At 70.6% G+C, this 186,854-nt stretch carries 159 protein-coding genes and 15 pseudogenes; 66 read left to right on the top strand and 108 right to left on the bottom strand.

The window, feature by feature from the left end; all coding sequences use genetic code 11:
- Nucleotides 1–960: 960 nt before the first annotated feature.
- Nucleotides 961–1,530, bottom strand: coding sequence for an adenylosuccinate lyase (locus ACH5AF_RS28935; RefSeq protein ID WP_398905591.1), 570 nt, complete (start codon nucleotides 1,528–1,530; stop codon nucleotides 961–963).
- A 314-nt stretch (nucleotides 1,531–1,844) separates the two neighbouring features.
- Between ACH5AF_RS28935 and ACH5AF_RS28930 the strand changes: the two genes are divergently transcribed.
- The 9 genes from ACH5AF_RS28930 (at nucleotide 1,845) to pssA (ending at nucleotide 12,705) form a co-directional block, all read left to right on the top strand.
- The gene (locus tag ACH5AF_RS28930; protein ID WP_398905589.1) at nucleotides 1,845–3,626 is read left to right on the top strand and encodes a 3-hydroxyacyl-CoA dehydrogenase family protein; all 1,782 of its coding nucleotides are present in this window, start codon (nucleotides 1,845–1,847) and stop codon (nucleotides 3,624–3,626) included.
- Between the two features lie 115 nt (nucleotides 3,627–3,741).
- Nucleotides 3,742–4,575, top strand: a complete 834-nt coding sequence (locus ACH5AF_RS28925) for a TetR family transcriptional regulator (RefSeq protein ID WP_398905587.1) — start codon at nucleotides 3,742–3,744, stop codon at nucleotides 4,573–4,575.
- Between the two features lie 387 nt (nucleotides 4,576–4,962).
- On the top strand, nucleotides 4,963–6,300 hold the full coding sequence (gene ccrA / locus ACH5AF_RS28920; RefSeq protein ID WP_398905585.1) for a crotonyl-CoA carboxylase/reductase: 1,338 nt from the start codon (nucleotides 4,963–4,965) through the stop codon (nucleotides 6,298–6,300).
- A 16-nt stretch (nucleotides 6,301–6,316) separates the two neighbouring features.
- The gene (locus tag ACH5AF_RS28915; protein WP_398905584.1) at nucleotides 6,317–8,329 is read left to right on the top strand and encodes a protein meaA; all 2,013 of its coding nucleotides are present in this window, start codon (nucleotides 6,317–6,319) and stop codon (nucleotides 8,327–8,329) included.
- Entirely contained in the window at nucleotides 8,326–9,300 is a 975-nt protein-coding gene (locus ACH5AF_RS28910; protein ID WP_398905583.1) for an HpcH/HpaI aldolase/citrate lyase family protein, read from the top strand. Before ACH5AF_RS28915 ends, ACH5AF_RS28910 begins: the two co-directional genes overlap by 4 nt.
- Nucleotides 9,301–9,305: 5 nt before the next feature.
- A complete protein-coding gene (locus tag ACH5AF_RS28905; protein WP_215176912.1) occupies nucleotides 9,306–9,818 on the top strand; it encodes a MaoC family dehydratase in 513 nt (170 codons plus the stop codon).
- 2 nt (nucleotides 9,819–9,820) lie between these two features.
- A complete protein-coding gene (locus ACH5AF_RS28900; protein WP_398905581.1) occupies nucleotides 9,821–11,026 on the top strand; it encodes an acyl-CoA dehydrogenase family protein in 1,206 nt (401 codons plus the stop codon).
- A 169-nt stretch (nucleotides 11,027–11,195) separates the two neighbouring features.
- Complete coding sequence (locus ACH5AF_RS28895; RefSeq protein WP_398905578.1) at nucleotides 11,196–11,852, top strand: phosphatidylserine decarboxylase; 657 nt, start codon at nucleotides 11,196–11,198, stop codon at nucleotides 11,850–11,852.
- A complete protein-coding gene (pssA, locus tag ACH5AF_RS28890) occupies nucleotides 11,845–12,705 on the top strand; it encodes a CDP-diacylglycerol--serine O-phosphatidyltransferase (protein ID WP_398905608.1) in 861 nt (286 codons plus the stop codon). The genes ACH5AF_RS28895 and pssA overlap by 8 nt, the downstream gene beginning before the upstream one ends.
- Before the next feature lie 380 nt (nucleotides 12,706–13,085).
- Here pssA and ACH5AF_RS28885 read toward each other — a convergent pair whose 3' ends face one another.
- The 8 genes from ACH5AF_RS28885 to ACH5AF_RS28850 form a co-directional block, all read right to left on the bottom strand.
- Complete coding sequence (locus ACH5AF_RS28885) at nucleotides 13,086–13,472, bottom strand: VOC family protein (protein WP_398905576.1); 387 nt, start codon at nucleotides 13,470–13,472, stop codon at nucleotides 13,086–13,088.
- 81 nt (nucleotides 13,473–13,553) lie between these two features.
- Nucleotides 13,554–14,012: an SRPBCC family protein gene (locus ACH5AF_RS28880; protein ID WP_398905574.1), complete on the bottom strand. Its 459-nt coding sequence runs from the start codon at nucleotides 14,010–14,012 to the stop codon at nucleotides 13,554–13,556.
- A gap of 185 nt (nucleotides 14,013–14,197) precedes the next feature.
- A complete protein-coding gene (locus ACH5AF_RS28875) occupies nucleotides 14,198–15,457 on the bottom strand; it encodes an ABC transporter substrate-binding protein (protein ID WP_398905571.1) in 1,260 nt (419 codons plus the stop codon).
- Nucleotides 15,454–16,512, bottom strand: a complete 1,059-nt coding sequence (locus ACH5AF_RS28870; protein WP_398905607.1) for a branched-chain amino acid ABC transporter permease — start codon at nucleotides 16,510–16,512, stop codon at nucleotides 15,454–15,456. The genes ACH5AF_RS28875 and ACH5AF_RS28870 overlap by 4 nt, the downstream gene beginning before the upstream one ends.
- Nucleotides 16,513–17,071: 559 nt before the next feature.
- Nucleotides 17,072–17,962, bottom strand: a complete 891-nt coding sequence (locus ACH5AF_RS28865; protein ID WP_005309543.1) for a branched-chain amino acid ABC transporter permease — start codon at nucleotides 17,960–17,962, stop codon at nucleotides 17,072–17,074.
- Nucleotides 17,959–18,747: an ABC transporter ATP-binding protein gene (locus ACH5AF_RS28860; RefSeq protein WP_398905568.1), complete on the bottom strand. Its 789-nt coding sequence runs from the start codon at nucleotides 18,745–18,747 to the stop codon at nucleotides 17,959–17,961. Before ACH5AF_RS28860 ends, ACH5AF_RS28865 begins: the two co-directional genes overlap by 4 nt.
- On the bottom strand, nucleotides 18,744–19,544 hold the full coding sequence (locus ACH5AF_RS28855; RefSeq protein WP_398905566.1) for an ABC transporter ATP-binding protein: 801 nt from the start codon (nucleotides 19,542–19,544) through the stop codon (nucleotides 18,744–18,746). Before ACH5AF_RS28855 ends, ACH5AF_RS28860 begins: the two co-directional genes overlap by 4 nt.
- Before the next feature lie 601 nt (nucleotides 19,545–20,145).
- The gene (locus ACH5AF_RS28850) at nucleotides 20,146–21,279 is read right to left on the bottom strand and encodes a glycerate kinase (protein WP_398905564.1); all 1,134 of its coding nucleotides are present in this window, start codon (nucleotides 21,277–21,279) and stop codon (nucleotides 20,146–20,148) included.
- A gap of 176 nt (nucleotides 21,280–21,455) precedes the next feature.
- Here ACH5AF_RS28850 and ACH5AF_RS28845 point away from each other — a divergent pair, with 176 nt between their 5' ends.
- The 4 genes from ACH5AF_RS28845 to ACH5AF_RS28830 all read left to right on the top strand — a co-directional run bounded on the left by ACH5AF_RS28845 (nucleotide 21,456) and on the right by ACH5AF_RS28830 (nucleotide 25,473).
- Entirely contained in the window at nucleotides 21,456–21,953 is a 498-nt protein-coding gene (locus ACH5AF_RS28845) for an NUDIX domain-containing protein (protein ID WP_398905563.1), read from the top strand.
- Nucleotides 21,954–22,104: 151 nt separating this feature from the next.
- A complete protein-coding gene (locus ACH5AF_RS28840) occupies nucleotides 22,105–23,352 on the top strand; it encodes a hypothetical protein (RefSeq protein ID WP_398905562.1) in 1,248 nt (415 codons plus the stop codon).
- Nucleotides 23,353–23,502: 150 nt separating this feature from the next.
- Nucleotides 23,503–24,660: a hypothetical protein gene (locus ACH5AF_RS28835; protein WP_398905560.1), complete on the top strand. Its 1,158-nt coding sequence runs from the start codon at nucleotides 23,503–23,505 to the stop codon at nucleotides 24,658–24,660.
- 66 nt (nucleotides 24,661–24,726) lie between these two features.
- Nucleotides 24,727–25,473, top strand: a complete 747-nt coding sequence (locus ACH5AF_RS28830; RefSeq protein ID WP_398905559.1) for an SIR2 family NAD-dependent protein deacylase — start codon at nucleotides 24,727–24,729, stop codon at nucleotides 25,471–25,473.
- Between the two features lie 69 nt (nucleotides 25,474–25,542).
- Here the strand turns inward: ACH5AF_RS28830 and ACH5AF_RS28825 are convergent, their stop codons facing one another.
- A complete protein-coding gene (locus tag ACH5AF_RS28825; RefSeq protein ID WP_398905557.1) occupies nucleotides 25,543–26,046 on the bottom strand; it encodes a methylated-DNA--[protein]-cysteine S-methyltransferase in 504 nt (167 codons plus the stop codon).
- 13 nt (nucleotides 26,047–26,059) lie between these two features.
- Entirely contained in the window at nucleotides 26,060–27,535 is a 1,476-nt protein-coding gene (locus tag ACH5AF_RS28820; protein ID WP_398905555.1) for an AlkA N-terminal domain-containing protein, read from the bottom strand.
- Nucleotides 27,536–27,796: 261 nt separating this feature from the next.
- On the opposite strand from ACH5AF_RS28820, the gene ACH5AF_RS28815 reads away from it, so the two are divergent.
- Both ACH5AF_RS28815 and ACH5AF_RS28810 read left to right on the top strand, forming a co-directional pair.
- Nucleotides 27,797–28,948: a hypothetical protein gene (locus ACH5AF_RS28815; protein ID WP_398905554.1), complete on the top strand. Its 1,152-nt coding sequence runs from the start codon at nucleotides 27,797–27,799 to the stop codon at nucleotides 28,946–28,948.
- A gap of 293 nt (nucleotides 28,949–29,241) precedes the next feature.
- Nucleotides 29,242–30,261 (top strand): zinc-dependent alcohol dehydrogenase family protein, encoded by a 1,020-nt coding sequence (locus ACH5AF_RS28810; protein WP_398905553.1) that lies wholly within the window; start codon nucleotides 29,242–29,244, stop codon nucleotides 30,259–30,261.
- 19 nt (nucleotides 30,262–30,280) lie between these two features.
- On the opposite strand, the gene ACH5AF_RS28805 is transcribed toward ACH5AF_RS28810, so the two are convergent.
- A complete protein-coding gene (locus tag ACH5AF_RS28805; protein ID WP_398905551.1) occupies nucleotides 30,281–30,601 on the bottom strand; it encodes a hypothetical protein in 321 nt (106 codons plus the stop codon).
- Between the two features lie 208 nt (nucleotides 30,602–30,809).
- Here ACH5AF_RS28805 and ACH5AF_RS28800 point away from each other — a divergent pair, with 208 nt between their 5' ends.
- From ACH5AF_RS28800 to ACH5AF_RS28775, 6 genes and pseudogenes are all read left to right on the top strand, one after another.
- On the top strand, nucleotides 30,810–33,344 hold the full coding sequence (locus ACH5AF_RS28800; protein ID WP_398905550.1) for a Pls/PosA family non-ribosomal peptide synthetase: 2,535 nt from the start codon (nucleotides 30,810–30,812) through the stop codon (nucleotides 33,342–33,344).
- Nucleotides 33,344–36,433, top strand: a complete 3,090-nt coding sequence (locus ACH5AF_RS28795) for an amino acid adenylation domain-containing protein (RefSeq protein ID WP_398905548.1) — start codon at nucleotides 33,344–33,346, stop codon at nucleotides 36,431–36,433. Before ACH5AF_RS28800 ends, ACH5AF_RS28795 begins: the two co-directional genes overlap by 1 nt.
- A gap of 23 nt (nucleotides 36,434–36,456) precedes the next feature.
- On the top strand, nucleotides 36,457–37,449 hold the full coding sequence (locus ACH5AF_RS28790) for a TauD/TfdA family dioxygenase (RefSeq protein WP_398905546.1): 993 nt from the start codon (nucleotides 36,457–36,459) through the stop codon (nucleotides 37,447–37,449).
- Nucleotides 37,446–38,531: a 2,3-diaminopropionate biosynthesis protein SbnB gene (sbnB, locus tag ACH5AF_RS28785; RefSeq protein WP_398905545.1), complete on the top strand. Its 1,086-nt coding sequence runs from the start codon at nucleotides 37,446–37,448 to the stop codon at nucleotides 38,529–38,531. Before ACH5AF_RS28790 ends, sbnB begins: the two co-directional genes overlap by 4 nt.
- 56 nt (nucleotides 38,532–38,587) lie before the next feature.
- Nucleotides 38,588–39,607 (top strand): 2,3-diaminopropionate biosynthesis protein SbnA, encoded by a 1,020-nt coding sequence (gene sbnA, locus ACH5AF_RS28780; protein WP_398905544.1) that lies wholly within the window; start codon nucleotides 38,588–38,590, stop codon nucleotides 39,605–39,607.
- 373 nt (nucleotides 39,608–39,980) lie between these two features.
- Nucleotides 39,981–40,076 (top strand): annotated as a pseudogene (locus ACH5AF_RS28775) (4-phosphopantetheinyl transferase); the annotation flags it as partial.
- A gap of 192 nt (nucleotides 40,077–40,268) precedes the next feature.
- Here the strand turns inward: ACH5AF_RS28775 and ACH5AF_RS28770 are convergent.
- The 7 genes and pseudogenes from ACH5AF_RS28770 to ACH5AF_RS28740 all read right to left on the bottom strand — a co-directional run.
- A complete protein-coding gene (locus ACH5AF_RS28770) occupies nucleotides 40,269–41,009 on the bottom strand; it encodes an anti-sigma factor domain-containing protein (RefSeq protein WP_398905542.1) in 741 nt (246 codons plus the stop codon).
- Nucleotides 41,006–41,602 carry an ECF RNA polymerase sigma factor SigK gene (gene sigK, locus ACH5AF_RS28765; RefSeq protein WP_398905541.1) on the bottom strand — a complete coding sequence of 199 codons (597 nt, stop codon included), beginning with the start codon at nucleotides 41,600–41,602 and terminating at the stop codon, nucleotides 41,006–41,008. Before sigK ends, ACH5AF_RS28770 begins: the two co-directional genes overlap by 4 nt.
- A gap of 708 nt (nucleotides 41,603–42,310) precedes the next feature.
- On the bottom strand, nucleotides 42,311–42,463 hold the full coding sequence (locus tag ACH5AF_RS28760) for a DUF4180 domain-containing protein (protein ID WP_398905539.1): 153 nt from the start codon (nucleotides 42,461–42,463) through the stop codon (nucleotides 42,311–42,313).
- Nucleotides 42,464–43,021: 558 nt separating this feature from the next.
- Complete coding sequence (locus tag ACH5AF_RS28755) at nucleotides 43,022–43,675, bottom strand: TetR/AcrR family transcriptional regulator (RefSeq protein WP_398905537.1); 654 nt, start codon at nucleotides 43,673–43,675, stop codon at nucleotides 43,022–43,024.
- A gap of 500 nt (nucleotides 43,676–44,175) precedes the next feature.
- Nucleotides 44,176–45,420, bottom strand: coding sequence for an MFS transporter (locus ACH5AF_RS28750; RefSeq protein ID WP_398905536.1), 1,245 nt, complete (start codon nucleotides 45,418–45,420; stop codon nucleotides 44,176–44,178).
- Between the two features lie 89 nt (nucleotides 45,421–45,509).
- Nucleotides 45,510–47,072, bottom strand: a complete 1,563-nt coding sequence (locus ACH5AF_RS28745) for a long-chain fatty acid--CoA ligase (protein ID WP_398905534.1) — start codon at nucleotides 47,070–47,072, stop codon at nucleotides 45,510–45,512.
- Between the two features lie 317 nt (nucleotides 47,073–47,389).
- Nucleotides 47,390–47,711: pseudogene (locus ACH5AF_RS28740) on the bottom strand (acyl-CoA dehydrogenase family protein); the annotation flags it as partial.
- A 578-nt stretch (nucleotides 47,712–48,289) separates the two neighbouring features.
- Here ACH5AF_RS28740 and ACH5AF_RS28735 point away from each other — a divergent pair.
- Nucleotides 48,290–48,655, top strand: a complete 366-nt coding sequence (locus ACH5AF_RS28735; protein ID WP_398905606.1) for an acyl-CoA dehydrogenase family protein — start codon at nucleotides 48,290–48,292, stop codon at nucleotides 48,653–48,655.
- A 125-nt stretch (nucleotides 48,656–48,780) separates the two neighbouring features.
- Entirely contained in the window at nucleotides 48,781–49,968 is a 1,188-nt protein-coding gene (locus ACH5AF_RS28730; protein ID WP_398905532.1) for a thiolase family protein, read from the top strand.
- Between the two features lie 57 nt (nucleotides 49,969–50,025).
- Here ACH5AF_RS28730 and ACH5AF_RS28725 read toward each other — a convergent pair whose 3' ends face one another.
- Complete coding sequence (locus tag ACH5AF_RS28725; RefSeq protein WP_398905531.1) at nucleotides 50,026–50,160, bottom strand: hypothetical protein; 135 nt, start codon at nucleotides 50,158–50,160, stop codon at nucleotides 50,026–50,028.
- 364 nt (nucleotides 50,161–50,524) lie between these two features.
- Nucleotides 50,525–51,940: a phytoene desaturase family protein gene (locus ACH5AF_RS28720; protein ID WP_398905529.1), complete on the bottom strand. Its 1,416-nt coding sequence runs from the start codon at nucleotides 51,938–51,940 to the stop codon at nucleotides 50,525–50,527.
- An 86-nt stretch (nucleotides 51,941–52,026) separates the two neighbouring features.
- Here ACH5AF_RS28720 and ACH5AF_RS28715 point away from each other — a divergent pair, with 86 nt between their 5' ends.
- Nucleotides 52,027–52,821, top strand: coding sequence for a DUF4037 domain-containing protein (locus ACH5AF_RS28715; protein ID WP_398905527.1), 795 nt, complete (start codon nucleotides 52,027–52,029; stop codon nucleotides 52,819–52,821).
- A gap of 110 nt (nucleotides 52,822–52,931) precedes the next feature.
- Here ACH5AF_RS28715 and ACH5AF_RS28710 read toward each other — a convergent pair whose 3' ends face one another.
- From ACH5AF_RS28710 to ACH5AF_RS28695, 4 genes are all read right to left on the bottom strand, one after another.
- Nucleotides 52,932–53,750: an inositol monophosphatase family protein gene (locus ACH5AF_RS28710; protein WP_398905526.1), complete on the bottom strand. Its 819-nt coding sequence runs from the start codon at nucleotides 53,748–53,750 to the stop codon at nucleotides 52,932–52,934.
- A gap of 113 nt (nucleotides 53,751–53,863) precedes the next feature.
- On the bottom strand, nucleotides 53,864–54,520 hold the full coding sequence (locus tag ACH5AF_RS28705; protein WP_398905525.1) for a M15 family metallopeptidase: 657 nt from the start codon (nucleotides 54,518–54,520) through the stop codon (nucleotides 53,864–53,866).
- 72 nt (nucleotides 54,521–54,592) lie between these two features.
- Complete coding sequence (locus ACH5AF_RS28700) at nucleotides 54,593–55,303, bottom strand: TetR/AcrR family transcriptional regulator (RefSeq protein WP_398905523.1); 711 nt, start codon at nucleotides 55,301–55,303, stop codon at nucleotides 54,593–54,595.
- 33 nt (nucleotides 55,304–55,336) lie between these two features.
- Entirely contained in the window at nucleotides 55,337–56,767 is a 1,431-nt protein-coding gene (locus tag ACH5AF_RS28695) for an amidase (protein ID WP_398905522.1), read from the bottom strand.
- 55 nt (nucleotides 56,768–56,822) lie between these two features.
- On the opposite strand from ACH5AF_RS28695, the gene ACH5AF_RS28690 reads away from it, so the two are divergent.
- Nucleotides 56,823–57,614, top strand: a complete 792-nt coding sequence (locus ACH5AF_RS28690) for an SDR family NAD(P)-dependent oxidoreductase (protein ID WP_398905521.1) — start codon at nucleotides 56,823–56,825, stop codon at nucleotides 57,612–57,614.
- Between the two features lie 140 nt (nucleotides 57,615–57,754).
- Here ACH5AF_RS28690 and ACH5AF_RS28685 read toward each other — a convergent pair whose 3' ends face one another.
- From ACH5AF_RS28685 to ggt, 9 genes are all read right to left on the bottom strand, one after another.
- The gene (locus ACH5AF_RS28685; RefSeq protein WP_398905519.1) at nucleotides 57,755–59,284 is read right to left on the bottom strand and encodes an NCS1 family nucleobase:cation symporter-1; all 1,530 of its coding nucleotides are present in this window, start codon (nucleotides 59,282–59,284) and stop codon (nucleotides 57,755–57,757) included.
- 24 nt (nucleotides 59,285–59,308) lie between these two features.
- Entirely contained in the window at nucleotides 59,309–60,310 is a 1,002-nt protein-coding gene (locus tag ACH5AF_RS28680; RefSeq protein ID WP_398905517.1) for a TIGR03842 family LLM class F420-dependent oxidoreductase, read from the bottom strand.
- Between the two features lie 12 nt (nucleotides 60,311–60,322).
- Nucleotides 60,323–61,726 carry a dihydropyrimidinase gene (hydA, locus tag ACH5AF_RS28675; protein ID WP_398905516.1) on the bottom strand — a complete coding sequence of 468 codons (1,404 nt, stop codon included), beginning with the start codon at nucleotides 61,724–61,726 and terminating at the stop codon, nucleotides 60,323–60,325.
- 37 nt (nucleotides 61,727–61,763) lie between these two features.
- Entirely contained in the window at nucleotides 61,764–63,044 is a 1,281-nt protein-coding gene (locus ACH5AF_RS28670) for an aspartate aminotransferase family protein (protein WP_398905514.1), read from the bottom strand.
- Nucleotides 63,041–63,883, bottom strand: coding sequence for a nitrilase-related carbon-nitrogen hydrolase (locus tag ACH5AF_RS28665; protein ID WP_398905512.1), 843 nt, complete (start codon nucleotides 63,881–63,883; stop codon nucleotides 63,041–63,043). The genes ACH5AF_RS28670 and ACH5AF_RS28665 overlap by 4 nt, the downstream gene beginning before the upstream one ends.
- A gap of 169 nt (nucleotides 63,884–64,052) precedes the next feature.
- Nucleotides 64,053–65,852, bottom strand: a complete 1,800-nt coding sequence (locus ACH5AF_RS28660; protein ID WP_398905511.1) for a hypothetical protein — start codon at nucleotides 65,850–65,852, stop codon at nucleotides 64,053–64,055.
- A gap of 655 nt (nucleotides 65,853–66,507) precedes the next feature.
- Complete coding sequence (locus ACH5AF_RS28655) at nucleotides 66,508–67,689, bottom strand: hypothetical protein (RefSeq protein WP_398905509.1); 1,182 nt, start codon at nucleotides 67,687–67,689, stop codon at nucleotides 66,508–66,510.
- Between the two features lie 437 nt (nucleotides 67,690–68,126).
- A complete protein-coding gene (locus tag ACH5AF_RS28650; RefSeq protein WP_398905507.1) occupies nucleotides 68,127–69,056 on the bottom strand; it encodes a glycoside hydrolase family 75 protein in 930 nt (309 codons plus the stop codon).
- A gap of 103 nt (nucleotides 69,057–69,159) precedes the next feature.
- Nucleotides 69,160–70,968, bottom strand: a complete 1,809-nt coding sequence (ggt, locus tag ACH5AF_RS28645; RefSeq protein WP_398905506.1) for a gamma-glutamyltransferase — start codon at nucleotides 70,966–70,968, stop codon at nucleotides 69,160–69,162.
- 106 nt (nucleotides 70,969–71,074) lie between these two features.
- Between ggt and ACH5AF_RS28640 the strand changes: the two genes are divergently transcribed.
- Nucleotides 71,075–71,818 (top strand): hypothetical protein, encoded by a 744-nt coding sequence (locus tag ACH5AF_RS28640; protein WP_398905504.1) that lies wholly within the window; start codon nucleotides 71,075–71,077, stop codon nucleotides 71,816–71,818.
- Nucleotides 71,819–71,863: 45 nt separating this feature from the next.
- On the opposite strand, the pseudogene ACH5AF_RS28635 reads toward ACH5AF_RS28640, so the two are convergent.
- Nucleotides 71,864–72,310 (bottom strand): annotated as a pseudogene (locus ACH5AF_RS28635) (cytochrome P450); the annotation flags it as partial.
- Nucleotides 72,311–72,367: 57 nt separating this feature from the next.
- Between ACH5AF_RS28635 and ACH5AF_RS28630 the strand changes: the two are divergent.
- Nucleotides 72,368–72,690 (top strand): annotated as a pseudogene (locus ACH5AF_RS28630) (acyl esterase); the annotation flags it as partial.
- A 450-nt stretch (nucleotides 72,691–73,140) separates the two neighbouring features.
- On the opposite strand, the gene ACH5AF_RS28625 reads toward ACH5AF_RS28630, so the two are convergent.
- From ACH5AF_RS28625 to pcaC, 4 genes are read right to left on the bottom strand one after another with little or no spacing between them, the layout of a single operon-like run.
- Nucleotides 73,141–73,593, bottom strand: coding sequence for a DUF6278 family protein (locus ACH5AF_RS28625; RefSeq protein ID WP_398905503.1), 453 nt, complete (start codon nucleotides 73,591–73,593; stop codon nucleotides 73,141–73,143).
- A 58-nt stretch (nucleotides 73,594–73,651) separates the two neighbouring features.
- Nucleotides 73,652–74,431 carry an exodeoxyribonuclease III gene (locus ACH5AF_RS28620; RefSeq protein WP_398905501.1) on the bottom strand — a complete coding sequence of 260 codons (780 nt, stop codon included), beginning with the start codon at nucleotides 74,429–74,431 and terminating at the stop codon, nucleotides 73,652–73,654.
- A gap of 47 nt (nucleotides 74,432–74,478) precedes the next feature.
- Nucleotides 74,479–75,111, bottom strand: coding sequence for an MBL fold metallo-hydrolase (locus ACH5AF_RS28615; protein ID WP_398905500.1), 633 nt, complete (start codon nucleotides 75,109–75,111; stop codon nucleotides 74,479–74,481).
- A gap of 12 nt (nucleotides 75,112–75,123) precedes the next feature.
- Complete coding sequence (gene pcaC, locus ACH5AF_RS28610; RefSeq protein ID WP_398905498.1) at nucleotides 75,124–76,404, bottom strand: 4-carboxymuconolactone decarboxylase; 1,281 nt, start codon at nucleotides 76,402–76,404, stop codon at nucleotides 75,124–75,126.
- A gap of 753 nt (nucleotides 76,405–77,157) precedes the next feature.
- Here pcaC and ACH5AF_RS28605 point away from each other — a divergent pair.
- The 3 genes from ACH5AF_RS28605 to galT all read left to right on the top strand — a co-directional run bounded on the left by ACH5AF_RS28605 (nucleotide 77,158) and on the right by galT (nucleotide 79,912).
- Nucleotides 77,158–77,304 carry a YHS domain-containing protein gene (locus ACH5AF_RS28605; RefSeq protein ID WP_398905496.1) on the top strand — a complete coding sequence of 49 codons (147 nt, stop codon included), beginning with the start codon at nucleotides 77,158–77,160 and terminating at the stop codon, nucleotides 77,302–77,304.
- Between the two features lie 106 nt (nucleotides 77,305–77,410).
- Nucleotides 77,411–78,880, top strand: coding sequence for a glycosyltransferase (locus tag ACH5AF_RS28600; protein WP_398905494.1), 1,470 nt, complete (start codon nucleotides 77,411–77,413; stop codon nucleotides 78,878–78,880).
- Between the two features lie 21 nt (nucleotides 78,881–78,901).
- A complete protein-coding gene (galT, locus tag ACH5AF_RS28595; protein ID WP_398905493.1) occupies nucleotides 78,902–79,912 on the top strand; it encodes a galactose-1-phosphate uridylyltransferase in 1,011 nt (336 codons plus the stop codon).
- A gap of 42 nt (nucleotides 79,913–79,954) precedes the next feature.
- Here the strand turns inward: galT and ACH5AF_RS28590 are convergent, their stop codons facing one another.
- Genes ACH5AF_RS28590 through ACH5AF_RS28575 form a run of 4 tightly spaced genes read right to left on the bottom strand, consistent with a single transcriptional unit; the run spans nucleotide 79,955 to nucleotide 84,388 of the window.
- Complete coding sequence (locus ACH5AF_RS28590) at nucleotides 79,955–82,456, bottom strand: heavy metal translocating P-type ATPase (RefSeq protein ID WP_398905492.1); 2,502 nt, start codon at nucleotides 82,454–82,456, stop codon at nucleotides 79,955–79,957.
- 2 nt (nucleotides 82,457–82,458) lie between these two features.
- Nucleotides 82,459–82,716 carry a hypothetical protein gene (locus ACH5AF_RS28585; RefSeq protein WP_398905491.1) on the bottom strand — a complete coding sequence of 86 codons (258 nt, stop codon included), beginning with the start codon at nucleotides 82,714–82,716 and terminating at the stop codon, nucleotides 82,459–82,461.
- Nucleotides 82,716–83,795, bottom strand: a complete 1,080-nt coding sequence (locus ACH5AF_RS28580) for a cytochrome b N-terminal domain-containing protein (protein WP_398905490.1) — start codon at nucleotides 83,793–83,795, stop codon at nucleotides 82,716–82,718. Before ACH5AF_RS28580 ends, ACH5AF_RS28585 begins: the two co-directional genes overlap by 1 nt.
- Nucleotides 83,792–84,388, bottom strand: a complete 597-nt coding sequence (locus tag ACH5AF_RS28575; protein ID WP_398905489.1) for a hypothetical protein — start codon at nucleotides 84,386–84,388, stop codon at nucleotides 83,792–83,794. Before ACH5AF_RS28575 ends, ACH5AF_RS28580 begins: the two co-directional genes overlap by 4 nt.
- A 391-nt stretch (nucleotides 84,389–84,779) precedes the next feature.
- Between ACH5AF_RS28575 and ACH5AF_RS28570 the strand changes: the two genes are divergently transcribed.
- Entirely contained in the window at nucleotides 84,780–85,418 is a 639-nt protein-coding gene (locus ACH5AF_RS28570; protein ID WP_398905487.1) for a DUF305 domain-containing protein, read from the top strand.
- 21 nt (nucleotides 85,419–85,439) lie between these two features.
- Here the strand turns inward: ACH5AF_RS28570 and ACH5AF_RS28565 are convergent, their stop codons facing one another.
- The 7 genes from ACH5AF_RS28565 to ACH5AF_RS28535 form a co-directional block, all read right to left on the bottom strand.
- On the bottom strand, nucleotides 85,440–85,844 hold the full coding sequence (locus tag ACH5AF_RS28565; RefSeq protein ID WP_398905486.1) for a cupredoxin domain-containing protein: 405 nt from the start codon (nucleotides 85,842–85,844) through the stop codon (nucleotides 85,440–85,442).
- A 142-nt stretch (nucleotides 85,845–85,986) separates the two neighbouring features.
- On the bottom strand, nucleotides 85,987–86,466 hold the full coding sequence (locus tag ACH5AF_RS28560; RefSeq protein ID WP_398905485.1) for a general stress protein: 480 nt from the start codon (nucleotides 86,464–86,466) through the stop codon (nucleotides 85,987–85,989).
- 538 nt (nucleotides 86,467–87,004) lie between these two features.
- Nucleotides 87,005–87,142, bottom strand: a complete 138-nt coding sequence (locus tag ACH5AF_RS28555; protein WP_398905484.1) for a hypothetical protein — start codon at nucleotides 87,140–87,142, stop codon at nucleotides 87,005–87,007.
- Nucleotides 87,139–87,855 (bottom strand): methyltransferase family protein, encoded by a 717-nt coding sequence (locus ACH5AF_RS28550; protein WP_398905482.1) that lies wholly within the window; start codon nucleotides 87,853–87,855, stop codon nucleotides 87,139–87,141. The genes ACH5AF_RS28555 and ACH5AF_RS28550 overlap by 4 nt, the downstream gene beginning before the upstream one ends.
- Nucleotides 87,855–88,127: a hypothetical protein gene (locus tag ACH5AF_RS28545; RefSeq protein WP_398905480.1), complete on the bottom strand. Its 273-nt coding sequence runs from the start codon at nucleotides 88,125–88,127 to the stop codon at nucleotides 87,855–87,857. The genes ACH5AF_RS28550 and ACH5AF_RS28545 overlap by 1 nt, the downstream gene beginning before the upstream one ends.
- A 31-nt stretch (nucleotides 88,128–88,158) precedes the next feature.
- Nucleotides 88,159–88,404, bottom strand: a complete 246-nt coding sequence (locus ACH5AF_RS28540; protein ID WP_398905478.1) for a DUF2933 domain-containing protein — start codon at nucleotides 88,402–88,404, stop codon at nucleotides 88,159–88,161.
- A 55-nt stretch (nucleotides 88,405–88,459) separates the two neighbouring features.
- Nucleotides 88,460–88,726: an SHOCT domain-containing protein gene (locus tag ACH5AF_RS28535; RefSeq protein ID WP_398905604.1), complete on the bottom strand. Its 267-nt coding sequence runs from the start codon at nucleotides 88,724–88,726 to the stop codon at nucleotides 88,460–88,462.
- A 65-nt stretch (nucleotides 88,727–88,791) separates the two neighbouring features.
- Here ACH5AF_RS28535 and ACH5AF_RS28530 point away from each other — a divergent pair.
- From ACH5AF_RS28530 to ACH5AF_RS28520, 3 genes and pseudogenes are all read left to right on the top strand, one after another.
- Nucleotides 88,792–89,181 (top strand): annotated as a pseudogene (locus ACH5AF_RS28530) (cupredoxin domain-containing protein); the annotation flags it as partial.
- 192 nt (nucleotides 89,182–89,373) lie between these two features.
- Nucleotides 89,374–89,585 (top strand): annotated as a pseudogene (locus ACH5AF_RS28525) (IS5/IS1182 family transposase); the annotation flags it as partial.
- Between the two features lie 150 nt (nucleotides 89,586–89,735).
- A complete protein-coding gene (locus ACH5AF_RS28520) occupies nucleotides 89,736–89,882 on the top strand; it encodes a hypothetical protein (protein ID WP_398905611.1) in 147 nt (48 codons plus the stop codon).
- A 309-nt stretch (nucleotides 89,883–90,191) separates the two neighbouring features.
- Here the strand turns inward: ACH5AF_RS28520 and ACH5AF_RS28515 are convergent.
- Nucleotides 90,192–91,128 (bottom strand): annotated as a pseudogene (locus ACH5AF_RS28515) (multicopper oxidase family protein).
- Between the two features lie 92 nt (nucleotides 91,129–91,220).
- A complete protein-coding gene (locus tag ACH5AF_RS28510; RefSeq protein ID WP_398905477.1) occupies nucleotides 91,221–91,715 on the bottom strand; it encodes a hypothetical protein in 495 nt (164 codons plus the stop codon).
- A gap of 199 nt (nucleotides 91,716–91,914) precedes the next feature.
- Here ACH5AF_RS28510 and ACH5AF_RS28505 point away from each other — a divergent pair.
- Nucleotides 91,915–92,865 (top strand): annotated as a pseudogene (locus ACH5AF_RS28505) (DUF5134 domain-containing protein); the annotation flags it as partial.
- Nucleotides 92,866–93,102: 237 nt separating this feature from the next.
- Here the strand turns inward: ACH5AF_RS28505 and ACH5AF_RS28500 are convergent.
- From ACH5AF_RS28500 to ACH5AF_RS28485, 4 genes are all read right to left on the bottom strand, one after another.
- The gene (locus tag ACH5AF_RS28500) at nucleotides 93,103–93,546 is read right to left on the bottom strand and encodes a hypothetical protein (RefSeq protein ID WP_398905475.1); all 444 of its coding nucleotides are present in this window, start codon (nucleotides 93,544–93,546) and stop codon (nucleotides 93,103–93,105) included.
- 525 nt (nucleotides 93,547–94,071) lie between these two features.
- Nucleotides 94,072–95,367, bottom strand: a complete 1,296-nt coding sequence (locus ACH5AF_RS28495; RefSeq protein WP_398905474.1) for an MFS transporter — start codon at nucleotides 95,365–95,367, stop codon at nucleotides 94,072–94,074.
- Entirely contained in the window at nucleotides 95,364–96,533 is a 1,170-nt protein-coding gene (locus tag ACH5AF_RS28490) for a PLP-dependent cysteine synthase family protein (protein ID WP_398905602.1), read from the bottom strand. Before ACH5AF_RS28490 ends, ACH5AF_RS28495 begins: the two co-directional genes overlap by 4 nt.
- Nucleotides 96,534–97,305: 772 nt before the next feature.
- Nucleotides 97,306–97,719, bottom strand: coding sequence for a hypothetical protein (locus ACH5AF_RS28485; RefSeq protein ID WP_398905473.1), 414 nt, complete (start codon nucleotides 97,717–97,719; stop codon nucleotides 97,306–97,308).
- 97 nt (nucleotides 97,720–97,816) lie between these two features.
- Here ACH5AF_RS28485 and ACH5AF_RS28480 point away from each other — a divergent pair, with 97 nt between their 5' ends.
- Complete coding sequence (locus tag ACH5AF_RS28480; protein WP_398905472.1) at nucleotides 97,817–98,092, top strand: hypothetical protein; 276 nt, start codon at nucleotides 97,817–97,819, stop codon at nucleotides 98,090–98,092.
- 698 nt (nucleotides 98,093–98,790) lie between these two features.
- Here the strand turns inward: ACH5AF_RS28480 and ACH5AF_RS28475 are convergent.
- The 7 genes from ACH5AF_RS28475 to ACH5AF_RS28445 form a co-directional block, all read right to left on the bottom strand.
- Nucleotides 98,791–99,366 (bottom strand): hypothetical protein, encoded by a 576-nt coding sequence (locus ACH5AF_RS28475; protein ID WP_398905470.1) that lies wholly within the window; start codon nucleotides 99,364–99,366, stop codon nucleotides 98,791–98,793.
- A complete protein-coding gene (locus tag ACH5AF_RS28470) occupies nucleotides 99,363–100,529 on the bottom strand; it encodes an ROK family glucokinase (protein WP_398905469.1) in 1,167 nt (388 codons plus the stop codon). Before ACH5AF_RS28470 ends, ACH5AF_RS28475 begins: the two co-directional genes overlap by 4 nt.
- Before the next feature lie 112 nt (nucleotides 100,530–100,641).
- A complete protein-coding gene (locus ACH5AF_RS28465; RefSeq protein ID WP_398905467.1) occupies nucleotides 100,642–101,463 on the bottom strand; it encodes an ATP-binding cassette domain-containing protein in 822 nt (273 codons plus the stop codon).
- Nucleotides 101,460–102,524 carry an ABC transporter permease gene (locus ACH5AF_RS28460; protein WP_398905466.1) on the bottom strand — a complete coding sequence of 355 codons (1,065 nt, stop codon included), beginning with the start codon at nucleotides 102,522–102,524 and terminating at the stop codon, nucleotides 101,460–101,462. The genes ACH5AF_RS28465 and ACH5AF_RS28460 overlap by 4 nt, the downstream gene beginning before the upstream one ends.
- Nucleotides 102,521–103,537, bottom strand: coding sequence for a sugar ABC transporter substrate-binding protein (locus ACH5AF_RS28455; protein ID WP_398905464.1), 1,017 nt, complete (start codon nucleotides 103,535–103,537; stop codon nucleotides 102,521–102,523). The genes ACH5AF_RS28460 and ACH5AF_RS28455 overlap by 4 nt, the downstream gene beginning before the upstream one ends.
- A 284-nt stretch (nucleotides 103,538–103,821) precedes the next feature.
- On the bottom strand, nucleotides 103,822–104,817 hold the full coding sequence (locus tag ACH5AF_RS28450) for a sugar ABC transporter substrate-binding protein (protein WP_398905462.1): 996 nt from the start codon (nucleotides 104,815–104,817) through the stop codon (nucleotides 103,822–103,824).
- A 121-nt stretch (nucleotides 104,818–104,938) separates the two neighbouring features.
- Nucleotides 104,939–105,712, bottom strand: coding sequence for a GntR family transcriptional regulator (locus ACH5AF_RS28445; RefSeq protein ID WP_398905461.1), 774 nt, complete (start codon nucleotides 105,710–105,712; stop codon nucleotides 104,939–104,941).
- A gap of 101 nt (nucleotides 105,713–105,813) precedes the next feature.
- On the opposite strand from ACH5AF_RS28445, the gene ACH5AF_RS28440 reads away from it, so the two are divergent.
- Nucleotides 105,814–106,818, top strand: a complete 1,005-nt coding sequence (locus ACH5AF_RS28440; RefSeq protein WP_398905460.1) for a Gfo/Idh/MocA family oxidoreductase — start codon at nucleotides 105,814–105,816, stop codon at nucleotides 106,816–106,818.
- A gap of 146 nt (nucleotides 106,819–106,964) precedes the next feature.
- Here the strand turns inward: ACH5AF_RS28440 and ACH5AF_RS28435 are convergent, their stop codons facing one another.
- From ACH5AF_RS28435 to ACH5AF_RS28425, 3 genes are read right to left on the bottom strand one after another with little or no spacing between them, the layout of a single operon-like run.
- Nucleotides 106,965–108,200 carry a cytochrome P450 gene (locus tag ACH5AF_RS28435; RefSeq protein ID WP_398905458.1) on the bottom strand — a complete coding sequence of 412 codons (1,236 nt, stop codon included), beginning with the start codon at nucleotides 108,198–108,200 and terminating at the stop codon, nucleotides 106,965–106,967.
- 52 nt (nucleotides 108,201–108,252) lie between these two features.
- Nucleotides 108,253–109,431: a cytochrome P450 gene (locus ACH5AF_RS28430; protein WP_398905457.1), complete on the bottom strand. Its 1,179-nt coding sequence runs from the start codon at nucleotides 109,429–109,431 to the stop codon at nucleotides 108,253–108,255.
- A 9-nt stretch (nucleotides 109,432–109,440) separates the two neighbouring features.
- The gene (locus ACH5AF_RS28425; RefSeq protein WP_398905456.1) at nucleotides 109,441–109,575 is read right to left on the bottom strand and encodes a hypothetical protein; all 135 of its coding nucleotides are present in this window, start codon (nucleotides 109,573–109,575) and stop codon (nucleotides 109,441–109,443) included.
- Between ACH5AF_RS28425 and ACH5AF_RS28420 the strand changes: the two genes are divergently transcribed.
- On the top strand, nucleotides 109,574–109,756 hold the full coding sequence (locus ACH5AF_RS28420) for a hypothetical protein (RefSeq protein WP_398905454.1): 183 nt from the start codon (nucleotides 109,574–109,576) through the stop codon (nucleotides 109,754–109,756). The genes ACH5AF_RS28425 and ACH5AF_RS28420 overlap by 2 nt on opposite strands.
- A 15-nt stretch (nucleotides 109,757–109,771) precedes the next feature.
- Here the strand turns inward: ACH5AF_RS28420 and ACH5AF_RS28415 are convergent, their stop codons facing one another.
- From ACH5AF_RS28415 to allB, 7 genes are all read right to left on the bottom strand, one after another.
- On the bottom strand, nucleotides 109,772–109,972 hold the full coding sequence (locus ACH5AF_RS28415) for a hypothetical protein (RefSeq protein ID WP_398905452.1): 201 nt from the start codon (nucleotides 109,970–109,972) through the stop codon (nucleotides 109,772–109,774).
- A 102-nt stretch (nucleotides 109,973–110,074) separates the two neighbouring features.
- On the bottom strand, nucleotides 110,075–111,007 hold the full coding sequence (locus tag ACH5AF_RS28410; protein ID WP_398905600.1) for a DMT family transporter: 933 nt from the start codon (nucleotides 111,005–111,007) through the stop codon (nucleotides 110,075–110,077).
- 210 nt (nucleotides 111,008–111,217) lie between these two features.
- Nucleotides 111,218–111,829: a dihydrofolate reductase family protein gene (locus tag ACH5AF_RS28405; RefSeq protein ID WP_398905599.1), complete on the bottom strand. Its 612-nt coding sequence runs from the start codon at nucleotides 111,827–111,829 to the stop codon at nucleotides 111,218–111,220.
- 96 nt (nucleotides 111,830–111,925) lie between these two features.
- On the bottom strand, nucleotides 111,926–112,312 hold the full coding sequence (locus tag ACH5AF_RS28400) for a hypothetical protein (protein WP_398905450.1): 387 nt from the start codon (nucleotides 112,310–112,312) through the stop codon (nucleotides 111,926–111,928).
- A complete protein-coding gene (locus tag ACH5AF_RS28395) occupies nucleotides 112,309–112,593 on the bottom strand; it encodes a hypothetical protein (protein ID WP_398905448.1) in 285 nt (94 codons plus the stop codon). The genes ACH5AF_RS28400 and ACH5AF_RS28395 overlap by 4 nt, the downstream gene beginning before the upstream one ends.
- 202 nt (nucleotides 112,594–112,795) lie before the next feature.
- The gene (gene alc, locus ACH5AF_RS28390; protein WP_398905447.1) at nucleotides 112,796–113,914 is read right to left on the bottom strand and encodes an allantoicase; all 1,119 of its coding nucleotides are present in this window, start codon (nucleotides 113,912–113,914) and stop codon (nucleotides 112,796–112,798) included.
- A 4-nt stretch (nucleotides 113,915–113,918) separates the two neighbouring features.
- A complete protein-coding gene (allB, locus tag ACH5AF_RS28385) occupies nucleotides 113,919–115,253 on the bottom strand; it encodes an allantoinase AllB (protein ID WP_398905598.1) in 1,335 nt (444 codons plus the stop codon).
- A 386-nt stretch (nucleotides 115,254–115,639) separates the two neighbouring features.
- On the opposite strand from allB, the gene ACH5AF_RS28380 reads away from it, so the two are divergent.
- Nucleotides 115,640–116,440 carry an IclR family transcriptional regulator gene (locus tag ACH5AF_RS28380; protein WP_398905446.1) on the top strand — a complete coding sequence of 267 codons (801 nt, stop codon included), beginning with the start codon at nucleotides 115,640–115,642 and terminating at the stop codon, nucleotides 116,438–116,440.
- 572 nt (nucleotides 116,441–117,012) lie between these two features.
- Here the strand turns inward: ACH5AF_RS28380 and ACH5AF_RS28375 are convergent.
- A complete protein-coding gene (locus ACH5AF_RS28375; protein ID WP_398905445.1) occupies nucleotides 117,013–117,336 on the bottom strand; it encodes a DUF5955 family protein in 324 nt (107 codons plus the stop codon).
- Between the two features lie 120 nt (nucleotides 117,337–117,456).
- Nucleotides 117,457–119,334, bottom strand: coding sequence for a serine/threonine protein kinase (locus ACH5AF_RS28370; RefSeq protein ID WP_398905444.1), 1,878 nt, complete (start codon nucleotides 119,332–119,334; stop codon nucleotides 117,457–117,459).
- A gap of 162 nt (nucleotides 119,335–119,496) precedes the next feature.
- Between ACH5AF_RS28370 and ACH5AF_RS28365 the strand changes: the two genes are divergently transcribed.
- Entirely contained in the window at nucleotides 119,497–120,129 is a 633-nt protein-coding gene (locus ACH5AF_RS28365) for an NTP transferase domain-containing protein (RefSeq protein ID WP_398905442.1), read from the top strand.
- A 266-nt stretch (nucleotides 120,130–120,395) separates the two neighbouring features.
- The gene (gene aceB, locus ACH5AF_RS28360) at nucleotides 120,396–122,018 is read left to right on the top strand and encodes a malate synthase A (protein WP_398905440.1); all 1,623 of its coding nucleotides are present in this window, start codon (nucleotides 120,396–120,398) and stop codon (nucleotides 122,016–122,018) included.
- 60 nt (nucleotides 122,019–122,078) lie between these two features.
- Here the strand turns inward: aceB and ACH5AF_RS28355 are convergent, their stop codons facing one another.
- Entirely contained in the window at nucleotides 122,079–124,322 is a 2,244-nt protein-coding gene (locus tag ACH5AF_RS28355; RefSeq protein WP_398905438.1) for an MXAN_6230/SCO0854 family RING domain-containing protein, read from the bottom strand.
- A 171-nt stretch (nucleotides 124,323–124,493) separates the two neighbouring features.
- On the opposite strand from ACH5AF_RS28355, the gene ACH5AF_RS28350 reads away from it, so the two are divergent.
- The 4 genes from ACH5AF_RS28350 (at nucleotide 124,494) to ACH5AF_RS28335 (ending at nucleotide 127,599) form a co-directional block, all read left to right on the top strand.
- Nucleotides 124,494–125,606 (top strand): NADAR family protein, encoded by a 1,113-nt coding sequence (locus tag ACH5AF_RS28350; RefSeq protein WP_398905436.1) that lies wholly within the window; start codon nucleotides 124,494–124,496, stop codon nucleotides 125,604–125,606.
- Nucleotides 125,607–126,042: 436 nt separating this feature from the next.
- Nucleotides 126,043–126,660, top strand: coding sequence for a hypothetical protein (locus ACH5AF_RS28345; RefSeq protein ID WP_398905435.1), 618 nt, complete (start codon nucleotides 126,043–126,045; stop codon nucleotides 126,658–126,660).
- A gap of 382 nt (nucleotides 126,661–127,042) precedes the next feature.
- A complete protein-coding gene (locus ACH5AF_RS28340) occupies nucleotides 127,043–127,405 on the top strand; it encodes a restriction endonuclease fold toxin-2 domain-containing protein (protein ID WP_398905434.1) in 363 nt (120 codons plus the stop codon).
- A 14-nt stretch (nucleotides 127,406–127,419) separates the two neighbouring features.
- Nucleotides 127,420–127,599 carry a hypothetical protein gene (locus tag ACH5AF_RS28335; protein ID WP_398905432.1) on the top strand — a complete coding sequence of 60 codons (180 nt, stop codon included), beginning with the start codon at nucleotides 127,420–127,422 and terminating at the stop codon, nucleotides 127,597–127,599.
- A 145-nt stretch (nucleotides 127,600–127,744) separates the two neighbouring features.
- Here ACH5AF_RS28335 and ACH5AF_RS28330 read toward each other — a convergent pair whose 3' ends face one another.
- From ACH5AF_RS28330 to ACH5AF_RS28320, 3 genes are all read right to left on the bottom strand, one after another.
- On the bottom strand, nucleotides 127,745–132,700 hold the full coding sequence (locus tag ACH5AF_RS28330) for a DUF3320 domain-containing protein (RefSeq protein WP_398905430.1): 4,956 nt from the start codon (nucleotides 132,698–132,700) through the stop codon (nucleotides 127,745–127,747).
- 192 nt (nucleotides 132,701–132,892) lie between these two features.
- A complete protein-coding gene (locus ACH5AF_RS28325; RefSeq protein ID WP_398905429.1) occupies nucleotides 132,893–133,030 on the bottom strand; it encodes a hypothetical protein in 138 nt (45 codons plus the stop codon).
- Nucleotides 133,031–133,108: 78 nt separating this feature from the next.
- Nucleotides 133,109–133,975: a PhzF family phenazine biosynthesis protein gene (locus tag ACH5AF_RS28320; RefSeq protein WP_398905427.1), complete on the bottom strand. Its 867-nt coding sequence runs from the start codon at nucleotides 133,973–133,975 to the stop codon at nucleotides 133,109–133,111.
- A 169-nt stretch (nucleotides 133,976–134,144) separates the two neighbouring features.
- Between ACH5AF_RS28320 and ACH5AF_RS28315 the strand changes: the two genes are divergently transcribed.
- Complete coding sequence (locus ACH5AF_RS28315; RefSeq protein WP_398905425.1) at nucleotides 134,145–135,659, top strand: carboxylesterase/lipase family protein; 1,515 nt, start codon at nucleotides 134,145–134,147, stop codon at nucleotides 135,657–135,659.
- A 215-nt stretch (nucleotides 135,660–135,874) separates the two neighbouring features.
- Here ACH5AF_RS28315 and ACH5AF_RS28310 read toward each other — a convergent pair whose 3' ends face one another.
- The gene (locus tag ACH5AF_RS28310) at nucleotides 135,875–136,828 is read right to left on the bottom strand and encodes a fibronectin type III domain-containing protein (RefSeq protein ID WP_398905424.1); all 954 of its coding nucleotides are present in this window, start codon (nucleotides 136,826–136,828) and stop codon (nucleotides 135,875–135,877) included.
- Nucleotides 136,829–137,096: 268 nt separating this feature from the next.
- Between ACH5AF_RS28310 and ACH5AF_RS28305 the strand changes: the two genes are divergently transcribed.
- Complete coding sequence (locus ACH5AF_RS28305) at nucleotides 137,097–137,942, top strand: CAP domain-containing protein (protein ID WP_398905422.1); 846 nt, start codon at nucleotides 137,097–137,099, stop codon at nucleotides 137,940–137,942.
- Between the two features lie 9 nt (nucleotides 137,943–137,951).
- Here the strand turns inward: ACH5AF_RS28305 and ACH5AF_RS28300 are convergent, their stop codons facing one another.
- From ACH5AF_RS28300 to ACH5AF_RS28290, 3 genes are read right to left on the bottom strand one after another with little or no spacing between them, the layout of a single operon-like run.
- Complete coding sequence (locus ACH5AF_RS28300) at nucleotides 137,952–139,250, bottom strand: ATP-binding protein (RefSeq protein ID WP_398905420.1); 1,299 nt, start codon at nucleotides 139,248–139,250, stop codon at nucleotides 137,952–137,954.
- A complete protein-coding gene (locus ACH5AF_RS28295; protein ID WP_398905418.1) occupies nucleotides 139,247–139,936 on the bottom strand; it encodes a response regulator transcription factor in 690 nt (229 codons plus the stop codon). The genes ACH5AF_RS28300 and ACH5AF_RS28295 overlap by 4 nt, the downstream gene beginning before the upstream one ends.
- Before the next feature lie 53 nt (nucleotides 139,937–139,989).
- Nucleotides 139,990–140,364: a hypothetical protein gene (locus ACH5AF_RS28290; protein WP_398905416.1), complete on the bottom strand. Its 375-nt coding sequence runs from the start codon at nucleotides 140,362–140,364 to the stop codon at nucleotides 139,990–139,992.
- A gap of 7 nt (nucleotides 140,365–140,371) precedes the next feature.
- Here ACH5AF_RS28290 and ACH5AF_RS28285 point away from each other — a divergent pair, with 7 nt between their 5' ends.
- The gene (locus ACH5AF_RS28285) at nucleotides 140,372–140,557 is read left to right on the top strand and encodes a hypothetical protein (protein ID WP_398905415.1); all 186 of its coding nucleotides are present in this window, start codon (nucleotides 140,372–140,374) and stop codon (nucleotides 140,555–140,557) included.
- A gap of 293 nt (nucleotides 140,558–140,850) precedes the next feature.
- Entirely contained in the window at nucleotides 140,851–141,207 is a 357-nt protein-coding gene (locus ACH5AF_RS28280; RefSeq protein WP_398905413.1) for a hypothetical protein, read from the top strand.
- Here the strand turns inward: ACH5AF_RS28280 and ACH5AF_RS28275 are convergent.
- A complete protein-coding gene (locus ACH5AF_RS28275) occupies nucleotides 141,158–142,294 on the bottom strand; it encodes a serine hydrolase domain-containing protein (RefSeq protein WP_398905412.1) in 1,137 nt (378 codons plus the stop codon). The two genes, ACH5AF_RS28280 and ACH5AF_RS28275, sit on opposite strands and share 50 nt — an antisense overlap.
- A gap of 246 nt (nucleotides 142,295–142,540) precedes the next feature.
- Here ACH5AF_RS28275 and ACH5AF_RS28270 point away from each other — a divergent pair.
- From ACH5AF_RS28270 to ACH5AF_RS28250, 5 genes and pseudogenes are all read left to right on the top strand, one after another.
- Nucleotides 142,541–142,756 (top strand): annotated as a pseudogene (locus tag ACH5AF_RS28270) (GyrI-like domain-containing protein); the annotation flags it as partial.
- Between the two features lie 926 nt (nucleotides 142,757–143,682).
- Nucleotides 143,683–144,249, top strand: a complete 567-nt coding sequence (locus tag ACH5AF_RS28265) for a hypothetical protein (RefSeq protein ID WP_398905410.1) — start codon at nucleotides 143,683–143,685, stop codon at nucleotides 144,247–144,249.
- A 261-nt stretch (nucleotides 144,250–144,510) separates the two neighbouring features.
- Nucleotides 144,511–148,623, top strand: a complete 4,113-nt coding sequence (locus tag ACH5AF_RS28260; RefSeq protein WP_398905409.1) for an SGNH/GDSL hydrolase family protein — start codon at nucleotides 144,511–144,513, stop codon at nucleotides 148,621–148,623.
- Nucleotides 148,624–148,690: 67 nt separating this feature from the next.
- Nucleotides 148,691–149,212 (top strand): hypothetical protein, encoded by a 522-nt coding sequence (locus tag ACH5AF_RS28255; RefSeq protein WP_398905407.1) that lies wholly within the window; start codon nucleotides 148,691–148,693, stop codon nucleotides 149,210–149,212.
- A 72-nt stretch (nucleotides 149,213–149,284) separates the two neighbouring features.
- Entirely contained in the window at nucleotides 149,285–149,731 is a 447-nt protein-coding gene (locus ACH5AF_RS28250; RefSeq protein ID WP_398905406.1) for a DUF6234 family protein, read from the top strand.
- 466 nt (nucleotides 149,732–150,197) lie between these two features.
- Here ACH5AF_RS28250 and ACH5AF_RS28245 read toward each other — a convergent pair.
- The 4 genes and pseudogenes from ACH5AF_RS28245 to ACH5AF_RS28230 form a co-directional block, all read right to left on the bottom strand.
- Nucleotides 150,198–150,575: pseudogene (locus tag ACH5AF_RS28245) on the bottom strand (chloramphenicol phosphotransferase); the annotation flags it as partial.
- Between the two features lie 117 nt (nucleotides 150,576–150,692).
- Nucleotides 150,693–153,956: a hypothetical protein gene (locus ACH5AF_RS28240; protein WP_398905403.1), complete on the bottom strand. Its 3,264-nt coding sequence runs from the start codon at nucleotides 153,954–153,956 to the stop codon at nucleotides 150,693–150,695.
- 266 nt (nucleotides 153,957–154,222) lie between these two features.
- Entirely contained in the window at nucleotides 154,223–154,648 is a 426-nt protein-coding gene (locus ACH5AF_RS28235; RefSeq protein ID WP_398905401.1) for a helix-turn-helix domain-containing protein, read from the bottom strand.
- 173 nt (nucleotides 154,649–154,821) lie between these two features.
- Nucleotides 154,822–155,100, bottom strand: a pseudogene (locus ACH5AF_RS28230) (transposase); the annotation flags it as partial.
- Between ACH5AF_RS28230 and ACH5AF_RS28225 the strand changes: the two are divergent.
- Nucleotides 155,095–155,253, top strand: a pseudogene (locus tag ACH5AF_RS28225) (SDR family oxidoreductase); the annotation flags it as partial. The pseudogenes ACH5AF_RS28230 and ACH5AF_RS28225 overlap by 6 nt on opposite strands.
- Before the next feature lie 7 nt (nucleotides 155,254–155,260).
- Here ACH5AF_RS28225 and ACH5AF_RS28220 read toward each other — a convergent pair.
- Nucleotides 155,261–155,803: an FABP family protein gene (locus tag ACH5AF_RS28220; RefSeq protein WP_398905399.1), complete on the bottom strand. Its 543-nt coding sequence runs from the start codon at nucleotides 155,801–155,803 to the stop codon at nucleotides 155,261–155,263.
- Between the two features lie 112 nt (nucleotides 155,804–155,915).
- Here ACH5AF_RS28220 and ACH5AF_RS28215 point away from each other — a divergent pair, with 112 nt between their 5' ends.
- From ACH5AF_RS28215 to ACH5AF_RS28205, 3 genes and pseudogenes are all read left to right on the top strand, one after another.
- Nucleotides 155,916–157,988 carry a DUF4139 domain-containing protein gene (locus ACH5AF_RS28215; protein WP_398905398.1) on the top strand — a complete coding sequence of 691 codons (2,073 nt, stop codon included), beginning with the start codon at nucleotides 155,916–155,918 and terminating at the stop codon, nucleotides 157,986–157,988.
- 8 nt (nucleotides 157,989–157,996) lie between these two features.
- The gene (locus ACH5AF_RS28210; protein ID WP_398905397.1) at nucleotides 157,997–159,559 is read left to right on the top strand and encodes a mucoidy inhibitor MuiA family protein; all 1,563 of its coding nucleotides are present in this window, start codon (nucleotides 157,997–157,999) and stop codon (nucleotides 159,557–159,559) included.
- 458 nt (nucleotides 159,560–160,017) lie between these two features.
- Nucleotides 160,018–160,928: pseudogene (locus tag ACH5AF_RS28205) on the top strand (Tn3 family transposase).
- Nucleotides 160,929–161,131: 203 nt separating this feature from the next.
- Here ACH5AF_RS28205 and ACH5AF_RS28200 read toward each other — a convergent pair.
- Both ACH5AF_RS28200 and ACH5AF_RS28195 read right to left on the bottom strand, forming a co-directional pair.
- Nucleotides 161,132–161,746 carry a TetR/AcrR family transcriptional regulator gene (locus ACH5AF_RS28200; protein ID WP_398905395.1) on the bottom strand — a complete coding sequence of 205 codons (615 nt, stop codon included), beginning with the start codon at nucleotides 161,744–161,746 and terminating at the stop codon, nucleotides 161,132–161,134.
- Between the two features lie 50 nt (nucleotides 161,747–161,796).
- On the bottom strand, nucleotides 161,797–163,305 hold the full coding sequence (locus ACH5AF_RS28195; protein ID WP_398905394.1) for an FAD-dependent monooxygenase: 1,509 nt from the start codon (nucleotides 163,303–163,305) through the stop codon (nucleotides 161,797–161,799).
- 244 nt (nucleotides 163,306–163,549) lie between these two features.
- Between ACH5AF_RS28195 and ACH5AF_RS28190 the strand changes: the two genes are divergently transcribed.
- Entirely contained in the window at nucleotides 163,550–164,056 is a 507-nt protein-coding gene (locus ACH5AF_RS28190) for a transposase (RefSeq protein ID WP_398905392.1), read from the top strand.
- The gene (locus ACH5AF_RS28185) at nucleotides 164,053–164,454 is read left to right on the top strand and encodes an SMI1/KNR4 family protein (RefSeq protein ID WP_398905391.1); all 402 of its coding nucleotides are present in this window, start codon (nucleotides 164,053–164,055) and stop codon (nucleotides 164,452–164,454) included. Before ACH5AF_RS28190 ends, ACH5AF_RS28185 begins: the two co-directional genes overlap by 4 nt.
- A gap of 179 nt (nucleotides 164,455–164,633) precedes the next feature.
- Here ACH5AF_RS28185 and ACH5AF_RS28180 read toward each other — a convergent pair whose 3' ends face one another.
- The 5 genes from ACH5AF_RS28180 to ACH5AF_RS28160 form a co-directional block, all read right to left on the bottom strand.
- Nucleotides 164,634–165,806: a hypothetical protein gene (locus tag ACH5AF_RS28180; protein WP_398905389.1), complete on the bottom strand. Its 1,173-nt coding sequence runs from the start codon at nucleotides 165,804–165,806 to the stop codon at nucleotides 164,634–164,636.
- Between the two features lie 282 nt (nucleotides 165,807–166,088).
- The gene (locus tag ACH5AF_RS28175; RefSeq protein ID WP_398905388.1) at nucleotides 166,089–166,238 is read right to left on the bottom strand and encodes a hypothetical protein; all 150 of its coding nucleotides are present in this window, start codon (nucleotides 166,236–166,238) and stop codon (nucleotides 166,089–166,091) included.
- An 8-nt stretch (nucleotides 166,239–166,246) separates the two neighbouring features.
- Nucleotides 166,247–166,879: an ATP-binding protein gene (locus ACH5AF_RS28170; protein ID WP_398905387.1), complete on the bottom strand. Its 633-nt coding sequence runs from the start codon at nucleotides 166,877–166,879 to the stop codon at nucleotides 166,247–166,249.
- A 183-nt stretch (nucleotides 166,880–167,062) separates the two neighbouring features.
- Nucleotides 167,063–167,599, bottom strand: a complete 537-nt coding sequence (locus ACH5AF_RS28165; protein WP_398905386.1) for a hypothetical protein — start codon at nucleotides 167,597–167,599, stop codon at nucleotides 167,063–167,065.
- Between the two features lie 37 nt (nucleotides 167,600–167,636).
- Nucleotides 167,637–169,796 carry a hypothetical protein gene (locus tag ACH5AF_RS28160; RefSeq protein WP_398905385.1) on the bottom strand — a complete coding sequence of 720 codons (2,160 nt, stop codon included), beginning with the start codon at nucleotides 169,794–169,796 and terminating at the stop codon, nucleotides 167,637–167,639.
- 141 nt (nucleotides 169,797–169,937) lie between these two features.
- Here ACH5AF_RS28160 and ACH5AF_RS28155 point away from each other — a divergent pair, with 141 nt between their 5' ends.
- Complete coding sequence (locus ACH5AF_RS28155) at nucleotides 169,938–170,567, top strand: TIGR03086 family metal-binding protein (RefSeq protein ID WP_398905383.1); 630 nt, start codon at nucleotides 169,938–169,940, stop codon at nucleotides 170,565–170,567.
- 408 nt (nucleotides 170,568–170,975) lie between these two features.
- On the opposite strand, the gene ACH5AF_RS28150 is transcribed toward ACH5AF_RS28155, so the two are convergent.
- The 3 genes from ACH5AF_RS28150 to ACH5AF_RS28140 form a co-directional block, all read right to left on the bottom strand.
- Entirely contained in the window at nucleotides 170,976–171,779 is an 804-nt protein-coding gene (locus ACH5AF_RS28150; RefSeq protein WP_398905382.1) for an SDR family oxidoreductase, read from the bottom strand.
- Between the two features lie 117 nt (nucleotides 171,780–171,896).
- Nucleotides 171,897–172,796, bottom strand: a complete 900-nt coding sequence (locus ACH5AF_RS28145) for an RNA polymerase sigma-70 factor (protein WP_398905381.1) — start codon at nucleotides 172,794–172,796, stop codon at nucleotides 171,897–171,899.
- Between the two features lie 129 nt (nucleotides 172,797–172,925).
- Nucleotides 172,926–173,324: an ACT domain-containing protein gene (locus ACH5AF_RS28140; RefSeq protein ID WP_398905379.1), complete on the bottom strand. Its 399-nt coding sequence runs from the start codon at nucleotides 173,322–173,324 to the stop codon at nucleotides 172,926–172,928.
- A 282-nt stretch (nucleotides 173,325–173,606) separates the two neighbouring features.
- On the opposite strand from ACH5AF_RS28140, the gene ACH5AF_RS28135 reads away from it, so the two are divergent.
- Nucleotides 173,607–174,140 carry an NUDIX hydrolase gene (locus ACH5AF_RS28135; RefSeq protein WP_398905378.1) on the top strand — a complete coding sequence of 178 codons (534 nt, stop codon included), beginning with the start codon at nucleotides 173,607–173,609 and terminating at the stop codon, nucleotides 174,138–174,140.
- Here ACH5AF_RS28135 and ACH5AF_RS28130 read toward each other — a convergent pair.
- On the bottom strand, nucleotides 174,118–175,464 hold the full coding sequence (locus ACH5AF_RS28130; RefSeq protein ID WP_398905376.1) for a hypothetical protein: 1,347 nt from the start codon (nucleotides 175,462–175,464) through the stop codon (nucleotides 174,118–174,120). The genes ACH5AF_RS28135 and ACH5AF_RS28130 overlap by 23 nt on opposite strands.
- A 634-nt stretch (nucleotides 175,465–176,098) precedes the next feature.
- On the opposite strand from ACH5AF_RS28130, the gene ACH5AF_RS28125 reads away from it, so the two are divergent.
- The 4 genes from ACH5AF_RS28125 (at nucleotide 176,099) to ACH5AF_RS28110 (ending at nucleotide 179,505) form a co-directional block, all read left to right on the top strand.
- Nucleotides 176,099–177,217 carry a radical SAM protein gene (locus ACH5AF_RS28125; RefSeq protein ID WP_398905596.1) on the top strand — a complete coding sequence of 373 codons (1,119 nt, stop codon included), beginning with the start codon at nucleotides 176,099–176,101 and terminating at the stop codon, nucleotides 177,215–177,217.
- Nucleotides 177,214–177,348: a hypothetical protein gene (locus tag ACH5AF_RS28120; RefSeq protein WP_398905375.1), complete on the top strand. Its 135-nt coding sequence runs from the start codon at nucleotides 177,214–177,216 to the stop codon at nucleotides 177,346–177,348. The genes ACH5AF_RS28125 and ACH5AF_RS28120 overlap by 4 nt, the downstream gene beginning before the upstream one ends.
- 88 nt (nucleotides 177,349–177,436) lie before the next feature.
- Nucleotides 177,437–178,258 (top strand): aminoglycoside phosphotransferase, encoded by an 822-nt coding sequence (locus tag ACH5AF_RS28115; RefSeq protein ID WP_398905373.1) that lies wholly within the window; start codon nucleotides 177,437–177,439, stop codon nucleotides 178,256–178,258.
- 383 nt (nucleotides 178,259–178,641) lie between these two features.
- Entirely contained in the window at nucleotides 178,642–179,505 is an 864-nt protein-coding gene (locus tag ACH5AF_RS28110; RefSeq protein WP_398905371.1) for a chitosanase, read from the top strand.
- Nucleotides 179,506–179,577: 72 nt separating this feature from the next.
- Here ACH5AF_RS28110 and ACH5AF_RS28105 read toward each other — a convergent pair whose 3' ends face one another.
- From ACH5AF_RS28105 to ACH5AF_RS28070, 8 genes and pseudogenes are all read right to left on the bottom strand, one after another.
- Nucleotides 179,578–181,017: a nucleobase:cation symporter-2 family protein gene (locus ACH5AF_RS28105; RefSeq protein ID WP_398905593.1), complete on the bottom strand. Its 1,440-nt coding sequence runs from the start codon at nucleotides 181,015–181,017 to the stop codon at nucleotides 179,578–179,580.
- 247 nt (nucleotides 181,018–181,264) lie between these two features.
- Nucleotides 181,265–182,680, bottom strand: a complete 1,416-nt coding sequence (locus ACH5AF_RS28100) for an 8-oxoguanine deaminase (protein ID WP_398905369.1) — start codon at nucleotides 182,678–182,680, stop codon at nucleotides 181,265–181,267.
- A gap of 51 nt (nucleotides 182,681–182,731) precedes the next feature.
- A pseudogene (locus tag ACH5AF_RS28095) lies at nucleotides 182,732–183,306 on the bottom strand (solute carrier family 23 protein); the annotation flags it as partial.
- Nucleotides 183,307–183,353: 47 nt separating this feature from the next.
- On the bottom strand, nucleotides 183,354–184,277 hold the full coding sequence (gene pucL / locus ACH5AF_RS28090; protein ID WP_398905367.1) for a factor-independent urate hydroxylase: 924 nt from the start codon (nucleotides 184,275–184,277) through the stop codon (nucleotides 183,354–183,356).
- A gap of 5 nt (nucleotides 184,278–184,282) precedes the next feature.
- Complete coding sequence (uraH, locus tag ACH5AF_RS28085; RefSeq protein WP_398905365.1) at nucleotides 184,283–184,687, bottom strand: hydroxyisourate hydrolase; 405 nt, start codon at nucleotides 184,685–184,687, stop codon at nucleotides 184,283–184,285.
- Entirely contained in the window at nucleotides 184,684–185,205 is a 522-nt protein-coding gene (gene uraD, locus ACH5AF_RS28080) for a 2-oxo-4-hydroxy-4-carboxy-5-ureidoimidazoline decarboxylase (RefSeq protein ID WP_398905363.1), read from the bottom strand. The genes uraH and uraD overlap by 4 nt, the downstream gene beginning before the upstream one ends.
- 443 nt (nucleotides 185,206–185,648) lie before the next feature.
- On the bottom strand, nucleotides 185,649–186,473 hold the full coding sequence (locus ACH5AF_RS28075; protein ID WP_398905361.1) for an IS5 family transposase: 825 nt from the start codon (nucleotides 186,471–186,473) through the stop codon (nucleotides 185,649–185,651).
- 269 nt (nucleotides 186,474–186,742) lie between these two features.
- Nucleotides 186,743–186,854 (bottom strand): annotated as a pseudogene (locus tag ACH5AF_RS28070) (IS5/IS1182 family transposase); the annotation flags it as partial.

The raw sequence follows: 186,854 nt of genomic DNA, 5'->3' as shown, positions 1-186,854 counted from the left end.
GTCGAACAGCGGGGCACTCGTGGACTTCGTGCCCTCGGTCCGCGCGGTGTCGGATCCGGAGTTCGTCTGGTCACCACAGGCGGTGAGCACCAGCGCGAGACAGGCCATCGACGCGCCGATCTGGGGCACGCGTGGGAGTACGGAGGATGAGGGCATGATCGAGCTCCACTTCGCGGGGACTGGGAGATACGTTGCGCAAGGCGTGCCGCGTCCGGCGGCGGCAAGCAACGCGTGACAAGGAGTGCGTGAGCCGGCCGGCACAGATCCGGCAGCGCCCAGGTGGTGAGCGTGATCCAGCAGGGTGGGACTCCGGACGATCCGGCCGGTCAGGCCAGCAGTGCGGGACCGTTTCTGCCTCACCTGCCGCCGTTGCGATCACCACCTCGCCGGCCGGACGGACGAAACGGTGGTGTGGGTGAGCACCGTGCACGTCATGCCTGGATGTGAGCTCAGGGGGTGACCTACTGGTTGAGGCAGGCGGCGACAACACAACGACGGTGATCCACAGACGGTTGTCAGCAGAACACGGTCGGGCATCGTCCCGGTCCGGTGATCCACGGAGGGGTGCCCCCGGTGCGGCGTAACGATACGGTCGTGATCAACCCCGGACAACGGCGATATGTTGCACATCCAGGGCTGATCGTTGCCTCTTTTCGCCGATCGAGGATGATCCTTGCGCACCCTTCCATGCGGCCGACGACATGACGCTGGCCGCCGCCGATTGGAGGGAGGCAGCATCCAGCCGCACGCACCACTGTCCCGAGCTGGTCGAGCCGGCCGCCTTCTGCGCCGGCACAGCCCGCCCTCGGCAAGGCGGGCGAACTCTTCACGCCGACACCCGTCTGGGAGGACCTGGACGTCCAGGAGGCCCGCGAACCGAGGGAGTCGGCGTCACGGGTCTGGCTGACCATCAAGACGCTCGTCTGGCACGAGCACCCGCCGGCCCCACCGCCCCGGCCGTCACCCGTCCAGGCGGGCCAGCGCCGCGGCAGCCGCAGCCGTCAGGCGCGGGTGGGGCAGGGCCGCGCGCACGACCTCGGCCGCGCGTTTGTCGCCGAGCGCGCCCAGGCCCTCCACACAGGCCAGTGCCACCCGCCAGTGGGGATCCCCGGCCGCCAGTCTGCGGCGCAGGACCGTCATCAGCGCCGGCGCGGACTCGGGGGCGCGCAGCCTCGTCAGGAGACGGACCGGCAACAGGGCATAGGCGACACGCAGTTCATTGGTGGCAAGCGCCGCCGCCGCGCGGGGCGTTCTGGGGTCGCCCAGCAGGAACAGCGCATGGGCCGCGGAGACGCACCGCTCCGGGTCGCGGTGGTTGAGGAGCAGGACCAGGGATTCGAAGGCCCGGCGGTCACCGGCGCAGCCGAGGCGGAACGCGGCGAGTTCGCGGGCCCACAGAGGGCGTTCGCGTTCGGTGAGGACCGCGGCGAGCTCGTCACGGTCGGTGGTGGTCAGCAGCCGTTCGTACGCCGGGCCGCCGCCCGCCTCGCCGCGCAGGCGCGTCGCGAGTGACCGCAACCCCTCGTCCATGGCGGTCAGCGTATCGGCGGGCCGCGGCCGCGATCCAGATCACACCGGCCGAGGGGTGGCGCGCTCGTTACTCGGGAGTTAATCTCATGTGAGCGGGTAACCCCCCGCACTCAGCGCGGCCTGGTGACGCAGCCGCCGCTGGGGGTGACCTCCATGGCGAGTCCATGGGGAAGTCGGTTCGGCAGTTCTGCCATTCAGTACGACGTGACAAGGGACAGAGTCCGTCGGCCACATGAACACCAGTGCGCCCATGCCCGTTCGGCGTTCTCCGCGCGCGCTCCTCATCAGTCGTCACTCATCCCTGGAGTCCCCCGATGGACACCCCTCTGCACACCATCGCCGTGGTCGGCCTCGGCACCATGGGCACCGGCATCGCCGAGGTCCTCGCCCGTGCCGGCCGTGAGGTCATCGGCATCGACGTCAGCGACGCCGCCGCCCGCAAGGCGGTCACCGCGCTCGAGGCCTCCACCGCGCGCGCCGTGGGGCGCGAGCGGATCACCGAGGAGGAGCGCCGCAACACCCTCGCACGCTTCCGCACCTTCTCCGACCTGCAGGCCGCCGCCGACGCGGACCTCGTGATCGAGGTCGTGCCGGAGTCGTACGAGGCCAAGCAGCAGGTCATCCGCGAACTGGACGCCGTCGTCCGCCCGGACGCCCTCATCGCCACGGGCACGAACGCCCTGTCCGTGACCCGCCTGGCAGCGGAGTCCCAGCACCCCGAGCGCGTCCTCGGCCTGCACTTCTTCAACCCGGCCCCGGCGATGAAGCTGGTCGAGGTCGTCTCCTCGGTGCTGACCTCGCCGCCGGCCGTCGAGGCCGTCACGGCACTCGCCCGTGAGCTGGGCAAGCAGCCGGTCGCGGTCGGCGACCGGCCCGGCTTCATCGCGGACGGCCTGCTGTTCGGCTACCTCAACCAGGCCGCAGCCATGTACGAGGCCCGGTACGCCTCCCGCGAGGACATCGACGCCGCCATGAAGCTCGGCTGCGGCCTGCCGATGGGCCCGCTCGCGCTGCTCGACCTGATCGGCATCGACACCGCCCGTACCGTGCTGAACGCGATGTACGCCGAGTCGCGCGACCGGCTGCACGCCCCCGCGCCCATCCTGGGGCAGCTCAGCGAGGCGGGACTGACCGGCCGCAAGGCGGGACGCGGTTTCTACACCTACGCCGCCCCCGGCAGCTCCGAGGTGGTCGCGGACGCGCTCACCCCGCAGCCGGCGGCCGGTGCCACCGGAGGCCGCCCGGTCTCGTCCGTCGGCGTGGCCGGCTCGGGCACCATGGCGAGCGGCATCGCGGAGGTCTTCGCCAAGGCGGGCTTCGACGTGGTCCTCGCGGCCCGCAGCCTGGAGAAGGCCGAGGCGGCCAAGGCGCGGATCACCAAGTCGCTGGGCCGCTCGGTCGCCAAGGGCCGGATGACCGAGGAGGCCTGCGAGGCGACGCTGGCGCGGATCACGCCCGCCGGTTCGCTGGACGCCTTCGCCGACGTCGACCTGGCTGTCGAGGCCGTCGCCGAGGACCTGGAGATCAAGCAGCAGCTTTTCGCCACCCTGGACAAGGTGTGCAAGCAGGGCGCGGTGCTCGCCACCACGACCTCCTCGCTGCCCGTCGTCGCCTGCGCCCGCGCCACCTCGCGCCCGCAGGACGTCATCGGCATGCACTTCTTCAACCCGGCCCCGGCGATGAAGCTGGTGGAGATCGTGCGGACGGTCCTGACCGCCGACGACGTCCACGCGACGGTCCGCGAGGTCACCACGAAGATCAGGAAGCACCCGGTGGACTGCGGCGACCGTGCCGGATTCATCGTGAACGCGCTGCTCTTCCCGTACCTGAACAACGCGATCAAGATGGTCGAGGAGCACTACGCCTCCCTCGACGACATCGACGCGGCGATGAAGCTGGGCGGCGGGTACCCGATGGGCCCGTTCGAGCTGCTCGACGTCGTCGGCCTCGACGTCTCGCTCGCCATCGAGAAGGTCCTGCACCAGGAGTTCCGCGACCCGGGCCTCGCGCCCGCGCCGCTGCTCGAACACCTGGTGGCCGCGGGATGCCTGGGGCGCAAGACGGGACGCGGTTTCCGCGAATATGCCCGGCGCTGACAGCGACGGCGCCTGGGGCGGGCTCCTCGGCCCGTGGAGCCCGCCCCAGGCGTCCGAGCGCGCCGGGCCCGCCCCGCAGGCGCGTCCGGCTGCACGAATGCAGTACGTTCAGATCATGCCCCAGCCCGCTGATCCCGCCCGCCGGCCCGGCCGCGCCGGTGCCGCGCCCGATGCTCCGGAAAGTGCCGCAGGCTCCCGCGCCGCCGCGCAACGCCTGAAGATGCGCCGCGAACTCGCGGCGGCGGCCATGGAGTTGTTCGCGACCAAGGGGTACGAGGCGACGACGGTCGACGAGATCGCCGCGGCGGCGGGAGTGGCGCGGCGGACCTTCTTCCGCCACTTCCGCTCCAAGGAAGAGGCGATCTTCCCGGACCACGACGACACCCTGGTCCGGGCGGAGGCGGTCCTGAACGCGGCCCCGCCCCACGAGCACCCGCTCGACACGGTGTGCCGGGGCATCAAGGAGGTCATGCGGATGTACGCGGCTTCCCCGGCCGTGTCCGTCGAGCGCTACCGCCTCACCCGTGAGGTGCCGACGCTGCGCGAGCGCGAGATCGCCTCGGTGGCCCGCTACGAGCGGTTGTTCACGCGCTATCTGCTGGGCCACTTCGACGAGCGGGACCACCACGACGGCAACGACGACCCGCTGCTGGCGGAGGTCGCGGCGTCCGCGGTGGTCACGGCGCACAACCATGTGCTGCGCCGCTGGCTGCGGGGGGGCGGACAGGGCGATGTGGAGGCCCAGCTGGACCATGCGTTCGCCATCGTCCGCGACACTTTCGGCACCGGCATAGGAGCGGGCCGCAAGGCGACGCACGCCCCGGGGGCCACCGAGCCGCCGCCCGCCACCGTGCGGAGAGAGGGCGAGGTGCTGGTGGCCGTGGCACGCACGGACGCGCCGCTGAGTGAGGTCATGCGCACGATCGAGCAGGCACTCAAGCAGTCGTGAACGCCGCATCCGTCTATGGCCGATGGCCGCCCGATTCGGGCGGCCATCGGCCTTTTTGCGCCCCGATTCGATCGATCATCGCTCACATGTGTCCAGCGGATTGCATCTGAGAGAAATTCTTGGCACGCAGTGTCTTGTCACCTGGCACGCCGTGCCATACGTTGAATATGTCCGGGCGGCCGGCGTGCAGAGACCATTCGTGCGCCGGCTGTCCCCTCAACCCTCCCCGGGTTGTGCGCCCGGACGCCTGCGTCACAGGCACCTTTCGCGCACACCAGCGCTGCCAGCAGCACCATCCGCCGAACCGACGGCACACCTCCACAGCAGCAGAAAACCCCGACGTACCCCTCAGCGTCCCCCTGGACGCGCTCCGCCGGAGGCAACACCGTGAAGGAAATCCTGGACGCGATCCAGTCGCCGGACAGCACGTCCGCCGACTTCGCCGCACTGAAGCTCCCCGAGTCGTACCGCGCGATCACCGTGCACAAGGACGAGACGGAGATGTTCGCCGGCCTCGAGACCCGGGAGAAGGACCCTCGCAAGTCGATCCACCTGGATGACGTTCCGGTGCCCGAGCTGGGACCCGGTGAGGCCCTCGTGGCCGTCATGGCGAGCTCGGTCAACTACAACTCCGTGTGGACCTCGATCTTCGAGCCGCTGTCCACCTTCGGCTTCCTGGAGCGCTACGGACGGCTGTCGGAGCTCACCAAGCGCCACGACCTCCCGTACCACATCATCGGCTCCGACCTCGCGGGCGTCGTCCTGCGCACCGGTCCCGGCGTCAACGCCTGGAACCCGGGTGACGAGGTCGTCGCGCACTGCCTGTCCGTCGAACTGGAGTCCTCCGACGGCCACAACGACACGATGCTCGACCCCGAGCAGCGCATCTGGGGCTTCGAGACCAACTTCGGCGGCCTCGCGGAGATCGCGCTCGTCAAGTCCAACCAGCTGATGCCCAAGCCGAAGCACCTCAGCTGGGAGGAGGCGGCGGCCCCGGGCCTCGTCAACTCCACCGCCTACCGCCAGCTCGTCTCCCGCAACGGCGCCGGCATGAAGCAGGGCGACAACGTCCTGATCTGGGGCGCGAGCGGCGGACTCGGCTCGTACGCCACGCAGTTCGCCCTGGCCGGCGGCGCCAACCCCATCTGCGTCGTCTCCAGCGACCAGAAGGCGGACATCTGCCGGGCGATGGGCGCCGAGGCGATCATCGACCGCAACGCCGAGGGCTACAAGTTCTGGAAGGACGAGCAGACCCAGGACCCGAAGGAGTGGAAGCGCTTCGGCAAGCGCATCCGCGAACTCACCGGCGGCGAGGACATCGACATCGTCTTCGAGCACCCCGGCCGCGAGACCTTCGGCGCGTCCGTCTACGTCACCCGCAAGGGCGGCACCATCACCACCTGCGCCTCGACCTCGGGCTACATGCACGAGTACGACAACCGCTACCTGTGGATGTCGCTGAAGCGGATCATCGGCTCGCACTTCGCCAACTACCGCGAGGCGTGGGAGGCCAACCGCCTGATCGCCAAGGGCAAGATCCACCCGACGCTGTCGAAGACGTACGCGCTCGAGGACACCGGCCAGGCCGCGTACGACGTGCACCGCAACCTCCACCAGGGCAAGGTCGGCGTGCTCGCGCTGGCTCCGCAGGAGGGGCTGGGCGTCAGCGACCCGGAGATGCGCGAGAAGCACATCGACGCCATCAACCGCTTCCGTAACGTCTGAGGGGCCGGGTTCCCAGATGACTGAGCGCAAGAAGGACCGGCCCTGGCTCATGCGGACGTACGCCGGTCACTCGACCGCCGAGGCGTCCAACGAGCTGTACCGGCGCAATCTCGCCAAGGGCCAGACGGGACTGTCGGTCGCCTTCGACCTGCCGACACAGACCGGGTACGACCCCGACCACATCCTCGCCCGCGGCGAGGTCGGCCGGGTCGGTGTGCCGGTCTCCCATCTGGGCGACATGCGCAGGCTGTTCCAGGACATCCCCCTGGAGCAGATGAACACCTCGATGACCATCAACGCCACCGCCATGTGGCTGCTGGCGCTGTACCAGGTGGTCGCCGAGGAGCAGGGTGCCGACATCACCAGGCTCCAGGGCACGACCCAGAACGACATCGTCAAGGAGTACCTGTCGCGCGGGACGCACGTCTTCCCGCCCGGTCCTTCGCTGCGCCTGACCACCGACATGATCACGTACACGGTGGCCAACATCCCCAAGTGGAACCCGATCAACATCTGCAGCTACCACCTGCAGGAGGCCGGGGCCACGCCCGTGCAGGAGATCGCGTACGCGATGTCCACCGCGATCGCCGTCCTCGACGCCGTCCGCGACTCGGGCCAGGTGCCGGCCGAGAAGTTCGGTGACGTGGTCGCCCGGATCTCGTTCTTCGTGAACGCGGGCGTCCGCTTCATCGAGGAGATGTGCAAGATGCGCGCCTTCGGCCGCATCTGGGACAAGATCACGCGCGAGCGGTACGGCATCGAGAACGACAAGCAGCGCCGCTTCCGCTACGGCGTCCAGGTCAACTCCCTCGGCCTGACCGAGGCACAGCCGGAGAACAACGTCCAGCGCATCGTGCTGGAGATGCTGGCCGTGACCCTGTCCAAGGACGCCCGCGCACGTGCCGTGCAGCTGCCGGCCTGGAACGAGGCGCTGGGGCTGCCCCGGCCGTGGGACCAGCAGTGGTCGCTGCGTATCCAGCAGGTGCTGGCGCACGAGTCGGACCTGCTGGAGTACGAGGACATCTTCGCCGGCTCGCACGTCATCGAGGCCAAGGTCGAGTCCCTGGTCGCCGAGTGCCTGGCGGAGATCGACCGGATCCAGGAGATGGGCGGCGCGATGGCGGCCGTCGAGTCCGGCTACCTCAAGTCGCAGCTGGTGTCCTCGCACGCCGAGCGGCGGGCGCGGATCGAGGCGGGCGACGAGAAGATCATCGGCGTCAACATCTTCGAGACGACCGAGGAGAACCCGCTGACCGCCGATCTCGACACGGCGATCATGACGGTCGATCCGGCGAACGAGGCGCGGGTCGTCGCCAAGCTGCACGAATGGCGTGCGGGCCGCGACGAGCCCCGTGCCGCCGAGGCCCTCGCGGCGCTGAAGAAGGCCGCTGCGGGCACCGAGAACCTGATGGCGGCCACCGTCGAGTGTGCGCGTGCGGGCGTCACCACCGGCGAGTGGGCCTGGGCGCTGCGTGACGTCTTCGGCGAGTTCCGTGCGCCGACAGGCGTCAGCAGCGCCCCGGTGGCGGTCACCGCCGAGGCGGGCACGCCGCTCGCCGTCGTACGCGAGAAGGTGGCCCGCACCGCGGAGGAGCTGGGGGCGGGGCGGCTGCGGCTGCTCGTCGGCAAGCCGGGGCTCGACGGCCACTCCAACGGCGCCGAGCAGATCGCCGTACGGGCCCGCGACGCCGGGTTCGAGGTGGTCTACCAGGGCATCCGGCTCACCCCGGAGCAGATCGTCTCCGCCGCCCTCGCGGAGGACGTGCACTGCGTGGGCCTGTCCATCCTGTCCGGCTCGCACGCCGAGCTGGTGCCGGACGTACTGACCCGGCTGCGCGAGGCGGGCGCCGCCGACATCCCGGTGATCGTGGGTGGCATCATCCCGAACGCCGACGCCGCCGAACTGAAGGCGGCGGGAGTGGCCGCCGTCTTCACACCGAAGGATTTCGGTATCACGGAGATCATCGGCCGTATCGTCGACGAGATCCGCAACGCGAACAAGCTCGACCCTCTGGAGGTCCCCGCATGAGCACGCCAGTGCACCCGGTCAACCGTCTGCGTCCGCGCCGTTCCTGCCTGGCCGTGCCCGGCTCGAACCCGCGCTTCCTGGAGAAGGCCCAGGGGCTGCCGGCCGACCAGGTCTTCCTGGACCTCGAGGACGCCTGTGCGCCGCTCGCGAAGCCGGAGGCCCGGCACACCATCGTGAAGTTCCTCAACGAGGGTGACTGGACGGGCAAGACGCGGGTCGTGCGCGTCAACGACTGGACCACCGAGTGGACCTACCGCGACGTCGTCACCGTCGTCGAGGGCGCCGGCCAGAACCTCGACTGCATCATGCTGCCGAAGGTGCAGAACGCCGAGCAGGTCGTCGCGCTCGACCTGCTGCTCACCCAGATCGAGAAGACCATGGGCTTCGAGCTGGGCAAGATCGGCATCGAGGCGCAGATCGAGAACGCGCAGGGCCTCAACAACGTCAACGCCATCGCGCAGGCGTCCCCGCGTGTGGAGACGATCATCTTCGGCCCGGCGGACTTCATGGCCTCCATCAACATGAAGTCGCTGGTCGTCGGTGAGCAGCCGCCCGGTTACCCGGCCGACGCGTACCACTACATCCTGATGAAGATCCTGATGGCCGCCCGCGCCAACAACCTCCAGGCGATCGACGGCCCCTACCTCCAGATCCGCAACATCGACGGCTACCGCGCGGTCGCGCAGCGTGCCGCGGCCCTCGGCTTCGACGGCAAGTGGGTGCTGCACCCTGGACAGGTCGACGCGTCCAACGAGATCTTCTCGCCCTCGCAGGAGGACTACGACCACGCCGAGCTGATCCTGGACGCGTACGACTACTACACGTCCGAGGCGGGCGGCAAGAAGGGCTCGGCGATGCTCGGCGACGAGATGATCGACGAGGCCAGCCGCAAGATGGCGCTGGTCATCTCCGGCAAGGGGCGCGCCGCCGGCATGCAGCGCACCACCAAGTTCGAGATCCCGGAGGCGTGAGCGAGATGCAGTTCGGACGCACCTACGAGGAGTTCGAGGTCGGGGCCGTCTACAAGCACTGGCCCGGGAAGACGGTCACCGAGTACGACGACCACCTCTTCTGTCTCCTGACGATGAATCACCACCCCCTCCACATGGACGTCAACTATGCGGAGAACACGACGGACTTCGGCAAGAACGTCGTGGTGGGCAACTACATCTACTCGCTGCTGCTCGGCATGTCCGTGCCGGACGTCTCCGGCAAGGCGATCGCCAACCTGGAGATCGAGTCGCTGCGGCACGTGGCCCCGACCTTCCACGGCGACACCATCTACGGCGAGACCACGGTCCTCGACAAGACGCCGTCGAAGTCGAAGAACGACCGCGGCATCGTCTACGTGGAGACCAAGGGCTACAAGCAGGACGGCACCCTCGTCTGCGTCTTCCGGCGCAAGGTGATGGTCCCGACCGAGACGTACATCAAGGAGCGCGGCGGCGAGCAGCCCGGCCGCCCCGAACTCAAGTCGCAGGAGAAGTAGTCATGGCGCGACTCGCCCAGACCGCAGGTCTGACCGACGTCCAGCAGGAGATCCTGTCCACCGTCCGGGACTTTGTCGACAAGGAGATCATTCCTGTCGCGACCGAGCTGGAACACAAGGACGAGTACCCCCAGCAGATCGTCGACGGTCTGAAGGAGCTCGGCCTCTTCGGCCTGATGATCCCGGAGGAGTACGGCGGCCTGGGTGAGTCCCTTCTCACGTACGCCCTGTGCGTGGAGGAGATCGCCCGTGGCTGGATGTCCGTCTCGGGCATCATCAACACCCACTTCATCGTCGCGTACATGCTCAAGCAGCACGGCACGCAGGAGCAGAAGGACACCTTCCTGCCCCGCATGGCGCTCGGCGAGGTGCGCGGCGCGTTCTCGATGTCGGAGCCGGGTCTCGGCTCGGACGTGTCGGCGATCACGTCCAAGGGCGTCAAGGACGGCGACGAGTACGTCCTCAACGGTCAGAAGATGTGGCTGACGAACGGTGGCACGTCCACCCTGGTCGCCGTTCTGTGCCGCAGTGACGAAGGACACCCCGAGGGCACCGCCCCCCACAAGTCGATGACGACCTTCCTGGTCGAGAAGGAGCCGGGCTTCGGCGAGGTCCGTCCGGGCCTGACCATCCCCGGCAAGATCGACAAGATGGGCTACAAGGGCGTCGACACGACCGAGCTCATCATGGACGGACTGCGCATTCCGGCCAATCGGGTACTCGGCGGCACCACCGGCCGAGGGTTTTACCAAATGATGGACGGCGTCGAGGTCGGCCGCGTGAACGTCGCGGCACGTGGCTGCGGTGTCGCACAGCGCGCCTTCGAGCTGGGCGTGTCGTACGCCCAGCAGCGCCACACCTTCGGCAAGCCGATCGCCTCCCACCAGGCGATCCAGTTCAAGCTGGCCGAGATGGCTACCAAGGTCGAGGCCGCGCATGCCATGATGGTGAACGCGGCACGCAAAAAGGACTCCGGGGAACGAAACGACCTGGAGGCAGGGATGGCGAAGTACCTCGCCTCCGAGTACTGCAAGGAAGTCGTCGAGGACGCCTTCCGTATCCACGGCGGCTACGGCTTCTCCAAGGAGTACGAGATCGAGCGCCTCTACCGCGAGGCTCCGATGCTGCTGATCGGTGAAGGTACCGCCGAAATCCAGAAAATGATCATTGGACGTCGGCTGCTCGAGGAGTACCGGTTCCAGGGTTGATCGCCGCTTATGAGTCGGTTCGGCCGGAAGAAGATCACACCCTGTCATCTTCTTCCGGCCGCCGACTCGTCTGCTGGCTTTCCCAGTTGCGGTCCGCACCCGATAACATCGGCCGGAAAGCCGCCGTCCCCCGTTGCCAGCGCGGCATCATCCGCTACGAAGGTCATCCATGCCCCACAGCCAAACCTCTGCACCACGCGACGGCTTCCTCAAGGGACGCCTTGCTCGCGGAGCATCGCCGTGGCTTCTGCCGACCGTCGCCACCGCTGCACTCAGCCTGGCCCGTGCCCGCCGCTCGCGGCGGGCCGCGGCCATTGCCGTGCCCACCACCGCTCTCGCGGCGGGCATGCTGTGGTTCTTCCGCGACCCCGAGCGCGAGATCGCGTCGGGGCGGGTCATCTCGCCCGCCGACGGAGTGGTGCAAAGCATCATGCCGTGGAAGGACGGGCGCACTCGTGTCGCGATCTTCATGAGCCCGCTCAATGTCCACGTCAACCGCGCCCCGCTCGCGGGCACGGTGACCTCGGTCGAGCACATCCCCGGCGGCTTCGTCCCCGCGTTCAACAAGGAGAGCGAGAACAACGAGCGCGTTGTCTGGCACTTCGACACCGAACTGGGCGACATCGAGATGGTGCAGATCGCCGGCGCGGTCGCTCGGCGCATCGTCCCGTACATCCCGCAGGGCACGAAGGTCGAGCAGGGTGATCGCATCGGTCTGATCCGCTTCGGCTCGCGCGTCGACATCTACCTCCCCGAAGGTGTCGAGGTCGCTGTCGAGGTGGGCCAGACCACGACTGCGGGGGTGACTCGCATTGACCGTGATTGATCCCGACACACAGGCGAAGAACTGGGTGGCGGAGGCCGAGGAAGAGAACGACGCGGAGGAGATGCCGCTCTCTCTGCGGCTGTCGATAGCGGACACCCTCACACTCGGTAACGCGACGTGCGGATTCATGGCGGTGTACTTCACCACCACCGGAATCCTCATCCCGCACCTCCAGGGCAGCCAGGAGACCGGCATGGCGCGGCACAGCGCCGCGACCGCCGTGATCCTGATGCTGCTCGCGGCGATCTTCGACCTCTGCGACGGGCTCGTGGCCCGCAAGCTGCGGTCGTCGCCGATGGGCGCCGAGCTGGACAACCTCTCGGACCTGATCAGCTTCGGTCTCGCGCCCGCGTACTTCGTGCTGGTCTACGGCATGGTCGCGAACGACGCCCATCAGCGGGTCTCGGCGGTCGCCGCGATCGTGGTGCTGCTGGCGGTGGTGCTGCGGCTTGCGAGATTCTCGTGCGTGACCATGAAGGACGGCATGTTCCAGGGCATGCCGAGCCCCTTCGGAGCGCTCACGGTCGTCTCGATCGTGCTGCTGGAGCTGCTGTTCATCCCGACGCTGCTGGCGATCATCGGCACGGCGTGGCTCATGGTGAGCCGGGTCGAGTACCCCAAGCCGCGAGGTGTCCTCGCGGTGGCGATGCTCGGCTGGATCGTGGCGGCGATGGGCATGCTGGCGGCGTGGGCGTTCGACGCGCCGGGCGGTCAGGTGATGCTCCAGATGGGCTGCGCCCTGCAGATCGTGATGGCGGCGACGATCCCCCTCTTCGCCACCGCCCGTCGGGTGAACACGTTCCGCGACAACCGCCGCGAGAGCCGCGAGGCACGGGCGGCGCAGGTGCCGTAGCGCGCCGGAGGCGCGCAGGTCGTGAACCCCGAGGGCCCCGGATGCTGTCGCATCCGGGGCCCTCGGGGCGTCCGCGGGGCTGCCCGTCGGGTGACCGGGCGGGCCGGACACGCCGTTGCGTGGGCGGAGGGTGCGACCGGCGGACGAACACGGGTCGTAGGACCCACGCCCGTGCCCGGCGCTGCGGCCCGTCACGGGCGACAGCAGATGGTGCGGCCGGCGGACGAACCGGGCCGGTGTGTCCCGAGGACCGCCGGCCGCGGTGCCCGGCGGCCGCGCCCGTCGCGTGCGACAGCGCAGCGGATGGTATGCGACCAGGGGTCGAACCGGGCCGGTGTGTCCCGAGGACCGCCGGCCGCGGTGCCCGGCGCCGCGTGCTGTCACGGGCGATAGCGCAGCGGATGGTCCTCAGGCACTTCCACCACCGCGATGCGCACCCCGTCCGGGTCTGCGATCCACATCTCGACCAGGCCCCACGGCTCCTTGCGCGGCGCACGCAGCACCTCTACCCCCCGTTCCCGCAGCTCGTCGTGGGCGGCCCGCACATCGGGGACCTGCAGCCACAGCCGCACCGCCGGCGAGGGCGGGGTGTCGGAGCGGCCCGAGAGTTCGAGGAACCCGCCGCCGAGGAAGTACACCGTTCCCCGCTCGGTGCCGGTCCCGAATTCACGGTAGACCCCCAGCCCCAGAGCCCGGCCGTAGAAGTCGCGCGAGCGCTGCGGATCGGTGGGGCTCAGCAGAATCCTGCTGCCAAGTACATGCACCATGCGGCAGAGCGTACGGGCCGGGGCGGCGGTCGCGGCGGCGGCCACTGGCGGCCACCGCGACGACGAGTGCCCCGAGGCGGGTCATCCGGGCGTGATGCGACCGCGCCAGCCTCCGCTCTCGCCGCCTTGGTGCTCGATGTATTCCTTGAAACGCCGCATGTCGCCCTTGACGCGCCGGTCGATCATCCCGGTCATGTCGGCGGCCTTGTCCACCATGCCCCCGGGCTCGACGTCCATCACGAGCTCCACCCGCGTGTGCGTGTCGTCCAGGCGCTGGAAGCTCACCATGCCCTTCTGCTTGGTGTCGCCGCTGATGGTGCGCCAAGCGATGCGTTCGTCGGGGAGCTGGTCGACGATCTCGGTGTCGAACTCGCGCTTCACTCCCCCGATCTTGGTGGTCCAGTGGTTGTGGCGGTCGTCGACCTGGGTGACGGCCTCCACGCCTTCCATGAAGTTCGGGAACTCCTCGAACATCGTCCACTGGTTGTAGGCGGTGTGGACGGGGACCTCGACCTCGACGGTCTCCTTCACCGTGCTCATAGCTGCGCCTCCTCCTGGATCTGCCCGCAAGGGCAGGGACTGCCGCGCGGGCCGTGTACGTGGCGCGGGTACCCCGTGACCGCCTTCCTACAACCGTGCGGATCGGGCGGTCGGGCGCTGCCCCCCGAAACACGCGCCGCCCCCTGGCGACATGCGCCAGGGGGCGGGACGGGCGGCGAGAGGGGTCAGCCCGCCGAGGGCTTGTAGGACTTCGCCGCTGCCGCGGCCGTCGCCGGGCGAACCACCTTCAGTCCGCCGGGGACGCTCTTGTCCGGCTTCATGATCAGGCTCTCCCGGGTAGACGGCGCCGCGGGGTCCGAGAGGTCGTGAGTGATGCCGAAGTCGCTCCGGTACGCCTTGAGCGTCAGCAGCGCCTTGTCAACGCCCTCGCGGGTCAGGTCCTTCTCCGCACACGCCTTCTTCAGTGCCTCCCCGAAGACCGTGACCGCCGTGTATCCGGCGACCACGCCGTTGTCGAGCCCGTCCTTCGGGTACGCGGCCGCGTAGTCCTTGGCCAGCTTCGACGGACCCGGATCGGGCGCGCCGATCGGGAGCGTGGAGGCCGCGATGTAGAAGTCCTTGGCGAGCGCCGGCGCCGCCGGCGTCGCCAGCAGCTGCGGCGCGAACGCGGAGTTGTTGCCGACGATCGGCACATTGAAGCCACCCGCCGCCGCCACACCGGCCAGGGACGCCGCCTGCCGTGGACCCGCGCTGAGCAGGATCGCCTTGACGCCTGCCTTCTTCAGGGCCGCGACCTGCGCCGACATGTCGTTGTCGGTCGGCTTGATCTTCTGTTCGACGACCGTGAGCCCCGCCGCCTTGGCCGCGTGCTTGGAGCCGGCGAGCGCGTTCTCGCCATAGTCGCCCTCAAAGAAGACGTGACCGATCTTGTCGCCCTTGGTGATGCGCTTCTCGGCCAGGAGATAGTCGACGGCGTTGATCGTCTCGATGTCGTACGTCGCGCCCAGGGTACGTACGTACGGGCTGCCCAGCAGGCTGGCGGACCACGCCTGGGGCAGCACGAGCCCCTTGTCCTGGCCGTGGACGCGCTCCTTGACGGCCGCGACGAACGGCGAGCCGATGAACTGCGTGAAGCCGAGCACCTTGGGTTCGAGTTCGGTGTAGCCGGCGACGGCCTTCTGCGGGTCGTAGCCGTGGTCGCGCACGGTCAGCTCGATCTGCCGGCCGCAGATGCCGCCGGCCGCGTTGGTCTGCTTCGCCCACAGCTGCTGGGCCTGGGTGACGCTCTTGCCCAGCGAGGCGTAGACGCCCGTCATGTCGGTGAGCGCGCCGAGCGTGATCTTCTTGTCGGTGACTCCCTCACCGCTCTTCACTCCCCCGGCGCCCTTGGTGTCGCCGTCGCCGCTGGTGGCCTTGCTGCTGCAACCGGCCGTCACCGTCAGCGCCAGGACGGCGAGGACCGCCGCGTACCTTCTTGACTTCATTTCTTCTCCCGAGGGGACGGAGCGAGGCGGGTGAGTCCGCCAGGTAGGAACAGCACGACCGCGACGACAGCCGCGCCGTACAGATAGCGGGAGGCCTCTCCCGGGGAGACGCCGCCGGTGCCCGGTGCGGAGACCAGGGGCAGGGCGTCGCTCCAGCGGGTGAGGACCTGGGGCAGCAACGAGACGAAGACCGCGCCGGCGACGGCTCCCGCGACCGTGCCGAGACCGCCGATGACGATCATGGCCAGGTACTCGAGGGACAGGATCATGCCGAAGTACTCGGGCACGGTCCGCTGGAACACCAGGGCCAGCAGGACGCCCGCGAGCCCGGCGTACATCGACGACAGGACGAAGACGGCGGCGCGGTAGCGGGCGACCGGCACCCCCATCACTCCGGCGGCGATGCGGTGGTCCCGCAGGGCGTTCATCGCCCGGCCAGGACGGCCACGGAGGACTCCACGCGCGAAGAGACCGCAGAGGAGGAGCGCGACGAGCGCGGCGTACCAGAGCTTCTCCATGGACTGGAACGGGACGGCTGCGACGAGGAGCTCGCTGTCGTCGAAGTCGAATCCGAAGACGGAGAGCGAGGGCACGGACCGGCCGTTGAAACCTCCGGTCAGGTCACGGGCGTTGAACAGCACATGCTGGCCGACGAAGATCAGCGCGAGCGTGGCGATGCCGAGGTACGCCCCCCGCAGTCGGCCGGCGATGGGGCTGAACAGTCCGCCCGCCAGCCCTGCGAGAAGTACGGCGAGCACCGCGGCGAGCCCCGTCGGCAGGCCGAGACCGGTGAGCTCATGGCCGCTCTCCACGTCGTTGCCGCCGGCCAGGATGCAGTAGCCGTACGCGCCGACGGCGAGGAAGAAGGCGTGGCCCATGGAGAGCTGGCCCGTGGCGCCGGTGAGCAGGTTGATGCCGATGGCGCCGATGGCGGCGGCCATGGCGAAGAGACCGGCCTGGAGCCAGAAGCGGTCGAGGTAGAAGGGCAGCGCGAGGAGAAGGAGCGAGAGGGCGGCCCAGACGTACGCCCGGGGGCCGCGCCATGCGGGCAGGATGCCGGTTGCGAGGGACCTCGCCCGCGTGGCGGCAGCCGACGCGGCCACTGTGGGTGACCCGGACGGTGCGGCCTCCGATGACTCGGCGGGGGGCAGCTCCGCCGCGGGCGTCTCTTTCCGCGGAGGCACCGCTGAGTCGGCCGCGAGTGGTCCGACGGCCTCGGTGTCGGCCGCCTGACCGGTGCGCGCGCCGGGCACCGGCGCGGCTCCGGCCGCCGTCGGCGCCGCGGACCCGGCGGACCCGGCGGACCCGGCGGACCCGGCGGACGGGGCAGTGCCGGCGGACGTGCCAGTGGCGGCTACGGACGGCCGGGAGCCTTCGGAGTCGGCCGCCCGGTCGGTGCGCGCGCCGGATGGGAGCTCGGGCTCGGCAGGCGCGAACTCGGACGTCCTCGGCGCAGCCGACCCGGCGGGCTCGGACTCCGTCGGCGCAGCCGACCCGGCGGCGTGGGTGTCAGGGATCGGCGCAGGCGCAGCCGATGGGGCGAGGTCGCCGCTGCCGGTCTCCGGCGGGGGCGGCGTAGCTCCGGCCGCCGTGGCCGGGCCCGGGCGGTTGTCGTCAGACACGGGCGAGCTCCTTCGTGCCGAAGAGTCCGGCGGGCCGCGCCAACAGCACGAGCAGCATCACCAGATACGGGGCGAGATCGCCGATCCCCCCGCCCAGGAAGGTCAGTTCGCTCTGGTAGCCCGTCGCGAACGACTCCGTGACCCCGACGATCAGGCCGCCCGCAAGCGCACCCGTGGTCGAGTCGAGACCGCCGAGGATCGCGGCGGGGAACGCCTTGAGGGCGGCGAGCGACGTGGCCCGTTCCAGGCCGGGTGTCGGGAAGACGGTCAGGAACAGCGCCGCGACCGCGGCGAGCGCGCCGGCGACCGCCCACGCGGACATGGACACCCTGCCCAGGCGTACGCCCATCAGCGCGGCCGTCTGCGGGTTCTCGGCCGCCGCTCGCATCGCCACCCCCCAGGAGGTGTAGCGGAAGGCGAGCAGGAACGCCGTGATGAGCAGTGCCGCCGCGACGAACGCCGCGATCCGGGTCTGCGCGATCGTGATCTCGCCGAGGTTCACCACCCGGTCGCCCCAGGGGTCGCCCAGTGCCATCACATCGGTGCCGATCAGGCGGGTGAGCTCGGTCGTCAGGAGGATGTCGACGCCGATGGTGACGATGGCGAGGACGCTGTGGTCGGAGCCCCGGTAGCGGCGCATGACCAGGAAGTCGACGGCCGAGCCGACGACCGCGGCGCCCGCGATCCCGACGGCCAGCGCCGGCCAGAAGCCGAGGTCGTCATGGAGGACCGCGGTGATGTAGCCGCCGGCGAGGAGGAGAGAGGCGTGGGCGAAGTTGACCACCTCTGTCGCCTTGAAGATGACGACGAAGCCGAGGGCGATCAGCGCGTAGACGGAGCCGATGGACAGCCCGCCGAGGAGGAGTTCGGTGAACGTGGTCATGGCGTGGCCTCCGTACCGAGGTACGCCTGCACGACGGCCGGATCAGCCTGCACCTGGGCGGGCGTGCCGCCCGCGATACGGCGTCCGAAGTCGAGTACGGTCACGGCGTCCGCGAGCCGCATCACCACCCCCATGTCATGTTCAACCATCACGATCGATATGCCGAGGCTGTCGCGTACGCCCGCGACAACGGCGGCGGTCTGCCGCCGTTCGTCTGCGGTCATGCCCGCGACGGGCTCGTCGAGGAGCAGGATCCGCGGCTCCATGCACAGGGCGCGGGCCAGTTCCACGAGTTTCTGCTTTCCGTAAGGGAGTTCACCGGCGGGCCGGTCGAGGTCGTCCGCGAGACCGACGAACTCGGCGATCTCCGCGACACGTTCGCGATGCCGGCGTTCCTCGCGCGCCGCCGACGGCAGCCGCAGTCCCGCCGCCACGAAGCCGGTACGGGTGAGCCGGTGCCGGCCGAGCAGCAGGCTGTCGGCGACCGTCGCATGGGGCGGCAGCGCGAGATTCTGGAAGGTGCGGGCGACGCCGAGGGCCGCGATGCGGTGCGGCGGGAGCCCGGTGAGCTCGTCGTCGCCGAAGCGGACGCTGCCCTCCGTCGCCTTGTAGACGCCCGAGAGCACGTTGAACGTGGTGGACTTGCCGGCTCCGTTCGGCCCGATGACGGCGTGCACACTGCCCGGCTCGACGGTGAAGGACACCCCGTCGAGAGCCGTGAGCCCGGCGAAACGGACGGTCACGTCCTCGACGACGAGCGCTGCGTTGCCCGTGGTCACGTTCATGCGGACCACCTCTCCAGCGCCGGCGCGGCGTGCTGCGCCTGTACCGCGTCCTGCGCGGCGGTCTCGTCGACGACTCCGAGGTAACGGCGCCGGACCTCGTCGGAGGCCGCGAGTTCGTCCGCCGGGCCTTCGAGGGCGACCTCGCCGACGTCCAGGACGTACGCGGTGGAGGCCAGGCGCAGGGCGATCGCCGCGTTCTGCTCGACGAGCAGCACCGGAGTGCCTGCGGCGTTGATCTCCTTGATCGTCTCGGCGATGCGCGCCGCCATGAGCGGGGCGAGGCCCAGCGAGGGTTCGTCCAGGAGGAGCAGGCGGGGCCGGGCCATCAGCGCCCGCCCCATGGCGAGCATCTGCTGTTCGCCGCCGGACAACAGACCGGCCTTCTGGTGGGCGCGGTCGGCCAGTACGGGGAACAGCTCGTGCACGCGGGCGAGTGCGGCGGCGGACTCGCGCCGTCCGCGCACTCCGAGCGTGCCGGCGCGCAGATTGTCCGCAACGGTCATCCGTGCGAAGACCTGGCGGCCCTCGGGCACCTGGACGACTCCGGCCGCCACGACGCGAGCGGCGCTGAGACCGTCCAGCGGGCGCCCTTCGAAACTGATGCTTCCGGCGGTGACGTGTCCACGCTGGAACGGCAGTGTGCGGGACACCGCTCGCAGCAGGGTGGACTTGCCTGCGCCGTTGCCGCCCAGCACGGCGACGACGGCGCCCTCGGGCACGTCGACGGAGACGTCCCGCAACGCCCGTACGGGCCCGTACCCCACGGACAGCGCCCGCACCTCCAGCGCGGCGGCCATACGCAACCCCTTGTCCGGCTCGCCAGCGGTCGGCTCGCCTGTTGGGGGCCAACATCAGCACCGGAGGGGGTACCGGGTCCACGGCCGGAGCGCTGCTCGCTGCGCCTGACCAGCACCGGAAGGGCCGCGCTGTGCACGCGCACAGCGGGGTCTCCGTCGGATAAGGACACGCCTCGTGGCGGGCCGGGCGCGGCGGGCGCGGGCGCCTGCCGCCCCGTACCCACACCGCGTCGGCGCGTGCTGGGGCGCCGGGTCGGGCAAGCGCCGAGCCGGTCGGGTTGGGCGCCGGGCTCGGCCGGGCAGTCGATTCGGTCGGGCCGGACCAAGCCGACGAGCCACCAGGCCGAACGGACGGGGACGGGCCGTCGAGTCAGCAGGCCGGACAGACCGGACCCGACCGTCGAGCCACCACGCCGAACGGACCCCCGACCGGACCGGGGCGACGAACGACTCCGCCGTACGTTCCAGACGGGCCCACTTCCGCCATGCCAGCACATCCGGCCCGGAAACCGGCCCGGAAACCGACGCCGCCCGGCGGGCAGGGCCCGCCGGGGCGGCGTCGTGGCACACAGGGCGGGCAGGCCCGCCACCCGCGTGACTGCTACGTCAGGAAGTCCACCGCGATCGACTCCGCCGCCCGTTCCAGCAGCGGGCCCGCCTCCGCCATGCACTTCGCCGGGTCGGGCTCCAGGGCCGTCAGGGCGTACGCGCGCCGGATGCCTGCCCGGCCGAGTGCCTCCGGGGGCAGTGCCAGGCGGCCGCAGACCGCCACCACCTCGATGCCCTGCGCCCGGGCGGCCGCCGCGACACCGGCAGGGGCCTTGCCGTGCAGGGTCTGCTCGTCCAGGGAGCCCTCTCCGGTGACGACGAGCGTCGCCCGCTCCAGGGCGGGCGCGAAGCCCAGCACGTCGAGCATCACCTCGATGCCCGGCCGGAAGCGGGCGCGGAGCGCGACCAGCGCGCCGTAGCCGATGCCGCCCGCCGCGCCCGCGCCGGGCGCTTCCGCCAGGTCGGGGCCGAGGACGGAGGCGTAGTGGGCGAGCGCCTTGTCGAGGGCGGCCACGTCCTGCGGCGTCGCACCCTTCTGCGGGCCGTAGACCGCCGGCGCGCCCTTCGGCCCGGTCAGCGGGTTGTCGACATCACTGGCGAGGATCAGGTCGACGTCCTGGAATCGGGGGTCGAGGCCGGACAGCTCGGCGGTCACGAGCGAGCCGAGGCCGCCGCCCCCGGGCGGCACGGGCTTGCCGTCCGCGTCGAGGAAGCGGGCGCCGAGCGCGGACAGCATCCCGGCTCCGCCGTCCGTGGTCGCGCTGCCGCCGACTCCGAAGACGATGGTGCGTGCGCCCGCGTCGAGCGCGGCGCGCAGCAGCTCGCCGGAGCCGTACGTCGTGGCGGTCAACGGCGCGAAGACGCCGGAGGAGAGGTGCTGCAGCCCGGAGGCCTCGGCCATCTCGACGACCGCCGTGGCGTCCCGCAGGGCGTACGCCGCGGTCACGGGATCACCGAGCGGCCCGGTCACCCGCACCTCACGGCGCTCGAACCCCGCCGCCACCGCCGCCGCGACCGTGCCGTCGCCCCCGTCGGCGACGGGCAGGGTGTCGACCTCCAGGTCCGGGACGATCCGCCGCAGCCCCGCTGTCACCCGCTCGGCGACCTGCACCGCCGTGAGCGAGCCCTTGAACTTGTCAGCTGCGACGAGCACCCGCGCAGGCTGAGAAACTGCTCCGTCCCTCACCGTGTATCCCTTGCTGTCGAACAGGCAGTCGCGCCGTCCCCGACCCTATCCACACCCTCTGGCGACCTGCCACCCCGGCATCGGACGGCATCAGGCCACACCTGTGGGTGTTTCCTCCATGTCCCGCGCCGTCGCGGCATGCGGCCGGGGGCCGCGGATGACCTACGCTGCCTGCCGTGACGATCTCCGATTACGCCGCCTACATCGCCTCGCTCCCCCGCATCCTGGCCGGAGCCGCCGCACTGTTCCGGGACGCCGAGGGGCGGGTGCTGCTCGTCGAGCCCAACTACCGCAAGGGTTGGGCGCTGCCTGGCGGGACCGTGGAGTCGGACCTGGGCGAGACGCCCCGCCGGGCCGCGCGCCGGGAGACGCTGGAGGAGATCGGCCTCGACCTGGAACCGGGTGCACTGCTCGCGGTCGACTGGGTGCCGGGCGAGGGGCGGCCGCCGATCGCCGCGTATGTGTACGACGGCGGTGTGCTCACCGAGGCCCAGTTCGGGGCGATCGAGCTGGCGGAGGACGAGCTGCTCTCATGGCGGCTGGTGGCGCGCGAGGACCTGCCCCACTATCTGCTCGGTTCGCTGGGCCATCGAGTGGAGGCAGCACTCGACGCGCTGGCGTCCGGGACCGGGACGGTCGAGCTGGAGAACGGTCTGCCGCCCAAGCGCCGCTGATCCCGCCGACCCATCGGCGCCATGGGCGTTTTGTTCCGTATGCCGGTAACAGGGGTGTCGTAGACGGGCGTTCATGGCGCGTTGTCCGCGCCGCCCCGCACCGTGCACGCCCACCGGGCAGCCTCCGGATCCCCAGGACTCCGGAGGGACCATGCTCACGCACCTGCGCGGCTGGCCGACCGCCGTCTTCGCCGCTCTGGCGCTGATCGTCGCCGGCGCGGCCCCCGCCGCCACGCCGCACGAGATTCCCGCACAATCGCGGCGCACGCCCACCACGGGTGCCGCAGTGCCCGCGCGCCCGCTGCCCGCCACGGCTCCCCGCGCGCCCGCGCGCCCGCTGCCCGCCTCGGTCGACGGCGGGACCTGGCGTTCCGGCCATCTGCAGGGCATGGCGCTCGACCGCACCCGGCGCCACCTGTACTTCTCCTTCACCGACCGGCTCGTCAAGACCGATCTGAGCGGCAGGCCCCTCGGTTCGGTCCGGGGCATCGGCGGCCACCTGGGCGACCTCGACCTCAACGCCGCGGACGGCCGCGTCTACGGCTCGCTGGAGTACGGCGAGGACGCCGCGTTCTACATCGCCGTCTTCGACGGCCGGCGCATCACGCGCATGGACATGGACGCGCGCACCAGCGGTGTCCTCACCACCGTCCACCTCGGGGAGGTCGCCCGAGACTTCACGGCGGACATGGACGCCGACGGCGTCTTCGACGGCGACACGGGCAGGACTGCCGATCACCGCTACGGGAACGCCGGCATCGACGGGGTCGCCTTCGGCCCCGGTTTCGGCGCGGAGCGCGGACCGCAGCTGCTGACCGTCGCCTACGGCGTGTACGCCGACCCCGCGCGGCGCGACAACGACCACCAGGTCCTGCTCCAGTACGACGTACGCGACTGGAAGCGGTACGAGCGCCCGCTGGACGAGTCCCGCCCGCACCGCAGCGGACCCGCCGGGCACGACGGCAAGTTCTTCGTCCACACGGGCAACACCACCTACGGCGTGCAGAACCTGGAGTACGACGGACACAGCGGCAACTGGCTGATGGCCGCCTACAAGGGCACCAAGCCGGCCTTCCCCAACCACGGGCTCTTCGCCGTCGACGGCGGCAGGCCGCCCGTCGCGGGCGAGATCCGGGGCCAGCGGCGCCCGGAGCGCGGCATGCTGCTGTCGCTGCTGCGCCAGGGGCTGCACCACGCGCCGTCGGGGACGTACGGCTGGCATGCGCCGGGTCAGTTCGGCCTTGTCTCCCTCGACGACGGGCGCTTCTACGTCGGCGAGTCCACGAAGGTTCGCGGTGGCACGGCGACCCAGTCGGGAAGGGCGCTGCTGCACCGCTGGACCGGTCGCACACCGATGCCGTTCACCGCGCTCACCGGTTCCGTTGCTGCGACCGGCTGACGCCCGCCGACGCACGGACCTCAGTGTGAGAGAGGTGCACTGACAGACATCAGTGCACCTGGGTATTCCGCTTACAGGTGTGCGCGCCGCCCGTCGCGGCGCACACGCCCCGCCGGGCACCATCCGGACTTCGAGGACACCGGAGGGATCATGCACAGGCACTCGTACGGCTTCCGGTCGGCCGCCGCGTTCGTGGCTGCCGCGACGATCGGCATCACGAGCCCGGCGGCCGCCGCCGGCCCGCCGCCCAGGGCGACCGAGCCCCCGCTCACGGTGGACGGCGGTGCCTGGCCGTCGGGGCACCTGCAGGGCATGGCGCTGGACCGGAGCAAGGGGTTCATGTACTTCTCGTTCACCAATCTGCTGGTCAAGACGGACCTGCGCGGCAGTCCCGTCGGTTCCGTCACCGGCTTCACGGGCCATCTGGGCGACCTGGACTTCAACACGGCGGACGGACGGGTCTACGGATCGCTGGAGTACAAGGCGGCCGAGGCGTTCTACATCGCGATCCTGGACGGCGACCGGATCGACCGGATGGGCATGGACGCGGAGACGAGCGGGGTCGTCACCACGGTCCACCTGAAGGAGGTCGTCGAGGACTACACGGCCGACATGAACGGCGACGGCGTCTTCGACGGCAACACGGGCCGGACGGCCGACCATCGCTACGGGTGCAGCGGCATCGACGGGGTGGCGTTCGGCCCGGCGTTCGGCAGGAGGCCCGGGCCGCAGAAGCTGACCGTCGCCTACGGCGTGTACGCCAACGCCACTCGCCGGGACAACGACCATCAGGTCCTGCTCCAGTACGACGTGCGGCGTTGGCGCGCGTACGAACGCCCGCTGACCGAATCGGCGCCGCATCGCAGCGGCCCGGAGCGCACGGACGGCAAGTTCTTCTTGTACACCGGCAACACGACCTACGGCGTGCAGAACCTGGAGTACGACGGACACAGCGGCAACTGGCTGATGGCCGCCTACAAGGGCACCAAGCCGGCCTTCCCCAACCATTCGCTGTTCGTCGTCGACGGTGCGGGCAGACCCGTGTGGGGTGAGGTCCGCGGCCAGCAGGAGCCCGAGCGCGGGCGGCTGCTGCCTCTGCTGCCGGAGGGTGTGCACCATGAGCCCTCGGGCACATACGGCTGGCAGTCGACGGGGCAGCACGGCCTGGTCTCGCTCGACGACGGGCGCCTCTACCTGGCCGAGACGTCGAGGGTCCAGGACGGCGACGTGATGAAGGAGTCGGGCCGGGCGGTGCAGCACCGCTGGACCGGACGGACACCGACACCGTTCGCCAAGGCCACCTCCTAGGCGCAGGACGGGCCGGCGGCGGTCAATTCGCTCGCTCCCGGCTCGCCGGGCTCGTACGCTCGCCGTATGACACTCGTCGCGATATTCAGCGGCGCCGGGATCTCCACCGACTCCGGCATCCCCGACTACCGCGGTCCCAAGGGCCTGTGGCGGCGCGATCCGGAGGCCGAGAAGCTCGTCACGTACGACTACTACATGTCCGACCCCGACATCCGGCGCCGCTCCTGGATCATGCGCCGCGAGAGCGCGACCTGGCGCGCCGAGCCGAACGCCGCGCACCGCGCCGTCGCCGAGCTCGACCGCCGGCCCGGCGTCGCCGTCCGGGTGATCACGCAGAACGTGGACGGACTGCACCAGCTCGGCGGGATGCCCGACCGCAAGGTGCTCGAACTGCACGGCACCGCGCGCACGGTGACGTGCACACGCTGCCATGTGCGCTCGCCGATGGCCGAGGCGCTGGCCCGGGTGGAGGCCGGCGAGGAGGATCCGGCGTGCCTCGCGTGCGGCGGGATCCTGAAGTCGGCGACGGTGATGTTCGGCCAGCGGCTCGACCCGGAGGTGCTGGGCCAGGCGATGGCGATCGCGAAGGCGTGCGAGGTGTTCGTCGCCGTCGGCACCACGCTGAAGGTGCAGCCCGCGGCGTCCCTCGCCGGGATCGCGGTCGAGCACGGAGCACGGCTGGTCGTGGTCAACGCGGAGCCGACGCCGTACGACGAACTGGCCGACGAGATCGTGCGCGAACCGATCGGCACGGCGCTGCCGCCGCTGCTCGACCGACTGGCGTCCCAGCCGCCGGAGCACCTGGCTTCCTAGCGGTGTCCGGCGGCCCGGCGCGGGAGACGCCCAGGTGTGCTGCCCGGCGAGGTTGGCCGACCCGCCCGGTCAGTACACCTGGAACAGCGCGTCGTCCGAGCCGCCCTGTTCGAAGGCGAGCAGACGCTGCTTGCGGTCCAGTCCGCCGCCGTAACCGACCAGGCCGCCCGACGAACCGATCACCCGATGGCACGGGACGATGATGCCGATCGGGTTCTTTCCGTTCGCGAGACCGACCGCGCGGGAGGCGCCCCGGTTGCCGAGGGCCTCGGCGAGTTCGCCGTAGGTGCGGGTCTCGCCGTAGGGGATGCGCCGCAGTTGGTCCCAGACGCCGCGCTGGAACGGGGTGCCGTCGAGGTGTGTCGGGAGGTCGAACGCGGTGAGTTCGCGGGCGAAGTAGGCCGCCAGCTGCTCGATGGCGGCCGTGAACGGCCTCTCGTCGGGGACACCGAAGGTCTCCTCCCCCGGGCGGTGCCGCTGCCCGGTCATGTAGAGCCCGCTGAGGACGCCGTCGGTGGCGACGAGGGTGAGCGGGCCATAGGGGCTGTCGACGACGGTGTGCTGCCTGGTCATGCTGCGGACTTCCTTACGCGGGCAGGTGGTTGATGGGGTGATCGTCCGTGGCCCAGAGGTACTGGACGGCGTACGCGCGCCAGGGCCGCCAGGCCGCGGCGTGTCCGGTGAGCGCGGCCGGGGTGGCGGGCAGGCCGAGGCCGGCGGCGGCGCGGCGCATCCCGAGGTCGGTGGGGAGGAAGGCGTCGGGGTCGCCGAGCGCGCGCATGGCGATGACCTCGACGGTCCAGGGGCCGAAGCCGGGCAACTGGGCGAGCTGCGCGCGGGCCCGGTCCCAGTCGCTGCCGGGGTCGAGCTGCAGGGCACCGTCGGCGAGCGCGGCGACGAGAGTGGTCAGGGTGGTGCGGCGGCTGCGGGGCAGGGCGAGGGCCTCGGGGTCGAGGGCCGCGAGCGCACCGGGGGTCGGGAAGAGATGGGTGAGGCCGCCTTCGGGGTCCAGGGCCGGCACTCCGTGCGCCGTGACGAGCCGGCCCGCGTGGGTGCGGGCGGCGGCCGTGGAGACCTGCTGTCCGAGCACCGCGCGCACGGCGAACTCGGCCGGATCGACGGTGCGCGGCACGCGCCGCCCGGGCGCCTTGTCGACGAGCGGGGTGAGCTCGGGGTCGGCGCGCAGCCGGTCGTCGACGGCGACCGGATCGGCGTCTAGGTCGAGCATCCACCGGCAGCGGCTGATGGCGATGGTGAGATCGCGCAGGTCGGTCAGGGAAAGCCGGCAGGCGATGTGGTCGGGCCGGGGAGTGAGCGCCACGATGCCGTGCCCGTACGAGAGGGAGAGCGTGCGCCGGTAGGCGCCGTCGCGCCACTCCTCGACCCCCGGGACCGCGGTCGCGACGAGGTGGCCGAAGAGGTTGTCGGGGTTCAGCGGGGCACGGTACGGCAGCCTGAGCGCGATCGTCCCGGGTGTCGCCGCCGCGGCCGTGCGGCTCCTCGACGCGCGGGTGCGCAGCTCGCTCGGGGAGAGGGCGAAGACCTCGCGGACGGTGTCGTTGAACGTGCGGATGGAGGAGAAACCGGCTGCGAAGGCGACCTCGGCCATGGGCAGGGAGGTCGTCTCGATGAGCAGCCGCGCGGTCTGGGCGCGCTGGGCGCGGGCGAGGGCGAGCGGTCCGGCCCCCAGCTCGGCGATGAGCTGGCGCTCGATCTGGCGCGTTGAGTACCCGAGCCGGACGGCGAGGCCGGGCACGCCCTCGCGGTCGACGACCCCGTCGCCGATGAGCCGCATGGCGCGGGCGACGGCGTCGGCTCGGGCGTTCCAGGCGGGGGAACCGGGGCTGGTGTCGGGCCGGCAGCGCTTGCACGCCCGGAAGCCGGCCTGCTGGCACGCGGCGGCGCTCGGGTAGAAGGTCATGTTCTCGGCCTTCGGCGGCACGGCCGGGCAGCTGGGGCGGCAGTAGATCCGCGTGGTCAGGACCGCGGTGAAGAACCAGCCGTCGAACCGCGCGTCCTTGGACCGGACGGCGCGTACGCAGCGCTCGGTGTCGGTGTGCATGCACCAAGCATCGAGCACGCCGAGGACGAGGGCTGGCGGAAATCCGACATCAACACTCCCCTGCCTGGCTGCCCACGGGTCACCAATGAGCCACGTGCGGCATCGGAGCGGACGCGTAGGGTCACCGTGCCGGGCAGCCCGTTTCGACCGGCACTTCGGGGGCACTCCGTGGGCATCCAGCCATTGGTCGTCACGGAGTCACCACGTGCATATCGGCATAACCTGGTGGTATTCGCAATCCACGATTGCCTGGGGGTAATCATGGAACTCGGCTTCCTCAAACCGCTCTTCGCCCGGCCAGGACCATGGGCTTCCGTCTACATCGACACCACGCGCGCGACCGAGGACGCACCGAAGGTGCAGCAGCTCCGCCAGCGTGCCGTCGCCGGACAGCTCATCGACGCGGGCGCCGATGCCTACACCGTCAGGGCGGTGATGGACCGGCTCGCCCACGAACCGGTCTCCGGCGCGCCGCCCGGACGGGCGCTCTTCGCCGCGGGAGCCGAGGTCGTGCTCGACACCCCGCTCTCGGTGTCCCCGCCCGCCGTCGAGGCGACGTGGTCGGTCCTGCCGCACATCGCACCGCTCGCCGATCTCCGGGGCGATCGGCCGGCGTGCCTGGTGGCCTACATCGACCGGACGGGCGCCGATCTGGAGCTGCGCGACGGTTTCCGTCGGGAGACCCTCGGCCAGGCGAACGGCAAGGAGTGGCAGGGCCGCGGGCACCGCAGCATTCCCGCGGACCGGCACGAATGGCACTACCGGAACAAGGTCGAGAACGGTTGGAACGAGACCGCCGACATCATCGCGCGCGAGCTCGCCCGAAGGCTGCCCGAGAGCGAAGCCGAGCTGATCGTCCTCACCGGCGATCCGCGGGAACGCCGGGCCGTGTTCAACCGGCTGCCCGAGCGCGTCCAGGCCGTCGCCGTCGAGGCCGAGAACGGCAGCAGGTCCGCGGGCGCGTCCACGAGCGTGCTGGACCGGCAGATCGCGGAGGCATGCGAGAAGTTCGCCCGCGACCGGCTCCAGAACGCTCTCGACCGCTTCCGGGTGGGACGGGGCAGGCCGGGCGAACACCGTGAGTCCTCCGCCGTCGACACCGGGCCCGGCGAAGCCGCCGAAGGAATGCCCGCGGTCGTGGACGCCGTGCGCAAACACCAGGTGGCCACGCTGCTCCTGACACCGGACGCGTCCGACGCGGCGCGTGAGGTGTGGATCGGACCCGGCGTCGACCAGGTCGCCGTGCAGCGCGGCCAGGCGCAGGCGATGGGCGTGGCCAAGCCCGAACGGGCGCGCGCGGACGACGCGCTGTTGCGGTCCGCGGCGGCGTCGGGCGGCGAAGTCCTCATTGTCCCCCAGGGAATGCAGGGTCCGGCGGGCGGACTCGGAGCGGTGCTGCGCTGGAGCATGTGAGCCGACCGAATGGGGCCGTCCCCGGCCGGGACGGTCCGACCGGTTCCGACCGGGGCCGCGGGCAGGGCCGCTGCCCCGGTCGGCCGCGCCGGGGGCGGGCCAGATGGCCGGCCGTGCGGCGGTCTCGGATGTCCGTGGCCGCGCGACGGCCGCGCGGCGGTCTCGGACGCGCCACGGCGACAGGTGCGACAGGTGCGACAGGCGACGCCAACGCCCACGGCCACGGCCACGGCTGCGGCCGCAACAGCAACAGCAACAGCAACAGCGCTACGCAATCGGGCAGGACGACGACGATGGTGCCCTCCGTGCCCGGAGTGACGTCGGCCTGGGTGGTCGGGTCCCCGGGTCCCCTCGTGACCGGTCCGCTGCGCCGGGCGGAACGCCCGACGCCGGAGCCGGGACCGGACGACGTCCTGTTGCGGGTACGCGCCTGTGGGGTCTGCCGGACCGACCTGCACCTGGCCGAGGGGGACCTGCCGCCGCGCAGGCCCGACTGCACACCGGGCCACGAGGTCGTCGGTGAGGTGGTCGCGGCGGGGGGCGCCGTACGGGACGTGCGTATCGGCGACCGGATGGGCGTGGCATGGCTGGCAGGGACCTGCGGACGGTGCCGCTACTGCCGGGCCGGGCGGGAGAACCTGTGCCCCGCATCCCGTTACACCGGCTGGGACGTCCACGGCGGGTTCGCCGACCACCTGCTGGCGGACGCCCGGTTCGCCTACCGCCTGCCGGAAGGGTGGGGCGACGAGGAGGCCGCGCCGCTGCTGTGTGCGGGGATCATCGGCTACCGGGCACTGCGGCGCGCGGACCTGCCGCCGGGCGGTCGACTCGGCATCTACGGATTCGGGGCCTCCGCGCATCTGACCGCCCAACTGGCTGTGGCCCGTGGGGCCGTCGTCCACGTGGTCACCAGGTCGCCGGAGGCCCAGCGGCTGGCCCGCGAGCTGGGTGCCGTGTCCGCGGGGGCCGGGCCGCCCCCGGAGCCACTGGACTCCGCGATCCTGTTCGCCCCGGCCGGCAGCCTGGTGCCGGTGGCGCTGGCCGCGCTGGATCGCGGGGGCACGCTCGCCGTAGCCGGGATCCATCTCAGCGCCGTGCCCCCGCTGGACTACGACAGGCACCTCTTCCAGGAGCGCACCGTGTGCAGCGTCACCGCCAACACACGTGAGGACGGCCGTGCCTTCCTGTCCGAGGCGGCGCGGCTGCGGCCCGCGGTGCGGGTCACGCGCTACGCCCTGGGGCAGGCCGACCGCGCCCTGGCGGATCTGGCGGCGGGACGGATCACCGGAGTGGGCGTTCTCGTAGCGGAGTGACCGCACGCCACGGGCGGCGTCAGCCCCCCGCGGCCAGGGCCCCCTCGAACTGCGCGTACGCGGCCTCGTCGAAGAGCACGAAGCGCACCTCGGTGACCGGTTCCGTGGCGGCCTCGCGCAGGTGCGCGGCCCCTCGGCCTTCTCCACACGGGATGCCGCAGTCCATGCAGCGCCCTGCCTGCAGGGAGACCACCGGCAGCAGGGTCTGACCCGCGTGAACCTCGTTCCAGTCGCCGAGCCGTTCCTCGGAAGGACGCGCGGCCACGGGCCGAGGGGGAGTCGTCAGGAAACCGAAGGGGTCGGTCATGTCGCCCTCTGCGGTGACGAGTGGAGGGTTCAACAGGGCGTTCTCGTCAGCCTACGCCTCCGGTCCGCCGGAGACGCGGCCGGAGCCGCTAGTTCGTACACCTGGTGAGACAGGTGCTCACCAGGTGAGAAGTTCAGCTTTGAGTCAATACGTCCTCCCGATAGCGACGAATAAGGATCAGGTGAGGCCTTCAGCGCTGAAGGCGCGGGCGGCCGACCGGACACAGCCCAGGGGAGCGCTCATGACGGGAAAGTCCCTCGAAGTGTTGGCCACCGGACCCGCGGATCCTACTCGCCCGCACGACGAGGCACCGGTTCCCGCCGCGGGCATACAGGAGACATTCGCCCTGCTGCTCGCGGACGTCGCACAGGTCGAAGAAGTGCCCCTGGACAGTCACTTCTTCGACGACGTGGGCGCGGATTCCCTGGTCATGGCCCATTTCTGCGCCCGCGTCAGAAAGTGCCCGGAGCTGCCGGCGGTGTCCATGCGGGACGTCTACCGCCACCCCACGGTCAGAGATCTGGCAGCGGCGCTCGCACAGTCCGACCCGGCCCCGGCCGCTCCGGCGCCCGCGGTCCGCCCGCCCGCACCGGCGGCCGCCCCGCTCGGCAGACCCCGCTACGTGCTGTGCGGAGTGCTGCAGGCCGCAAGCTTCGTCGGTTATGCCTTCCTCGTCGCGTTCGTCAGCACGGCGGGATACGAGTGGATCGCCGCCGGGACGCACCTCCTCGACGCCTATCTGCGGTCGGTGGTGTTCGGCGCCGTGTCGCTGCTCGTCGTGTGCGCTCTGCCCGTACTCGCGAAGTGGCTGCTCATAGGCCGGTGGAAGCCTCGGAGGATCAGCGTCTGGAGCCTGGCGTACATCCGCTTCTGGCTGGTCAAGACACTCGTCCGGTCGAACCCGCTGGTCCTGTTCGCCGGTTCGCCGCTGTTCGTCCTCTATCTCAAGGCGCTCGGCGCGCGGATGGGGCGGGGCGTGACGATCCTCTCCCGCAACGTGCCCGTCTGCACCGACCTGCTGACCGTCGGTGACGGCACGGTCATCCGCAAGGATGTCCTGATCAGCTGCTATCGCGCCCATGACGGCGCGATCGAGACGGGGCCGGTCACCCTGGGGCGCGACGTGGTCGTCAGCGAGGCGACGGTGCTCGACATCGACACCTCGATGGGCGATCGGGCGCAGCTCGGCCATGCGTCCTCGCTGCACGCGGGCCAGGCGGTGCCTGACGGCGGGCACTGGCACGGATCGCCGGCACAGCCCGGCGGTGCCGACTTCCTGGGCGTCGAGCCCGCCCGGTGCGGCGCGGTGCGCCGGGCGGTGCACAGTGTGCTGCTGCTGCTCACGGCGCTCCTGGTGTACGTACCGCTGACGGTGGGCTGCCTGGACGTGCTGCTCTCCCGGGCCGCGGAGTTGAGCACCGTGCTGGAACCGGGATCGGCGGCCCTCGGGGAATGGGTGTTCTACGCCGACCTGCTGGCGTTCACCGCCGTGGTCTTCTTCGGCGCCGTGCCGCTCACCCTGGTCATGCTGGCCACCGTCCCGCGCCTGCTGGGCCTGCTGGTGAAACCGGGTCGGGTGTACCCCCTGTACGGCTTCCACCACGCGGTGCACCGGGCGACCTTCCTGCTCACCAACAGACGCTTCCTGACGCGTCTGTTCGGCGACAGCAGCTGCATCGTGCACTATCTGCGCGGCATCGGCTACGACCTGTCCCGGCTGGAGCAGACCGGTTCGAACTTCGGAACCGCGGTGAAGCACGAGAGCCCCTCGGCCAGTGCCGTCGGCAGCGGCACCATGGTCGCGGACGGGCTCTCGATCATGAACGCCGACTACTCGAGCACCTCCTTCCGGCTGGCCCCGACCTCTATCGGAGCGCGCAATTACCTCGGGAACCGGATCGCGTACCCCTCGCGCGGCCGGACGGGCGACAACTGTCTGCTGGCGACCAAGGTCATGGTTCCCGTCGACGGACCGCTCCGTGAGAACACCGGCCTCCTCGGCTCACCGTGCTTCGAGATCCCCCGTTCGGTACTGCGGGACAGCACCTTCGACGACCTGAAGAGTGGTGCCGAGCTGCGCAGCCGGCTCCGGGCCAAGAACCGCCACAACGCCGTCACCATGGCGCTGTTCCTGACCGCGGGATGGCTGTACTTCTTCTGCGTCACGGTCCTGTACTCGGGGGCAGCCGATCTGTACGCGCAGTGGGGCACGGTGGCACTCGCGCTCGCCAACGCCCTCCTGCTGCCGTTCAGCGTCCTGTACAACGTGCTCGTCGAACGCGCGGTCAGCGCCGTGCACCGGCCCGAGCCGCTGTTCTGCTCGATCTACGACATCGCCTTCTGGCGGCGCGAACGGTACTGGAAGGTCCCCGCCGAGAACTACGTGCGGATCTTCAACGGCACGCCGTTCAAGAACATCGTGTGGCGGATGCTCGGCGTCCGTATCGGCAGCAGGGTGTTCGACGACGGCTGCAGCCTGACCGAACGGCCCATGGTCGCCATCGGGGACGGCTGCACGCTGGCCGCGGGGAGCGTTCTCCAGTGCCATTCACAGGAGGACGGCGCCTTCAAGTCGGATCGCATCACGATCGGTTCCGGCTGCACCCTCGGCGTCGGTGCCTTCGTCCACTACGGCGTGACGGTTGGCGACGGCGCGCTGCTGGAGGCGGACTCCTTCCTGATGAAGGGCGAGACGGTCCCCGCACATGCCCGGTGGGCGGGCAACCCGGCCCGTCCGGCCGGTCCGGAACAGGACGGCAGCGGAGGTGGGTTCTGATGGCGTCAGCGGTGACCTACGGCACGGCCTCCGGTCACGACACCCCGTCATCGGTCGGGTTCACGGCCCTGCCCCGATGGGTCACGGCGCCGGAGCCCGGCACAGCGGAGCACACAACGGCCCTCCCCGGTCCTCTGACGGCAGAACTGCGAAGCCGGGCCGAAGCGCTCGGGGTCCCGCTCACCGCGGTGCTCCTGGCCGCGCACGCGAAGGTGCTCGCCGCACTGTCCGGCGACGGTGTCGTCCGCACCGGCTACCTCGCGCCGTCAGGTGGCTGGCCGCTGCCCTGTCGGCTGACGGTCGAACCCGGCCCGTGGCGTCAGGTGGTGATGGACGCCCACCGGACCGAGGCGCGGCTTCTGGCGTCGCGTCAGGTGCAGGAGGACCGAGGCACCTGGCCCGAGGTCGTCTTCGCCCCGGCCGGCGGCGGCCCGGTCGTACCGGTGGATGGCGTGCTGAGCGTGACGGCGGTACAGCGGGACGACGACCCGATTTCTCTGCGACTGCGGTACCGGACCGACGTGCTCGACGCCGGCTGCGCCGCCCGCATCGGCGGTTACCACCGCGCGGCCCTCGAACAGATCGCAGCCGACCCGGACGCCCCGCACCAACGGCAGAGCCTGCTGTCCGCGGAGGAACTGCGCTTCCAGATCGACAAACTCGCCGGGCCGAGCCGCGAGCTGCCCGACCGCCGCTTCCATGAACTCTTCGAGGAACGGGTCCGCCGGCACCCCGACGCCGTCGCGGCGGTGCACCGCGACCAGCGGTGGACTTACCGGGAACTCAACGTACGGGCCAACCGGCTGGCGCGCGGGTTGCTGGCGGGGGGCCTGCGCCCCGAGGACGTCGTCGCGGTGGTGACCGAACGCGACCTGAACTGGATGGCCGGTGTGCTGGGCGTCCTCAAGGCCGGCGGCGCCTATCTGCCGATCGACCCGCAGTACCCGCCCGGGCGCATCGCCACCATGCTCGGCCGGGCCCGGTGCGAGACCGTGCTCACCGAACCGGAGAGCACCACCAACCTGGACCGGGCCGTCTCCTCGCTGCCCGGGACGCGCAGGCTCCTCGTCCCCACGCTCGCCGAGAGCGACACCGACGGAGGCGACCTCGGCCTCGACGTGGCGGCGGACCGGCTCGCATACGTCTGCTTCACCTCCGGCTCCACCGGCGAGCCCAAGGGCGCGATGTGCGAGCACGCCGGCATGCTCAACCACCTCTACGCGAAGATCGACGACCTGGGGATCGGCGAGGGGCAGGTCGTCGCACAGACCGCTTCGCAGTGCTTCGACATCTCGGTCTGGCAGCTCTTCTCCGCATTGCTGGTCGGCGGGCGGACGCTGCTGGTGGGGCAGGAGGCGATCCTCGATGCCGACCGGCTCCTGGACACGATCGCCGACGGCCGGGTCGCGGTGCTGCAACTCGTACCGTCGTACCTGGACGTCGTCCTGTCCGCCCTCGAGCGCAGCCCGCGCGACCTGCCGGACCTGAAGTGCGTCTCGGTCACCGGTGAGGCCCTGAAGCGGGAACTCGTCCAGCGCTGGTTCACAGCCCGAACCGGAACCCGCCTCGTCAACGCCTACGGACTGACGGAGACCTCGGACGACACCAACCACGAAGTGATGGACGAGGTGCCGGCCGGCGGGTCGATCCCCCTCGGCCGGCCCGTCAACAACGTGCACATCTACGTCGTCGACGACAATCTGTCACCGGTTCCGCTCGGCGCCCCCGGAGCCATCGTGTTCTCCGGTGTCTGCGTCGGGCGCGGCTACGTCAACGACCCCGAACGCACCCGGTCCGTCTATCTCGCCGATCCGCACCGCCCCGGCAGACGGCTCTACCGGGGCGGTGACTTCGGCCGCTGGCTGCCCGACGGAAAGCTGGAGTTCCTCGGCCGCAAGGACGCCCAGGTCAAGATCCGCGGGTTCCGCATCGAGATCGGTGAGATCGAGAACACCCTGCTGCGCCTGCCGGACGTGCGCGACGGCGCCGTGGTGGTCACCGGCCCGGAGGGACACGACAGGCAACTGGTCGCCTTCTGCACGGGCCCGCGACCGCTTCTGGCCGACGACCTGCGTGAGCGGCTGGGCGAACTGTTGCCCGAGTACATGGTCCCGGCCGCCTTCCACCAGCGCGAGAGCCTGCCGCTCACGGCCAACGGCAAGATCGACAAGAAGGCGCTGGCCGCTCTCGCCGAGGAACTCGGCACCACCACCGACCTCTTCGCGGCACCCGGCACGCCGACGGAACAGCGATTGGCGGCGGCGTGGGCTACGGTCCTCGGCGTTGCGCCGGAGCGGATCGGCCGGCGCGAGAACTTCTTCGACCTGGGCGGCACGTCTCTGTCGGCCGTGCGGCTCGCGATCTCGCTGGATCGCGTGATCTCCCTTCGCGACCTCACCCGCTGCCCAGTGCTGAGCGATCTGGCCGACCTCGTCGACTCCCGTAACGGCGGCCGGCGCCGGAGCGCCACCGCAGCGCTGCGGACGCTCACGGTGCCGGACGGCCCCGTGGCAGGCGCCCTGGTCTGCTTCCCCGACACCGGCCGCGACGCGGCGGACTTCCGGCCGCTCGCCGACGCCCTGCGCGACAGCGGCCTGAGCGTGTACGCCGCCACGACCACGGCCTCCGGCGCCGCGCCCCCGGTCGCCCTCCACCTCGCGACGGAGATCGACCGACTCGGCGCGGCGGGGGTGTTGTTGTGGGGAGACGGCGTGGGCGCGGCGACAGCCGTGGAGACGGCCCGGATGCTGGAGCAGCGGGGTGTGCCCGTGCGGAGAGTGTTCGTCGCCGCACCGGACGGCCACCCGGGCCTCCACGACACCGTGTCGCCACTCCCCACCGAGCGGATCGCCACGCCCCTGACCCTGCTCGTCCGCGCCGGCGAGCCCGGATCCGCCGAGGCCGCCCACGCACCTGAGACCCCCGACGGCACGCACGGCACGCGGTGCCCACTCGGTGACCGGCAACTCCTGGCCGGGCGCGTCGACCTGTGGAACGTACCCGGCGGTGGAGGCCACTTCCTGCGCACCCGCCCGGCCGAGGCGGCCAGGGCCGTGGTCCGTGCGGCCATGTCACCGGCCGGCACCTGAATCACGTACGAGAGGAGACCGACATGCTGTCCGCACTGTTCCGCAAGCAGGGGACGCCCACCGAGCCGGCGACCCTGCAGGTCGGCAGCACCACCGACGTGGAGGCCTGGGCGGCCGATCAGCGGGACACCCTGCACGGCCTCGTCGCCGAGCACGGCGCGCTCATGGTCCAGGGCCTCGGGCTGCGCGCCGCGGCCGACGTCGCGGCCGTCCTGCGGCAGGTGGCCACCCGCCCGGCGATCGAGCGGGAGGCCTTCGCCGCCCGTGAGAACTACGCAGAAGGCGTCTACTCGTCGTCGGCGTGGCCGGCCGGCCAGGCGATGTGCATGCACCACGAACTGAGCTACGCGGGGGAGTTCCCGGGCATGCTGCTGTTCGCCTGCCTCCGCCCGCCCACCGAGGGCGGGGCCACCGCGGTGGCCGACTCGACCGCCGTGCTGGAGGCTCTGCCGACCGGACTGGTCGAGCGCTTCGAACGGGAGGGCTGGCTGCTCACCCGCACCTACAACGACGAGATCGGCGCCACGCTCACCCAGGCGTTCGGCACCGACGACCGCCGTGCCGTCGAGGCGTACTGCCGTGCCAACGCCGTGGAATGGGCCTGGCAGCCGGACGGCTCCCTGCGCACCCGGCAGCACCGCGGCGCCGTCGTGCACCATCCGGTCACCGGCCGGCGCTGCTGGTTCAACCAGATCGCCTTCCTGAACGAGTGGACGATGGCCCCCGAAGTGCGGGAGTTCCTCATCGAGGAGTACGGCCCCGACAATCTGCCCTTCAACACCTGTTTCGGCAACGGTGATCCCGTGCCCCAGGACGTCGTCGAGCAGATCAACAAGGTCTACGAGGCACACACCCTGCGCCGGCCGTGGCAGGCCGGCGACCTCATGCTCGTCGACAACATCCGTACCGCGCACAGCAGGGAGGCCTATGCGGGCCCGCGGGACGTCGTGGTGGCGATGGCGGACCCGGTGCGCCGGACCGGACCCGCACCGCAGACCGGGAGGGCAGCGGCATGACCACGGTGAACCACCCCTTCCGCGAAGAAGTCACCCATGGGGACGCCCGTTCGGACGCCCGTACCGTGCCGCCCTTCGCGGTCGTCCCGGGTGAGCAGGTCAAGAGCGTGCTGGACTGCCGGGAGAAGGCGGTCGTGGACGTGGTCGAGGCGACGTACCGCCTGCACGGCGCCGGTCGCACGGTCAACCCGCCGTCGTCCTTCCTGCGGTTCCCCGACCGTCCGTCGTCGCGGATCATCGCGCTGCCCGCCTCGCTCGGCGGCCGGGCACGGGTGGACGGACTCAAGTGGATCTCCAGCTTCCCGGAGAACGTGTCATCGGGGATCCCGCGTGCCTCGGCGGTCCTGATCCTCAACGACCACGACACCGGCTATCCGTTCGCCTGCATGGAGAGCTCGATCATCAGCGCCGCCCGGACGGCCGCGTCCGCCGCGTCGGCCGCCGACTGGCTCAGCAGGGGGCGGCCGCGCCCTGCCCGTCTCGGGTTCTTCGGCGCCGGTCTGATCGCCCGTTACATCCACACCTACCTGGCAGGCACGGGCTGGTCGTTCGACGAGATCGGCGTGCACGACGTGTCCGCGGTCAGCGCGGCGGGCTTCCGCCTCTACCTGGAGCAGTCGGGAGCCACCGGCCGGGTCACCGTGCACCGCGGTGCCGAAGAACTGGTCCGCTGCAGCGATCTGGTGGTCTTCGCCACCGTCGCCGCCCGGCCGCACATCAGTGACCCGTCGTGGTTCCGCCACAACCCGGTGGTGCTGCACGTGTCGCTGCGAGACCTCGAACCGCAGGTCCTGCTGTCCGCCACCAACGTCGTCGATGACGTCGACCACTGCCTCAGGGCCGCCACTTCACCCCATCTCACCGAGCAGCTCACCGGCAGCCGGGCCTTCCTGCACGGCACCCTGGACGACGTGATGGCCGGCCGGGTTACGGTGCCGGCGGACCGGCCCGCGGTGTTCTCGCCGTTCGGGCTCGGAATTCTCGATCTGGCAGTCGGCCGCTATGTCTACGACGAGGTGGTCAAGTCCGGCGAACTGCAGGTCGTCGACAACTTCTTCCACGAGCTGTGCCGGTACGGATGAGACGGCACGCCGTCGCGCCGCCCCGCCGGTGATCCACCGCAGACGAGGAGACCATCGTGCCTGTCATATCCGTTCCCCACGCATTCAACGAGGAGGATCTGTACGTCGACCTGCGGCCGATGCTCGGACAGCCCTTGTTCCTCAAGTGCGAGGGATTCAATTTCGCCGGTTCGATCAAACTGAAGGCCGCGACCGAGATGGTGGAGTCCGCCGAGCGGAGAGGGACCATCACCCGGGACTCGATCCTGGTCGAATCCTCCTCGGGCAATCTCGGCGTGGCTCTCAGCATGATCGCGGCGAGCAAGGGCTACCGGTTCGTCTGCGTGACGGACTCCCGCTGCAACCTGGCCACCAGGCTGATGATGGAAGCACTGGGCAGCAAGGTCCACGTGGTCTCCGAGGGGACCGCCGCCGGCGGTCTGCTCGGCGCACGGCTCGCGTTCGTGCGTGACCTGTGCGCCGCGGACCCTCGCTGCGTGTGGCTGAGCCAGTACACCAACGCCGACAACTGGAAGGCCCACTACTACCGGACGGCACCCGCCATCGCCCGCGGATTCCCGCACCTGGACGTGCTGTTCATCGGGGTCGGCACCACCGGAACCCTGATGGGCTGCGCCCGCTGGTTCCGCAACTGGCACCGGCCGGTGCGCATCGTGGCGGTGGACAGCGTCGGCTCCGCCGTCTTCGGCGACCCACCGGGGCGCCGGATGATTCCCGGCCTCGGCATGAGCGTCCGCCCGCCGCTGCTCGACGAGGCGTACGTGGACGAGGCGGTTCGCGTCGAGGAGGCGGACACCATCCGCACCTGCCGCAGCCTGGCCATGCGCGGCTTCCTCTTCGGCGGCTCCACCGGCACGGTGGTCAGCGGCGCGAAGGACTGGCTCGACCGGCACGACACCCGAGGCCTCACCCCGGTGGCGATCGCCCCGGACCTCGGTGAGCGGTACCTCGACACCATCTACCATTCCAACTGGGTGCAGGGCCTCTACGGCGAGGACGTCCTCCTTGCGGAAGCGCCGACGGAAGGGGACGGCCGGGCACGCAGAGCCGGCGCGTCCAAGGGCATGGTCTCCTGACGCACAGTCACCTAAGGTCGTTCCTCTGCCGACTTGCGCGATGTCGTCGCACCGCTCACCGTCTCGGTGCTGGACGGCGGTGTGAGCGCACGGGGGCGTCGCTGCGCAGGGCGGTGGACCGGGACGGCTACCGGGTCGCCATGTCGGCCTGCGGCGGCTCCTGAGTGCCTACTTGGGGATCGACCCGCCGGACGTGCCGGTCGCGCGAGCGCCGTGCCCCCAGTGCCGGGGCCCGCACGGCCGCCCCCTGGTCCGCGAGGCCGCTCTTCACTTCTCCGTCTCCCGCACACCGGGTCACTGACTCCTCGCCTGCGCGGTCACCGAGGTCGGTGCCGACGTGGAGAAGACCCCCTCCCGCGCCGCCGTCGAGGAGATGTCCGCGGTGTTGCACCCGCGGGAGGCCGCCGAGCTGGCGGCCTGTCCGCCGGGGGACCGCCCGGCGGCGTTCGTCCGGGCACGGACCCGCAGGGAGGCGTATCTGAAGGGACTCGGTACCGGACTCGGACGCGACCTTCGCGCCGACCACCTCGGCACGTCGCCACACGCACCGGCCCGAATACCGGCTGCTCGGTCAGCGGCGTTTCCGTGCCCGCGGGCTACGAGGCCGCCGTCGCGGTACGCGCGGCGACCGGAGCGCCGCCGAACGCCATGCGGGCGGCGGTCATGCGGGAACGCGGATGCAGGCCATCGGGTCGGTGGTGGGCTGCGCAGACCCGCCGACGGGTTCGACGGTGATGCAGACGGCGGTGGCCTCCTTGAGCGGCCCTACGAGGATGTCAGACTGGCGGCCGCCTGCGGCAGGCAGCAAACCGGCGGGCCGGTACCGGCCGGACTCGGCGTACCACAGTTCGTAGACCTTGCCCCCGGTGAGCGACGGCAGGCCGGAGGCGATCAACGCGGCCCGGCCCTGGGACCGCGAGGCGACAACACTCGCAGTGGCACCGTCGGACAGGTCCTCGGTGCTGATCGTCCCGTCCGGCGCGGCCAGTACGTCGGCGAGCGCGGCCGTGCCGGAGCGCACCTCCGCGAGCTGCAGGCGCGCGATGTCGGCCCCCGAGTGCTGCCACGCCGCCACACCTCCCAGGGCCACCGCTGCCGCGAGGCACGCGGTCACCGCGAACCGCAGGCGCTGCTGCGGCACGCGGAGCCGTCGCGGCGCTCCGGGGGAAGGCCGGTCCTGACGGACGCAGGCGATCTCCGCCAGCACGCGGCGGCGAAGGTCCGCAGGCGGCGTGAGCGACTCGGCCGCGACCAGCAGGGCGGTGGTGGGCGTCAGTCGGTCGGCCTCCCGGCGGCAGGACGCACAGCCGGCCAGGTGGTTCTCGAAGGCCGCCTCCTCGGCGTCCGGCAGGGCGTGCAGCACGTAGGCGCCGATGGCGAGATGCGGGTCGTCGATGCTCATGAGCCGGCCTCCAGACACGCGCGCAAGCTCTGCAGCCCCTGTCGCATCCGTGACTTGATCGTTCCTGCCGGGGCGGCCAGGGCATCGGCCACTTCCGCGTACGTCAGGCCCTGGTAGAACGCGAGCATCAGCGGCACCCGCTGCGCGTCTTCCAGCTTGGCCAGGCAGCGGAAGACCACCCGCTGCTCCTCGCGGCCCTCCACCGCTTCGGCGACCACGTCGAAGGGCGGCTCGTGCTCCAGCACGCCGGAGCGCAGCTCGCGCGCCCTGCCAGCGGCGACGGAACGCACCCGGTCCACTGCCCGGCGGTGCGCCAGGGTGAGCACCCAGCTCCGGGCGGCTCCCCGCTCGGGACGGAAGCGGTCCGCGGTGCGCCACACCTCGATCATGACGTCCTGAGTCACCTCTTCCGCCTGGGCCTTGTCCCGCAGCACACGGCAGGCCAGTCCCATCACCGGCGGCGCGAGTGCGTCGTAGACGCCGGCGAAGGCCTGCTGATCACCCTCGGCCGCCCGGGTGAGCAGCCCGTCCACCCGGTCGTCGTCCGGGGACCGCCCCGCGGGGTGCCGCGCGTCACCGCGTGTGTCCGGCATCGGTTCCACAATCCATTGCCGCTCCTCGACTCGGCTCGAGCCCACATCGTCGGCGCTCTTTGCGCACCCGGCCGAGAGCCGTCCGCCTGACGTATTCACCTCCTTGGCGCAGACGACCGCCGGACGGTACCGCTCGCCCGGGGGACCTGTGCCGGACCGTTCAGGTGCACGGCCGAGTGCACCGTCCTGCCTCCCGGCCCGGGCACAACGATCAGCGGCCCGCCCAGCCGCCGCACCAGAACCGGGCCCCGGCCGGCGAGAACGTCGCCCCCGTGGCCAGACCGCGCCTCGGGGGCGTCCTCCAAGCGGTCCGCGACCGCGATGTCGAGGTCCCCGCCCAGGTCGGTCGGTGTGCAACGGCTGCGCCCGTGCCGCACCGTATGGGTGACCGGCCCTGACACGATGAGCACCGCGTCGCTGCGCTGCTCGGGCGACATGTCCCGCCCGTCGAGCCACGCGTCGTGACGCGCCGGGCGACACAACCGGTGTGTGCATTGCGAACGGCAGGGTGACGCACCTGCGCGACGAGCACCCGGAGGAAGAGCCAGGCATCACGGTCCCTCCAGACGGCAGACGGCGCGAACCAGGGCAACGCCCTCACTGGTTATTCGAAGCTGCGGCGCCCCCGGATCGCAGTGATCAGCGACTGGGGCGACATTCGGGACAACGGTTCGCCGGCGCCGTCGCGCGCGTCCTGACCGGCCCGGCTCAGGCCATGGCCTTCAGAAGGGAGTCGAGGGTGTCGACATCAGGGACGAACCAGACGTGGTCGGACCGGCTCGATTCGTGGACAAGGGCCCGCAGGGTGGAACTGGCCTCCAGGTGCCGCGAGATGACGGCGCGACGGTGCCGTGCCCGCACCGCGGGGCGAGGACCTGACCGGCACTTCGGGTTCGGTCGTCACCGCCACTTCGGGGGACGGCTACGGCGAAGTTCAGCCCTGTCCTCACCGCTGTGGTGGGCATCGTCGTACTCGTCGTCCTGCTCGGCCTCGTCGTCGTCACCCGCTACGAGGTCGCCGGGCCGAGCCAGGCCCTCTGCAGTGCACGCCCTGGTCGGCGTCGTGCTGAACGACGTTGATCGAACCCTTCACTGATCGCTGCTGCCTGGCGGCGGGAACGCGAGCCCCGACGGGAAGCCCACTGCTCGGGCTGGCTGGCCTGTGTTCGGGTCACCCTGCCGGGGTTTCGGATACGTCAGCGACAAAGCCGTTGCGTCGGCGGAGACTCAGGCGGGATCGGCTGAGGTCGACGGGCAGGAGCAGCCCAATAGCTGGTTCGCCGCCTTCGCCGGTGATATGGCTGTCGCCGCTGTCGTCCCCGCCAGAGGAAGCGGCGGCGGGGCGGCAGGAACCCTGTCCGCCGCCATCCTCAAAGCAGCGCCGCCACGTTGAACATGGAATGGAATTGCGTCAGACCGTCAGGACTTCTCGGAATCCTTCGCCGGCGCGGCAACCCGGGAGTGCAGTGCCGTAAGACCGTCGAGGAACATCTCCAGGGCGAGTTCGAAGCTGTCCTGGTCGATCCCTTCGGCATGCTCGCGCAAACGGTGCGCTCCGGCCAGGTGCGGGTATCGGTCGACGTAGACCTGGACATCGTCGTCGAATCCTCCGGCGAAGGAGCTCATCGCGGCACCGACCACCAGGTACTTGGTCGAGGCTCCGATCATCGTGGCGTACCGGGGAGGCCAGCCTCCGGCCACCAGACCGCCGTGTACGGTGTCGGCGCGCCGCAAGGACGCTTCACGATGTGCCGGTCCATAGGCCAGGAACGGAACGATGTTGGGGTGGGCGGCCAGCGCAGCGCGATAGGACCGTGCCCAGGACGCCACTCCATGACGCCAGTCGCCGGTTTCGAAGCCCGAGACATCGACGTTCGCCATGATGGTGTTCGCGACCTCGTGGAGAACATCGTCCTTGGTCTTCACATGCTCATAGAGTGAGGAGATTTGGACCCCGAGGCTTCGGGCGAGCTTGCGCATCGACAGCTCGGCGAGCCCTTCCTCGTCCACGATGGCCAGCGCCGATGTGCAGATGCGCTCCCGGCTGAGAATCGGTTTGGTCGGCCGGCCCACCGATGCACCCCCAGGTCGTGTCGCGGTCGGTTACCCCCAGTGCCCCGCTTCTGACCTCACCTTACACACAAGGGCAGGGTGGGAAGGTCACTCGAACAGCGGACCTGCGCGGGTCACGGCAGGCCGCTCCTGGGATGCTCGGTCCGAACCGGAGGCAGGGCGGGCGCGGCGGACCGGGCTGGGCTGAACCGGCTCCGGCAAGCGCGTCTCTGCTGTCAAACCGTTCATCGGTTCGACTTGACCGCGGGATGGTGCGGTGCGGGTCCTCGGATGGTGCTGAGCGGGCGGTCCGCGCAGTGGCTGCACGGGCAGCCATGAGTACGCGGTCGGCGACCATGGGCTGCCCGCCCGCCCAGATGCCGGCGAGGGGACAGCCAGGGCCGAGGGAGCACTCAGTGCACACCCGCTGGACGGCCACCGCACCCCCCAGCACGTGGTCGTACTCGGAGCTTCCCGCGGTGGCCGTCCCGTGTCCACAACCCACCAGGTGGATGCGACGGCTATTCCGACGGATCGCGGACCGTCTTGATCCGCCACAGCGAGAGCAGAGCGACGGCCGCCATCACCGCCACGTATATGGAGATCGACATCGATGTGTGCGTGGTCTCCAGCAGCAGAACCATCAGGAACGGTGCCAGACCACCGCCGAGCACCGCGGCGATCTGGTAGCCGAGGGAGGCGCCGGAATAGCGCACCTCGGCGCTGAACATCTCGGCGAACAGCGCCGCCTGCGGACCGTACGCCGCCGACAGGCACGTGATGCCCCCGACCATGGCCAGGACGACGAGCGGGAACTGCTTGGTGTCGACGAGCTGGAACATCGGGAACGCCCAGATGCCCAAGCCCACGACCCCGGCCGCGTAGACGCGGCGACGGCCCACGCGGTCCGAGAGGGCCGCGAAGAACGGGAGTGCGACGAGCTGGGCGGCATTGCCCAGCAGCACGGCTGTGAGCACGGTGCTCTTGCTCATTCCCAGGTGCCTGTTGCCGTAGTCGAGCATTCCGGTGACCATCAGATAGAAGGCCGCATTGACGACGAGGAACGAGCCGGCTGCGAGAAGGATCTGCTTGGGCTGGGAGCGCAGCACCTCCAGCACCGGCGAACGCCGCCGGGCTTCTTTACTCTCGGACAGTCGCTCCTCCGCGCGTTGGAACGCGGGTGTCTCCTCCAGCCGCTTGTGGACGAACATGGCGAGCGCGATCAGCACAACGCTGAACAGGAACGGCACCCGCCATCCCCACGCCGCGAAGTCCTCCTTGGCGACCACGCTGGACATGACGAGAAAGGTCAGATTGCCGAGGATCAGGCCGATCGGCACGCCGAGCTGCACAAAGCTGCCGTACAGTCCTCTTCGCCCAGGCGGTGCGTACTCGGTCGCGACGAGCATCGCACCGCCCCACTGCCCTCCGACCGCCAGGCCCTGAGCGAAGCGGAGCAGCGCCAGCATGATGGGTGCAGCGATCCCGATCACCGAGAAGGTGGGCAGCAGACCGATGAGCGTGGTCGCAACACCCATGATGATGAGTGTCGCCACCAGAACGGGTTTGCGGCCGTACTTGTCGCCGTAGTGGCCGCAGACGATGCCCCCGAGCGGGCGCGCGGCGAAGCCGATGGCGAAGGTCGCGAAAGCCGCGAGCACTCCGGCCACGGGGCTGAACGACGGGAAGAACTTTGTGCTGAACACAAGCGCGGCGGCCGTGCCGTAGATGAAGAAGTCGTACCACTCGATGGCGGAACTGGCCATGGCGGTGAGGGCCGCGCGGCGTACCTCGGAGCGCGGAACCGGCGCTGTGTCGGTTGGTTTCTGTGGGTCTGTCCTGGTGCTCTGGGCAGTCATGGGGTGACGGTCCTTTCGGCGGCTCGGGGGGTGGCTTGCTTGGTGAACTGGCGACGCAGTTCCCGCTTGAGCACCTTGTGGCTGGGGCCAAGCGGCAGATGGTCGACGACCTCGACGCGACGGGGGTACTTGTGGCGGCCCAACCGGTCGCGGGTCCATGCGATGAGGGCGTCAGGATCGATGCGGCGGCCGGACCGCGGCACGACAACGGCGCAGATCTCTTCGCCGCGTTCGTCGTCGGGGATGCCGATGACGGCTGCCTCGGCGATGTCGGAGTGGCGCATCAGGGCTTCTTCGACCTCGCGGGGGTAGACGTTGAAGCCACCGCGGATGATGAGATCCTTCTTGCGGTCGACGATCGAGAGAAACCCGTCGGCATCCTTGCGCCCGATGTCGCCGGTACGGAACCAGCCGTCGACGATGGCGGCGTCGGTGGCCTCCGGGTCACCGAGATAACCGGCCATGACGTTGTGACCGCGAATGACGATCTCGCCCGTCTCGCCGTGCGGCAGCAGCTCGACGGAGCCCTCGACTTCGGCGTCCGCGACCTCCACCTCAACGCCCCACAGGGGATGGCCGACGGTGCCGGGCCGCGTCCCGTACGCGGACTGGTTGACACTCGCGGTCGGCGAGGTCTCGGACAGCCCGTAACCCTCATACACGGTGGTGGTGAAGGTCTTCCCGAAGCGCTCAAGGACCGTGACCGGCAGTGACGCGCCACCGGAGATGCACATGCCAAGCTTCGGAAGCTCCGTCTGGCCGGCCGCTCTGTCCAGGAGCCGGATGAACATCGTCGGTACGCCGTAGAACGCGGTGACCGCTTCGTCCCGCATGAGGGCGATGGCGCCGTCCGGCTCGAACCGTGGCTGCAGCACGAGCGTTGCGCCCACCCGGAAGGTCGCGTTCATGGCCACGGTCTGACCGAAGGTGTGAAACAGCGGAAGGCAGCCGAGCACGACGTCGTCAGGCCGCAGCCCATTGGCGTCGTAGGCATTGACCGTCGCGTTCATGACCAAGTTGAAGTGGGTGAGCACGGCACCCTTGGGGCGGCCTGTGGTGCCGGAGGTGTAGAAGATGACGGCTGGGTCGTCGGTAAGCCGGGTGGCGTACGTACGCAGCGGGTCGGCCGGAGCTGCGAGTGCGTCCAACGACCCGCTGTTGCGATCGTCCCCGAGGGGGAGGAGGGGGATCCCCGCCGCCTGCGCCGCCTTCCGGCCGAGATCGAGGTGGCTCACCTCAGCGACGAGCGTTCGGGCGCCGGAGTGCCGGAGGATGTACGCGGCTTCGTCGGCGTTGAGCAGTGTCGGCACCGGCACGACGACACCGCCGAGGGCGAGGATGGCGTAGTAGGTGCGAACGAAGTCCGCCGTGTTGGGGCACAGCAACGCCACACGGTCATCGGGGCGTACGCCCAGTTCCCGTAGCGCGGCGGCGTAGCGCAGGGCCTGGGCCCACAACTCGCCGTAGGTCAGGCGGACGCTGCCTTCGACCAGGGCGAGACTGCCGGGGGAGCGGCGAGCGGGTTCGGCGAGCGTCGCCGCGAGCGACAAGGCTGTCATAAGGTCTCCTGCTCAATCACACAAGAGCGCTGACATGGGGTCAGCGAAGGACTGGCGGACATGGGTTCCGGGCCCGGCGGCCTGACGAAGCTCGGAGCGCCGCATTGCGGGCGCTTCGGCGAGTCGGCGACGCCGGACACGCGAGGGGGACGGGTTCGGCGGCGGCGCGGTAAGGGTCGTGAACCGCGCTCTCTGACGTCGGCGGCACTCGGTGGGCTACCGATCGGCGTTCGGTTGTTGCCGCAGCGTAAACCGATCGCCGATCGGTTACAAGGGGGTGCCGAGAAGCTGCGGATTCTCCGTGCCGTCGGTGAAATGCGGGACGTGGACCGAGCCCCGAACGACACACCGACGCAGGCGACCAGGCCGAGCGAGACCGAGACGACCCCGCGCACCGAGGAGCCCCCCGGCCCAGCTCCTCCGTGATCAGGCAGTAGGTCATGTGGTCGCCGCCGGAGCCGCCGTCCTCCTCGGGGACCGTCAGCCCCAGGAAGCCCGCGTCGCCCAGATTCCGGACGATCCCGCGGTCGATCCACTCCTCGCGGTCCCACTGAGCGGCATACGGGACGACATCCCGGTCCACGAAGTCACGAGCGGTTCCCGTGCCGCGGCCTGTTCCAGGGAGAGGCACAAATCCATGGAGTTCCCCCCGAATCGATCACCGATCGATTCGGGGGCTGGCACGCCCACGCGGTCCGCCGCAAGAGGGGCAGCCACGAGATCGCCGAGACCCACGAATGGGGCCCGGCCTCGAGAGTCGGACAAATCGGGCCCCCCAGGGCGCGGGGCGCGCATGCCGAGCCGGCGGAGGCGCGCAGCCCGGGCCGCGAGGCAGGGCTGCGGCTGCCATGTGCTCCACGGCCACGTCCTTGCCGTGGTCGCCTGCCTGTCTCATCGACGCCGCGGCGAACTCGGTGGCGGCGCCTGTGCCGTGGCCTCTGCGGTGAGACGTTGCGCCGCAGGCGCGGAGCGCCGCCAGCCACTGCGACTACCGCCCGGGCCGGACAGAGAAGGTCAGGCCGTACGCGCTTCGAGGGGGCACTCGGGATGCCCCCCTTCACAGCCGGGTGCGACACGGGCTACAGTCCCCATAAAACTTGCAGTGCTAGTTAAAGACTGGACGGTGCGGCTCCCCCTCGGCGCGCTCCCCTACACCCGACTGCGAGGTGTACCCCCATGGATCTTGACCTCACACCGGAGCATGCTGCCGGCGCGACCTGGCCAAGGGCCGGATGTCGTTCACGCAGAGCTGTGTCGGCGTGGTCCGGGCCGCCCTGCAGGCGGCCGTGCGGCACGCGGCGGAGCGCAAGCAGTTCGGCACGCCGGTGGCCGGGCACCAGCCGCTCCAGAAGGTGATCGAGGAGACCGCGGTCGCCTCGGCACCGCCCGGCTGCCGAGGCGGCAGGGCGCCGACCACATCGGCCGCGGGCTGCCTCGCGCCACCGAGCCGCGGTGGCAGTTGTACCGGTTCGCCGACCCGCGCGAGCGAGGCCGCGGTGCGCTGCGCGAGCAACGCGCTCCAGATCTTCGGCGGCCAGGGATGCAACGACACGTACCCGGTGGGCAAGGCGCCCGCGAGATGACTTTTCCGCGAGGGCACCAGCCAGATCCCCAAGCCCCTCATCGCAGCCGCCTTCACTGGTGTCGACCCCATCGGTCCAGCTGCCCATTCCACACCCGCCACCGTCCACCCAAACCAGGAGTCCCCGTGCGCCCCGTGTACTTCGCCGCCGCCCGCCGCACCCCCATCGGCCGGCTGCGTGGCGCCCTGTCCACCGTCCGCCCTGACGATCTCGCCGCAGCCGTCATCAAAGGCCTGCTCGCCGATGTGCCCGCCCTGGATCCTGTCCGTATCGACGACGTCTATTGGGGCGCCGCCAACCAGGCCGGCGAGGACAACCGCAATGTCGGCCGGATGGCCGTGCTGTTGGCCGGCCTGCCGGAGTCCGTGCCCGCAGCCACGGTCAACCGGCTGTGCGCCTCGGGCATGGAGGCGGTCATCGCCGCCGCTCGGACCATAGCCGCCGGTGAGGCCGAGGTGGTTGTCGCCGGCGGCTCGGAGTCGATGAGCCGCGCCCCCTTCGTACTGCCGCGCCCGGACGAGGCGCTGCCGCACAAGATCGAGACGTACGACACCCGGCTCGGCTGGCGGCTGACCAACCCGCGTATGCACCAGCTGCACGGAGTGCTCTCCATGGGCGAGACCGCCGAGGAGGTCGCCGAGCGCTATGGTGTCGGCCGCGAAGAGCAGGACACTTTCGCCCTGCGCAGCCACCAGCGCGCCGCCGCCGCCCGCAAGGACGGCCTCTTCGACGCCGAGATCCTGCCTGTCACCCGGCCCGACAGGGTTGTCGTCACCGCGGATGAGGGCATCCGCGAGGACACCACGGCCGAGCGCCTCGCCTCCCTCAGTCCGGTCTTCCGCCCGGACGGCAGCGTCACCGCGGGGAATGCCTCCCCGATGAACGACGGCGCTGCCGGGCTGCTGCTGGTCAGCGAGGAGGCGCTGCGCGAACTGGAGCTGGAGCCGCTGGGCCGTTACGCCGCCGGCGCCAGCGCCGGGGTTCACCCCGACACCATGGGCATCGGCCCGGTCCCCGCCACCCGCAAGGTGCTGGCCCGGCTCGGCTGGGACATCGCCGACATCGAGGAGGCCGAGTTCAATGAGGCCTTCGCCGCCCAGGCACTGGCCTGTATGGACCAGTTGGGCATCGACCGGGAGCTGGTCAACCCGACCGGTGGTGCCATCGCGCTAGGCCACCCCCTCGGCTGCTCCGGTGCCCGCATCCTCACCACCTTGCTGCACCGAATGCGCCGCACCGGCGCACGCCGCGGGCTGGCCACCATGTGCGTCGGCGTCGGCCAGGGCAGCGCCGTGGTCGTCACCCGCGGCTGACACTCGGCCTGACTCTACGGTGGGCGCTCTGTCACCGGGGCCGCTTGACGGTCCCGCTCAGTCGGTCCGACGCATGGTTGTGACACCGTCTCCGTTTCCTGGCTGTGCGGCGGTTCTCTTGACCTCGTCGAGTGCCTCCACATTGCGCACGAACTCCGTGGTGTTGCCGCGCAGGTCTGCGAGTTCGTGCATGTCTACGGCACCGGCGGTGCCGGCCTCGGCGCGGATCGCCTTGACAACCGTGGCCTCTTGGAAATGGTTGGCGAACTCTGGAAACAACCTCGGCCAGCAGGTCTGTCAACGGCGTCGCAGTAGCCCCCGAGCTGCCCCGTTCGAATGCGGCCGGCCCCGCATCTCCAGGCTTGCTCCGGCCGGACGGTGCGGCGAGCGCAGCGCACGCCGCGACGGCAGCAGCTCGATCCGGCCATCGGGCCCGCCAGACCAGCGGGCGGGCGGGCACCTGCATGACCGAGACCAGCGCCTCCCGACAGAGGCACCGCTCCCGGCCTCGAAGTCATGCCCGCCATCATCGCCCTCGCCGCCCGCGCGGCCGCGATCATTCGGCCCGGAGCCGCCGCCACACCGCCTTCGCCGCGTGATGACCGGACATGCCGTGCACTCCAGGGCCGGGCGGGGTCGCCGACGAGCACAGGAAGACGGCGGGGTGCGCGGTGGCGTAGGGGACGCGGGCCAGTTTGGGGCGGAGCACGGTCTGGAGGCCCGCGAAAGCGCCGCAGGCGATGTCACCGCCCACGTAGTTCGCATTGCGCGCGGCGAGTTGGGGCGGGCCGGCGACGGCCCGGGCAAGGACCAGGTCGCGGAAGCCGGGGGCGAACCGCTCCAGCTGTCGTTCGACGGCCTCGGTGGCGTCACCCTCCCAGCCGGCCGGCACATGACCGTACGCCCACAGCACGTGCTTGCCGTCGGGGGCCCGGGTGGGGTCGATCAGGCTCGGCTGCGCCGTGATCAGGAACGGCACCTCGGGATCGCGGCCTTCGACCGCCCTCCGCAGGGCCGTGTCGATCTCGCGCGCGGTCGGGCCGATGTGCACGGTCCCGGCCTCGCGGGCATCCTCTGCGGTCCAGGGCACGGGCCCCGACAGGGCGTAATCAATCTTGAACGCGGAAGCGCCGTACCGGTAGCGCCAGTACGCGTGGCCGAGTCCCGCGATCCTGGCGAGCGCCGTCGGCGAGGTGTCGAAGACGTACGCGCGGGCGGGAGGCAGTTCGTCCAGGCGCCTGACCTCGGTGCCGGTGTGAATCTCGCCGCCCAGTTCCCGCAGGTAGGAGGCGAGCGCGTCGGAGATGGCCTGGGAGCCGCCGCGCGGCACCGGCCAGCCGACCTCATGCGCGGCGAGCGCGAACATGAGGGCGATGCCACCGGTGGCGACACCGCTCGTGGGCGCGATGGAATGCGCCGCGAGCCCGGCGAGCAGCGCCCGGCCCTTCTCGCCCTCGAAGCGGCGGGCCAGCCAGGACGCGGGCCGGATCGCGTCGAGTCCGAAGCGGGCGAAGCGGTACGGGGCGCGGGGCAGCCCGTCCCAGGGGGTGCGCAGGAAGTCGGCCGCAAGGGTGTCCCAGTGCCCGAGGTAGGGCGCGATCAGCCGGCGGTAGGCGCCCGCGTCGGCGGCGCCGAGGGACATGGCGCTCTCGCCCACCGATCGGCTGAGGATCGCGGCCGTGCCGTCGGGGAACGGGTGCGCGAGGGGCAGCCGCGGGTGCAGCCACTCCAGGCCGTGCCGGGCGAGCGGCATACCGGCGAACGCGGGTGATCCGATGCCGAGCGGATGCACGGCGGAGCAGGGGTCGTGGCGGAAGCCGGGGAGGGTCAGCTCCTCGGTGCGCGCACCGCCGCCGACGCTGTCCAGGGCCTCGTACAAGGCAACGGAGAAGCCACGGCGGGCCAGTTCGACCGCGGCGGTCAGTCCGTTGGGGCCCGCCCCCACGACGACGGCATCGAGCATCGACGGCACCTTCGGACTCCTTTGTCAGCCGAGGCCATGAGCCCCCAGGATATTCCGGGGCACCGACCGTGCGAGCCGGGGTACCTTCCGTCCCGATGGACACCGTGATCGAGTCGATGGCCCGGCGGCTCACAGCCGTTGCGGGCATCCGCGCGGTCGCGCTCGGCGGCAGCCGGGCGCGCGGCGCCCACCGGCCGGACTCCGACTGGGACCTCGGGCTCTACTACCGCGGCGAACCCGATGTCCCGGCCCTCGCCGCGCTCGCGTCCGAGCTGACCGGCGAGCCGGTGGAGGTCGCCGGACCCGGCGGCTGGGGGCCGTGGGTCGACGGCGGTGCCTGGCTGACGGTGGACGGGGTGCCGGTGGACTGGATCCTGCGGGATCTGGACCGGCTGGAACGGGTGTGGGCCGACTGCCGGGCCGGGCGGTACGAGACGGGTGTGCAACCGGGGCATCCGCTGGGCTTCTGGTCCCCGGCCTATGCGGGCGAGGCGGCGCTGTGCCGCGTACTGGCGGACCCCACAGGTGAGTTGACGGAGATTCGGGCGCAGACCAGGACGTACCCTGAGCCGCTGCGCACGGCCCTGGTCCGGGCGGCGTGGGAGGCGGAGTTCTCCGTCGCGGCGGCGCGCAGGTCGGTGGGGTCGGGCGACACCCTGCACGTGTCGCTGTGCCTGGCCCGGGCGTTCGGCGTGCTGGTGCAGTCGCTGCACGCGTATCACCGGGTGTGGTGCCTGAACGAGAAGGGCGCACTTGCGGCCGCCGCCGCGCTCCCGGGCGTCCCCGGGGACTTCACCGCGCGTGTGTCGTCGGCGCTGACCGGCCTGGACGCGGCGGCGGTCACGTCGGCGGGTGAACTGGTGCGGGAGGTCAGGTCGCTGCTGACCTGACTCCAGCGGCCGGGGGACGGGGCCGGGACCGGACGACGCCCGAGGCCCCGGGGGCGACCGCACCGCGCGCGACATGTCGCATCGCTGCCGACCGCACCGCGCGCGACGATTCAGGTCAGCAGCTCCCGTATGCGCCGCGCGGTCGCCTCGTCACGGGCGGCCGTGAAGGGCAGGGTGTTGCCGCCGGTGACGCGGAACGGCTCGCCGGTCAGGGTGAGATGCGCGCCGCCCGCCTCCGTGACCAGCAGCAGCCCGGCCGCGTGGTCCCAGGCGTACTCCCACGAGAAGGCGACAGCGTCCAGCGCGCCCCTGGCGACGGCCAGGTACTCAAGGCCCGCCGACCCGCACGGTCGCGCGTGCACCCCGGGCACGCCGAGGCCGAGCAGCGCGCGCTTCTGCTCGGGGGTCGTGTAGTCCGGGTGGGACATGGCCACGTCGAGTACGGCGCCGGGGGCGGGCGCGCCGGAGTGCAGCGCCTCGCCGCCCAGGCGCGCGCCCCCGCCGCGCACGGCGACGGCGAGCTCGTCGGTGACGGGCGCGTACGTCCAGGAGGCGAGGACCTCACCGCGGTGCGCGAGCGCGACCAGGGTGCAGAAGCCGGGCTCGCCGTGCACGAACTGGCGGGTGCCGTCGACGGGGTCCACGATCCACACGGGGGCGTCGCCGTGCAGCGCCTCGTAAACCGCCGGGTCCGCGTGCACCGCCTCTTCGCCGACGACCACGGAGCCCGCCAGCAGGGCGGTCAGCGAGGCGGTCAGATGCGCCTCGGCGAGCCGGTCCGCGGCGGTGACGAGGTCGTGGGGGCCGTTCTTCTCGACGATCTCGTGCTCGGCGAGCTGCCGGAAGCGCGGCGTGATCTCGGCGGCGGCCGCCTTGCGGAGCGCCTCCTCGACGTCGGACAGATCACCGGTCAGAAATTCATCGATCATGCCACCAGCCAATCACGCCCGGCTGACATCGCGGGAGTCGCTCGGCGCCCCGCCCCGTAACCCGGCGTTCCGCCGGGGTTCGCCGCCGTCCGGCGGCCATGGGGGCGGGGCCCTCAGGTGCCGTCGGCGGAGAAGTGCTGGTAGTCCCGCGGTGACCAGCTGCCGCCCCACTGCCAGCCGGCGCTCTCCATGGCCCGGGTGACGGCGTCGCCCGGCATGATCAGCCCCTTGGTGGCCGGGGTCCGCTTCAGGTGGCGTTCGGCGGCCGGAGGGTGGACGGCGCCGGAGCGGTCCATGTACGGGTTCTCCAGGGGATTGATGTCTACGGCGTCGCCGTAGGAGTGGCGGGACAGGTGGCCGGCGTCGCCCGTCACCCCGCGGCAGTTGAAGGCGGAGGTGTTGTCGTCGGCCATGGCGCGCGCGTCGCTCCCGTCGTACTCGGCCATGACGCGCATGCGCCGGATCGGGAAGCGTTCGTCGAAGATCTTCCCGAAGGCGCGCAGCACCGGACGCACGGCCTCCTGATGGACGATCAGTTCCCCGCGATGGACACGTCCGTCGAAGCCCCAGTGGTTCATGGTGATCAGGCGCAGCCGCTCCGGCGGCACCGGGCAGCCGGGCTCGTGGCTCGCGCCGAGCCTGTCCTGCGGCACGTCCCGCACGATGGCGGCGAGCCGGGGCGCTTCCCCTGCGACGGCGTGGCCGGGCAGAAGACCGAGCGCCAGCCCCAGGGCGAGGGCGGGCGGGGCGCATCGGCGAGCGATATGCACCCTTTCAGGGTAATTTTGTGGGGTCCAGACCGCATCAGACGGCCCGCATCGAACGGCCGCATCAGACGGGCCTCACCGCCCGGCCGGTGGCACGAGCGCGCCATCCGCGAGGGCGCCGCCCTCGCCGACCGAACCCTCCCCCACCGCACCGTCACCGACCGCACCCTCCCCCACCGCGCGCTCGCCGACCGCACCGTCGCCGACCGCACCCTCCCCCACCGCGCCGCGAGCGAGCAGCAGCAGTGCGTCGACCAGGTCCTCGGCCGGACCACCGGTGGCCAGCCGGCGCAGCTGGAGGCCCATCACGAGGGCGACGGTCGTCGCCGCGTACCGCTCGGCGTCCGGGACGCCGAGGCCGGTCAGTATCTGGGCGGCGAGCCGGTCGTACGCGGCGAACGCTTCGGCCGCGGCCTCCCGAAGCCGCTCGTCCCGTCCGGCCTCGACGTACAGCTCGAACGTGGCGATGTGCTCGCTGTCGAAGCCGATGCCGCCCGCCACCCGTCCCGCGAGCGCGGCCGCGCCCGCGATGTCGACGCACTCGCTGCGGCACTGGTCGGCGAGTGCGGTGAAACGCCGGGTCTCCTCGCGGACGAAGTGCAGCAGGCTCTCCCGCAGCAGGTGGTGCTGGGTCTCGAAGTGGTACGTCACCGACCCCAGCGAGACACCGGCCTCCTTGGCTATCCGCCGGTTGGTGACCGCCGCGACCCCGTCCCTGCCGATGATGTGCAGGACGGCCTCGATGATGCGCTGCCGGGTGGCGGCGGAGCGAGGGGCGGTTGGCATGGCGTCATTGTCCCACTGGCGCGCTCCCGCTGGTCACGGGGTGGTCCCGGCCGACGCCGCCAGGCCGTAGGAGGAGGGCGGACGCTTCTCGTACCACCGCAGGGCGTCCTCCAGTTGGGCGGCGAGGGAGATCAGCCGTTCCTCGCTGCCGGCCGGTCCCAGCAACTGGGCGCCGATGGGCAGTCCGTCGGCGGTGAACCCGGCGGGCACGGCCACGCCGGGCCAGCCCAGCACGTTCCAGGGCCAGGCGTACGGGCAGGCAGCGGCGATGCCGATGTCGGTGCGCCGGGCGGAGAGCCCGTCGAAGTCGCCGATGCGGGGCGGCGGGGCGGCCGTGGCGGGCGTGAGCAGGACGTCGTAGCTGCCGAAGAACGCGCCGATCCTGCGCTGCTGGGCCACCTCGCGCGCTCGCGCCGCCCGCACGAGGCGGGCGAGCCGGTGACCGGAGCGGGCGGCGGACCGGGTGCGTGGGTCGAGCAGGGCGGGATCGGGGTGCCGGTCGGCGTACTCGGCGATGCCGGTCGCGGCGCGGGGCAGGAAGCTCAGTCCGATGAGTCCGTAGCGGGGACGCGCCTCCTCGACGCGGTGGCCGAGGCGGGCCAGGGAGTCGGCGAGTGCGGTGACCGCGCGGCGCACCTCGGGGTGGGGGCGGGTGCCGGTGAGGGTGAGCGGCGGGCGCAGCGCGAGGGCGATGCGCAGCGGTCCCGGTTCGCGGCGGGCGGCCGCCGACGCGTCGATCGCGGCGGGACGGTACGCCTCCTCGGGGTGCGGGCCGGACGCGGCGTCGAGCAGCAGCGCGGCATCGGCGACGGTACGCGCGAGCGGGCCGTTGACGGTCAGGCCCTGGAAGCAGTCGCTGTACGGGTGGACCGAGACGCGGCCACGCTGCGGCTTGATGCCCACGAGGTGGGTCCAGGCCGCCGGGATGCGGATGGATCCGGCTCCGTCGGAGCCGAGTGCGGCGGGCACCAGTCCGGCGGCGACGGCTGCCGCGGAGCCGCCGGAGGATCCGCCGGGGGTATGTCCATCGGCCCAGGGGTTGCGGGTGGCGCCGAAGGCGGGCCCTTCGGTGAACGGCCACTGGCCCAGCTCGCACGAGTTGGTCTTGCCGACGATCACGGCGCCCGCGGCCCGCAGCCGCCGTACGGCCTCACCGTCCTCGGCCGCGGGTGGGATGTCGCCCGCGCAGCCGAAGTAGGTGGGCACCCCGCTCACGTCGGTGTCGTCCTTGACCGCGACGGGCACGCCGAGAAGCGGCAGCCTGTCCCCCGCCGCGAGCCTGCGGTCGGCGGCGCGTGCCTCCTCGACCGCGGCCCCGGCGCGCACGGTGCGGAAGGCGTTGACGCTGCCCTGCGTGGCCTCGATACGGGCGAGGGCGCCCGTGACGAGAGCCTCGGACGTGGTCTCGCCCGCCGCCAAAGCCCTTACGTGCTCGACGAGTCCGCCGAATGGGTCTGTGGACACGCTGCCCCCGCCTCTCTATTGTTCGTTCGAACGAACAGAACTGGAGGGTAACCAGATGCGGATCACCGGAGCAACCGTTCTGCTCACCGGGGCGACCGGCGGTATAGGCGGCGCCCTCGCGGCCGAACTCGCCGCGCGGGGCGCCAGGTTGACCGTGACCGGGCGGCGCGCCGACGCCCTTCGGCCGCTCGCCGAGCGCCACGGCGCGCGTGCGGTCGTCGCCGATCTGGCCCAACCCGACGATGTGCGCCGCCTCGCCGACGAGGCCGCGGGCACGGACCTCCTGATCGCCAACGCCGCACTGCCCTCCAGCGGCGACCTGCTCGAATACACCCCTGAGCAGGTCGAGCGCGCCTTCGCCGTGAACCTGCACGCGCCCGCCATGCTCGCCCGCCTCCTCGCCCCCGCCATGGTCGAGGCGGGCCGGGGCCACCTGGCTTTCGTCGGCTCGATCTCGGGCAAGGCCGCCACGAAGTCCGCCTCGCTGTACAGCGGCACCAAGTTCGGACTGCGGGGCTTCGCTCTCGGGCTGCGCCAGGACCTGCACGGCACGGGTGTCGGGGTCTCGATCGTCCAGCCCGGCTTCGTACGGGACACGGGCATGTTCGCCGCGACGGGCGCGAAACCCCCGGCCGGCATCCGCACGGTCTCGCCGCGGCAGGTGGTGGCCGGGGTGATGCGGGCGGTGGAACGCGATGTGGCCGAGATCAACGTCGCTCCGCTGGAGTTGAGACTTCTGGGCGCGATCGCCGGACAGTTCCCGGGCTTCGCTGAACGGATGCAGCGGGGCGGCATGGCCGACAGGACGCTCCGGCAGGTGGTGTCCGCACAGCGGTCGCGGCGCTGAGCACGGTTGTCGATGGCCCTTGCCGCGGTCGCCCCGCACGCGACCGGTCGGGGACGTCGAGCTGGCGACCTGGCGTAATCGGCTGTCGCGTATTCCTCGGTGTGTGAGGTCTCGGGCCCGCGACCGGCCGGACGCCGCGCTCACGCCGCTGTTCGCCGCCCGTTGATGCCCGTCAGGACCACGTACACCAGCAGCGAGGTCAGCAGACCCACGGCCCAGCCGTAGTCCGCGAGCGGCCTGAGGAAGGGGATCAGCCCGTCTTCGGGGAAGGGCCCCTTCCCCGGCGCCGAATGCGAGCCGCCCACCGCGAGCACGCCGCCCACCGCGAACGCGGCGACCGCGCGCAGGTTCCAGCCGGCGGTGTACCAGTAGCGTCCGCCGGGCGTGTAGAGCGCGGGGAGGTCGAGGACGGTGCGCCGCACCAGCCAGTAGTCGGCGATGAGGATACCGGCGACGGTGCCGAGCATTCCGCCGACGAGGCCGAGCCACGTGAAGATGTACAGCTCGGGTGTCGCGGTCAGCTTCCACGGCATGATCAGCACCCCGACGACACCCGTGATCAGTGCGCCGGTACGGAAGTTGATGAGCCTCGGGGCCAGGTTCGCCAGGTCGTACGCAGGTGAGACGACGTTCGCCGCGATGTTCACGGAGATCGTCGCGACGAGCACGGTCACCAGTGCGAAGACCAGGCCGAAGACGTTGTCCGTCCTGGCCGCGAGCGCGACCGGGTCCCAGACGGCAGCGCCGTACACAGCCTGCGAGCCGGAGGTGACGAAGACGGACAGCAGGGCGAAGAGCGTCATCGTGGTCGGCAGCCCGAGCGTCTGCCCCCAGATCTGGGCGCGCTGGCCCGCGCCGAAGCGGGTGAAGTCGGGGATGTTCAGGCTCAGGGTCGACCAGAAGGCGATCATTCCCATCAGGGAGGGGAAGAACACCGGCCAGAAGTCCGCGCCCCAGCCGAGCCGCGAGGGCTGGTCGAGCAGCGGCCCGAGACCGCCCGACTTGTTGGCGATCCAGGCCAGCAGCACCAGGGCGCCGACGATGACGAACGGCGCGGCCCAGTTCTCGAAGCGGCGCAGGGCCTCCATCCCCCGGTAGACGATGGCCAGTTCAAGTGTCCAGAACAGCACGAAGCACACCCACAGCGTCCACGGCTGGCCCCCGACCTTCGACGCCTCGGCCCAGCCGCCGAACACTTTGTCCAGCAGGACGAAGATGCCCTGGCCGCCGATCCAGGTCTGGATGCCGAACCAGGCGCAGGCCACCGCCGCCCGGATCATGGCGGGCAGGTTGGCGCCGCGCAGCCCGAACGAGGCGCGGGCCAGCACCGGGAAGGGGATGCCGTACTTGGGCCCGGCGTGCCCCGTGAGCAGCATCGGCGCCAGCACGATGACATTGGCGAGCGCGATGGTGAACACCGCCTGCTTCCAGTCCATGCCGAGCGCGACGAGGCCGGAGGCGAGCAGCCAGGAAGGAATGTTGTGGGCCATGCCGACCCACAGCGCCGCGAAGTTGTACGTGGTCCAGCGGCGGCGTGCGACGGGCACGGGCAGCAGGTCGTCGTTGACGAAACGGCCGTCGGCGGGGAGGGCGCCCGGCGGGAGTTCGACGCGTCCTGCCGGGTCGGCTATGGGTCCTTCGGGGGGCACGGGCGGGACGGTCGCGGTCATACGGCCTGACCTTTCAGCAGATGCTCATCTGGTGAGTGCGGGGATGATCTGCGCGCCGTAGGCGTCGATCGTCGCTTCCTTCGCGTCGTGCATGTTGTAGACGGCGAACTGGTCCACTCCCAGCTCGCGCAGGGCCTTCAGCTTCTCGATGTGCGCCTCGGCGGGACCGAGGAGGCAGAACCGGTCCACGATCTCGTCGGGGACGAAGTCCGTCGAGGGGTTCCCGGCCCGGCCGTGGTGGCTGTAGTCGTAACCGTGCCGCTCCTTGATGTACGCGGTCAGGGCCTCGGGGACCATGTCGGAGTGCTCGCCGTAGCGGGAGACGAGGTCGGCGACATGGTTGCCCACCATGCCCCCGAACCAGCGGCACTGGTCGCGGGCGTGCGGGAGGTCGTCGCCCACGTACGCGGGGGCCGCGACGCAGATCGTGATGGCCGACGGGTCGCGTCCGGCGTCCGCTGCCGCGGCGCGCACGGCCTTGACCATCCACTCGGTGAGGAACAGGTCGGCGAGCTGGAGGATGAAGCCGTCGGCCTTCTGCCCGGCGAGCGCCAGCGCCTTGGGCCCGTACGCGGCCATCCAGACGGGCAGCTTGCCGTCGCGCACCCAGGGCAGGCGGATCGGCTGCCCGTCGACGACCGCCTGCCGACCCTCGGCCAGGTCGCGGATCACGCCGATCGCCTCGCCGAGCCGGGCCAGGGTGTTGGGCTCGCGGCCCGCCACGCGCATCGCCGAGTCGCCGCGGCCGATGCCGCACACGGTGCGGTTGCCGTACATGTCGTTGAGCGTGGCGAACGTGGAAGCGGTGACCTCCCAGGTCCGGGTGCCCGGGTTGGTGACCATGGGGCCCACGGTCATTTTCTGTGTGTGTTCCAGAATGCGGCTGTAGATGACGAACGGCTCCTGCCACAGGACCGCGGAGTCGAAGGTCCAGCCGTAGCGGAAGCCGTTGCGTTCCGCGCGCCGCATCAGCCCGACGACCGCGGATGCGGGCGGGTCGGTCTGCAGGACGAGTCCGAAATCCACGAGGTGGCCTTTCTAGTTCAGGTACTGGCAGGTGGAACGGGGGGTGTAGAGGCCGTGGCCGGCGCGGCCGGTGAACCGCCGCCGCTCGATGACCACTTCGCCGCGCGACAAGACGGTCTCCACCTGTCCGGTGACCGCCTTCCCCTCGTACGCCGAGTAGTCGACGTTCATGTGGTGGGTCTCGGCGGACAGGGTCTGCTCGGCGTGCGGGTCGTAGATCACGACATCGGCATCGGCGCCGGGCGCGATGGTGCCCTTCTTCGGGTAGAGGCCGAACATCCTGGCCGGGGTCGCGCAGGCGATCTCGATCCAGCGGCGGCGGGTGATGTGCCCGTCGAGGACGGCCTGGTGGAGGAGGTCCATGCGGTTCTCCACGCCGGGCAGCCCGTTGGGGATCTTGGAGAAGTCGCCGCGGCCCAGTTCCTTCTGTCCGCTGAAGCAGAACGGGCAGTGGTCCGTGGAGACGACCTGGAGGTCATTGGTGCGCAGTCCGCGCCACAGCGCGGCCTGGTGCTCCCGGGGCCGCAGGGGTGTGGAGCAGACGTACTTGGCGCCCTCGAAGTCCGGTTCGGCCAGGTTGTCGGTGGACAGGAACAGATATTGCGGGCATGTCTCGCCGAAGACGTTCAGCCCCTTGTCGCGGGCGGCGGCGAGCTCGGCGACGGCCTCGTCGGCCGAGACGTGCACGACGTACAGGGGCGCGCCGGCGACCCGGGCGAGCTGAATGGCGCGGTGCGTGGCCTCCGCCTCCAGCAACACCTTGCGGACCTCGCCGTGGTGGCGGGGGTCGGTCTCGCCGCGGGCGAGCGCCTGCTCGACGAGGACGTCGATCGCGATGCCGTTCTCCGCGTGCATCATGATCAGGCCGCCGTTGGACGCGGAGCGCTGCATCGCGCGCAGGATCTGCCCGTCGTCGCTGTAGAAGACGCCGGGGTAGGCCATGAAGAGCTTGAAGGAGGTGATGCCCTCCTCCACCAGCAGGTCCATCTCCTTGAGCGAGGACTCGTTGACGTCGGAGAGGATCATGTGGAAGGCGTAGTCGATGGCGCACCGGCCGTCGGCCTTGGCGTACCAGGCGTCCAGGCCCTCGCGCAGGGAACGCCCCACCGACTGAACGGCGAAGTCGACGATAGTGGTCGTGCCGCCCCAGGCCGCGGCCCGGGTGCCGGTCTCGAAGGTGTCGGAGGCGGAGGTACCGCCGAACGGCAGCTCCATGTGCGTGTGCGCGTCGACTCCGCCCGGGATGACGTACCTGCCCGTCGCGTCGATGGTGCGCTCCGCCGTCCAGGACTCGGCGGCGGCGGTGCCATGGGCCGCGAGTGCGGCGATCCGGCCGTCTTCGATCAGGACGTCGGCGTGGATCTCGTCGGCGGCGGTGATGACGAGACCGCCGCGGATCAGGGTGCGGGTGCTCATGGTCTCCTCGCGTGTGGACTGGTCCGAAAGACAGGCCCTAGACGGCGCGCAGGGCCTGTTCGAGGAGGGACGCGCCCTCCTCCGCCTCGGCGACGGTGAGCGTCAGCGGCGGGGCGATGCGCAGCACGCTGGTGTTGTGTCCGCCACCCTTGCCGATCAGGAGGCCGCTCTCACGTGCGGCCTCCAGGACCTTGCCGGCCGCCTTGGGGTCGGCCTCGTCGGTGCCCGGCTTCACCAGCTCGACCCCGATCATCAGGCCCCGGCCGCGCACCTCCCGTACGGCGGGGACGCCCGCACCGATCGCCCGCAGGCGCTCGATGAGCAGCCCGCCGACGCGCCGGGCGTTGCCCTGGAGGTCGTGCTCCAGGACGTAGCCGAGATTGGCGAGGCCGGCGGCCATGGTGACGGGTGAACCGCCGAAGGTGGAGATGGAGTTGGCGTCCAGGCAGTTCATGACCTCGGCGCGGGCCACGACGCCGCCGATGGACATGCCGTTGCCGATGCCCTTGGCGAAGGTGAGGATGTCCGGCGGCCCGTTCTCCGCGTGCGCCTGCCAGCCCCAGAAGTGCTCGCCGGTGCGGCCCCAGCCGGTCTGCACCTCGTCGGAGATCCACAGGATGCCGTGCCGGTCGAGCACTTCGCGGAAGGCCGCGTACAGCCCATCGGGCGGCGAGGTGAACCCACCGACACCCTGCACGGGTTCGGCGATCAGCGCGGCGACGTCGCGGGTGTGGCCGAGCAGGTCCTCCAGGTCGGCGACACACGCCTCGATGAACTGCGCGTCCGACAGCCCGGCGTAGGGGCCGCGGGTGCGTACGCCGCCGTGCACGTACAGCGTCTGGAGCGGGGACAGGCTGGTCGGGGACCACGCCTGGTTGCCGGTGATGGACACCGCGGAGAAGGACCGGCCGTGGTAGCTGTTGCGCATCGCCAGGATCTGGTTGGAGCGGCGGTGGGCAGTGGCGAGCAGCAGGGCCGTGTCATTGGCCTCGGTGCCGGAGGTGGTGAAGAAGACGCGGGCGTCGGGGATGCCGGAGAGGCCGGCGATGCGCTCGGCGAGCTCCACCATGGGACGGTTGAGGTAGAGGGTGGAGGAGTGGATGATCCGGGCGGACTGCTCGCTCACCGCCTTGGTGACCTCGGGCAGCGCGTGCGCGGTCATGGTGGTGAGGATGCCGCCGAAGAAGTCGAGGTAGCGGTTGCCGTCCGCGTCCCAGACATGGCGGCCCTCGCCGTGGGTGATCTCGATGGGCCGGTCGTAGTAGAGGGCCAGCCAGTCGGGCAGGACGGTCTTGTGGCGGCGATACAGATCGGTCACGGCTGCACCAGCCCCTCGTACGCGTCGGGGCGGCGGTCCCGGTAGAACGCCCACTGCTGCCGCACGGTCTCGATCATGTCGAAGTCGAGGTCCCTGACCACCAGTTCCTCCTCCTTGTCACTGGCGACGTCGCCGACGAACTGGCCGCGCGGATCGACGAAGTAGCTGGTGCCGTAGAAGTCGTTGTCGCCGTACTCCTCGATGCCGACGCGGTTGATGGCGGCGACGAAGTACTCGTTGGCGACAGCGGCGGCGGGCTGCTCCAGTTGCCAGAGGTAAGAGGACAGACCGCGGTGGGTCGCGGACGGGTTGTACACCAACTGCGCGCCAGCGAGGCCGAGTTGGCGCCAGCCCTCGGGGAAGTGGCGGTCGTAGCAGATGTAGACGCCGACCTTGCCGACGGCGGTGTCGAACACCGGCCAGCCCGCGTTGCCGGGCCTGAAGTAGAACTTCTCCCAGAATCCCCTGACCTGGGGGATGTGGTGCTTGCGGTACTTGCCGAGGTAGCTGCCGTCGGAGTCGATGACCGCGGCGGTGTTGTAGTAGAAGCCGGCGCCCTCGATCTCGAAGACCGGGACCACGATCACCATGCCGGTCTCGCGGGCGAGGTCCTGCATCCTGCGGACGGTCGGCCCGTCCGGGACGGGCTCGGCCCAGCGGTAGTGCTCGGCATCCTGCACCTGGCAGAAGTAAGGAGCGTTGAAGACCTCCTGGAAACCGATGACCCTGGCGCCCTGTCTCGCGGCCTCGCGGGCGTGTTCCTCATGCTTGGCGATCATGGATTCGGTGTCGCCGGTCCAGGTGGCCTGGACGAGGGCGGCGCGTACGACATGGGCCATGAGCTGCTCCTTCGACGAGACGCCAGAGAGCCTCTACGCACGTAGACGCAATACGCAGATGGAGAACGTAAGCCACGTCACACAGCGGGGCAAGACCATCGTCGTCAACCCGCTGAGTCGATCATGTTTCGCACCCGAGCGGTCGATTTCGGAACGGTTTCCGTCCCGGTCAGGTGCCCAGGTGCCCGGCCACACGCAGCGCGTGGACGAGATCACGCTCGCGGTCCGGGGAGACGTCGCGGGCGGCGTCGAGCAGAACAGGGAGGAGGCGGGCCGGGTCGCGGGCGACGACCCCGGCAGCGTCCTCCGCGGGGCGCACCTGCGCGTACGCGACGAGCAGCGCGCGGGCGCGCGGGCCGAGGCCCTCGTCCGCCAGGGCGATCACAGCGTCGGCGATCTCCTCGGCGGGGCGCGACACCCCCTGGCGCAGCAACTGACGCCCGTCGCCGGGCCGGCCGGCCGCGGTGAGCGCGTCGGCGGCAGCCGCCAGGCGCCCGGCCGGCTGGGACGCCACCTCCCACAGGAGGGTGGCCCAGTCAGCGGTCAGCCCGCCGCGGTGGAGCTCGGCGGCGAGCGCGGGCAGCCAGGCCGCAGGGCGGGCGGCGGCCTCGCACAGCACGACGTGCGCCTCACCGCCGCGGCCCTCGGCCCGGAGCCGCCCGAGGGCGGCGACGGTCTCCCGCGCGGCCCGCTCTGCGCCCTCCAAGTCGGCCGCGGAGGCAGGTGCGGGTGCCGGTGCGGGTGCGGGTGCGGGTGCGGCCGCGCCGCCGTATCGCGCGCCACGGGGCACGTCCTCGGCGACGGGCAGCACGGGCACGGCGATTGCGCCACTCCCGTCATCCTCCACCCCGGCGAACCGGGCCCCGCGCCGCCGTTTCTTCTTTCCCCGGACGTCTGCCGGACCCCCGGCGGTGTCCCGCGCCGCGTCGGCCCCGCCGTGGGTGGAGGGGTCATGCGCCGCGTCGGCCCCGCCGCGCGTGGTCGCGAACTGGCCCTGCGTGGCGTCGGCCGCGCTGTGGGCGGTCGCGAACGGGTCCCGCGCCGCGTCGGCCCCGCCGTGGGCGGAGGGGTCATGCGCCGCGTCGGCCCCGCCGCGCGTGGTCGCGAACGGGCCCTGCATGCCGTCGGCCGCGCCGCGCGTGGTCGCGAACTGGCCCTGCATGCCGTCGATCCCGCCGTGAGCGGAGGAGTCATGCGCCGCGTCGGCCCCGCCGCGCGTGGTCGCGAACGGGTCCTGCGGGGCGGATGGCCCGGCGGGGGCGGGCATCGAGGCCGGCCCGCGACCATCCTGCCCGGAAACCTCGTACGCCCCGGCGGCACCAGCGACCGCGCCGGTCGTCGCGGCCGCCCCCGACGCCCCGTGGCCGGTCCCGGGACCGCTCGGCCAAGCGGTAGCAGACGTCACGCCGCCGTCGTCGGCGACCGCGCCGCCATCCGCGCCGTACGCCCCAGCCGTCGACCACGTGCCGAACCAGTCCGTCGGGGGCGGGGGCTGCCGGTCGAATGACGCGAGGCGCGCCGTCAGTTCCGTGATCCGTGACACCGCGCGCGCGTGGTCGTCGCGGGTCCAGGCCAACTCGTGGGTCAGGCGCTCCGCCTCCGCCGTGCCCTCCGGCTCCGCCGCCAGCGAACGCAGCAGTTCGTCCGCCCGGCCCGCCGCGTGCGCCTGCTCGCCGCGCATCACCTCCAGCCGCCGCTCCAGCGCCTCCCGCCCGCCCGGCAGCCGGTCGTGCGCCGCGGCGGCCGCCGCGTGGAGCGTGCGCGCCCGGTCCCGCTCCGGCCCGGCGTGGTCCGACCCCCGTACGGACGCCAGGTCGTGGAGCAGGGACTCGACGACGTCCCACGGCGGGATCTCGACGCCCTCCAGGCAGGCACGCATACCGTCGGGGTCGCGCTGCCAGAAGATCGCGCACCAGCCCTCCCCGTGGTCGAGCTGCCCCGCGACGTCCCCGAGGTATCTCGCGAACACGCCAGTCGCTGCCGGGAGTTGATGCGCCGCCATCGCCGCCCCTGACCACTCGGAGATAGAACCTGGAACCAGGCATTCCACCGCAGGCGTGTTACAACCTTGCTACGCGCGCTTTTCGGCAGCGAACCGCGATCCCCCGCGGCCGTCAGCCGGTCTCGTGAGCTTCGCGGGCCGCGAGCAGTTCCGGGCAGGTGGGCCCGCGTCCACTCGCACGCGGTGGTCATCGGGTCCAGCGCCGCCCGCCCGAGCGCACTGCCTACGCGCTCGGCGCAGAAGGGGACCTGCGGTACCGATGCGGTCGTCCGTGACGAGAAGAATCAACTTGCGGATCGGCCTCCGGCACACGCCCTGAGCTGGTCGATCTGGCACCACCGACAGCAACACCAAGCACGGGCAAGCCACTACAAACAACGAGGCCACAGCCCATAAGGCTTGCGGCCTCGTCACACCATCCGCGATTGCAGTACTGGGTGCCCCAGGTCGTCTCCTTCGGATCTTGCCGATTCGGCCCGTCCCGTCCGGTGAACAGGCGAGCAGGCGCGCGGCTGCGGCTGCGGTCCGTCGAGAGGGGATGCGTTGCGGCATCCCCTCGATGCCCGGCCAGGATCCGGGAGGCGGAGAACAGGAACCGGCGAGTCGCGTCAGCGACTCGCTCTCAGTGGCCGCCGACCTCGGCCCCGGGCTCGTAGTTGGTCAGTACGCAGCCCTCGGCGCTCGCCTTCTCCACGCGGTAGCCGGCCGGGGCGGAGAAGCCAGGCTCGCAGTTCAGGTAGAGGAACTGAAGCTGGTACAGGCCGTTGCGGATGCTCGGGTCATTGGTCTCCACCGCGATGTTCTCGCCGACGAGCAGCCTGCTCGCGGTGGCCTTGAGGCGGTTGTCGTCCTTCAGGTCCTCCTGCTGGGCAGCCTTCGCCCGAGTCTGCAGGAGTTCCATGTCGCTCACCACGTCGAGCCAGTTGAGGTTGTGTGCGCGCTGCGCTCCACCGGGCTCGCCGCAGATCGCCCGGTCCTGGACGCCCCAGTGGCGGTGTTCGCCGGTGATCACCGGCTGGTAGTCGACCGACTCGACGGCGAGGGCGGCGGGGTCGGTCGAGTAGCTGGTGCAGTCGACGGTGTGCGGGTGCACCAACTGCTTCAGCTCGCCCAGGCTCCCCGCGCGCTGCAGGCCGAGGCTTCCCGCGGGGGGCTGGCCCGGCTTCTTGGACTCGCCTTCCGCGGCCGGGTCCTGCGGGGTCTCGAAGTTGGGGCTGCCCTCCCCGTCGTCGCTCGCCACGAAGTCGCTCAGGACGCAGCCCTCGACCAGGCCCTTCTCCCGCTTGTAGCCCTCGGGCACGCGGGCGGTCGGGTTGCAGGTCAGGACGCGCAGGTCCGAGCGGGAGAGCTTGAGCGCGGTCTTGGTCTCGGTAGGCGTGACGGCAAAGTTCTTCCCCACGAGCACGCGGCTGAACAGGCCGTAGTCGGAGTCGCCGGAGGCGATCTTCGCCAGCACGCGCTGCTTGTAGCCCTCCTGGAACGCCTTCATGTCGGAGAACATGTAGAAAATGATCTCGCCGTGTTCGACGCGGTCGCTGCACACCCCGCGCTCGGTCACCGACCACGTGCCGACGGCGGTGAACTCGGTGAGCGGCAGTCGGCTGTCCGTCGGGTCCGTGCTCATCCGCTCGCACGAGGCGTACCGCTGGACGTAGACCTGCGCCTGCTCGAGCGTGTCGGCGCCGCTGTCCGCGGTGGGGCCGGTCACGGCGGTCGTGCGGTCGGCGTCGGCGTCCTCGCAGGCCGTGATCAGGGAGAGGGAAGCAAAGGCGGCGGTCGCAGCGATTATCCGCTTGAGATGCATGGTTCGCTTTCGTCGAGGCGCTTTGACGCCCGGTCAATGGCGTGAACATGCTAGGCGGAGATGATCTTTTGTGAGACCAACCCAGTGCTGCAATTGCGGTTGGTGTGACGAGGTCGCAAGCCTTATGGGCTGTGGCCTCGTTGTTCGTCGTGGCTTGCCCGTGCTTGGTGTTGCTGTCGTCGGTCGCCGGATCGACCAGCTCAGGACGCGTTCGGTGGTGTCACCGACCCAGGCCAGGCGGGTCAGGCGGGTCATCAGGCGTCTGAGCTCGGGAACGCTGATCGGGACGAGCGCTGCTGATCCGTTCCTGCCTTCCCGGCATCGAGCACGGTGGCGCGGGTGACGGTGAGGAAGGCGTGGACGGCCATGACCAGGGCGATGCGCCTGTCCAGTCGTCACCGAGATCGACAGGCCCGGTGGGGCCCACCGCGACGCGCTCACCCGGTGCGCGCGACCGGCCCCGCCGGAGCCACCGGCTGTACTGGCTGCACCGGCTGCGCGGGCTGCACTGGCTGCGCGGGCTGTACTGGCTGCGCGGGCTGTACTGGCTGCGCGGGCTGCACCGGCTGCGCCGGCACGCAATCACCCGGCGTACAGGCGGCCGGGCCACCCGCGCCCTCCCGCCGCGGAGGCGGCTCCGTTCGGTCGGCGTCGGTGAAGCGACGGGCCATGGCGTCGCCGAGCTCGACCGCCGCCCCGTGGCTCTCGATCGGATTCACGCGCATGTCCGGGAACAGGATGTACGTGACGCCCGACGGGGTGCCGCCGCGTGTCGGATGCGGGTCGATGCCGAGCGCCTCGGCGGCGGCGTACGACGCCTCGCCGATCACCCCGGTCGGGCCGGTGTCGCCGACGACGGCGTACACGACGCGGTCCCGGTACACCAGCGCGGCCACAGTTCCGCCCTGGATACCGGAGTCCCGGTAGTCCCAGATGTCGCTCGGACCCGGCACGACGACGAACGGCAGCTTCGCGGCGTTGAGGTGCCTTCCGTTGGACTGCTGAAAAGAGGTGTGCGGCTGGAACCAGCGGTCGGTGGTGCTGTTGCACTTCCGCGTGCGCACCCCGTCGCAGTCGATGTCGAGGTCGGCGGTCCAGTGCACGACCCCGTCCCGTTCACAGACGGGGACGTCGGCGGGTGCGCCGTTGTCCGTGCGGTACTTGCCCTTGGATATCTGCCGGCAGGTGCCGAGGGCGTCCAGCAGGTCATCGGCGGGGACGCTGCCCTCGGCCGGCAGGGCTGCCCGGTGGGCGTCGAGGGCCCGTGGTGACGAAGCCGGGGCGGTCGCGGCGGCGGCGGGCAGGGCCGCCGCCGCGAGAAGGACGGAAGCGGCGGCGGCCGTGAGAGCGGTGCGTGATATATGCACAATGGTCCTTTCTGTCGAAAGGCTCCCTACCCGCGGGCGCGCGAACCGGCTCCGTTTGTCCGCCGGACGGGTTACGCCGCCGTGCCCCGGCCGCCCTCGCGCGTCACGGCACCGGGTGGACCACCATGGCCGAGCCGCCGCCCCGCCGTACCCTCTCCGCCGCGGCCAGCCACCGGCCGTCGGGCAGCCGCTGCACGCCTGTCGCCGCGCCGATCTCCGGGTTCAGCCGGAAGGCGTGGCCGATGCGCTGGAGCTCGCCACGCAGCTCCTGGTCGTTCCACAGGTCCGGTTCCAGCTCTGTCGTCGCTTGGTTGCGCTGGCTGGCGCGCGGCGCGGCGATGGCCTCGACGAGCGGCAGTCCACGGTCAAGATGGCCCGTCAGTGTCTGCAGGACGGTGGTGATGATGGTCGCTCCGCCCGGCGAACCGAGGGCCAGCACGGGACGGTCGTGGTGGTCGAGCACGATCGTGGGTGAGATGGACGAACGCGGCCGCTTGCCCGGGCCGGGCAGATTGGGGTCGTGGACGGCGGGGTCGGCCGGGGCGAAGGAGAAGTCGGTCAGCTCGTTGTTGAGCAGGAAGCCGCGTCCCGGCACGGTGATGCCACTGCCGCCCGTCGACTCGATCGTCAGCGTGTAGGCGACGACGTTGCCCCACTTGTCGGCTGCCGTCAGGTGTGTGGTGTTCTCACCCTCGTACGTGGTCGGTGCGGCCTCGCCGGCCGAGCCGCACGCGGACGGCCGGCGCGGGTCGCCCGGCGCGAGCGGGCTCTTCAGGACCGCGTCGTCCTTGATCAGGCACTCACGCGAGTCGGCGAACCGCTGGGAGAGCAGGCCACGCACGGGGACGTCCTCGAAGGCGGGGTCGCCGACCCAGCGGCCCCGGTCCGCGAACGCGATCCGGCTCGCCTCGATGAAGCGGTGCAGGTACTGCGTCCGGTCGGCCTCGGAGAGGTCGGTGCGTTCCAGGATGTTGAGCGCCTCGCCCACGCTGGTGCCGCCGGAGGACGACGGTGCCATGCCGTACACGTCGAGCCCCCGGTACGACACCTTCGTGGGCGCGCGCCGGATCGTCTCGTACGCCTGAAGGTCGCGCCGGGTCAGGTCGCCGGGGCGCACGATGCGGGTGGCGCCCTCGGCGACGGGCGGCTCCTGCACCGTGCGCACGATGTCGTCGGCGATGGGCCCCCGGTAGAGGGCACCGACACCCTTGCGGCCGAGTTCCTCGTAAGTGCGTGCGAGGTCCGGGTTCTTGAACACCGATCCGACGACCGGCAGTTGGCCGCCGGGAAGGAACAGCTCGGAGCTCGCGGGGAAGTCGGCGAAGCGCGCCTGGTTGGCCGCAGTCTGGGAGCGGAAGGTGGCGTCGATGGTGAATCCGTCCTCGGCCAGCCGCTCGGCGGGACGCAGCAGCTGCTTCAGAGGTTTGCTGCCCCAGGTGTCGAGCGCGGTCCGCCAGGTCGCCGGAGTGCCGGGCGTCCCGACGCCGAGCCCTGACGTCATCCCCTCGGCGAACGGGATGGGTTCGCCGTTCTCCAGGAAGAGGGAGGTGTCGGCGGAGAGCGGCGCGGTCTCGCGGCCGTCGACGGTGTGCACCGTACGGGACTTCGCGTCGTAGTGGACGAAGAAGCCGCCGCCGCCGATGCCCGCCGAGTACGGCTCGGTGACGCCGAGGGCGGCGGCGGTCGCGACGGCCGCGTCCACCGCGTTCCCGCCCTGCCGCAGGACCTCGATGCCGGCGGCCGACGCGTCGGCGTCCACACTCGCGACAGCCCCGCCGTACCCGACCGCGACCGGGGTCTTCGGGGGCGCCCCGGCCGGCGGGGAGTACGTCGGTGGCGCGGCCCCGCCGATGGAGACTACGGCCGCGGCAACGGCCAGTACCGACACATTTCGTGCGACGGAGCGACGCATGCGCTACCTCCCGGGGGCGAACGTCCGCGCAGCGTAACTTCCGCACGGCCCGGACGTCAGGACCGCCTCGGACGGCGTGCGGCGGACACCGCTACCATGCGCGCCCATGACTGACGACGTACGCAACATCGTGCTCGGTGTGGTGGCGGCCGGGATCAGCGCCACCATCGGCTGGCTCGCCCGCACATACCTCTGGCGGCGCCGACTCCGCCGCAAACAGGCCTTCTTCGGTCTCCCCGGCAACGCCGAATGCGCGCTCGTCGTCAACCGCGAGGCGGGGCGCGACGGCTCGGTGCACCGTTTCGACGTGTTCGCGCTGCTGGAGCTGTCGGCCCTCGTCAAGGACTGCGGGGCCCATGCGCAGATCGTCTGGCACGACACGGCCCAGCAGGGCTTCGGTGAGCGCACCGAGTTCTGCGTCGGGGGGCCGGTGTCCAATCGCCGCACGGCGGCGCATCTGAAATCCATGCTCCCGGGAGTCGACATCACCGTGGACGCCGAACCCGGCCCGGATCAGGGCGCGTTCCGGATAGGTTCCGAGCACTATCCCATGGAGCCGGGTACGGCCGAGTACGTGCTGCTGGCCAGGCTGACGACGGGGCAGGAGGCTCGCCCCGTCTTCGTCTTCTGCGGGCAGCGCGCCATCACCAACCAGGCCGCCACCCGCTATCTGGCCCGGCACCACCGGAAGCTGGCGCGTAAGCACGGCAGCGGCACCTTCTGCCTGCTGCTGAAGGTCGTCAACTCCCAGGCGTACGGCCCCGATGTGGTCGAGCTCGTCGCGGATGTCACGCGCGCGGCGCAGGCGGCGCCCCCGGCCGCACGCACGTCCCACCGCGCCTCCGCCTGACGCGGCGGCGGGCGTGCCGCACCGCCGCCCGTGGCCCCGCACGAGGTCGAACTCCGTGCCCGCCGCGCTTGCCGCGCCGAGGAGGGCACGCGCCCGGGCCCGCGCCGCGTCCGTGAAGCGGTCGATACGGCCGGGAGTGAAGGCACGGCTCACCAGCCGCCGCAGCCGCGCGTGATCAGCAGAGGTCTCCCCCGCGAAGCGAGGAGACGGATCCTGAGTGAGCATCATGCGCCGGATGAACGGCAGGTCGGCGGGGTCTGGATCGCGGATCCGCATGGCGCCCAGGTAGGAGGGGAACGTCCGGGCGTCCTTGAGGACACGCACGACGTCGGCGTGCCGGGTGACCGCCCAGAATCCGGGACCGGCCGGCCAGCCCAGGACCTCGTACTCCTCCTGCCAGGCGACGGGGTGGTGGTCGCGCAGCTCCCGGAAGGCCGCGTGCGGAAGTCCGGTGGCGTAGGTCCGCGGGTCGAAGACATCGGGCACCGTCATGCCGCCGATCCTGCCCGTGTCACCGCCGCCGGCACCAGCAGCCGCGCCAGCACCAGCACCAGCACCAGCACCAGCACCAGCACCAGCACCAAGGAGAGCGGCACCCTCGTCGCGTACCTCTGCGACGTGGGCCCGCTCGGCCTCGGCAAGCCGGTCGGCCGCGCGCCGCACACCTGCCACGGCAGGGCCCCGGGCCGGCCGTTCACCGTAGGCCTGGAGGTTCTCCACCGCCTACGCGTCCCGGCCGGCCACCGTCCGGCCGTGTCGTCGACACCGTCGACCCGCTCTCCATCGAGCACAACCCGGCCGGCGCGCAGCTGACCTTCTCCTCTTCCGCAGCCGACCCGCCTTGTCTGTCGGTCCCGCTGCTGGGGGAGTGATCACCGGCTGCCGCCGGACCCTGCACGGGGCAGGGCGCGGGTGGTGCTCCATGAGCTGCTGTCCCCCACTCCCCCGCGTCGACGGACGCGGGAGAACCCGGACAACAGCGTTCGTGGTGCGGCCGGCGCTGCTCACGCCGGCCTGTGTCACCCCCGGCTCACGGGGCGGAACTGCGGCGGCGGGCACCGTCCTGGGGTGCCATGAGAAGGAGGTTTTGACGTCAGCTCGATCAACGGATCGACGGCCATACGCTGCCCTGCCCCTTGTCGCTGTGTCGCGGTCAGCGCAAACTATCCAGCCCGGCAAGGCACTTCACACCCGACACGCATAAATAGGGCATAAGCCGTATAAGTCGAGGATTGATCCACGTAGGGCGAGCGCTCCGAGCGCATCCAACGAGTGTGCGGGAGCGCAGGGAAGGCGGGCAGCCCGGCGGGAGCGCGGGGCGGTCAGGCCTCGGCCGCCTCCGCGTAGACCTGCGAGAGCTCCGGTGCTCCGTTGACCGCCCACTCGAGCCCCGCCTCGACGACGCCGACCTCGCGGCCCGATGCCAGCCGCACCACCGGATGCCCGCCCGGCCAGATGTGCCACGAGGCACCGGGGACCGTCCGCACGATGACCGTGCCCAGATACAGGCCCGCGTCATTGCCCAGCCAGGGCAGCTCCTCCGGGTCGTCCCGCCAGCGCGGCGGCAACTGGTCCAGCGCCGTCAACGAGCCGGGGGAGTCGTCCAGCACCAGCCCCGCCTGCCCTGCTCGGACACGCAGCAGCTCGCACTCGGACAGCAGCTCGGTGACGGCCGCGGCGCGCTCCGGATCGCTCTCCTTGGCGGCGGCCCCTCCCCTGTGCTCCCGATCATCGTCATGGCGCCTGAGCCAGTTGTCCAAGAAAGGGATGTTCATACCGCTCAGCCTCGCATCCCTGCGGCCGGACGCACCACAGGGCGCGCGTCCACAAACACTAGATGTCGAGATCGACAACAACCGGTGCGTGGTCCGACGCGCCCTTGCCCTTGCGCTCCTCCCGGTCCACGTAACCGTCCTTGACCGACTGCGCGAACGGCCCGTTCCCGTAGACCAGGTCGATGCGCATGCCGCGGTTCTTGGGGAAGCACAGCTGGCGGTAGTCCCAGTACGTGAAGGGGTGCTCGTACTTCAGGGGGCGGGGTACGACGTCCGAGAGGCCGCGCTTGCGCAGCGCCTCCAGCGCCGCCCGCTCGGGCGGGGTCACATGGGTCAGGCCCTCGAAGGCGGCCACGTCCCACACGTCGTCGTCGGTGGGCGCGATGTTGAAGTCGCCGAGGACCGCGAAGGGGCGCTCGCCCGCGGCGTCCTCCGTCACGGCCGCCGACAGGGCCTCCAGCCAGCGCAGCTTGTAGCCGTAGTGGTCATGGGCGACCTCGCGGCCGTTCGGCACGTAGACCGACCAGAGGCGGGCGGGGCCACAGGTCGCGGAGATCGCCCGGGGCTCCTGCACGCCCGCATAGTCCGGCGCGCCCGGGAGACCCCTGACGACGTCGTCGATGCCGACCCGGGAGACCAGCGCCACTCCGTTCCACCGGCCCGTCGCGTTGACCGCGGACTCGTAGCCCAGCTCACGCAGGGCCTCTGCGGGGAACTGCTCCTCGGTGCACTTGGTCTCCTGGACGCACAGCACATCGGTGCCGCTGCTCTCCAGCCAGGCCAGCAGGCGCGGCAGCCGGGCGGTGATCGAGTTGACGTTCCACGTGGCGATACGCATGCCGCAAGCCTAACGGCGAGGTGTGACAGTCACCGGCCCGCCCGCTCTCACACCTCCTGCGCCTCGCCCGGGGCCAGCCGGCCGTGGTCGGCCCCGCCGAGCTCGCCGATCTGCCGGTCGTAGATCGGCCGGGCGAGATCGGTCAGCAGCGCGTCGTGGACGTCGATGGCGCGCCGCGGACGTACCTCGCGGACGTAGTCGATGACCTCGGAGATCTTGCTCCAGGGAGCGTGCACCGGGAGCAGCAGCGTGTCGACCGATTGGTCGGGCACGGTGAGCGCGTCACCGGGGTGGAACACCGAACCGTCCACGAGGTAGCCGATGTTCGTGATCCGCGGGATGTCGGGGTGGATGACGGCGTGCAGTTGGCCATGGACCTGGACGTCGAATCCGGCGGCGGAGAAGGAGTCTCCGTGGCCGACGGTGTGGACGCGCCCCGGGAAGGCCGCGGAGATCCGGTCCGCGACGCTGCGCAGGGTCCAGATCGCGGCGGCCGGGTTCGCCTCGAGGGCGGCCCGCAGCCGTCCCTCGTCGAAGTGGTCGGGGTGCTCGTGCGTGACCAGGACGGCGTCGGCGCCGAGCGCCGCGTCCTCCTCCGTGAAGCCGCCGGGGTCGATGACGAGCGTCCGTCCGTCCTTCTCCAGCCGGACGCAGGCATGGGTCTTCTTGACGATCCTCATGCCCCCATCCTGCTATGCGCGGGGCGTCGTCTCCTCCAGGATCACCGCCTGGGCGACCTTGAACGCCGAGTTGGCCGCCGGGACGCCGCAGTAGACGGCGGCGTGCAGGAGGACCTCCTTGATCTCCGCGGGTGTCAGCCCGTTGCGCAGCGCGGCCCGGGTATGGAAGGCGAGTTCGTCGAGGTGGCCGCCGGCGATCAGGGCGGTGAGGGTGACACAGCTGCGGGTGCGTCTGTCGAGGCCCTCACGGGACCACACCTCGCCCCATGCGTAACGGGTGATCAGCTCCTGGAAGTCGCCGGTGAAGTCGTCGGCGGCGGCGGTCGCCCGGTCCACGTGCGCGTCGCCGAGCACCTCCCGACGGATCTTCATCCCCGTGTCGTACGGGTCGGGCCTGCCGTACGACACCGCCATGGGCTGCTCGGGGGCGGCCGGTGCGATCTCGGCGACGGGCGCGACGGGTGCCGAGGTAGCGGGTGCCGCCTGCGGGACCGGGATCGCCGCCAGGGTGTCGTTCCAGGCGGTGTCGAAGTGGTGGGCCAGCAGGTCGGTGACGGCCGCGGGCTGCTCGACGGGCGCCAGGTGGGAGGCACCGGGCACCAGGGCGAGCCGGGCGTCCGGAATCCCGGCGACCAGAGTGCGGGCCTCGGCCGGGCCGGTGACCTGGTCCTCGGAGCCGACCAGGACGAGGGTGGGCACGCCGACCCGGGACAGCTCGGCGCGCACGTCGAAGGCGGCCAGGGCCTCGCAGGCGGCGATGTAGCAGCCGGGGTCGGTGGTGCGGACCATCTGGACCGCCCACTCGACAATGGCGGGCTGGGCGGCGGCGAATCCCCCGGTGAACCAGCGCTCGGGCGCGCTGCGGGCCATCGGGTCGAGACCGTTGGTCCGCACGACCACACCGCGCTGGCGGAACTCGTCGGCGGTGCCGAACCGCGGCGACGCGGCGATCAGCGCCAGGGACGCGACTCGGTGCGGGTGGCGCAGGGCGAGCTCGATGCCGATCGCACCGCCGATGGAGCAGCCCGCGTAACCGAAGCGCTGGACGCCGAGCAGATCGAGAGTGGCCAGCAGCCGTTCGGCGAGTTCGCCGATGGAGCCGGCGGCGTGTGCCGGCGCGCCTCCGTGGCCGGGCAGGTCGAACCGGATCACCCTCCACCGCGCCGACAGCTCGCCGATCTGACGGTCCCACATGTGCCATGTGGTCCCCAGCGAGGGACCCAGGATCAGGACCGGGGCGTCTTCTGGCCCGTCAACGCGGTATTGCAGGGTTTTCGGTGGTGTCTCGCTCACCCGTCAGACCCTCTCATCTCTCACAGGATCTCACGTGGCTGGGGCCAACCTAACGGCTCCTGTTCTTCTCGCTACGACAGGCCCGGCACTGCCGGAAGCCTCGAGGGTCCAGGTACGTGTTCTCCGGCGTTCACGCGTGGCCGTGTCGACAGTGGGTCCTCTGGGCACGCGCCCGCTCCCAGTCCCTGCGACCAAGAGCTTCCTCCCTCGTCACCGCCTCCAGGTGGCTCGGGTTGCAGCATCGCGTGTGGTGGGGCCACCGAGGCTGGGCATGGCTTACCTGGAAGCCTTCCGGAATCTCGCCACCAGCAGCAGGAACACCACACGATGCACCAGGTCCGTCTTCCCCTGGTAGGAGACTGTGCCGTAGCCCGACGGGCCTGCCGGCCGCTGGAGGCAGGGCCGCTGTCCCGCTTCCCCGTGCGGGATGTATCCGCCTGCGACCCGCCGAGCCGTCCGGCCCTCCCACCTGCCTTGTGGCGGACAGCACCACCGTCGTAGGGCGGTTTGCCCTCCGGGTGGGGGGAGGCGCGGCAGAGGTGCATGGTGGTCATATGGGCCGTCGCGCAGGGTGCGATCTGTACGGACAGGCGTCACACGGGGGCGGGTAGCGGCTGGGCCGTCGGGAAGGCGGTGCAAAGCCGGTTGCCTCGGACCCCGCAGGGAATTGATCACGGTAATGGAGTCGATATGGGTATCTGGCGTCCCTAGCATCACGGTCACGATGAACCCGCCGCTGCCGTCACGGATCCCGTGTGCGGAATGTCGATCAGCCCAGAGGCCGCCGCTGAGAGCCGGGAAACGGAGGGGCGTACGTACTACTTCTGCTCAGCAGGCTGCGCAGCCGCCTTCGACGCCGATCCCCACCGGTACACCACCCCATCCGGCGGCCAGGAGTGAGCCCCCGCCCCGCGGAGCCATCAGACGGCGCACGGAGGGCCCCTGGGCAAGCAGGCCAATGCCCGCCCCAAGGCGACCGGGGCGACCAGAACAGGATGTGATGCGCATGCTACAGAGGGTGGATGTCGGCCGGAGGAGCCTGGACGCGTACCGGCCTGCGGTGGGTGATGCGGTGGTGGATGGTCTGCGGGAGTTGGCCGACCCGCTGGGCGGGGTGCGAGTACTGCACGTGAACGCGACCCCGTACGGCGGCGGAGTGGCGGAGATCTTGCGGTCCGAGGTGCCTTTGCTGCGTGACCTGGGCGTGGTGGCCGACTGGATGACGATCTCGGCGGGTGATGACTTCTTCGAGGTGACCAAGGCCATCCACAACGGCCTTCAGGGCGACCCGCGTGGTGTGGGCGAGCGGGAGTGGAAGGCGTACGACACGTCCTCGGCGGATGTCGCCTCTCAGCTGGAGGGCGCGTACGACATTGTGGTGGTGCATGATCCGCAGCCGCTGGCCCTGCCGCACCTGCACGGCAGGGACGGCGCAGTGTGGGTGTGGCGCTGCCACATCGACAGCTCCCAGCCGAACCTGAGCGTATGGGAGCGGCTGCAGCCGCTGCTCGCCGATTTCGACGCCGCCGTGTTCACCCTCGGCAGCTTCGTCCCCCCAGATGTGCCGGTGGGCCGGGTGGAGATCATCCCTCCGGCGATCGATCCCCTCAGCCCCAAGAACATGGACATCGACCACGCCCTGACCACCGGCGTGCTGGAATGGATCGGCGTGGACACCGCCCGTCCACTGCTGGTCCAGGTCTCGCGCTTCGACCCCTGGAAGGACCCCCTCGGCGTCATCGCCGCCTACCGCGGCGTCAAGGCCCGTCTCCCGACCGTGCAACTGGCCCTGGTCGGCTCGATGGCGCTGGACGACCCCGAGGGCTGGAAGGTCTACCAGCAGATCACAGCCGCGGTCGCCGACGACCCCGACATCTCCTTGTTCACCAACCTCACCGGAGTCGGCAACATCGAGGTCAACGCCTTTCAGCGGCATGCCGACGTGGTGATCCAGAAGTCGCTGCGCGAGGGCTTCGGTCTGGTGGTCTCCGAAGCCGTCTGGAAGGGCACCCCGGTGGTCGCCGGGCGGGCGGGCGGCATCCCGCTGCAACTGACCGACGGCGTCGGCGGTCACGTGGTGGACTCCGTCGACGAATGCGCCGAGGCGGTGCTCGGCCTCCTCGCCGACCCGCCGGCGGCGCACCGACTCGCCGCTGCCGGGACCGATCTCGTACACAAGCGCTTCCTGCTGCCCCGCCTGATCGGCGACGAGCTGCGCCTGATCGCCAGCCTGCTGGGCCAACGGCCCGCAGCCCCGGCCGCCCTGACCGCCGCAGCCGGTACCGCCGAGGAGGAACGCGACCCCGTGTGCGGTATGCGCGTCACCGCCACCAGCCCGCACCGGATCCGGCACGCGGACCACACGCACTTCTTCTGCTCCGCATCCTGCGCCCGCCAGTTCGCCGCCGACCCGACGCTGTTCCTGCGCGCCCTCGCCCGTGCCCGGGCCACGCGCCCCGGCCCGGCCGCCGATTGACATCCCACACAGGTGAGATCCATGTCGGAACTGCGCCGCGACCCCTTCACCCTCGCTTGGGTGGTCATCGCCCCCGAACGCGCCGACCGCCCACAGCGCACCATGCCCGCGCTCTCCGCAGCCCCGGCCGTAACCGGCGACGACCCGGACTGCCCCTTCTGCCCCGGCCGAGAGCTGGACACCCCGGATGAAGTGTGGCGCCTCCCCGACGAGCCGGCAGGTGCCTGGGCCGTCCGCGTCGTTCCCAACCGGTATCCGGTCCTCACCCGAGGCGACCAGCCCGCCCACCACCGCACCAACGGGCTCCGCACCTCGGCCGACGGGATCGGCAGCCACGAGGTCGTCATCGAATCCCCCCGCCACAGATGGGACCTGGCCGACGGCGACGACAGCGCCGTCGCCAACGTTCTGCGTGCTTACCGGGCCCGCTCCCTCGCCCTGCGCGGACGCCGCCCCGGCCTGGTCCTGCCCTTCCGTAACCACGGCGCGGCGGCCGGCACCTCCCTGTCCCACCCGCACTCGCAGATCGTGGCCACCCCCATCGTGCCGCTGCGCCACCGCCACCTGTTCCACGTCGCCCGCGGCTACTACGACGACCACGGCCGCTGCCTGTACGTCGATGTCACGGCGGCCGAGCTCGCCGACGGACAACGGGTCGTGGCCTGCAACGACAGCGTCATTGCCCTGGTTCCGTACGCTGCCGGCGCCCCCTACGAGACGTGGATCCTGCCCCGTCACCACCAGGCGTCCTTCGCCGACGCACACGACGACATCCTCGATGACACCGCCGCGGTCCTTCGCCGCCTGCTCGCCGCCCTGCGCGGTCTGCTCGGCGACATCCCCTACAACTACGCGCTCATCAGTGCCCCCAACGGCGAAGAGGGCACCACCTACTTCGCCTGGCACCTGCGGCTGGTTCCCCGCCTGGCCTCCGCCGCTGGATTCGAACTCGGCACCGGCATGGCCGTCAACACCGTCCCGCCCGAACACGCCGCCGCCCAGCTACGCCGGGCGTTGACTGCCCACCCGTGACCCCCCGCTCGGCGGGGTGCGGCCGTTCAAGGCACCAGTTCTTCAGGCACCCCGAACGGCCGGGCCGGTGAGCTCGCCCGGGGTCACCGCTGGCAGGCGGAGGCGTTTGAGGGCGAGGGCGTTGACGGCGACGATGACGCTGGAGCCGGACATCGACAGGGCGGCGATCTCGGGGCGGAGGATCAGGCCGGTGGCGGGTTCGAAGACGCCGGCGGCGATGGGCAGGGCGATGGCGTTGTAGCCGATGGCCCAGCCGAGGTTCTGGCGCATCTTGCGCAGTGTCCCCCGTCCGATGCGCAGGGCGGTGGGGACGTCGAGGGGGTCGGAGCGCATCAGGACGAGGTCGGCGGTTTCGATGGCGACGTCGGTGCCCGCGCCGATGGCGATGCCGAGGTCGGCCTGGGCGAGGGCGGGGGCGTCGTTGACGCCATCGCCGACCATGGCCACTTTACGGCCCTCGCGCTGGAGTTCGGCGATCTTGGCGGCCTTGTCGCCGGGCAGGACTTCGGCGATGACGGTGTCGATACGCAGCTCGGCCGCGATGCGTTCGGCGGTGGCTTGGTTGTCGCCGGTGAGCATGACGACCTCGACGCCGAGCCGGTGCAGCTCCGTGACGGCGGTGGCGGACGTTTCCCTGGGGGCGTCGGCGATGCCGATCAGGGCTGCTGCCCGGCCGTCGATCGCGGCGATGACGGCGGTCCGGCCGGTGGCGGCAAGTTCCTCGCGACGTGCGGCCAGGGGGCCGAGGTCCACGCCTTCGCGTTCGATCAGGCGGCGGTTGCCGACGGCGACGCGGTGGCCGTCCACGACGGCGGTCGCGCCGTGGCCGGGCACGTTCTCGAAGTGCCGGGCCTGCGCCGCGGCTGCTCCGCGTGCCTCGGCGTAGCGGACGACGGCCTGCGCGAGGGGGTGCTCGGATTCCCGCTCGACCGCCGCGACCAGCCGCAGAACCTCGTCCTGGTCGCTCCCGGGGATGGTGATCACGTCGGTGACCTCCGGTTCGCCCTTGGTGAGGGTGCCGGTCTTGTCCATGACGACCGTCCGGATGCCGGCGGACGCCTCCAGCGCCATGGCGTTCTTGAACAGCACGCCTCGGCGGGCGCCCAGGCCGGTGCCGACCATGATCGCGGTGGGGGTGGCCAGGCCGAGTGCGTCGGGGCAGGTGATGACGACGACGGTGATGGCGAAGAGCATGGCCGCGCTGAAGGGCCGGTCGGTGGCCAGCAGCCAGACAGCCAGGGTGAGGGCGCCGCCGATGAGGGCGACGAAGACCAGCCAGAACGCCGCGCGGTCCGCGAGCCGCTGGCCGGGGGCTTTGGAGTTCTGTGCCTCCTGGACGAGCTTGACGATCTGCGCCAGTGCCGTGTCCGCGCCGACCCTGGTGGCCCGTACGCGCAGGGTGCCGTTGGCGTTGACGGTGGCGCCGACCACCGGTGAGCCGGGCGCCTTGTGGACCGGGAGGCTCTCGCCGGTGACCGTCGACTCGTCGACCTCGCTCTCGCCCTCTTCGACGATGCCGTCGGCTGCGATCTTCGCCCCGGGCCGGATGAGCATCAGGTCGCCGACGACGACCTCGGCGGTGGGTACCTCGACCGGCTGCCCGTCGCGCACGACGACGGCTTGGGGTGGTGCGAGGTCGAGCAGGGTGCGGATGGCGTCGTTGGCGCCGCCGCGGGCGCGCATCTCGAACCAGTGGCCGAGCAGGACGAAGGAGGCGAGGACGGTGGCGGCCTCGTAGAAGACGTCCCCGCCCCCGGTGAGGGTGACGATGAGCGAGTACAGCCAGCCGGCGCCGACGGCGACCGCGACCAGCACCATCATGTCCAGGGTCCGGGCGCGCAGGGCCCGTACGGCGCCGTCGAAGAAGATCGTGCACGAGTAGAAGATCACCGGCAGGCTCAGCAGCAGCGCCCACACCTCCTGGCGCAGGCCGAATGGCACCGGTACGTCCAGCCCGAACACGTCCTCGCCGATCGGCGACCAGATCACGATGGGGATCGAGAACAGCACCGCGACCAGGAAGCGATTTCGCATGTCCGCGACCATCGCCGCCATCGACATCCCGCCGTGGCCGCCGTGGCCCATCACCTCGTGCGGCGACCGCACCGCTTCGGCGGCCGCCGGCGCCGGCACACCGGCCGGGTGGACGTGGGTTCCCGGGTGCACCTGTTCCGCAGCCGGTGCCGGGGAGGTGTGGGCCGCACGCCCGGGCGGATCGGGCTCCGCCATCGGATCGCAGATGTGGGACGGCACGGACTGGCCGGCGCAGTGGTAGCCGCACTCGGTCACCCACCCTCGCAGCTCTGCCACCGAAGTGCGGCGAGGGTCGAAAACGACCGTGGCCGACTGCGCGACCGGATTGACCTCGACCTCCAGTACGCCCGGCCTGCGGCCCAGCACCGCCGTGACCGTCTGCTGCTGGGAGGCCCAGTTCAGACCGCGCACGTCCAGTACCGCCGTGCTGCGCTCCTTGCCCGCAGCCGCGCCCGCGGCCTCGGCCGCCGCGTGGTGCATGTGCCCGTGGTCGTCCGCGAAGTGGGGCATGGTCATCCCTCCTTCGAAGGGCGGTGCCGAGGGCCTGGCGGCCGTCGTTGCAGGCGCGGCGGCCCTGTGAGCACTGCCAGGATCCGGCCCGCCTGGACGACGGCCGCCGCCAGCACGCCGCCGCCGGCCAGGACCAGAATTGCCGCGCTCGGCCCGGAAGGGGCGTGCAGGCCCTGGTACAGGACACCCGAGGCGCCCACGGCGATGACGGTCAGGGCCCAGAACCACTGTCGCGCGCGTCGCACGGCTGTGGCGGTCATCAGTGGCCCTTCGGGTTGGCGATCCACACCTGGACGGTGATCGCGGCGAGCGCGAGGAGCAGCACGGCGGCGGCAGCGAGGGCGCCCTTGCGCTCCTGCCAGCGGCGCTTGGGGCCTCGGTCGAGGAAGGGCACGAGGAAGATCAGGCCGAAGACGCCCGCGATGACGTACGCGATGGAGGCGACTCCGAACCACTGTTCCAGGGGGAAGAACCACCAGAACATCCACGGGGGCCGGGTGATCTCGATGCCGTCGACCGGGGTCGGGCCGATCACCGGCGGTACCAGGACACCGAGGAGGGACAGCAGGCCGAGCAGGACCAGGCCGAAGGCGGCCACCCGCTTGAGGTGGGCGGTGAACGGCTCGGGCGACTCCACCTCAGGCACCGTGATCTCCGGATGCGGGGAGATCTTGTGCCGCTTGATCAGCAGGGCGTGCCACACGAACAGCAGCAGAATCAGGCCAGGGATGATCACCACATGTGCGTTGTACAGGCGCAGCAGGATGGGGATCCGGTCGGTGAACTCTTCGGTGAACCAGATGCCGGCGCCGCCGAGGAGTTCGGCCACGTCCAGGTTGTGGATCAGGGCCTCGTACCCTTCCTGGTCCCACTTCAGGACGGTGCCGGTGAACACCGCCAGGAAGGTGAGGAGGAACATCGACGCTCCGATGAGCCAGTTGCCCTCACGTGGCTTCTTGTACGAGGCGTGGAAGAACACGCGCAGCAGGTGCAGCAGTGCGAGGACGAACATGGCCTGCGCCGCCCAGTAGTGCAGTCCGCGGGCGAAGCCGCCGAGCCATACGCCGGTGACCAGGTCGCGCACTGACTGGTTGGCGTCCTCCGGGATCGGCGCGTAGAACTGTGCGAGGTAGATCCCGGTGACCAGCAGGATCACGAACGCCACTGCGGTGACGCCGCCCAGGCTCCATGCCAGGTTGTTCGCGTGCTCCGGCACCGGATACGTCAGCGCTTTGATGCCCATGCGCTCGTCGACGACATCGACGGCGCGGTGGAACCACCCGCGGCGAGCCGGGGTCGTGGAGGCCGGTCGGGTCGGCGGGGTCGCGTCCTCGGTCATCGTCCTCTGCCCTCTTCTTCGGCCGAGCGGCGCTCAAGCTCGTGGATGCTGTGGCGGGGCCGTAGCCGCACCGACAGCCACGCACCGCCGACGACGGCGGCGCAGGCCAAGGCCACCAGCGCCGCGTCTCCTCCGTCCGTGATGCCACGCTCGGGCCGAAACTCGTCGAGCACCACGCTCGTTCCCGTCTCGGTACCCGTGGCGAACCTTCCGCCCTGCGGGGCGGAGGCGAGTTTGCCGCCCACCGATTCCAGCAGAAGCCGGCGGGTCTCACGCGCTGCGGCCTCGTCCTCACCCGTCCGTTCGACGACCTCCAGGGCTCGGCGGACCAGCGCCAGGTCGACGCCCTCCTTGTGGGGTGCCTGGAGGGCGTCCTCGATACGCTCGGCCACGTGGGCCTCGCCGGCCTCGTTGGCGATCAGAGCGATGGCCTGTTCCACCAGCACGGCGGCCTCGTCACTCTCGCCCATGTCCGCGCGGGCGGTGCCCGGCATCACAAGCATCAGCAGAGCCAGCGCGGCGAGGCCGGACGCCACAGAAGGAGTGCGGGCGCGGAGCGCCCTGGCCCTACGGCCCCTCAGTTTCCTGCGCATGACCGTCGCCTCCATGCCTGGTCGTCCCGCGCGGCTTGGCCCGGTACAGCCGAGTGTCGAGCGGTGCAGGGCGCCGTGCGCCTCCTGACCCGCCGTGGCGGGAACCCTTCACCCATCTGCTCCGCGGCCACAAGCGGGGAGGTCGGGTGTAGAGCCGGGAGAGGGCGGTGGAAGGGGGCGAGCCACTCGCCCGTTCGCTGCCTTCGAACGGCGCGATCGCCGTGTGCGTGCCTACGCTGGCACCGCAGACCCGTCACGACGGGCGGGGCTCTGTCGTGACCGGCCAAGACCGCGATGCGGGCCCCGTCTTGCCCCGCTGCCGAAATCCAGACGGACCGTGCGGCCGTGGACCGGGCCGCTGACCCTTCATCGAGCCAGGAGTGTCACCACCATGAACGCAACCCGCCCGCTGCGCCGCCGTACGGCGCTGACCGTCACGGCCGCGGCGGCCGCCCTGGCGCTGACTGCCTGCGGAGACAACGGGGGCAACGGCGGGACGCCGGCCGCTCCCACGGCCACGGCCACGTCGGCGGAAGCGGCAACGGGCCAGCACAACCAGGCTGACGTGACGTTCGCGCAAGGCATGATCCCGCACCACCGCCAGGCGGTCGCCATGTCCGCCATGGCCGCAAGCCACGGAGCCTCCGACGAGGTCAAGAAGCTGGCCGAGAACATCAAGAAGGCCCAGGACCCTGAAATCGAGACCATGGCCGGCTGGCTGAAGTCCTGGGGCGAGAAGGTCCCCCAGGGCATGACCATGGACGAGGATATGGGGCACGACATGGACGGCTCGCCCATGCCCGGGATGATGGACGATCAGCGGATGGACGACCTCGACAAGATGTCCGGCAAAGCCTTCGACACCATGTTCCTGACCATGATGATCGAGCACCACAAGGGCGCGATCGCCATGGCCGAGACAGAGAAGAAGGACGGGGCCTACGAGCCCGCCAAACAGCTCGCCGACCAGATCATCACCACCCAGAAGGCCGAGATCACCCAGATGGAGACCATGCTCGGCAAGAGCTGAGCCACACTCCGCAACTGCCGCTCAGGTCACGGTGAGGGTGCCCTTCATGTTCGGGTGGATGCTGCAGAGGTACGCGTAGCTGCCCGGCTCGAGCGGTGCGGTGAACGTGCCCGTCGCCCCGCCGTTGATCGTGCCGGTATCGAAGAGCTTGTCCTCGGCGGCGGTCAGGGTGTGGGGGGCCGAGTCGCGGTTCACCACGCTGATCCGGGCTCCGGGCCGGATCTTGAGATCCGCCGGGCGGAAGGCGAAGTTCTCGATCACGATCGTCGTCACACTGGGGGCTGCACTGGTCGCCGTGGACTCGGCGGTTGGGGAGGCGGGCGCGTTGCCCTTCCCGCTGTTGGAGCAGCCCATCAGGGCGAACAGCGCCAAGGCGCTGCACAGGGCAAGGGTGGTGCGGCCGGGGTGCGCGTGGGCACGTGGCATGCGGGGGCCTTTCGGGCGGACCGGTGGCATGGTCGAAGTCAGGTTCGCCGGGGCCGGTGGCGGGCGCCAGCACCGCACGGCCATCCGCTGCGCAGGCTCACCTGAATGACCGCAGGCACGTCTCGGGTGGGGCCGGCGGCTGTCAGTCTTCGCGCCAGCCGAGCTTGATGAGCAAGTTCTTGGCCTCTTCGGCGACTTCGGTGTCGGCGACCACGTCGTAGCGGGCGGCCACGATCTGGCTCCGGGAAGCGAAATCGCGCCGCCCGCCGGTGACCGCGTGGCCGACGAACCCGAACAGCGCGCCGAACGCCGCGCCGTAGACGAGGCCGCTGAGCATGAGGACCAGGACGTGGTGCTGGCCTGCCGCGAACACCGACAGCAGCAGGCCGATCAGCAGCCCGAACCAGGCGCCGGAGCCGGCCCCGGCCAGGGCGGCCCGGCCGCGGGTGAGGCGGCCGAGGACGGTCTCGACCATGCGCAGGTCGGAGCCGACGATCGCGGTGCGTTCCACCGGGAACTTGCTGTCGGAGAGGAAGTCGACCGCGTGCTGGGCGCCGTTGTAGGTCGGGTACGAGCCGACGACCGGTCGGTCGACTGCTGCCTGCGGCGGGTGCTGGGTCATCGAAGATCCCTTTCGTCATGGGGCAGGCCGCGCCCGTACCGCATCCGGTGCAGCGGCAGGGGCGGCGGGCGGCGGGCGGGTGCATGGTGGTGCGGAAGAGCAGGGCTGCGGCGAGGGTGAGCCCGGTCAGCCAGGCCAGGGCGGTCAGCAGGGCGCCGGTTTCGTCGAAGGTGGGGGTGACGGCGGCCTCGATCAGGACGCGGGTGGCGCCGTAGCCGGGCAGGCCATGGGCCCATCCGGGCGGGGTGGGGCGGAGCATGGGGCTCTGTTCGATGCCGAGGTCGATGAAGGGCAACAGGATGGCGACGAGGATCCCGCCGACCTTGCCGAACACCGGGCCGAGCAGGACGCCGATCAGCGCGTAGGTGAGTGCTATCAGGACGCTCGCGGCGATGTACAGGCCCTGGGGCGGTGCGGTGGAGGGTGCGGGCCAGGTGCGGGGCGTCCCTCTGGTGGCGCCTCTTGAGAAGCAGCGCGCACCATGCGGCGGTCATCCCCTGGACGGTGATCAGGAGCCAGACGAGGAGGACACCGGGCATCATGGCTGTCGCCTCCTGCCGGGGTGGCGAGGCCGTGGGGGGCGCTCGGTGCGGGCGAGCACCACGAGCAGCAGGGCGATCCCGGCGAGGATGGCGATCAGGATCGCCGCCTGGAGGGCCACGGACATGTCGGTCATCGCCTCCTCCCTGGCCGGTCTGGCGTGTGGGCCGTGGGCGGCGGAACCGGCCCGTGCGCCTTGTCATGCGGGTGGAGGCGGTCGTGGCGGTGGGGTCGCCTGGGCCAGAAAGCGGGGGTGCGGGCGGCGTAGGCCGTCCACTCCTCGCCGAACCGGGAGGCGACCTCGCGCTCCTCACTGCGGGCCAGCCTCATGTACACGTACAGCAGGACCGGGAACATGATCAGGGTGGGGATGGTGGGCCACTGCAGCAGGAACCCGATCATGACGAGCAGGAAGCCGTCGTACTGCGGGTGGCGCACCCAGGCGTACAGGCCGCTGGTGGCGAGGCGGTCGTGCTGCGCGGCTTCGTGCAGGACCTTCCATGCGGCGGCGATCAGCCAGAATCCGGCGCCGATGGCGACGTAGCTGGCCAGGTGGAAGGGGCTCAGGTGCGGGTCGCCGGACCAGCCGGTCAGGTCGTTCCACAGGTGTCCGCCGGCGTGGGTGTCCTTCAGCAGCGGGAACTGGTTGCCGAGCCAGCTGCCCAGCAGGTAGATCGTCAGCGGGGTGCCGTACATCTCGGTGAACAGCGCCACGAGGAAGGCGCTGTAGGCGCCCATCGCCCGCCAGTCCCGTTTCGTCCTCGGGTGGAAGAAGCTCGCGGCGAACAGGATGAACAGCGCGGTGTTGAGCACCACCAGGGGCCACAGGCCGTATGCGGCGTCAGACATCACGTCCTCCTCGTGGCTTCTCGGTCGGCGGCCGGCCGGCGCCTGCCGTGGGCGATGCCGCTCATCCGCTGCTGATAGGCGGCGTGGTCGATCCGGCCGTGCAGGCGCAGGCCGACACACCACCGCTCAGCGTCTTCCAGGGCCGCCCGCTTCCCCTTAAGGCGTGCCAGCGGCGGGCAGCGGCTCTCGTTGGTGGTGATCAGGCGCGCGATGTCGTAGGCCATGGCGGCCAGGATCAGCGTGCCGATCAGGACGGCTATCAGGGCGCTCATGACGCCTACCTCGTCCCCGGTTGCCGGCAGGTCAGGGCCGGCCGGATCCGGGGTGGTGGTGGTCGTGCTTGTGCAGCGGATCACGGTCGTCCATGGGCGGCTGGTCCTCGCCCTGGCCGCCGTGCATGCCGCGCATCATGAAGAACATCATCAGCGGGCAGGCGGCGACGATGGCCAGGAGGGCGAGCGTGCCCAGGGGCACGCCGAGTGCCAGCGCACCGACGAAGGCGATGGCGAGCGCGACCGCGTACAGACCGTAGTTCTTGTTGTTGTTCATAACGGCGCCTTCTTCCCGAGACAGGGTCCCCGGCGGGCGGCCCGCGGGCCAGGGGTCAATGCTTGGTGAGTGGACCGGAGGCGTGCAGCGCATCCATGCGCCGCTGGTACTCCTCCTCGTCGATCTCGCCGCGGACGAAACGCTCGGCGAGCAGCTGCTCCGGCGCCGGTCCGGCAGGGTCATGAGGCTGCTCGGTCGCGCGGCCCAGGGCCCTGAAGAGCAGGACAGCGGCGGTGATGACCAGGGCCCAGAACGCGATCATGCCAGCCGACATCGCGAACCAGCCCCAGCCGCTCACGTCGTGGTCGAACCAGAACATCATCACGATCACATCCCCGGTGATCCGGACGGCGAGCCCGCTGCCCGCTCGTCGTTTCCGTCAATGTCATGGTCACTTGTTCTGGTCGCGGGGTGCAGTGGCCTTTGGTCCCCAGCCGGTGGGCCGGTCAGCCCCAAGGAGGGCGATCTGCCATGGGTGTCGCCGATGTCGTGGTCGTGATCCTGGCTGCTGTCCTGATCACCGGGCTGGGCTGGTTCTTCTTCGGCCCGCGCAAGGCCCGCACCGCGCAGCTGGAGGGCGGGGTGCAGCGGGTCGAGGTGATGGTGCGTGGCGGCTACAGCCCCAACGTCATCAAGGTCCGCCAGGGGGTGCCGGTGGAGCTTGTCTTCGACCGGCAGGAGAGCGGGGAGTGCACCTCCCGGGTCGTCTTCCCCGACCTGCGGGTCAGCGCCGGGCTTCCGGCATACTCACGCACCACCGTCCGCCTGCGCCCCGACAACGTCGGCTCCTTCGGCTTCGCCTGCGGCATGAACATGATCCACGGCACGCTGCTGGTCGAGCCCGCGGAAGGCCCCGACGTCGCGGAGGTCACCCCGGGCGGCGACAGCCGGGACACGGCTCCCGCCACCGCTGCGACGCGGCGAGGAGAGCGGGGCCGAGGCGGAGGCGGAGGCGGCCGAGGCACCCGCCGCAACGACTGCAAGGCATGGGAGGAATCCGGCGCGAAAGCCGCCGTTGGCAGGACGCTGACGATCGCCGACGGCGGCTACCCGGGCACCGGACTCGTCATCCCGCACCGCCGCGAGCGCGGCCAGAGCGAACTCCCGGACTGGAAGAGAAACACAGCCCGCCCGACAAGCTCACTCCCGCCCGAGTCCGCCGCGACTTCCGGCACCTCCGCCCCAAGGCCGCATGCCCCGCCGAAGCACCAAAATGCCTGTGCGGCGGCGCGGTCCCGGCGTGGGCGCGGGGTCATCGGATCGCGTGCCTCCGCCATCAGGACGGGCGTCCTCGCCTCCTTCGTCCTGCTCGGCGCGGCACCCTGCGCAAGATGCGCCAGAACCTGGGCTGGGCCATCGGCTACAACGCCCTCGCCCTGCCCATCGCCGCCGGCGTGTTCGAACCCGCCTTCGGCCTCGTCCTCCGGCCCGAGATCGCGGCCCTGTCCATGTCGGCTCCAGCGTCATCGTGGCCGTGAACGCACTCGCGCTGAAACGCCTGCGCCTGCCGGTCGCTCTTCCCGGCCCCGTTCCCGCCCCGCCGGCACCGCCCGCCGTCAGCGCCGACGGGCCCATCCGCCGAGCCGCCTGACCCGCACGGCGGCATCCGCCACGCAAGACATCGACGGCGACCGGACCGGCATCCTCGTCGGTCCGGCCACGTCTGGCAATCATTCACGCATCCGACAACGCGGAAACACGGGGATCCACCCCAACCGCCCTCCCAACCACGCTTACCCTCACGTGCCGGCCGACAGTTCGCGGCCGGCACGCGAGACGGCCGGCGATCAAGCTTGGTAGGCCACCAGCGCCATCATCCCGACCTCGCCGTGATACGCGTTGTGGCAGTGGAGCATCCACTGGCCGAGGTTGTCCGCGTCGAACTCCACCGACAGCGTCTTCTTCGGCAGCACGATCGCGGTGTCCTTGCGCGGGCCGCCGCCTACGAGCTGGTAGGTATGGCCGTGCAGGTGCATCGGGTGCCACATCTCCGTCGTGTTGACGAAGTCCAGCCGTACCCGCTGGCCCTCCTCGACGAGGAGGGGGTTCGCGGACGGGTCGTCCATGTCGAACGCCTTGCCGTTGATGGCCCAGTTGTACTTGTCCATGCCGCCGGTCAGCTCGATGCGGTGCACCCGGTCCGCCATCTCCGACGCGAGCCGGACGTCGTCCGCGGCCTTCAGCTGGGAGGCGGTCAGGATGCTGCCGTCGAGTTCCTTGGGCCGGACGGACGCCTGCGGCGCGCTGCCGGATCCGGTACGGACCAGGGCCATGCCGCCGGCGTCCTTGCCCTCCGCCAGGGCGACCAGCGGGAAGACGCCGTCGCCGAGGGTGACCACGACGTCGTAGCGCTCGCCCATGCCGATCAGCAGGGCATCGACCTGCTGGTGCTCGACGGGGAAGCCGTCGGTGTGGGTGATCGTCAGCTTGTGGCCGCCGAGCGTCACCCGGTACGCCGTGTCGCCGCCCGATCTGGCCGCCGAAGGCCCAGCTCCTGGCCATGACACCACCGCCCAGGTCGAGCATGGCGGGCGCGGCGGTCAGGGTCACGTTGCGCACCTTGCCGGTGCTGGGGCGCTTCTTCTCGGCTGCGGCGACCGCCGAGCCGGAGGGGCTCACAAGGGAAGACGTACTGCCGGAGCCGCTGCTGCAGGCGGCGAGCGCGCCCGCGCCCGCGACGCCGAGGCCGGCCAGCAGGACGGAGCGGCGGTTGATGCTGTTCATAGGGGTCTTCCTCAGTCTCTCTGTGCGCATGGGGGACGTGCGGAGACGGCTCCTCGGCATGAGAAAACTGCGAGGAGGCCGTTGGGCACGGCCTAGATGCGCAGCTGAGAGAGAAGGGACAGATCCGGGGGCGCCCGGCCCACCGCGCCGGCTGGCACCGCACCAGGGACGGCGGCGCCGTAAACGTGGAGATCCCCTGACACCGATGAGTCCGCCGGGGGCACGAGAGTGACCTCGTCGACGCTCGCCGGCGCGCAGTGCTGCATGCCCATGCCGGCACATGCCGCGCTCGCGGTGCCGTACGCGGCGGGTCCGGTAAGCGCGGCGGCCGCCGGCTCCGCGGCCGCGACTCTGTGCGCGTGCCCAGACATCTCCATGGCCAGCGATGCGGGATCGCCCGCCATCACCATGCCCCCGGGCATGACGTGCACGGCGGACGACGGTGACGGGGCCATGGTCGCGGCCATCGCCTCGTGGTGAATCAGTACGGCCAGCGCGGCGAACAGGGCGATGACAACAGCACGCGTCCAGCGGGCGACGCCACGAGGGGCGCGAGTCCGCGAGGCGAGAGCTACCTGTACCGCCATCACTTCACCGGGGCTTCCCGGAGGGGTAAAGGATGGATGAGGGGGACCTGTCGCAGGGCACGAAGAGCTCCGCGTATGAAGCGCCAAGATGTCTCGGGCACGGCGCGCCGGATTCGTGAGGTTCTCGGCCACATGAGGGACCTGCCTGCACTCCCGTCCCTGAACACCCGCACCCTCCACCACGTACTCAGGGCATCAGAGTGGTCACCCCGATACGGAGGCAGCAATGGGAAGTCCGGCCCTGACATGGTCTCTGTTGGCGGTCTCCGTGCTCGTCGCCATGGTGAGCCTGGCACGGCTGGCGGATGCCGACAGCAGAGAAGTCCGGTTCACCGCGGGAGGCGATCTGGTCATGGCCGGGGGCATGGCCGCCATGTTCCTGCCCGCTACCTCGGCGTCCTTCGGGGATCACGGCGTCTTGTGGGTGACGGCGTTCGCCGCCGTCGGTTTCGGCGGAATCGTGCTGTCCGTACATCACACACGGCGACACGGCTGGCGCCACGGCCGGCACTGGGCACACCACATCATCGGCAGCGCCGCCATGGTGATCATGACGCTTGCCATGCCCGGCAGCACCTCCGGGCCCGTTCTCGCCCTGGGCACGTCTGGGCACGGTCACGGTCATGGAGCAGCGAGCACGGAAGGTTCCCCGGAAGCGACGGACGCGGCCGGAATGGCGGGGATGGACCATTCCATGACGGGGATGTCAGGTCATGGCCATTCGGGGATGGCTGGTCACGACATGGCCTCCACCGGCACCCAGGCAGCAGCGTCCTCCGGCTTCGCCTCGGTCTGGCGTCTGGTCCTGGTCGGACTCGCCGTGTACTTCGTACTCTCGATCGCCGCGTCCCTGTGGACGCGCTTCCGCAGCGCCGACCGGTCCACCGCGGCAGCAGGCCGCCGCAGTGGCCGAACCCGCTGGATGCACCACGTTCTGGCCCTGCCCGACGCGGTGGTCGTGTTCATCGCGTCGCTGGCCATCTCTGTGTGGGACCGGACCCGGCTGAGGAGCGAGACGCACCGTTCCCACGCGGCTACGGGCGGCCGACGCCGTCGACGGGCGCCGGGCACCTCACCCGGTGCGGCACTGCTGGCCCACATCGGCATGGGCAGCACGATGTCCGCGATGCTGGTCATGATGGCCGCCTAACGGGCGGGCCGGCCGTCAGCCTGGCCTCCGGGCAGGGACCGCCGTCCCACCCCCGAGGTCCTTTGCCATCTCCTTCACCCAGCCCGCATGACCGTGCGGCAGCCGACCACCTGCGACTTGCCGACGCTGCTCTCGACACAGTCGGCGGCACCGGCTCTTCAGACGGGTTTCCTCCGTGGATGCATTCGCGACGACTCCGGGTCCCGGCCGTGGCGAGTGAGAGCCCGGAGCACCCCGTCATCCGATGGTGATCTCCGATTCGACCGGAACGACGGCCGACTGGTTCGGGTACCGCTCGTCGTAGCGCCGGACCTTCCACAGCACGACGGCGCCGGTCCACGTGACGAGGAAGGTGACGACGATGGCGTTCAGGTCGATGCCGCTGAGCAGCTTCCACGGCTGGCGGCTGTCCACCCCGAGCCGTTCGGCAACGGAGCCAGGGCAGGGCGAGGCGCGATCGGGCGCCTGCTCCTCCTCCTGCTGCTCACTCTTGGTCTGATGCACCTCCTTGCCCACGCGGGCAGCACCGACACCGGCCACAGGGGCGAACCCGCCGCCCATGTACACGCACAGCAACAGGCGCAGGCCGTGCTCGGCGCTTCGGCTCCCCCAGCGGTGACGGCTTCCCTGGAGGAGGAGCATCACGGCTTCGAGGGGGCGGCCGAATTCGGCCTGTGCCACCGTTCTCGGCTGCTGCGCATGGCTGGCAGCCGGCCGGCGAGGGATCCGCGGACGCGCTGTCGCCCTGCGCAACTCGCTGGTGAGGCGCCTCTGCGCACAACGTTCCGGCCTCCGTCGGCCTCTGCCACCGGCTCGTGCGGGAACCATCACCCGGTTGGCCATTCTGCGGATCTAGGCCGTCGGCACCGTGCGCAGGCGGTGCGGTCTCCGTCCGAGCGGAGCGCGGTGCTCCACCGACTTCGGTGGTGCCGTGTTCCCGGCTCACGCGGAGCGTCCGCACGCCCCTGCACCCGAGAAGCGACGTAAATCCTGCCACGTAAGCCCCGGCGGTCCGGTCGCGTGACTCCGCGTGCCGGCCCACCGCGAAAGGCCCCCTTCGTCTGTCGGCTCCCGGCGGACCGGCCCCGGCCGGTACCGGTCGCTGCGGGTGCGGGTCGCTGCGGGTGCGGGTCGCCCGTCCTCAAGGTAGGGGCCAGCGGGGCGGGCACCATTCGGGGCCCGCCCCTGGACCTGAGGGCCCATTGGTCAGACAGTGGCGGGCTGCGGCTCGGGGGCGGGAGCCTTCAGGCGGCCGGTACTGTGCAGGCCGTACAGGGCGGCCCCGCAGGCGAGGCCGAGCACGGTAAGGGAGATCCACGGCAGTGCGGGCATTCCGGCGGCGCGGGCCGCGTCGAGTGCGGCGCCGGTGAGGAGGTTGCCGAGGGTGATGCCGATGCCGCAAATCGTGTTGTAGAGCCCGTAGTGGGTGGCGACGAGCCGGTCGCCGGAGAGGCGGACGATGGTGTCCATCTCGAACGGGTACGCGATCATCGTGCCGAGGGCCAGCAGCAGCGCGGCGAGCGTCGGCGGCACCGCGGCCAGCAGCCACAGCCCCACGCCGGATGCTGGTACGGGCACGGCGGTCGCGAGCAGAAGTGGCACGAACGCCAGACCCATCAGCGCCAGGCCCCGCACGAGTGCCTGGCCGGGCTCGTAGCGAGCCTTGCACCAGGCGGTCACGCGTGTCTGGCCGAGGATGGTGCTCAGTCCGGAGACCGCGAAGAGCATCGCCACAGCGGCCGTGCCGAACTCCCCGTCGCCGCCGAGTCGTCGCACTTCCAGGGGCAGGGACAGGTAGACCTGGAAGGTGAGGACGTACGAGCCGATCATGGCTGCGGAGAAGAGCAGGAACGGCCGGTTGGCGAGGATGCCCCGCCACTGGGCGAGCACGCTCTCGCGGTCCCCACCCCGCTCCTTCCCCGCGTCCTTGCGCCGGGCAGGAAGGGCCCGGAACTGCACGACGGACAGCAGCGCGAAGATCCCGGCCGCCGCCAGGCAGGTGATGCGGAAGTCCACGCCGGTGAGCACCATCCCCACCAGCGGTCCGAGCAGGATCCCGGCCTGATAGAAGACGTTGAACAGCGCGAACGCCTCCACCCGGCGCTCCCCCGCGTCCGCGGCGAGATAGGCGCGTACGGCCGGGTTGAACAGTGCGCCGGCCAGTCCGGTGGCCGCCGAGGCGGCGAGCAGGGCCGGCAGCGAGTCCACCAGGCCGAGCGTGGCGAAGCCGACGGTGCGCAGGACGCACCCGGCCACGATCATTGGCTTGTATCCGAGCCGGTCGGCGAGCGTGCCTCCGACGAGGAACATGCCCTGCTGGCTGAAGTTGCGAACGCCCAGGACGAGTCCGACGATCCAGCCGGCCAGTCCCAGGGTGCCGGAGAGGTGGGCGGCCAGATAGGGCATCAGCATGTAGAAGCCGAGGTTGATGGTGAACTGATTCACCATCAACAACTGCACGCTGCCCTCGTAGGAGCGCACCTGCGTGTACAGCCCCTTCACCGGTCCCCCTCCGGCGCGTCGGGCTTGGTGCTCGGGATGTCCCCGGGCTCCCCGAGGCCCTTGGCGACCTCCTTCGGCGTGTCCTGGAGGGTGAGGGGGTCGACCACGGTGGTGCACCGTGTCCAGCAGGAGACCTCCTTCTCGTCCAGGCGGCCGATCAGCTCCGGCTCCGGAGATGGAGGTGAGTCCAGCAGTCCGTGGGCAGCGCAGTAGTCGTCGTCGTACACCGTCCCCAGGTAGCGCTGCGGGCCGTCGGGGAAGATCGCCACGATGCGGGCGTCCGCGGGCATCGTCCGGGCCAGCCAGCCGGCCACCAGGGCGACCGCCCCCACGCTCCATCCTCCGGTGGCGTAGTGCGAGGCGGCGAGTTGCCGACAGGTCCACACCGCCTCGTGCGGGGCCACCCAGTGCACCTCGGAGAAGTTCTCGTAGGCGACGTTGCGGGGGTAGATGCTGGAGCCGAGTCCGCGCATCAGGCGGGGCCGGGCGGGCTGGCCGAAGATCGTCGAACCCGTGGTGTCCACGCCGATGACCGTCAGGTCGGGGTACAGCTGGCGCAGCACCCGGGAGACGCCCGCGGAGTGGCCGCCGGTGCCGACGCTGCACACCAGTACGTCTATGTGCCCCATTTCGGAGGCGAGTTCGAGGGCCAGTGGGGTGTAGGCGGCGACGTTGTCCGGGTTGTTGTACTGGTCCGGGCACCAGGAGTCCGGGTGCCGCTCCAGCAGCCGCTGCACGCGCTCACGGCGGGCCTGCTGCCAGCCGCCGGTCGGGTGGGGCTCGGAGACGACGTTGACCTGGGCGCCGTAGGCGGTCAGCAGCCGGGTCATGGACAGCTCCAGTCCCGGGTCGGTGACCAGGGTGACCGGGTGGCCGTACACCATGCCGGCCAGCGCCAGTCCCAGGCCCAGGGTTCCGCTGGTGGACTCAATGATCCGTCCGCCGGGCCGCAGATCGCCGCGGGCCCGGGCCCGCTCGACCATGTGGAGCCCCGGACGGTCCTTGATGCCGCCGGGGTTGAAGCCCTCGAGCTTCGCCCAGAAGCCGCGTCCGGCCGGGGCCAGCGGCTCCGAGACCCGCAGCAGGGGCGTGTTCCCCACCAGTTGCGACAGCGCGGACTGGCCAGAGGGGGAGGTGGTCTTCTGCAAAGACGTCAGTGACTGCATGTTGTCGCTCTCGCTCGATGAATGCACAGGGCGGGATTCATCACGCGCGCACCACGACGACCGGCGCGGATCGCAGATCCGTCCGTGCTCGGTACCGTCTGGCGCGCGGCAGCCCGCGATGCCGGCTGCGGGCGAGAGATCTAGATGCGCAACCGGGCCGTACGGGTGAGTTGCGTCCGGCCGTTGCCTGGCAGGCGCCGTCTGCCCCTCCCACGAAGAGCCGAGGAATGTCCGAGGGCCACGGCCCCCGCGGCAAGTGGCGTCAGGACATCCGCGCCCGGGGATGGCTGCTCCGGTGCCTCGGCCGCCGTACGAACGACCGCTTCATGCACGCACTCCTCAGCACCGTGCGGCGGATGCGGAGTATGCGGCCCGTGCTGCTGTGCCTCCGCCAGCGTCACCTCTGACGCTGCGACGGCGCTGGGCGTGAGCCCGTGCGGCTCCTCGTCCGTTCCGTGCCCGTGTCCGACGGCGCACACGACGATCGCCACCAGCAGGACGCCCCGGATCAGGGAGCCGAGCCGGCGCGGCCATGGTGAGCCGGCCGAGATGCGCCGTGCGGACAACGGCACGCGGAAATATGACGGCACAGGTCCTCCGTGCGGCCGTCACCTCCCGGTGGTACCGAGAGGGCAGCATGCATGGGTGGGGGTAGGACGGCGTGAAGTGAATGCGACCTGGATTCCCATCGTGTGGACGGAATCCGGATCTCGCCGTGCAGGTCAGGCGAACCGGTGAAAACCGGAAGGCTGGATGGAGGAATCCCAGCTCTCTAGACCTGCTGCACTACGGCGGTTCTCAGGGCCGCGAATGACGGAACATCAGAGAAGCCGAATCCGGGCTTGCCTCGCTCTGCGAGGGCATGTACCGAGGTGGCGGATTCGCGAACGGATGCTGCAAAGCAGGGCAACGCTACGATCGAACCGTGCGGCAGCTGCCCAGATGCGCAGTGGTGACCCGAATGTGACGGCCCGTGACCGTCGTGGTGGTCATCCGCTGCCGCCATCCGGTGCGGGGACTGGTCCTTCGCGCCCTCGCGGGCCTCCATGTCCGGCAGCGCCCCAGATGATGTCACACTGGTCGGCATGTGACCCTTGGCACTCTCGGCGTACACGCTGTGCGTGATCACGACGCCGAGGAGCAGCACGGCCATGGCCAGCACGCGCAGCAACGACCCCGGAACCATGCTGGTCCAGGGTATGCGCCGGGGCGACCGAGCCGTAACCATGCCGTGATCCTAGCGGCTCCTCAGCGGTGATCGACCAACTCCTAAGAGACACCGGGTGAACGAGCCAGCAAATGGCTTGATTGCTGTGGCGATCGCGCCCGGACTCATCATGGCTACCCTCCTGCCGCCGGTCTCCCAGGGCGTGGCGAGCCCCGACATCCGCGTGAGCGCCGGTGACGGACAGAGCTGTGGCGAACCCGAGCACACCATCAGCATCCATCAAGCGGAATCATCATCCGAGGGTTGGCCATCGACCGCCGGCTTCGCCGCTCGACGTGTCCGTAACGTGCGCCTGAACGCCGATGAAGCGGGACGTCACGCTTTCTCATGACCGAAGAAGCGGCGGGCGGTCGACGATCGAACAGTCCCTGTGGGCGACATGCGTGGGCCCGTGACTGCGCGGCACCCAGGACGAGGCACCCCTCAACCCGCGCCATCTACGCCGGCGCCCTGCGTTGCAGCGGGTGACGCGGATACAACCCGCGCCGGGTGACAATGCGGCTCCGCTCGAAATCAGGAACATGCGACGCCTGGACACGCGCCAAGCGAGAAGTCCCGGGTGTGTTGGCCTTGCTTGCAGCGCCCTTGTTCGCCTCCACGCCCCAGGCACCGTAACCGCGCGGCGACTGCGACCGCAGACGCTTCGCCGATCCCTGCCGAACCTGGCCCGAGCTCCCCCGCCCCTTCGGAAAGCCAGCATCACCACTTACCCCCGGGGTATGTAGCTTCGTGACCGTTGGCCACGGACGCGGGCCACGCCACCGCAGGGATGGGGAGGGAAGGTCATGGACACAGCGCTCACCACACCGGCACCCCGCACGACCGCGCCATGCACGAAAGCCATGGTCACGCCGACCACACGGCGTCTGCGTCTCACTCACGCGCCCCACGGTAATGAGTGGAAGGACCCCCTGCGGCCAGGGGGTCGTCCTGGACGGCCCGTTGCCGCCTTCCACCGTCCGGTCCGTGAAGGTCGTGTGGAGCACCGGTGGGGCCCTGCGGCCGGGAGGTGCGGTTCCGGTGGATTTCTCAGGGCGTCGCTGTGGAGACGACGTACACCCAGGGCTTGGCGGGTTCGGTCAGATCGACCGTGATGTCCTGCGTGGGGCGCGGGTCCTTGTTCGGGTGCGTGGTGCCCGCCCAGGCACGGTTCTTCAGGCCGAAGTTCCAGCCGACGACCTCGCTGTCGCGGTCGCCGATGGTGACCTTGCCGTCCTGGAGGGCGGCCCGGCTGGTGCCGACATCCTTCAGGAAGGCGTCGAGACCGTCGGAGGTCGTGCGGAACTGCACGTACAGGCGGCTGGTCTTCCAGTTGCTGGTCTCGTAGTAGCCGACGCGCCAGGAGCCCTCGGGGATCGGCACCTCGAAGACGCGGCGCTTCATCAGCGAGGGCCACTTGTCGCGCAGGCCGGTGGCCGAGGACTCGGCCTCCTTGTCCCGGCCGCTGGCGCGGCTCTGCTCGGCGGAGATCACCAGATAGCCGGCCGGGATGCCGACGAGGAGCACGATGGTGATCGCGGTGAGCCAGCGGCGCACGAGCATGTGCCGTCTGCCCTCGGGGACCGGCGGAGTGGGCTGTCGGGTCGGCGTGGTGATGGTGGTCATGTCGGAGGTTCCTGGGTGGGACGGACGGAGCTCGGACTGCGCAGGGCCTGCGCGTAGCGCTCGTATCGTTCATGGCGCTCCACCCGGCGGCGGTTGGTCCGGCGGAAGCGGCGTGCGACCAGGCGGGCCAGGTCGGCCGCACCGACCATACCCGCCTCCGGACCGAGCTCGGCCTTGGCGATGCGTGCCTCAGGCCGGTAGCCGCGGCCCGTGAGGTGGCGGCGGAAGGCGTCCCGGGCGGGCCCGATGAGCAGGTCGTCGGCGGCGCTGACACCACCGCCGATCACGAAGCAGGAGGGGTCGAGGGCGGCGGCGAGATTGGCGATGCCGACGCCGAGCCACTGGCCGATGTCCTGGAACAGTTCGACGCACATGGCGTCGCCCTCGCGGGCCAGTTCGGTGATCAGCGGTCCGGTGATGTCGTGGACGCTGCCGCCGACCCGGTCGATGATGTTGTACGCCACCGGGGAGTCGGCCGCGGCCAGCTCCCGGGCCTCGCGCACCAGCGCGTTCCCTGAGCTGTACTGCTCCCAGCAGCCGCGGTTCCCGCAAGCGCAGCGGTGTCCGCCGGGCACGACCTGCATATGGCCGAACTCGCCCGCCACCCCGTACTTGCCCCGCTTGAGCTGGCCGTCCTCCAGGATCGCGCCGCCGATTCCGGTGCCGAGGGTGATCATCACGAGGTGGTCCTCACCGCGGCCCGCGCCGAAGCGCCACTCGGCCCAGGCGGCGGTGTTGGCGTCGTTGTCCACGAGGACCGGGACGGCGAGACGGGCCGAGAGCGCGTCGCGCAGGGGCTCGTTGCGCCAGGCGAGATGGGGTGCGAAGAGGACCTTGGAGCGGTCGGCGTCGACCCAGCCGGCGGCGCCGATCCCGACCGCGTGCACATCGTGGCGGTCGGAGAGGTCGAGGACCAGCTCGCAGATGGTGTCCTCGACGACCTGGGGACTCTTGGACTTGTCCGGGGTCTCGGTACGGACCTTCTCCAGGATGACGCCGTCGGCGTCGACCACTCCGGCCATCACCTTGGTGCCGCCGATGTCGATGCCGACGGTGGGCACCCGGGGCGCGGTGAGGTGGGAGCGCCGCTCTCGCGTTCCGACGGTCTTGAGGACGGTGGCGCGGGCGGACCCTCGGTTCGCAAAGTCGCGGTACGTGCTCATGTCCCTACGGGTGTCGGGGGGTGTGGCCGCCGGTGACGGCCCGGTGGTGGGCGGTGCCCGCCGGGGCCGATTCTGCCATCCGGCGGGCCGGTGGGTGAGCCGCTGCCCGGCGCTAGGCGGTGGCGTCCTTGGGGGCGCCGTCCCCGAGACGGGCGGGCGCCGGTGCCCGTTCCAGCTCGTGGCGGAGGTCCTCCAGCTCGCTGCCGCCCGCCATCTGGCGGGTGAGTTCGTCGAGCGTGACCGAGTCCTTTGTGTGGCTCCCCGCCATGATGCCGCGCTTGAGCAGCACGAAACGGTCTCCGACGAGATACGCGTGATGCGGGTTGTGGGTGATGAGCACCACGCCGAGCCCTGCGTCCCGTGCCGCGGCCACGTATTTCAGCACCACACCGGACTGCTTCACCCCGAGAGCAGCGGTCGGCTCGTCCAGCACCAGCACCTTGGCACCGAAGTAGACGGCGCGGGCGATGGCCACGCACTGGCGCTCGCCGCCGGAGAGCGTGCCGATCGGCTGGTCGACGTCCCGCAGGTCGATGCCCATGCGCAGCAGCTCGGACCGGGTGGTCTCGCGCATCGTCCGCACGTCGAGGCGCTTGAACGGGCCGGTGCCCTTCGTCGGCTCGGAGCCCAGGAAGAAGTTGCGCCACACCGGCATCAGCGGGACGACCGCCAGGTCCTGGTAGACGGTGGCGATGCCGCGGTCCAGCGCCTCCCGCGGGGAGTTCAGGGTGGTGACCTCGCCCTCGATCGAGAAGGTGCCGGCGTCGTGCCGGTGCAGGCCAGCGATGACCTTGATGAGGGTCGACTTGCCCGCGCCGTTGTCGCCGAGCACACAGGTGATCTCGCCCGCGTGGACCTGGAGGGAGACGCCTTCGAGGGCGCGGATGTTGCCGTAGTACTTGCTGATGTCGTCGAGCTCCACCAGTGCGCTCATGAGGTCGCCTCCGCACGCTTGCGCACCCATGCGTTGAGCAGGGTGGCCAGAAGGAGCATCGCTCCGAGGAAGAACTTGAACCAGTCCGGATTCCACTCGGCGTAGACGATGCCCTTGCTCGTCATGCCGAAGATGAACGCGCCGACCGCCGATCCGATCGCGGAGCCGTAGCCGCCGGTGATCAGGCAGCCTCCGATGACGGCCGCGATGATGTACGTCAGCTCGTTGCCGACGCCTTCGCCGGACTGCACGACGTCAAACGAGAACAACAGGTGCTGGCCGGAGACCCAGGCGGCGAAGGCGACGCCCGTGTACAGACCGATCTTGGTCCGGTTGACCGGGACGCCGACCGCTCGGGCCGCGTCCGCGCCGCCGCCCACCGCGAAGATCCAGTTACCGAACCGGGTGCGCAGCAGGATCCAGGTGGCGAGCGCGATCAGTACGAACCACCACAGGACGGTGACCTTGAGCGTCACGTCGCCGAGCGTGAGCTCGGAGGCGAAGAGCTTCCTGGCGGAGGCGAAGCCCTCCATGTCGGCGATCGACTTCGTCGACACGGTGCCGCTGATCAGCTTGGTGAAGCCCAGGTTGAGACCGGTGAGCATCAGGAAGGTACCGAGCGTGATGATGAAGCTCGGCAGTTTCGTCCGGGTCAGCATGAGGCCGTTGAACGCGCCTATGGCGAGCGTGACGAGCAGCGAGACCCCCACGCCCACCCAGACGTTCGCGGTCATCTGGTAGCTGAACATCGATGAGACGAGCGCCGAGCTGGTGACCAGGACACCGGCGGACAGGTCGAACTCTCCGCCGATCATCAGCAGCGCGACCGGCACGGCCATGATGCCGAGCGTCGACGCGGCGTACAGGACGGTCGAGAAGCTGGACGCCTTCAGGAACGAGTCGGCGAAGAAGGAGAAGAAGACGAAGACGGCGACGGCGCCGACGACCGAGCCCAGCTCCGGCCGGCCCATCAGCTTGCGCAGCGGGGAGGTGCGCAGCAGCCGCTCATCGGTCTCCTGCGATGCCCTGCCGGGTGTGGCAGGTGGTGCGGTCGCGCTCATCGGGTCCCCCGATCCGTGTATTCCGCGAGCTCGTCGGCGTCCTTCTCGGTGATGATCTGCGGCCCGGTCAGCACGGGCCGGCCGCCGCCGAGGACGTCCGCGTTGTACTTGTACAGCCACAGCAGGTCGACGGCCTCGTAGCCCTGGAGGTAGGGCTGCTGGTCCACGGCGAAGCCCAGGGTGCCGTCCTTCAGGCCGGCCGCGACCTTGGGGTTGAGGTCGAAGGTGCCGACCTCGGCCTCGGACCCGGCGCTCTTCCTCGCCTGGACCGCGGCGTCCGCGAACGGCGCGCCGAGCGTGACGACCGAGTCGATGGACCGGTCGGCCTGCAGCTTGGCCTCGATCGACGCCTGGACGTCGGGCATGTTGGTGCCGTCGACGTACAGGTTCTGCATCCGGCCGCCGAAGGTCTTCTTCGCCCCGGCGCAGCGCTGCTCGTGGCCGACGTTGCCCTGCTCGTGCAGGACGCACAACGCCTTCTTCCGCCCGCGCGCGTCGAGCTCGTCGCCGACGGCCTCGCCGGCGACGGACTCGTCCTGCCCGATGTGGGTGAGGGCGCCGAAGTCCTTGGACTGCTCGGAGCCGGAGTTCACCGTGATCACCGGAATGCCGGCCTTGCGGGCCTTGGCGACGACGGCCTTCATGGCGTCGGGCTTGGCGAGGGTGACGATGAGCGCGTCGACCTTCTTGGAGATGTACGAGTCGACGAGCTGCGCCTGCTGCTGGCCCTCGTCGTTGTGGGCGTAGAGGAAGTTGATGTCGTCCTTGGCGGCCGCTTCCTCGGCGCCGCTCTGGACGATGTCCCAGAAGGTGTCGCCGTCGCCCGAGTGGGTCACCATGGCGAAGGTCCAGCGCGGGGTGGTGACCGCCGCCTCGCCGCGGGCGTTCTGCGCGGCCTTGCGGGCGTCCTCGGCGCGCTTGCCGCCGGTGCTGCTGCACCCCACGAGGCTCGCTCCCAGTACCGCTGCCAGCACCGCGCCCAGTGCGCGTACCCCTGTCCTTGCCCGTGCCACGACGCCGTGCCCTTCTTGCCGTACTCGCTGTGCTGCCCTGTGCGGCCGGGGGTCGCAGCGACCTGCCCCGGCCGCCCAAGTATCAGTCACACCTGGTCGCGGGGCGGTCATCGGGTGCGCCGCCGGTGCCCCGGCCACGAGGACGGGGGACACCGCGGATGCCCGGGCGACGAGGGCGGGACACGCCGCGGAGGGCGGCCGGGTCCGCACCGGGCACGCCGCGGGTGCCCGGGCCAGGAGGGCGGGACACGCCGCGGAGGGCGGCGGGGCGAGGGCGGCGTGCGTCATCGGGTGCCGTCTGCGGTGAGCTTCTCCAGCGCCGGGACGTCCTTCTCGGTGACGAGCGCGGGACCGGTCAGGACGGGCTTGCCGCCACCGATGACATTGCGGTTGACCTTGTTGAGCCACAGCTCGTCGACGGCGAGGTAGCCCTGGAGGTAGGGCTGCTGGTCCACGGCGAACGCGATCTCCTTGGCCTTGAGGCTCTTGACCACGTCGGCGTTGAGATCGAACGTGTTGATCTCCGCGTCCGACCCCGCGCCGTCCTTGGCCTTCACGGAGGCGGCCGCGAAGGGCGCCCCGAGGGTGACGACGGCGTCGATGTCCTTGGCGCTCTGCAGTTTCGCCTCGATGGACGAGGTGGTGGCGGGCATGTTGGTGCCTTCGACGTTCAGGTTCTCCACCGTGCCCCGGAAGGTCTTCTTCACCCCGGCGCAGCGCGCTTCGAGCGAGACGTTGCCCTGTTCGTGGATCACGCAGAGCGCCTTCTTGCGTCCACGCTCGTTCAGCTCCTCGCCGACCGCCTCGCCGGCGACCGACTCGTCCTGGCCGATGTGGCTGAGTGCCCCGAGGCCCTGGGAGAACTCCGCGCCCGAGTTGATGGTGACGACGGGGATACCGGCGGCGACGGCCTTCTTGACGACGTCACTCATGGCCTCGGGCTTGGCGAGGGTGACGATGATGCCGTCGACCTTCTGGTCGATGTACGTCTGGACCAGCTGGGCCTGCTCCTTGCCCTCGGGGTTCGACGCGTAGAGGAACTGCACGTTGTCCTTGCGGGCGGCGACCTTCGCACCGCTTTGGACGATGTCCCAGAAGGTGTCGCCCTGGCCCGAGTGGGTCACCATGGCGATCTTCATCCTGGGAGTCCTCGCGGCCTCGCCGCCGCCTTCGGCGGCGGGCTTCTCGTTGCCTTCCTTGCCGCCGGAACTGCTGCATCCGGCGAGGACGGCCAGGGCGCTCGCGGCGAGCAGGGCTGTTGCCGTGCGGGTTGTGCGCATGTGGGTCCGCCTCCTTACCCCGCCGCCGGGTTGCGGCTGGATGAGTTTCTACGGCGGGCCCGCAAGCCAGTCAAGACTTTGTCCGAACATTCTTACGCGACGGTGGCTCACCGGGCAGTGTCTAGGAACGGACCAGGAGCTGGAATTCGAAGGCGTAGCGCGAGGCCCGGTAGAGGTGCGAGCCGAACTCGACCGCGCGACCCGTGTCGTCGAAGGTGGTGCGCTCCATCGTGAGCAACGGCGCCCCCGTCTCCTCGCCCAGCAGCTCGGCCTCCGCCGCGTCGGCCGCGCGGGCTCCGACGGACTGGCGGGCGCTGTGCAGGGTGATCCCGGCCGCGCGCATGATCCGGTACAGACCGGTCGACTCCAGCGCGGCGGTGTCGCAGTCGAGCAGCCCGGCGGGGAGGTGGTTGCGCAGCCGGGCCATCGGCTCCCCGTGGGCGTAGCGCAGCCGCTCGACGACCCGGACCTCGCTGCCCTCGGCGACGCCGAGCGCGGCGGCGACCGCGGCGCTCGCGGGCTCCACGGCGTTGTTCAGCACGACCGTGGCGGGCCGCTGTCCGGCCGCTTCCAGGTCGTCGTAGAGGCTGCTGAGCTCCAGCGGGCGCTTGACCTGGCTGTGCACGACCTGGGTGCCCACGCCGCGCCGGCGCACCAGCAGGCCCTTGTCGACCAGGGACTGGATGGCCTGGCGGACGGTGGGCCGGGACAGGCCGAGGCGGCCGGCGAGCTCGATCTCGTTGCCGAGGAGAGTGCCAGGGGTCAGCGCCCCCCTCTCGATGGCCGCTTCCAGCTGCTGGGAGAGCTGGAAGTAGAGCGGGACCGGGCTGGTGCGGTCGACGCTCAACTGGAGCGAGAGAGCCGGTTCCGTCTCGTGACTGGGCTGCTTGGGCACGTGGGGGAGCGTAGTCGCACGCCAAGTTGACGGGAAGTCGTGAGGTTCGGTTGTCAGGACAAACTCTTGACAGGCGGCGGCACCGCCTCCACCTTTGGGCCATGCGCATCGGATTGATCGGCACGGGACGTATCGGCAGCTTTCATGCGGGGGTACTGAGCCGCCATCGCGAGGTCGGCTCACTGGTCGTGGCGGATACGGACGCGGCGCGTGCCGTGCGCACGGCGGACCGCTGCGGTGCCACGGCCGCGCCCAGTGCCGACGAGGTCTTCTCCTGGGGAGTGGACGCGGTGGTGATCGCCTCGGCGACCGCCGCGCACGCCGATCTGATCGCCCGCGCGGCACGCGCGGGGCTGCCGGCCTTCTGCGAGAAGCCGATCGCCCTGGATCTGCCGGGGACGCTCGCGGCGCTGCGCGAGGTGGAACGGGCGGGCACGGAGCTGCAGCTCGGCTTCATGCGCCGCTTCGACGCGGGCTACACGGCGGCCCGCGAGCTGGTGCGCTCGGGCCGCCTGGGCCGCCTGCACACCGTACGGGCGATCACGTCCGACCCGGCGCCGCCGCCCGCGGAGTACCTGCCGCTGTCCGGCGGGCTGTACCGGGACTGCCTGGTCCACGACTTCGACATCCTGCGCTGGGTGACCGGACGCGAGATCGTCGAGGTGTACGCCACCGGGGCGGACGCGGGCCCGGCGATGTTCCGCGAGGCGGGCGACGTGGACACCGCGGCGGCGCTGCTCACGCTGGACGACGGGACGCTGGCGACGGCGACCGCGACGCGGTGCAACGGCGCGGGCTACGACGTGCGGATGGAGCTGGCCGGGGAGCTCGACCAGGTCGCGGTCGGGCTGGACGACCGTACGCCGATCAGCTCCACGGAACCGAAGGGCCTGCCGCCGGTGGACAACCCCTGGCCGGGCTTCCTGGAGCGTTTCGCCCCCGCGTACGAGGCGGAGCTGGACGCGTTCATCCGCCTCGTGGCGGGCGAGACGGAGAACGCCTGCGACGGCCATGAGGCGCTGACGGCGCTGCGGGTCGCCGAGGCCTGCGAGCTCTCGCGCCGCGAACACCGCCCGGTCCGCCTGGAGGAGATCCCGTCGGGCTGAGCCCCTGAGCCGGGGCTTCGCCCAGACCTGGTACCGCGCTTCGCGCGGCGTTCTCGCACTGGGTTTCGCCCGGGGCCCCGGACAGGCTGACGAACGGCCCCGCCGGCGATTGAATCGCGGGGGCCCGGTGGCGGCGCCCCCCGGGGTCACCAGCGGACCGGTAGGGATTCCGGGCCGCGGATCAGCGTGCCCGTGCGCCACGTGAGCGCGGCCGGGTGCGCGTCGAGCCTGAGGTCCGGGCAGCGCTCCAGCAGCGAGCGGATGGCGACACGCGCCTCCAGACGTGCCAGCGGCGCGCCCAGGCAGTAGTGGATGCCGTGGCCGAAGGCCAGATGGCCCCGGGTGTCGCGGCGGATGTCGAAGCGGTCCGGTTCGGGATAGCGGGCCGGGTCGCGATCGGCGTCCGCGAGGGCGACCAGGACCAGCTGTCCGCCGCCGGGAACGACCGTGCCGCCGATCTCGTAGGGCTCGACCGTGAAGCGGTACGTCGCGGTCTCCACCGGCCCGTCGTAGCGCAGCATCTCCTCCACGGCCCCGTCCATCAGCGAGAAGTCGGCACGCAGCTCGGCGAGCTGGTCGGGGTGGGTGAGCAGCGCGAGGACGCCGTTGGAGATCAGGTTGACCGTCGTCTCATGGCCGGCGATCAGCAGCAGCCACGCCATGCCCATCAGCTCGTCGCCGCCGAGCCGGGCCTCGTCGTCCCCGTAGGCCGACCGGTCCTCGTCGTCGTCCCCGTCGTCCCCGTCGGCCCGGTGGATGAGCGCGCTCATGAGGTCGTCACCGGGCTTGTCGCGCTTCTCGGCGAGCAGGTCGGCCAGGTACCGCGCCAGTTCCCCCGCCGCCGCCGCCCGCTCGGCGCGGTCGGTGGCGGCCAGGGCGGTGTTGGACCAGCGCCGGAAGGAGTCCTGGTCGAGGAAGGGCACGCCCAACAGTTCGCAGATGACGGCGATGGGCAGCGGGAACGAGAACGCGTCGACGAGGTCGGCACGGCCCGTGGGCCCCATGCGGTCCAGCAGTTCGTCGGTGATCCGCTGGACGCGCGGGGCCAGTTGGTCCACGCGCCGCATGGTGAATTCGCGTGCCACGAGCTTGCGCAGCCGCGTGTGCCGGGGTGGGTCAGCAGTGAGCATGGTGATCCCGGCCGACAGCTGCGAGGCGCCGAGATCGGGGGCGGCGTTGCGCCACTCCTTGGACAGGGCGTTGTCGGCGAGGACGGCGCGCCCGGCCTCGTAACCGACGACGAGCCATGCCTCGTGCCCCTCGGGCAGCCGGACCCGGTGGACGGGGCCCCGCTCGCGTAACGCGGCGTAGACGGGATAAGGGTCGCGGGTGAAGTCGGCGCCGAGCGCGGCGAGATCAACGGTGGCGGATTCGGTGGTCACGGCGTTCCTCTCACATCGTCAGGTGGTGTGCGGGGCCGTCGGTCACACCGGACTACCAGCGCACCGGCAGGTGGCGGACGCCGCGCATCAGGAGGCCGGGGAGCCACTCGTACGCGGAGGCGGGCTCGTCGAGGGCGAGCGCCGGGCAGCGCTCCAGCAGGGAGCGGATGGCGACACGGGCCTCCAGCCGGGCCAGCGGCGCGCCCAGGCAGAAGTGGATGCCGTGGCCGAAGGCCAGATGGCCCCGGGTGTCGCGGCGGATGTCGAAGCGGTCCGGCTCGGGATAGCGGGCCGGGTCGCGGTCGCCCGCCGCGAGGCCCACGAGGACCATCTCGCCGGGCGGGATGACGGTGTCGCCGTACGGGACGGGGGCGACGCTGAAGCGCAGGGTCGCGTTCTCCACCGGGCCGTCGTAGCGCAGCATCTCCTCCACGGCCCCGTCGAGGAGCGAGAAGTCGGCACGCAGCTCGGCGAGTTGATCGGGGTGGGTGAGCAGGGCGCGTATGCCGTTGGAGATCAGGTTGACCGTCGTCTCATGGCCCGCGATGAGCAACAGATAGGCCATGGCGCGCAGCTCGGTGGCGGAGAGGCGGTCGTCGTCCGAGTCTCGGGTGCACAGCAGAGCGGAGAGCAGGTCGTCGGCCGGCCCGGCGCAGCGCTTGTCCTCGATCAGCTCGTCCAGGTACGCGCGCAGCCGGTGGACCGCGTTCGACTCACCTTCAGGGCTGGTGGGGGCGACGATCTCGTTGGACCACTTGCGGAAGTCGTCGCGGTCGGCGGTCGGGATGCCGAGCAGCTCGCAGATGACGATGATGGGCAGCGGGAAGGCGAGCACGTCGACCAGGTCGCCGCGGCCCGCCGGCAGCATGGCGTCGATCAGCTCGTCGGTGATCTGCTGGATCCTGGGACGCAGTGCCTCCACGCGCCGGCCGGTGAACTCGCGTGTGACCAGCTTGCGCAGCCGGGTGTGGTCGGGCGGGTCGAGCACCAGCAGGTTGGATCCGATGACCTGTTCGTCGAGCATGCTCGCGCCCACCGTGCCCGGTGCCTTGGACAGCCGTGGGTCGGCGAGTGCCGAGCGCGCCTCCTCGTGGCCGACGATCAGCCAGAGCCGGCTGCCGTCGGCGCCGCGCACCTGATGGACGGGCCCGGCCTCCCGCAGCCGTGCGTAGTACGGATACGGGTCTGCCGTGAAGTCCGCACCGAACTCGGCGAGGTCGAAGATCGTCATCGTCCCAGACTACGGCGACTTTCGGGGACGGTCCTCGTCCAGGCACCCGGCGTCATGGGCCAACAGCACTATCTGGACAGGGTTGTTGAGCCCCGGCTCAGCTGGAATCCGCGAGACATGGCTCGTGACGGTCGGCCCGCTCATGCGCAGCATCGACGCGATTTCGGCGTTCGAGCGGCCCTGTCATCCGACGGCGATCGCCACCTCCCGTTGGCGCTCGGCGGGCGCCGCCGGCCGCCGCGGCGACGATCTCGGCGGGTGCGGTGTCCTTCAGGACGAACCCGGCCGCGCTCCCGGCGCGCCGACACTCACGCCGCTCCAGTGAAGAGGGCGGCCACGATCACGCCGAGGGCACCGAAAGCCCCAGCACGGCGACGACCCTGGGGCGGGTCCCGCTCGTCCTCGCACGGTCCCGCCGCTTCGCCTCGTTGGCCGTGCCCCATTCGGTGAACATGCGGGCCCCGCAGCCGGTCGGCGACAGGGACTCATGGTCGGTCTCGTACGGCGTGGTCAGCAGCACGCCGCACCACACCCAGAGCACCGCGGCCGCCCCAGCAGGGCAAGGCGCCCCTGCCCTGGATCCGTAGGGCGACGCGGGTACGGAAGTCCATGCCGTACACGTCGGATGGCAGGGCGGTTGGGCCTAACACTGCGTCCGGTCGGCGGCGCGCCGCCCCCATGTCGTCCCCGCGAGGACGAGGCCGGCGCCGAGCAGGCCCGCCGCGCCCAGGCGTTCGCCGCCGATCGCGATGCCGGCCGCGGCCGCCCACAGCGGCTCGGTGCCGAGGAGGAGGCTGACGCGCGACGGCGAGGTGCGGCGTACGGCCCAGGTCTGCACGAAGAACGCGAACAGCGTGCAGAACAGCGACAGGAAGAGCAGCCCGGCCCATTCCCGCGGGCCGAATCCGACGGCAACGGACCACGGTGTCGCCCCCGTTCCGGGGACGGCGACCAGCGCGGCGAACACCGCGACCGCTCCGCCCAGTTGCACGGTGGTCAGCGACAGCGGGTCAACGCCGCGAAGGGACTTCATACGGGCCGTCGCCAGGACGTTGACGGTGCGCGCGAGAGCGGCGAGCAGCATCAGCAGATCGCCGAGGGAGGGAGTGGTGAAGCCGCCGCCCTGGGTCAGCAGCACCACCCCGGCGACCGAGACCCCGGCCGCTGCGACGAAGGAGCGGGCGGGTCGCTGCCGGGTCACGGCCGCCTCGGCGAGGGGCGTGAAAATCATGGTGAGACTGATGATGAGACCGGCGTTGGTTGCGGAGGTGTGCACGACGCCGTACGTCTCCAGCAGGAAGATCGCGCCCAGGACGAGTCCCAGCAGCCCGGCCCCGCGCCACTGGACCGCGGTCAGGGCCCGCAGCCTGCGCCGGCCCACGACGACGAGCGCCGGTACGACGAGCACGAAGCGCAGGACCAGTACGGCGACGACGGTGTGCGTGGTGGTGATGCCCTTGGCCGCGAGATAGCTGGCGCCCCACACCACGGCCACGAGGAGCACGGGCAGATCGGTGAGCCATGCGCGGCGCGGTGCGAGTGCGGATACGGGAACGGGGACGGCGACGGACGACACCTGGATCTCCAGCGTCTGAGGGGGACAGGCGTGGGGAGGCGTCGGTGGCTCGCTCACGGAGCGATCACCGTATCGGGCCCGTACGTGTGGGTGCTACATGTTTCTGGCGCGCAGCGGGGTCGGGCTCAGCCCGTTGCCGGCGGTTCCGTGTCGGACGTAGCTGTGCCGGACGTAGCTGTGCCGGACCTGGCTGCGTCAGACGTAGCTGCGTCAGACGTAGCTGCCGTACTCGGGGCGGCCGGCGAGTTCGTAGGTGTGGATGGCGATGCCGGAGGCCGTGGTCCTCGCGTCGACGTGCCGGAAGGCGGTCGGCATCGCGCCCTCGGGGAACAGCCGCAGGCCCTTGCCGAGGACGACGGGGAAGAACAGCAGGTGGAGCGTGTCGATCAGGTCATGTGCCATGAGGGACTGGGCGAGGTGGCCGCTGCCGTGCATCTGGATCTCGCCGTCGGTGCGCTCCTTCAGGTCCGTGACCTCCTTGGCCATGTCGCCGCGGAGGACGGTGGTGCCGGACCAGTCGGCGCTGTCGAGCGTGGTCGACGCGACATATTTCGGCAGGGCGTTGAGCTTCGTCGCGACCGGGTCGGTCTGGTCCTTCTGCAGGGGCCAGTAGCCGGCGAAGATCTCGTATGTGCGGCGGCCGAGCAGAAAGGCGGTGGGCCGTTCGAAGACCTCGTTGATGAACCGGCCGAAGTCCTCGTCCCCGTACGGCACGGACCAGCCGCCCTGCCCGAAGCCACCCCTGGTGTCTTCTTCGGGACCGCCGGGTGCCTGGTAGACGCCGTCGAGGGAGATGAACTGGGTGAGGCTGAGCTTTGCCATGACGGTGCCTGCGCTTTCGGAGTCGGTGGTCTCGGTCATCAGGGCAGACCGCACAGGCACCGAAAACTCATCGGCCGCCCTTCTCGGGAGCGTCCGTCAGCGGTTGAGGTCCATCACCGGCACTCCGAGTCCGTCGTACGCGTCAGGAACGACGGTCGCCACCAGCGCTCCTTCGGGGCGGCTGATCGTCGGATGGGCGGCGTGTACCGCGGCCGCGACTCCGAAGGGGACACCGCCCGCATGCAGCTGGGCCAACGCGTGCGCGCACTCGTAGTCGGCGTCCAGAGTGTGCAGCGTGTCGAGGATCCCGACGCAGTCGATGACTCCCGCCCGCTGCCGCTCGGCCTCCAGGGCGCTGACGATCGGTACCCAGAGCCTCACGGATCCGTCACCTGCGGCGATGTGGATCAGGCCGGACACCTGCTTGTTGCCGCCGAGCGCCAGGAGAGTCTCGGTGTCGAGCACGAAGTGGTCCAGGTTCACGCGACGTCACCGATACCGGGCGCTCGGAGTGCGTCACGGTGGGCCGTCTGGGCCGCGCGCATCCTGGCTCGCAGGGCACCGGACTCAGCCTCGTCCACACGATGCCCGAACTCCGTCTCCAGGAAAGCGCGCGTGCGCTCGGCACGCTCCTTCAGCTCTTCCGGTGTGAGCGTGGACTCGGCGAACTCCGCGAGCAGGGACCGCATCGTCGTCCCCTGGGCCTGTGCGACGGCCGCGAGCCGGTCGCGCGTTCTGGAGTCAACCTTGATCGTGGTGTCCATGCCGGGAGTATACCGACCGGAATACCCATGTGGCAGTGCTTTGCGTACGGACGCCACGGGCGCTCGGCGTGGCCGCGTGACCCGGGCGCCCGACGTGACACGGTCGGCCGCGTCCCGGGCGCGGGGCGCACCGTTGCTGTCGGCCGGTGCGCCCCGCGTGGGGGCCAGGAGGGCGTCGTGCCTCCCCGCCCCCCGGCGGCCGTCAGCCGCCGAGCTCCTGGTGGCGGGCGGTCAGGCGGGCCGTGCCCTGCGCGGTCGGGGAGCCGAACAGACGCAGCCGGGAGATGCCGCCGTCTGGGTAGATGTCAATGCGGGCGTGGGTGCCGACCACCGGGGCGGCAAGCACGAAGCGGTGGTTGGTGTCGGGCTGCAGCCGGGTGCGCGGCAGCACCTCACGCCACTCGCCGCCCTCGCCGTCACGCACCGACAGGGCGGCCCAGCCGGCGCTGTTGCCCTTGAGGTAGGCGGTGTCGATCTCGACCGCGCGGATCTCGGACTGCTCCACCAGCCGGTAGCGGATCCAGTCGTTGCCCTTGTCGCGGCGGCGGCGGGTCTCCCAGCCGTCGTCCATCTTGCGGGAACGGCCGGGCTGGATGGTATTGGTCGCCGGGGAGTAGAAGCGGTCGGACGCGTCCTCGACCTGCCCGCCGTTCTCCAGCGCGACCAGGTCGAAGGTGCCGAGCGCGGCCAGCCACGCCGGGTCGGGCGCGACCTCTCCGTAGACCCGCAGGCGGGCGATGCCGCCGTCGGGGTGCTGGTTGACGCGCAGATGTGTGAAGCGCTGCTCGGTGTCGACGGCGAAGCCGTTCGCGGCGTGGCCGCCGACGGCAGTGCGCGTCACGAGCGTCGTCCACTTCACGTCGTCGCCGAGGAGTTCCTCCGGCGAGGGGGACCCGGCCACCGAGGTGCCCTCGACGGAGACGGCCTGCGGATAGTTTCCGCGGAAGTGGGCGGTGTCGACGACGATGCCGCGCACGACGCCGGGCGCGCCGAGGCGTATCAGCGCCCAGTCGTGGTCCTCGTCCGTGGGGTGGGGCCGCGCGGCGGAGACGCCGCGGCGTCGGCGGGTCTCCCAGCCGTCCATGATCTTGCCCTTGTGGCCGAAGTGCTCGGGGTCGAACTCGGCGGCCTCGGGCTTGAGCAGGTTCTCGCGTTCGGCGAAGAACTCGTCGTTGGCGGCGATGACGCCCGCGCCCAGCCGGCGGTCGGCGAGGTCGGCGTACCGGGTGAAGGGGAGGTCGGCCGTGCGGTAGTCGGCGTACGGGTCGCCGCCGCCGTAGGGGCTGGCGTCACCGGTGAAGGAGGGAAGGGAAGCGGACACGGTTTCAGTTGTTCCTTTCGAGCAGTCGGCCCGTCGGCTCGGCCAGGTTGCCGTTCTCCACGATCCGCTCGCCGCGCAGCCACGTCGACCGGACGACGCCGCGCAGCGTCTTGCCCGCGTAGGCGGTGACCTGGTTGCGGTGGTGCAGTTCGGCGGGGTCGACGGTGAAGGTCTCGTCGGGGGCGAGGACCGCGAAGTCGGCGTCGCGGCCGGCCTCGATGGCGCCCTTGCCGCCGAGGCCCGCCAGCTTCGCCGGGGCGAAGGACATCCAGCGGACGACGTCGTCGAGGGTGTGGCCGCGCCTGCGGGCCTCGGTCCAGATGGCGGGCAGGCCCAGCTGGAGCGAGGAGATGCCGCCCCAGGCGGATGCGAAGTCGGGGGTCTTGAGGTCGGTGGTGCACGGGGAGTGGTCGGAGACGATGCAGTCGATGGTGCCCTCGGCGAGGCCCTGCCAGAGCAGGTCCTGGTTGGCGGCCTCCCTGATCGGCGGGCAGCACTTGAACTCGGTGGCGCCGTCGGGGACTTCTTCCGCGGTCAGGGTGAGGAAGTGGGGGCAGGACTCGACGGAGACCGCCACTCCCCTGCGCTTGGCGGCGGCGATGAGCGGCAGGGCGTCGCTGGAGGACAGGTGCAGTACGTGCACCCGGGCGTTCAGCCGCTCGGCGTGGGCTATCAGGCCCTCGATGGCGGTGTTCTCGGCGTCGCGCGGCCGGGAGGCCAGGAAGTCGGCGTACTTGGGGCCGCTGCGCTGCGGGGCCGAGGCCAGGTGGTGCGGGTCCTCGGCGTGCACGATGAGCAGGCTTCCGAAGCCCGCGATCTCGGCGAGGGTCCGGGCGAGCTGCGCCTGGTCGAGCTCGGGGAACTCCTCGACGCCCGACGGCGACAGGAAGCACTTGAAGCCGAAGACCCCGGCGTCGTGCAGCGGCCGCAGGTCCTTGAGGTTGGACCCGACCGCGCCGCCCCAGAAGCCGGTGTCGACGTGGACCTTCGGCCGGGCGACGTCCTGCTTGGTACGCAGGTTCTCGACGGTGGTGGTCGGCGGGAGCGAGTTGAGCGGCATGTCGAGCAGGGTCGTGATGCCGCCGGCCGCGGCGGCGCGGGTGGCGGTCCAGAAGCCCTCCCACGCCGTGCGCCCGGGGTCGTTCACATGCACATGGGTGTCGACGAGGCCGGGGAGCAGGACGTCGTCGCCGAAGTCCTCCAGCCGGGCGCCCGAGGGCACCTCGGCGTCGTACGGTCCCACCGCGGCGATCTTTCCGCCGGCGACGGCGACGGTCGCGGCGCGCGTCCCCTCCGGGGTGACGACGCGCGTCGAGCGCAGCACCAGATCCACGTCCACGGTCCCGTCCACGGCCACGTCCACACCCTCGTCCACGCCGGACACCAGCTCCCCTCACACTCCTGAACGCCGACCGACGCCGATCCGCTTCGGCGAGCCAGGAATTCAACGAACTGTTGAAGGAGTCTTCACTTCCGGCCCGTTGCCCGTCAAGACCCGCCCGCCGACAGTGACCGGCTTGGACGTTTCCACAAAGTGGAAGTAATATTCCGGTGATACGTGGGTTGCTTCGCCCAACGGACAGGCCACCGACCTGCCCGCAGAGCCTGCGGACACCTGGACAAACGGGCCCTGACCGGCAAAGAAGCCTCGACGGGAGCGACGTGCCCCGCACATGCGCCCGGTAGGCTGCTGCCTTGCCCCGCCTGCCCGAAAGGACCGCCGACGTGCCGACGTCCAGCGCCAGCGCCACCGACGCAGCAAAGCCCGCCGCCAGCGGCGGCGTGCAGTCCCTGGAGCGCGCCTTCGACCTGCTCGAACGAATGGCCGATGCCGGTGGCGAAGTCGGGCTGAGCGAACTGTCCGCGAGCAGCGGTCTCCCCCTGCCGACCATCCACCGCCTGATGCGCACGCTGGTGGCCTGCGGCTACGTACGCCAGCAGTCCAACCGCCGGTACGCACTCGGCCCCCGGCTGATCCGTCTCGGCGAGTCCGCGTCCCGGCTGCTGGGCACCTGGGCGCGCCCCTACCTCGCCCGCCTGGTCGAGGAGACCGGCGAGACGGCGAACATGGCGCTCCTGGACGGCGACGAGATCGTGTACGTGGCCCAGGTGCCCTCCAAGCACTCGATGCGCATGTTCACCGAGGTCGGCCGGCGCGTACTGCCGCACTCGACGGGCGTGGGCAAGGCACTGCTGGCGCACACCCCGGCGGACGAGGTGCGGGCGCTGCTGTCGCGCACGGGCATGCCCGCCGCGACGGAGAAGACGATCACCACGCCGGAGGAGTTCCTCGCCGCGCTGGAACAGGTCCGGCGCGCGGGCTACGCGGTCGACGACAGCGAGCAGGAGATCGGCGTGCGCTGCCTGGCGGTCTCCGTGCCCGACTCCCCCACCGCGGCGGCGATCTCGATCTCGGGCCCGGCGGGCCGGGTCACCGAGAAGGCGACGGAGAAGATCGTCCCGATCCTCCAGGAGGTCGCGCACGAGCTGTCGACAGCCCTGGCCAGCACGTCCCCACAGAGCTGACCCTCCCGGGCGGCGGGGACGGGTGCTCCGACGCCGTGGGGGGCCGCGGTTGCGGGGCCGTGGTTGCCCCGACACCGCGGCGGCGGTGTCGGCACCGAGACCCCCGGGACCGTGCCCGCCCCGATACCGCCGGGCCGGTTGTGCGCCGACGCCCCGATCGGGGGCTCCGCCCGAACCCCGCACCTCAAACTCCCGCTACGGCCCGGCGGCCGTGTGTGGGCCCCCGCGGGGCGGCACGCCGGGGCCACCGGGGGCCGCGTCCGCACCGACACCCCCGGAACCGCGTCTGCACCGACGCGGGGGGGGGGCCGTGTCTACACCGACACCTCCGGGGCGGGGTGCGCTCGACGCAGCGGGGCCGCGGTTGCACCGACACCACCGGGACCGTGCACGCCCCGATACCGCCGGGCCGGTTGTGCGCCGACGCCCCGGTTGTGCGCCGACGCCCCGATCGGGGGCTCCGCCCGAACCCCGCGGCGGCTGTGAGTAGGCCCCGGTGAAGCCTGGGGAGCACCCCCACGGGGCTGAGTTGCCGCAGGGCAGCGCGCCGGGGCTACGGGGCCGTACGGGCGTCAGACGCGCCGCTGCGGTGGGACTTCACCGAACATGTCCACCGCCTTGCGCACCTGCATCAGCGCGGGCGTCAGCGCGCTGACGGATCCGAGCGCGCCCGCTATGAGCAGCAGCGAACGGCGCATACGGGGAATCTCGGGATCGCCCGCGGCGATCATCGCGGCCAGTACAGCCAGTTCGTCCTCGGCGATCGCCCGGTCACCGAACTCCGCACGGTACCCGGCCAGTTCACGGCGGAGCTGAGCGACCGCAGCCCGTAGCTCCGCCGCCTTCGGGTCGCCGCCGCTCCCTGTCACCCGCGTCTGCCCCACGCTTCGCAACAAAGCCCAGCCCCTCGCACGTCCTCGTGCCCGCGCCTGCGTTCCGCCGGACGGCCGAACGCCCGCGGGGTGCGGGCCAGTTAACGCCATCCGGCCCGCGACGCGCCACAGTAAGGACAGAATTCAGGACGAAGGGGCAGGGTCGATCGCGTTACGCCAGACCGTGACATCGAGGGTGATGTACTGACTGGGGTCGGAGTCCGGAGATTTCCCCTGGTAGGTGGCCACCCCGACATGGCCGGAGTCCGTCAGTACACAGATCCTCGCGCCCTTCGACAACACGTCCAGCTCGATCGTACTGGTGTACCGGGTCTCACTCTTGCAGGTGGCGAGGTCGGCCGTCTGCTCGCTGCGCAGGAGGATGAGCCGCCCGCTCGGGGACTCGATCTGACCGATCCCCCACTCGTACTCGATGTCCCCGCCCGAATCGTCATTGACGGGCCCGAGGGGGTCGTCGTCGAGCTTGAGGTGGTAGTTGTCGACGACGTCGAGCCCGGTGTACGTCTTGGGTGTCGGGTCCGGCACCGACTCGTCGGGCGGCGTGTCGACCTCGTCGCCGCCGTTGCCGTCGCCGGAAGGGGTGCCGTCCGCGCGCGGGGTGGTGTCCGGCTTCTGCGAACCCGGCTTCTCCTGGCTCCGGTTGGTCTTGTTCTCGTCCTTGCCCGACAGGGCGTAGTAGGCGCCGCCGCCTGCCGCGCCGCCGATGACCAGGGTCGCCAGCACCGCGATGGCGAGGTTGCGGGCCGTCTTCTTCTTCGGGGCCGCGGGTGCCTGGGGGCCGGTGACGGTGGGGTACGGCGCGGGCGCGCCCGACTGCGGGTGCGCGGCCGTCTGCGGGTAGCCGTAGCCGGGCGCCCCCGCCTGCGGGTACCCGTACGTCTGCGGCTGCGCAGCGTACGGCTGGGGCTGCCCGTGCGACTGTGCCGCCGGCTGGGTGGGAGCGTGGGGGGCCGTCTGCGGGGCCGGGCCGAATCCGGGCGGCGGCGTCGCCGGCGCGGCGTGCGCGGTCGGCGCATGGGTCGGTGCCACCGACGGCTGCACGGGGGGAGCGACCGGCGCCTGCCCGGCCGGCGGGGTGTCCGGCGGCGCGGGAGCGGCGGCGCGGGTGGTGATCTCGGCGGCCACCACGCTGGGCAGCCACTCCTCGGGGCGGCGCAGCACCGTCTCGCCGTTGGCCGCCTGGCAGATGGTCAGGATGTCGGCGACGGAGGGACGGCCGTCGGGCTCCTTGACCATGCAGCGGGTGACCAGTTCGCGCAGCCGGTCCGGCAGTTCGGTGAGGTCGGGCTCCTCGTGGACGATCCGGTAGAGCACGCCGTGCGAGGTGCCCTCGCCGAACGCCGCCTTGCCGGTGGCCGCGTATGCCGCGATCTGGCCGAGGGCGAAGATGTCGGTGGCGGGCGTGACATGGCTGCCCGCCGCCTGCTCGGGGGCCATGAAGGAGGGCGTGCCGATGGTGACGCCGCTGCTGGTCAGCGACGTGGCGTCGGCGGCACGAGCGATGCCGAAGTCGATGACGCGAGGGCCGTCGGCGGCGAGCAGGACGTTGGCCGGCTTGAGGTCCCGGTGGACGATGCCCGCGCCGTGGATGATTTGCAGCGCCTCGGCGATACCGGCGACCAGCAGCAGTACGGTCTCCACCGGCAGTCTGCCGTGCTGGGCGACGGCGTCGGCCAGGGAGGGACCGGGCACGTAGGCGGTGGCGAGCCAGGGCTGTTCGGCATCCGGGTCGGCGTCGATCACGGGCGCGGTGAACAGACCCTGCACACGCTGCGCGGCCTGCACCTCGTGGGCGAACCGGCGGCGGAACTCGGCATCCTGGCCGAAGTCGGGCCGGATCACCTTGATTGCGACGGGCCGGCCGCCTGGGGTGTACGAAAGATAGACCTTGCCCATCCCGCCGGCTCCGAGTCGAGCTGCGATCTTGTATCCGGCGACGGTCCTCGGATCGTCCTCACCCAGCGGCTGGAACACAGTTCCCTGGTGCGCGCGCCCACTCATCGATCCCCCATGGCGAACCTCAGTATTGGAGGTGAACCTTATCCAAGGTCACCCCGTGCTCTCCACGTCGGACGGCCCGGGCGGCCAGCGCGGTTGCAGCGCGCGCGACATGCCCGGACGGGCCGGCGTCCCACCGTGCCCTGAACGGGCGAAGGAGTCCTCATGTCACACCCCCGGCCGTGCGTCTCCCACGCGCCCGGCATCCAAGGGCCCGTTGTCGCGGGCCTGTTGCTCGCAGCGGGCGGCGGACGGCGGCTCGGCGGCCGGCCCAAGGCGCTGCTGACGCACCGCGGCAGGCCGCTGGTCGAACACGCTGTGCGGGCGCTGCGCGAGGGCGGTTGCGGCCCGGTGCATGTGGTGCTGGGCGCGTCGGCCGATGCCGTACGCGAGGAGGCGGACCTGACGGGGTGCACCGTGGCCGAGAACCCGGCGTGGGAGAGCGGGATGGGCTCGTCACTGCGAGTGGGGCTGGGCTCGCTGCCCGCCGAGGGCGTGGACGCGGTGCTGGTCCTGCTGGTGGACCAGCCGGGCATCGGCGCACCGGCGGTCGCGAGGGTGCGGGCCGCCGGCCGGTCGCGTACGGCACTCGCGGCGGCGGCATACGGAGGGCGGCGGGGGCATCCGCTCGTGTTCGGCGCCGACCGCTGGGCGGAGATCGCGGCGAGCGCGGTGGGGGACCGGGGGGCGCGGGCGTACGTGGCGGCGCACGAGGACGAGCTGACACTCGTGGAGTGCGGGGACGTGGCGCAGGAGTACGACATCGACACGCCCGGGGATCTCCGACACCTTGAGTGAACAGCGTGGCACTGAGCGACACGTTCTGTCGACCCGGAGAATCTCGACATCAACAAACCATTGAACTTCCACCATGCGATAACTACTATCCACTGTTCAGAAGCGTCTGGCCCACCGAAGGCGCCCTCGGCCGTACCCGGTAGCCGTGGCACTCAGTGCCGCGTGTCGTGCCCGGGCGGCCGCCCGGCACCGCTCGTGAGTCCCGGCGCTCATTGAGAAGCTCGCTGAATGCTCGCTGAAATGCCCGCTGAAGGAAGTGACAGCTCATGTCCGCACCAGCGCCGTCCCCGCTGGCCATCGTCGAAGCCGAGCCCCTGCCCCGGCAGGAAGAGGTCCTGACCGACGCGGCCCTCGCGTTCGTGGCCGAGCTGCACCGGCGGTTCACGCCCCCGCGTGACGAGCTGCTCGCCCGACGCGCCGAGCGCCGCGCCGAGATCGCCCGCACCTCCACGCTGGACTTCCTCCCGGAGACCGCGGCGATCCGCGCGGACGACTCCTGGAAGGTCGCCCCGACACCCCCGGCCCTGAACGACCGCCGGGTGGAGATCACCGGACCCACCGACCGCAAGATGACCATCAACGCGCTCAACTCCGGCGCGAAGGTCTGGCTCGCCGACTTCGAGGACGCCTCCGCCCCCACCTGGGAGAACGTCGTCCTCGGCCAGCTCAATCTGATCGACGCCTATGAGCGCCGCATCGACTTCACCGACCCCGGCTCGGGCAAGTCGTACGCCCTGCGCCCCGCCGAGGAGCTCGCGACCGTGGTGATGCGCCCACGCGGCTGGCACCTCGTCGAGCGCCACCTCCAGGTCGACGGCACGCCGGTGCCGGGCGCCCTGGTCGACTTCGGCCTGTACTTCTTCCACAACGCCCAGCGCCTGCTGGACCTCGGCAAGGGGCCGTACTTCTACCTGCCGAAGACCGAGTCGCACCTGGAGGCCCGCCTCTGGAACGACATCTTCGTCTTCGCCCAGGACTACGTCGGCGTCCCGCAGGGCTCGGTCCGCGCGACCGTCCTGATCGAGACGATCACGGCGGCGTACGAGATGGAGGAGATCCTCTACGAACTGCGCGACCACGCCTCCGGCCTCAATGCCGGCCGCTGGGACTACCTGTTCTCCATCGTGAAGAACTTCCGTGACGGCGGCGAGAAGTTCGTGCTGCCGGACCGCAACGCGGTGACCATGACGGCCCCGTTCATGCGGGCCTACACCGAGCTGCTGGTGCGCACCTGTCACAAGAGGGGCGCGCACGCGATCGGCGGCATGGCGGCGTTCATCCCCTCCCGCAAGGACCCCGAGGTCAACAAGGTGGCCTTCGAGAAGGTCAAGGCCGACAAGGACCGCGAGGCCGGCGACGGCTTCGACGGCTCCTGGGTGGCCCACCCCGACCTTGTCCCGATCGCGATGGCGTCCTTCGACGCGGTGCTGGGCGACAAGCCGAACCAGAAGGACCGCCTGCGCGAGGACGTCTCGGTCGCGCCCGGCGACCTGATCGCCATCGACTCCCTGGACGCCAGGCCCACGTACGAGGGCTTGCGCAACGCGGTCCAGGTCGGTATCCGCTACATCGAGGCGTGGCTGCGCGGTCTCGGCGCGGTCGCCATCTTCAACCTGATGGAGGACGCGGCGACGGCGGAGATCTCCCGCTCTCAGATCTGGCAGTGGATCAACGCGGGCGTGGTCTTCGAGAACGGCGAGCGGGCCACCCCGGAGCTGACACGGAGGGTCGCGGCGGAGGAACTGGCGGCGATCCGCACGGAGCTGGGCGAGGAGGCCTTCACCGCCGGCAACTGGCAACAGGCGCACGATCTGCTGCTGAAGGTCGCGCTGGACGAGAAGTACGAGGACTTCCTGACGCTTCCGGCATACGAGCAACTTGTCGGCTGACCCGCCCTGTTGCGCTTCGCACCGCCCCCGGTACCGCACAGCACCGGGGGCGGTGCTGCGTCAGCGCGGCGCGAAGGCCGTGACGACGTCGGGGGCGGCGAGCAGGCGCACTCGCGTCGCGTCCTGCGCGAACGGGTACATGGCGAACACCTCGCTGCCATCGGGCAGTTCGACGTCTCCGCGCAACAGGTACGCCAGCCGAGGCCGTACCGAGGGCTCGGACACATCCGTCTCCGGTGAGCCGATGCGCGCCGCGAAACCGGCCACGTCCTCGCCGTCCCGCCGTGCGTACACACTCCGCGAGCCGTCCGTGTGACGCAGGACGACCGTGGCCGCCCGGGCCGCGGCCTGCCACACCGCGAGCTCACCCAGGCCGACGCGGGCGCCGGAGGCGAACAGCTCCGTGAGCCGGTGGGCGAGGGTCGCCAGCGCGTGCGCGTGCCGCCACACCGCGTGCTGCGTGCCGGTGACCCCCTTGACGACATCGAGCCAGCGCATGGTGCGTGCCTGCACGTCGACCAGCAGGGGCACGCAGGCACGGCTGCTGCCGGTGAGGTCGAAGCGCTGCTCCACGGTACGCGCGTCGAACACGGGCCCCTCGTTCCCGGGCGCGTCGCGCACCATGAGCCCGGCGAAGGCGTCCGCCAGGTCACCGAAGGGCACGTTGTTGTACGAGTAGACGACCGCGACGACGTAACGCACCCCGGCCTCGGCGAGCCGCTCCAGGTCGAGATCGACGAACTCGGACGCGCCGAGCGGGGGCGGGGCGTCCTGGAGGTCGCCCGAGTGCACCGCCGCCGTGCCCTCGTACCGCAGCCTGGTGTAGTCGCACTCCCCCATGTGCCGCCAGTCCACGTCGAACATGGCCGCCGACAGGTCGAGGTCGGTGCGTCCCGAGGCGGGACTCTCCATCCAGTGCAGGAACAGGCGCAGCGTCCTGCCGTCCGGGACCGCGAGTTCGCTGCCGCGCGGAAGGGTCACCAGGGCCCGCGACGCGGTCCGTTCGGTGAACGGCGCGACGACGCCGTCCAGCGCGGCGTCCACGACCGCGACCTCCACCGGCGCCGCTTCACCGGCGCGGCGCAGCATCTCGGCCGTCAGCACGTCGGCCACGGACCGCACGAGCGCGGCGGGGAGCGCCGGCCTGCCGTCGTCGGTCACATGGGCCCGCGCCGCCGCGCCCTTGGGGAAGAACACCCGTACCGTGCGCTCGCGCGTACGCGTGCGGATCGCACCGAGCGCGGACAGCACGACGGCCGGTGCGACCCGCCCGACGGCCCGCTCCAGCGCGACGACGACGGCACGCTCCTCGTCTCCCTCACCGTCTCCTTCACGGTTACGGTCACGGTCACCGGCTCCGTCACCGGCGAGGCGCAGCAGGTGGTCGAGGCGGCGGACGAGTTCGCCCGGCCGCTGCCCGAGCAGGGCGAGCGCCCGGCCGAGGTCGCGCCCGGCGAGCGCCGTCTCGACCTGGCCGCCCCAGGTGCGTACGGTCACGACCGGACCGGTGACGTCGACGTCGTCGACACCGTCCGCGGCCTTGCGCAGCGCGAGCGACAGCGCGTCGTCGCCGAGCGCCGTGCCGCGCAGCGCAGCGAACGCGAGAGCCGCGCGAGGGTACCGGTCCGTGTGCTCGAAGGGGTGCAGCAGCTCCGCGGCGTGGATCCAGGCGCGCCGGTACCGCCGCATGTCCTGGGCCGCCCGCGCCGGGTCGAGAGCGTCCAGGGCGGCCAGCAGGGCGCGGCGAAGGGGCCGGGACACGCGGGCGAAGCGCGGGATCTTCACGAGCCCCGCGTCCCCGCCGGAACGGACCGCGAGCACGCGCAGCACGTCGGTGGCGGTGTCGACGAGAGCGGTGGCGAAGGGCAGGGTCGTGGGCAGGGCCGCGGGGTCGGCGAGCAGCCAGGCGACGAGACGGGCCTTGGTCTCGCGGCCCGGCACGGCGGTCGGCAGCCGGTCGAGGCCGTCGCGGGTCCGGGCGGTCAGCAGGGCGTCCAGGTCGTCGGTGTCCTGCGGACTCAGGGCTCCGGTCCGGGCGAGCAGGGTGTCCAGCTCCTGGGCGGCGTCGCGCTGGCGGTCACTCAGATCACCGCCGTACGCGAGCAGTCGCAGCCGCTGGGGCGGCGCGGGGCGGCGGGCGAAGAGCCGACGCGGGCGCTTGGGGCGCAGGAACGGGTCGGCGGGATCGATGCGCCGCTCGCACACGGGACACGCCGAGAGGTCGGCGCCGTCGAAGCAGGTGCCGCACACGAGGTGGGCGCAGGGCGCGACGGGCACGACGGAGTCCACGGTGCCGCACAGCACGCACGGCGAGAAGGAAGCACACTCGGGAGCCGCCCCGCGCGGAACGAAACTAGCAGGGGGCCGGGCAGCCGATCACCCGGTTTTCCCTTGGTGCCTCCCCTGTCCTGAGACGGCCCCCGGCCGGTCACCCGCCGGTCTCGCGCGGTACGGCGACGCGGCACAATGACGCGCATGATCAGCAAGCGGGCCACTCATCGCATGGCGGACGGCGTCCGCGTCCCCGGCACCTGGCGTCACGCCTTCATCCGCAACGGCGACTACTTCCTCACCGACCTGATCATCTACGCGGACGGGCTGATCGACTGCTGGGGGCTGGTCACCCTCGACGAGTTCGAGCGGAAGCTCCGCAGTGGATGGGTCGCCACCGAATTGCCCGAAGGCGCCCGGGCGTCGGGCCACGACCTGGCGGGCTGGACGTTCCACGAGCCGCGGACCTGGCTCACACCGGAGCTGCTGCTCGCCGAAGTACGGGACACCATCGAGCAGCTCAACGGCCGCCCCGACTCCACGGACCGGTGCCTGGCGGCTGCCGAGGCGTTCCTCGCGGACCGCACCGAGGACAAGCGCGCCGCTGCCCGCGCCGCGTACTTCGCCATCCCGGAGACCCAGCGGCACTACGCGCTCGGCGACATGGACCGCAAGGACGAGCCGCTCAGGGTCCTCGTGGCCGGACCGGGCGGCCACACGGAGGAGTGGCCGGACGACCCGGTCACACAGGAGGAGTACGACGAGGCGGTCGCCTACTTCGAGGACCGGGCCCGCTGGATCGCCGAACGCGCCCCCCGAGTCCCGGCGGACGGCCCCACGACCTCACACGCCCCGGCGGTCCACGTCCCCCACACGTACCCGCTCAAGCCATCGGACGCGCGGAACAAGAAGTCGCTGCGGACCGACTTCCCGGCGCCGGTCGACATCGACGGCGTCACGTACCCGTCGATCGCGCATGCGTACTGGGCGCTGTCCACGGCGGATAGCGACGCCCGTGCTGCGATCACTTCCGCCGACACCGCCGCCGCGGCCGCCAAGCTCGCCGCCGACGCCCGGCGGCGCGACGGCTGGGAGCAGGCCCGCACCGCCGTGATGACCCGCCTGCTCCGCGCCAAGTACGCCCAACACCCGGTGCTTGCCGAGTTCCTCCTGTCGACGGAGGACGCAACCCTGATCTACTCCGACGCCGACTCCGCCTTCTGGGGCGACAACGCGGGCCGCGGCCGCAACTGGCTGGGCCGCCTGCTGGAACTGGTCCGCTCGGAACTGTGCGCGGAGCGGGCGGGTTTGGGGTGACGGGGCCGGCGTAGTCCCCGGGGCCGCTCACCTCGCCTGAACGCGTCTGTTTTGATGCTGTCGGCACCACTCGCCCATCCACAGTCCTCGGCCCACGGATGCACTTACGGACAACGTTTGCTGGTGTGACGCCCGTCAAGTGCTGAGACACGCGGAATGCCATCAAGTCCATAGCTAGCATGGCTCGTTGTTGCCGATCGGCACGGGGGAAGCGATGATTTTCGACGACGAGTGGTCACGGCTCAAGTCCGCCGCGCACGAGCGGCGGTCTGCGCAGATGCGACTCTATACAGCAGGCCCCATACCGGTGGAGCAGAGTCACAGGGAAACTCGGACCTCGTGGTGCACCAGTTGCCGAAGCCTGAGGAGCCAGGGCGGGAAGGCGGGCGTACGGACCCGGGGCGCGAGCAGCAGTAAGGCCGGTGAACCGCCCCCGATGAGCATCTCCACCAACGGGTCCGCCGACAGGATGTCTGTGCGCAACCGCCTGCTGATCGCAGGTGGTGTCCTTTTCACGATGGTGGGAGCCGTCGTGGGCGGGATCACCATCTTTGCCAAACACACGACGTCAAAACAGTCGGACAAGGAGAAGGCCTGCTGCTGGCGGGGCGGTGTCACGCCTGAGTGGATGAGCGAAGAGATCGGCATCCGGATCCCACAGAAGGCTTCGGACCGCAGAGCCGGGTACAAGACCGGAAGCCGCTACGACACGGGGCTGTTGGCCTTCACCCTGCCCACCCAGGATGCGGACGAGTACACATCGCGGCTGATCCGTGAGGGCACCAGGATGATCCGGAACTTCCACCCGAAGAAGAATGGCTACCAGCCGGCGGACGGCTTCACCCACCTCAAGCTGCCGGAGCCGGAAACGCTCGTTGCAGGACTACGGAAGATCAGCGTCTGCCCCGACGACCTGGAAACACCGGAAGGCAAGCATCTCCGGCGCTGCATCGACCTCTTCGCGCACGAATTCAAGCGGGGCGACACTCGGATCTACATCAAGTCCACGGTCGGGCCGGGCGCGAGCCAGGCCGCTTCGACGGCCCGAGGCTGAGCACGCGTATTCGTCACCCCGGCCTCATCGGGTCCACGCATGCGAGAGCAACTGTCCGGATGTCGGCGCCCCTGACGGGTCGCGGCCGAAATGCCTTTCCGGCCAAAGCCTTTGAGGCAAAGGATCCATTCGGACATGACCTGCTGCCTCAGATACACGGACACCCTCATCGGATCGGCCACAGGACCGCCGGTCGGACATCGCCCTTCGTGCTGCCGGGATCACCCACCCGAACAGCGATCCCGATCACCCGGCCCTTCTTGCCCTCGGCATACACGGGGACGTCGCCGGGTCCTGGCGCCAGGCCGGCTCCGGGGGGCCGACAGCTCCCGGCCTGCCCGGGGTTCCGTTCCTGCCGCCGCCCGTCCGCATACCCATACCCGTGCCGATCGGACTGGCCTCCTTCACAGGTGGGCTCCCGGCGCTGCTGCCCGCCGTCAATCCCGTCGACCCCGGCATACCCTTCGCCGACCCGATTCCGCCCGCGCCCGGTACCAGCCGTCTGCTCACCGCCTCGGAACAGCAGCAGTTCCGTGCCCGGGCGAGTTCTCTCACACCGGGCGGACTGGCCGGCTGTGGCGGTCCGCACAGCCCGGACAACGCGTACCAACTGCGCATCGCGGGCTACCCCGAGGTCCCGCTGGCGGGCCGTAAACGCGGCCTGATGGTCGACGGCGTGCGTCCGGCTGACGGTCACCTTGTCGAGGCGAAGCACGTCCGGGACCCGGACTGGTACGTGCCGTGACACAGAGGAACAGAGTGCCGACCGAACGAAGCATCCGCACCCACTTCGCCTTCTACCCGCCCCAGGACACCGGAGGAGCCTGGCAGTCCACGCTGCAGCCCCTGGAGCGTGCTCTGCGGCAGGCGTTCCCCGAGCCCACCATTGAGTACCGGACCTCGGGCATCCACCACACACAGTGCTCGACTTCGAGGTAGAACTCGCACCGAGCGTATGGGGCGACGGCGCCTCTGCTCACAGGCAGCCGACAACATCTACCGCACCCGCGGGCCCCTCCGTCCTGCCACTCAAGACCTATGTCCGGACCTGTCCCTCAAGTTCGAGCGCTACGCACCACGCCTCTCAGCGCACCGCGCCGACGCGCCCAGGGCCGCCTTCCAGCCTGCCCTGGCGGTACAGCTCGGCGATGTCGGCCGCCATGCAGTCGCGGATGTCCTTGCCGATCCGCCGCCAGCCGAAGAAGTCGCACGCCTGCTTGATGAGCTCGTCCTCCGACATGCCCGGGCACTCCGCCGCCAGTTCGCACAGCGCCAGGTACCGCTCGGCCGGCGCGATGTACGTCACCTTCCGCGGCGTCTCCCCCGCCTCCGGCCTGCGCGCCTTCAGCTCCGTCCGCCCGGCCACGTCGAAGAACGAACCGTCCGCCGAGGCGATCCCCGACCGTACGAGCGCCCGCGCCACCTCACGCACGTTGTCCCGGATGCGGTTGCCCGCCCGGCCGACGTCCCAGGCCTCGCGTGCCCGCTGCACCAGCAGGTCCTCGTGAATCGGGCCCTCCGTCTCGATGATCTGGGCGAGCACCTTGCGCAGCGTCGGCCGGGCCTCCGGGGTGTGGAGCTCATGGCGTGGTGCAACGCCGACCTGGCTGGTCCGGTACTCGGCGCTCCAGTCGCGCTCGACGTCGGTGTCGACCGGCACCCGCTCGTACTCGATCTCCGTCTGCGGGGGCTGCGTCCGCTGTACGGGGACCGTGAGCACACGCCCGCCTTCCGACGCCATGCCCGCCGCGCTCACCGCGGAGGACGTCACACCGCCAGAGGACGGCTCGTCCACGGGCACCGACGGCCCCGGCACAGGCGCCGACGCGGCCAGCGGTCCTTGCGCGATCGCCTGCTCGACCGCCTCCCGCAGCCTCAACTCCGCTGCTGACCGGCCCCGGTACCAGTCGGTGCCCCAGATCCGGTACAGCCGCCAGCCCAGGTTGTTGAGTACCTGTTCGCGGAGGCGGTCGCGGTCCCGGGCGGTCCTGGACGAGTGGTACATCGCCCCGTCGCATTCGATGCCCAGCGCGTAGGCGCCCGGCAGCTCTGGGTGGCGCAGGCCGAGGTCGATGCGGTAGCCGGCGACGCCGACCTGCGGCTGAACCGTGTAGCCCCAGCCGCGCAGGACTTCGAGGACGGACTCCTCGAAGGGGCTGTCCGGCTCGGCGTCGGACTGGACGACGTCGCGGGCCAGGACGGCCGGCCCGTTCTCCGCGTACTCCAGGTACCGCTTGAGGTGCTGGACGCTCACATTGGCACTGTCGGCGAGAGTCGAGCCGCGGAAGGAGGCGACGACCTCCATGCGGTAGCGAGCGCGGGTGACCGCCACGTTCAGCCGGCGCCAACCGCCGCCCTTGTTGATGGGGCCGAAGTTCAGGCCGAGTTTGCCGTGCTCGTCGGGGCCGTATCCGACGGACATGATCATCACATCGCGCTCGTCGCCCTGCACGGATTCGAGGTTCTTGACGAAGAAGCCGTCGAGTCGGTCCTCGGTGAAGCAGCGGTCGAGGTCGGGGCGCGCCAGCCGCGCCTGCTGCACGGCCTGGTCGATGGCGGAGGCCTGGGCCTGGGAGAGGGCTACGACGCCGAGCGTGCGGCCGGGGCGGGTGTCGAAGTGGTGGAGGACGCGCTGGGCGACGTAGTCGGCCTCGGCCCTGTTGTCGCGGCGGCCACCCCGGTCGTAGACGCCGTCGGCCTTGAGGAAGGCGACCCCGACGTCGTTGCCCTCGTCCAGGGCACCGGGGAACGTGACCATCGAGTTCTGGTAGAACTCGCGATTGCTGAAGGTGATCAGATTCTCGTGGCGGCTGCGGTAGTGCCAGCGCAGCGGCAACTCACGCATCGCGCCCGCCTTGCAGGCGTGGAGCAGCGACTCGAAGGAGTCGGGGACGTCATCGGCGTACTCGTCGGAGTCGTCCTCATCCGAGGAGTTGAAGAACGAGGTCGGCGGCAGCTGTTTCTCGTCACCGGCAACGACGAGGGTGCTTCCGCGGTAGATGCAGTTGATCGCGTCGCTGGGGCGGACCTGCGACGCTTCGTCGAAGATGACCACGTCGAAGTGGTAGTCGGGGGGCAGCAACTGGCTGACGGTGAGCGGACTCATCATGAAGCACGGCTTGATAGCCTGGACGACTTCGCGGGTCCGGTCGAGCAGGTCACGCACGGACATGTGCCGGGTCTTCTTCTCCGCCTCGCGGGTGATCACCGCCCCGCCACCGCTGCCGAAGCGGCGCGGCCGCCGCTTGTTGCACGCCTCGATCACCGCACCTCCGGCTGCGGCGATCAGCCGGCGGTCGGCTTCCTGGAAGTCGGTGACGCGTGCGTCGAGGTCGTCGGAGCGGGTGGCGCGCAACCGGCTGTCGGTGGCGAGGACACCGTCCGCCCAGGAGCGGAGCAACGCCTGCTCGACCACGTGGGGGAGGCGTTGCGGATCGATGGCCCGCTCGGCGGCCGTGGTGACGAGATCGTCGGCGCCGTGGCGGGCGAGGACGGCCAGGCCGTCACGGTACGCCTGCCACTCCTCCGGTCCGCGGGGGTCGCCGAGGAGTGTGTCGATCGTCCGCTGGGCCTGGTCGAGTGAGCCGATCAGAGACGGGGAGAGCTGGGTGCCGCGGGCGGCGTCGAAAAGTCCGACAAGGGCGGTCACCGAGGTCGACCAGCGGTCGGCGCGCCGCGTGGCGATGTCGCTCCAGTCACCGAGCGCACGCCGGATGCTGTCGGCGAGGAGCCCGGGCAGGGGGTCCTGGTCCGCGTCGTCCGCGAGCAGATCGGCCGCCGGGCCGGGACGCTCCACGTCGCGGGTCAGCTCGGCGATACGGTCGGCGGTGGCGAGGGCCTTGTCGAGGCTGTCGACGTCGGCCGGGATGCGCGGGGTGTAGCGGTCGAGAAGCACGGCGTGCGCGTCGGCCAGACGTACTACCTCCGCTGCGGCACGATGCCAGGCCAGCGCGTGGTCGAGCCTGGCCACAAGCGCCCTGTCCCATGTCCCGGTGCGGGTGAGCGCGGCCACGGCTGTCCGGTCTGCCTTGAACTGGGCGGAGAAGCGGGCCATGAAGCCCCGGTGCTGTTCGGCGAATCGCTTTACCAGTGCGGGTAGTTCCGTCTCGCGGAGCACCTGCTCGCCGAAGACGTCCTCGGCGGCGGTACGGGCCTCGGTCTCGGCGGCCAGTGCCCGGCGCAGCTCCGCCGCCGCTCGGTGGGCCTGCTTCACGGCATCGCCGTCGAACCATGAGCGCGGCGGACGGTGGCCGGCCGTCATCAGGTCGGCCAGCTCGCAGAGCGCGAACGCGGACTCGGGGCTGTCCTTCTTGGGAAGCCCGAACAGATCGGCCAGCTGGCCGAGTTGCGCGGAGACGTCTTCCGGCAAGATCGCGTCCGCCGGGGCGGCTCCACGGCCGGGCAGGCCGGCCCGCAGGGTGCGTACGGTCCCCTGAAGTTCGCGGACGGAACGCGGCTCGTCCTGCGTGGTGGCGAACGGGCGGCGTCCCGTCGCGGTCCTCAGCGCGTCGAGCGCGTCGGCGGCCTCGGAGACGACCTGGTGGCCCGAGGTGCCGACGAGTCCTCGCCAGGCGAACGCCTCGCCTTCTACGGCGGGCCGCCAGGCGCGGCTGACGGCCTGGGCCGCAGCGGCGACTTCCTGCAGCGCGGCGGCGCTCAGGCTGCGTACGGTCTTGGCGTTCTGGGCCGAGAGAGGCAGCTGAGGGGTGCCCGCCTGTTCCAGCTGAACGAGGCGGCCGAGGACATCGTGAAGCGTGCGCTGCAGCGGCTCGCGGGTCTCGTTCATGGCGGCGGCGTAGGCGGAAAGCTCCTCCCGAAGCTGCCGGGCGCGCTCCAGTTCGTGCTCGGCAGCTCCGGTCACACGCGCCTCCGTCGTCAGCACGCGTGCCAGCTCGGTGGCGACCGCCTTCTTGCTCGTGTCGCCGCTGTGCAGGGCCATGACGAAGTCGCCCAGGCCCACGCCTCGCAGGCGGTTGCGTACGACGTCGAGCGCCGCCGCCTTCTCGCTGACGAAGAGCACAGTGCGCCCGGCGTGCATGAGCGCGGCAATCATGTTCGTGATGGTCTGGCTCTTGCCGGTGCCGGGCGGGCCGCTCATGACAAAGGAGCGGTTGTCGAGGGCAGCGGCGATGCACTGGCGCTGCGAGGCGTCGGCGTCCAGCACGAGGGGCGTCTTCTCCGGTAGTTGGACCTCGTCGACGCGGTCGAGTTCCGGCGGGTCGAAGCCGATGACGTCGTCGGGCAGACCGGCGTCCGGGCCGAGGGCGACGGCCTTGACGAGAGGGTGGTCGAGGATCGTCTCCTCGTTCTGCCGGAGGTCCTGGTACATGGCCTCGCGGTGGGAGGCGAACAGGCCGAGTACGACGCGCTCGTCGACCGACCAGCCCTTCAGGCCGGAGGCGACTTCGCGCGCGGCAGCGATCACCGCCGGCAGGTCGGTGACCTCGGTGCCGTTGACCGGGGTCCAGTCGACGCCGAGACGCTCCATCTTCACTGCAAGGGCGGGGTTGTGTGCGCGGTCCTGGCCTTCGGCGAGGTGGAGCTGGTAGCGGTGGTGGCTGTTGGGGCGGCGCAGTTCCACCGGGACCAGCAGCAAGGGGGCCGAGCTGCTCTCGTGGGCGCCCTCCTCACGCCAGTCGACCATGCCGACGCCGAGCCAGAGGACCCACAGGCCGTAGTCGTTGAACATCTGGCCGGACTTCTGCCGCAGCTGGTAGAGCGAGCTGTTCAACATGGCCTGCGTGGTCTTCTGGGTGACCAGCCCTGGCCATTTCCGGCTGTACTCGGTGGCGCCGGGGAGTTCGTCCACATCTTCGTCGACCGGAGCGAACTCCCACCCTCGGGCGAGCTCAGCGAGGAGTGTCCCGGCACCTGGCGTGGTGATGTCGAGGGTTGCGGTCCTGGTGTGCTTGAAGTTCAACAGTCGGTTGCGCCCGCCCATGTCGAGCAGGGAGTTGCGCCAGCCGTCGAGAACTGCCTTCAGCCGGTCGAGACCGGGGTCGCTGGTGGCTGCGGGCACGGTCTGAGGCTGACGGGGCATGCGGCGGGAACCTCCTGAGCAGAGCGCACAGGGGTAGCTGTCTTCACGCAGGTCCCCCCTGGAGGTACCTACTTATCAGCCCACGTGTTCCGACACACCGGAGACCACCAACACGATTTGGAGTCGTCGTGAAGAGCGCCACAAAGGGGGCAATCGGGACCTGCGCAGGTCTACGGGCCGCATGCTGCAGGTTCACCGGCAGGTCGTGCCGGCACCGTCGAAGTAGCGGGCGAGGAGGCCGGAGTTGCGGACGAAGAGCACGGTCTTGAATCCCGCCGATTCGACGGGGTCGGTGAAGCGGTCCGCCGACCGTTCGGTGACCCGCTGCACGATCCGCGTACACCGGCGGCCTGCCGGGCCGGGTGCTCGTCGTCGCCGTCAGGCGATGTCAGCCGACGTCAACCGACGTCAACCGATCCGCGTCCCCGTCCCCGTCACCCGCACCCGCTTGTCCCCTTCCCGCAGCTCCACCATCAGTACACCCGGGCGGCCCATGTCCTCGCCCTGGTGGAGGGTGAGGACCGACGCTTCGGGGACCAGGCCCAGTTCGCGGGCGTACGCGCCGAACGCGCCCGCTGCCGCGCCCGTCGCCGGGTCCTCGACCACGCCGCCCACCGGGAACGGGTCGCGTACGTGGAAGACCGTGTCCGACTCCCGCCACACCAGCTGGACCGTCGTCAGGCCGAGGCGGTGCATCAGGGCCTCCAGGCGGGCGAAGTCGTAGGCCAGGTCCGCCAGTCGTTCACGGGTCGCCGCTGCGAGCACCAGGTGGCGGGCGCCCGCGAAGGCGATGCGGGGTGGGAAGGCCGGGTCCAGGTCGGCGGCCGGCCAGTCGAGTGCGGCCAGGGCCTCCGTGAGGTCGGCCGCCGTGACCGGCTCCGTGTGCGGCTCCACCGTGGTCAGCGTCGCCCGCACCACCCCGTCCTCCTCGCTCACCGTCACCGGCACCGTGCCCGCCCGCGTGGCGAAGACCAGGTCGCCGGTGCCGATGCGCTCGCCGAGAGCGACGGCCGTGGCCACGGTGGCGTGGCCGCAGAACGGGACCTCCGCCCTGGGACTGAAGTACCGGAGGGTGAACGCACGCCCCGGCTCCCCGCCGAGGCCCTCCGGGGGCGCCGTGAGAAACGCGGACTCGCTGTACCCGAGCTCTGCGGCGATGGTGAGCATCCCGGCGTCGTCGAGCCCCTCGGCGTCGAGGACGACACCGGCGGGGTTACCGCCCTCCGGGTCCTGGGAGAAGGCGGTGAAGCGCAGAACTTCGCTCTTGGTCGTCATGATCGCCGGAACGACGTACGGGAGCGCTTTGTTCCCCGCCCTGGTGGCGGTGGCGGACCGACGGCGCGGGCACATCGAACGCGGCTTTCCGGCTGGCGCCGCCCGGCCGCGCACTGGCATGATCACGCGGACCTGCGAATCCGCGGGGCGGTAAGGGCCTGGAGGATCCGTGGGCGTCGTCGGGACGAACAACGGCCCGGTGCGCGGGCGCCGGGTGGCCGACGGTGAGGTGGTGGCGGTACTCGGAGTGCCGTACGCCGCACCGCCTTTCGGCGCCGCACGTTTTCGCGAGCCGCTGCCGGCCGAGCCCTGGCACGAGGTGCGGGAGTGCACCCGCTTCGGACCCGTCGCCCCGCAATCCGCCCAGCTGCCGGGGGCGCCCGTGTGGTCCCCGGGCGACGAGGACGTGCTGACGCTCAACGTCTGGGCGCCGGTGGACGCGTCCGCGCTGCCGGTGCTGGTGTGGATCCACGGCGGCGCGTACACCTTCGGATCCTCCGCGCAGCCCGACTTCGACGGCACCGTCCTCGCCCGGGACGGCCAACTGGTCGTGGTGACGGTCAACTACCGGCTCGGGTTCGAGGGTTTCGGGCACGTGCCTTCGGCCCCCGGGACCCGCCGGTTCCCGGACAACCGCGGCCTGCTCGACCAGGTCGCCGCCCTGCGCTGGGTGCGGGACAACATCCGTGCCTTCGGCGGTGATACGGAGAACGTCACGCTGGCGGGGCAGTCCGCCGGCGCGACGTCCGCCGCCTGCCTGATGGTGATGGACCGGGCGAAGGGCCTGTTCCGCCGTGCGATCGCACACAGCGCGGTGGGCCCGTGCTTCTCGGCCGGGCTCGCGCGGGAGATCACCGCGCGGGTGGCGGCCGCGGCGGGGGTGCCCGCGACGGCCGACGCACTGGCAGCGGCGTCGCCGGGGGCCCTGGTCGCCGCGTCCGACGACGTCGTCGACGCCTACCGCCACGACCCGGCGTCCGGGCATCTCCACTACGACCCGGTGATCTACGGACCGGTCGTCGACGGCGACGTTCTGCCCGTGGAGCCGCTCGCGGGACTGGCCTCGGGCACCGCGGCGGACGTGGACCTGCTGGTGTGCCGCACCACGCAGGAGTACTGGCTGATGGACGCCGTCGGCAGTAGCGCGAAGATCACGACATGGGAAGGGCTGGAGCGGTTCGCGGCCGATTTCGGGCTGCCGGAGGGCCTGGTCGGCGGCTACCGCGAGCTCATGCCGGACGCCCCCGTCCCGGATGTCTACCTCTCCGTCTTCGGCGACCTGCTCTTCGCCGAGTACAGCAGCCGGCTCGCCGAGTCGCACGCACGGGTCGGCGGACCGGCGTACCTGTCGCGCTACGACCGGCGGCGCTCCGGGCCGGACAGCGGCGAGGTGCGTGCCTGGCACTGCGCCGATGTGGCCTTCGCGTTCGGCAACCACGCGCTGCCCGCCGTCGAGTTCCTCGTCGGCGGCCCACCCTCCCCCACGGATCACCACATGTCACGGGACATGGTCGCGGCCTGGGCGGCCTTCGCCGCCACCGGCGATCCCGGATGGCAACCCCTCGACACGACCGGCGTCGGGCCGGACCGTGACTGGGCACCGGACGACGCCCACGAGCGGCGGCCGCTGCCCGGCACGCGGGCACTGTGGCGGGACGCCGAATACCGACCGCTGGGCAGTTGACCGGCGGGCGCGGGCCTCGCCGTTCGAACACTGCGATTCCCCCGACCGCGCGTCTTCTTCTCCGGACGCCAGGCCTTCAGGTCGTCTGCCGAGGCCGTGCTTGCCACGCTGCTCGTCCCGTCCCGTCCCGAGCCGTGCAGGCGCATACGCACGGGCTGCACTGAACCCGATCGAGCAGGTGCGCGGCCCTGGCAGCATGAGGCGGCGGCACCCGGCTACGTCACCACCACCGTCCGCTGCGCCGAGAAGTCGCCCCACCTGCCGTCCGGGAGCTTCGCGCGGAGCTTGACGCTGTAGCGGGTGCCCGGTGCGTCGGTGACCGTCATGGTGTACGTCGCCGTTCCCGCCGGGGGCTCCGCGCCCCAGACGATCGTCGTCGCGAGGCTGCCGTTCAGGTACAGCTGGTGCTCGCGCACCGGGCCGCCCGTACGCGGGGGCGTCCACGACAGGTCGATCGCTCCCTTGCGGGCCACGGCCCGTAGGGACGTCGGGGCCGTGTTCGGGGCCTTGTCGCCCAGGGCCGGCGGGGTGGTGAGGTCGACGGGGCTGCTGTCGGGGGACGAGTTCTCGGCGGCGTCGCGGGCGCGGACCGTGAAGGTGTAGACCGTGCCCGGGCGCAGGCCCGTCACGCGGGTCGTCGTCCGGGTGCCGGGCACGCTGTGGACGCGGGAGTCCTCCTGGTAGATGTCGTACGAGGTGACACCCGCGTCGTCGGCCGACCGCGACCACATCAGCGTCACCGCCCGGGGACCGTCCGTGGTGCCGCGTACTGCCGTCGGGCGCGTCGGCGGCGTGCGGTCGTCAGGGGCCTGTGCCGGTGTGGTCACCGATATCGGCGCGCTCGGCCGGGAGAGGTTCCCCGCCGCGTCGCGGGCGCGGACGGTGAAGCGGTACGCGGTGTTCGGGCGCAGGCGGTCGACGTCGACCATGCGCTTGGTGCCCGGCAGCGTCGTGACCCGGCTGTCGTTCTCGTACACCTCGTACCCGGTCACCGCCTTGTTGTCGGAGGAGGTGTCCCACATGACGTGGACGGAGGTGGCGCTGCCCGCCTGGGCGGTGACGCCGGCGGGCGTGGAGGGGGGTTCGGTGTCCTTCGCCTCGCCCGTGCAGGCGGCGAGCGGAAGAGCGGCGAGGCAGGCCAACGCGGCCAGGGTGGGGGGACGTTGCACGGTCGGGCCTCCGCGGACGACGGCAATGGTCCAGACCTATATGGCATACTTGCCGCCCCACTTCAAGGCTCCCGACCGACGCACCTTGCCTGAGCGTCATGGCTTTCTTATGACTTCTTGAAGATGGGCCTCCGGACCGCCCTGCGGGCGCTGCTTACGCCTACGCTCTCGGTCAACCCCCCACGAATCCCGGTGGGCGCGGTTGCGCCTGCCGGGATCTTTCGTCGGACCGACCATCCGCCGAACGACCAATCGAGGTGCCTTCCGTATGGGTTCCCACAGAGCCGACCGAAAGCCGTCCCGCTCCCACGCCCGGCCCAAGGGCGCACCACGGGCGCGGGGCATCGTTCTGGCCCTCGGCGCGATCACGGTCGCGGCAGGCGCGGGCGTCACCGCCTTCTCGGGCGGGGACCAGGGCAGGACCGCGGACCGGGTGACGGCCGGCGGCGCCGACACCGCGAGCGGCTCGGCCGCCGATGCCACGGGCACCTCCTCCCCTCTCCCCTCGCCCTCGGTGAGCGCGAGCACGTCCGCACCCACCCGCACCGAGCCGGCGACGCCCAGGAAGAGTGCGCGCCCCTCGGCGACGCCGTCCGAGCAGTCGGCGGAGGCCAAGCGCGCGACCGGCACGGGCAACCGCGCAGGAACAGGCACGGGTACGGGCACGGGCACGGACACTCCGGGCAGCGGCACCTCCCGTACGACCCAGGCTGCCGGCGACGGCGCGTCGAACGGCGCCGAGGCACAGGTCCTCGCGCTCGTCAACGAGGAGCGGGCCGCGGCCGGTTGCGGACCGGTCACCGCCAACGAGCGGCTGACGCGGGCCGCCGACGACTACAGCGACGTGATGGCCGATTCCGGCGTGATGTCCCATACCGGCCCCGACGGCTCCACCATGACCACACGTGTCGAGGCCGCCGGGTACACCTGGTCCACGCTCGGCGAGAACATAGCGCGCGGGCAGGCCGACGCAGCCTCGGTCATGAATGCGTGGATGCAGAGCCCCGGCCACCGCGCCAACATCCTCAACTGCTCCTTCGAGGAGCTGGGCGTCGGCGTCCACGTCGGCGACGACGGCCCGTGGTGGACGCAGAACTTCGGCGCGAGCCGGTAGACCCGCTCCTCAGACATCCGCCAGCGCGAACGACACCCGCACCCGCGCCCCGCCCATCGGGCCCCGGGTGATCCGCAGTTCCCCGTCGGCCGCGTGCGCCGCGCGGGCCACGATGTCCAGGCCCAGGCCCGTGGAGCCGCCGACGCTCACGCCCCGCGTGAGCGCGGCCTCGGGGTCCTCGACGCCGGGGCCCGCGTCGTCCACCGTCAGCACCACGTGCCGGTCGGTGCGCTCCACCCGTACGGCGAAGGCGGTGCCCTGCGGAGTGTGCCGGAACACGTTGCCTATCAGGGCGTCGACGACGGCGGCGAGGTCGTCCTCCTGGAAGTGCACGGGTGTGGGCCGGGGGGTGAAGGAACGCTCGCAGAGCCGGTTCTGCTGGGTGGCGAGGACGGACCAGAAGTCGAGCCGCAGTGCGACCACTTCGGTGACCTCGCACGGCCGCCCCTGCACCGACCCGGCGGCCGGTCCGGCAGCGAGCGGGGTACGGGCGGCGGTGATGATGGAGTCCAGTTCGCTCTCCAACTGCCCGACGGCCGCGGTGATCCGCCGCGCACCGGGCGTACCGCTCATCAGGTCCGCTTCCAGGTACAGCGCGGTCAGCGGGGTGCGCAGCCGGTGCGAGAGGTCGGCGACCATCTCCCGTTCGACGGCGAGCAGTTCGACGACACGGTCGGCCATGGTGTTGAACGCGACGCCGGCCTCCTGGAGCTCGGGCGGACCGTCCGGCTCCACCCGCACGTCGAGATCCCCGGAACCCAGGGCGAGCGAGGCGCTCTTGAGCCCGCGCGAGGAGCGGACGACCCGGGCGCCGAGGCGGTCGGCGACGAGGACCGAGCCTGCCACCAGACCGAGCGCGAGCAGGGACATCACGCCCCACGAGGCGCCCACGCCACGCGTGAGGTCCGCGTTCGGCACGTATGCCTCGACGACCGCGACCCGGTCCCCGGACAGGACGACGGGCTGGAGGTAGACCCATCCCTCCGCGGTGTCCATGGCCAGCGTCTCCCGCTTGCGCACGGCGCGGTCGAGCGCCTCGTCCGGTGCGTGCGGGGCGCCGATGAGCTCTCCGTCGGGGAGGCGCACGGCGAGTCGGTCACGGGAGCCGAGCTCGGCCACCGCCTGCTGCACGTCGGCGCGCTTCGTGGTCAGGGCGAGGACGGGGGACAGTGCGCCGGCGCGCTGTTCGGCCGCGGTGGTGACACGGTCCCGTGCCTGTTCGCGGACGAGGAGGGCGAGCGGTATGAGGAAGGAGAGCGCGACCATGGAGGTCACGGCGAGGGCGATGCCCGCGAGCGCGCGTCTCACGGCGAGGTGACCAGTTTGATGCCGATACCGCGCACGGTGTGAAGGTAGCGCGGCCGGGAGGCCCTTTCGCCCAGTTTCCGGCGCAGGGCGGAGAGGTGGACGTCCACCGTCTGATCCTCCAGATACGGCTGCTGCCACACCTCCGTGAGTATGCGCCTGCGGGACATGACCTGGTCCGCGTTGGCCGCGAGGTAGGCGAGCAGGTCGAACTCGCGGCGGGTCAGGCTCAGCTCTCGGCCGGCGAGGTGCGCGGTGCGTGCGAGCGGGTCGATCCTGAGGTCGCCCACCTGCACGACCGGCTGCCGGTCGCGGTCCTGTCCCTCTGGTGCGGAACGCCGCAGCACGGCGGCGATGCGGGCGGCGAGTTGGCCCCCGGAGAAGGGTTTGACCATGTAGTCGTCCGCTCCCGCGTTCAGGAGCCTGATGACTTCCCGGTCGTCGTCGCGCGCGGTGGCGACGAGGACGGGAATGCGCGATATGCCCCGGATCATGCGCAGGACGTCGAGGCCGTCCAGATCGGGCAGTCCGAGGTCGAGTACGACGATGTCGGGCGGGGCCTGGGTGATCTCGCGGAGCGCCTCGAAGCCCTGGTGGGCCGTGCGGACCGCATACCCGTGCCCGGTCAGCACCTCGATCAGGGCGGCACGGATCACGGGGTCGTCCTCGACGACAAGTACGCAGGCCATGGGCAGGCACGTTAGCCGGTCCGTCACTATGGTGTCGTGTCCCGCCTCCTGCGTTACCTGCTGATCTGGCTGTCGTGCACCGCGGCCAGCGTCACGGCTGTCATGATCACGATCCATTTCGTGGTGGGCTCGACCCGCCCGACCGCGCCCGTCGCGCAGTCGGCGCCGAGGGACTTCGCGGCCGCGCCGCACGCCTCGGTGTCCGCGCGCCCCACCCCTTCACCGAAGCCGAAGCCGAAGCCGAGCCGCACAGCGACGCCCAGCCCGTCGCCGACGACCGCGAAGCCCCGCCCGGTGACGCCGGCTCCGGCGCCCCGGACGACCCCGCCCCCGCCGGCGGAGCCGTCCGAACCGTCGGGGGTGGACCCGGGCGAAGGGTGCCAGGAGGGCGGTTCTGGAGTACAGACGATCTCGTCCCAGGGCGGCAAGGCGACGGTGCGCTACGGGAGCGGCGGGGTGTGCCTGATCTCGGCCGTGCCGTACGAGGGTTTCACCACGAGTACGACGCAGAGCGCGCCCGAGACGCTGACGGTGACGTTCGCCGCGAGCCGCCACCGCTCCGAGATCACGGCCACGACGGAGCCCTCGGACCGGGCGAGCGTGCGGGAGACGTCGTACTAGGGCCGGCGCAGGCGGTCTCGCATGAGCGGTACAACGCGGGCGACACGACGCCGGCGGCCTGCCGCCTGAGCGCCCCGTCCTCCTCCGTCACGGTCACCGGCACCGTCCCGGCGCGCATCGCGAACACCTCGGCGTACCCACGGAACGGCACCTCCGTCTTACTGTAGGAGCCAGAAGTCAGCGCCGGGCAGGGCCAGGTCGGCGCTCTCCTCCTCCACCCACACCGTCGGCGATCCTTCACCGCCGGGTCCATTCCGACGAACCGTAACGTCACGACTGCCTCCCCTGTCGAGTTGGTTGCGCACAGTTGCGCCACGACCGTCCCGCGCCCGCTCAGCACGGTCAACCCCGCAGCCGCGGCCACCAAGCGTGTCCGGCCGGCGGAGGCGGTGGTGGCCCGCTGCCGCAAGGATCGGCTGGAGCCGCCGGCCTCAGGACAGATCGCCCGGCTGGTGGGCAAGGCGGTCAACACCTTTGAGGAACGGTTCTGTGCGGCCACGGTGGCTCGGCTGTCGGCGGCGACCCGGTCCCGGCTGGACGACCTGATCGCCGAGGACGCCGGCGCAAGCAAGGAGAGCGCCGGCGGCGGGGGCACCTTCTTCACCGAGCTGAAGGCGGATCCGGGCGTTGTCCGCTGTAGGCGGCCATGATGATCTCCATGCCGCGGTTGTCCTCCTGCTGGTCCCGGTCGATCATCTGATTCATGACATAGGCCACCGTCATGCGTGAGCCGGGATCGCTCGCGACCAGCGAGCCACCCCAGCCGCCCCAGCCGAAGGTGTTGCCGAACTTACCGAAACCCACCGTCCAGCACATCGGTGTCCCCAGCACGCGGTCGTCGCCGCGGAACACCTCCTGCCATGCGGGCTCGCAACCCTGGGGGGACAGCAGCCGTACGCCGCCGGCCGAACCCTGGTTCACCAATACCGACTGAGCCAGGGCGACAGAGCGAGCGTTACCGAAGCCGTTTACCGCAGGGATCTGCGCACGGCGCCAGGCGACGGAGGTGGCGTCCTTGACCCGGATCGCCACACCGGTATTTTCCCGGCGCGTGCCATCCGGTCCGAGCGGTGCGCTGGCGGCGTACTCGTCGGTCAGTGACGGCGGCGGGATGAGCGGTGCCACGCGGTGGTCATGTTCGGTGGAGAGCCCGATGTGGAAGTCCGCGCCCAGCGGTTTGGCCACCTCTTCGGCGAAGAACTCGCCAAGACTGCGGCCGGTGATGCGGCGGACGATCTCACCCACAAGGAAGCCGAAGGTGAGCGCGTGATAGCCGGCGGCCGTTCCCGGCTCCCATTTGGGCGCCTGCGCGGCCAGCCCTGCCGTCACGCTCTCCCAGTCGTAGAGCTCCTCTACCGTCGTCAGCCCGGACAGGTCCGGCAGCCCCGCGGTGTGCGACAGCACGTGCCGCACCAGCACGCTCTCCTTACCGGCCGCGGCAAACTCGGGCCAGTAGGCGGCCACCGGCGCAGACAGATCAAGCTCGCCCCGGTCGGCCAGAATCAGCGCGCACAGGGCAGTCATGTTCTTGGTCGTCGAGTTCACGCCGGTGAGGGTGTCGCGCTCCCAGCTGACGGAGCGGTCCCCATCGGCGTACCCGCCCCAGATATCGACCACCGGCTCGCCGTCAACGTAGACGGCCGCCGAGGCACCCACGTCGTCCTTGCCGAGCAAAGCTGCAAGGGCCGCCTGGACCGCCTCAAACCGCGGCTCGCAAAACCCCTCAACATCAGTCATGGGCGTAAGCCTCATGCAATGCCAGGGCTTCCTGCCCAACAATTCCCGCACTGGTTCTGTCGGGCGCGGACGCGATCAAATCTTCTACTCCAGCAAAACGGCCTGACGGCGCGCGGTCGGGCCGTCGGTCCACCTCTCCTGTCTTCGCCCCGCGGTTGGCCGATGGCCCGGTCGGCGCCCCAGACGGCAGCGCCGATGACCGCCAAGGCGCCGCGCGCGGCGAGCTACTCCGGCTTGCGCTCGGGTGCTGGTCAACATCAGTTATTCGACAACCACGGGCCCTATCCGAGCGCCCTCCAGGAGCTGTGGCGAGACGTGTTCACGCAGTGGTTCCCCTCGAACCCGTACACGAGCCGGACAGGTCCAGAGCTCCTGCGGACACAGCCGGTGGAGATCGGTGCGGAGACCGACTCCCAGCTGTGGATCCCGGTCGAACGGGGCAGCGGGAGCGCCGGGGCGTGAACACCGGCCCCTGGGCCATGCCCTCCGCGCGTAAGCCCGCCGACGACCTGCGGACAAAGATCAGACGCAACTCACAGCAGCGTTGGGAGTGTCACACAGGCGGTGACGTCGACCGGCACACCACGGCGCTCATGCCCGGCGGGCATCGGCTGGATTCAGCCAGGGAGGTGATGAGGTTTGCGCCGGTTCGAAGAAGGGTCTTCCCGCACCTCTGTACGTCCGTTGCTTGATGGTCTGGTCGTGGCTCCAGCGGCCGGGGCTGACCTTGTCGCGTCCGGCCCGGATCCGCAGGATCGGCCATCGAAGGGGCTTCTTGATGGCGCGGGCGGCTTCTCTTGGTCCGGGGCGGTAGTAGCAGGGTGCGGGCCTCCTGGGCCGCCTCGGACCAGGCCCGTGGTCCAGCAGCGTGGTGGTCCCCAGGTGCACCTCCTTGTGGACTCCGGCGTCCACCGCGGCGACCTGCTCGTCCGTCACCGCCCTGGGCACGCCACTCCGTGGCATGTCGCCCCGGCCGGCGATCCGGTTCTGCACGAACCGGGCACGTCGAATACCCACCTTAATCAGCCGAGTTGAGTAGCCACGTCCTTGCTCGAGGCACCTTCGGCGCAAGCCAGGATGATCCGGCATCTCAGGGCCAACTCCTGCGGCGTGCAACGACGCCGTCCCCACCCTTCCAATGCGGCCCGTTCCTCACCCGACGGCGGCCGCCCCGTCCGCGCCATTGAGCAAGCCTGCACATCTGAACAGAATTCCTGACTCAGAAGACCAGTGGCCGTCGGTGCACGTCACTTCACCGCCAACGCGTGTGCAATAGAACACGGTTGCGAACTGTGAAGATCCTGGTAGTTTCCTGTGTGACCAGCGGGGGAACGCGTGTTTTATGGTGTCATCCCCCGTTTTATACAGCTTCAAGGGGGGATTTCTGCATGCTTGCGAAGATCGCGATCCGCTCCGTGGTTGCCACAGCTGCCCTGACGTTAGTCGGAACGGCGGTGCCGGGCCATGCGATGGCCGCCAGCAGCACCCCGCTGCCTCGAGCGGCGGGCATCGAGGCCGGTGAACTCACCTTCGCGCCGAATGCGTCGGCCACGACCCGTTCCATGGTGGCGGCGAACCCGACGGCCGCCGCGAGGGCCGCGACGGTGTGCGGCACCAATTACACGAAGGTCATCACCGCGCAGCGGCTGCCGAGCGACTCCGCCCGGTACGCGACCGTGTACGTGTACACCGACGGCACCACCACCGGGCCTCGGTTCTACGACAAGCCGACCTGCGGCGTCTTGTTCAACGAGACCGGCTCCGCCCAGTACATGGGGATCCGGCTGAAGGACAACTACACCTCCACCGCCGACGACGAGGACTTTGGCACGTACAGCACGTACGCGGGCCCGGTGCGCCAGAAGAAGGGCTACTGCGGCGAGGTCTACTCGTACATGAAGAAGGGCGGGAGGGTTGTCATCGACAACCTCTCCGGGGTCGGCTCCTGCAACTGACAGCAGCCATCTCACTCATCGTCGGGCCCGGGGCTCGATGATCCTGGCGCGTCCGCTCTGTCCCGGCGCTCCGGTTTGATCCCACCTGCCGGGCGCGTCCTCGCTCACGTCGAGTTCGCCCGCGCACGCACCCGCATCGAGCCCCGAGCTCGCCCACACAGCTCACACTCCTCGCCCCGCTGCCGCATGTCCGGCGGCGGGGCGCTCCGCCGCGCCCGCATGCCGTGTGGCTGCGGCCGACTCACTGCGAAGGTAGAGAAGTTGAAACGCGACTTACGGCGGTATGTGCGCATACCCCTGACGACGGCACTCGCGATGTCGCTGTCGGCGGGTACCGCCACGACCCAGGCGAACGCGCAGACCGCATTACCCACGCCCCCCGGCGCTGCTGACGGGTGGTCGGCGTCGACCATCCGCGACCCGGGTTCACAGTCCGGCGACCGGCCCAGCGCCGTCCCTGCAGACAAGCGCTCAGCTGTCCTCGGCACGGGTTACCGGCAGTCGTCCGACCAGGCATTCACCACCTCCGGTGACGGAACCGGGTTCCACCTCCTGATCGCGGACAAGAAGGACGGATACGCCTGGAGGACGGCCGCGACGCTGTCGGAACCGGGCTTCGATGTCGACTCGTGGATCGGCAACGCCTGCCTGACCGAGTCCGGAAAGTACGCGGCTGTCGCCTACGCGCCACGCACCTTCACCAACAAGCCCGAACTGATGACGCGCGGAGCGTTCACCGCCGTCGTCAACCTGGCCGACGGAAGCATCACCAAGCTGCCCCTGCAGGCCACGCTGGGCTACTTCTCCCCCGGCTGCGGCCGGGGCAACCAGGCTGTGTTCACCGCGCTGACCGACGACAGGTCGGCAAAGAATCAGACCCGCCTGGTCACGGTCGACGCCAGGACGGGGAACGTCGCAACCAAGCAGACGGTCACCGGACAGGTCACCTCCGCCGTTCCCACCGCTCAGGGCATCGTGGCCGCCACCGGGAACCACATCGTGACCGTCAAGGACAACAAGGTCCGGGCGGTCGCGACGACAAAGTCCTGGCCCTTCCAGCTCAAGGCCGACGCCAACGGCGGCGTCACCTTCATCGACGCAGCCCCCGGATCCCCGACGGCGCGCGCTGCCGTGGCAGCCGAGACCACCGCCACGGTCTCCCACGTCACCGCCAACCAGATCAGAAAGGCCGACGGCAAGAGCAAGCCCTCCGGTCTTGCCCGGGGCAGGCTCGACGAGTTCGACCTCACCTCCACCCCTTCGGGTGAGGTGTTTGTGACCGGCAAGGCCGCCTCCACTTCGCGCGCCACGGGCGGTGTGCTGCGCAACCCCGGTGGCATCGAGAAGGACGCACGTGTATCCAGCCAGGGCCAGGCCGTCGTCACCTCGCGTTGGGCCGACGGCAAGGACTCCCGGATCCGTCCGCAGGAGGCGCTGGAAGCCCGGACGGTCCGCACGACGCTGAAGACTCTGGACACCCGCAGGTCGGTCGTCCTGGACGTTCCTCCGGCCATGGATCATGTTGGCGGGCAAAAGGAGACGACACAGGGAACACAGACCAGCCCGGTGCTGCTCGCTCAGGGCGCGAAGACCGCGGGTGCGTCGCGAGCGGCAGCGAACGACACCGTCGAAGCCGACCGCTACTGCTCGGTCCCGCGCAACGATCCGAAGAAGCAGGCCTTCCAGCCCACCCCGCGCCAGGTCGAGTGGGCCGTCGACCAGACCATCGTCGGCAAGCTCAACAAGCACGCGACGCGGCCGGCGAACTGGAAGAACACCGGAATGGCGGCCTATGCGCCACAGACGCTCTTCCCGCTGACGCCTCTGGCGGGCGGATCCGGTGAGGACTGGCACGTGCCCGCGCAGGTGATGCTCGGCATCACGGCGCAGGAGTCGAACATGTGGCAGGCCACCCGGCTGGCGGTGCCCGGCGTCACTGCGAACTCGCTGATCGGCAACTTCTACGGCGTCGAGTATGCGGCCAGCGGCCAGCAGCAGGACCCCTGGGCGATCAACTTCGCCGAGGCCGACTGCGGCTACGGCATCACTCAGGTCACCGACGGCATGCGGATGCACGGCAAGGAGAAGAAGGGCGAGCAGCCCAAGACAACGGCGCAGCAGGAAGCCGTCGCGCTGGACTACGCGGCGAACATCGCGGCGGGTGTCAACATCCTCATCGAGAAGTGGAACCTCACCCGCAAGGACGGCATGACCATCAACGAGGGTCATCCGAAGTACATCGAGAACTGGTTCTACGCACTGTGGGCGTACAACTCCGGGTACTACCCCAAGTCGTCGCCGCAGAACGGCAAGTGGGGCGTGGGCTGGACGAACAACCCGGCCAACCCACTGTGGAAGGAGAACAGGACCCCGTTCCTGGAGGACTCCGCGGGCAAGGACGACTACAGCCACGCCGCGCACCCGCAGCACTGGCCGTACGAGGAGAAGGTGATCGGCTGGGCCGCCCGTCCGATCTCCGCGATGTTCAAGCCGGGCGACATGCAGCCGGGCTACCGCGCCGCGTGGTGGAACTCCAACGAGGCCCGGACGTCCGCCAAGCCGCCCATCTTCACCTTCTGCGGCTCGCAGAACACCTGCGTGCCGTCGAAGATCGGCGAAGGCGCCTCCAACGACGACGGCAAGGGCCCGTGCGCGCTGCCCGGTGACCCCTACGACGACAACCCGCTGTACCTGAAGTGCTGGTGGAACCAGTCGGTCAGCTGGAAGAACTGCACCACCGAGGCCCGGTGCGGCAACCCGGTCCACCGGTTCGACGACACCTATCCCGAGCAGCCCGACGAGAATTCCTACCCGCCGCGCTGCAACACCGGCCTGCCGGCCGGGTCCCTGATCGTGGACGACCTGCCCAACGGCACCGTTCCGGCGGGCACCTCGGGACGTACCTGCACGGTGGCTTCGAAGGGTTCCTTCCAGTTCACCTTCGCCGGCGAGGGCGGCAAGTACCCGTCCAAGATCGACCTGCACCAGATCGGGGCGGGCAACAACAACCACTTCTGGATGGGCCACACCCGCTGGCTCGCGACCGCGGACGGCAAGCGGCTGCACGTCTCCGGCAAGTGGACGCTGAGCGGCACCCAGCGCGGATGGATGCGCGTCTTCGTGCACATGCCGGACCACGGCGCCCACACCCGGCAGGCCGCCTACCGGGTCGGCGGCACCGACTCCAAGTCGCCCGTCCGGGCACACCCGCAGCGGATCCGTGCCAACAAGTGGGTCGACCTGGGCGTGTTCAACTTCACCGGCACGCCGACGGTGACCCTCGACACCGACACCCAGGACGGCACCGGGGACGAGGACATCGCCTGGGACTCGGTGGCCTTCCAGCCGCTGTCGGCCAAGCCGAAGGACTTCGTCGTCGCCATGGGCGACTCGTACTCCTCCGGTGAGGGCGCGTCCGAGGGCAACCGGGACTACTACCCGGAGACCAACTACCTCGACGAGCAGAACAGGAAGACCCGCAACGCCTGCCACCGCTCCACCCAGGCCTGGTCGCGCCAGGCGACGATCCCGGGCCGGTCGAAGTCCATCGGCGCCCTGGCCGACAGCTACGGCACCGCCATGGACTACCACCTGATCGCCTGCTCCGGCGCCCGGACCTACAACGTGGTCCACAACGGCCTGGTGCAGTCCAGCGGGGGTGAGAAGCCGCAGATCGACAAGGGCTACCTGGACCAGCACACCACCCTGGTCACCATCTCCATCGGCGGCAACGACGCTCGCTTCGCCGACGTCATCTCGAAGTGCCTGGTCGCGTTCAACGGCGGCAACTGCAAGGACAAGAGCTTCGAGGAGGGCGACGTCGACAAGTCCGTCGGCGGCCGTGACCGCAAGTTCATCGGGCAGCCGCTGGAGAAGGCGGCGGTCGGCATCATCGACGAGATCGTCCGGCCGGACATCACCAAGGTCCTGACGGAGATCGCCGAGAAGGCCCCCAACGCCAAGATCGCGCTGATGGGGTATCCGCCGCTGATCGAGGACAGGGGCGCGTGCCTGAGCATCACGGTCCCGGGCGTCGGCCAGCTCGGTCTGTCCGCGTCTTCCACGGACTGGCTGGGCAGCGTGGCCGACACGCTCGCGGCGGCGATGCAGCAGGCCGTGGACGGCGCCAAGGCCAAGGGCATCAAGGCCTGGTACTCCAATCCGAAGCAGGACTTCGCGGGCAAGGCCGTCTGCGGCGACCCCGAGTCCGTCCACGGCATCGTCAAGACGCTCGTGGACTCGGACCAGCCAGCCCTGGACTACCCGCTCCTCAGCGCCTACGGCCTGTCGGCCCAGTCGTTCCACCCGAAGATCGGCGGCGCCCGCCTCTACGCCGACTCCCTGGAGCGCACCTTCACCGGCATGGGCCTGTAACCCCGCTGCCGTCCTCGGGGGCCCCGCTCGGGCGGGGCCCCACTCCACCCGGAAGGTACACACCGTGATGAGGAAACTTCTGCCCGCCACCGTCGCGAGCGGCGCCGCCGCCCTCGCGCTCGTCGCCCTGGCCGCGGCGCCGGCCTCGGCCGGCACCGCCGACTCGCACTTCGAGGTGGTCTTCCCCGGCAACAAGCCGCAGACCATGTACCACGTCCAGAACACCGCGACCCTCTCCGGCAGCATGACCGGCAAGTCGGTCATGAGCTGGCAGATCATCGACGACCAGGTCGTCGACAACTCGAAGCGGTTCACCAGCTTCAAGATCACGACGCGGATCGAGGAGCGCCTGACCAAGACCACCGAGGACCACGTCGTCACGTCGAAGACATGCGACTGGACCAAGATCGTCAACGCCAACTACTCGTGGTTCGCGGTGGAGCCCGCGAACACCTGCGTCGCGCCGCCAGCGGTCTACGACGGTGAGCTGTGGTGGTCGACGGACGCGACGATCGTCTACGACATCGAGGGTGACGGCAAGGGTGCCATCACCAAGGAACTCCTCGGTTCGCCGCTGGTGCACGGCTGACATCCGCACGACGCCGGGTCCTGAGTGCCCGTACTCAGGACCCGGCCCTTTTTTCGAGGGAAGCTTGTACCCATGACCGACCCGGCCTCTCGACAGCCCTCCGGCCTTCCGCAGTTCCGCGGTGCCAACGTGCCGCCCCCGCGAACCGGACGCCGGTGGCTGCCCCTCGCCGGGGACATCGCCCTGGCCGTCGGGCTGCTCGTCCTCGACGTCATCGGGGCCGTCGCGGCCTTCCTGCTCGGCATCGACTACAGCGGCTGGAAGCCGTTCGATCCCGGCGCGGACAACTCCGACATCACTCTCACCCCCAACTGGCTGTACGTGGGCATCGCCGGCGGCGTCATGCTGCTGACCGCTCCGGTGCTGTACCTGCTCCGGGCCGTCATCAGCACCGGCACGCAGGTGCTCGCCGGCCTCGTCGTGGTGGTCATCGCTGTGGGTGGTGCGCAGATCGACCAGGATCGAGCCACCCGGCCCAGTGCGTCCACCACCAGTGATGCGGCTCCAAAGGGCCGATGACGGTGGACCAGCGTGGCAGCGCTGTACGCCTGGCGCACCGAATCGCCCCGGTCATCAGGCGCTGTGCGGCCCCCGGACCGCCAGTCCGCGTGGAAGAGGTCTTCCTCCGTGCGGTCGCGTGCCGCTGTCCTGGCCGGTGCGTTGATCACTGGTCGGAGGAATGGCAGCCGGTGCCGCCGCACGGATGGGGACGGCAACCAGCTGTACGAGGCCGTCAAGGTCCGGATGGTGCCCGTAGACGCTCAGTTGCGCAGGGCAGAAGAAGCCGAAGTGCCGGCGCAGCAGTACGCCGTCGCGTGCCTCCAGGCTTGCCTCCCCCCGCATTGCACCACCAGTCCCGGCCGCCGTACTACAGCCCATCCTCCTCATCCCCGAGCCCGGTCGTCACAAGGCTTGCTGAGCGGACGCAGCCCGGCAGCCGCAGGCTGTGTGAAGGCATGGCGACCGAGGAAGTCGATGTGGCACATCAGCTCACGTGGGCGGCGATGGTTCGCGCACACACCAGGCACTCGGTATGCGTCGTGTCCACCTCCAGGTCATAGAACACCCCCTCGTGAACCACTTCCGCCTGCGACGCGGCCATCCGCTGGATGCGATCTCCTCGTGCGACCTCACGGCCTGCGGCGACCGCACTCTCACACCTGACACCGACCCACAACACGGCCAATCCGCCCAGAGCCTTCTGCCACCGCTGCTGGGACGCCGCTCCGCCCAGGAAGACGTCATCGATGATGACCCTGGCGCCTGCACGGGCCATCGCCACGACGCCGTCCATCCAGGCCGCCTCCAGCGCCCGGAAGTCCGCCCCGACGCTCACCCGGCCATCCGCCGCGAACTCGATCCCCGACCCACGAGTCTTGACAACTACGCCAGGGAAACCGCGCGTGCCACTTCGTGGTGGCTCTCCGCGGACGCACGGTCAAACCCGTATCCGCCGTGCCGTTTGTCGCGGCGGGCGGTGTCAGCCGTTCGGGAGCTTCCACAGACGCGTGACGTGGCCGCTGTCGGTGGTGGCCAAGCGGCGGCCGTCCGCGCTCAGCGTCAAAGCTTCGATGTCCGCCAGGTGGCCGGTGAGGGGATTACCGATCTGCATTTTCGTCCTCGCCGCGCCCATCTCCCAGACTTCCGCGCGGTCTTCTGACGCGGTCGCGACGCGAGCACCCCGGACGCTCAGCGCGCGCACATCGCGAAAGGGTCCCCATTCCCTGCCGGTTTCCGCCCCTACGATCCAGACGCCTTCTCTGCCGCCCACGGCCAGGCGGCTGCCGTCGGCGTTTACTGCCAACACCAGCGAGTGACGGAGCGGTGTGTCCACCGGATCGCCTGTCTCCGTGTTGAACATCCGCGTTTCCCCTGCGCCCATGACCACCAGCCGTGTGCCGTCCCCACTGAGAATGGCGTGGCTGGGACCTTCGTCGGGGGAGGTCTTCATGTGGGTGACGTCGACCTGTTCTCCAGTGGCCAGGTCCCATGTGCAGACAACGATGACGACGGTGTCCATGCCTCGATCGGAGGTCTTCTGGTAGTTCGCGGTGACAGCCGTGGTTGTGCTGGTCATCGCGACGGCGACAGGAACGTCGCGTTTGGCAGTGCAATCTTTGACAGTGAGTGGGTTTCCGATCTCGTCGGCGGTGTCGGTGTTCCACCGCCTCATCCCGTCATCGCCGATCGTGGTGACGACGGCGCCGTCCGGGCTGAAGGCCATCATGCCGACGCCGCCGACCAGAGTGGCCTGTGAGGAGTCCTCAGGCAGGGCCTGCGCCAGCGTCAGCCATGCCGCCAGCAACACGGCCACCACTCCCGCTACCCGGATGCGGCGCCGCCGCTGGGCGGCTCGGGCTATCGCGGTTGGCGAGCGGTCTTCAGCGAGTGACCGGCTTGTCAGCCGTTCCTGGAGGCGCATGTGCCGGAACTGGTAGGTGCCCCCGTGCTGGCGCAGCAGCTGTCGTTCCCTGGCCTCGGCTAGGAACCGCATCAGCCGCCAGGGCAGATGCCCACGCACCGCCACCACGAGCCGCACCAGCAGGAACCGTGGCCAGGCTCGGGTCAGCAGGGTGAGCAGGGCGAAGACGATGCCGGGCAGCACGATGACCCCCCCGAACGTCAGCGGATCGGTGAGGTCGGGTGCGGACGTGCCGGCGAGGTCGGCGATCACATCGACCAGCGAGGGTTCGTTCGACCAGCCGGTGACCGCCAGCAACCCGAGGAACCCGGCGGACAGGCCGACCATCAGCATCGGTACTCCGATGAGGCCCAGCACCAGCCCTGCGGTTGAGGCGCCCAGGAGGGATGAGCGCCGGTCCTGCTCGAGGAAGCCCAGCGGGCTAGCGCCCGTGGACCGCTTGGATGGCGCATCGAGCCAGCTGTGGACGGCCAGGGCCAGGCCGACGACCGCGGCCATGGACGCCAACGCTGTCACTGTCATGAAGCTCTCGGCAATACGAGCGGTGGACCAGCCTGTTGTGACGGAGGTCGCGGCCATGCCGACCATCAGGAACGGCAGAAGCGGGATCGCACTCAGCGCCACTCCGGTGGCGAAGCCACGGCTGAGCCGGCCCAGGGAACCGCGTACGGCAAAGGACAGCCGTCCCGGTGGTCTGTCAGGAGCGGCGTACCAGATGATCATGGCCACGATGGCGAAGCCGCTGCCAACGGTCGCGCCGACCTCGAAAAGCTCGCCGTCGAGCTCGTCCTGGGTGTCGAGAACAGGTAGGAACAAGAGTACGGCCGTCATCACCAGCGTCCCCGATCCGATGCCGACCAGCGGCCCGGCCCATCGGGACAGCAGCCGGTGGCTCATCAGCCACCAGGCCAGATCGTGCTCGCGGCTGCGGTGAAGGTACTTGGCCAGGTACGTCAGCCAGCGCTCGGCTCGCTCCGCGTGCGCCTTCCAGTCCGAGCCGTCGGCCTGCTGATCCGGAGCGGCAGGCCCCGGAGCGTAGGCCGCTGTGACCACGAGGTCGGTCAGGTGGTCCTCGACCGCGTGTCGGCTGGCGAACTCGAGGAGTTCGTTGGGACTCCTGCCACAGCGCTGGTAGACCGTCCGCGCCAGGGAAATCATCAGCGGAGTGGACAGCGCCTTGGACAGCGGGCTGTCGGGCTCGGTGACGAGACGGTCTTGGACCGGCTCCCAGGTCGTGCTGGCGGGCCACGCGACGTCATCCAGGTACACGATGGCATCATGCGGCGGTACCGGTTCCACTTCTACCACCGGTGCCCTGAGCAGCACGGGCGCACCCCCGGTGATCACATCCTCGTACTCCTCAGACCGGCAGGTGAGCACGATGCCGCGGCCGTCGCCGCACGCGCGGTCGATGGCCCGGACGGCGCTGCGGCGAGCCGTTTCCGGAACTTCGTCCAGGCCGTCCAGGACCGGCAGCAGAAGGCCTTGGGTGAGCAGGCGCCGTGGGATCTCGGGGCGTCCGTTGTAATTCGACGTGGCCAGAGTGTCGACGATCCAGTCGTCCAGCGACTCGCCGACGGGATCCCATGTCGACATGGCCAGCACCACCGGCACCGTGCCACCCGCGGGCCGGGTGGTGTCATCCAGCAGCCCGAGGGTAAGCATGATCGCGAGGACGGTCTTCCCTGCTCCAGGCTCCCCCAGGATCACCAGCCGCCCGCTGGGCACCTGCCGGTATGCGTGGGCGAGTTGACTGACGCACTCGTCGAAGCGACCGTCCAGCCGTCCGCTGAGGGACAGCCGTAGAATCCTCGCGCCCGTCGTGCCGGTGATCGAGTCCGGGCTGTCGGCGACTGGGCGTTCGGTTGCGGACCAGGCCACAGGTATCACCCGTGGGTTGCGCAGACTGCGGGCGGTGACCTCCTCCGTCCACTGCTCGCGGACGGTCATGGCCAGATTATCCGCCAGTTCGCCGACGGGCGGTGGCGGGGAAGGCGCAGGGAGAAGCTGGGCAAGCGACACCGCCAGCGCGGCGATGGCGATGAACAGCCCCGCCACACCGACGGTTTCTTCCGTGATCTCGTCACGGGCAACGGCCAGCCACACCGCGAGCCCGAGGGACAGTACGGCCAGCACGGCGAAGAGGATCCTGCGCATGCGCTGCATCGGCACGCGATCGGTTAGGCGAGACACCCAGGAATGATGTCGGATGTCATGCTTCGTGTACTGAAGACCGCCCAAATCATGAAAGCACGTGTAGCGAAGCCGTATCGCCCATACGATGTGGTGGCGCGGTGCAGGAAGAATCAGCGTCGTGACCACGACGGCCTCCCCTTGACCGCTGCACAGGCCGCCTACGAGGGCTCATGCTGCGGAGCGTCATGACGGCCGTCAGCAGGGCGAGGAAAGGTCCGGCCACCATTCTGGGGTGCTCAGCGGCGGTCGCCTTCAGGACTGGGCTGTGGTCCAGCACCAACCGGCAGTACGAGGCCCAGTCCTCCTCGGATTCGTTGTCCGGGATACGCCTGGTCACCTGCACCCGGCTGTCCAACACATCCGCGAGCATCTCGGCAAAGATCAGGACGCGCTCACGCTCCGGCCCCCCGGCACCGGGCAAGGGCCTGGCCTCGTAGAAGTAGTCGCGCATCCCGGGGTACTCCAAGGATTTTCCGCATGCCCTGGATGGTGTAGGTCAGGTGGAAACGTCGGCCGATCACGGTCTTGACCCGGGACAGCGTCCACCGTTGGTCCTCCCAGCCGTGCGCGGCCGACCCCTTGGCCAGCTCCGCCTCCAGCTGTGCGAACTGCTGCTCACTCAGCCTCGGCAGTGACGCCGGCCCCTGCGACCGCAGAACCCGCGGACCGCCCTCGTCCCACGCCTGCCGCCATCGCTGCACCGACCGGACGCTGACGCGCAGCTCCTTGGCGATCAGCGAACTCGCCTCACCCCGGGCGAACCGCTCGGCCGCCTTGAGCCGTAACTCCTCGCGGCACTGCTGCCGTTCGGCGGTCAACCCGCCTCCCTGTGGATACCGCATGCTCTCGGTGATACCGCAGGACCCACGAGCCGTCAGCCCCTACGACTCCACGAGTTCAACCTCAGTAGGTAAGCCATCAGACCCAAGAGACTCCCTCCAAATTCTTCCCGACTGACTCGGGATACGACAAGGCGCCTCATGGCGCACTGCCACCGGTCGGCGACCTGCACCGCGTCGGGCAGGGCGCGGCGGATGGCCTCGGCGTAGGTGGCTGAGCCGTCGCGGCACACGACCTCGATGCCCGGATGTTCGCGTAGCCACGCTTCCAGCGTGTCTGCCGTGCGGTCAGGCAGCACGTCGATCCGCTCATGGGTCTCTGCGTCGATCATCCCGGTGGCGTAGCGGTGCCGCCGGCGCAGGGCGAAGTCGTCGACGCCGATCACGCGGGGCACCCGCCCGGTGGGCAGCGGGACGCGCAGCAGGATGCGCGCGAGGTCGCCGAGGCCGTCGCCTGGCTGCTCTCGCCCGCCTCCTCCTTCGTCAACGGAGCCGTCCTCACCGTCGACGGCGGTGTGACCGCCCTCGACCCCGGCACACTCGCCTTCGACTTCCGGATCGAACCACGGGCACCGCACGCCTGACGCCTGGTCAGGGGTTCCGTCGAAGCCGTGCCGAAAGGTGGTGTTGCAGCGGCTGACCGACCGCCGCGAGTTCATGGACGAAGTCGAGCGTGTCCTCGTCCGTCACGGTGTAGCGGCGGCGGGTGGCGTTCACCTCCTTGGCCGTGGGAGCGAGAGCCACCTCGTGGGTGCTGAGGTCGACCGTGCCGGCGTCGGCGCTGCCGACCAGGATCTCCGCGACGCCGGTGGGCTGGGTGATCAACGCCTCGACCCGCCCCTCGGGTTGGAGCCGCCACCAGCCACTCTCCCGGGCCGACGGCCGCAGCGGGGTACCGTCCGCATCGAGCAGCCAGGCGCGCGCCTCATAGTGGAGAAAGGGCCGCCCGTCGTGGCGGAAGGTGACTTCCTGCGCGTACGTGAACTCCTCGTCGAGGGTCGGATATCCGCCCCGGCCCCGGCCGGCCCAGGTACCCAGCAGCCCGATCACCGGCGCGAGCAGTGCGTGCGGTGCGGGTGCGTCGTCCGGGCGCAGGGCGTCGGGATACGGGGGCTTCCAGTCGGGGTCGAACATGAGGTGCGCTCCTGGGTCGAGGCCGGTGCCGGACGGCAGCTTAGGCGGACGCGCGGACCGGCCGGGCGTAGGCTTCGCTCAGCATGAACGCGGCGCGCGGGGGGCGGAGTACATGACGGCTGAGCCGGCACACAGGTGGGCATCGACCCTCGATTCGGTCGTGGTGTACGCGCAGGGCGCGGTCTGCCGCCGCCTGGCCCGCGGCAGCGTGCCGCCCGACGGCCGGGTACGGGTGACGGGACTGCCCCGCTCGCTGGACCCCGATTCGCTGCGAGCCCATGTCCTGGGCGCCCCCGGGGTGCGCGTCACCGAGGCCCGGATGGAAGTCGAGGCCGAGCCGCTCGGCACGGGCACGCCCGACGAGCTGCGGCGCGAGGTCGAGCTGCTGCGCGACGCGTACGCTGCGGCGCAGGGACGCCGGGACCGACAGTTGAGCCTGATCGAGGAGGTCAGGGCCATCCACCCGGTCCCCCCTGCGCGCAGGCGCGAGGACCCGCACCGCCGCACCCCGGTCGACGCGTGGCTGGAACTCGCCGACTTCGTCGACGAGCGGCTTACGGGACTGCACACCCGTCTCGTCGAGCTCGAGGAGGCGCTGCGCACCGTCGAGCACGAGCTCACCGTCGCCGCCGACAGGCTGGGCCGCGCCTCCACCGACGCACCGTCAGCGCATGTGGAGACCACGGTCTGCGCGGTTTTGACCCTCGACGGCACGGGGGACGCGGAGGTGGAGCTGGAGCTGGAATACGGGGTGCCGGGTGCCGTCTGGGTGCCGGCCTACCGTCTCACTCACCGACAGGGCGACGGCAGCGGCCGTCTCGTGCTGCGCGCCTCGGTCGTCCAGCGGACCGGCGAGGACTGGACCGGCGTGCGCATCGCCCTGGCCACCGCCGATCTTCGGCGGCGCACCGACCTGCCGAGGCTCCGCTCGATCCGGATCGGACGCAGTCAGCCCGCTCCCGCGCCTTCTGGCTGGCGCGAGCCCCCGGCCAAGCTCGGCGACCTGTTCGCCGGCTACGACGCGGCAGGCCCTGGCCCAGCCACGACCGCCGCGCCCGTGGCTGTCGCGGCCGGCTCCGCGCCCGGTCCCGTTCCGCCACCGCCGCCTGGGCCGGCACCGCAGAGTTACGGCGGTCCGCCCGGAGCGCTCCCGGTGCCCGGCGGAGAGTACGGCGCTCCCCCGGAGGCCTCCGGCGGAGGTATACCCGACCTCGCGCGGACAGCCCGGTCGCGACCGGCCAGCAGGCCGGGTGCCGGCGGCAGGTCCTTCGCGAGTGCCCCCGCCGCCATGACGCCCGCGGCTCCTGGCCGGGCTGCGCCGCCACCCCCTCCGGCACCGGTGCCGGGTCCGCCGCAGCCGAGCGGCGCCGAGCTCGACTACGCCGCGCTCGTCCTTCGCGGCCCCGACGAGCAGGGCGGTCGCAGAGGCCGGCTGTTTCCCGACTCTCCCTTCGACCCGGTGGCGGCCGAGCACCGCCGCCGCGCGGAAGCGGTGGCCGCGCTGCCGCTGCCCGGCCACGCCGTGCGGCCCCGCGAATCGGCGGGTTCCTTCGACCACCGCTTCGATGCCGCCGCCCGCGCCGACATACCGTCGGACGGGACCTGGCACACCGTCACCGTCGGCGAGATCCCGGTCGGCCTGCGCACCGAGTACCTCTGCGTGCCGTCCGTGGAGCAGACCGTGTACGCGACCTTGGTGCTCTCCAACGCAACTGACCAGGCACTCCTGGCCGGCCCGGTCGAGGTCACCGTCGACGACGACTTCCTGCTGACCGCCGCACTGCCCACGCTCGCCCCCGGCGGTGTCCGCCGGGTGGGGCTCGGGCCGGCCGAGGGCATCCGGGTCACCCGCCGTACGAACCTGCACGAGTCGGCTTCGGGCCTGCGCAACAACACCACCGTGCTCGACCACCGCGTCCACGTGGAGCTGGCCAACCGGCTCGCGCGGCCCGTCACCGTCGAAGTCCACGAGCGGGTGCCGGTCACCTCCGAACCGGACGTCCGGATCGAGGAACGGGCCGACTGGACGACACCCGGGGAAGGCACGGGGCCCGACCGCCATGCGCCGGGCACCCGCCTCTGGCGGCTGGAGCTGCCCGCAGGCACCACCGCCGCCCTCGACGGCGGCTACGAGATCCGCATCCCGACCGGCAAGGCCCTGGTCGGCGGCAACCGCAGGAGCTGACACCCGCCATGTCCACGGCCCCTAAGCCGATCGCCCTCCCCGTCACCGCCGTCACATGCCTTGAGGACCGCGCCCACATCGAGCGCACCGTCGTGCTCGACCTGGAGGCCGGGGTCCAGCGGCTGCGTCTCGGACCGGTCAGTGCGCTGGCCGTCGACCGGACCCTGCACGCAGAGCTGACGGCCGATCATCCCGCGACCGTGCTCGACGTACGGATCGTCCGCAGCTGGACGCCGCGCGGGCCGCTGCCGTCCGCCGACGACGACTCCGCCCTGCGCCACCGCATACACGCCCTCGAAGAGGAGCGACCGGCCCTGGGGCGGCGACGCGACCGGCTGCATGCCCGCCTTGACCTGCTCGGCCGCCTCGCCGCCGATCTGCTGCGGGAGATCGGCGAAGGCGCCGGCTCCGGGGAGAGCGAACGGTCCCGCTGGCACCGCGAACTGGACCGGGTGGACGAGGAGCGCGACGCGTACGGCGAGCAACTTCGTACCGTGGAGGCCCGGCTGGCCGTCCTCGCTGCCGAACTCGAGGAAGCCCAGCGGGCCATGCACCTCTCCGAGGAGGAGCCCGCCGAGCTGGTCGGTCATATCGAGTTGACCGTGGAGGCCGCGGTCGCCGGGCCGGTCGGGCTGCGCCTGAGCCACCTCACCCCGTGTGCGCTGTGGCGGCCCGCCTACCGGGCGGTGCTCGATGGGGACTCCCTGACGCTGGAGACCGACGCGATGGTCTGGCAGCGCACCGGTGAGGACTGGTCGGGTGTACGGCTGACCTTGTCGACGGCCCGCTCGGCGTTGGCCACCGATCCGCCACGGCTGGGCGAGGACCGGCTGACGCTCAAGGACCGCTCCGCAGCGGAGCGCCGCACGGTCGACGTCGAACTGCGCGAGGAGGAGATCGGGGCACTCGGCCCGGCCCCGGTACTCGGCCTGCCGGGGGTGAACGACGGCGGCGAGGTGCGGGTGCTGCGATCCCCCGCGCCGGTCTCGGTGCCCGGTGACGGCCGCGCCCACCGTGTGCCGCTCTCCGCGTTCACCACGGCCGCGCACAGTGCGTACGCCTGCTCACCGGAATTGTCCCCCCTGGTCACCCAGGTGGTGCGGTTCGACAACCTGTCCGGCCACGCGCTGCTCGCCGGGCCCGTGGACCTGGTCCGTGGCAGCGGATTCAGCGGCCGCGGCACACTGGACTTCACCGCCCCCGGCGCCCCCGTCGAGCTGGCCTTCGGCAGCTGCGACGACTACAGGGTGGTCCGGCATGCCGAGGAGTCACGAGACACCGCTGGGATCACCCAGCGGACCGTGGTCACCCGCACGGTCCGGCTGCACCTGTCCCGGTTCTCCGCCCCCGGGGAGCACGGCGAGCGGGTGGTCGTCCTTCGGGAGCGGATCCCGGTCTCCGAGGTCTCGGCGGTGGAGATACGCCTGCACAAGGATGCGTGCTCCCCGGCGCCCGACGTGGTCGATGCCGAGGGCATCGCCCGCTGGGACGTCGCCCTCCCACCCGGCAGCCGCCGCACGGTCACCCTGGTCTACGAGCTGTCGGCGAGTGCCAAAGTCACCGGACTCTGAGCCCGGCCTGATCGGAGAAAGGCTGGTGTGGGGCCCTCCGTTCAATACGGACGAGGCGGCCCTGTGGCGGCCGTTCACCGGCTGACCTGAGCAACGAAGAAGGGCGGACAGGCCGTTGCCTGTCCGCCCCTTCGTGGTGCTTGGCGTCAGGTGGTGCTCAGACCTTGCGCCAGGTGCAGGTCACCGCGATAGCCGAGCAGTGGTTGAACCCGGGGGTGTCGATGAAGAACCCGTCACCGTCCGTCAGTCGCCACACCGACGGCTGGAGCTTGTGGAACGCTCCCTGGTTCTGCGCCGAGTCGATCGCCCCCGGCCGCAGCGCTCGGTACCCGTCGGGCCGTTGACCGCTGAACGGATGTCGGCGAACAGACCGAACGAGGTAGACCCGTCGCCCACCCCGTTGCCATATCCGGCGGCACTTCATCACCGTCGACAACCTCCGCGCCGCAGTCACCCGGATGGTCAACGCCACTTTCTCCGCCCGGGACACCGCGTGGTGGGGGCAGGGCAACGCGTGTGCCTCGGACTCGAAGAAGTTCGGGTCCTGGTCCAGCAACTTTATGACCGAGTACCAGGCCCGGTACGGCGGCAATGGCGTGATGATCTACTGGCACGTGGAGCGGAAGAACGTCTGTATCTACTCGCAGCTGAAGTCCTGTTCGTCGTCCGAGGTCGCGGCGATGATCGAGGGACTGCTGCGGCACTGCACGGACGCCGAGATCGAGTCGAACTACGTCGACACACACGGCGCGAGCGTGGTCGGGTTCGCCTTCACCGAGCTGCTCAACTTCCGCCTGCTGCCCCGGCTTAAAAACATCGGCAGCATCCGCCTGTACCGCCCTGACGACGACCCACCTGGCTGGCCGGCGCTCGGCGCCTCCCTGACCCGGGCCATCAAGTGGGACCTGATCGAGCAGCAGCACGATCAGATGGTCAAGTACGCCACCGCGCTCCGCCTGGGGACGGCGAGGCGGAGCAGGTGCTGCGGCGCTTCACCCGCGGCGGGCCCAAGCACCCCACGTACGCCGCGCTCGAAGAACTCGGCCGCGCGGTCCTTACGGTCTTCGCCTGCGACTACCTCGCCGCTCCCGGCCTGCGCCGAGAGATCCACGGCGGGCTCCAGGTCGTGGAGAACTGGAACTCGGCGAACACCGTGCTCCACTACGGCAAGGACGGCGCGCTCACCGGCCCGGACAAGGAACACGCCGAGACCTCCATGCTCGCCCTGCACCTTCTCCAGTCCGCGCTCGTGCACGTCAACGCGCTGCTGCTTCAGCAGGTGCTCGCCGAACCGGCCTGGGCGAAGAAGCTCTCGGACGAGGACCGGCGCGGGCTCACCGCGCTGTTCTGGTCCAACGTCAACCCCTAAAGCATCTTCCGCCTGGACATGGACAAACAACTCGACCTTGGATCGTCGGCCACGGTGCCCGGCCCACGGCCTTCAAGAGCTGGGACGCCCACCGTGGTGCCCTCGCACAGCCGAGTCCGCAGACCGTGATCTCCACGGAGGCCGACTGCAGCGACACTGCGCCGGGGTGACCTGTAACGGCAGTATGCGCGGGCTCCTCGGCCTCAGTCCGCGGCCCCCGCTGGTGGGTTATGCCCGCGCAGGGCAAGGAACGCCTGGTCCACCAGAGAGGGGAGGTCTTCGGCTCCCTCGCTGTCCACCCAAATGGTGAGGGCGGTGGTCAGTGCGGCCAGCGCGGCGGCGGCGACCACCCGGGTGGCCAGTTCACTCCGGGCTGGTCGGCGGGTGCTGAGGGCCTGGGCGAGCAATTGCTCGGTGGCGTACTGGTTTTCCCAGGTCCGGGCGCGCAGGGCCGGGGTTTTCAGGACGAGCCGGGTGCGCACCAGGAGGGCTTCTTTGTCCGTGGCGTAGACGGCTGTCAACCCTTGGCCCAGTGCCTGGTGCAGGGTCGTGAGCGCATCCTCTTCGGGCGGGCGCTGTGCGATGAGTTGGATGATCATCGGGTCGTAGTCGTCGGTCTCGACGACGGCCTCTTTGGTGGGGAAGTGCCGGAAGAAGGTCATGTGGGACACACCTGCAGCAGCGGCGATTTCCTCGACTGTCGTGTTTTCGTAGCCCTGGCTGAGGAACAGCCGCAGGGCGTGCTCCTGGATGGCGCGGCGGGTCTGGGCTTTCTTGCGGGCGCGCAGACCCGTCGGCTGGGGCGGGGATGCGGTCATGGCTGTCTTTCTTCCGGGAGTCGGTGTCCGAGCAGGGTGGTGTGCCAGGGCTACCGGATGCTGCCGCGGTCGAGCATGCGGGTCAGCCACCGGTCCAGCTCGGTGGGGGAGGTGCCGTGCCAGGCCAGATGAGCATCGGGCCGTACCAGCATGGCCTGTCTCTGGGTGGTGGTCAGAACGGCCGTCGTCGCGTCTCCCAGGTGTCGGCGGGCGACGGCCTCGCAGTCCTCTCTGGTGGTGGTGGGTGCGATGAGGGCCCAGCGGGATCCGAGCTCCGCGTGCAGCCGGGTTGGGCTGCCGTCTTCCCGGGTGCACGGCAGATCGGGGATCCTGTCGCCGGCATGCGGACTGAGGCCGAGCAGGGCGGCCGGGGACCGGCTGGCCAGCGGGCCACGGCGGTAGCTGACTTTCAGCTGGGAGGATTTCTCCCAGATCAGCCGCTGGATGAGCGGCCGGTTCATCAGCGGGACGAAGAGGTGGTCGCGCACCGCCCGGGCCACCGGGGTCTGGCCGACGATCATGCGGGTCATGCCGCTGGTGGACTGCAGCACCTCCTGGGCGATCGGTCGGCGCTCGGCCTGATAAGTGTCCAAGAGCGCGTCCCTGGCGCGGCCGGTGGCGACGAGGGCAAGCTTCCAGGCCAGGTTTTCGGCGTCGCCCAGGCCGGTATTCATGCCCTGCCCGCCGAACGGGCTGTGAATGTGTGCGGCGTCCCCGGCCAGCAGGATCCGTCCACGGCGGTAGGTGGAGGCTAGGCGGCGGTGGATGCGGAAGGTGGAGGTCCACAGCGCCTCTCGCACCGCCACGGTGGGCAGCCCCGCCTCGTCGCAAAGCACCTTGGTGAGTACGGCCAGCACGTCGTCGACGTCGAGATCTTCTCCGGTTCCGGCAGGGGCCGGGGCCATGAGCCGCCACAGGTCAGTGCCTGGCAGGGGAAAGACCCCGACCATCTGATCTCCGCGCAGCCACACCGACACCGCATCCCGGGGGAGGGGCAGCTCGGCCCGCACGTCCGCGAGCAGGAAGCGCTCGATAACGGCCACTCCGGGGAACTCGATGCCCGCCGACTTCCGCACCCGGCTGTGCGCGCCGTCGCATCCCACCAGCCAGTCTGCATGTATCTGCTCGCCGGCGAGCCGGCTGGCCACGCCGTCAGCGTCCTGGTCGGCGGTGAGCAGTTCCTGTCCCCATTCCACCTCGACTCCCCGGTCCGCGAGCCGCTGCCGGAGCCTCGCCTCCACCTCGGCCTGGGACATGAGCAGGCCGGGCCGGGTCACCAGTTTGGTTTGCTGGCCGACCTTCAGCCGGGCCATGAGCTTGCCGTCGACGTGGGTGGTTACCTGCCTGATGGGCACTGACCGCTGCGGCAGATCGCCCAGCGCCCCGAGACGGTCCAGGACTTCGGAGCCCCGTGGCTGCAATCCCAGGGCTCGAGAAGTCGCTGAAGGCCCCGATGCCCTGTCCACTACCCGGACCGCCACCCCGTGGGCGCGGAGTCCGCACGCCAGGGCGAGCCCGGTGGGGCCTGCTCCAGCAACTACGACGACGGGAACATGCATGCCAATCTCCTCTGCTAGCGTTATTGAATAACATTTGTTAGACGCTAACCCGAGACCTAGGCGAGGTCAATACACCTCCCACGCCAGTCCGAGTGTCTGGAAACGACGGCACCCTCAAGTGATCAACGCACCACCCTCGGATGATCATGTGGTCGTGGAGGCACAGGTGTGTGACTACGGGTTCTCGCCGGCTCAGCAGGATGAGATCTGGAGACGCTGACGCGAAGGACAGTCGTTCAGCTTGATGGGGCGGGCACTCGGGGCACCGATGCACCATGTCCGCCGGTTCCTGCATCAGGGTGGCGGTGTCCGCCTGGCACCGCAGCAGTCAGAGCGGCATTTGCGGCACCCCGAGCGCCTGGGCGACGAGGAACGTGAGCAGTTCGCCGTTGTCCTCGCCCGCTGCCCTGAGCTGAAGGCACTTCACGCCCACGTCCGCGATTTCGCGGGGATCCTTCAAAACCGCTCCGGCCAGCACCTCAAGGACTGGACCACCGCCACCCGCACCGCGGACCTGCCCCGGCTGCACGCGTTCGCCACCGGCCTGGAGAAAGACTGGGACGCCGTCGTCCAGGGCCTGAGCACCCGCTGGAACTCCGGCCCCGTCGAGGGCCGTGTCAATCACATCAAGATGATCAAAGGCCAGTGTTCGGACGAGCCAGGCTCCCCCTACTCCGCAAACGTGTCCTCCTCACCGCGGCACAAAGCGGCCACCGTCACCTCCTCTGCCCTTGATAGAACTGCCTCATGAGTTCGAACGAGGACCAGATCGTGCAGGTCGAGCACCACTTCGGAGTCCGGTTTCCCCAGGACTACCGGGACTTCCTGGGTACTACAGGGAGTCTGAGTCAGTTCCTTCCTCCCGCTGACGACTTCCTGGTGATCGACGCACTGGACGAGCTCATCGGCATCAACGACGCCGGTGAATTCCAGAAACGCTTCCCCGGCGCCGTCGTCATCGGCGGAGACGGAAGCCGCGAGCTGCTTGCCTACGACTTCCGCCAGGACACCCCAGCTCTGGTGACACTCGACGTCTCCGCGGAAGACTGGTCATCGGCCATCCACCAGGCAGCGTCCCTCTCCACTCTGCTGGATCAGTTCCCTCAAACCGGGTGGAAATGGGACGACACCGATCCCACGCCCTCCTGACCGCTGCCCTTACGGAATGTGTGCCAGAACCCGCTAGGAACAGCGTTTGTCGACGGGATCCGGAGTCAGGTGGTGATACTCGGCTCGTGAATGTCGAGCAGAATGACGACACTGCCGTAGGGCGGCGAAGAAAGGGAGGGCGGAACCGACGGGGCGTTGGCAGGACGATGGGTGCCTCGCTACCAGTCTCGGACGGACTCCACTCCGACGATAAGACTGTCACGGGCGCCTTCGAGGCCAGGGCCGTGGAGTGCTTCGGCCTCGTTCACCACGTGGTCGAGGGCGGCGAAGAGCTCTTCCCGCTCAACGGTCTCGATGAAGCCCGATCGGCGGTCAAGCTTGTTGAACGCCTCACCATAGGCACGCCCGATCTCCTCCATGCGTGTCGATCGGACGTCTGCGGGTTCTTCAGCGAACACTTGAAGGATCGCCTTCCGAGTCGTCTTGTACTGGGCGACAGCCCTCTCGAAGGTGGTGGTGCTGATCTGTTCGCGAGCGTCCCAGTCGCGCAACGGGTTGTTCCGGTTCTCCTCGACCCATTCGGCCTTGCGGGCCCGGACGACGGACACGTAAGTGCCCGCGGGGATCTCGGGTCGCCAGGTGCTGCGCATGGCTGAGGCGTACTCGGCAGCGATGCTGTAGAGGTCCACTGATTCCAGCTCCGGCACGCACTGAGGCCGCAGACTGTCCTCTCCAGTCATCCCGAACAGGTCAACGATGCGGATCCCCTGGAGAGAGGTCAGCCGGTTCAGCTCGCCCGCGGCGGAGAGGAGGCCAAGGCATCCGCGCAGATGGAGCCAGGTCGCCCCCGGGAAACGCTGGACGAGCTGCGCACAGTCGAGGAAGTCGATGTCCGTGATCGTCAGGTGGGTGACCTCTGATCTTGGTGCTGTCGGCTGACTGAGGAATTCATTGACCGTCTCTCCGGTGTACTCCGCCTTCCAGGCTGCGATCGGGTCCTCGTGTACGCCGCTGTCCCACCGCCGCTGCCGGGCGAGCTGATCACCCAGGCGCCATCCGGAGGCCCAGCAGTTCGCCGGTTCGTCGTGGAGCAGGGGCATCGCTCCGACGACCTTGTGGCTGCGGGGCAGGACCCATGCGTGGTTGCAGAAGGACAGTGCCCCGTTCCATGAGTGGTGGGTGAGCCTAAGCGGGGCGACGTCGCCGAGGTCGGCCACGGACGACGGCTCGGGGCCGGACCAGTCCAACTCGAGTACGGCCGCTGTCTGGGAATCGGCATCGAGCCGGACTATCTGCGCGGCTGTCCACTCCCCAAGATCCCGCGAATGAGCGGCCACCACGTCGCCGACCGTGATCAGCCTTGGCGGCGCGGCCTGCTTCCGAATCGACATGCCCTGACCCTAAAGGTCGTCGGGATCGAGACCGTCGCCGCCATGCTCGATTCCTGCGAGCCGGTGCCTCCCTAACTGAGCAACACCACCCCACCGTGGATCGGGGTGCCTCCCAAGCCCCCACCAACGCCCCTCACTCGGCCTGTAGCGGTCCGGCCTCGCACTAGGCAGTCGGCGACCGATGTAACTGTTTCCGGCGCGAAGGAGCGCTCGACGCCTTCGCCAGGGTGAGGCGGTGGCCTGTCGCCACGAGCTCGCGAGGTGGCACGTCAATGCGGAGGGTCAGAGGTCATGGACCGGCGCGGACGTGTCGGTCCAGTGCCAGTTGACGGGACCCCACTGCATTTTCAGGGCGGTGCGTTGCCGGGCGTACGCGCGCAGCGCCTCCTCGACACCGGCCCCAAGACCGGTGAGGTCATCGGGGACGGGCACGCGCAGGATCAGGTGCTGCTTGTTGTGGACCAACAGCAGGCCGCGGTCGGGCGTGCAGGCGGTGAGGGTGAAGTGGTCAACGCCTTGAAGGTCTTGGTCTCAGCGTCCAATTTGGCGCGCAGCACCCCGGTCTTGTTCCAGGCGTACAAGCCGTAGCGGTTGAGGTGTAAGGCGTGGCCCCGGTGCGGGTCGCCGGCCAGGTTGAAGCAGAAGTCGGTGAACGGGGAGTCACGCCACTCGTGCAGGCCGTGGAGGCGTCCGGTCATCTCCCCCTGGTCGTTGACCAAGGCGAAGACGAACGGCTGGCCCCGGGGGTTTGCACCATGTCCCTTGGGCAGGTCGTTCCAGTACCCCGGCCCGTTCTGGATGCGGCATCGCGTGCCGTCTGCGAGTTCTAGGTGGAAGTCCCGCCCGGGGGCATGGCCGTGGCGGACTGCGTTCGCGGTGAGCTCGGCGGCGAGGAGGGTGATCGTCTCGTTGGACGTCGAGTCGTACGGGTAGCCCCACTCGTCCAGCCGGTGCGACACCAGCCGGCGGGCAAGGCGCGCGCCGCGTGGGGTGGACGTGAATTGCATCGAGAACTCGCGGGTGGGGGCGGGCGGTTGGGCCGGTGCCACGTGAGGGGTAATCGCTCCGTTCATCGGGGCAACGCTGGCGGCTCGTGCGTACCATTGACCAGGAGGGACGCGATGATACGGGTGCGCGATGTACGCGGGGGCGGGCGGCGCTGTACGCAACGTAGCGCGTGACCGGGGGCGGGGGCGTTGGGGAGTTGAGCACGTGGAGCCGTGTGTGGTCCGGACACGCGCGGAAGGCCGTCGTTGCTACCGGTCGCGGCCCGGTGGCAGCTCCCAGCGACCGGAGTGGCCGGGTGAGAGCTCCAAGTCGTCCCGCACGGCCGCGTAGTACGTCTCCCGAGCCGCGCGCTGCTTCGCCAGCAGGGCCGACCAGGCATCCGGCGCCCGTCGGCCCTCGCGCAGGAAGCTCTCCATCTCCAGCACCACGACGACCCATTCGCGCGCCTTCTGCACCACGTCACGGGAGCCGAGCATCAACAGCGCCTCGCCCGACGGGTCGCGTGCGTCGCTCGCCGCGGCGAGGAAGGGCGCCGCGTCCTCGGGTGAAAGCGGGTGCGGATGCGGGTCGTTGCCCAGGTGGGCCGCGACCCGGTACGTCAGGGTGACCGACTTCTTCAGGGACCGCGCGTAGTCGGAGTACACCGCCAGCCGCCGCTCCTCCCAGCGCGCCGCCTGTTCCCGCCGGAAGCGGGCCCGGTCACCGCGCATGATCGCCATGTAGGAGCAGAGTGCGCCGATCACCACACCCAGCAGCGCCGGAAGCTGTTGTATGAACGCGGACATGACGCCACGGTATCCGCAACTCCGTGGCGCCACGGTGTCAGCGGCGGGCGCGCCCGGCTGCCCGGCGTGCGGGCTTCAGCGCCTGCGCCGCGGCGCCCGCCACCTGCTTGTCGGGGTGGTGGTCCCGCAGGGAGACCAGAGTGCGGTGGGCGGTGAGGGGATCCGCGGTGGCCAGTGCGCGGATCAGCGCCGGTGCCCCGCCCGGCCACGCGGCGGACTCCTCGTCGAAGGCGGGGAGGAGCGTCGTCGGCGGGATCTCGTCCAGGGCGGGAATCCGCGTTTCGTCGTCCTCATGACGCTCCGTCACATAAGCCCGCATGTCCTCCATCCACAGCCGGTCCAGCTTTTCGGCGAGGGTCGTCGCCGTGGCGTTCGGCGGCACGCTCTCCTCGCTGACGTCCTCACCGCGCGCGAGCAGGAGGCGGCGGGCCTCGGCGCCGGTCACCGGGTCGGCGAGGGCCGTGCGCAGGGCCGCGACCGGGATGCCGGCCAGGTCGAGAAGGTCGAAGCAGTCGCGGACGCGGGTGCCGTGGAGATCGAGGGACTTCGCCTCGGAGACCGCGGCGAGCACCGGCGCCCACGCCTCGCCGCTGTCCGCTCCCCCGTTGCGGGCGGCCCAGTCGGCAAGGGTCCGCGCCGCGATCCGCTGGGGCCAGTTGCGTACCGCGGCGACGGTCTGTTCCGCGTCCCAGCCCGCGACGGTGTCCGCGTCGGGGACGGCGACCTGTCCGGCGGCCATCACATGCCGCATGACCGCACTGCCGAGCGGCGTCAGTCCATAGGTGTCGCCGCGGCGGAAGACACAGCCGGTCTCGGCCAGGCGGTCGACGAGGGCGGCGAGGGAATGCGCGACAGGGTCGAGTTCCTCCCTGTCCGCCTCGGTACGGCCGGGCAGCCCGAGCAGCGCCGACAACTCCTCGGGCGACGGGGTCTCATACGTCGCCGTAGCGATGGCGGGCACCCCGGCCGGGGCGTCCTCAAGCTCGGGCGGGATCTCCGCGAAGTCGCTGTCGGACGCCTTGCGGGCCACCGAGTCCGGAGTACAGCCGCGTTCGTAGAGGGCGTAGAGGAGATGCGCACCGTCCACGGACCAGCTGTCCTGCGGGCCGGTCACGGTGGGCAGCCGTTCGACCTGGGCGGCCAGGATGTCGGCGGCCAGCTCGACGAGTTCCTGCGGTGTGCCCTCGTCCCAGACGGCGGTGGCGGGCCCGGGAAGTCCGCAGCGTTCGGCGATCTCCCGCAGGTCGTCATCCAGCTCCGGGCCGGCGGCCAGGGCGGCCGGCAGCGGGGCGGCGTGCAGCAGGGCCCGGATGTCCTCGGGCGCGGGCAGGCGGGCCGGGGGCGGCAGGGGGATCGAGGACGCGCCGTAGTAGTCGAGGTGTTCGTCGAGCATGCGGTCCGCGAGGGCCGCGTGGGGCAGCGCCTCGGGACTCGGCGCCAGGCCGGCGTGCGGCCCGGCGAGCGCCTGGGTCAGACCGGTTGCGGTCCAGCGGTCCGTCAACGCGTCCGCGATGCGTTCCAGTTCGGCGCCGAGCGCGTCGTCGGGCCGGTCTGCGTCGAGGGGCGGGGCCGGGAGCAGCCGATCGGCCGGGGAGGTGGCGGCGGTGTCCCGTGCGAACGCGGCGAGCAGCGATTCGGCGAGCCGTGCGCGGGTGGCGAAGGTCCGGCCGGCCATCTCGAAGCGGTGCAGGGACTCGGGCAGCGTGGGCCGCTCGGCGTGCGGCGTGCGCTCGTAGGCGTCGACCCAGGCGCGTACGGCGTCGGCGTCGCCCGGGTCCGTGCCGTCGGCCCTCAGCAGCGACGCGTACCAGCGCGGCCAGGTCAGCCGGGCCGGATCCGCCATGGCGGTACGGAAGCCGGGCACGGCCTCGTCGATCGCCGCGAGCAGGCGGGTGTGGCGTTTGGCGTTGAGGCGGCCTGCCGCGCGGACGCGGTCGGCGAGCGCGGTGAGCACGGCCGGGACGGCGGCCAGTTCGTCGTCGGACGCCCAGAGCAGCTCGGGCAGGTCCTCGTGGAGCACCTGGGCGACCAGCTGCGGTGTCGGTTCGGGCACGCCGCTCCTGCGGTCGGCTCCGCGCAGCGCGAGCAGGGTCAGTACCGCGTCCGCGGGGCGGACGGGCAGGGCGGTGCCCCGCTCCCGGGCGGCCCAGGCGAGGAAGTCGTCGAGTCCGGTGTTCAGCGCAGTGGTACGAGTCACGCGGGGAGCGTATGGAACCGGGCGGGCTGCGCGCGGGTCCACCGGACGTGGGGTAGCCCGATCGAGCGAGCGACCGGCCCACCTGCCGGTCCTGGGGGCGGCGTGCCGATGAGTTCGGGCGCCGCGAGCGGTCAGCACTGCATGACTGCTTCTGCCACCTCTGCTGCCTCGGGGGCGACCCCCGCCGTACCCGACCTCCGGTCCGCCGCCGACGGGATCGTGACGCTCCTTCCCGAGATCGGCGACGATCGGCTGGGCGATCCGACGCCGTGTCCCGCGTACGCCGTACGGGAGCTCCTGGCCCACATCCACGGGCTGGCCACGGCCTTCCGCGACGCCGGGCGCAAGGATCTGGGCCCCATGACCGGGAGCAGCCCGGACGCGGAGCTCCCGGTCCTGCCCGACGACTGGCGCACCGCGATTCCCCGGCGCCTGGACGAACTGGTCCAGGCCTGGCGCGAGCCGGCCGCGTGGGAGGGAATGACCCAGGCGGGCGGCATCACGCTGCCGGGCGCCGTGGCGGGCCGCGTGGCGCTGAACGAGCTCGTCATCCACGGCTGGGACCTGGCGCGTGCCACGGGCCTGCCGTACGCCCCCGACGAGGCGAGCATGGCCGTGTCGCGGGAGATGCTGACCCCGGCGGGCGACGACGAGCTGCGGGAGGGCATTTTCGGCCCTGTGGTGCCCGTGCCGGAGAGCGCGCCGATGCTGGACCGCATCGTGGGCCTCAGCGGCCGCCGCCCGGACTGGACTCCGGCGGACACACGCTGACGGGCGGGGCCGGGACGGGACCGGTCGCGGGTCGGCGATCACTGTCGCGGGTCGCCCGTCGCTGTCGCGGGTCGGCGGTCGCTGTCGCGGGTCGCGGGTCGCGGGTCGCGGGTCGCCGCAGCGGGCCTGGACCGGTCACGGTCGTGGCCTGCTCCGGCGGGCTTGGACCGGTCACGGTCGCCCGTCGGCGGTCGCCGGTCGCCGGTCGCCGGTCGCCGGTCGCCGCAGCGGGCCGGCTCGCCGCCCGGGGTGTGCGCGCAAACTGTCGCCGTCCGCCCGCAGGGCGGCGGTCCGCGGGTGCCCGGTGCCGGGGACACCTCCCGTGCCCGAAGCGCATCCGCTGCCCTGCGCCCGCCGCTGCGCACGTCGGATGCGGCCCACCCCGGGCGCCCGCACTCCACCCGGGCGTCAGCCCCGCGCAGGAAAACGGTCCGACAGGAACTGCTCGAACGTGACCGTGCCGACGGCCCGCTCCGGCGTCAGATGCCCGCCCGCCCGGAACCCTCGGTAGGCCTTGCCTGCCAGGCGCACGTTCAGCAGGGGCCGGCGTCGTCCGCTCGCGCGCAGATAGGCCCGGGCCAGCTCCGGAAACGTACGGACCTCGGGGCCGCCCATGTCCGGCACCCTCCCCCAGCCTCCGGCCGGGGGGACCCCCATCGCGGGCGCCCCGGTCGCGAGTTCGGCCAGCCGGGCAGCGACCTCCGTCGCCTCGATCGGCTGGTCGGCGACCCCCGCGGGGAGCAGCATGACCGGCAACTTCGCCGAGCTACGCAGCACCTGGAGCACCAGGTCGTGGAACTGCGTCGTGCGCAGCACGGTCCAGCCGAGACCCGACTCCTCGACCAGCCTCTCGACGGCGAGCTTGGTCCGGTAATAGCCGAGCGGCACCTGGTCGACGCCGACGATCGAGATGTACACCAGATGCCGCACGCCGGCCCGGCGGGCCGCCTCGATCAGATGGCGTGCCGCCTGCTCGTCGCCGCCGCGCGGCGAGGTCGCGCAGTGCACGACGGTGTCCACGCCCGCGGCCGCCGCGGCCAGGCCCGTACCCTCGCGCAGATCCACCGCGTAAGGCCGGGAGTGTCGGCTCAGCACCCGGACCTCGTGCCCTCCCCCGGAGCCTCCGGCCTCGGTGCTGTCCCCGGCGCGCAGCCGCTCGGTGACGAGCCGGCCGAGCGTTCCGGTGCCGCCGGTCACCAGGATCGTGGTCATCGCAGTTGTCGTCCCTTCGGTGGGCGTGCGCTCCCGGGTGGAGCGCACGTCACACGTGGAGAACCGACGAGCACCCGAAAATGTGACAGCCTCCTGGTGACCGCGCTCACCCGCGGGTCACGCCGCAGAGGCCATCGCGGTGAACTGCCGGCCCGCGAACGCGAGTTTGTCCGGGTTCACAACGACCCGCGCCTGGGCGATGACGCCGTCGCGCACTTCGAAGGAGACGACGGCGATGAGCCGATCCGCCACGTGCGCCACCAGCGACGGCGCTCCGTTGACCTCGGCGGCCGCGAGGGCCCAGCCGCCCGCGTACCGCTGCGCGCTGCCCCACAGGAAGCGCAGCACCTTCTCCCGGCCGACGATGGGGCGCCGGGCCGCGGTGACCTTGCCGCCCCCGTCGCTCCACCAGGTGATGTCCTCGGCGAGCAGCTTCTCCAGTCCTGTCAGATCACCCTCGCGTGCCGCCATGACGAAGGACTCGACGAGTTCGTGCTGCCGGTGGGAAGTCGGTGTGAAGCGGGCCTCGGGCGTCGCCACCCGCTGGACCGCTCTGCGGTACATCTGACGGCAGTTGGCCTCGCTGAGGTCGAGCACCCCTGCGATGTCCCGATGGCGGTAGCCGAACGCCTCGCGCAGAACGTAGACCGCACGCTCCGTCGGCGTGAGCCGCTCCAGCAGCACCAGCAGCGCCGCCGACACCGCGTCGCGCTGCTCGGCGGACTCCATGGGGCCGAGCGAACCGTCCTGCGTGAACACCGGTTCCGGCAGCCACGGCCCCACGTAACGCTCGCGCTGCACACGGGCCGAGGTGAGCCGGTTGACGCAGAGGTTGGTGACGACCTTGGCGAGCCAGGCCCATGGGTGCTCGATCGCCGCACGGTCGGCGTTGCTCCAGCGCAGGTAGGCGTCCTGCACCGCATCCTCCGCCTCCTCGGCGGAACCGAGCAGCCGGTACGCCAGGCCGAACATCCTGGGGCGGTGGGCGGTGAACTCCTCGGTCTTCCCTGACGTCATGCGCCCAGCGTGCCAGAGGCTCGGAGACATCCGGCACGCAGGTAGTTGCCACCTGCCGGTGGGACATCAGCATGCGTCCTGCGGTTGCGGTGTGGTCCACGCCCCGGCACCCCGGGCATCGCCGCCGGCTCAGGCGGAGCGCCGTGCCAGGTCCTCCAGGACGGCGACCGCCCGGTCGGCGTGCTCGTAGGGCACGAACAGGTGGTCGTGGTGGAACCCGGCGACGACGTTGCAGCTCAGGCCCGCGTCGGCGAGTTCCCGCGCGACCACGGCTGTCAGCCCGACCGCCTCGAGCGCGGAGTGCACACGCAACGTGATCCAGCCGGCCACGTAGTCGTACGCGAGCCCCGCCGCGTCCGCCTCGTCCTGCCGTACGACCAGGGTCAGGCCCTCGTCCTCCGCGACCGTGACCACCGGGGTGACACCGGAGGGCACACGGTCCTCGACGGTGGTGAACACATAACGGCCCGCGTTCAGCGCCGGACGCATGCCGCTCAGCAGTTTCCGCAGGTCGGTCTCGCCAGTCATGATCGCCAGACTACGCGCTGGGCGGTGGCATAGGCGGCGTGGCCAGGAGGGCAACAACGACTCCTGATCGTACGCGGTGACGGTCAGGCGCCTCTCCTGTTTCACCAGTGTCTGACGACATCGACGACCCTCGTCCGAGGTGCCGGATGAGGCCTTTCATCACCCTGCCCGAGGGCTCGAACCCATCACCTTATTCGTCAGTGTGACGTGAATTCGTCCGAACCCAGCTGCCGTTCGGACCAGCTCTGCGATGCTGGAGGCCGATCGAGAGGGGCCGCAGCGATGCAGTGGAAGATCCACGGGGAACGTCCGATCTACGAGAACAAGTGGGTGAACCTGTGGCTCACCGACATCGAGACGCCGGATGGGCACCGCTGGGAGCACCACGTCGTCAAGCTCCGTCACTTGGCCGTGGCCACCGTCGTCAACGAGCGGCGCGAGGTCCTGATGATGTGGCGGCACCGCTTCATCACGAACACCTGGGCATGGGAACTGCCCATGGGCTTGGTCGAAGAGGGCGAGACCCCGGCCGACGCGGCGGCCCGCGAGGTCCTGGAGGAGACCGGCTGGCGCCCCGGCCCCCTCAAGCCGCTGATCTACGCCGAGCCGGCCAACGGCATCACCGACTCCCAGCACTACATCTTCCGGGCCGGCGGGGCCACGTACGAGGGTCCGCCGACGGAGAAGAACGAGTCGGACCGGATCGAGTGGATCCCCCTGGCCGACATCCGCGCCATGATCGACCGCCGCGAGATCGTCAGCAGCGGCTCCCTCGTCGGACTGCTCTACGCTCTCATGGACGAGGCGATCCGCTGACCTGACGAGGCAGCACCTCTCGGAGCGTGGCCTCGAACGCCACCGCGGCCGGCTCTCGGCGGAAGGGCTCCAGCTGCTCGTAGAACTCCCGGAGGTGGCCGGCGACTCGTTGCGATCCGACGGCCGCCGCCGGGCCCAGGGCACCCATGGCCGTGTGGCACGCCTCATCGAGCTTCCCGCGCTTGAACTGGATGCGGGCAAGCCAGAAGGCGTGAAAGGCACGGCCTCGATGGTTCGATTGGTGTTCGCGGCGTAGGGCATCCGCGATCAGGGGTTCAGCAAGGGCGACTTCGCCCAAGCGCCCATGTGCGATGCCGGTGTCCACGATCAGCTTCGGCTCGTCGAAGTACGCCACCCACGCCGGGTCCGGATCGTCGGCACTGATCCGGCCGAAGCAAGTGTGTGCCTCTGAGATCGCGCCGTGGGTGGCGCTGTGGTTCCCGAGGGTGGCGAGGGCGAAGGCTTCGCGCATCGCGAGCATGGCCAGCACGCGTGGTGTCGTGCCTTCGGCGCCTCGGGCCTGGTCCTGGGCCGCCGTGACGAGCGCGACAGCATCCCCGGGCTTGTCCTGATAGGTGGCCTGGAGGCTCATGCAGGAGAGCACGTTGGCCATGAACTGACGGTCGTCGACGGCCTTGGCCAGGCCGAGAGCTTCCGTGAAGTAGGCGCGTGCCTGGTTGTACTGGCGCGCGTCGAAGTACGTCCATCCGGTGAGTCGGGCGAGCTCGGCCGCGATGCTGTGCAGGCCGTTCCGCATGGGAGCGGGGCGCTGTTCCTTGAGGAGATCGACGACGTAGCGAAGCTGGCCGACGACCGCCGGCCGTAAGGTCTCGCCACCGTGCTCGTCGTCCCGGCGCCAGTAGTCCGCGATCGACGAGTGCAGCGCATGCAGGGTCGACGGGCCGAGGTCCCGCTCGGACGCCAGGGCGAGGATGCTGTCCACGTCTACCCCCGGGAGCCCTGCGGCCAACTGCTCGCCGACCGGCGCCGGCGCCTCGGCCGGGTCTCGGGGCGCGACGGTCAGGTTCTGCGGCGTCTCCCACGAGCGCCGGGCCAGGCCGAGCATGTGCCCGGGGATGCGCAGCCCGTCGGAGATGCGCTCGATCACATCCATGTGCAGGAGCTGTCGGTGTCCGGCGATCACCTCGCCGACGCGGCTGGGGGTGAGGTCGCAGCGTCTCGCGATCATCGACGGGTAGATGCCTGCTCGGGTCTTGACCAGTTGGAAGATGCGGCCGAAGTCCCTGATCTGGCATGCCTCGATCATCGCATGGTCCGTGAGCAGGCTGACCGGAAGTTGCTGCGAGCGGGGTGGCTCGGGCATCGGGCACGCTCCGGCGTCAGGACTACGGATCGCTACTCATGGTCAACCGTGCGTCATGTTACCCAAGTTGGGTAACCCGCTTGGCCTTTCTGCCCGAGCCTGCGGATCGCGATGCTCCTGTCCATGGCGAACGGACAGGACGACGTACGGATGACGCTGCGGGTATCGCGCGACTCCGGCCGGACGTGGGGGCCTCTCACGGAGGTGCGTGTGGGTGAGGACCCGGTGGTCCCGGACAGCCCCGGCGGCTTCCCGCCGTGTGCGTGCCGCCGATGCGTGGAACGGCACTCCTCCGACCAACTCCGGGTGGTGTCGTGATGAGGTGCGCACACTGGCGGCGGGTGCAGTGGGCTCTGGCACAGGAAACGCGGGAGAGGTCGGCTTCGGGATGCGTCGACAGCGCCGTGCAGTGCAGCTTTCCGCACACGGGGACGGTGAGCACTACGCCCTCCTCGACGACCTGGACTACGGCACCGCGCTGTGGCTCCGCTGGCACGGGACTGAAGTGGAGCTGGTCGTGCTGCCGGACTGCCCGGTGGCCGGTCAGGGGCCCGACGGGGAGGGCTGTTGCCTGTTCGCAGATCACCCGGAGCAGCACACCTCGGAAGAGACCCACCCCATGGAGGAGGGCCCCGTGCACTATCTGATCGCGAGCCCGCACAACGGCAAGTTCCTCGTCGCACGGCCTGGTGCTCGTGCGGGGATGCAGATCTCCCGGGCGATGTACGAGCAGGTCGCCTCGATCGCCGAGACCAGCAGCCCCCTGCCGCCCTGGCTCCTCGACGGCGCCCGTACCGCCTGGAGCCTGGACTTGGCGGGCGCGTCCATGCGGGATGCCGTCCTTGTGCGTCCGGAGACCTGGCTCGGCTACGGCCGCGCCACGTACGAGATCAACAAGGGCTGCAACTTCAACTGCGAGCACTGCTATCTCGCGGAGCGGAAGTTCGACGGACTGCCCTGGGACAGCAAGGCGCGGCTCCTACGCCTTCTGCGGGATGCCGGAGTGCTGTGGCTCCAGTTCACCGGCGGCGAGCCGCTGATCGACCGCGACTTCTTGGACACGTACACGCTCGCCTACCGCTCCGGGATGCTGATCGAGATCCTCACCAACGGCTCCCGACTCCACCGGCTCGAGGTCATCGAGCTGCTGCGCAAGCTACCGCCGCACAAAGTGACCGTCTCCCTCTACGGCGCGACGCCGGACAGCTTCGACTCCCTCACCCGCAAACCGGGGGCCTTCAAGCTCGTCAAGAAAGGGCTCATCGCCGCGCGAGAGGCCGGGATCACGCTCGAACTGGCGCTGATCATCACCAAGCACAACGCCCATGAGCTGGCCGCAATGCGGTCCCTGGCCGACCGGTACGGGGCCGGACGTACGGAGTACGGCACGATCTCTCCCACGTACACGGGCACGCCCGAGCCCCTGGCCGCGCAGGCCCCCGGCTTTCTGGACAAGACCAGCGTCTTCAAGGGCTGCCCCGCCGGCCACACCTTCTTCCACGTCGACCCGCACGGCCTGGCGACCATGTGCAAGGTCGGCCGCGAGAATCCCGTCGACCTCATGTCCGAGGGCCTGGACGGACTCCTCCGTCTCCCCCGCATCGCCGATGCCCAGATGCTTCGCACCGGTGGCTGCGGCGGCTGTCAGCTCTCCGGCACCTGCCGGGTCTGCCGACCGCTCGCCAAGGCGTACCAGGAGGCGAAGGCACCACTGAACACCTACTGCCAACACGGAAGCGAGGAAGCGCAATGACCACTGCCATGGTGGAGATCAGCCCCCGGCCGCAGGTCCAGGAGCCCGAGGGAGTCGTCCTCCTGGAAGACCTGGAGGTGCTGACCGAAGGCGCCGTGCCGGGCTGCAACGACGACAATCCGTACCGGTAGGCATCCAGCCGCAAGGAACCGCGGGGGCTTCGGGACGTTCTTCCGTCCGAAGCCCCCGCACCACTGCCCCGTGGAAGAGTGACGTCCCATGGCGACCACCCGCATCGGCCTCGACCGGCTGCCCGCCACCGCGCGCGCCGCTGTCGAGCAGCACACCGACCCCCTGCTCACGGTCGTGGAGACCGCCGAGGGTTTCAATAGCGAGATCGCTGCCCGTGTCACCTCCACCACCGGGACCTGGCACATCAAGGGCCTGCGCACCGACCACCCCCGCGCATGGACACAGCGCCGGGAGGCCGCCATCGCGCCTTTTCTCACCGGCCTCGGTCCTGCCCTTCACTGGCGCGTCGAGACCGCTGGATGGGACCTCCTGGGCTTCGAGGCTCTGGACGGCCACCACGCCGACTACTCCCCAGGCTCCCCCGACCTCCCTGAAGTCGCCGCCCTCCTGCGCCGCCTCGGCGAGACCCCCTGCCCCGGCATCGAACTGCGCCGCGCCGAACAACGCCTGGAGCGCTACGCCGTCCACCCCGACGACCTCCACTTCTTCGCCGGGCGCAACCTCCTGCACACCGACCTGAACAACACCAACGTGCTCGTCAACGACCATGCCCCACAAGGCCATCGTGCTCGGCTTGTCGACTGGGCCTGGGCCACGCGGGGAGCCCCCTGGCTCGATGCCGGCTACTGGGTCATCTGGCTCATCGCCTCCGGCCACACCCCCACCTCGGCCGAACACCAGGCTGCCGAGATCCCCGCCTGGCACACCGCACCCGCCGAGGGCATCACCGCCTTCGCCGCCGCCAACCGCAACGTCTGGGACGAGATCAGCACCGCCGACCCCGACCCGTGGACCCTGCGCCTGGCGACCGCCACCGCTGCCTGGCAGGAGCACCGCAAGGTCGTTTGAACCGGATTCACCGCTCCGGGCAACCGAACGAGTAGAGCCCGGCGCGGCTTGGGCGGGCGTCAAGGTCGGGTTGGGGTCGGGCATGTTCAGGGGGCCGTACGCTCGCCCGGCAAGTCGGGCACGTCTTGGGCCTCGTGGCCGGACCGGCGCTGTTCGTCCGGGCGCCGTTGAGCGGTTCATGCGGCACCGATGTGCCGCCGGCGATCGTGCTGCTCGGCGCGCGCTTCGGACTCGCCATGCCGGCTCTGGCGGCGCCGGGGTACGAGCGATGTCCGCAACGGCACCACACTGCATGCCGTCCGGGGGTGTACGCCGCTGGGGCCGAGCTGGTAGGAAAGTTTCCTAACAGCAGAACTCTCCGTCGTATTCCCCATGGAGGCACGGTGCCCACCCCCCACAAGCGCTCCCGCAACCGGCTCGGGCTCCTTCCGCGTGTGGTGCTCGGAGCGGTCCTCGTCGCTCTGCCCGCCACCGCCGTCGCGGCGGGCGCGGCGGAACAGGATCCGCCACAGCACCGGCCGGCCGCCGCGCCGGCAGCCGTCGGGCTGGACGACCCCGTGAAGAAGGACATCGCCATGCAGCTCGTCTCCAGCGCGGAGAACTCCTCGCTGGACTGGAAGGCTCAGTACAAGTACATCGAGGACATAGGAGACGGCCGCGGCTACACCGCGGGCATCATCGGTTTCTGCTCCGGCACCGGCGACATGCTGGACCTCGTCAAGCTCTACACCCAGCGCAAGCCGGGCAATGTGCTGGCGAAGTACCTGCCCGCACTGCGGAAGGTCGACGGCACCGACTCGCACGAGGGCCTCGACCCGGGCTTCACGCGCGACTGGCGCAAGGCGGCCGGGGACCCGGCGTTCAAGAAGGCACAGAACGACGAACGCGACCGCGTCTACTTCGACCCGGCCGTGCGGCGGGGCAAGCAGGACGGCGTGGGTGTGCTCGGGCAGTTCATCTACTACGACGCCATCGTGATGCACGGCGACGGCGGCGACAGCACCAGCTTCGGCAGCATCCGGCGCAAGGCGCTGGCGAAGGCGAAGTCACCGGCCCAGGGCGGCGACGAGAAGGCGTATCTGCACGCCTTCCTCGACGCCCGTGTGTGGGCGATGAAGCAGGAGGCGGCGCACGAGGACACCAGCCGGGTGGACACCGCCCAGCGGGTCTTCCTCAACAAGGGCAATCTCGCCCTGAACACGCCGCTGGACTGGAAGGTCTACGGCGACAGCTTCCACATCGACTGACGCGGCGGCGATGTACGGACGGGCGGCCCCGGGGAGGTCTCCCTGGAGCCGCCCGTCGCATCGGAAGCCGGCTCAGTGCACGGCGGCCGGTGCCACCGCCTCGCCGGATCCGGTCGCCGCCTCCTCCTGTGCTTCCTCCTGCGAACCGGCCTTGCCGCCCAGGTGGTTGAAGGCCAGATTCAGCACGATCGCCACGATGCACCCGGTGGAGATGCCCGAGTCCAGCACGACCAGCAGGTCGTTCGGGAAGGCGTGGTAGAACTCCGGCGCCGCGATCGGGATCAGTCCGATGCCGACGGCGGCGGCCACGATCAGCGCGTTCTCGCCCTTCTCCAGCGCCGCCGTCGCCAGCGTCTGGACACCGCTCGCGGCGACCGTGCCGAACAGCACGATGCCGGCGCCGCCGAGGACCGGCAGCGGGACGAGGGCGATCACGGAGGCGGCGACCGGACACAGGCCGAGCAGGATGAGGATGCCGCCGCCCGCGGCGACGACGAAGCGGCTGCGCACCTTCGTCATCGCGACGAGCCCGATGTTCTGGGCGAAGGCACTGCACATGAACCCGTTGAACAGCGGGCTGACGGCCGAGCCGAGCGTGTCGGCACGCAGACCGCCCTCGATGGTGCGCTCGTCCGCGGGGCGTCCCACGATCCGGCCGAGCGCCAGCATGTCGGCGGTGGACTCCGTCATGCACACCAGCATCACGATGCACATGGAGACGATCGCGGCGATCTCGAACTGCGGCGCACCGAAGTGGAACGGCGTCGGGAAACCGACGACGTCGGCGTCCTTGATCGCGTCCAGGTTGGCCATGCCGAGCGGCAGGGCGACGACGGTGCCGACGACGAGGCCGAGCAGGATCGCGATCTGCTGGAGGAAGCCGCGCAGGAGCTTGCGCAGGGCGAGCACGACGACGAACGTGAGCGCCGCCATGCCGATGTTCTTCATCGAACCGTAGTCGTCGGCCGTGGAGTTGCCGCCCTGCGACCAGTTGAAGGCCACGGGCAGCAGCGAGACACCGATCAAGGTGATGACGGTGCCGGTGACGACGGGCGGGAAGAAGCGGACGAGTTTGGAGAAGTACGGGGTCAGGACGAAGCCCAGGACGCTGGCGACGATGATCGCGCCGAAGATGACGGCGATGCCGTCGTATCCGCGGTCCCGGCCGATGGCGACCATGGGTGTCACTCCGGCGAAGGAGACGCCGTTGACGAACGGGAGCCGGGCGCCGACTCGCCAGAAGCCCAGTGTCTGCAGCAGCGTCGCGATACCGGCGGTGAACAGGGACGCGCCCATGAGGAACGCGGTGTCCTTGGCGTCGAGGCCCACGGCGGGGCCCACGATCATCGGCGGGGCCACCACACCCGCGTACATGGCTGCCACATGCTGCAGCCCGGTGGTGAACATCTTGAAGGGGGGAAGGGTTTCGTCGACCGGATGCTTCCGGTCTGGTGCCTCGGCGGTCGAGGTGTGCGCGGCCACGGCGGTGCCTCCGGTCGGGTAACACGTCATCGGGGACATGGGTGTCATGGAGGTGGTGCGGGTGGTGCTGTCGATGCGGTTGATGCGGCGTGCACATACCGGGCGCCCGGACCGGTGGTGCGGATGCTGACCGTGCCGAGAGGTGCCGCCACGAGTCACCGTCACCGGGAGGTGCGCACCTTTGTCGCACGCACCCCCCGGTGAGGGCTGTCGTGGACCCCGCTCGGGTCCACGGCCGCCGGCCGGGGGCCGTCCCCCCCGGCCGGACTTCCCTGGGTCAGCCCCGCGCGGCGATCCGCGCGAGGCGCTGTGCCTCGTCCCGCGTGGAGCGGGCGATGGCGTCCTCGTCCACCGTGGTCAGCCGGCTGTTCTCGACCACGGGCTTTCCGTCGACGAGGGAGAGCGATACGGGAGCGGCCGCGCCGAAGACCAGCGCGACGACCGGGTCGGCGATGGAGGAGTGCGCGAGCGTGTCGAGCTTCCACAGCACGAGGTCGGCGAGCTTGCCGGACTCCAGTGAGCCGATCTGGGTGGCGCGGCCGAGGACCTGGGCACCGCCGTAGGTGCCGAGCCGCAGCGCCTGGCGGGCGTTCAGCGCGGCCTCGCGGTGGGCGCCGAGCCGGTTGATCAGCAGCGCGTTGCGCAGCTCCGTGTGGAGTTCGCCGGACTCGTTGGAGGCGGTGCCGTCGACGCCGAGCCCGACCGGGACACCGGCCTTGAGCATGTCGGGGACGCGGGCGATGCCGGCGGCCAGACGCGCGTTGGACGACGGGCAGTGGGCGACACCGGTCCTCGTACGGGCGAAGGCCTCGATGTCGGAGTCGTTCATGTGGACGCAGTGCGCCATCCACACGTCCTCGCCGAGCCAGCCGGTCGACTCGAAGTAGTCGGTGGGCCCCATGCCGAAGAGCTCCTTGCAGAACTCCTCCTCCTCGACCGTCTCCGAGCCGTGGGTGTGCAGGCGCACGCCCTTGCGGCGGGCCAGTTCGGCCCCCTGGCGCAGGAGTTCGGTCGACACGGAGAACGGCGAGCAGGGCGCGACGGCGACCTGCGTCATCGCGTCGAAGGAGGCGTCGTGGTGCTTGTCGACGGTCTCCTCGGTGGCGGCGAGGGCGCCTTCGAGGGATTCGACGGCGAAGTCCGGCGGCAGGCCGCCGTCCGACGTGCCGCGGTCCATGGAGCCGCGGGCGAGGGTGAAACGTACGCCCATCTCCCGTGCGGCGCCGATGATCGCGCCGGACAGGTCGCCGGACCCCTGCGGGTGGACGTAGTGGTGGTCCATGGCGGTGGTGACGCCGCCGCGGGCCATCATCGCCAGCGAGCCCTGGGCCGCGGCGCGAACCATCGGCTCGTCGATGCGCGCCCATGTCGGGTAGAGGGCGACCAGCCAGTTGAAGAGGTTGTGGTCGGTCGCCAGGCCCCTGGTGATCCACTGGTAGAAGTGGTGGTGGGTGTTGATCAGACCCGGTGTCGCGAGGTGGCCGGTGCCGTCGACGCGGCGTACGACGTGTCCGAGGCCCTGGGGGGCGGGTCCTGCCCCGACCGACTCGATCCGGTTGCCGGCGACGACGATGTGGCCCGAGGCGTACTCGGTGTCGCCGGCGTCGACCGTCGCGATCGCACAGTTCTCGATGACGATGCGCTCGACGGCGCTGCTGTCCGTCGCGCCGTCGTGGGCTGCCGAAGGTGCCATGGTGCTTCCTTCTTCTGTCTCGGGATGTGGCGTGGTGGGCACGGCAGGACCCTAGGAGGATTTGAGTGCCACAGCCTGGTGGCCGTGGGTGCCGAGATGGTGGAAGAACAGGTTGGGCAGGACCGCGACGAGCGCTCCGGCGCTGATCCCGGAGCCGAGGACGGTCTGCGCCCGGGCGGGGAGGTCCACGGAGAAGGTGGGCGCGGCGAGCGGGACGATGCCCGCTCCGAGCGCGACGGCGAGCAGGATAATGGGGAAGCTGTCGTCGAGTCCGGCCTCGGAGAGGTTTCTGATGCCTCTGACGGCGATCGAGCCGAGCAGGACGATGCCGGCGCCGCCGAGGACGGGCATCGGGACGAGCGGGCAAGCGGGACGACCGCACCGAGGACAGACATCGGGACGAGCGGGGCAAGCGGGACGACCGCGCCGAGGACGGGGAAGGCGCCGAGGACGAGCAGGACACCGCAGGCGACGACGACGTGGCGGCCGCGCACCCGCGTCAGGGACACCACGCCGACGTTCTGGGCGCAGGCGGAGGTGGGGAAGCCACCGAAGACGGGTCCGACGAGGGTGGCGATGCCATCGGTGCGCAGTCCGTGTGCCATGGTCTTCCCTCCCGTCCGCCGGCCGCCCCGCCCGCTGTTGGGCGGGCAAGGCGGTCGGCGGCCCGGCGTCAGAGGTTGGTCATGTCGACCGGGATCTGCGGCTCGACGCCGTCCCGCAGGACGGTGGCCTCGATCAGGCCGTACGGGCGGTCCGCAGCGAAGTAGACCTCGTTGTCGTTCTTGAGCCCGAACGGCTCGAGGTCCACCAGGAAGTGGTGCTTGTTCGGCAGGGAGAAGCGGATCTCGTCGATCTCGCTGCGGCTGTTGATGATGCGCGAGCCCATCTGGTACAGCGTCTGCTGAAGCGACAGGGAGTAGGTCTCGGCGAAGGCCTGGAGCATGTGCTTCCTGGCCTGCTCGTAGGACTTCTCCCAGTTGGGCATCCGGTTCTCGTCAGAGCTCCAGCTGTACCGCCACCGCGCGGACACCTGGGTGGCCAGGATGCGGTCGTACGCCTCCTGCAGGGTTGTGTACTTGTCCTTGACGTAACCCCAGAACTCGGAGTTCGTCGAGTTCATCACGACCAGGTCCTTCAGGCCGGAGATGACCTGCCACGTGTCACCGTCGAAGGTGACCTGCGTGGTGCGGGTCTCCTGGCCCTTGCGGACGAAGGAGTGCTTGACCTCGTCGGCGCCGATGAACTTGGAGTTGCCGTCGGAGGTCTCGATGCGCTCCCAGGCGTACTCCTCGATGCGGATGCGCGCCCGGTGGATCGGCTCCTGGCTCGTCACGAAATGGCGGGCGAGGTGGATGCCGAACTGCTCGGCGGACTCGATGCCGTACTCCTTGGCGAACGCGTACACCGTGTTCTTGGTGGTGTCGGTCGGCAGGACGTTGGCATTGGAGCCGGAGTAGTGCACGTCGTCCATGTCGCCGGAGAGGGCGACGGAGACGTTCAGGTCCTTGATGTGGTGGGTGTCGCCGTCCCGCGTGATCTTGACAACGCGGTTCTCTGCCTTGCCGTACTGATTCTGGCCGAGAATCGTGGGCATGTCTGCTAGCTCCCTCGGTAAACGGAGTAGCCGAACGGGTTGAGCAGCAGCGGTACGTGGTAGTGCTCGCCCGGTACGACGGCGAAGGTGATCGCCACCTCGGGGAAGAACACGCCGCTGTCCCGTAGCGCGGGGGCGTCCTGCTGTGCCTCGGCTTGCTTCTTCTTCTCGAAGTACGTCTCGGTCTCGAAGTCGAGACGTACATGGGTCGTGCCCTCCGGCAGCGCCGGAAGGTCCTTGCAACGCCCGTCCGCGTCGGTGGCGGATCCGCCGAGCTGCTTCCACTCCGCGGCCGGGCCGCTGCGGGCCGACAGGGAGATGGCAACGCCCTCGGCAGGGCGGCCGATGCTGGTGTCCAGGATGTGCGTGGACACCGAGCCGTGCGGCGAGGCCAGTGTTTCCGTGCTCATGCGCTCTCTTCCTCTGCGAGCTCGGCGAGGCGGGTCAGCCGGATGCGGTTGATCTTGCCCAGTTCGGTGCGGACGATCTCCCGCTCCTGCTCCGGCGAGTTCCCGATCCGCTCGCGGACGGCGTCCCTCATCTGCTCACCGGTACGGCCGGTGGCGCAGATCAGGAAGACATGGCCGAACTTCTCCTGGTAGGCCAGGTTCAGTTCGAGCATGTCGGCCTTGAGTGCCTCGGAGGCCCCGGCCATTCCGCTCTGTTCACGGGAGGAGGTCGGGTCACCGGGCTTGGGCCGGCCGATCGGCGGGTGACCTGCCATCGCCTCGGCCAGGTCGTCGGCGGTCAGTTCGGCCATGGCGGCGTCGCTGGCCTCGAAGAGGGCGTCGGTGCTGGTGTACGGCCGCTGGGCGAGGATCTTGCTCCCCCAGGCCGAACTGGCGCACACCTCGTGCAGCACGGCCAGGGCCGCACTGTCCTCGGAGGCGTTGAACCGGGCGAGACCCTGGTTCGAGAGTGAAGTCACGGGAGCCTCCGTGGCTTGTGCATCGTGGTGCGTCGGACGGGCTGCGGATAGCTAACGCCCTCCGGAACACGACGTCAACACTTTGTTGAAAAATCGCATACACAAAAGCCGCCGCCCGAAGCACCGGACGGCGGCCGCGGCAGGCGGGCGCTCAGCCGCCCTTGGCCGCGTTTTCCCTGTTCAGGTAGTTTGAGCCGATCCTAGTCCAGGCTGTCCGTACAGTCCGGGGAGTCCGGCAGACGTCCAGGTCAGGGGCTTGCCGACGGGCCGTGGCGAGCCGGTATGTGAGAAACGTGTGAGACGCCAGCTCTCGCGTACTGCGGTCTGTCGGGTCACCAGGGCCTCGTAGACGAGACCCGGGAGCGGTAACGAGCGAGTAGATCTTGAAGCGCGAAGCGCTCGCTTAGTGAGCGTTTGATTCTCGGTTGTCTGTTTTATTTGGCTTAGCTGTCACGCCAGTTGGTGGTGGTTTCGTGGGTGAGGCGGCGGGTCATGAGGTTGATGGCGGCCAGTTGGATCATGGCGGCTGATCGGTGTGGGTGGGTTTCGTAGTCGCGGGCCAGGCGGCGGTGGTGCATGAGCCAGCCGAGGGTGCGTTCGATGACCCAGCGGCGGGGCTGGACGTGGAAGCCGCGGGTGGCGGGGTCGCGTTGGACGATTTCGAGGTCGATGCCGAGGTGGGCGGCTTGTTCCACGGCTTTGGTCTTGTAGCCGTTGTCGGCCCAGGCTTTGGTGATGGTGGGGTGGCGCTCGCGGACTTGAGTCAGGAGTTGGGTGCCGGCGGCGGAGTCGTGGACGCTGGCGGCGGTGACGGCCACGGCCAGCAGGAGGCCGAGCGTGTCGGTGACGATGTGCCGCTTGCGACCGATGATTTTCTTGGCCGGGTCGATGCCTTGGCTGGTCAGGTGGACGGTGGCGGAGGTTTTGATGCTCTGGCTGTCGATCAGGCAGGCGCTGGGCTCGCTTGAGCGGCCTTCGGCTTGGCGGACTTTGCCGCGTAACAGGCCGGTGAGCTGGTCGAAGATGCCGTCGGCTTCCCAGAGGGCGAAGTAGCCGTAGACGGTCTGGTGGGGCGGGAAGTCGTGGGGCAGGTAGCGCCAGGGGATGCCGGTGCGGTCGACGTAGAGGATGGCGTTCATCAGGGCGCGCAGGTCGTGGGTGGGCTTGCGGATGCCGTTGCGGGCCTGACGCCAGGCTTCGAGGGTGGGACGGATGAGTTCCCAGCGGGCGTCGGACAGGTCGCTGGGGTAGGGCCGTGAGGGCTGCATGATGCCTGGGTAAGCGGTGGCGGCCGGCTTGAGCAGGGCGTACGCGGGGGTGTCGGTTGGACAGGAGCGTGCGTTCTCAATCTCGTGTGAACCGGTAGATTTCTGAATGAGACAGGAGCTCTTGCATGGAAACCGGCGCATAGCTGGTCTACTAATTGCCGCAGAAGCTACTTTTCCGGCGGATCGCTCGGAGTGGTACTCGTGTCCGGCCTCTGGAAATCACCACAAACCATCTGACAAGAGAATCAAACGCTCACTTAGAAGTCGTCTCATTTGGCGAGTCGGTGGTAACAGATCAGGCTGCAGGCGATGGCGGTGAAGGCCAGGAAGTGTTCGGCTTTGCGTTCGTAGCGGCGGTGTAGACGGCGGCAGCCGCCCAGC

The sequence above is a fragment of the Streptomyces sp. NPDC018833 genome, from assembly GCF_044390825.1.
Classification (GTDB): Bacteria; Actinomycetota; Actinomycetes; order Streptomycetales; family Streptomycetaceae; genus Streptomyces.
The sequence above is the reverse complement of the archived record's forward strand: the minus strand, read 5'-3'. Positions and strand labels throughout refer to the sequence as shown.

Excerpts from the sequence above, each read along its gene's own strand:
- ACH5AF_RS28935 (WP_398905591.1), bottom strand. The coding sequence starts at position 1,530 with ATGGACGAGGGGTTGCGGTCACTCGCGACGCGCCTGCGCGGCGAGGCG.
- ACH5AF_RS28930 (WP_398905589.1), top strand. The coding sequence starts at position 1,845 with ATGGACACCCCTCTGCACACCATCGCCGTGGTCGGCCTCGGCACCATG.
- ACH5AF_RS28925 (WP_398905587.1), top strand. The coding sequence starts at position 3,742 with ATGCCCCAGCCCGCTGATCCCGCCCGCCGGCCCGGCCGCGCCGGTGCC.
- ACH5AF_RS28915 (WP_398905584.1), top strand. The coding sequence starts at position 6,317 with ATGACTGAGCGCAAGAAGGACCGGCCCTGGCTCATGCGGACGTACGCC.
- ACH5AF_RS28910 (WP_398905583.1), top strand. The coding sequence starts at position 8,326 with ATGAGCACGCCAGTGCACCCGGTCAACCGTCTGCGTCCGCGCCGTTCC.
- ACH5AF_RS28905 (WP_215176912.1), top strand. The coding sequence starts at position 9,306 with ATGCAGTTCGGACGCACCTACGAGGAGTTCGAGGTCGGGGCCGTCTAC.
- ACH5AF_RS28900 (WP_398905581.1), top strand. The coding sequence starts at position 9,821 with ATGGCGCGACTCGCCCAGACCGCAGGTCTGACCGACGTCCAGCAGGAG.
- ACH5AF_RS28895 (WP_398905578.1), top strand. The coding sequence starts at position 11,196 with ATGCCCCACAGCCAAACCTCTGCACCACGCGACGGCTTCCTCAAGGGA.
- ACH5AF_RS28885 (WP_398905576.1), bottom strand. The coding sequence starts at position 13,472 with ATGGTGCATGTACTTGGCAGCAGGATTCTGCTGAGCCCCACCGATCCG.
- ACH5AF_RS28880 (WP_398905574.1), bottom strand. The coding sequence starts at position 14,012 with ATGAGCACGGTGAAGGAGACCGTCGAGGTCGAGGTCCCCGTCCACACC.
- ACH5AF_RS28875 (WP_398905571.1), bottom strand. The coding sequence starts at position 15,457 with ATGAAGTCAAGAAGGTACGCGGCGGTCCTCGCCGTCCTGGCGCTGACG.
- ACH5AF_RS28865 (WP_005309543.1), bottom strand. The coding sequence starts at position 17,962 with ATGACCACGTTCACCGAACTCCTCCTCGGCGGGCTGTCCATCGGCTCC.
- ACH5AF_RS28860 (WP_398905568.1), bottom strand. The coding sequence starts at position 18,747 with ATGAACGTGACCACGGGCAACGCAGCGCTCGTCGTCGAGGACGTGACC.
- ACH5AF_RS28855 (WP_398905566.1), bottom strand. The coding sequence starts at position 19,544 with ATGGCCGCCGCGCTGGAGGTGCGGGCGCTGTCCGTGGGGTACGGGCCC.
- ACH5AF_RS28840 (WP_398905562.1), top strand. The coding sequence starts at position 22,105 with ATGCTCACGCACCTGCGCGGCTGGCCGACCGCCGTCTTCGCCGCTCTG.
- ACH5AF_RS28835 (WP_398905560.1), top strand. The coding sequence starts at position 23,503 with ATGCACAGGCACTCGTACGGCTTCCGGTCGGCCGCCGCGTTCGTGGCT.
- ACH5AF_RS28830 (WP_398905559.1), top strand. The coding sequence starts at position 24,727 with ATGACACTCGTCGCGATATTCAGCGGCGCCGGGATCTCCACCGACTCC.
- ACH5AF_RS28825 (WP_398905557.1), bottom strand. The coding sequence starts at position 26,046 with ATGACCAGGCAGCACACCGTCGTCGACAGCCCCTATGGCCCGCTCACC.
- ACH5AF_RS28820 (WP_398905555.1), bottom strand. The coding sequence starts at position 27,535 with ATGCACACCGACACCGAGCGCTGCGTACGCGCCGTCCGGTCCAAGGAC.
- ACH5AF_RS28815 (WP_398905554.1), top strand. The coding sequence starts at position 27,797 with ATGGAACTCGGCTTCCTCAAACCGCTCTTCGCCCGGCCAGGACCATGG.
- ACH5AF_RS28810 (WP_398905553.1), top strand. The coding sequence starts at position 29,242 with ATGGTGCCCTCCGTGCCCGGAGTGACGTCGGCCTGGGTGGTCGGGTCC.
- ACH5AF_RS28800 (WP_398905550.1), top strand. The coding sequence starts at position 30,810 with ATGACGGGAAAGTCCCTCGAAGTGTTGGCCACCGGACCCGCGGATCCT.
- ACH5AF_RS28795 (WP_398905548.1), top strand. The coding sequence starts at position 33,344 with ATGGCGTCAGCGGTGACCTACGGCACGGCCTCCGGTCACGACACCCCG.
- ACH5AF_RS28790 (WP_398905546.1), top strand. The coding sequence starts at position 36,457 with ATGCTGTCCGCACTGTTCCGCAAGCAGGGGACGCCCACCGAGCCGGCG.
- sbnB (WP_398905545.1), top strand. The coding sequence starts at position 37,446 with ATGACCACGGTGAACCACCCCTTCCGCGAAGAAGTCACCCATGGGGAC.
- ACH5AF_RS28770 (WP_398905542.1), bottom strand. The coding sequence starts at position 41,009 with ATGAGCATCGACGACCCGCATCTCGCCATCGGCGCCTACGTGCTGCAC.
- sigK (WP_398905541.1), bottom strand. The coding sequence starts at position 41,602 with ATGCCGGACACACGCGGTGACGCGCGGCACCCCGCGGGGCGGTCCCCG.
- ACH5AF_RS28750 (WP_398905536.1), bottom strand. The coding sequence starts at position 45,420 with ATGGCCAGTTCCGCCATCGAGTGGTACGACTTCTTCATCTACGGCACG.
- ACH5AF_RS28745 (WP_398905534.1), bottom strand. The coding sequence starts at position 47,072 with ATGACAGCCTTGTCGCTCGCGGCGACGCTCGCCGAACCCGCTCGCCGC.
- ACH5AF_RS28725 (WP_398905531.1), bottom strand. The coding sequence starts at position 50,160 with ATGCACGAACTCGCAGACCTGCGCGGCAACACCACGGAGTTCGTGCGC.
- ACH5AF_RS28715 (WP_398905527.1), top strand. The coding sequence starts at position 52,027 with ATGGACACCGTGATCGAGTCGATGGCCCGGCGGCTCACAGCCGTTGCG.
- ACH5AF_RS28710 (WP_398905526.1), bottom strand. The coding sequence starts at position 53,750 with ATGATCGATGAATTTCTGACCGGTGATCTGTCCGACGTCGAGGAGGCG.
- ACH5AF_RS28700 (WP_398905523.1), bottom strand. The coding sequence starts at position 55,303 with ATGCCAACCGCCCCTCGCTCCGCCGCCACCCGGCAGCGCATCATCGAG.
- ACH5AF_RS28690 (WP_398905521.1), top strand. The coding sequence starts at position 56,823 with ATGCGGATCACCGGAGCAACCGTTCTGCTCACCGGGGCGACCGGCGGT.
- ACH5AF_RS28685 (WP_398905519.1), bottom strand. The coding sequence starts at position 59,284 with ATGACCGCGACCGTCCCGCCCGTGCCCCCCGAAGGACCCATAGCCGAC.
- hydA (WP_398905516.1), bottom strand. The coding sequence starts at position 61,726 with ATGAGCACCCGCACCCTGATCCGCGGCGGTCTCGTCATCACCGCCGCC.
- ACH5AF_RS28665 (WP_398905512.1), bottom strand. The coding sequence starts at position 63,883 with ATGGCCCATGTCGTACGCGCCGCCCTCGTCCAGGCCACCTGGACCGGC.
- ACH5AF_RS28655 (WP_398905509.1), bottom strand. The coding sequence starts at position 67,689 with ATGCATCTCAAGCGGATAATCGCTGCGACCGCCGCCTTTGCTTCCCTC.
- ggt (WP_398905506.1), bottom strand. The coding sequence starts at position 70,968 with ATGCGTCGCTCCGTCGCACGAAATGTGTCGGTACTGGCCGTTGCCGCG.
- ACH5AF_RS28640 (WP_398905504.1), top strand. The coding sequence starts at position 71,075 with ATGACTGACGACGTACGCAACATCGTGCTCGGTGTGGTGGCGGCCGGG.
- ACH5AF_RS28625 (WP_398905503.1), bottom strand. The coding sequence starts at position 73,593 with ATGAACATCCCTTTCTTGGACAACTGGCTCAGGCGCCATGACGATGAT.
- ACH5AF_RS28620 (WP_398905501.1), bottom strand. The coding sequence starts at position 74,431 with ATGCGTATCGCCACGTGGAACGTCAACTCGATCACCGCCCGGCTGCCG.
- ACH5AF_RS28615 (WP_398905500.1), bottom strand. The coding sequence starts at position 75,111 with ATGAGGATCGTCAAGAAGACCCATGCCTGCGTCCGGCTGGAGAAGGAC.
- ACH5AF_RS28600 (WP_398905494.1), top strand. The coding sequence starts at position 77,411 with ATGCTACAGAGGGTGGATGTCGGCCGGAGGAGCCTGGACGCGTACCGG.
- galT (WP_398905493.1), top strand. The coding sequence starts at position 78,902 with ATGTCGGAACTGCGCCGCGACCCCTTCACCCTCGCTTGGGTGGTCATC.
- ACH5AF_RS28590 (WP_398905492.1), bottom strand. The coding sequence starts at position 82,456 with ATGCCCCACTTCGCGGACGACCACGGGCACATGCACCACGCGGCGGCC.
- ACH5AF_RS28585 (WP_398905491.1), bottom strand. The coding sequence starts at position 82,716 with ATGACCGCCACAGCCGTGCGACGCGCGCGACAGTGGTTCTGGGCCCTG.
- ACH5AF_RS28580 (WP_398905490.1), bottom strand. The coding sequence starts at position 83,795 with ATGACCGAGGACGCGACCCCGCCGACCCGACCGGCCTCCACGACCCCG.
- ACH5AF_RS28575 (WP_398905489.1), bottom strand. The coding sequence starts at position 84,388 with ATGCGCAGGAAACTGAGGGGCCGTAGGGCCAGGGCGCTCCGCGCCCGC.
- ACH5AF_RS28570 (WP_398905487.1), top strand. The coding sequence starts at position 84,780 with ATGAACGCAACCCGCCCGCTGCGCCGCCGTACGGCGCTGACCGTCACG.
- ACH5AF_RS28565 (WP_398905486.1), bottom strand. The coding sequence starts at position 85,844 with ATGCCACGTGCCCACGCGCACCCCGGCCGCACCACCCTTGCCCTGTGC.
- ACH5AF_RS28560 (WP_398905485.1), bottom strand. The coding sequence starts at position 86,466 with ATGACCCAGCACCCGCCGCAGGCAGCAGTCGACCGACCGGTCGTCGGC.
- ACH5AF_RS28555 (WP_398905484.1), bottom strand. The coding sequence starts at position 87,142 with ATGACCGACATGTCCGTGGCCCTCCAGGCGGCGATCCTGATCGCCATC.
- ACH5AF_RS28550 (WP_398905482.1), bottom strand. The coding sequence starts at position 87,855 with ATGTCTGACGCCGCATACGGCCTGTGGCCCCTGGTGGTGCTCAACACC.
- ACH5AF_RS28545 (WP_398905480.1), bottom strand. The coding sequence starts at position 88,127 with ATGAGCGCCCTGATAGCCGTCCTGATCGGCACGCTGATCCTGGCCGCC.
- ACH5AF_RS28540 (WP_398905478.1), bottom strand. The coding sequence starts at position 88,404 with ATGAACAACAACAAGAACTACGGTCTGTACGCGGTCGCGCTCGCCATC.
- ACH5AF_RS28535 (WP_398905604.1), bottom strand. The coding sequence starts at position 88,726 with ATGATGTTCTGGTTCGACCACGACGTGAGCGGCTGGGGCTGGTTCGCG.
- ACH5AF_RS28520 (WP_398905611.1), top strand. The coding sequence starts at position 89,736 with ATGCGCCAGAACCTGGGCTGGGCCATCGGCTACAACGCCCTCGCCCTG.
- ACH5AF_RS28510 (WP_398905477.1), bottom strand. The coding sequence starts at position 91,715 with ATGGCGGTACAGGTAGCTCTCGCCTCGCGGACTCGCGCCCCTCGTGGC.
- ACH5AF_RS28490 (WP_398905602.1), bottom strand. The coding sequence starts at position 96,533 with ATGCAGTCACTGACGTCTTTGCAGAAGACCACCTCCCCCTCTGGCCAG.
- ACH5AF_RS28485 (WP_398905473.1), bottom strand. The coding sequence starts at position 97,719 with ATGGTTCCGGGGTCGTTGCTGCGCGTGCTGGCCATGGCCGTGCTGCTC.
- ACH5AF_RS28475 (WP_398905470.1), bottom strand. The coding sequence starts at position 99,366 with ATGACCACCATCACCACGCCGACCCGACAGCCCACTCCGCCGGTCCCC.
- ACH5AF_RS28470 (WP_398905469.1), bottom strand. The coding sequence starts at position 100,529 with ATGAGCACGTACCGCGACTTTGCGAACCGAGGGTCCGCCCGCGCCACC.
- ACH5AF_RS28465 (WP_398905467.1), bottom strand. The coding sequence starts at position 101,463 with ATGAGCGCACTGGTGGAGCTCGACGACATCAGCAAGTACTACGGCAAC.
- ACH5AF_RS28460 (WP_398905466.1), bottom strand. The coding sequence starts at position 102,524 with ATGAGCGCGACCGCACCACCTGCCACACCCGGCAGGGCATCGCAGGAG.
- ACH5AF_RS28450 (WP_398905462.1), bottom strand. The coding sequence starts at position 104,817 with ATGCGCACAACCCGCACGGCAACAGCCCTGCTCGCCGCGAGCGCCCTG.
- ACH5AF_RS28440 (WP_398905460.1), top strand. The coding sequence starts at position 105,814 with ATGCGCATCGGATTGATCGGCACGGGACGTATCGGCAGCTTTCATGCG.
- ACH5AF_RS28430 (WP_398905457.1), bottom strand. The coding sequence starts at position 109,431 with ATGACGATCTTCGACCTCGCCGAGTTCGGTGCGGACTTCACGGCAGAC.
- ACH5AF_RS28420 (WP_398905454.1), top strand. The coding sequence starts at position 109,574 with ATGCGCAGCATCGACGCGATTTCGGCGTTCGAGCGGCCCTGTCATCCG.
- ACH5AF_RS28425 (WP_398905456.1), bottom strand. The coding sequence starts at position 109,575 with ATGAGCGGGCCGACCGTCACGAGCCATGTCTCGCGGATTCCAGCTGAG.
- ACH5AF_RS28405 (WP_398905599.1), bottom strand. The coding sequence starts at position 111,829 with ATGGCAAAGCTCAGCCTCACCCAGTTCATCTCCCTCGACGGCGTCTAC.
- ACH5AF_RS28395 (WP_398905448.1), bottom strand. The coding sequence starts at position 112,593 with ATGGACACCACGATCAAGGTTGACTCCAGAACGCGCGACCGGCTCGCG.
- ACH5AF_RS28370 (WP_398905444.1), bottom strand. The coding sequence starts at position 119,334 with ATGAGTGGGCGCGCGCACCAGGGAACTGTGTTCCAGCCGCTGGGTGAG.
- ACH5AF_RS28365 (WP_398905442.1), top strand. The coding sequence starts at position 119,497 with ATGTCACACCCCCGGCCGTGCGTCTCCCACGCGCCCGGCATCCAAGGG.
- aceB (WP_398905440.1), top strand. The coding sequence starts at position 120,396 with ATGTCCGCACCAGCGCCGTCCCCGCTGGCCATCGTCGAAGCCGAGCCC.
- ACH5AF_RS28350 (WP_398905436.1), top strand. The coding sequence starts at position 124,494 with ATGATCAGCAAGCGGGCCACTCATCGCATGGCGGACGGCGTCCGCGTC.
- ACH5AF_RS28345 (WP_398905435.1), top strand. The coding sequence starts at position 126,043 with ATGAGCATCTCCACCAACGGGTCCGCCGACAGGATGTCTGTGCGCAAC.
- ACH5AF_RS28330 (WP_398905430.1), bottom strand. The coding sequence starts at position 132,700 with ATGCCCCGTCAGCCTCAGACCGTGCCCGCAGCCACCAGCGACCCCGGT.
- ACH5AF_RS28320 (WP_398905427.1), bottom strand. The coding sequence starts at position 133,975 with ATGACGACCAAGAGCGAAGTTCTGCGCTTCACCGCCTTCTCCCAGGAC.
- ACH5AF_RS28305 (WP_398905422.1), top strand. The coding sequence starts at position 137,097 with ATGGGTTCCCACAGAGCCGACCGAAAGCCGTCCCGCTCCCACGCCCGG.
- ACH5AF_RS28295 (WP_398905418.1), bottom strand. The coding sequence starts at position 139,936 with ATGGCCTGCGTACTTGTCGTCGAGGACGACCCCGTGATCCGTGCCGCC.
- ACH5AF_RS28275 (WP_398905412.1), bottom strand. The coding sequence starts at position 142,294 with ATGACTGATGTTGAGGGGTTTTGCGAGCCGCGGTTTGAGGCGGTCCAG.
- ACH5AF_RS28265 (WP_398905410.1), top strand. The coding sequence starts at position 143,683 with ATGCTTGCGAAGATCGCGATCCGCTCCGTGGTTGCCACAGCTGCCCTG.
- ACH5AF_RS28255 (WP_398905407.1), top strand. The coding sequence starts at position 148,691 with ATGAGGAAACTTCTGCCCGCCACCGTCGCGAGCGGCGCCGCCGCCCTC.
- ACH5AF_RS28250 (WP_398905406.1), top strand. The coding sequence starts at position 149,285 with ATGACCGACCCGGCCTCTCGACAGCCCTCCGGCCTTCCGCAGTTCCGC.
- ACH5AF_RS28220 (WP_398905399.1), bottom strand. The coding sequence starts at position 155,803 with ATGTTCGACCCCGACTGGAAGCCCCCGTATCCCGACGCCCTGCGCCCG.
- ACH5AF_RS28215 (WP_398905398.1), top strand. The coding sequence starts at position 155,916 with ATGACGGCTGAGCCGGCACACAGGTGGGCATCGACCCTCGATTCGGTC.
- ACH5AF_RS28210 (WP_398905397.1), top strand. The coding sequence starts at position 157,997 with ATGTCCACGGCCCCTAAGCCGATCGCCCTCCCCGTCACCGCCGTCACA.
- ACH5AF_RS28200 (WP_398905395.1), bottom strand. The coding sequence starts at position 161,746 with ATGACCGCATCCCCGCCCCAGCCGACGGGTCTGCGCGCCCGCAAGAAA.
- ACH5AF_RS28195 (WP_398905394.1), bottom strand. The coding sequence starts at position 163,305 with ATGCATGTTCCCGTCGTCGTAGTTGCTGGAGCAGGCCCCACCGGGCTC.
- ACH5AF_RS28190 (WP_398905392.1), top strand. The coding sequence starts at position 163,550 with ATGGGGCGGGCACTCGGGGCACCGATGCACCATGTCCGCCGGTTCCTG.
- ACH5AF_RS28185 (WP_398905391.1), top strand. The coding sequence starts at position 164,053 with ATGAGTTCGAACGAGGACCAGATCGTGCAGGTCGAGCACCACTTCGGA.
- ACH5AF_RS28180 (WP_398905389.1), bottom strand. The coding sequence starts at position 165,806 with ATGTCGATTCGGAAGCAGGCCGCGCCGCCAAGGCTGATCACGGTCGGC.
- ACH5AF_RS28170 (WP_398905387.1), bottom strand. The coding sequence starts at position 166,879 with ATGAACGGAGCGATTACCCCTCACGTGGCACCGGCCCAACCGCCCGCC.
- ACH5AF_RS28165 (WP_398905386.1), bottom strand. The coding sequence starts at position 167,599 with ATGTCCGCGTTCATACAACAGCTTCCGGCGCTGCTGGGTGTGGTGATC.
- ACH5AF_RS28155 (WP_398905383.1), top strand. The coding sequence starts at position 169,938 with ATGACTGCTTCTGCCACCTCTGCTGCCTCGGGGGCGACCCCCGCCGTA.
- ACH5AF_RS28150 (WP_398905382.1), bottom strand. The coding sequence starts at position 171,779 with ATGACCACGATCCTGGTGACCGGCGGCACCGGAACGCTCGGCCGGCTC.
- ACH5AF_RS28145 (WP_398905381.1), bottom strand. The coding sequence starts at position 172,796 with ATGACGTCAGGGAAGACCGAGGAGTTCACCGCCCACCGCCCCAGGATG.
- ACH5AF_RS28140 (WP_398905379.1), bottom strand. The coding sequence starts at position 173,324 with ATGACTGGCGAGACCGACCTGCGGAAACTGCTGAGCGGCATGCGTCCG.
- ACH5AF_RS28135 (WP_398905378.1), top strand. The coding sequence starts at position 173,607 with ATGCAGTGGAAGATCCACGGGGAACGTCCGATCTACGAGAACAAGTGG.
- ACH5AF_RS28130 (WP_398905376.1), bottom strand. The coding sequence starts at position 175,464 with ATGCCCGAGCCACCCCGCTCGCAGCAACTTCCGGTCAGCCTGCTCACG.
- ACH5AF_RS28120 (WP_398905375.1), top strand. The coding sequence starts at position 177,214 with ATGACCACTGCCATGGTGGAGATCAGCCCCCGGCCGCAGGTCCAGGAG.
- ACH5AF_RS28115 (WP_398905373.1), top strand. The coding sequence starts at position 177,437 with ATGGCGACCACCCGCATCGGCCTCGACCGGCTGCCCGCCACCGCGCGC.
- ACH5AF_RS28105 (WP_398905593.1), bottom strand. The coding sequence starts at position 181,017 with ATGACGTGTTACCCGACCGGAGGCACCGCCGTGGCCGCGCACACCTCG.
- ACH5AF_RS28100 (WP_398905369.1), bottom strand. The coding sequence starts at position 182,680 with ATGGCACCTTCGGCAGCCCACGACGGCGCGACGGACAGCAGCGCCGTC.
- pucL (WP_398905367.1), bottom strand. The coding sequence starts at position 184,277 with ATGCCCACGATTCTCGGCCAGAATCAGTACGGCAAGGCAGAGAACCGC.
- uraH (WP_398905365.1), bottom strand. The coding sequence starts at position 184,687 with ATGAGCACGGAAACACTGGCCTCGCCGCACGGCTCGGTGTCCACGCAC.
- ACH5AF_RS28075 (WP_398905361.1), bottom strand. The coding sequence starts at position 186,473 with ATGCAGCCCTCACGGCCCTACCCCAGCGACCTGTCCGACGCCCGCTGG.